Raw genomic sequence first — 230,686 nt, 5'->3', positions numbered from 1 at the left:
GCTACAAGCTGGGCGGGCATATTTGCGGGTTGCCCTAAAAATTGCCGACAGTGGTCTTGCCCAATGTACACTTGCAGCACCAGTTGAGGCCGCGAGTTTTCATGAAGATATCGAAAAAATGCTCGGCACTTCAGACCGACTTCAATCGATGCTTCGTATCGGCAAGCCGGCGCATTTCGTACGCTCATCTCCACGCCTAGAAGTCGAAGAGCTGACTACATAGCATCTAGCGCACGCTTTAGCTGACGCGTATGTTTTTTGTGCGAGCGTCGGTATCGTAGCGTCACTAAATCGGAACGCAGGTGTTTATCGAGCGAGATAAGTGTTCGGCCACTACGTAACTTTTCGCCTGTTGCAAGTTGGCGAACAGCATACGCCACGGCAACTCCGGACATTGCCGCCGTAGGACCAAGCTGAGGCTGGGTCACTAGTTTCGTCCCTATTTTTAATAACGATTGTTGCATGCGAAGCGGCGTATTGTGCGGCCCAATAATCGCCGTTGCATACTTTAGCCATTCGCGCTTACTTACTTCTTTTGTTAGCAGCTCCTCGACATTTGGAACAAGCCCATGAAAAAGAGGAAGTTTTTTATTAAGATCGAATCGCTCAATATCCAGCATGACGTCATCGCCCAAATCGGTTGCCATAACAACCGGAATACCCCGCTTGCGTGCTTCTATTCTTAGTAATATTTTCGTTTTTAAATCATCGATTTCATCGACAACAACGCGCAGCGACCATGGCTGTTCAAAAAAACTATCGATCGTTTTTTCGGTGATATTATCGAGGTTGCATTCCACCTCCATGTACGGGTTCATTTCGTACAATTTGCGGGCGATGACAGCAGATTTAGAATTGCCCACTTCTTGGACGCCTGCCATGATTCGGTTAAGGTTAGAGGCGCTAATTACCGCACCATCCGCGAGTTTAATTTTTTGCGACCCGCCCGATATTGCAAGCGACAACGCCACGTTGCTTCCGACACTCATGCCGGCACATCCAACAGTAAAATCAGCATACTTTTGCTGCTCGGCGACGGTGATAAGGTCTTTGTTGCGGATAGTTCGAGATTCTAAGAATAGCTCCTTTTCAAGCAAATGAACGAGCGTGCCGCTCCATGGAAAATACGCCCACGAGCCAAGCTGCCAAGGCTCTTTACCGTCGTAGTGTTTGTGAAGATATGGCTTTAGCGATTCCTGCTTTACCGCAAGTGTCGCCTGGTATAACTGCGGATGCCGGCTAACAATTAGTTCGGCGTACTGTTCGTCGTAGTTGTCGACAATCTTATGAATAGGATGGTCATTAATAAGTGTATCGAGCTGCGCAGCGGCCTTTGCATGCTTCATTTCAATAACAATAGGCCGCCAACCGTCGCTATCGAGCCGCGTACGTTTTGCAGCGCGTCGCAGGCTATCCGGCCACACGCTCTCGTGGTTTGTCGTGGTCAATCTTCCCTGGCCCATACTACCCCTTTTTTACCCATTTATGTTTTACGCCGCGAGCAAAATATTCCGTATTGCCCCACTCGATAAATTCGATTTTAGGCTCGGCCTTTTTGCCGATAGATTTATACAAAAAATTATACTCAGCATTAAGCCTGCGTATTTTTTTAATGACAATCTCTTGAAAAAGTTTGCGGTCTGCCTGCTTAATGACTGCGCCTTCGGCAAGTTCTACATTAAGAACAAAATACTGATCCATGTTTGGTAGATACTTTGTGTCCATCGTAAAACGCCCCGTTACAAGCCGACGTATCTGCTTGTCGAGAAGCGCTGCCTTAACGTTTTCGGCATAGACATTCACGCTGTAAATCGTCGTCACAGAGCTAGGACGACCCTGAAGATATATGAACGGCAGCTTTTTCCAGTTATCAAGACCAGGTTCGATATGGTGTGACATGTCATTAAACCGCCCCTGTATCGGTTGCACGAGCTCATCAAAAGTGTAGATCCCGCCCCTATCCTGCGTGTCGTATCTAATAAGCGGAATACCTGTTTCTGCTGTTACGATCAGCTGGCCGTCTACTGCCTCGAAATAACGGCGCTCCGGATGATACTGCACGAGCGACGAAAGATTGCTCGTTCCAAACACGTCTTGGCGAAGCCGCGGCCTGCGGTTATAAAGACGCCTGATTAATATTGATGCCGGTGTTTCATATCCCAGCATCGTTGCATCGGCACAGCCATAAATATTGATTGCATCGGCGTATGGGTTATGCGCATGCACTTCCTTTAGGGTATAGTTGCGCCACTCTTCGCTAATACCCTCGCCCGCCATCAAAAGCTTTATGTTCAGCTTCGACCAGTTAATTCCCGATTTTGTCCCCTCGTCTAAAACATCTTTTAAAAACGGCGGGTAGCCCGCAATAATAATCTGATCGTAATAATGACCAAGAGCTTTAATGCTTTTTATAGCGGCTGGGCGCTCAAGCCCCGGCGTCACAACATTTATTTTATAACCACGCCCCGCTACGCCCATTGTGGCAGTCGCCGTAAACAGCCCTGCTACCCATTCGCCCATAGAGAAACAAACGACAACCAACGTTTTTAGTTTGTCGGTGTTAAAAATATCCCTATAAATCACCTCGTGTGCGTCGATTCCTTCGTTATCTTGTGTCACACCCCTAGGCCATAGGTACGATTGCCCCATTGTTCCCGAGCTCGAGGCAATAATTTGGTTAGAGAACAAATCCCCATTCCAACAAAGCATGTGGAATGGGTACTGGGTGATGTAATTGCTTTTATCTGTTATCGGCACGCGCGCCTTAAAGTCTTCGATCGTCCGTATCGTTTCGGGCTGGACATCGTGCTTCTGTAGAAAATCTTTGTAGGCTGGTATGTCCCTGGCGGCACGGTGAAACAAATCGAGCGTCTTTTTGGCGGCAAAATCGTCTTTTTTCATAGCGTTAGATTAATCACCTACTTGTTCGACTTGTCGTCGTAAAGGTTCCATGCCTGCTCCCTGATATTTCCTATCAGTCCTATAAGCTCTTTGTCGAGAGCGCGGTCTTCTTCGATAAATGGAATTCGCTTTTCAAGATCTTCGTACATTTTTGCTGGTTCGCCGGTTAGAACAACAGACGGATCTGTCTGACGCCGAAGCTCAACACCCTGCCTTGTGGCAATCAGCATCGCCGCAACCACTTGCTCGGTCAACTCAAGAACGCGCAGACAATCACGGGCTGCAATCGTTCCCATACTTACCTTGTCTTGGTTGTGGCATTCCGTAGAGCGCGAAAATACCGAGGCTGGCATGGTGAGCTTTAAGGCTTCGGCCGTCCACGCCGACACGCTGATTTGCAATGCCTTCAATCCGTGGTTAATTGCTTTTCGGTCGCCTGTTGCGCCCGATAGGTTAGCAGGCAAACCGTGGTTATATCTCGCGTCGACAAGGAGAGCCATTTGGCGATCGAGAAGGTCAGCAACGTTGGCGATAGTGTTTTTCATGCTGTCCATTGCAAACGCAATATGCCCGCCATAAAAATGTCCGCCGTGAAGGATTTGCTCGTGCTCGGGGTCGACAAGAGGGTTGTCGTTGACGCTGTTCAGCTCGTTTTCAATAAGCGTTTGGAAGTAAGGCAAGGCATCTTCGAGCACGCCGATAACGTGCGGCGCGCAGCGTAGTGAGTAACGATCTTGCAGGCGTTTTTCGTTGCGACCAGGCCGGTCAGCAACAAGGTCGGAGCGCAGCTGCGCGGCAATCCGCTGCTGTCCCGGATGCGGCTTAGCATCGAATAGTGTCTCGTTAAAGTGGTACACATTACCATCGAGCGCCGTAACGCTAAATGCTGTAAGGCGCGTTGCGAGTTTACTAAGGTAGTCCGCTCTCTCCCATGCAAGGCACGCAAGAGCTGTCATAACCGCCGTGCCATTCATAAGCGCAAGACCTTCTTTTGGTCGAAGTTTCAAAGGAGTCATACCAACCTCGGCAAGAACATCCCTACTTAGACGCTGCTCGCCTTTGTACATTACTTCGCGTTCACCACAAAGTACTGCCGCTACATACGAAAGTGGCGTTAAGTCCCCACTGGCACCTACTGAACCCTCGGCAGGAATCATAGGTAAAATATCATGACGCAAAAGTGTTTCTAACCCGTTCAATAGCTCCCAACTTACACCAGAAAGTCCAATACTTAATGAAGTCAAACGGCTCACAAGAACAGCGCGGGTCTCTTGTTCATCTAAAAATCGCCCTAATCCCACACCATGGTAGGTATACAACTGGTGAGGCAAATCTGCCACCAAATGCGCTGGAACACTCACGCTATGCGAATCACCATATCCTGTTGTTACCCCATAAATAACACCGTCTTCGCGAAGAACACGATCCATAAATTCAACACCGGCAACAATCTTTTTACGAAACGGAGCCGCATCCGACAAGCGCGCTTCTCGCTCGCGTCGCGCCAAAGCGACGACATCTTTAATCGTAAGGCGCTGTTCGCCAAAAAATACTGGTGATAAGGTCTTCATTGTTGTCTAACCACACTTTCTCAGTTTGTTATTTATCAGAACAGACGAAGCCTTTGCGTTTGATAGTCCTTGATTTTCGAGCAGCTTTAGCAAAAGGCCTCTATCTGCTGTCACTATAGCCTAGTTTGCATACTTTGAGAATATATGTATATCGTACGTAGAACATATTCAGCCACGAACATATCATACTTGCATTTTCCAAGACGTCATATAGTGATAAAATGAAAAAGTAAAGAAAAACATAGACGTTATAAAATAACGAAGAGGCAACCGACTAACATGACCAAAATAGCCATCATCGAAGACGATCCAGTAATTAACCAGATGTACCGCATGAAGTTTGAAGCGGACGGCTTCGAGGTGCAAATCGCCGACAACGGCGAGCGGGGTGTCGCGTTAGTCCAAGGGTTCCACCCAGATATAATCTTACTTGATCTTCAAATGCCAAGCATGAACGGTGCCGAGGCCCTTACCGAAATTCGCAAGCACGACTGGGGTAAAACTATCCCTGTTATTATCCTTACCAATCTTGGCGAAGAAGAAGCTCCAAAAGAGCTGCGTAACATGGGTATTCACAGCTACATCGTAAAAGCCGACCTTACGCCTCGCCAAGTTGTTGGACGCGTCAAAGAAGCTCTTGGAATTGCTTAGTTTTTAGTTTTTTGCTCGGCGACAGCCTGGGCACTCGCAATAACATTGTCGAATAATGCCGCAATCGTTAGTGGTCCAACGCCGCCTTTTTCGGGCGTGACGGTTAGATCGTCTCGAGTGCGGACAGAATCGTCAATATCCCCTACAATAACACCATCCTCGCTAGCAGTTCCCGCATCAACAACAACCGCACCAATTCCAATCATGTCGGTGGTTATAAGGTGAGGCACACCGGTAGCCGTTACGATAACCGCGCTATCCTTTAATACACCGGCTATATCGGCACTCGCCCGTGTTAATACCGTAACGTCGTAGCCGCTATCGCGCCATATTTTTGCCAAGGGTGCGCCAACAAGCCGTCCGTTCCCCACGATTGCTATTTTTTTACCCTTTAGATCGATAGCATATCCTGCCAGCAACCAGTGAATTGCTTTTGCGGTAGCACTTTCAAATTTCGTGTGTACACCAAGCCCGTCAACGTCTTTTTCGGGTGTGATACTATTAACAATTTCATCGGTTTTTGCCGGGTCGTCTAGCGGAAGCTGTACAATAATACCATGAACAGCATCATCGTTATTGGCGCGCTCAATCGCTGCCGGCATCTCTGATTCATCGAGGGTTTCAACGACCGTCTCAATCAATATATCGTCGCCATAGCGCCCTTTCATACGAACGTAGGTATCAATAACAGGCGACGCGCTCTTGCTTTTAATAACGACAAGCCGTGGAAAAACGCGAGACGCTTGGCGCAACGCCCGTACCTGGCGTGCTTGGCGCTCTTTAATATATCCAACTAATTCGGAACCGTTCAGTATTTTTGTCATTATGTACTATTTTACCACCGTGCTAAAATAAAACCCAGATAACTAAGGAGATACTTCGTGAACATAACAACGCTACTTGCACAGTCTTATTCGTACGACGCCGACTACTATTACAACACTTCAGCCAACCTCACCCCGGCCGAACAAACGGCAGTTGCGGGTGCGATTCTCTTTTTTATCGTTTTTATGCTGTTTGCAGTCGTGATAACCTACGTTATCTCCTCTCTTCTTCTTAGTCGTATCTTTAAAAAAGCAGGGGTCGAGACATGGAAAGCCTGGGTACCCGTTTACAACAACTGGGTACTTCTTGAAATGGGCGAGCAAAAAGGCTACTGGGCTGTTATCGCCCTTATCCCTGTCGTTAATATCATTGCGGCAGTATTTATGATTATCGCCATGTACAACGTTGGTCTTAAATTCGGCAAGGAAGGTGCATTTGTACTACTCGCCATTTTCCTTCCTATCGTTTGGCTCATTTGGCTCGCTGTTGATGATTCAAAATGGAAAGGCAAAAAACCAGCCAAAACGCCAACCGAAAAAACAGCCTAACCGCTAACAAAAACCAGCTCATCGCAGCTGGTTTTTTCTACCTCGATATTGACCGTCATGGAACTTGGCTATTCTCGTCAGTGATTGGAAGTTCTACTACCCTTTCGGGAGGCTGTAATGTCGGGTTTGGAAGTCTCTATCCCCTAGAGTGACGAGCTTCAGGAGGTGATGACGGCCATCTCGCGTACGGACGAGGCAACCCGCAATGCCAACCCCCACCTGCTGGTGGCGCGGCATCTGCTGGTACTGCTGAAGCTGGGAGAGGCCCACACTCCTACGAGAATCGTGGAATACACGAAACTCAAGGAGCCTGCGGCCCACAACTTCAGCAATCAGAACCTCGTCATGGCGGTCGTTCGGGTCGCCGCGAAACTGCACTCCTCGCGGCCAATGGACGTGATGAACCTCTGATCAACCCCCGGTGAGGCGGCGCAAGCGCCACTCACCGGGGGCAGAACTTTCCAAAAATCAGTACTAAAGATGTTTAATGTACGACCCGGGTGGACTGAAAAAATGTATGTCGCCCTTGCCTCTCTGGGCTTTTAGTTCCTTCTTAGATGGCTGCCGTAAACGTGAAAGAAGAGCACCGTTCAGCAATACAGGACGCGACCATGCGGCTAGCGTTTGCTGGATCCACGAAAGAGACGTACGATAATCATCATATTCTAATACAAACTTGCCAACTTTTTTCAAACTCTCATCCATTTGCCGCTTTAGGGCTTCTGGAAGATGATGTTTGAATCGAGAGGAATAAACGATATCTACCTCCTGAGCAGAGAGCCATTTTTCCAGCTCTAGCGCATCGGCCTCAACAAAAACAATACGATGCTTACTGCCCGGCTTAAGCGCCGCAAGAAGCGATTCGCGGTCACGGTCTGCGATTTTTACAATCTCTACACGGTCAATAATTTCACTAAATGTCTCATTGATAACATCATAAGAAGCCGGCGACTGATCAACACCAACGAAAACACGCGGAGCTGTATCATTACGCTTGCTTAACAATTCAATAACCTGACGCTCGGTCTCCATCGCGCCACATCCCACGTCGAGATACACTATCCCTGGCATACTTACTAGTGTTTTAACGAGTGGCGTCAAAAGCCCTGGAAATTTTTTACGCTCCATACGTCGTAAGCCTTCGTAAAGAACCGTCTCCCACTTAGGCAGCGACAGATCTGCCAACTCAAGCAATCGAGAAGCATCAATATTCGGGGCCACGAACAGTTGCCATCTCAGAAATGAAAACGGGTGTTTCGCTGCCTCGAAAAAGCGAATATTCTCTTGCACGGCATATTGCAAATCCAAGTCTTGTGACCTGTCATTTTTCAAACGCTCAAGGTCTGCCAGAACCTCTTCTATTATCTGCGAACGTCTTGTCATCTTAATTTAAGATTATCTTATTACTCAATTTATTACAACAATTGCCACTTCTTGCCAAACAAAAAACGCCGACCGGTAGCGAAAATGTCGACGTTCTTTGCATGGAGGGCCAGGTGGGGCTTGAACCCACGACACCCTGCTTAAGAGGCAGGTGCTCTAACCAGCTGAGCTACTGGCCCATATGAACTTTAATGACTATAGCAAATAGAGGGCGTTTTGTAAATACTACCGAGGTTAAAAGCCCGTCGCCTCGGCGTCAATCTCGTCGAGATCTGATGAATCTTCGGCAAGGTTTATATCGTCGAGCGCCTTGGTCGCCGTATCAAGATCTTCTGTACTAGTAACGGTAGGGACGGCAATTTCTGCCAAAGAATCTTGGCTTTCAACCACTCCACTGGTGTCGGTGGCTGTATTCGCAGATTTCCACTGATTGTATCCGACCACACCAAGAGCGCCAACTATCGCCACGACGGCTACTACAATAATAATCTCTACTACCGAAAAGCCTTTTTTTAGATATTTCTTACTCATTGCTCCGCACCTCCTCTGCCTGAACAGATTTTACCCCAACGATAAGATTTTTTATTGCCGTACGAAACTTTTTCATGGCTTCGCGCTGAGCGGCAACTGTCGTTCTGAATGATTTCAGGACGCCTTTTGGATCATCACCCGAACAGTCAAAAGTATTCTCGTAGGCTGCCGTCGCACGAACCGCTACCTCGGCCGCTGTCTTTTTAGCGGCTACATCCGCAACCAATATATCGTAATTCGAGAGCGTCTTTCCCTTGTTTTTATAGAAAGTCGTCACTCGATCGGTAATGGTCGCAAAAACTTTAAGGTGTCGTTCGCCTCTACTAGAAACACGCTTAATACTCCGCGTGATTCGCTCTTTTCGCGCCTCGCAAAGCTTTTGCTTGGCGTCGCTTAGGCGCTCTTTTCTATCTTCAATTCGATCTTGCGCACTCTGCCGTAGCTTTTCGCGCTCCGACTCTGTTGTTGTTTGAGTTTGCGTTGTCTCATCCGTCTCGACAGCCTTAGTAACCGCCGGAATCACCAACCCAACAACCGCCACAAGGGCTAATGTCGCACCTATATATTTTGCCATTATCTTCATGTTTTTTAGCCCTCGTATAGTTAGCTTTATTTAAGCTTAAGCTTACGCGAACAACATGTCAATTACAGTATTTTTATAAGTATTACAGTTCGTCTTTTTTGCTCGTAATAAACATTCCCCACTGGCGAATAAGGTGAAGAATCGTCTTAAGTGGCAGCTCAATAACCATATCAAGAATCATGGCTACTATATTTATACGAGAGTATTTTTCACTAAGCCAGCGCCCCACGACAACAAACGGGATATAAAGGAAGTCGCGAACAATCGTAATGCCATCCTCTTGACCTTCGACCACTTCTAGTTCGCGAATCTGGCGAGACAAGCGGAAACCAAGGAAGCTTGCGGTTGAAAGGAAGATAAAGAAGATGAAAAGGTGAAGTAGCGAGAAGCCAAGCGTCAGCAGCCATAGCGCCGCACCGCCAAATACAAGAATAAAGAACAGGGCGTAAGCAACGTTGAACGCTAGGCCAAAGCCGCGTTTTGCCCTGTAGTTTGCCGACGCAACACGGTTTTCACCGTACAAAAGATTATCAACCGTATCTGATAGCGCTGTCGTATTCGCCGATCCCGGCAAGCGTAATGTGAAGCGTAGCAAGATCATGTAAATTGGCGGGAACAAAAGGTTAATGGCAAGCGGCAACCACAAAATAGCCCCATGCACCATATAGTCGTATGGCACCTCGATCGACACGCCTATCAATACTTTCGTGATAATCAGAAAGATAACACTTTTGATAATACCTTTGTTTATACGGCTATTGATCTGTGAATATTCGGTTTCAATCTGAGATTCATACGCTGAAAGAAACTGTTCACGCGAGCGAAGAAGCGTCGTTGCATTTTCGTGCTCGTCGATAAGGCGCCACAAAATCCTGAGAGGTGCACCACGCTTGCCGACCAGACGAAATACCATGTCGGTCGTACTAGAATCGAGAATACGGTCGATCATCTCGTTCGTCTGAGAATACGCGCCAGTGCCCGGCTCTTGCTGATACCTATGAAGAAGCGCTGTACGGATCGTCGCCGAATCCGATTTTAGAAGTGCCCGGTGAACGGCAACGAACAACGAAAGTTCAAAATCGGCAACGGGCTTGCCAAACAACTTCGTTTGATCAATCGTCTCTAAAAAGTAATCGTAGGCAAATTGCGTAAAGACATCACGCTTTAAGTCCATATTCAGAAGGCGCTCTACCTCTACCGCGAGGACATTTAATGTCCAAGCTTCTTTTGCGTATTGGGCATGAGCCGCATAGTATTTCGTTGCAAGGGCGTTTACTTCGGAAATTGTAGACGTAAGAACCGAGTCGTTCTCTAGGTAACCAGCGAGTGTTAGCTCAATAATAAGATCTTCGCCACTTGCCCCAACAAGTTTTATATCACGAGACAAAAAGACACGGCGGTAAAAACGCTGAACAGCGCGCTGTAGCAATAAATGCTCTTCGGTATATTCCGCTGCATTGCGGAGCTGTTCGTAGGCAAATGTCAGCGTGCGGCCAGCACCGGTGACATGAACTTTTTGGCCACTATTACGAGCGACCGCCGCAATATCATTTTGGGTGGTTGCCGCTGCTAGTGCGTCAGCAAACTGTTGGCCTATCGTATTTAATGTATTCATATATGTAAAAATTCAAATGGTACACCCGGCAAGATTCGAACTTGCGACACCTGGTTCCGAAGACCAGTGCTCTAATCCGCTGAGCTACGGGTGCGTAAACACAGAGGTAATTATAACACTTCGCGTCCGTATAAGCCACGATTTTCGCCAATATATTATATATGGTATATCATTACCGTTTTAGCTATAATAAGGGCAAATGGACGTTCACACTAATATTCCCCTGCGAAATTACACGACCATGCGCCTTGGCGGCAACGCACGGTTTATGACAGAAGTACATACGCCCGACGAAGTAGCCGAAGTCTGCCGCAACGCTAAAAAGCAGAATCTTCCTATTTTTATCCTTGGTGGCGGTAGCAATGTGATTGTGCACGACGAAGGCTTTGCTGGTATCGTGGTGCGTAACCGTATTCCCGGCTTCGAGGTCGTATCCGACGAGCCGGGGCAAGTGCGGATAAAGATCGGTGCAGGCGAAAACTGGGATGAAATCGTTAAAAAAACCGTTGATATGAATCTTTCGGGCATCGAAGCCATGTCGGCAATTCCAGGAACAGCCGGTGCTGCGCCCGTGCAAAACGTGGGCGCCTATGGCCAAGAAATTGCAGATTCCCTAGTTTCGCTTGAAGCCTACGATATTCAGAACGACGCTTTTATTCTTCTCGAAAACGCTGACTGCGGCTTTTCATATCGCCATAGTATTTTTCGTGGAAGCGAATCTGGGCGCTATGTTATTACCAGTATTACCCTTCGGCTCTATAAAGCGTCGCCTCAGCCACCGTTTTATACAGCAGTTCAAAACTATCTCGACGAACACAATATTACTATATATACCGCGCAAACAATACGCGACGTTGTTATAGATATCCGCAAGAACAAGCTTCCCGACCCAGCCGAAACGCCAAATACTGGCTCGTTTTTCAAGAACGCTATTATCGAAAAGTGGCAGCTTAACGATCTTCAGGTACAATATCCCGACATGCCAACCTACGATATGCCCGATGGCCGGTTTAAAGTGCCGACCGGCTGGCTAATAGAGCAGGCTGGCTATAAGGGTAAAACCCTCTATGGTATGCGGGTGCACGATAAAAATGCCCTCGTACTTATTAATGAATCCGCGAAAAATTATGCCGACCTTGCCGCTGCTCGCGACGAAATAATCGGGGCTGTCCGCGACAAGTTTCGTATTACTATCGAGCAAGAGCCGCTAGAGATTTAATTTCTACTTGCACCCTTGCACCAAACCTCTTATGCTATAAGATATGAATCGTAAAACTGGCTTCACCCTTATTGAGCTGCTTATTACTATGACTATTATGGTGGTGCTCCTCACACTTACGGTGGCCAGCCTTCGAAGCAGCCAGGCTGCCGCACGCGACGAAGAACGCAAAACAGACGCGACAGTAATAGCAACGAGCCTTGAGAATTATTACAAAGCCGGGTCTGACGCTGCAAATCTAAACGCACCTATCGCGACACTTGCCTCTACCCACATGGCGACGCCAATTGTTTACAGTGGATCGGTGCCCTACGAAGGCGGCCAGTATCCCCCAATCGAATTTATGGCAACCGAGGCAGATGTCCGCAAGGCGCTTCGTGACCTCGACGCCAAGGCACTTCGCGCACCTGGCGTTATCGAATCAGCCGCAATGAGTCTTACCATGGCTACAAACACCTCTGTCCCCAACCCCGACATAAAAACATACGTTTATCAGCCCCTTCAGGGAAATGGAACACTTTGTTCTACCGCGGGTACCGATTGCCGTAAATTCAATCTTTTCTATAAACTCGAATCTACGACCACCGTACAAAAAATAACAAGTAAACACCAATGATACGAAAACATCAAAAACAATCTGGCTTTTCGGCCGTCGAGCTACTTATCACCCTGTTTATCGCAGCGGCATTTATAGGCACAGGCTACCAGTTATACTCGATTATTATTAAAGACGGCGGCAACGCACGCACTCGAACAAAAGCGGCAACTATCGCCTACGACAACTTGCGACGTTATTCTGCAACCACTAGCGACCCCTGTGTAGCAACTTCTAGCCCATCGCCAACTCCCACAATCCCTTCTGGTAGCGGACTAACAAACCCATCTATTTCTGTTGTTATATCGTGTCCGTTCGGAGCAAGTTCCCCAACGTCAAAAATACAGGTAACGGTAACCTACGGTTCACCACAAGAGGAGGTGACACATGCGCTTTTCGTCAACAACTAACCACAACCGATCACAAGGATTCACCCTTATCGAGATGCTGGTTATTGCACCGCTGGTTATTATTACCATCAGCGGGTTTGTCGCCCTTATGGTCTCGATGGTCGGCGACGTGCTTGTAACGCGTGATCAAAACAACCTTACCTACGAAGCCCAGGATTCTCTTGACCGCATAGAACAAGATGCGCGCTTAAGTGTGCAGTTTCTTAACACCACCGAAGCCCTCCCTTCTCCGCAGGGCATAAACGACGGCACAGGGGCATTTACTAACACTCAAAACACGCTTATTCTTAGCTCGGTCGCAACCGACGAAAACCCCCGAAGCGACACGCGCTGGCTTATCTACTACGCAAATCAACCGTATCCGTGTGGCGACCAAGAAACCTACAACCGTATTTTCCTTATCAAGGTCATTTATTATATAAAAAACAACGCTCTTTGGCGTCGTGTCGTTGTGCCAGATTGGAATAACAATAACCCGGTAGATGCACAAACAATCTGCGCCAGCGCACCGTATACACCTTGGCAGCAAAATACCTGTAGCCCAGGCTACACGGCCAGTCGTTGTCAAACTGAGGACATGAAGGTTATGGATAACGTTCAGTCGCTCGACGTAAAGTACTACAGCGATCCAAACAGCAGCACCGAAATACCAAAAGAACAGGCAACCACGGCGACCACAATCGACGTGACGGTAAGTGGCTCCAAAACCACTGCAGGAAGACCAATCACATCATCGGCATCTGTTCGAGCAACAAAAATCAACAACATTACCGCCGAAGCCACCCCGCTTAACGCCCCTACCGTTACGCATTCCCAGCCTTCGGATCGTCCCGATCGTGCAGTATTTAGCTGGAACGACCTCGCCCTCGCCAGTCAGTACAATGTCTCGTACAGTATAAATGGCGGCAGCTGGACAAATGCCACTCTCGACGAGAACGCAACCTCATATACCGTAACAGCATGGCGTGGAGCAACCATCTCGTTCAAAATAACAGCGTCTAACAGCACCTACACGTCATCTGAAACAACGGATATAATTACACTGCCTCTTTGGACCGCTATTTCATCGCCAAGTGGCTGGGTAGACTACGCTAGCACATTTGCCACGCGCGCATTCACACGCACTCAAGATGGCGTTGTTGTACTAAAAGGCCTGATAAAAGATGGTACGGCAACCTGGGACACACCTATCTTTACCCTCCCCGAGGGTTACCGCCCCGACGAACGCCTCATCTTCTATGTTGGCGCGTACAACGCCGGTAGCGGCTACGGCCGAATCGACGTTTTGCCTAATGGCGAAGTTAGATTCATGCAGGGTACAGCCACATGGATGTCGCTAGATTCAATTAGATTTCTGGCCGATGATTCATGGACAAACCTTACTATGCAAAACAGCTGGATAAACTATGGCTCCGGGTACGCCCCTCTTAGTGTCGCGTCGGACGGCAGCGGTCGCACCCACGTAAAAGGACTAGTGCGAAACGGGCCAACCTCACCAACTCACACGATAATTGGAGGCCCTATCCCAGCCGCAATGCAACCTCCAAAACAGACTATTCTTCCAGGAGTCACATCCGGAACGGCATTTGCCAGCTACGATATAAAGCCAACAGATGTCGTTACAAGGTCTGCCGTGACCACGTACATATCAACAAACGCTATGTTCTACCCAACTTCGTACAGTGGATGGACTAACCTCACAATGCAAAACAGCTGGGTTGCCTACAATAACACTATCTACAATAGCCCGCAGTATACCAAATCATCCGACGACATCGTTACGGTAAAGGGTCTAATAAAGAGTGGTACGGTAGCAAACGGTACGATCCTCGCCAACTTACCAGCCGGTTATAGGCCAAGTAAAAAAATGATCTTCTCTAGCGTTGCCAACTCTCACCATGCACGAATCGATATCGCCTCTAACGGCAATATCACTATAGAAGGTGGTGGTGATGCAGCGTGGATGTCGCTAGACGAAATATCATTCATTGCAGAGCAGTAATTATACACACAGTCGGTGTATACAAATAGAAAAGAGCTTGCGCTTATATTTCGACAATAGTATTATGGATACAAATAGTATTAATAGGGGGCAAAAATTAAGATGACTCTTAGCAACATTAAAACAATGAAGAAGGACCGCGGTTTTACAATCGTCGAACTTTTGATCGTGATCGTCGTGATCGCAATCTTGGCGGCAATCACAATTGTTGCCTACAGCGGTATCACAGCTCGCGCTAACACAACGAAGGCGCAAACAAACGCTGTAGCTGTACAAAAGGTCGCCGAGGCGTACAATGCAGATACCGGGCGTTACCCAGGTCTTACGGGTGACTTCACAACAGGTAGCACAAGTACCAAGCTACCATCCGGCGTAACTGTTGTTCCACAATCAACCGCCCTTACATCGACATCAGGTACAACAACCGTCACTTGGGCTTACGTGGGTACGTCAGCAACAACAGCAACCGGTGGGCGCATTACTTATTGGGATTTCACAACGGGAGCAGTTTCAACGACTATCATTTACGTCGGTAACGCAACTTCTGGCTCAACATTTACAAACCCAGCCTCATAGTCTAGGCTGCAAACTATAAAAATATAGTCTCTCGCAGTAATAATGCAGAGACTATATTCATTAAAGCACTTAGGAATACTTAAGGAATCTATGATATCACCTATAAAAAATAAGCAAAACGGATTCACAATTGTCGAGCTACTTATTGTAATCGTAGTAATAGCGATACTTGCAGCAATCACAATCGTTGCCTATAGCGGTATCACGGCGCGTGCGAACACAACGAAGGCACAAACAAATGCTATTGCAGCAAAAAAAGTTGCCGAGGCATACAACGCCGATACGGGTCGCTATCCAGGACTAACTACCGATTTCACGACAGGTAGCACGAGCACGAAGCTGCCATCAGGAGTGAGCGTCATCCCTCAAACAACAGCGCTGACGTCAACGACCGGTACAACAACCGTCACCTGGGCTTACGTAGGCACGTCGGCCACGACTGCAACCGGTGGGCGCATTACTTATTGGGATTTCTCTACAGGAGCCGTCTCGACCACAATAGTGTACGTTGGATCCGCAACATCCAGTTCAACATTTACAAACCCAGCATCATAATCCAGCTACAAGATAATCCTAGTTAAATAGACATGCCCCGTTTCCTGAAATGCACAATCTATCTACCATTTAGAGCCTGTAGTCGGAGATACAATAAACAAGTCGCTTAATTAAGCGACTTGTTTATTGTATTTAATATTCAAAAGAGGTAATTTGCTTCCTCGTATTAGCTGAATACTAGTTATATTTAAGCATGTACGTAAAGGAGCTATACGCTATACTTAAAACAACAAACCTAACATAAATAGGAATAGTTGATGCAACAAAAACTTTATCGACATAAAATGGCAATTATCGGACTATTGTTAGGGGTGTCATCCCTAACTAGCCTCTTACCACCCTTCACCTCTAATACCAGCGCTACCACGATCTATGATGGTGCATATGTAACAACCGACGATCTAATAATTGACACGGATTACTACTCGTTTAATTGTGGCTCAACAAACATTACAGCAACATGGAAAGATAAGCTCCTGAATGACGCTAGCTGGTCCAGCTCTGCATATGGCATTGCCGACCGCGACGCGGCTCAATCTTCGTTCGAGACGGCGCTTAACCAAGGAGCGTGGGCTGTCACGGAACGTACATGGATAGAAAGCGGCGAGACACACAGGCAGCGAGATATGGTCGAGGTTACATGGGTTGAAGATACATCCGACGCTCACATCGAATTTGCAGATGCCGGCACTTTTTATGGCACACAGATAGCGGGTGATAGCATTTGGAAAGTCGTCATTGCGACCGAAAAAGCGTGGACTCCTACAGGCTCCGGGACTTGCGACCCGAAGGTAATCACAGCTTACGAAGATAATTCTTCGCAGTGGATATCAGTTCCACATCCCGACGACGGCGGCTCAATGTATAGGCGCGAGAATTTTCTAGCAGCCAACTGGACATTAACAACCCCTCAAGATTACGAAAACTACCAGGGCGCACAAATCCGCGGCGATGAAGATGTCGACGGGGATGAACTTAGCATAGGCCGCGAACTAACCCAAGGCACCTCAGACGCCGTCAATCATGAAGATACGGATGGAGATGGAATCGACGACCTTAAAGAATCTCAGTGGTATTCTAATCGTAGTGATACTTATTGTAAAAGTGATCTAAGCGCATGCGCGTATCCCAAGCCACTACAAAAAGATCTCTACGTAGAAATCGACTGGATAAATGACGGCGTTCGAGATTATAAGCCGACGACAGGCCAAATCAATACAATCGCAAGTACATACGAAGCACAAGATATTATACCTCACTTCGATGTGGGTCAATATGGGGGTGGCAAGCAACTGTCTGCCCCAACAGGTAATTTATACTTCCTCCCAACTGAAGATCAGGTGGACTTTTTCGATTTAAAAAATGGCACTTCGACGACCGATGCGGAGTTTTCTGCCGACAGGAGGAATATATGGCACTATATGATTACTGGCAAAGATTATATGAAGTATATTGACGACCAGACAAATAGCGACGTCCCTGGCTCTACCGGAAATTCCCTCGTTGGAGACGATGATAGTATTATTTCAATACAAAGAATCGAAGACTTAACTAGCGAGTACAATACAAATCACCCCTTTAACCCCCCACGGAGTGTTGATGCGGCAGTAGCCGGTACTATACTCCACGAGCTAGGCCATAATTTATGCTTGAGTAATCCCGGAGATGAATCCTACTTGAGGTATCCCAACCAAGCAACGCAATGTGTGTATTCTGAAATTGACAAGGAGCTCAACCAGAATCCATTGACTACATATATTAGCGTCATGAACTATAACTTTCAGCTCAGCGGGGAGGACGACTACTCCCACGGAGCCAACGACCCTTATGATCACGATGACTGGTCTGCTATTGCGTTAGGTATAAACGATTTTACCGAAAAAACAGATCCTGCAGAATTAATGTTCCGCCGGGGTGGACTAGACATAAAATCGCAGCTTGCCGACTAGCTGTTAGTTAATTTAAAAAGAATCGCTCGATATGAGTGATTCTTTTTAAATATAGCTACTTATGAAACCTACTGATCACTCGGCAACGGGAACTGCTGCACAAACACTCGCACTTCTTCGCGTAGTTTCGCAAGCGTCGCTTCGTCGTCTCGTGCATCTACCGCCTGCTTCATCCAGTCGGCTATTTGCGCCATATGCTCTTCTTTTAGCCCACGAGTGGTGATTGCGGGCGTTCCCAAGCGGATACCACTTGGGCGGAATGGTGGCAGTGGGTCGTCGGCAACACTATTTGCATTCAGGGTTAAGCCCATTTTATCGAGCGCACGCTCTACTACCTTGCCGTCGACACCAAAGCTTTTGTAAACATCGGCAAGAATAAGGTGATTGCTTGTTCCGCCAGTTACTAGCTTGAATCCACGCTTTTGCAGTTCATCTGCCAAGGTACTAGCATTCTTTACGATTTGCGCAGCGTACTGCTTAAACTCTGGCTTTAAAGCCTCGCCAAATGCGACTGCTTTTGCAGCAATAACATGCATGTGCGGACCGCCCTGCATACCAGGGAAGATTGAACGGTCGATAAGTGTTGGGATATTTTCGAGCGTTTTCTCGGGTTTTTTAAGAGGGTTCCCTACAGTACCACGGGAGAGGATCAGACCACCGCGTGGACCGCGAAGTGTTTTATGTGTAGTGGTAGTAATAACATGAAAACCATGGTCGAATGGGTTTTCGGCTTCGCCCGCAACAATAAGCCCTGCAATATGCGCCATATCGGCCATAAGCATTGCCCCTACCTCATTACCAATAGCAGCAAACTTTTCGTAGTCGAGTTCGCGCGGGTAGGCGCTAAAGCCAGCCAGAATAATCTTTGGCTTGTGCTTAAGAGCAAGCTCGCGAAGCTCATCGTAGTCTATCTCACCCGTCTCGATATCTTTCATTTTATATCGTACAAAGTTATATAGCTGTGCGCTACGCGTAACAGGCGCGCCGTGCGTTAGGTGGCCGCCGTGCGACAAGTCCATCGCCAGCACAGTATCGCCTGGCTCTAGCCAAGCGTTGTAAACGGCCTCGTTTGCAGGTGCGCCAGAGTGCGGCTGAACATTGGCGTGATCGGCCTTAAACAGTTGTTTTGCCCGATCAATCGCGAGCTGCTCTATTTGATCAGTATATTCCTGACCCCCGTAATATCGCTTTCCTGGGTAGCCCTCGGAGTATTTATTGGTAAAAATACTTCCCAGTGCGGTAAGCACATCGCGCGAAACGTAGTTCTCGCTCGGAATTAGTTCAAGACCATCGCGCTCGCGCTGCTCTTCACCTGCTATTAAGTCGGCAATTAGTGTGTCTTTCATGACGTTTCTCCTATGTGGTTTCTATTATATCACTGTTTGCATTTATATCGCATGTGATATAATAAATGTATGACTACTGATGACTACAAGATGAAAATCGGAGCACTTATTCAAGAGGCGCGTATTCACCGCGGCCTTACACAAACCGAGCTCGCCAAAGAACTCGGCACTAGCCAAAGCGCCGTTAACCGTATTGAAAAGGGTGGACAAAACATCAGCCTCGAGATGATTGCGCGAATCAGCGATGTGCTCTCTAGCAATATCGTTACGCTTAACCAAACTGGCAAACTCAACTTTCGCGTTAACGGCGGCAAGCGCCTTTCGGGCACCATAGAGGTAAAGACCAGCAAAAATGCGGCCGTTGGCCTTTTGTGTGCCGCGCTTTTAAACAAGGGTAAAACAACCCTTCGCCGCGTCGCTCGTATTGAAGAGGTAAACCGAATTATCGAGGTACTTCAAAGTATCGGCGTAAAAACTCGCTGGATTGGCGACAGTAACGATCTTGAGATTATTCCCCCAAAACGCCTCGAGCTCGAAAAAATGGATATCACCGCCGCCAAGCGTACACGCACCGTTATCATGTTCCTTGGTCCACTTTTGCACCAATACAACGACTTTAAACTACCATTTGCTGGCGGCTGCAACCTTGGAACGCGCACCGTCGAGCCACACCTTGTTGGCCTTAAGCCATTCGGTATGGATGTTGAAGCAAAACCAAACACCGATTATTACCACGCTGTCGTGCACAAGCAAAAAGTTGATAAAACGATTCTTCTTACCGAGCGCGGCGACACGGTTACCGAAAACGTTATTATGGCCGCCGCACTTTACGACGGCACAACAACTATCCGCAACGCCAGTCCAAATTACATGGTACAGGATGTCTGTTTCTTCCTTAAAAAACTTGGCGTTAAAATCGAAGGAATCGGCTCGACCACCCTTACAATCACCGGTCTGAAACATATCGACAAAGATATCGAATACCACCCAAGCGAAGACCCTATCGAGGCCATGAGCCTTATTGCAGCAGGTATTGTTACCGATTCAGAAATCACGATCACCCGCGTGCCTATCGAGTTTACCGAACTTGAGCTCGCTATCCTTACCGGCATGGGGCTTAAGTACGAAATGACACCAGAATACAAGGCGCGCAATGGCGGAACTCGACTTGTTGATATCACGCTAAAGCGATCCACCCTTCACGCACCAAAAGATAAGCTTCACAGCATGCCGTTCCCTGGCGTCAACATGGACAACCTGCCATTTCTTGGCCTTATTGCCACGGTTGCGCATGGCCGAACGCTCGTGCATGACTGGTCGTACGAAAACCGCGCGATTTACTTTACAGAGCTAACAAAACTCAATGCGCAAATAGAGCTTGTCGATCCTCACCGCGTGTATATTACGGGCCCAACAAAGTGGAAAGAAGCGGATGTCGTAGCACCCCCTGCACTTCGCCCTTCGGTGGTTATTTTGCTGGCCATGCTTGCAACGCCCGGCAAATCCACACTCCGCGACGTCTATTCGATAAACCGAGGTTACGAGGATTTTGCAAATCGCCTCAACACCCTTGGCGCCGAAATCGAAACGATCCGCGAAATATAGATTTACCCTTTCGAATGTGCTACAATAGCTGATGTTTGGCGAATGTAGCTCATTTGGTTAGAGCGTCGGGTTGTGGTTCCGAAGGTAGTGGGTTCAATCCCCATCATTCGCCCCATAGAAATCATACGTAAAAGACACCGCTTTGGTGTCTTTTAGTTTTGCTATACTAATTAAATGAACGACCTGTCTACCCACGGAATTGTTGCTATCGTTAAAAATAGCGAGGGCAAATTTCTCTTCCTTGAAGATGCACGAGAACAAATGAAAGGTCATTGGGCGCCACCACATGGACGATGCGAAAACTCTGACATAACCGAAGAGAATAGTGTTAAAAGAGAAGTTAAAGAAGAGACGGGTTTAGACGTAAAGCCACTTAGGGTTGTTCTTACGCAACCTGCTGATACAAAGGTGAAGACTGTTTCATTTTGGCTCGTTGAAACAAGGGGTCATACGGTGACGCTCGACGAAGAATCCTCTCGATTCGGATGGTACAATGCCGAAGAAGCTCTTCAACTCCTCCTCTACCCCGGAACGAAACTCTTCTTCGAAAAGGTTGTCAGAAGCGAAATTACACTAGACTAACGTGAATCTCTGCTTCGAGAAGCCTTTTTATTTGTTTTATGCTACTCTTACATCGTACGTGCGTATACCCCCTACAGGAGGTTGCTATGCGAAAGAGGAAGCAAAGGCCAGCCGACAGCGATGTCCTGCTGATGGAGGCGGCCAAGCGGGCGCTCCCCGTATTACTGCAGCATCCACCGGGACAGAACATAGCCGGCCTTGTTCAGGGGCTCCTGATCGATATCAGTGAGCCCGCTGACGACGGAGTGCGGGTATTCGTCGTACGGACAGCGATGCAGAGCCGGCGCGAGATCGGGCATCTGACCAGCGACGGCCAGATCATCTACACATCTTCCCCGCCACGCTCCGACTGATTCGTGAGGCCAGGTGCTTCGCCACACGGCAAGCACCTGGCCAGAATCCCTGTGTTTGTGTTTATATATTTAATGTGTTATAATTATACTGTTCAGATTCGGACTTCATACGAAAGAGTACCGCCATGAGATCACAAAGATCTTGCGAAAACCCCAGAGACACCCTGATCCGCTACGCGAAGGCGATCGACGAACACTTCGATCCCGACACCGCAAGCGACACACAGGCTACCGACCTGGGAGTACTGATTGCTTCTATGGAAGACATCAAGGACGCGCAGGCGCGCCGCCTGTCTTCGTTCACCATCAAGGTGAAGATCGGCGTCGCCAAGGGACTGTGCGAGACGTACATGGAACTCTACGGCGTCACGCCTCCACCTCCATCCAACTGAACCGCCCAAGCCCCGCCGCTGAACTCTTCTACGAGAGTGCGTTGCCCGGGAACATCTTGGGCAATCGCCCAGCGTAATGTTTATACCATAGGTTACGCTAGGTGATTATTTAAAAGGATTGAATCCACGATGTGGCGGTTCTTTAAAGCCGGGTTGAGGCTTTACTATGCTGATCGGTTGGCTTGTCGCGTTCTTTTCTTGGCGCTGGGCAGTCGGTGACGTATCTTTTTGAGGCTCCGGGATTCGCGAAGCAATTATCGCATCGCCGGATCGGAGGGGAATAGCCCGACCAATGTGTGAATCACGATACTTGCGCACCGATTGGCGGTTGCGGTCTATTTGGATACGCTGTTGAAACGATTGTGCGCTCGTTGACCCCATAGATCCACCACTCGCCGCCTCAGCGTACTGGCTGGAGTGAAAGGGCTTGGGCAGTTCTTCGTTCGAAAAATTATTTGTATTCATGGTTATGATTTATATTATACGGCACAATCTGGTATAATTTGTAAAGTCTGCGGGCGTCGTATAATGGCTAATATGCCTGCCTTCCAAGCAAGCGATGCGAGTTCGATTCTCGCCGCCCGCACCAAAGTAAAAACCGTACTGTAGTGGTACGGTTTTTACTTTGGTATACTAAGCATATGCATAATCCACTAATGAAACGAATCGTCAGCGCCGAGTACTTTATTGCCGCAGTACTTGTGGCCGCTTTTTATATCAGCGTCGCAAACTTTGAATGGTACTGGCTTATTGTTCTTTTTGGCCTTTTCGATATCAGCGCCATGGGGTATTTTATCAACAATCGTATCGGCGCGTTTTTTTACAATATCGGCCACAGCCTTATCGGACCAGCAGTCCTAACTGGCGTCTATATCCTTACCGACAATCAGGCAGTTCTTTTTATTAGCCTCCTGTGGCTATTTCATATCTTTAGCGACCGCGCACTGGGCTTTGGGCTAAAGCATGTCACCGGCTTTCACCACACACATCTTGGCACTATAGGCCGTCAAAAATAATTACGACGTTGTCGTTATCCAGGTGCCCGATCCTGCATCCCATACTTTGGCTTTTGCCGTAACGGGCACACCCCCAGCATAGGCCTTGGGAACAAATGGGATCCACGTCCCCGATCCTGCATCCCATACTTTTCCTTTGCCGTCGCGTACCGCGGGAACATACGGGCCAATCCATTCTAAGCCGTCGGCAACCCGAAAGGTGTCGATACTTGCGGTTGCAACGGCCGCCGATCCCGATATCAAACCCATGCGCCATTTGCCCATGTTCGCAGGAACAGCCGAGCTCGTATCGCTCAGCGTTTCGGTGGGCGTTGCGCTATCTGGGTCGGCAAAAAACCGCATCGCAACAGATGGCGTCGCAAGAACTGTTTGATCGTACTGCCAATCTAACCGGTACCATTGATTAGCCACCCAACTAAATGTAGTCTCGGCTACCATACTCGCACCGCGTACAAGCTGAAAATGACCATTTGAATGAATGCGAACGGCAAAAATGATAGTATTCGTGGCCGTTGCAATGTTAAGGACCCGGTTCGAGCTATCCGCCTGAGTTGTAGGCCGAACATATAACGAGCCAGAATGGTTGACTGTCCCTGAATTTTGAATACCAATAAATTGACTTCCCACAGCACTGCCTAACAGTGCGAATGAACCATGCTTGGCGCTGGTAGTGTAGGTAATGCCCGTCGCTTCGATAAGATCCCCAGAGGGAGTTGGCACTGCCCCGTCTGGACCTTCATCGAACAAAAAAGTCTGGCGAACGCTCACAAACTATGCCCCACTGGTATCAAACCAGATATCACCATCGGCCGGGCTAGAAGGAGCCGTATCGCTCACCGTAATTTTAGCCGGAAGGTTAGGCGAAACAATAGGGACATTTGCCGTGATATCCGTTTCGGATACAGCAAAGCGAACAGTCGAGCTGTCGGCTGCCGTTACCTGAAAGATATCGTTCGACGACCCACCACTCCAGCCCATTGCGCGAAGAGCGATCGTATTACTCTTTCCCGGACGAGCACGGAGCTCGCCGTATTCGTTATGATATCCCGTACGCGTTCCATCGAAGAAAAAAGCGAGACGATCGGGCCATGTGGCCGTTGAACTACCATCGTCCGGCACATTGACGCGCAAAAATTGAATCGATGAGTCGGCAAGCGTCGCAATATTTGCCCCGGCCATTGCAACCGCGCCAATGTCACTTGCCGTGAGAACATCGGATCCACCGATAGCATGCGACGTTTTATGCGCAGTAGGCGTACGTGCATTTGTCAGTCGCGAATCGGTCGTATCAACAACGGCATTACCACTATGCTGCAAAGCCCCTGTAAAGTTTTTGTCGCCCGTCACCGTTTCTGTTCCGGCAATATGAACAACCGCTATATCAGCCGCCTTATCAGCAAGCCCGGGAACAGTCGGGGCGGCTGCAGTGCCGCCCAAGTCGCCCGCAAGCTGAACAACACCCTTCGAAATTGTCGTTGCATCACTCGGAACGCTTCCGGCAGGCAGGTTCGCATCTGGCACCTTGCCACTACCATCAAGTGGCGCGTAACCGTTTGCCACACCTTTATTTGCAGTTTTTTCTGTCGCCGCTAGATCACTTACAAGATCTTGCACTTTTGACTGTGCGATCGAATCATCGGCAATATTAGCACTCGTAACAGCATCGGCCTGCAGCTGCGAAGAGCCGACACTATCGGGCTTTAGAGCTCCGGTCGAGGTATGAGCCTGCAAAAGATAATCGTTGAGCAAGTCACCCCACGAATCCGCATCACTACCCGGAACTGGCAATCGAGCCATATTCTTTCTGCACCTTGCCTCGTCGGCATATTACATGTTTATGGTTATAATTTTACCGCACTTTATGATAGCCAGCAAACCCAAATCACCCCTTGTATTGGCCGATACTACCAGTATCCGCTATAATACACCTGTGCGCCCCGGTAGCTCAGTGGATAGAGCAAGAGACTTCTAAGCTTTTGGCCGTTGGTTCGATTCCAACCCGGGGTACCACGTTGACATTATTGCCTCTTCTGAGGCTTTTCTGATCTGTTGGGGTTCGGTTCTAACCTTCCCAAAAGTTTCTTAATAGCAGGTAGCTCTCGCTGCATAGGAATCATCCATTCACTAGGGGTTATCAGTATCTTTTTATCCATTAATACTGGGTTATAGCCTACCGCTAGCAGAATGCCTCTTCGGACACCGAAATCACCTTTAGCGAAACGTTCTGTCGCATTATTAAGCCGATCGAGTGTCAGTCCGATTATCTCGTACCAATTGCGCGCTCGTCTCGCTGCTTCCTTTTGCTCATCTTGACGCTCAGCTAGCTCATGCTTCAAAGATTCAGTCTTCTGTAGATAATCGTCGCTTGAAATAACATCGTTAGTTACAAGCTCCAATAAATGATCCAGCTTTTTCTGCATATTATCGATCGACATGAACTGCATTTTCTGGATATCGTCGCGCTGTTCTATTTCTTGCTTAGCAATATCATTTGATGGCTTTCAGGCCCCATTCGTGAAGCCTGGGAGTGATCTCATAACTGTCGAGGAGATCGTTTAATTGCTCGAATAGGACGTCTTCACTCACCACACCTTTTTGACTACATGGACGCTTCCCTGTGCAGTTGTAGCAAAAAAATAAGATTCAATTATGACAGATGCAAACGAACAAGAATTAATTGATGAGAGGAGAAAGTGAGCTGCGCTTGCTCGACTTATTTATGATATTCATAAGAAACGAGATGTTTTTTAATTTATTGATGATAAAAGAACAACAATAGTTTTCCGGATAAGAATTGATAAAATATTCAGATAGAAGACAAAATAGCTTGTACTAGAGGTAAATAAGGTATAGTCTCAAGTAAGATGAATGATGATGGCTATCCACAAGTAGAATCTCCAACAATCGTAGAATTGTTCGCCGGTGTTGGCGGCTTTAGACTCGGTTTTGAACAGGCTGGTTTTAAAACGGTCTATTCTAACGACTTTGATAAAACATGCAAAATCACTTATGACAACTACTTCGGCGAAGGCTCGTTAGACTTACGTGACATACAGAAGGTAGACGCTTCAGAAATCCCCGATTGCGACGTTTTGACAGCCGGTTTTCCTTGTCAGCCATTTTCAAAAATTGGAAAACTGCACGGTTTCGCAGACGCGAGAGGCACACTTTTCTGGGACGTACTAAGAATACTGAAAGAAAAAAGGCCTAAAGCATTCGTGTTGGAAAATGTTAAAAATCTAATGAATCACGACAAAGGAAATACCTTCGAACGTATTCGTGACGGCTTAGAGAATGAGCTTGGATATCATGTACACTACAAGGTATTGAATTCGAAAGACTACGGCTTGCCTCAGGATCGTAAGCGTATTTATATTGTTGGATTCAGAGATGATGTGGACTTTACCTTTCCTGAACCTTCAGACATGCAGCCAAAAGTTGCTGATATTCTCGAGCATGGGGATGTGCATGACTTCTATTATCTATCTCAAAGATATCTTGACGGCCTCGAGAAGCATAAACAGAGGCACAAAGATAAAGGCCACGGCTTTGGCTATCGGGTGCTTGATCCTAGCGGTATTTCAACTACCTGTGTCGTTGGTAATATGGGGCGTGAACGAAATTTGATACAAGACGTAGTAAGACCACTGGGATCTGTGAACCGAATAGGTGCTCTTCTAAACAGTCGTGGTATCAGAAAATTGACCATTCGAGAATATGCCAGACTTCAGGGCTTTCCTGATGATTACACATTCCCACAACAGGTTACTGCAGCGTACAAACAAATTGGCAATGCCGTTTCGCCTCCCGTAGCCCAGGCCGTTGCAATGAAAGTGAAAGAATCTCTACTTGCCGCGCCGGCTATGGCGGTTGATCGGCTCGAGCCTGATTTCTTTAGTGTAGCAGCTAAGACAGTAAGTCCCCAGGTTACTTAAAGCATTATCACTCTTGTCGCCGTTTATGTGCCACACCCGGACTTTAGGTCTTCCAGTCTTATCTTTTTCGTCCATCGTCATCCCACAGCTAACACATTTATGGTCATCACGTACTAAAGCTGCCTTACGATTACCGTCAAAATACTTAAGATCGTAATCTTTCTCTATCCTCTCAATGACTTCTGGGCGATTGAAATAATCTTCTGCATAGATCTTATTCTTTGCCAAGTTCCTGTCACGATACTTCATATGTGAATTCTTCTGAAGTTCTTTGAATTCAGGGCTTATCGTGTAACACCCTACACAGTATCCGTAGCCTCTATGCTTATATTCGGTCTTGTGACACATTCTGCAATCAGAGTAATATTTATGCCATTTACGTGAAGCAGCTTGAGTGTTAGCAACAATAACCGCGTAAACATCTGGTGCAAATTCCTTTAGACTTGCGGTCTCAACCCCCACTGTGACTGCATACACATTAACAGACTCAAAATACTGAGGATCTATACCTGAACGTTTGGCGGAATCAATTTTCTCTAATACTAACTCTTTGCTTCTATACTTATACGAACCTGAGACGATAGCCTTAAGCTGGTCATTAATATCTTTGGCATGGAATCTGCTCTCGGCAGGACCATAACCGTTTTCTACATAAAGCTGTTTTTTAACGATCTGTCTAACTCGTTCACGAGTGATGCCATGTTTATCGCCAATCTCCTGAAGAGTATGGCCACTTCGATAGTTATCTAGGCAATTAACCCATAGTTCTTTAATCTTTATTTTTTGCTTGTCTTTCTGAATAATATCTTCAACTTTGCTCTCAGAAACCTGAAGTTTTTGAGCAATTTCGACGATATTATATTTTTCAGCGAGCAGCTTAAACACTTCGTACCTTATCGGTTTTTTTTCTATAGTAGAAGTAAGATCAATAGACACTAGCTCTACCTCTACCTTGTCTTCTAATATATCAAGGTCAACGGCCGTTTCTTCGTTGTAGTATCCTTGTCGAGCAGAATCGTGCATGTCGTGTTTTACTTCATCGTTCATATTAGTCCGTCACAAAAGTATCTTCGAATAGAAACGAGCTTAAGTCTTCCGACGCAGTTTCATGCACACGTCGAATAACCTCGCTGATTTTCTCTTCAACCGCAGAAGCATTAAACTCGTTGGGATCATTTTTTTCAAGGTTTGCTAAAGCCTCCTTAATAAAGATGTCGACATATCTTTGGAAAAGATAGTCTCTGAAACGAGAGGAGTCCTGACCGAAACGCTTTAAGATATTTTCGGCAAGAGGCGCGGATGTATTAATCCAATAAATGCCTTCGTCAACATCTTGTACGCGCTGATAAACCGCATGCTGGCGAGGTGACAGATCAACATTCTCAAATGGAGGAAAAGGATCTTTATCTAAGCTTGAGAGCAAAACTTTTGGCGAACGCTTGGCTTTAGTAGGCTTGTCGCCTCCCCCGTCGTTGCCTCCGTCCGGTCCTGGAAGTGGTGGCTTCGGAGTGCCACCCCCTGTGCCCGTATTAGTTCCACTCCCACCGCTACCACCGGTACCGGTACCTGCGCCAGGTCCATCACCCGTCAAAACCTCTGCAAGAATCTTAGACATAAACTTGTCTTTCCATTGGTTCAAGTAGTTATTGAGGTATGAACTTACGTCTTTCATTTTTTCCGCACGTTCTTGTTGCTCTTTTTCAGCGATTTTTTTACATAAGTCAAGAACTCGAGCATCAATCCAGTCAAGAAGTGCTTTAGTGGTCGGATTCTCAACCAGTTTACTACGGTCGTTCTGCACTGCATCGTTCGATGGATCTTCAAGAATCGGACATTCTATTTCACCATATATAAACACGGCCTGTGGCATTCGAAATGCGTGACCGATCTCATTCATCTTGTACGAACCGATGACACCTATTTCACCAAGAACATCTATACGGTTCATTTCTCCTCTTTTACTGCCCTTATGCATAGGCAACGACGAAGTGGATAGCTTCAGCAGTCCTGGAGGATACTTGCTATTTGACAATGTGACACTTATTCTCTCTGCATCCGACTCATATACAAGCTCCTCTGGAATGAGTATGGGCTCGATCAGCTCAAATCCCGGATAGGGCTCAACTTTTTCTCCTTTTAGATTTTGAATTACAGATACCCCGTTAGCGACTATATCCAATGGAACGCGATCGAGAATTCTCTGAGATTGCGGGTGATTGGCCAGTGAATTTGAAAGAAATCTCCATTTCAATACATTCTTCATATTCGACGGACCGATCCCCCTGACAACCGTAAACCCAGTTTCACCTTTTAGAACTTTATCCCTTTGCTGTTTTGAAATGTACGATTCACCGAGACCCGCATATTCCAGCGCTTCTTTAGGTGATATCTTTTTATTCTGTAGCCCGTCGGCAAAGCCATACTTTCTATTCTCACTGAATCCAAATACATTTAGATATCCGTTTTTATACGTGATGTAGTGAGATTTGCTGAACATCTGGCGCATGTAAAATTTTCCACCATTGCCATGTCCACCAAAAGTTTTTAAGGTTATATTACCTCGCTTCGATGCTTCTGGGTCAAACCACAACTTTAAGGCCTTGTTTATATCCACTTCTGACATTCCGTTAAAGTCGATACACTCTATCAAAGCATCGCTCTTCTTACCGTCGGTAAATCTGATGTAAATCTGTTGATCCTTATCCGCTACATTAGACCGTTTGTACGCATCAACCGAGTTCTTGAGCCATTCAGACAGCCCCTTGACATGATCAAAACTAAAAGTGTTTCCGAAAATATCCAATGCATTATCGTGAATGATGTTCTCTTCTTCTTTTATGCGAACTTCTTTAGCAGTCATTTCTTTATCTCCGTCTTTAGGGCAACCAGATCACTGAACTTCTTTTCCAGAAAGCTGTGGTATTCGGCTAATTTCATATACTTAGGATTATCGATATCTACTACGACAGCTATTACGTCCTTCATCGTTTTCATTCGGCCTATAAATTCGTTTCTCGGCGTGCGAACCGTCGTACCTAAGTAATTGAAATAGTCGGTGTCAATTATTTTGTCTGCTTCACCGTCAACGAATAGTGCGAAGCCCTGAGTCTTGACAGCTCTGCTCACTTCCTTTTCGATATCTCTGCTGAACCTCTCGGTATTAACTACGTTCAGCCCATCGATTAGACTTATGAGCTTTTCTACAGCGACAAGACCTTTTGGTGTTAGAGCGAACATCTTTTGTCCTGCGACGACCAATCCCTTCTTCTTGTAATCGTACAAGGGCTTGTGCACCAAGTCTCCCGATTCCGGGTATTCCGGATACCCTTTGAGATGAAAGTCCTGAGGAAACTTCTTGAATGCTTTTACGACTATATCTTCATAACGTATCGACTTGCCGCTTTTACCCGACAGCTCATACAGAACTATTAAGATTTTTTCGCCTCTACTTAGTTTAACGTCTTGCTCGTGCATATCAGAATACCTACAGCTTAAAGCCCTTCCTTGGTTTTTTAAATTTGGATTTTATAATCTTTGACTGTTCGTCAATCGCTCGAAATATCCTGTCTATTTCTTCTTCAGTATACGCGTAAGAACGACTGTCCGCGCAGTTTCCTAGAATCCTCAATTTATCGAGAACTTCATTGGTCCGACTGGCCGCTAGTCGCTTGAATCTTTCTGATTTTGCTTTGTTATCCATGACCTATCTTTTCGTATAACGTAAATGTTGCCTATATTTGCAATATACGCCCTTATTTGCACATAGTCAAGCAGCATATACTCTCCATTGCGATATATGCCAAATATTAAACAGTTAGAATCTATCTTGGACGAGAAGCAGCTCGATCTTTCTTAGACTCGCCCAAGCTGTATTTTTTACGATTAATGTCAGACTCCCATGTCCGAAGAATTTTCCAACCACTACTAATAAGGTCACCTCCTGACGCGCATCACGCTCCATATTAGTACACATTTTCCTAACCCAATAGTCATCAGGATCAGGGTGTGCCTGCTTTAAAACCTCGAATGTCCTGCCGTGCCAGAAATCTCCATCAATAAAGACTGCTAGCTTCTTGCGTGGCAACGCAATGTCTGGTGTTCCAGAAGCGCGCTTGTAGTGTTTCTGGAAATAGACGCCCCTTCTTCTCAAATAACGAAACACACGTAGTTCTACCTTGGAGTTTTTACTTTTTACAAGTCGCATGATCTCACAACGCTTTTCTGGTTCAAAGACATCTGCCATTTATGACCTCCTCCATCCCATTATGAAATAAACGACAGAAAGTTGGTAATCAAAACTGTCATCAACGAAGAGCCGATGACTATATGCTTTCTTGTAGTGTTAGGATATGGTGATTGTATGAATACTAGTACAAAGTTAATCAATAATATCGTAGTGCATCACCAGCTATTCGCTGATTTAGCTCAAGAAGCAGATCAGTGTTACAAAAATGAAAGTTATACTGCTGCTTTGGCCTGCTTATTTGTATTAGCCGAGTCCAGCCTGAAATATAAAATAGAAGCAGACTCCCAGGATAAGCTTGGACTGTACGCAGCCATCGAACAGGCTAGAGGCGACCGCTACATCACAGATTCCGAGGCCAAACAGCTCCATACCTTAAGACAGCTTCGTAATGAATTGTTCCACAACGACTCATATGCAGGAACTCTTGTCGTAGGAGAATTAAGCTACCCGTTATACGAACATGCATCCAAGCAGCTAATCTACGAAATGAATTGGAAATTTGTCTTTAAGCTTGTGCTTAAACTAGTTTGAGTAAGTTCTCTAGGCAACTAGTTTGGTTCTAATTTCATACATAGTGTTGTACCATAGCACTTATGTTTAAATGAAAACTTTTGTTTTGTTATGATATATGAATGAATATTCTTGTATTCGGTTTTAAGGGCAATATCTCAGAAGAAATACTGGCAGAGCTGAATACTGGCATGGCAAAATACGTCTTGGCTTCGAATGAAGCAGAGATAAAGGCTTTTATCGAAAGAGTGAAGTTCAATGATTTTGATTATGTATTAGGTATGGGCGTATATTCAGGTGCCGACGCAAGCAAGATCCGTATCGAAACTACCTTTACTAGTCAATTTCATAACGACAAAAAAGGTAACCATAGCGTCACCGTCACACCATTTTTGCATGAGAGCACACACTTCAAAATCGCCAAAAGAGCAGGCAATTCATATTGCAATTTAGTCAGTTACCTGTTCACATCAAAGTATCCCAAAATACCTTATTGCTTTTTACATATACCCAAAAGCTACCCGTTGACAAGGGCTATTGGTGTCATTAATGCAGAACTTGAAGGCTTAGAATACCTCTAACTTACACAACACACGCACCATAATACCTATTCTTATAAAGTCTATTTTGTTTGCTAAGATATAGAGTATGAGTAAAGAATTTAGCACAGCAGAACATCAGATTTGGCTCTCCAAACAACCGAAGAAAATGATAGTCGTGAAAGTGATTATTAAATCTAAATCGGGTAATGTACTCGTCGCTAAACCTACATACAAGAAAACATGGCAATTGCCAGGTGGTGGGGTCGATGAGGGCGAAAGTCCAGAAGATGCAGGAGTTCGTGAAGTAGGCGAAGAATTAAACCTTACAATCGCAAAGCAAGCTCTAAAGATTATTGGAACTATTCACAAAGAAAGCGACGATACGCTATTCTTAATTTACGAATACGGTGAATTAGTTGCCGAAGATACGAGTTTTGTTTTGCCCAATGACGAAATCCAAGCATATAAGTTTATCGAACCGGCAGCCTTAGCCGAACGCTTACCTAACTACTACTCGGATTTTTTAAACACCTACAACCGCCAATAAAATTCCAACCCGATAGATCATGTCGCGCCATTTCTCTTATGTATAGAAATTGTTGTTACCCAATAAACTTACGCTATTTCTAGCTCTTATTGTATGCTTAGAACATGATCAATAAGACCCTCCGCCTACCTACTCGTTTTATCTTTATCCACGGAAATCAGACCACTCATTGGTCATTTGCTTGGGCGCCCTGGCTCAAAGCCCAGCTTGAGGCCTTAGGATATGAAACATTTTTTGAAACAATGCCGGATTCAATTATTGCACGCTCGGAATATTGGCTCCCCTTTCTTAAAGAGCACGTAAAAGCGGGTGAAAATGACGTTATTATCGGCTGGTCATCGGGGGCGGTAGCCGCTATGCGCCATGCCGAGAATAACCAAATACTCGGATCAATCCTCGTATCGCCATGCTATACGGATTTGAACGATGAATCTGAACAAGAAAGCGGCTACTACAACGCACCGTGGCGGTGGAATACTATAACAGCCAATCAGTCCAAGATCGCACTCTTCAGCGGCGATGATGATCCATACATTCCACAAGAGGAGTTTGATTTTATTGCGCAGCAATTAAACGCAGAGCATATCAAAATCCATGGCGGCAAACATTTTATTGAGCGCACCGAATTTCCCGAGCTACTAGAATACATAAAACAAAATTACTCTCAATAGCTCAATAACCTGGAATCATAGTAAAAAATGAGGATGCTATACTTGTGCCATGATACATTTGCTTACAATTCATGAGTCTGACATTTACCCTAAAAAAGAAGACCTGAATCCACAAAACTTTAAGCTGCGCCACGCGGCGCGCGCCGTTGTACTAAATGCTGCCGGCGAAGTAGCCTTACTAAAAGCCACCGCCCACAACTATCACAAACTGCCGGGTGGCGGCGTTGAAGAGGGTGAGGACATGAAGTTAGCGTTGCAAAGGGAGCTCCTGGAAGAGATCGGATGCAGAGCATCAATCACGTCTGAAATTGGCGAAATTATTGAATACCGCGATAAATGGAACATGAAGCAGATATCGCACTGTTATCTTGCAGAACAAGTTGGCGAGCAACAGCCGCCCGCGTTTACTCAGAGCGAAATCGATGAAGGATTTGAAGTTTTTTGGGCAAGCGATATCGAAGTCGCTATTCAGCTACTACAACAAGATATGCCAGAAAATTACGACGGCTCGTTTATTCAACTTCGAGATTCAGAGCTACTCAGGGCAGCTCGGCAAAAAATGCGCTCCGCTGACAATTAAAAAACTAACGAGAGCTGTCTATAAGATACGACTCGTCTGGCAAAAGTTCGATCGAGCGACCAAGATCAACTTCCCTGCCGGTTCGGTAACTACCCAGCGACGAAAGCGTTACCTCGCCACCAAATTGCTCTGTATCATAAATTGATGCCGAAACAGTATCCTGAGAAAAATTAGTAACCGAAATAACTTGCCGTCTTGGATTTGTGGGGTCGTTACGTGCAAACGCTAGTACGTCTGCATGATCCGTGCGAAGCATTCGTACGCCACCATCGCGAAGTGCCGCATCGCTAAGTCTGCGCAGTAAAACACTCGCAACCAACCGATACGGCGAATTTGGATCCCGGGATTGCAATTCAATATTATCACCTTGATAAATATCTGGATCTACCGAAGGAAGCCACAACTTTTCCGAACTCGCCCTTGAAAAGCCGCCGTTTTCCGAAGCGTCCCACTGCATCGGTATTCGCTCGCCGTCTCGCTTGCCTATATCACCATCTTGCTGTAAATTTTTCGGTACGATAACATTTGCCCGCCCCATCATATCACCCTGCCAGGTATACAACGCACCCGGTAGCGCCGCCAACATAAAATGCGCCGCACGCGCAGTCGCCGCCGAGCCAAGCCGCGTTCTAATTGTGTCGGTGTCGTGATTTCCTGTTACCTGATTCGGAACGGCGCCCGGTAGCGATTCTATGTGCTCATAATATTTTCGAATCAGTCTTCCCATGTTGCCTGCCACCCAACCGGCCCGATTGGTGTTTAAAAGAGTTTCAAAGTTAAAAACCGTTGCCTTGTCTGGTCGCAATTCGTCTAGTCGCGTGTCGTCGCCTAGTGCCGACATCCAGTCTTCAAGAATAAAGCGAATATTCCTTCCTGCGTATCGCTCTTCGTCGAGCACCGAAAGTAGGTCTGTCACATATTCGCCCAGCTCGGGCCAATGGCTAACCAGCCGCTCTTGTTTCCACTGGTCGTGCGGACTCGTAACACCCGGGTTATACGCACCAATCTCTGAGCCAACCGGAGCTGGCTCTTCGTTTTGAAACTCCGTATCCTTCCCTATATGGTTCATCACGTCGACACGAAAACTATCTACTCCAAGATCAAGCCAAAAACGTACAACATCCTTAATCTCTTCGCTTACCGCAGGATTTTTCCACTGAAGCGTTGGCTGCTCTTTCATAAACTCAGCAAGATAAAACTGCTGACGCGCCTCATTCCACACCCAGGCCGTGAGAGCAGGAATAGCAACTCCTTCCGGAATCTCACCGCCATATCGTTCACGCACTATATCAATCTGAGGAAGCGAAAAAATACTTGACCAGTTATTCGGCACGGTCAAACCGCTCGGCAACCCTTCAAGCCGGTCGCCGCCCACAATATTTTCGGGCAGTTCACCCTCGATAGGATCGCGCCAAATATAGTAGTCGCGATACCTCTCGTGATCGGGATGAGTAGGGTCACTAGATGCCTTAAACCACTCACTCTGATCGGATGTATGGTTTGGAACAAGATCGAAAATAACCCTAATGTCACGATCATGAGCCGCGTCGATAAGTTCCTTCACGTCGTCTAGGGTGCCTAGCTCGGAGTTTACTTTATAGTAATCCGAGATATCATAGTTACCGTCTAATCCTGGCGATTCATAAATAGGTCCAAGCCAAATTGCAGTATTGCCAGATTCTTTTATCCAATCGAGTTTTTCGATAATGCCACGAATCGTCCCGAGGCCACGGTGCTCTTCGCCGTCTGGTCGAACCTCGTTAAACGTGCGGGGATACACGTGAAGTACATTTTCGTTCCAACCACGGGTGCGATATGTCTCCTCGCGCCCTGGTTCGACCTCTGAAAAACCCCAAGGCAAGTGGTCTATGCCATTTGACATAGTTGCAACCACTCAGCAACAAGCTGTTCGTACATAATCGTAGTATACAATAAACAATCCAACCGCCATACGACAAAATTAATACCACCAAAGCTGTGTCATAATAAGTTCATATGCAAAACATTTATTTTATTCGCCACGGCGAAAGCGAGGCAAATCAAAAACATATTTGCGCTGGCCATACCGACGTAGAACTTACCGCCCTAGGCATTCAGCAAGCCAAGCAAGCCGGGCTTGAACTACAAGATTCGGGTCTTCACATCGACTTGCTTATTTCATCACCGTTAAGGCGCGCCTTAAATACTGCCAAAGAAATAGCTAAAATAATTAACTATCCTGAAGATAAAATCGTTATTAGAAAAGAGGCGATAGAGCGGTACAGGGGCAACTTCGAGGGTAAGCCCACTTCGCTCCAGCATGGCGTATCCGACGATCAATATATAGCAGCGGGCGCCGAGAGCGAAGCGCAAATGAAGCAACGTGCGATTCAGCTTTTAGAGTTTGCCAAAAGCCGCACTGAAGATAACATCCTTATCGTGTCGCACAATCAATTCGGGCGCAGCGTCGTTGCCTACACTACCGGCAAAGAACGTTCCGGAATAGAACGGCTGCCCAATGCGCATATAATAAAAATAGTGCCATCCTCTGCTATAGTTACTCCATGAAACAAGTTGCAAAAGTAGTTATCATCGATAGCGACAATCGCTATCTTTTGATGAAGCGGGCTAATCACCCGACATTTCTTAATGACCCCGATTTACCCGGAGGGACTATTGAAGATGGAGAAGATCCTCTTGGCGCTGCACTTCGCGAAGTTCTAGAAGAAGCCAATATACTACTCGTTCCAAATGACGTTCGACACGTTTATACTGGTAACGAATATTCCGCTCACGGCACGCAGTACAGTCTTTACATAGCTCGCGTTCTAGAACGTCCGAGGGTCACAATCAGCTGGGAACATGCATCATTTGCATGGGTTGATCGCCAAGAGTTCTTGAGCCAGGCCCACGCCGCCAACGACACATTTATGCACATGGTTCATGACACTATAAATAACCTCCCTTAACTAGTTAGCAAAAGCCGATATAAGCGCCGCGCACGACGCACGAAACCGATTCGAAAAACCTTGGAATCGCCTCCATACTATTCGCACTGTAGCAGGGGTTATCGTCACAATACTTCTTTTTGCAGCCTGCCTAAACTAAATATAAAACACCGCCTTGGTGAGCGGTGTTTTATATATTGCCTCGCCTTAAAGTTCGATAGCGAACTTCGTAATGACAAAGGCAAGCGCCAGTAGCACAACGAACAGCCCTAGTCCAACTGGTGAACCCCAGCTAAACCATGAGCCCCAGGCACGCCAGTGGTTCCAGTGGTCCTTCGAAAGGTCGCGCCAGTTTTCGTACACTTCCTTTTCGATGCGCTTTTCTTCTTCTTTGCGATCAGCCATAGTGATCTCCTTTTTAAAGTTAATCGACTGGTCTTCTATTGTTACCGTAAGTCTGATTGTGCCATTGACCAATAGCCAGACCGCGAGACGGGTTTATACGCTGTGATTATACAGTAATTTCACCATTAATTCTATCGCTTGCAAGCATATTAGACTTCATCCCCTTGTTCAACTACAATAAAAGAAGCGATATGAAAGAAATAGACGATATCATTGCCGCCCAAGAAACCTGGAAAAAGACGGCACTAACACAACTCCGAGCCATAATTCGGCAGGCGGAACCCTCCTTAGTTGAAGAAATAAAATGGAAAACTCGGTCGAGGCCAGCGGGACTTCCCGTTTGGTCACATAGCGGAATTGTTTGTATGGCCGAAATCTGGAAAGATAACATAAAACTCATCTTTCCAAAGGGCGTTCATTTGAGTGACCCAAAAAAACTTTTTAATTCGCGGCTGCAAAGCCAAACCGACCGCGCGCTTGAACTACGCGAAGGCGATAGTATCAACGAGGCCGCGCTAACAGCACTCGTGCGCGAAGCGACGAACTTCAACGCTTCAAAAGCATAGAAAGCAAGACGCTTATAGGCACGCCCTTTCTTTTTTGATTGCATAAAACCCTGTATACTATCGGCATGAGCGAGCTTAAAACAACCGTCAATAACGCCAGCGTTAAAGATTTTATTAATACTGTGACCGACGAGACAAAAAGGCTAGATAGCTTTGCACTTCTTGAATTATTTACAAAACTAACCGGTGAAAAGCCCAAAATGTGGGGTGCGAGTATTATCGGGTTCGGCCAATACCACTACAAGTCCGAAAGAAGCAGCCAAGAAGGCGACTGGCCGCTCACCGCTTTCTCGCCGAGAAAACAAAACCTCACGCTATATATCACACACGGCTTCGACGATTATACAGAGCTTCTTGAAAAACTTGGCAAACACAAAACAAGCAAAGGCTGCCTCTATATCAACAAACTCGCAGATATCAACCAGACCGTCCTTGAAGAAATCATTCACCGCTCGTTTGTCGACGCAAAAAAACAGTACAACAAATAGCCTTTATTTAAGCCGTAAAAAGGCTGCAGCTACTACCGTTGTTACAATAATAAAAACCGCGCCCGCATTGCCGATATTATTTAAAGCTACAAAAATCCCATTCAAAACCAAATAAACCGTCAGTCCGGCGGCCAGAATATGGTCTAATCGCGGCCTAGCTAGAACTATAACCGAGGCAACAATCATACACATATTACCCGTGATTCGCAGCACTTCTACTTGGTTTGTTGCGACATGAAGCCCGGCATCCAGCAGGTTTAGCGCCACCAACAAGCACAGTAACATTCGCGAACTTTTTAGAATCTTCATGTAAGTACTATACACTGTCCGCTCATTCACCTACAAAGATCAATAGGCGATACAACTTCGTTCTTTGGATTAGTTATTTTACTCAGGTTCGTCCACTAAGCACGAACATCCTACACATTCCCATATAGCTGCGTTCTCACCTCATCCTCGTCGCTCAAATCGAGCAACCTAACGCCTATTTTCTTTAAGCGTAACGACAAGTCATAATCGGAAAGCGAGTCGTTAAACACGGCAACAATTCCATCATTATCATCGTCACCAGCAACACGATTAATAGATATCTTTTGACACGTTGAGCATTCATGAACAAGCATGATCTCGCCCTGCCTTGAGTACCCCTCGTGCTTAAATGTTAGCCCAATCGGCCTCATACCGCCAAGGCAACTTGCCCTGCGATCACCTTTTGCCTCATCGACATGTTTCGACCACAAGCAGCTACTGCAATGGTTTCGATTGACCGTTCCCATGTATGTATTAATAACCACCCATCGCTTGCAGTGCGCGCACTTAAACCCACCTGCGGCATGCTCTTTTTTCCATTCTTTTTCTTTTTTCTTTTCAAAATTAACGTATTCATTACGGCAGTTCACAAAAACCTTGCTTCACAAAAAAACCAGCCTTTTGACTGGTCGCTGGATAGCAGGCTATTTTAGATAAATTGTGAGTTCTTAAGTAATGACAAGACCAGCCAAAGATACCCCTTCTTCAAGGGAAACAGCTGACACAATGGTTGGGTAATTACTATTACTTAACATACGACATATAGTAGCATGTTTTTTATAATAAGCCAACAGCTTAAGCGCCTTCGACTGGCTACGATATAGGCGCCCGTTAATTTATAAGTACGAGTACGAATTCCGCGAACGAGGCCTAGTCGCTCTCATCTGCGTCGGCATCTGCCTTTGTAGCATGAACCGTACCATGCGGATGCTCGGCAGGTGCATAAATAGAATAGAGCTTCAATGGCTCATTACCACCATTAACAAGATTATGCCATTTGCCAGCAGGTACAATAACAATGTCGTCTTTGTGCGCCAATTGCGTCTTTAGCGAATCCCTCGCGTCGCCCAAATAGACGGTCGCCTCCCCCTCCTCGATTCGCAAAAACTGGTCATGATCCTCATGTACCTCAAGGCCGATATCATGCCCCGGCTGAATCGCCATTAATGTTACCTGCAACTTAGTACCCGTCCAAAGCGTCGTTCGGTAGTTCGCGTTCTCTAACGTTGCGTCCTCGATATTAACAATAAGCGGATTCGGCCCCGTATCTGTAATATTCATAACAATCCCCCTTTTTCTTAAATTATACGCCTATTAACGAAGCGCTTCTTCAATTTTCACCACAGGATCATACCAGCCGCTCTCTAGTACGAACGCCTGTATTTGCTTGTCGATACCAAAAATAACCGCAAGACCAACCACGATAAAAAGCACACCAATACTACGCTGGAATATTCCACCAGGCGCGCTCAGCCATTTAAACCTAACCACGAGTGCGCGGCCGAATATGGCAAGTAGTAATAAAATGGCACCAAGCCCAATAGAATACGCCATAAGATACGCCAATCCCTCACCAAACGACACCGGCAAAACCACCGCAACAATGAGCGCATACGTAGGGCTACAGCTATTGAATACAGGACCAAGCGCCGCGCCAAGCAGGATATCTTTTACAACTCCGTGACCAGATTGCGAGCGGCTCATAAGCCTGCTGGCCGCAGCCTGCATTCCCGTTGCCACCATAGCTTTCTCCCACACAATCGGGAATAAAGTTGAAATACCAAATAAGAGGATTATTGCTCCTGCGATACCACTCCACACCTGAGCCGGCACACCTAGTAGCGATGTCGTAAATTTAAGAAGAAGCGTAAAAGTAACGATCGAGATAATGAGACTTGCAATCATAACGACCGGCTTTTTTAACGACTGCTTTGACTCTGAGCTATCGTGAAGCGCGCTACCACCCAAAATGACCGGAATCAGCGGCAAGATGCACGGCGCAAGTACCGTTAAGACACCGGCAATAAACGAAACAATAAAAAGCTCAATCACGGCAAGAGTTCTCGTTTTACCGCATCAAAAGTCGGCTCTTCGTATGCGGTGTAGCTTTTTACTTTATCACCATTAGCATCTACCTTCACGAAGGTCGTCTGTAGGGTAACTCCATATTTTTGACGAAGCGCCTGGTTTGAATCGTAATCAACTTTCAAGACCGTTACGTTACTTGGAACGCCACCCCTTTCGATACTTTCTTCGATTGCGCGACATTGAGGACACCAGGGCGCATGGAAAAATAGTAATTTTGTACCCGAGGCAGAGCGAAGCGCCTCATTAGAGTAATCCACATACTCACCCTTTTTCGTGGGCTGGCTAGGCGTTGCTATGTCATTAGAATCTGTATCCTGTTTTGTTGAATCCGACACCACCGGAGCAGCGGCGTCTTTTTTATTCAATAAAACATATCCTACCGATCCGCCTATCAGCGCGATAATTCCCACGACAACAATAATAGCTCGTTTATTCATATTCTAATTATAGCGTTTTAATAACCAAAACGATCATCGTTGCGATAATGAGTACCGCGGAAACAACAAGAAATGCAAGATGGCTCGATGCGCGCAGCTTATACCCTATACGCTTTACCGTATATGAGAGTAGTTCGCGCTCGGGCTCTTGCTCCATATATATAGTGTAACATGGAGCTATTTATCACACTAGAGGAATAGGAACTGCAGGTACCACACGCCAAACGCTGCAAGAAGGCCAATGAGCACAGGGAGCGTGGCCACTTTAAAGTAGTCTCCAATAGTCAGCTGTTTGTAACCACCCATTGCAACAACACCGGCCGCGCTAGCAATGACAAACAATGATCCACCGTTACCCGCCGCAATAGCGGTAAGCGCCCACAGCTCTGGGTCATGCATTGGCAATGTATTCATGGCGATTGCAACAAGCGAGGCGTTATCGACAATTCCCGAAAGAAACCCAAGACCCATGTTCGTAAGAATAAGGTGTGATGTTGATGGATCGGAACCAACAACCACGCTTGAAACCCACTGCAGCACACCAAGCGTTGAAAGCGCCATAACAGCAAGCAAAATACCCATAATATACTTGATCGATGAGATATCGACGGTCTGAACAATTTTTTCGATGTTCGCCGTCATATGCGTTGGGTTGTTACTACTCTTACGTTGCTTTGCATACTCAATCGCACACCACGTAAGGCCAAGGCCAAGGAATAGTCCCATGTACGGAGGCAAGCCAATAAAGCTAACGGCAAGCGGCATAATAAAGCTAACGAGCGCCATAGAAATAACGACCTTTTCACCAATACTTGGTTGCAACGTATCGTCTTTTTCGCGCTTTTCAAAGTTAGTGTCGTCGAGCTTGCGATAAAGCAGCGTACCAGCAACAAGCGCAAGAACAGCCGATGGCAAGAATGCATACTGGATAATTTCAATTGCTGTAAACTTACCGCCGAGCCACAACATAATTGTTGTAATATCTCCAACAGGAGACCATGCACCACCGGCATTCGCGGCAATAACAATACCCGCGGCGGCAATAATCATGTTACGCCCCTTGAAGAATCTTAGAGCAATCTGCAACATTGCAATAGTGATCGCAATGTTATCGAGGATCGCCGAAAACGAGAATGTAAGAAGAAGGACAAGAAGAAACTGTTGCTTATCGCGTATCTTCAGCTTAATCATCTTAGCTCGTATGAGGTCGAAGAAGCGGTAATGAACAAGTATTTCAATAAGCGCTAGAGCCGCCAAAAGAAACGCAACGATGTTAAATATCTCAGCACCCGCATGTGAAAGCGCATGTTTTAACACCTCTTTGTCGTGCGAGAGGAACACTGCGGTAAGTAACCATAATACGCCTGCCATAGTAAGAGCGATCGCCGATTTGTGAGTGTTGAACTTTTGTTCTAGCGTGATAAGAAAATACCCGAAGGCAAAAAACGCTGCTGCAATAATTGCAATTAATTCCATGTACGTGTCCGATCCAATAAGAATTTGTTATTAAACTACTGAGTTATACTACTCCCCTCATTTGACACATGCAATATGTAATTGTGATTTTACTCACTTTTTTATTGCCACTTTATATTTTAAGCGTAAACGATTACAATAAGTTTTAGATATGGTTAAAAGCAAAAAACGACTTCAGCCCAAAATGTTCATTGTTGCCGGAGCTATCGCCGCGGCTTCGGTTATCTCACTGTTTGTTGGCTACGGCCTTGGGTTCCAACAAGGCAAAACCCTTAATCCCGACATGTACGAGGCGTCGGTCGAAGGAAAGATCGTTTGCTTGAGCCACCGCGATACTAGCGGCCCGCAAACGCTTGAGTGCGCAATTGGAATCGAGACCGACGATGGCAAACACTACAGTATTAGCGATAGCCGTTCCGACATCTCTGTTTCTAGCCTTGCGGGCAGCGAAAAGCGTGTGCGAATCAGTGGTAGCCTCAAGGAAGCTTCTGATAGCAAATATGTTAGCGACGGTATCCTTACCGTTGAGCAATCCGAAACGTTAGAATAATGCTTCGTCCGATCGACATTATCGACAAGCACAACCGCCCGACCGGCGAAAAGAGCGATCCCAACGACGCCAACCTTCGCGGCCTATGGCATCGAGGTGCGCATGTTATTTTATTCACCCCCTCGGGTCGAATCCTTATTCAAAAGCGCAGCCATACCGCGTTTCGCCACCCCGATAAAATTGATATCGGCGCTGGCGGGTTTGTTGATAGCGGCGAGACACCACAACGAACCGCTATTCGCGAAGTATTCGAAGAGACCGGCATTCTGCTCTCGGCAGATGATCTTATTTTTCTTGGCACATCTAAATATAATCATCGCTGGCGAGCGGGCTCGATATTCAAAACAAGCCGCTCTATCGTTTACACATTCGCGGCACGGCTTCCGAAAGAAGATTACAAATTAGCACCGCAAGAAGACGAAGTCGCCTGGGTAGGCTTCATTCCCCTAAAAAGCGCCTGGTGGCTTATTCGTCGACATTATATCAAGAGTCTCGGGTGGCTTTTACCCACTTACGCCTACTACCGAAAAGCACTCAAACAAACAGCCAAGTTTATCCGCGACTAGCAAGCAGATCCAGCTCTACCCGAAGCTTAGTAAGAAGATCGGACATGTCGGTATACTCAACGACCTTATTCGTAACGAACCTTAGCGAACTCGATGTTTTTACCCCCTTTTTATAGAAGCAGATGATTGGCACGTTTGCAGCTTTCGCCTGAGCTAGCTCAATACCCTGGCCCGTAGATGGAAATGACGCTTCGGCCACAAGAATATCAGTATGTTTTAGTTCAGTCACGGCGTCCGTATCGATATTTTGCGCCTCGTGTGGCAAAAAGAAATGATGAATCCGGGATAAATCCGATTCTTTAATCGGTACATACAGCTCATTCTCATAGTCGTAATCGCCGCCACAGTGAGAAATATAAATGTTCATGTTAGTAGTATATGGTATTCGGTCGCTATATTGTCGGTTGATTTGTACTATCAGCCACAATTTGATCAGCGTCTCGCTGAGACCCTAAAATCTGTTCTACTTGATCAAGGCTGATTGTTATAACACTACCTGGCGCAACACTACCCGAAAGCATCTGCTTGGCGACAGTATTTTCAACAGCACGCTGGACAATACGTCGCATAGGCCTAGCACCTAGTCGCGGATCGTAGCCCTTATCTACCAAAAACAGCTTGGCATCCTGCGCAACATCGACACTAATTTTTTGCAGTGCCAGCGTTTTGTTAATACCGGCAAGAATAAGGTCAATCACCTGAACAAGCTCCTCTTTTCCGAGTGGCCTAAAGGTCACAATTTCATCAAATCGGTTAAGGAACTCGGGGCGGAACTGGTTGCTATTTATAAGTTCATCAATAAACTTTGGTTCAAATTGCTCAAGCGAATAGCCGCGCTCTATGTATTCACGAATCCTATCGGCGCCAGCGTTGCTTGTGGCAATAACAATCGTATCGCGAAAACTTACCTCGCGGTTTTTAATGTCGCGCAAAATACCTTCGTCGAGCAATTGCAGCAGTGTCGCAAGAACATTCGGATGTGCTTTCTCAATCTCGTCTAGAAGCACCACGCTAAACGGCTGCTTCATAACTTGCGCTGTTAAGCTAGACGGGTCGTTTGCGCCATCGGCAATGAGCCTCGTTACGTCTTCGGCACCGACAAATTCATTTAAATCTAGGCGCACCATTCGGTTTTCGCCACCAAAATAGACATCGGCAAGTGCCTTTGCCAGCTCGGTTTTACCAACACCTGTTGGGCCCAAAAAAAGGAATGTTCCTATTGGCCGGTTTTCATTACGCACCCCAGCTCGCGCACGGCGAAGTGCGTCGCTTACAACGCCCACTGCCCGCGTTTGGTTAATCATACGTTTATGAATAAGATCCTCAAGATGAAGCAGCTTCTCGCGCTCATCCTCGCCACTGGCTACGCCCACTTTTACGTCCATCGTACTTTCGATAGCCTTTTGCACCGATGTTGCGGTAACAAGGCCATTCTCGGCGTATCCAGCAGATGATTCCATTAGCTTTATTGCGCGCCCCGGCATTGCAAGATCATGAATATAACGCTCACTCAAGCGAAATGCTTCTTGCAGAGCCTGGTAAGTAAACGTCACTTTTCGCTGAAACTCTGTCATAATCAGCTGGTCTTGCATAACGGTTATCGTCTCGCTCTTGCTTGCTGCCGTGATACTAATTCTGTTGAGCGCGTTGATAAGCCCCGGATTACGCTGACCAATCTGCAAGAACCGCTGCTCGTCCATGGTTAAAATAATTCGCACGCGCCCAGCCTCTAAAATCGGCAAAAGCACGTTCGTAAGATCAACCGACCCTACGCCTTCTTCAAAAAACAATTGCGCATTATCAAGACAAATAATAATATTTTTGGCGTTATATGCCTCGCCTAGCACCTGCATGATCGTCTGCTCTAGTTCACCCCTACCAGGGGCAGCCGCAATAAGCGCCGAAGAATCAAGCAAATACACTTGGCGAAACTTAAGATTGTCGGGTAGATTGCCATCGCCATCTAAAAGACGCTCTGCAAAGGCGTGGACTATTGTGGTTTTACCTGCGCCGGCCGGGCCAACAAGCGCCGCATTTTGGCGCCCACTATCGCTAAATGTCTTAATCATTTGATCGAGCGCCTGTGTATGCGCGTCGAGGTCTGTCGAAAGCAAGCCGCCGCGTGCAATCTGATCACTAATGTTCTGCCCAAAACGAGTAAGCAGCGGAACGTAGCCAAACGACCAGTCGCGTGCAATACCGCCCGTACGCCGCGAACGGGAATGGTTTTTTATCAACTCCATTAAATGACGTTGCCACTCCACACCCTGAACAAGATCGTCGGTACTAAGATGAAGGTGTGCTAGTAATCCTTCGTAGTCGGGAAATGCTTTTATAAGCGCAATAACCAAGATACTACCGGTCATTTGATCACTCCCTAGTGCTTCTTGAACAGCTTTCGCCTCTTGCCATACCGTAGGGGTTACGGCAACATCGGGCGAAGCAATATCTTGCAAAAACCTTCCGCCTATACCAAATCTTGCCGAAAAGAACTGGCCGCTTTGTACGCTACCAACTGCTGTCGCAATATCGTGTGGTGTTGGATTTTTCGGAAGTCGGCCAAGTATGTCACCAGCAAGGACATCGTCGAGCGTTTTAGGGTTTTTTGCAACTGGCAGATTTTTCAATTCGTACGCATACCATTTAGCAATAACGAAAGGAATTGCTGCAATACCTATCACCAACCAACCGATCGCCATGCCACCATACAGCAACGCAGCGCCAAGAACGACAAGCAAAAAGGAGGTAACGGCAAGTAGGCGATACCAAACTCCGCCAAGCAAATGCGCGATACGGGCTTTTTGCGCACGCTCGCTATTGTAGTTAAAAGTTATATCCATGGCATCCATCCGGTCAAAAACAGTAACAGCCCGATTACGGGAAGCACGGGAACAACTGCCCATACCACTAACATAACTAGTCCGATAAGTGCATAAAAAATAATCGCGAATGAGCCAATAATTATCATCGTAAAGCGAATCATGGCCCCAATAATACGCGAAATAAACCTATCCATCATTGCACGCATCTGTACACCCAATGGCCCGCGAACCTTACCAGCAGAGATTTGACGGTACGGCGAAAAAAGCGTGCGAAGCAGTAGATCGATCGAGAAGTAATCCATCGTGCCGGCCAGTTTGTCGCGCAGGCTTAGGGCACGTCCACGCCACCCCGGTCCGTACCACCATAAAAGAATCCCCGCTATTACCATAATCTTATTGTAACGCACCCTCGCCACTTAGGCTATAATAGACCTATGTCAAAACCATATGTCACCTTGCTTGGTAAGGCTGTGCGCAGGATCGCCATGCTCCGCGGCGGCGGCTCTGCCCTCCCTGGCCTTTTTGTCGAAAAGATTGATCCCGATTTTATTAAACGTACTCTGGCTCAACTTTCGGGCGGCGTGGTTGTCATTAGCGGCACCAACGGCAAAACCACTACCACCAAAATGACCGTCGAATTACTCGAAAGCCAAGGCCTAAAAGTCTTCACCAACCGCACCGGAAGCAACTTTACGCGTGGTGTCGCCGCGGCGCTCCTTGGCGAAGTCGACAATAATGGGATTTTAGACGCTGATATTGCCGTTCTAGAGCTCGACGAAGCCCACGCCGTACACTTTGTGAAAACAATTGCGCCACGCTACAGCCTTTTGCTAAATGTCATGCGCGACCAGCTCGATAGGTTTGGCGAGATCGATGCCACCGCAAAGCTCTTGCAGCAAATTGCAAACGCAACAACCGATACTGTTGTCCTAAACCGCGAAGATCCTCGAATTACCGCCATCGCCTCGCTTCTTGGCACGCAAAATATCACCTATTTTGGCCTTAGTCCAGAACTTCGCCAACTTTTTCCGAACGACGACGATATGCGTGGCGCCAAAACAACCAGCAGTAAAGCAAAACAACCCGAGGCCGATGTCACGCTTACAAAACTTAACGGCAACACCGCCCAGTTTGCTATCGATGGCAAAAATGTCACCACAACGCTAGAACTGCAAGGTGTTTACAATATTTATAATGCGGCGGCAGCTCTGGCGCTCGTTCGAACAATTGTCGGCAAAGCACTAGATCAGCCAAAACTTATCGAAGCACTTTCACAGGTCACCCCCGCTTTTGGACGTGGTGAAACTGTGCAAATCGGTGGACAGCCACTTGAGATTGTTTTGGTAAAAAATCCTAGCGGCTTTCGACTTAGTCTGTCATCGTTTAAACCCGAAGGCTATAAAACAATGATCGCCATAAACGACAACTACGCCGACGGCCGCGACATGTCGTGGCTTTGGGACGTAGATTTTGATAGCCTGCGCGAAGGCGGAGTATTAGAAGTAACTGGCATTCGTGCCTTCGATATGGCACTGCGCTTGCAGTACGATGAAATTACCGTGTCACATATTTCTACGGATATCGCCGCAAGCCTCCAGCAGTTTATTGCCAGTGCGCCAACCCAACCAAAGCGTATTTTTTGCACCTATACTGCCATGCTGGCTATTCGCCGCGAACTTGCTAAAATTACCGATGTGGAGAAAATCTCATGAGCCAGCAAATAACCGTTCTTCAGCTTTACCCGCGCGATATGAATATTTATGGCGACTGGGGTAACACACTCGTTATTAAACGCCGCTTGCAGTGGCATGGCTACGAGCCAAAGCTACTCGAATACAATCCTGGCGACACATTTCCAGAAGACGTCGATATTATCGTGGGCGGTGGTGGCCAAGATTCCGGCCAGGACACTATTCAGCAAGACCTTTTAACAATCGGGCCAAAACTTCACGCGCTCGCCGAACAGGGCGTTCCTATGCTTATGATTTGCGGCCTTTATCAAATGTTCGGTAAATTCTTTAAAACTCAAGACGGACATATTATTAAAGGTATCGAACTTCTTGATATTGAAACACATGCCGGACCAGAACGACTTATCGGTAATATCGTCACCAAAAGCAGTGAGTTTGGCGATATTGTGGGTTACGAAAATCACAGCGGACAAACTTTTCTTGGAACGAATGTGCAACCGCTCGGCCAAGTAGTGCGTGGCGCCGGCAACAACGGCCAAGACGAAACCGAAGGCGCGCGTATTCACAATGTTATTGGCACGTATCTTCACGGTTCCATTTTGCCAAAAAATCCCGCGATCGCAGATTTTCTTATCGAAAAAGCTGTGGTCAATAAATTCGGTGAGTTTATCCCTACCGTTATCGATGATCGCTTTGCCGCCTCGGCCCGGGCTGTAGCACTAAAACGTCCCCGCTAAATAAAACATCCGCCTTATCGCGGATGTTTTATTAGTCACTATGCCGATTGAAGCCTTTTCAATTCTTCAATCACCTGCTCACCATGTCCAAGCGGCGTTACGCGGCCATATACTTTTACAACCATGCCATCTGGGTTGATAATAAACGTTTTACGAAGTGCGCCTTCTTTGCCAAACATCTTTTTACCCCAAGCATCGTAGGCTTCAATAACCTTTCGATCTGGATCGCTTAGTAGCGTAAAATTAAGCGTATGTTTTGCCTTGAACTTTTCGTGACTCGATGCGTCGTCCTGGCTAACGCCAATCACCTCGGCACCCAGCGCCGCAATATCATCACGGGCATCACGCAAACTACACGCCTCTACCGTGCAACCTGGCGTTTCATCTTTTGGGTAAAAATAAAGGACAACCCATTTGCCCGCATAATCTGTTAGTGAGTGCTCTTTTCCTTCGCTATCTTTCAACGTAAATGGTGATGCTTTGTATGGAGTTTGCTTCATACATCCATTATACCCCACTCGCTTGTCGTGTATGATAGATAGAGTGAGCCCAAAGAAATCATCCAGAATTCTTACGTTCGACCTCTTGCGGGGCTATTTTTTAGTTGCAATCATCCTCGATCATTTGGCCTACTTTCCAAACGGTATCGACTGGTGGGGTGGGCGTGGTAATTTGTATGTTTCAGCCGCTGAGGGCTTCTTTTTAATTTCGGGGATTGTTCTTGGAATCGTCCGTGGCCGAAAACTACTCGATAAGCCGTTTAAATTTGCTGCAAAACTTTTGCTGCAACGCAGTATTCAACTTTACATTACCGCAGTTATCTTAATGTTATTTTTCACTTTCCTCGGCTGGTATTTTATCGATAACCCGGGCGTTAAACCTGGTATTCGCCCTGTCGATGAAAATATTTGGAGCGTGATTTGGGGCGGCCTTACGTTTAACTACATTTATGGATGGGCAGATTATTTACGACTTTACGCAATATTTTTGTTTGTTAGCCCCGCAGCCTTGTGGCTGCTTCGCAAGGGTTTATGGTATGTCGTGCTTATCGTTAGCACATTCGTATGGACTCAATTCGGCAATAGCCCACTCGAGACTAACGAACTTTCAATGGTTTACAGCTGGCAACTTATTTTCTTTAGCGGCCTTGTTATCGGACATCATTTCAATGACATTCGTGCATGGTGGGAGGCTCGCTCGCTACTGCTCCGGCGAATCACGGTTGCCTGTGCGGTAGCAATCACAGCTATTACAATGCTTGGAAATTACATAATAGTAGAAGCGCCCGAAATGTTCGGCGGCGCAATCACATGGTTACAAAACCTCCACGTCACACTTCAACCCTACTTCGCAAAAGAGGCATTACCGCCAGCCCGTCTTGCACTGTTCGCCATTTGGTTTGTCGCGTCCTTCTGGCTATTTGCCCATTTTGAACGGTTTATCGTACGTCACCTCGGCTGGCTGCTACTACCTTTTGGCACTAATTCACTCTACGTTTATACACTGCACGCATTTGCCGTGTTTGGCATACATCTTATCATCAAAGACCCTACATCGTCGTGGGTAGTTAACTTTTTACTCTCCGCGAGCGTCGTTATGCTCATTTGGATTGCCGTGCGAACAAAATTCCTGATGAAAATTATTCCGCGCTAAAGGTTGCCGCTTGCAGCGGACCAATAGAAAGGTTCGAGACTTCGGTAAGCGTCGCTGGCATTTTCAGCTTTTGCTCATCGTAGTAAACGTATACTAGCTTTTTGCTGTTCGCCAGTTCAGATTCTGGGTTGGCTACATGAAGTGTATTGTTTGAAAGCGGTGCGTAGCCACCTTTTAGTTCAAGTGTCTCACTGTAAAAACGAATCTCACAATCTGGCAAGTAATACGCAAGTTCTATTGCTGTGTAGGGGTCCGCCGCAAAAACAGTTGTGTCTTTGCCACAGTCTTTAATTGAACTGGCGATTTCTTTCACCGCAGGAATCTGCAGGCGTTGAAAATTGTAATTACCCACGTTCGCCAGCTGCACCACACCAATCAGCATTACTGCAAACAAGCCAATACTCATTGCAATTATTCGCTTTGTTGGTTTTTTCGCCAACGCCAGCGCCACAACAACACCCACTAGCATACTGCCAGCAATCATCACATGCGACAGGTAGCGCTCCACATACATAGGCTTCACCAACGACACGAGCGTTAGTATCGCTATCGGCCCCAAAATATACAGCGCCAAAAGTAGTAAGTACGAATGCTGCTTTTTATCGGCATTTTTCCATGCGCGAATAGACAGTACAATCAGCGCCGTAATAACAAACACTATCACCAGCGACATCAGCGCCGTTAACTGCCATGTAGGTTGATACACGAACATAAACGATACGATACCAATAAGATTATCGATGGTAAGTGGCTGCGAAATTGCCGCCAAAGCGCCATTGCCTACCTGCGAAATAAAGGTTGGTAGCCAAGGCAAAAAGAACGCCACACTGCCACCCAGCGCCACAAACCACGGCGCACGCAAAATCGGCTGCTTGTCTTTTTTTGCCGTCCACACCAGCCACGCCAAATGTGCAAGCCATAGCAGTACTGTATAGTACAGCGTGTAAACGCCAATTGCCACCAAAAGTGCATACAGCGCATACAGTTTCCACTGACGCTGCTTATCACGCGCCTGCAGTGCACTTACTAGTGTGTAGGTTGCTGCAACACCAATAAACGAAGCGAGTGCGTACATGCGAATCTCGAACCCGTAGCGTAGCAAAAATGGCGCGAACACAATAAACGGCAATGCGATAAGCGCCACGCGAACACCAAATAGCTTCTTCACTAGCAGCGTCCCTACCAAAGCCGCGCCGCCCATAGCCAGAACACTCAGACTACGAAGCGCCACCTCGCTCCAGCCAAATATCGCCGCCCACCCCTGAAGAAGTAAATAGTACAGTGGCGGGTGCGTGTCGATAGCCGTAAGGTGCAGCAGCTCGGCTGTCGACTGTTTGGCAAGCATAATAGAGTACGCTTCGTCGAACCAAACACTTTGGTTAAGTCCAATAGCAAGGCTTATTGCCATAGTTAGCACAACGCCGGCTATAACGATTGGCATAAAATGCCGTTCTGGCCACGTAACAGTTTGTCGGTGAAAAATAGCATCGATGAGTTTTCGTATCATATATTAAGCGTATCTTTTTTGTACCAAAAATACCACTGGAAAAACCCACCCATATGGGGTATAATCTCTAAAGTACCACCTATCGGGGTGTGGCGCAGTTGATAGCGCGCTCGGTTTGGGACCGAGAGGTCGAAGGTTTGAGCCCTTTCACCCCGACCATGAAATTATTTCAAAAGACCGCGCATGGTCTTTTTTTGTTTACTTGACACCCAACCATAAACGTATTACTATATATTTTATGAACAGTGTCAATACAAACGAGTACTCGCCCGCTTCGGTTATGCGAAGTATTCGTTTAGTATCACCTAACTCTTTCTTCTTTGGCTTTTTTGCTGCCTAGCAGCAATATTTTCACACGCCATTTCTATTTGCCAACTATACTCCAAAGAAGAGGAACTTTATTATGAAAATGTATATTAAGCCTATTAGTAAAAAGGCTCTAAGCAACTATCTTGCTATCGCCGACCTTACGCAATCACCACAGCCACACGCCATAAAAATGGTGTACGAAAATATCGTCGCCTATATGCGCGCAGCTCACCCGACTAGTGACGTCACCGTTTATCGCAAAGATCCTATCGTGACCGTGCGCGATAATTACGATAATTTGCGAATTAGCAAAGATAACATCAGCCGCTCGTCTACCTACACGCATTATGTCGACACCGATCATGTACTTCGTACCCACACTAGCGCGCACTTACCGGGCATTTTGCGCGAGCTTTCAACGCGTAGCGATTGGACCGATGTCGTCATTCTACTGCCCGGTCTGGCCTACCGACGCGACGTGTCCGACAAAAAACATGTCAGCGAAGTCCATATGCTCGAGATGTGGCGGGTCGTTAAAAACTCAAACCACCCCACAGTTAGAAAAGATGATCTTCTTGAAGTTGTGCGTGGCGTTGCCGCAACTGCAGCACCCGGCTGGAACCTACGAATCGAAAACTCTCCGCACCCGTACACAAAAGAAGGTATCGAAGTAAATGCCGTCAATGGCGATCGTGATATCGAGATTTTAGAATGCGGGCTTATTAACGATGCCATATTAGAGGCGGCAGGCCTTGACCCAGCAGCCTATTCTGGCTGGGCGCTCGGCATGGGACTTGACCGGCTTGTTATGACGCTCAAAAATATCCCCGATATTCGCTATTTACGCTCCACAAATCCAAAAATTGCAACTCAAATGCAAAACCTCGCACTCTACCAAGAAGTGTCTAGCCAGCCGGCCATAAAGCGCGATATGTCGTATAGCGTTCCAGATACATACGTAGAAGAAGATATTAGCGCAGATATTCGCGAAGCCTTAGGTGACAAAAGCGACACCCTTGAAGAAGTTGAAATTCTCGGCGAGACGCACTACGAAAGCCTGCCACTTATCGCTCGTGAGCGCCTAGGCTGCGCACCAAACCAAAAGAACGTCCTGGTGCGAATTACACTCCGTCACCTTGAACGCAGCATTACAAACGATGAGGCTAACGCTATTTACGAGCAAGTCTATAAGAGCATCAACAAAGGATCCGCTGGATACCTGTAACTATTTAACAGGCTCAGCCTCAATCACATCGCGGCCGTCGGAGCTTCCCTGTAGGGTGCAAGAATATAGTGTTAATTGCGGCTTGTTTGTTGGTGATTCTACTTCTACATTATCTGGTTTTACACCGTATTTTTCGGTTATTTTATACTCGTAGCGTTTGTCTTGATAGTCAACAAATATCGAATCGCCAATGGCAAGCTTATCGATATTGTAAAAAGGTGATTTCTTGGCTGTTCCCTGCGGCGTGTAATCCATAACGAAACGGTGCGCGCTTAGTACAAAGTTTCCACCTTTTACTGGGTCGCCGTTTTCGGGCTTACGGTGCCACGCCCCATGTTCGAGTGCGCTCGCATCACCACCGCTAATGATATCGACATCGACATTTATCTTAGGAATATACAAATGGTTACCATATGTTCCCGCCTTACTTTCCAAACGCTTCGCCGTTTCTTCTGGATTTTTACCAGATAATACCGGCAATGTTGGAGCGAAAATAGTGATAAGCATATAAACGCCCCCAGCAAAAAGAACAACCGCGATAATTGTTACAACAATTCGTGGCCATTTTCGCTTATGTGTCTCAAGTTCAAGCATCGCCCCTCCCAAATGTTTGTTCTAGGTAGCCTGTTCTGCCGGCCGCCCAATGTTCTATTACTTTACCATAATATCTGTCTTTTGTTGCCACCTGCGCACGCGTTACAAGCGCATATTCGTCTATTTCGGTCGCCTGCAAAACAATCTCGCGCAGGGCACCTTTTCGCAAAACCGCCTTAAATAAAAACTGGTACGTATCGGCTATATCGCTTTTTCGGTTGATTACCGCAACGAATGCTACTTTTCTTGGATCAAGACGCACACCAACTTCTTCGAATGTTTCGCGGATCGCCGCCTCTTTGGGCGTTTCACCTGGATCGACCACGCCACCCGGAAGTGTCCAGTGCGGTTTGTAATTTGCTTTCACAATCAAGATCTGACCAACTTCATTTTCAAGAATCATCGCCGCACTCGATACGCGGGATGGAAGCGATTTAAGCCACTTCTTTTTTGCATCTTGCTTAAATAATTTCATTGTTAATCTTCCGGCTCTTCACTAAACACAAGGGCAAGCGCGGCAAATATCAATCCGATGTCGCGAAAACTAATAGCAAACAGGCTAAAGTTCGACACCACAATACCGCCCAGCATTACAGCGCATACCAACCCCGCCAAACGCACATATACACCACTAAGCAGCCACACTGCCAAGACAAGCTCTATAACAGAGAATACCTTTAGCACAAGCATCGGCGAGAAATTATCGCGCACTATCTGCGGCAAAAAACTCACCCAGTCGTTCGGACTAATGGTCGATGAAACCGCGGCATAAATAAATACCGTTGCAAGCCCAATTCGCAGAAATACCCACGGAAGCTGAGGCCACTTTGCACGAAGGTTGTCTATAGCACGCGTAAAATGCTTCATATTGACAGCATACAATATATTAGGTGATTATGGATACAACAACCATGCATAAATAGGGGGTAAAATATGAACAAAACAGGAAGAATTATCGCGGCAATCGTTGCCGTTGGAGTTATCGCTGGAGGTGTGTTTTGGTTCACAAATAAACCCGCCGCCGAAACAAACACGCCACAAACAAACGAAGGTGATACTACATCGGCAGTAACAATTACTTACACTACAGAAAACGGGTTCAGCCCAACATCAAACACAGTGAAGGCCGGTGAAAAAGTAACGTTTGTTAATAATTCGCAGACAGCCATACAGCCAGCATCCGACCCTCACCCTGCCCACACTACCAACTCAGAACTGAATATTGGCAACCTAGAACCCGGTGAAAGTAAAACGATAACGCTCGATAGCAAAGGGGAGTGGAGCATTCATAACCACCTCGACCACACCAAAAGCGCAACGATCACTGTAGAATAAATGCCTGTAACAAAAAAACGCTGCCAGTTGTCGTGGTAGCGTTTTTTTAGGCAACTGAATTATTTAGCAAATTCGATAGCACGGGTTTCGCGGATAACATTCACCTTGATTGTTCCAGGGTACTGCATAGTACTTTCAATCTTGGTAGCAATATCGCGCGCAAGTTTGATTGCCGAAAGATCATCAACCGATTTAGGACTAACGATAACGCGAATTTCGCGACCGGCGCTAATAGCATATGCTTTGTCGATACCAGGAAAACTGGTTGCGATGTTTTCGAGGTCACGCATACGCTCGACAAAGTTTTCGGCACTAATATTGCGCGCACCTGGGCGAGCAGCCGATAGTGCATCACACACACGAACAATCAATGCTTCTGGGGTTGTTGCCTCAATATCATCATGGTGCGCCTCTATAGCGTGGATAATTCGTTCGTCCATGCCATTTTTGCGCGCAAGTTCGGCGCCGATATGGTGGTGCTTACCCTCTACCTTGTGAGTAACAGCCTTACCGACATCGTGCAGCAGCGTAGCAATTTTAGTAATACGAACATCCGCACCGATTTCTTCGGCGATAAGCCCTGCCATGTGTGCCATTTCGGTACTGTGCAACAGAACGTTCTGACCATAGCTAGTGCGGAACTTCAGCTCACCCAAAAGGCGAAGCATCTCTTTTGGAATACCAGCAACGCCAACTTCGCGTGCCGCGTCTTCACCAGCACGAACGATCTCTTTTTCGATTTGCTTTTCAGCTTTAGCCACCACTTCTTCAATACGTCCCGGGTGAATACGGCCGTCTTTCATAAGCATTTCTACTGTAAGGCGAGCGATCTGGCGACGAATAGGATCGAAGCTCGAAAGCACGATCATTCCTGGGGTGTCATCTACCAGAATATCCACGCCTGTTGCACGCTGCAACGCCTGAATATTGCGGCCTTCTTTGCCGATAATTCGGCCTTTCATCTCGTCGTCGGTAAGCTTGATTGCCGACACGGTACGTTCTGCAGTCACCTCGCTAGCCATGCGCTCCATTGCGCTAACAAGAATCGTCTGGGCGCGCTCTTCAGCGTCTTCAACAGCGTCGTGCTGTAGCTTAGTCACAAGTCCAACAAGGTCGTGCTTGATATCGCGCTCGGTCATTTGCATCAGCTTGTCGGCGGCATCTTCTTTTTTAAGGCCGGCGATCTTTTCTAGTTTTTCTTGCTGCTTTTTGCGGATTTCGCGGATTTCAGTTTTTAGTTCTTCAACTTCGTCTTCTTGGCGGCGAAGTTTCTCGGCACGTTTGTCGATTTGATCAAGCTTGCCATCGAGTGCAACTTCGCGGTCGGCAAGACGCTTCTCGGTTTTTTGCCATTCCTTGCGACGCTCGTTCTCGAGGCTCAGCGCTTCATCTTTTGCCTTTAAAACAATATCGCCAGCCTTAACTTTAGCTGCGGCGATTTCTTTTTCGGCCTTATTCTTGCCATCGAGCGTACGTCGTTTTTCGTAGACAACCGTGCCGCCAACGCCAAAAACAACCCCAAGGATTGCGGCTACTATTCCCTCTACCATAATTGTTCCTTTCTCCGAAGGTATCGCCCCTGCAACATATCAAAAATATATCTGTTATCAAGCAAAATCAGAGCAATAACTGGAAATTTCAAAAAGTTTCATGAATGTCTAATAATAGACTTATTCTTATTGTAGCGCTTTTTACGTCAGTCAGGCAAGCTTATTTGCGCGGTTTTGTGATATGTGCATCGCCGCCATAAAACGGTAGGACAATTTGGTCGTTTTCACCAGATTGCAACCTGGCAAGAGTATCTGATTGCCAGTTTTCGCCGCCAGCACCAACAATCGGCAGCTTTTCAGAATCTGCAATCGTGTTTAAAACGGTAAGTCCAATACGAAGCCCCGTAAAACTACCCGGACCAGTAAACGCGCCTATCGCAGTGATGTCCTGAAATGTCTTGCCATTTTTTTGCAACTGTTCTTGTAGATACTGCAAAAGTCCTTTTGCCAGTTGGCGATCGGCTTGCCATTGGTCGTCGTAGCGCCAGTCACCATCGACAAGAGTGAGCTTACAAACGGGCGTGGAAGTGTCGAGTAATAAAATCATGAAAGTTTTCCTAAAAGTTCTTGGCTAGACGGACCGCCAGCGGTCAACAGTATGTGTCGTTCGGTTTCGCCGGGCGACGTAATATGAACCGAAAGCCGATCCACTGGCAAAACGCCAGCAACAATCTCGGCCCATTCGATAATTGTTACCGTATCAGGATCGTGAAGTGTCTCGTGCAGTTCGTCGGCCATAATACCGGCATCGTGAAGACGATAAAAATCGTAGTGCGACAGGTGAAGATTCGAAGGGGTGTCGTACACGCGGCTAATCGTAAAACTCGGGCTTTGCACGTCTTCATCGACACCCATGCCGTGCGCAATCCCTTTCGTAAGGGTTGTCTTACCCGCGCCGACATCACCAATCAGTTCAATAATCTCGCCGCCTACCAAAACAGAGCCCAGCTTTTCGCCAAGGGTCTTCATTTCTGCTTCGCTCTTCACCTCTATTGTCATACCCGACTATTATACCACTCACAGGGGCTATTTATGATATACTTTCATCATAAACATAGGCGGGAAACAATATGCCAGAACTACAAACATTCGTGAGCCAAGCAAGAGAAAAAGGTCTTTCAGACGATCAAATACGTAGCGCTCTGACCGCCCAAGGCTGGGATACGGCCGTTGCCGAAGCCGCTCTATTGGGTCTTGAGGTACCAAAGGGATCCGGCGACCAGCAAGCAATCGCACAATCTCACCCTCAAGGCAGCCGCCCATCGCTTTCTCCAATGATGGCCGCGCTTCACCATGTACTTCTTTGGTTTTTTGTGGGGTCATCTGCGGTTACTATCGCTGGAGTTGTCGCCTCGCTCTCTGGGCTTCATGTCACTACCCAAACATTAGCGTCAATGATCGCTGTCACAATTGTCACCTTCGTGCCCTACGCCATATTCTTCACCCTCTACCTTCTTAAACTTCGCAAAACACCAGATTTGATCCCTGGAAAAGTCTGGTCAATCATTACCATTTGCCTTCATAGTGTCACGGCTATGATCGCCGCAATCACTCTTGTCGTTTCACTTATTACGCAGGGTGAGTATAGTGTTCAGCTAAGTGCCGGGCTTATTATGGGGCTTAACCTTGTCGTTATTCTTACCTATGGGTTCGCAGCCTTCGGCAAAGGTAAACTTCGCAAAATCGTTGTTTGGGCGCATATTCCCGTTCTTCTCGCCCTCTTTGGAACATTGTTTATTATGTCGGTCATGCAATTAGGCCCCGCTAGCCACGACGAGCAGCTTCGGAAAGATCTAGCCGCAACGGTAACTGCGGTCTACGAAAACACGCTCACAAATAAGCGCTTGCCCGAAAACGGCAACGGTCTCGTGAAGAGTTCTGAAATCACCTACGAAAAAAAGACCGACAGTACCTACGAGGTGTGCGGCGTATTCCAAACCACCAGCCGCAACAGTGGATATAGCACGAGTTATCGCAACTATGCCTACGACGACAGCTACGTCTACGAGTCACAGTTCGAGGGCTCTGGCAGTGGTAAGCAGTGTTTCGACTTTACCTCTAGTGCCATCGAAGACATGCGCGTTTATTAGCGTTTGGGGAGTGGCACTTTTGCGGGTGGTCGCGTACAATAGAGCATAAGCGATATGCGAATTTCAGATGTCACAATCGAACAATTGCTCGAACGCAGCGGCGTCGCTACCGAAGAGCAGATTAAAACCCTTAAAGAAGAGGGCTCACGTTCAAGGCGTCCTTTGCAAGATCTTGTTATTCAAAACGAGATCATGACACTTCCCGACCTTACAAAGGCATTCGCAGACTATATTCAGATCCCCTATATCGAGCTTGATCCTCAGCAGATCGTTCCTGAAGTTCTTAATAAAATCCCCGAACGAATAGCCCGGCAATACAACGCCGTTTTGTTCAAGATCGATGAAGACGGCACGATGCATCTTGCCATGGACGACCCAGATGACGTTCAGGCGGTGAGCTTTATTCAAAAGCAAATTGGCGAAAACATTAAGCTGTACATTGCCACGCGCAATAATATCCTCACCTGTCTCGAAAACTACCGTGGCGATGTCAACCAAGAGCTTAACCAAGTTATCGACGTACAGCGTGAAAGCAGCGAAAACCAAACCATCACCGAGGCCGATGTTGCCGAAAACTCGCCAATCGCGCAAACGGTTAACCTCTTGCTTGAATATGCAATCCGTTCAAATGCCAGCGACGTTCACATAGAACCGCGCGAGGATTACGTGCAAATCCGCTATCGTATCGACGGCGTGCTTAAAGAAGTAAACCGGCTTCCGCGAAACGTCGTTAACGCCCTTATTAGTCGTATCAAAATCCTTTCAAATCTTAAGATCGACGAGCGTCGCGTGCCACAAGATGGCCGTTTCAAGATAAAGGTTGCGGGCAAACAATATGCCCTTCGTGTCAGCACGCTACCTGTTGTCGACGGCGAAAAAGTTGCCATGCGTATTCTCGACGAATCAAACCAAGCTGTCACCTTGCAAGATCTTGGTTACTGGGGCCACTCGCTTGAAGTTATCTCGCTCGCGCTCACCGAACCAAACGGTATGGTGCTTATTACGGGCCCAACCGGTTCGGGTAAGTCGACCAGCCTCTTTAGTATTCTTACGATCCTCAATACGCCCGATGTCAATATTTCTACCGTTGAAGACCCTGTAGAGTATAAAATCCCAGGCATCAACCAAACACAAACGAACGCGAAAGCGGGAATGACCTTTGCTAGTGGCCTTCGAGCCCTGCTTCGCCAAGACCCGAACATTATCATGGTCGGTGAGATCCGTGACGGCGAAACGGCCAACTTAGGCGTGCAGGCTGCCCTTACCGGACACCTGGTGTTTAGCACGCTCCACACCAACAACGCCGCAACGTCGCTTCCGCGTTTGCTCGATATGGGCATTGAACCATTCCTTATTGCAAGCACGGTAAAGGCCGTGGTTGGACAGCGACTGGTGCGACGTCTTTGCATGAACTGCCGCCAAAACTACGTGCCAACAGCACCCGAAATCGACATTATCGTGCGCCTGTTCAACCTAAAGCCCGACCAAACATTCGCCCATATTCACGATCTTGAAATGCAAGCCGCCAAAGAGAAAGTTGGTGGCGACACACCACTTGCGACCAACGAAAAAACAGTTGTTTCGCTTTGGAAAGCTTCACCAGAAGGATGTGACGAATGTAGCCACACCGGATACAAAGGCCGCGTAGGTATTTACGAGGTACTTGGTAATACCATCCCTATTCAGCGGCTCATTACCAGCAACGCCACTAGCAACCAAATTCAGGACCAGGCCATAAACGAAGGCATGGTGACAATGCAAAGCGACGGCCTTGTTAAGGCGCTTCGTGGCAATACAACAATAGAAGAAGTACTGCGAGTCACCAAGGAATAATCATGCCGAAATTTAAGTATATTGCCGTAGGCGAAAAGAACGCATCAATCACTGGAAGCATAGAAACAACCGACAGGGCCGCTGTTATTGCCAGCCTTAAAGAGCAGGGGCTTCACCCTGTCAGTGTTAAAGAAGAGGCATCCGGCCCCGCCAGTAAGTTTAGCCTTGGCAAAATTTTTAACGGCAACAAAGTAAAGTCCGATGACCTCGTTATTTTTACGCGTCAGCTAAGCGTCATGGTAAGTGCCGGCGTACCCCTTTTACGCGCCCTTAACTCACTTCAGCAACATACCGAAAGCGCCGGGCTTAAGAAAGTTCTCGAAAGTATTATTTCAGATGTCCAGGACGGCGCACCCTTGGCAGACGCCCTTGATAAACACAACAATGTTTTTAGCGACGTATACGTTAACATGGTTCGCGCTGGCGAGGCTGCCGGTATTCTCGATGAGATTCTGAAGCGTCTTGCCATGCAACAAGAAAAAAATGCTACCATCCGCAAAAAAATCAAAAGTGCCATGACCTATCCAATGGTGCTTGTTGGTATAACAATTTTGGCGTTTTTTGGACTCATGCTTTTTGTTATTCCGCAAATCGGCACTATTCTTACCGACCTTGGCGGGCCAGACGCCGAGCTGCCTGCGCTTACCCAAGCCATGCTTGCGCTTAGTGGGTTTCTAACGACTTTTTGGTATATTGTCTTCCCTATCTTTATTGGCGGCATCGTATTGTTTTTGCGGTACATCAAAACACCACAAGGCAAGTCGCAGCTTCATCACTTTATCCTTAAGGTTCCCGGAGTAAAGGGCATTATCGTTAAAGTAGCCGTTGCTAGGTTCGCCCGCACCTTCTCGGCGCTTATGGGAGCCGGCGTTGCTGTACTTGAGGCACTAAACGTTACGGCGCGCGCTGTTGGTAATGTCGTTTACGAAGAAGCGCTTGTGGCAGCCGCCGATTCGGTAAAGAACGGCGCCACACTTTCATCTGTTATCGAATCAGATCCATTGTTTCCGGCTATCGTTTCTCAGATGCTCGCGGTCGGTGAAGAAACCGGTCAAACAGACACTGTTCTTTTGAAAGTTGCCGATTTCTACGAAGAAGAGGTTGATGTCGCAATCGACGGTATCAGCGCCATCATCGAACCAGTCATGATTGTTGTCATGGGTGGCATGGTCGGTATCATCGCCGCCAGTGTTATGATGCCGATTGCCGGCCTCGCTCAAAGCATTAAGAGTTAGGCAAAAATTAAACCGCTCATGGTATACTGGTATGTAAAGAAGAGTGGGCGATAGTAGTGGCAAAATTATTTTATAACGACAAGCCAATCATCGGACTTGATATCAGTCAAACTGGTATCAAGGTCATGGCTGTCGACCCAAAAAAATGGCTTGTTACAGGGTACGGCTCGGTCGATCTTGATCCTGCAAAGGTGCAAAAATCCCTTGAATCGGGCGACCAGTATCTTGCCGAAAACATTCGCGCACTTATAGGTGAAAAGCTTGTCGGTCAATTGCCGAGCGACCAAGTGGCACTAGGCATACCAACAAGTCGCACCTTCTCGCGTACGTTCACTATCCCGCCAAAAAACGAAGCGACGCTTGCCGATGCCGTAGAAATAGAGGTCGACCAGTATATTCCTATTCCAATGGGCTCACTTTACGTTGATTACGAAATTATCGAACGGACAAACGATCAACTTACAGCAATCATGTCGGCCGTACCTAAGGTTCTTGTCGATAGCTGTGTCGAGGCGGTCAAATCGGCTGGACTACAACCTATCATGATCGAACCGGGCATCAACTCTGTCGCACGCGTATTACAATCCACCGAAGAAGGTCACCTTCCAACGCTTATCGTCGATATCGGCCCCGCTAGTACCGATATCGCCGTGCTCGATGGTGGTGCGATTCGCGTTAGCGGCGGCCTTGGTATCGGGGGCAACACATTTACGCTCGATATCGCCAAAAAGCTTGGTGTCGCACTAGAAAACGCTCACCAGTTAAAGGTCCTCAACGGCCTTAGTGCCGGGCCACGCCAGGCAAAAATCACCACTGCCCTTCAACCCAGCCTTCAGCGTATCGTCACCGAAATTCGCAAGGTTATCCGTTACTACAACGAACGTCTTCGCGATGACCGCAAGCTAGAGCAGGTAATCGTTGTGGGTGGCGGTAGTAATGTGCCGGGAATCGGTGATTACTTTACCAATGAGCTTGTTATGCCTGCTCGCGTGGCTAGCCCTTGGCAAAAGCTTGATTTTGGTAAACTACCTCAGCCAAGCAAACAGTTCCGTCCGCGTTATATTACCGTAGCGGGCCTTGCTAGCGTTGATCAAAAAGAGGTGTGGAAATGATAAATCTTCTCCCCCACGAAGAAAAGCGCCAGCTTCGGGCGGCACGCTCCAACACGCTTCTTGTGCGTTATAATATTTTACTTATTGCAGCAGTCGGCTTTCTTGCCGTCGCTGTTGGAATCACATTTTTCTATCTTACAACAACAAAAACCGCCGCCGAAAACACGATCAATCAAAACACAACAAAAGTAAGCAGCTTCTCATCTGTAGAAGCCGAGGCGACGCAGTTTAAATCAGACCTTGCAATCGCCAAGCAAATTATCGATCGCGAAGTCGCCTACACTAAGGTTATTCTGGGCATCTCTAAACTTCTTCCATCGGGTGTTGTTCTTGAAAACCTCAGCCTCGACGCACAGACATTCGGCACCGAAACAACTCTTGTCGCCCATGCTAAAAGCTACAATGCGGCAATCGCTTTAAAAGACTCTTTCCAAAAATCACCGCTATTCTCGGATGTCCACTTTCAAAGTATTTCTTCGGGTGAAGGCGACACAAGTGGATATCCGTTTACCGTTAACCTAAATATCACGATCATAAAGGATGCAGCAAAATGATGAAACGTAAAACTCTCACCGCCTCAATGCTCCGCCTTTATCTATCTCTTTCGCTTTTCGCCATTACGTTGCTTGCCGGTGGTGCGCTTTATTTTATCAACGAACAACTACGGGCATACGCTGGCGAGGTCAGTAAAGTAACGGCCGAGGCAAATTCTAGCCAAAACAACGTTCAGGCGCTTCAAAAGGTGCAAGAAGAACTCGAGAAAAATAAAGAAGTTAAAGAACGAGCGCGCAACATTGTCGCCGACAACCAAAGCTACCAGTACCAAAACCAGATTATTACAGATCTTAACGGCTACGCGAAAAAGGCTGGCGTTACGATTACGAATATCGACTTCTCGGCTGGAAGTACTGCAACCCCTACGACGCCATCAACACCAAAATCCGGAACAACCACAACCCCCGCAGCGCCATCGGGCGTCAAGTCAACCTCTGCCTCAATTACGCTCAAAAATCCCGTCAGTTACACACGGCTACTTCGCTTCATAAAGTCTATCGAAGACAATCTGACGAAAATGCAGATATCCCGTGTGGGGTTGGCGCGCGGCACCGATAATCAGATAACCAGCGAAGCCCTAAGTATTGAGGTCTATATCCGATAGGAAAACCATTATGAATATGAATATTTCTCTCGACTCAATTAAAAAAATGTTTGCCACCTTTCTTCACAGGTTTCATGTCATTATCTTTGTTGTTATCGTGCTAGGAGGTGTCGCTGCCGCCATTTTCGTCCTTAATAATATCGTCGTTCTCTCTTCTGACACGAGTGAATACACCCAAACCACTGGTGCGACATTTGACCAAGAAACTATTGAGCGCGTAAAAAATCTCAAAACAAGCGACCAGTCCGGCGATGACCTCGATCTCTCTAAAGGCCGCGTTAATCCCTTTGTTGAGTAGTGACGTAAAAACGTTTATACTAATAGTATGCTAATCGCTGGATCCCGCCTTATAGATGCACCGGTCATGGGTCTCCAAACCGGTGGCGAGCTTGCGCGCACCAGCGCCGCCGTTATCGACCCTCGTACACTCGAAATCGTCGCCTACGAACTTTCCGGTCCACTTCTCAATTCTCACCCCTCTCTTCTTCGGATTGCTGATGTGCGAGAATTTAGCGACATTGGCTTAATTGTCGATTCGAGTGATGAATTTGTTTCACCTGACGATATTATTAAACTGAACGATATCTACAAACTTGGCTTCAAGCTTTTGGGTATGCAAGTCATCGATACAAAAAAGAACAAGCTCGGCAAAATAGACGGTTATACTATCGAAACCACCGGCTTTGTCGTGCAACAACTAAGTGTTAAGCGCCCCTTGCTAAAAAGCTTTGGCGACACACACCTGCTTATTCACCGCACGCAAATTACCGAAATTAATAACTCTGCTATTGTCGTCAACTCCGAGGTAAAAAAACAGACGGTTGTACAAACTGTTCAAGGCGCCTATCACAACCCGTTCCGCAAAAACCCTAACACCCAAGCCGAACACGTCGAACGGGATTAGTCGCTAGCAAGCGCCTGTTTAATATCGTCATACCCAAACCCCTGGCGGGCAAGATACTGCATAAGTTTCTGATCATCTGGATACCGCGACCGTTTTTTTGCGATAATCTTTTGTATCTCGTCTTCATCTGATCGTTCGGATTCACTCAAAAAACGCTCAATAATACCACTCGCCACGCCTTTACTGCGCAGCTCGGCCGTTAGCTTGCGGTAGCTCGCCCCTTTTGTAAGGCTGCGGTTTTCTACCCAGTAGCGCGCAAACTTTTCGTCGTCAATATACCCCTTTTCAACAAGCCTGTCGAACACCCTAGCAGTGATATCCGGCGACAATCCCTTTTTAACATCACCTGTTTTGGTGCGCGAATCCCGGGTTTTCCGGTAAAGATAGTCGCGCATTTCCTTGGCAGAATGCGGGCGCATAAGACAATACTCGAGCGCCCTAGCGTACGCCTTGCCAAACTGGCTTTCGGTTTCAAACGCCGTCAGCTCTTCGTCGGTATAATCCCGGCCTATTCGAATACCCAGTTCGGCATACTGAAAAATATCCAGGCTAAACCTGTATTTTCCATCAACCATGATATTCACACGGTTTTTATCTTTTTGCTGTGCCGAAACGCCAGTAATTTTCATGCAACTTGCCCCTTATAGCAAAGGCGGACCTGAGTGCCAAGTCCGCCTTTTCGCTATTACGCTTCTAGTTCGGCGACCTTCGCGCGAACCTTCTCGTCGATTTCTATTAGAACCTCAGGGTGTTCTTTTAGATACACCTTGCTTGCTTCGCGGCCCTGGCCAATCTTTGCCTCGTTGTAGTCAAACCACGCACCGGCCTTACCTACGATACCATGCTGCACTGCGAGGTCGAGAACGTCACCGGTCTTAGAAATACCTTCGTTGTACATGATATCAAACTCGGCAACACGGAAAGGAGGTGCGATCTTGTTCTTCACGATCTTCACCTTCGTGCGGTTGCCCACTATATCCTCGCCTGATTTAATCTGCCCTGTTCGGCGAATATCAAGACGTACCGATGCATAAAACTTGAGCGCATTACCACCGGTAGTTGTCTCTGGGTTGCCAAACATAACACCAATTTTCATACGAATCTGGTTAATAAAGATAACTGTTGTTTTGCTTTTGTTGATAATACCAGTTAGCTTGCGCAGTGCCTGGCTCATCAAACGAGCCTGAAGACCCATGTGACTATCACCCATGTCGCCGTCGATTTCGGCCTGTGGCACAAGTGCCGCAACCGAGTCCACAACCACAAGGTCAACCGCGTTAGATCGAACCAATGTCTCGGCAATCTCAAGTGCTTGCTCACCATTGTCTGGCTGGCTAACAAGCAAGTTGTCGGTGTCGACACCAAGACGTTTTGCGTATGCCGGGTCAAGCGCGTGCTCGGCATCGATAAACGCCGCCGTGCCACCAAGACGCTGAATCTCGGCAATTGCATGAAGCGTAAGTGTTGTCTTACCAGAGCTTTCAGGACCATAAATCTCTATAATACGGCCGCGCGGGTAACCCCCGCCAAGTGCCAAGTCAAGACTTAACGCGCCAGAGGATACCAACTCAACATCAGCTTTGTGAGTATCTCCTAATTTCATAATTGAGCCGTCACCAAATTGCTTGGTGATTTGATCCATCGCAAGGCCAAGCGCTTTTAGCTTACCCTCGTTATTCGTTGCTTTTTCAGCCATTTCTGCCTTTTCAGCTTTTTTCGCCATAAAAATTCCCTCTCTTTATCACTTTCTATTATACGTTGCCGCCGCATAATTTGCTATAATAGAGGTAATGAAACGTTCTCAAGGGTTTACCGTCATAGAAATCATCGTTGTTGTCGCATTCCTCGCGGCAGCCACGGCACTGCTCCTCGTACAAAAAAATAACTTATCAGCAACGCAGCGCGACGACCAGCGAAAAACTGCCGTTAATGCCATGTATTACAGCCTAGAAGAGGCCTTCTACGAGCAAAACGGCTACTACCCATCGAAAATCGACAGTAAAACACTCACCACTATGGATGCTAGCCTTTTCACCGACCCAGACGGTGTTAAAATGAACGAACAAGGCTCAGACTATCGCTACGAAGCTACTGGCTGCGACAACGAAAAGTGTAAGGGCTACAAGCTCACTGCCGAACTTGAAAAAGAAGCCGCCTACACAAAAACTAATCGCTAGATTACGTTAATCGTTCAAAACAGGTCGGCCGTTTTTGAACGCCTCGACAGCATTATTAAGCGTTGCAATCTGCTCTTTTGGGTTTGAAACGTATTCAAACCGGTAGGTTGTTTCATCACCCTCGGTGCTAAGGCGAATCGAACCATAGTTAAGCATGGTCTGCAAAATACCATGCTGTTGAAAACTCGCATCTTCGATATTGATAAGGCTCACCGTCTGTTCGTGCCGCGAAAAAAGACTGGTCTGAATTTCTTGAATAACACTTTCGTTCGTTAAGAAAAACTTGTTATTCATATATACCCACACCGCAATATAGCCACCAATGCCCACCAAAAGAATAAACAGTGTACCAATAAAGTACACCATTGCAGGATTTGGCGCGTCAAGAATACCAAAATACTGCATAATGAGCGTGTAATTAATCAGCATCGATGCGGATATCGTGATAAGGAATGCAGTAATTCCTACGGGGATAATAAGCCCAATCGGATGCCTGCGGACAGCACTAATCACAAACTCAGCATCGCTCAGGTTCAAAAACGGAAATGCCTTCATAGATTCGTCGTGGCGTTTTTTCACCTCTGGAGATATCGGTTGTTCTACAGGATCAACAGCGCGGCTCATGTGAACATACTGCGGTTGCGGCTCGGCCTGGCCTGCGACAGGAGTTGGCATCTGTGTTGGTGCTGCCGCTGGCGCAATAGGCGGCGGCGCTTGCGCTACTTGTGGCGCAGCATAAAGCGGCCTTCCCTCGCTGTCATAAGCAACAGGCTTTTGCGGATCGGGTGTCTGAACTGGCTGAACAGGAGGATTCGGTTGATCGTTCATACTCTTATTATACCAATTTTTCGTCGATTTCCGGCGCCGCTTTACCTAGGTGTTTATACGCTTTATGCGTTACGCGTCGGCCGCGTGGGGTGCGCTCTATAAATCCAAGCTGCAAAAGGTATGGCTCGTAAAAATCCTCGATCGTCGTGGCTTCATCGCCAGTAAGTGCGGCGATCGTATTCAACCCTACCGGCTTGTTGCCATAATTATCAATAATGCTCGTGAGGAGATTGCGGTCAGCCGGATCAAGCCCCAGCTCATCAACCTCTAGCATAGCTAGCGCATCGGTAGCAATGGCCGTATCTATAATTCCATCGCCATTTACATCGGCATAGTCACGCACTCGTTTTAGCAGGCGGTTAGCAATACGCGGAGTCAGGCGCGCGCGGGTTGAAAGCATTTCGGCTGCACTCGGGTGGATTTTGCTCTCTAGAATTCCCGATGACCTTGCGATAATCCGTGAAATTTCTTCGGGCGTGTAAAATTCGTGGCGATAAATATGCCCAAACCTGTCACGCAGCGGCGCAGTAAGCGCGCCAGTGCGAGTCGTTGCACCAATTACGGTAAACTTGGGCAAGTCTAAGCGGACACTTCTAGCAGCCGGCCCCTTACCAATAACAATATCGAGTTTAAAATCTTCCATGGCACTATAAAGCACCTCTTCGACAGCATGGCTTAGGCGGTGGATTTCGTCGATAAATAGTACGTCACCATCTGTTAAGTTAGTAAGAATACTCGCAAGATCGCCTGCACGCTCAATCGCCGGACCAGCCGTAATGCGAATATTCGTTCCCATTTCGTTGGCAATTACCGTCGCCATTGTTGTCTTGCCCAGGCCAGGAGGGCCATATAACAGAACGTGGTCAATCGGTTCACTGCGTTTTTTTGCCGCCTCGATTGCCAGCTTCAAGTTCTTTTTTAAGCGCTCTTGGCCGATATAATCTGCAAATGTCTGCGGACGCAAAGTAACCTCGATCTGTTGCTCATCCGAGTCATCGTCGTGCACACTTGTATCTACAATGCGTTCTACAGCCATTACCGCGCCCTATTCATCATTATGTCTATTATACCATCAAAAACACATCTGCGCACCGTAGCTGAAGACGTAAAAGAATTACCCGATTAAATCTAGAGTTCTTTTTTGTCGATTTCGTGCTGAACGAGCTCACGCAGGATTTCGGCCTTGGTTTTGCCAGTTTTAAGCGCCGACCACCTAAGGTAGTTGTAAATTGGGCGGTCAATAAAGAAGTTGAAACGCATATCTTTCGTCGTAATATCGTTTTCAGCTAAGAAATCAGAAATTATCTCTTCAACCGGAATCTTACCGTATTCGGCATATTTCACCCATCCATCTTCAACACCCCGAACAAAGACGTTCTTGTCGGCACTATCGCTTCGTAACAATAGAACGGGCTTTTTCTGTTGCACAGCTGCAGCAATTTGATAGCCAACACCAAAGTTTTCGTAACTCACCTCGGCTACTACTACATCTGAGGCTGCTATACGCTCTAAACTCTCTTTGTAGATACGCTTCCAGTCGGCCGCAGAATAGTCATTCGAACGAAGCCACTCAAGCGCTTCGCCAATCCAGTCACTCGCAAGCGTGTGCTTCTGGTCGTCGATTGTCTTCATAATGGCGCGCAGAACATGCTCATTATTAACCAGGCTTTCGCGTGATGTAATTAGATGGACTCTCATTTTGCCTTACCTCTTTTAAACAGTTCGATAATGTTGTAAAATATCAATAATTGTTACTGATTAAATCATATCATAAACGTCAACAATTATCTATACCATCTTTAAATCGAAAAGCAATATTATCAATGCAAGAAGACTCAAACAAAATTACCTTAACAACATACAATAATCACACAGCAGATTATATACGCGCAACACCTTCGTCGCACGATGGCGTAGTCCAGCAGTGGCTTATCCTGTGGATTGACCGGGCCCTAGCAGAGATTAAAAAGGGCGGCCACGTACTCGAGATTGGGAGTGCTACTCCGCGAGATGCAAACTATATTCGCAGCAAAGGTTATAGCGTTCAGTGTAGTGACGCGACACCTAACTTCGTCGAGCATCTTAAAAGCCTTGGCGAACCAGCCTTAACGATTAATGTCACCGAAGATAAGATTGAAGGTAAGTACGACATGATTTATGCAAACGCCGTCTTTCCACACCTTACAGATACTCAAGTCGACGCAGCGCTTGAGAATATCTACCAGGCCCTGAACAACGGCGGAGTTCTTGCGTTTAACATAAAGCAGGGTGAAGATGATGAGTGGGTAAACGAGAAGTTTAACGACAAGCGATACATCAACTACTGGCAGCCTCACGAGATTTGCGACGCCGTAGTGCACGCCGGCTTCACGCTCGTGGCAGTCGATGATGGAGTCCAGGGAGATCTTCCGACGCACGTTTGGACACACATAATCGCCCAGAAATCCGAATCCTAAGGCTTCTTTTTTTATTGTACATTTGCACAATTACTCATTATATGTGTATAATTGCCTCATAAACCTAATGAGGACACATAATGAACGATTTTACACAAATCAGCGGCAACATTCGTCCAGGTAATACAGCGCTCTACGCGCTCAAATCACTTCTTTCACTTATTGGTATTAAAGTGGCTCACCCTTCTCAGGATGAGTCGCTTTTTTATGAGACAGACGCGAAGGCTCAATGGCGGCACTACGACCGTGAGCTTGCTTTTTATCAATCTATCGCAAGTTCACCGTTTCATATCGTCTACAACGATTCGCCAATCGACACCGAAATCGCAACGCAAATTATCTACGCCATGCTAAAAAACCGGCCTATCCTTATGACCGGAGCGCCCAATTTTGCCGAATCCCTTGCGCCACTTCCCCGCGACACTATAAAAAAGCACATTCACTACGTCCACTCTATCAATCTCGCCGATCTTGAACTTACCGAGCTCAGCATGCTTCTCGCCAAGCTCAAGCCAGTTGATTACAGCTTTTCAAAACAAGAAAAAGTTCTTATGCGCGCACTTATTCGCGCGCACTTTAGGGGCATACTTGCCGAATCCCGCGAAGCGCGCCTTGCAAAAAGCCGCAGCCCTATTCGCCCAACAGAAGAAGTTTAGCCCTTTAAGGCTTGCGTAACACGATCGGCTGTAGAAAGTTCGGTCGAAATCCCTTCAAGCGCACGTGTCGCGTCGTTCAAATTGTATCCAAGTGCCATGAGCGCCTCTAGCGCTTCGTCGGTTTGATTAATCTGGCGCGATACTCCCACGCTATCAACAGTAGTACGCAGCGCTAATCCTACCTTATCGGTAAGATCAACAACCACACGCTCGGCAATTCGCTTGCCTACTCCGCTGGCCTTCGTAATAAACACGACATCGCCATTGGCAATTGCGTTGCGCACCGTTTCGCTTTCGCCCAAACTAAGAATCGCCAGCGCCGCCTTTGGCCCCACACCTTGCACGGTAATCAGCATTTCGAACAGCTTTTTTGCCGCCAAGCTGGTAAAGCCAAACAGCTCCTGTGACTGTTCGCGAATGTGATGGTACGTATGAAACTTCACCGGCTCGTTAATAAGCGAGCGCTCAAAATCGCCCAGCGCCACCGCCACTTCGTAACCAACACCATTCACGTCGACAATTATCGACGAGTTAAACTTTTCGGCCACTATTCCAGAAACATGTGCAATCATATGTTACCTATTATGCCACAGATTACGGCGTTACGGGGTCGGTCACCGGATCGACAACAGGATCAGTCCCCGTGTCTCCATCGCCCGCTCCAGGATCGGTGCCGTCATCTACCGGAGGTGTCGTACCATCGCCGTTATCGGTACCAGTATCACCGGTGCCATCACCACCATCGGTACCCGCGTCTTGATCTTGATCGGTGTCGCCTTCATCCTTCGGCTTCTCTTCCGTCTTTGTCTCTTTTTGAGTCGGCGAACATGTTGCCGTTGGAAGGGCAGAGGAGAGGAAGAATTCGTTATAGGTGTTTGTTCCCGATCCGCTCGCGAGTCCGCCCGATCCGTAACAAATCGGTTTTTGTATAACACCGCTTGGCATCGTAAATTTAGTATCGGCAACGCCTGCAAGCGCCTGGCTCATGGTATTTACCCAAATTGGCCCTGCCATGCCCGACCCACCGTTTAGCATAGTGGCATTGTTATTATTCCCCACCCATACTCCCACGGCGAGTTGTGGCGTGTAGCCAATTGTCCAGGCATCGCGCTGGTCGTCGGTTGTACCGGTTTTAACTGCCGCAGTATGCCCCCAAACCGTCAGCGACGAACCAAATATTGGTGCGCGCGCATTGTTATCCGAAAGTATGCTCGATATCAAGAACGCGCCTTCTTCGCTAATAACCTCTCGACTTTTCTCGGTGCTTACAAATATCGTGTCGTCGTACTTGTTATCAATTTCACGAATTACCGATGTATTAAACTGCTTCCCCTGGTTTGCAAATGCCGCGTAGGCGTTTGTCATCTGCACCAGTGGCGCTTCGGCCGATCCAAGCGCAAGCGACAATCCATACTCTTTATTTTCCTCGATAGCAGTAATTCCCATGCGACGCGCTGCCTCTACCGAACGCTCAACGCCCAGCTTTTCCATAACCTTTACTGCTGGAATGTTAAGCGAGCGGGCAAGGGCGTTTCGCACCGAAATATTACCGCTGAATGTTCGGTTGGCATTTTGCGGTTTGTAGCCATTAAAATCAGTCGGAACATCGGCAAGAATTGTGGCCGGCGTAATAAGACCCTGCGCCAACGCCTCGCTGTAGTAGATAGGCTTAAAGCTCGATCCCGGCTGGCGCGGTGTGGTAGCCATATTCACATTGCCCCACTTTTTATTGTTCCAATCCACGCTTCCTACTAGTGCGCGAATCTCGCCCGACGCCGGGTCAATTGCAACACCGCCAGCGTTTGAACCACCGTTCATTTCTATGTAACTCACGTGGTTATCGATATTCTTTTTAAGCTTGCGCTGCAATTCTAAATCAAGCGTGGTTTTTACCTGGTAGCCCGAACGTATTACCGTTTCTTCACCACCATGGTTTGCATACAAATCTTCCAAAACCATCTCGGCAAAATGCGGCGCTTCGCTGTCGTTAGTGTCGTTCATAGGTGCGTATTTTAGCTTTTTCGCTAGTGTCGTGGTTTTCTCGGCCTCGGTAATATACCCGTTTGTCACCATGCGGGTCAGCACCGTTTCTTGGCGCTCTTTTGCATATTGCGGGTTACCAAGCGTCGGCGAGTACGCATTTGGCGCTGGCAAAATACCAATCAGCATCGAACTCTCGGCAAGGGTTAAATCTTTTGGCGCCTTATTAAAGTACGCCTTCGCCGCATCTTCTATACCAAATATCGTCCCGCCAAAAAATGCCGAGTTAAGATACATTTCTAAAATCTGATCTTTACTATAACGCTGTTCAATCGCTATCGAAATTGCCAATTCTTGATATTTACGAATATACGAATAATCAGCCGAAAGTAGCGTGTTCTTAGCCAACTGCTGCGTCAGCGTCGATCCACCACCATACGCCTCTTGTGACGTCACCGTGCCATACACCGCGCGCATAATTCCCTCTATCGAAAACCCGCCATGGTTGTAAAAGTCCTTGTCCTCTGCCGCTATCAGTGCCTCTTTCACATTGGTCGAAATCTTATCAAGCGGCACAAGGTCGCGATGTTCGGCGCGGCCAGTACTGTAAAAAGTCTTACCGTTTCTATCCATTAGTACAACGCCCGTATTATTACGGTTCATCAGGCGCTCTTGGTCACCGATATCATTGAAATAATAAAGATAGGTGAGCAGGGGAGTCAAAATCAAGAAAGCCAGGATAGGTGTTGCAATAAGCAGTGCTTTTTTCTTCTTGGAAAGCCCCATAAACCAGCGCCATCGACGCTTTAGGGCACGCTTCATCTGGGTGACTTTGGTCACCTTTTTCGTGTATTTTCCTTGACGAATCATACTCGTATTATAGTATGTTTTACTTAAAGTACACTATACTTGTAATCGTATGAGACGAAACACAAAAACCAACTTTAAACTTCTCACCTCTACCCAGTACATAAACGATCTCACCGACAGCGTTACCAAAGCCAAAAGCCGTGTCGCGATTATGTGCCTTACCCTTACCGACGACCCTTCAACCCACAAGCTTGTTTTGGCGCTAAAAGCAGCCGCAAAACGCGGGGTCGATGTCAATATAGCCGTCGATGTCTTTACCTACAACGAATTTGGTGGCTATTTCTCACCTTTTAAACGATTCGCACGCGACTCGCGCAATGCCACCACTATGGCAAACCAGTTAAAGCGGGCAGGTGTTACATTTACCTGGCTTGGCCGCCGCCACAAAATAAATCCATTCAGGGGCTTAACACATATTAAATGGTCGATTGTCGATACCACTACCTATAGTTTTGGTGGCGTCAATTTATACAAAGAGGGGATAGACAGCACCGATTTTATGCTTCGCTCCCCCGATCCCCTTTTGGCCGAGCAATTATACGAGCAGCATCTTGCCGTTGTCTCTAGCCACCACCTCCAGTACCCGGGTTTTATGGCAAAAACACCCTACGGAACGATTTATGTCGATAGCGGCCGGCCGCGAGATTCTATTATTTATAACCGCATTCTCGAACTTGCCGCCACCGCCAAACACTCAGTCGTCGTTACACAGTACTGCCCTACCGGCGAACTTGCCGCGCTGCTAAAACTTGGTGATTCCGACATTTATTTTAACCAGCCGAAAAACACCTACCCCGCCACTCGTTTGCTGATTTGGTTCGCGCAAGTTCGCACCGGACTACGCACGTTATATCGTCACAAAAAATACGTTCACGCCAAGTTTATTATTTTTACCATGCCAAGCGGCGAAAAAATTGCCATTACTGGCTCGCACAATTTTGCCCACAGCGGCGTGTTGTTTGGCACGCGCGAGGTAGCGCTCGAAACAACCGAGCCGTCTATCGTAAAACAAATCGAAAAATTCCTCGAAACCCACGTAAAATAACTAGCGCGTTATTTCGTTTTGGTGATCGCCAATATCTATTGGATACTCACCGGTAAAAACGGAGGTATCGAACGTATCCGCGGGCTGCCCTGTCGCCTGCAGCATTCCCTCTACCGAAAGATACCCAAGCGAATCAGCACCTATCTTTTCGCACACATCATTTACCGTGCGCCCGTGCGCAATTAGCTCCGATTGCGATGGCATGTTGATTCCGTAAAAGTTGGGGTACAAAACAGGTGGCGAACTAATTCGCACATGCACTTCGCTGGCACCAGCCTCGCGTAGCATTGCCACCAATACGCCCAGCGTTGTGCCGCGTACAATTGAGTCTTCAATAAGCACCACGCGCTTACCACCCAGTACTTCGGGTTTAGGAATAAGCTTCTGGCGAACCGCCATTTTACGCGATTCTTGATCGGGGCGAATAAACGTTCGCAGCCTGTTTGCACGCTCAATTCCATCGGCATATACGTGGCCGCTCACCTGCGCATATCCCTCGGCTGCCGATACGGCCGAACGCGGCACTGGCACTACAATCGCCTCACCCTCTACCGGACATTCACGCGCCAATTGCGCACCAAAATCACGCCGTATATCTTCTACCACCCGGCCGCACAGCCGGCTATCGCCACGCGCAAAATACACAAGCTCAAAAATATCCAGCTTTGGCGTTGGTTCTACTATCGCCACAGTTCGAGCGCCGTTTTCATCTACTACCAGCAGTTCGCCCGGCCCAATGTCCGCTTGTTCTACCGCACCCAGCGCATCAAGCGCGCGAGTTTCCGAGGCAACCGCATATCCGCCGCCCGGCAATTTGCCATACGAAAGCGGGCGTATTCCGTGCCCGTCGCGAAACGCCAACAACTTGCCCTCACAAATAGCCACACACGAAAAAGCACCCACAAATAGCGGGTACGATTTTGCCACTGCATCCTCCATACTAGACCCTGCACGTAAATACCAGCCGATCGCCGCGTGCATCATACCCGAATCGTTCAAATCATCTATAGCTACGTTCTTTTCGTTCAAAAACTCAACCAGCGGTTTTGTTACAGATAAATTCCCATTGTGCGCCAGCGCCCACTGCGCATCTTCATCGGCAAATGGCTGCACATGTTCCAAATCGTGCGCATGGCTCGATGTCGCGTAGCGGTTGTGTCCTATCGCAATATCACCCACCAACTCTTCTAGCACCGCCTGCGGATACGCATCCGCCACCAACCCCAGCTCTACATAACGCGACATGCCGCCATTTAGCGTTACAACCCCCGTTGCATCTTGCCCACGGTGCTGCAATGCCTCTAGCATATCCCGCGTTTTTTCGGCTGCCACTGCGCTACCCCACACCCCTGCTACCGCACACTTTTCAGTTAGTTGGCTGGTTGTGGTCACGCGTCCCCTTTCAATCAAACAGTATAGATTTCTATCGTATCACACAAAAAGCTACTGCCCGCGGCTCATCATCGAATGCGTAATAGCCGCCGCCAGCGCATCAGCGCAGTCATCTGGTTTTGGCACTTCTTTTAACCCCAGGTGAATCCGGACCATTTCTTGCACCTGCTTTTTATCTGCCTTGCCATAGCCCGTAAGCGTTTGTTTTATTTGCTGTGGCGTATATTCAGCAATCGGCAGCTTTGCCTTGCGCCCCGTTAGCATAGCAACGCCACGCGCGTGCGATACGCTCATGGCCGTCGTAACATTCTGCGAGAAAAACAGCTTTTCTATCGACATAACCTCGGGCTTTGTTTCGGCAATAATATCCGTTAGGCCATCAAAAATCTCTTCTAGCCGTACATCTAGCGCCGTATGCGCGGGTGTGGTAATAACCCCCGCCGTTACCATGCGAGCCTTGCCATTTACAAAATCAACAACCCCAAACCCCAGTATTCCCGTGCCCGGGTCGATTCCGATTATTCTCATATATAAAGTATAGTCTATTCGTTGAGTTCAACTATGATATCGGCATTTGTGTGCACATTCATCACATCGTCGTGATCGTCTAGTGCGTCCAAAAGCTTCAATACTTTTCTGGCAACCTCAGGATCGTCAACTGGTACTTGTGCGTTCGGAACATATTGCAGCTCCGCACCTTTTACCTCTAGCCCTGCTTCAATAATTGCCGTACGAACCTTCGCAAGTTCTTTTTGGTCGGTGTAAACAATAATTTCACCCTCTTCTTCAACAGCATCTTCCGCACCAGCATCTAGTATCGTCAAAAGAGCGTCTTCGCCAGTTGCGGCAACATTAATCACACCCTTGCGCGTGAATTGAAATGCAACACTGCCTGGCTCTGCCATACTTCCGCCGTTTTTAGTGAACGCACTCCGCACTTCTGGGTATGTTCGGTTCTTGTTGTCGGTCGCGACTTCTACAATAATACCAATACCACCCGGACCATAACCTTCGTAAGTCGCCTCTTCCATTACGGCTGCGTTTTTATCACTCACGCGATCGATTGCGCGCTGAATGTTAGCATTTGGCATGTTTGCCTGTTTTGCTTTTTCGATTGCAAGGGCAAGCGCTGAGTTCATAGTAGGGTCAGTACCACTACGTGCCGCAATAGCAATTAAGTTACCGATTTTGGTAAATACAGCACCACGCTTGGCGTCTTTAGCACCCTTTTCTCGCTTGATGGTTGACCATTTACTGTGTCCTGACATAAGAATCTCCGTGGTTTAAGTCGGTATGTTTTCTTTATTATAACAGATATGGAGACGAAATTCTAACCTACTTGACACTATCGTGAATGGAATCGTACTCAGACAAAAGACTAACATCAACATCATTAAAAATATACTTTTCAGACACCCTTGTTGTCTTGGGAGGTTCCCAGAACCAACTTCTACCATCATTCGTCCCTATGGCAATTCTGTCTTCATTTTTTACTGTTATATATTTAAACCCGAAATGGCCCTCGTCGTTCACTCTAGTAACATCTACCACCCTGTCATTAACAATGAGAGTTATTTCGCTAGAGGCCACGTAATCGCCTTTGATATGGAACTTGCCCTTATTCCATCCGAACCACCCTTCGTCTTGCACCTTCTCGACACCCGTTACAAAGCCTGTCGGTCTCAAGCGAGTACCCTGCTCAATTATTTTTGGCGTAGGTTTTTTAATAACCTCCACCGCAGGATCAGTTCGATATGTCTCAACGTAATCAGTGTACGTAACCTCAACGATCGACCTAGACGTGCCATCTGATCCTTTTTTGATTATCCTCTTATAGTCTGGGTATTCATTATCGTTTGATCGAGTCTCTACAGGGCGTGATATTTTCTTCATTGAGACAATACTTTTTGTCGTAATGGTCGGTTGATAAACGTATGAAGGTGCGCTGCAATAATTGCTATAACCCCAGTCTCCGCATGAATAGCTCCCCGAGTCGCTCGGGCATGAATGCCAGCGATGGCATCCACTACGATGGGCGTAGACTTCAGCTGAATTAGTTACTACACTGAAACCCATAATAAACAGCAGCCCAATAACAACGACCTTTCTAAACACTCAACGCTCCTTTTCTTAATTTTATATTAAAATAGTACTCTTAAAATCTTGAACATCCAAATCCATAGAAAAAGACCCATCTTTCGATGAGTCGTTTTCTATGGAGGGCCCAGTGAGACTTGAACTCACGACACCCTGCTTAAAAGGCAGGTGCTCTAACCAGCTGAGCTATGGGCCCATAGCTTTGCCACCTAAATAAAATAGCATTTTAAGGGGTGTTCTGTCAATGTCTATTAGGATGCGGCTATGAGCTCAAGCACATAAGCAGATAAAAAGCATATCATTTAATATAGTGCGTAAGCATAAGAAGTGTTATATAATATAGATGCTCCATCGAGGTGGAGTCGAGTAAAAGCGTGGAGACTAAACAGCCTACTATTAGTGTGGCTCGGTCACGCTGGTAGTAAGCCAGTGAGACCGACCATGCTTTTTTATTTAGGTCTCGCCGAAAGGAGGTCTCGCCAAAATGGCAGCCCCTAAAAATTCCGGCAAAGCTTGGACATCCGCCCAGAACCAGCAACTACGGTCGCTGGCAAAAGGCAACACGCCTACGCGCGTAGCGGGTCTCAAGCTTGGTCGCACTCCCGGCTCAGTGCAGAGCCAGGCGTCGAAGTTAGGCATTAGTCTAAAGCCGACCAACCAAAGCCCTTACGGCAGCGCAAAGAAACGATAGCAATACGCTAGCAAGTTATAGCCCCGAACCGAGAACGGGGCTTTTTTGTTGCTTTACTTGACCACAGACCACTCCACTAGGAGCCATTGTCGCAAGTCCCGAGGAGGCTAGAGAATGACACATATTTCTAAGAGCTTAATGCATTTTTGATAACAGAATGCTATAATAACCCCGTCTAGACTTTTCAATTCAGCAGGGCTATTTATCCCCTAACTTTAGAAATGGGCAACTGTTGCTAGAAGTTAGGTTTATCCCTGCTTTGAAGAGTCTAGACAACCTGCAATGGTTGTCCTTTTTTATTGGGACAACACAAAAATAACTAAAGGAGGCGTCCCAATGGACAAAAACGATAAATTTAAAAAAGCCTGGTACAAAAGAGTCTGGGTATGGATCGGCATCATCTTTTTGATTGCTATCGTCGGAACCTCGGCCAACGGCAATCAATCATCAAACACCTCGACACCCACAACACCCGTGACAGAAACGCCAAAAGAAGAAACGCCAGCGGAATGGAATGTTGACGCTGTATATGGAAAGATCAAGAATGGCATGACCAAAGCTCAAGTCGAGAAGGTTACCAACAAAGATTCGGAAAGCTGCACCGAAAATAGTAGTGAGTATTTAGGCAAGACTGAGATTTGTACATACGGCAGCGTGTTTATCGATAAAGCAGTGATCACTGTAACTTACAGTCAAGACAAGGTAAATAGTAAAACAAAGTCTACATACTAGGCGCATTTATATAGACAGAAGCCAAAAAGCTAAGAGGTAGCCAGTAGCTCCCTAACTACCTCTTAACTAAGCTTCTTTGTGCTTTGGTGTTTTAGTCATAAGAAGATCTATAACCGCATATACCAAACAGGCAGTTATTATAACCACGCGCCAGTCGGTAACAAAGTCATACACTTGCTTGCCTACGCCCTCTATTACCAGTGCCGAACCTAGGGGCTCTAGCAGCAACATAGTGGCGAGCACGGCAAATGCCGCCGCACCGGCAATACGGTGATGCGAGGCTTTGTAGGTTGGGCCACTAGTTAGCAGCAAAAGCGCAGGTAGTAGCGTAAGGGTAGCGGCAACAATACTTTCGAGTGGTGGCTTTACAATAATAATCCCCGCCTTGGCAATAATTGGCGTTAAGTCGCCTACCCACAAGGTGCTTAGCATTGCGCCAGCGGTAAGGGCCAGCCCTAATACGCCAAAACGCCGCTTGGTAAAGAACGCAGTGGCGAACAATAGTGCAATAATAATCACGAAAATCACGACAAAACTCATAAACCTATTCCCTCCAGGTTGTTTTCATCGAACGCTGCTTCTTTTCCTACTATAATCTTTTTTCTGTCGACTGTCCCTGCGGCGAGTTCTAGTATATAGCGCGCGTCTTGCTTTGGTGCGAAGTTTTCGTACGGATAGCTTTCGGGCGCGGCGTTTTTAACGATATACACGACCTCTTTTTTACTGTTTAGCCACACAATATCGATAGGATAATTCATGTCTTTCATCCAGACCGACCATTTGCTGTCGGTATCGTACACAAATAGCATAGCTTCTTCCTGGCGGAGACTTTGTGTGCCTGAAAGGCCTTTTTCGCGCGTCTCTGGCGTGTTAGCAACACGTGCGGCAAATACGCCGTCGCCTATGCGAACGCTCGCATGGGGCTGTAGCTGCGGCCACAGCACATAAAGGGCGGTCGCGGCAATCAAAAGAAGCGCCAGGATAATAATACCCCACGAAAAAACGTCCTTTTTGCGGCTCATGCCCACGTACCTTGACTTACCATAAGCTCATTATATCAGCTATGGCAGCGAATGCCGACTACGCGCCGACTTTGTCTTTTTTGTTGCGGCGCTTTGCGTTCATTTCAACGTATTCGATAATCTTTGTTGCTACGTCGCGCTTGGTTATAAGCTCCGGGGTTTTAAGGCTGGCAGATGAATTTACTTCTAGTACTAGCGGCCCGCGCTCGCTGCGCATCATGTCGACGCCACAAATAGAAAGTCCCATAGCTTTGGCAGCTTTGATTGCCGTTTTGGTTTCTTCTTCGGTAAGTTTTACAGCCGTACCCACGCCGCCTTGGTGCGTGTTGCTTCTAAAGTCGTCGTCGAGGCTTTGACGCTTAACGCTTGCCACCACGCGGCTACCAACAACCAACGCACGAATATCAGTACCGGCAGATTCTTTAACAAATTCTTGTACCAAAAAGTTCACGCCCTCTACATAAAAGGCCTGCATTACGGCTTTGGCGGCTTTTGGCGTTTCGGCAAGAACCACGCCATTGCCGTGCGTTCCGCGCGCTACCTTAATAATAAGCGGCGTACCACCAGCAAGCTCTACGACGTCTTCAAAGTTTGCCGTTTCACTGGCGAACACTGTTTTAGGAATAGCCACGCCAGCTTTTGCCAGTACTTGGTAGGCGCGTAATTTGTCGCGCGATCGATTAATGGCAAGCGATGTTGCCGGACTGTATGCACCCTGCGATTCGAACTGGCGAACAATAGCTGTACCGTATTTGGTATAGCTTTGAGCAATTCGCGGAATAATAGCATCGAAATGATCGAGCGATTCACCCTTGTAACGAATAACCGGCTTGTCTTTTTCGATAGCCACGTAACACTTGGCATAGTTAATAACGCGTACTTCGTGACCGCGGGCTTCTGCCACTTCTTTTAGGCGGCGAGTCGTGTAGTTAGCCGAGCCTTTTGATAGAATTGCTATTTTCATAATATATCTCCGCGGTTAGTGTCTAGTTCTTGATTAATTCGCACGTCTACCAGTATGTTGTTTTGCCGTAAAAACCTGCGGCCTATCAGCACCTGGCGTTTCATTTTTCTTCGGTTCGATAAACCAATGGTTATTTCGTAGTTTTTTCCCTGGATATTTATTTCGGTGGTAATAAGGTATCGCCGAACTTCGTGACCTGTCGAACTACGCACCCTTACGACCGAGTAGTTTTCGGTCTCGGTGGCATGCCGATGATTATCGACGGGTATAAACCTAAGTACTTTTTTGCCATCGGATTCTCGTACAGTCTCTTTTACAAACGTACAATGAAGAGCACCCGAATATGCACCGGTATCTATTTTTGCTATTGTGTCGTCTATGCCAAGCTGTGGAATAGAGACATGTTCATAGCAGCCGAAAACCGTAGTGCTATTGACTTCTGACATAATGATATTCTAACATAATTTTAATTTATAGTCAATGATTACGACGTCACTAACGAGCGGTCTATGGCATCGGCAAGACGCGAAACGATATCAAAATGTTTGCCGTCTCGGCACGAATAATACAGCTTTAAAACCGGCGCCGTATTAAATTCGATAAACCAGTGATTTTCAGGGGTAGCTGGCTGGTCAAATGCCTGACAGAATACATCGACAACAACGAACCCTGCATCGAGTTTTGCTACAAGATTCTCGACTTGCTTAATATAGCTTGGGTGGATTTCTGGCAAGATATCGTACACCGAACAACCGCCGCGTATCATTGTTGAGTGCGACAACTCGACAATTTCGCCTTTGGCTGGAACACGGGCGTCTTGCATGCGTTCCTCCCCTACCAAAGATGCGCTAAGAAGCGGGTAGGTTATGTAGTCGAACGTTAAGTTTTTTCGCAGTTCGTTCTCTGCTTGAATAAGCGCCGATATCGACGAAACACCATCTCCAATAACACGAGCTGTCCGACGCAAAAGTGCCGCCTCGACCTTACCTTCGATAACCGTAAATCGTATTTCTTCACCTTTTACTTGCTCTTGAATCAGAACATCTGGCGTCACTTTTCGAGCGTGTGCTATTGCCTTTTTTAGATCATCAATAGTCTCAATATTTACCGTTAAGCCACGCGACAGCGAGGAGTTGTTGGGCTTCACAATAAGTTTTTTATACCTTGAAAGTAGCGATTCAAGAGTTTCATCGCTCGGCAAATCTGTCACAAAAACCGTAGAAGGATACGAAAAGCCCACTTCTTCGGCAAGTTCGTATGCCTTATTTTTGTACTGCGAGACAGATCGGGCTTTACTACTCGTAAAAGGGTAGGCAAGATGCGCGGCGCGTGTCTTCCAAACTTCACCAGTTGGGCGAGTGTACGTAGCGGTAACTGAGCGCCCTTCGGTAACGCCAATCGCATATCCTTTTTGTTCGAGCGCTCGCGCAAGCAGTTTGTATGAAGCATGCTCGTCTTTAATAATACCCATAATGCACCTCCATATCTAAACCGTTGACGTTTCGTACATTATACGTTCGTGATCAATATCAGCAGGGTTACCCTTGCCCATAAGAACAAACATAAACTTGAGGTCGTCACCTCGTATTGATTCTAGGTGACGCCACATATCCACCGCGCCATTATAGTAGGCAAGGTCTTTAAACCATGGCAACTCATCAGTACCACGCAAACTACGCATCGTCCCGCCATACGCTGCTTTTTGCGCTTTTTGCACAGCAGATTCGCTTACTTCGCCGTTATCGTCTAGTGAACCAAGAACACTAAGTCGCCACTTTGCTTCGTAAATACCGCGAAAGTCTTTTTTGTCGTGATAGGCCAAGCCGGCAGTAATATAGTGATCGATGCCCGCTTCTTTAAACTGACCCTGTAGAGCCTGTTCCATAACAACACCTAAGCCTTCTTCTGCATCGTAATAGTTATCGAGGCCGTGTCCAAGTGGGTGAAGATCAGTATCGGCACCCGTTATGGCTCGAAGCATGTGAACGCCGAGTTCGTGAACGATTAGCTTTCTTAAGACATCTCGGCTAAGGTCGCCTCTGTCGGTAGGAATAACAATCCGCTTTTCGGCCGCCTTAACATTGATAGATTTTGCATCTTCAACGTCGACAACCCAGCCCTCGCCGGCGCCCTCGAACTCCTCGTCAATAATTTCTTGAAAAACCTGCTGAGCCTCTACAACCGTAAATGTTTCTTTATCCTCGGGTACGTGCGCAAGCATGTTGCCATATAACGTCTCGACAACCTCATGCATCCACTCAACCGTCTCGGTAGACGGCTTGAACCGTTCGGGCACCTCGACAGAATCGTCGTACCCAATAGAGTCAAATAGTTCCTGGCGTAAAACAGCGGCCTGTCCCGTAAGGTTTTTGCCAGCGATTTTGCGAAGCTTTTCTTGAAGAAGTGAACGGTATGTCGTTTCGTCGGGTTCGCCATACAGCTCTATATTCAGCGCCATATACTCGCGCTTTGCAGCCTCTTTTTCGGCCGGGTCGCTGGTTGTTTTTATGACATGTACCAATTCTAGTAGACGGGTCTTCTTTAGGTATCCTGCGACAAATTGCTCGTAGGCTGCCGCATGCTTAGGATTAAGATCGGGGTTTCCTAAAATCGTCTCACCGGTTTTCGTAATTGCCTCTGCTGTATCGCCAAAATTGATAGTATCGAGTTTGCCGTACGTATGGTTAGGGTTACGGATATCACCGCGTAAGAAAGCTTCTCGCTGTTCAGCCGCATTCGAAGGTACAAAGTTTGTAATGAGCTTTGGCTCACTTTCAAGAAGTGTTCCGTAGCTTATATCGATAGTTTCTGTTGTTTTTTCGTGGTTCATTAGTTTTATTTTATCACTTTCTGGGTAAAATGTCAATCCAATTGTAACTCCATCACCTCTAAACGACTACCGTAAAATGACTTAGAATCGTAGCCTACAGTAACAAATCCGTATTTTTTATAAAGTTCTTTGGCACGGTGATTGTTTTCGATTACCGATAGACGCACTGTCGCACCGCGCGGAATGTCTTTTAGCGACTCCTCAAAAAGAAGCTTGCCAATACCTCTTCCTTGCATATCCGGATCGACAAATAGACCCCGCTTTTGAACAAGAGCGTCGCCGATTATCTGCTCCAGCGTAAACCCAACGACACTTCCATCTAGCTCGGCGACCCATATACGCCAAGCGGGGTTGCCTAATTTTAGTGCCATTTTAGCGATATAATATCGCTTTGAAGCTTCTGACGGCGTATAGTGCTTGTCAAACTTTGCCCGACCACTGGCGGGAATTAGTTGTGCGTATGACCGTTGATGGGCTCGGGTAGATATTGCATACATTTTGGGTATGTCCGACACTACGGCCGAGCGAATAGTAGGCTGCATGGAATACATTTTGAGGGAGGGTGCTAAAAAATACTAGTCCTTTTAGCGTTTTTGAATTCCTCAAGAAGGGTTTTTTGCTTTTTAGATAGCTTGGTCGGTATATCGACAATCACGCTAACAATATGCGCACCTCTAGAGCTGCCCCGCATGTGCGGCACTCCATGAGACGAAAGCTTAAAATCCGTACCGCTTTGTGTACCCGCAGGAATCTTCATACGAACAGAACCGTCGACAGTATCGACCTCTATTTCGGTACCAAGTGCGGCATCTACCATAGAAATATGCTCTTCTGACAGAATAATATCACCTTCGCGTGTGAACTTTTTGTGTGCTTTTACGCGGATATGAACATACAAATCACCTCGTGCGCCACCTGCTACGGCCTCACCGCGCTCTTTTAAGCGGATTGTCGAGCCGTCGTCGATACCTGCAGGAACCTTGAGAGTCATTTTTTGCTTGCGGCGTTCGGTACCCTTGCCTTTACAAACAGTACAGGTTTTTTCGGGAACGCTACCGGTGCCACGACATGTTTCACAGGTAACTGCTTGCTGAATTTGGCCAAAAATCGTATTCATAACACGGTTTTGCTGCCCTGCGCCCTTACAGGTAGGACAGGTTTTCATGCTGTGGCCAGGCTCTACTGTAGAGCCATGGCAATGCGAGCATTCGTCGTCCATATCGAGCTCGATTTTTTCTTCCATGCCAAAAATTGCCTGCTCAAAGGTGAGCGAGAGCGTCGTTTCGACATCACGGCCGCGCTTTGGACCTCGCTGCTGCTGGGCACCGCCGCCAAAGAACTGGCCAAATATATCACCAAGACCACCGTCGCCAAAATCAAAGTGAACGTTCTGTCCGCCAAAGCCGCCACCAAATGGATTGCCGCCAGCAAACCCACCAGCTCCTGCGCCACCGGAATCGCCACCAACACCAGCATGGCCAAACTGATCGTAGCGTTGGCGCTTTTGCTGGTCTTTTAGTACTTCGTAGGCTTCGTTGACTTCTTTGAATTTCGTCTCGTCACCACCCTCTTTATCTGGGTGATGTTTTACGGCAGCCTTGCGAAACGCCTTTTTTATTTCGTCGGCGCTCGCACTTTTGGTGACCCCTAAAATATCATAATAATCACGTTTGCTCATCTGTATTTATTGTATCGAATTAGCACTTGGGTGTCTAGAGTGCTAGCAGCTGATGACAATACTACAACGCCTTTTATTTTGCTTAAGGTTTAATTGGAATATGATGGAAATAGAACTGTGGAGTTCGTCACAATTAAATAAATGGGGGGCAAAACCATGCAACAATCTAATTACCAAGACAACCGTCAGCAACTTATGATGATGGGTGCAACAATATTCGTATCTATTACGGCTGCCGTTATTTTATCGACTGTTATTATTATGACACTTATGCGAGGCGAAATTGCCGGTGCGCTTGCATCGAACGTTCAGAATTCATCTCCAACATCTCAAACCGCATCGTCGTGCGTTGATACGTCGGCAGCGGCAAAAAACAGCGCGCCAGCAACAGCGGCCGCTTCAGCAACACCTGTCGCAGCTACTTCTGTGGCAGCACCTCTTATGCAAAGCGCGTATTCGGTTGCCTACGTGGCGCCACCCGTATCAGCCAACCACTCTTTCAATAGTTCGAATGTCAGCAACACGACAACGAACAACAAAATCACCAACACCGAAATTCACCACAAAACCGTCGTTAAAATTAAAGACAGTTTCAACGACAACAGTAAAAACAGTCATAATCCAATCATTGTAAAAGACAACACCGTCAACCTTAACTCGAACAACAACACTGCAGTTAACTCTGGTAACACTACTGTCGTTCCAACGACTATCACCAACACCACAACGAACACCACGACCAACACTAACTCGAACAATACAGTTAACACTGCCGTCAACTCTGGAAACACTACCAACTCGAACAATACTGTCGAGAACCACCTTTTAAGCGATAACGTCGTTGTCGTTCCTGTTAATATTTAACCGTTAAATACCTATAAAAAATAACGCCTCTTGCTAGGCGTTATTTTTATTCCGTATCTTCTAGAAATGCTCGCGGATATGCGTAAAGCTGTAATCCCAATCAGCGTCGGTCTTTTTGTGAGGATTAAAGATATTTTGAGGATCATACAGATCTTTAATCTCGCGCATGTAGCCAAGCACACTTGGGCTATACATTTGTTCTAGCCAAGGACCGCGAATTAATCCATCGCCGTGTTCGCCCGAAACCGAGCCGCCGTACGAGATAACGAGGTCGTTCACCTCTTTCATGGCAGGCTCAAACTTGGCACGCTCTTCGGGATCTTCGATTTTCATAAGAGGAATAACGTGGAAGTTTCCATCGCCCATGTGCCCTGCAATCGTAGCGATAAGTTTGTATTTTTTTATGATATCGCGAAGTTGGGGCAAAAACTCAGTCAGGCGCGCTGGCGGCACCACAAAATCATCGATAAATGGCGCCGTGTGTTTGTCTTTTACCTTGCTACGAAGCAGATTAAAGCTTTCGCGTCGCATAAGCCAGAACTTGCGCGATTTTACCTCTGTGTCGTCTTCTTCCATGTACGTGAACTTGAACCGCTTTAGGTCTTGCTTGGCAGCATGAATCCGACGCGTCACCTCTTCTTGGGTAGACCCCGTAAACTCAATCAGCAATACCATTTGCGGAAAACCACGAAGCAACATAACACCGTCGGGAATCAACTGTAGCGCCAGTAACGCCCATGTCTTAAAGCCAAGCTTTTTACGAAAGGCAAAGAAAAACTTGAAACTCAGCCATAGTGTATTATTGTCGAAGCTTTCGAATGTAGCGGGCTTGTGTGCTAATACCGCCGGAATCACCTCGCCCAGATCTTTGATTGTACGCATGTAACACACTAGGGTGCCGGCGTATTTTGGCTTTGGCACAAGTCGCAATTGAAGATCGGTAGTAATACCAAGCGTCCCCTGGGCACCCACAAATAGCTTCGTTAAGTCAAAAATACCCGTTTCACGGTTCCAAATATTCCACAGGTGATACCCTGTTGAATCCTTCGTTACTTTTGGCGCAGCCGCCCGCAATTCGTCGTAGTGGGTGTCGCATAGTTCAAACGTGCGCCTGTATAAATTACCTTCGAAATCGTCTTGGTCCATTTTGGCGTTTAGCTCTTCGCGGGTGAGTGGCTTAACCGTGTATTCGTTACCATCGCTTAAGACAACCTTGATTTCTTGCACGAAATTGTCGGTTTTGCCGTATTCGAGCGACTTTTCACCACCAGAGTTGTTATTTACCATACCACCTACCGAAGCAAGGTCACGACTGGCAGGATAACAAGGTAGAATACTACCATTCTTAAGTGTTTCTACTTCAAATTCGCGGTAAAGCATACCAGATTGCACACGCGCACTTTCGGCGGTCGCCTCGTAGAGCTTATTCATATTTTTGCTAACATCAAGAATAATCGATTCGCCCACTGCGGCACCCGACATGTCGGTTCCCCTAGCACGCGGCGTAATACTTAATTCGGGATATGCAGCTTTGTTTTTAGCCACAAAGGCCACTGCAGATTTGATATCTTCGGCGTCTTTTGGAAACGCGACCACTTGCGGCTTAACCTCAAACAAACTCGCATCGTGACTGTAAAACTCACGCGTTGCATCTGACGTATCGATTTCGCCTTTAAATATTTTTTCAAGTTCGGTCTTGATATCAAATGCCATAGTTTACCGCTCCTTACGCCGCTCTATTTCGTAGTTATCTTGCAGAAAAATAAGGTCGGATACCATGTCTTCTAGCTGCATTTGTGCCTGGTGATCGGTAAGTTCACGCGCAACTGTATCCAGAAATGTCGCCAGCGTAATAAAGTAGTCACCCGAACGCACCTGCGCCTCTAGTTTCATATCCGATGTCTTGTGTTCGGCGCCGTCTCGAAGTAGGCCGCTATGCCAGCCATGGCTGGTATGCCCGGTGAATGTTGGTAAGTGGTAAGCCAGCGAGGTGCTAGTCATTGTCGTTCCTTTCGGTCAAGCTAATATATGAATCTTTTACAATAATAAGGTGGTCAAGCAGGTCGATACCTAGTACTTTTCCGGCGGCAATCAGTTGATCGGTTGCCCGTAGGTCATCTTCGGTAGGTTCGGGCACGCCCGACGGGTGGTTATGCGCAACGATAACGGCCACCGCGCTGTACTGAAGTGCAGGCTGAAACACTTCTCGCGGATGGACAATATTTGCCGTCACACTCCCTACCGATATCACCTCTTCGTGAATGACTTGATATCGGCTGTTCAGGTAAAGTCCCCGAAGTTGTTCCTTTTGCAGATCGCCCATGCTTTTTAAATGATCATAGGCTTGCCGGGCTGTTCGTACATGGGTTGGCTTACCGGCCTTTTGTTGATACGCTCGCCGCCCTAGTTCGAAACTTGCAATAATTTGGCAGGCTTTTGCAATGGGAATTTGTAGTGACTCGGCAAGGCGTTTTGGATTTCGCTCGTTGATAATTGCTCGGTGCCCGTATTCCCGCAGTATTCGGTGAGACATAGCCATTACTTCTTCGCGGCGCGTTCCCACCCCCAGAAGGATTGCCATGAGCTCGGCATGAGTGAGGTTGTGCGGTCCTATGCGAAGCAGTTTTTCGCGGGGCTTTTCTTCTATTGGCAGGTCCCGTACCCGCAACATATACCGCGTTTCGCCCTCGCCGATAACAATATCGGAATCAGTGAGGCTATAAGGCCGCGGCAAAGTAAGCGTGTGCATAATACTTACCACTATACTCGCTTTAGCGAACCATTCAAAGCTCACAGATCACACTTTGGACATAAAAAAGAGCCGCGGGTTGCTGCGGCTCTTTTTTGCGACTGCTATTTCTTGTCTTTGTCGTCGACAACTTCGCCTTCTACCGGCTCGTCATCTTTCTTTTCGGCACCTTCGGCTGGCGCTTCTTCTTTGCTTGCGGCTTCGTACATTTTGGCACCAATTGGCATAATTGCGTCGTTGAGTGCTTTTACGGCTGCTTCTAGTTCGTCTTTATCGGTTGCGTCTTTGTGCTTTTTCGCTTCTTCAACAGCATCTTTAATGACTTTTTTGTCGTCATCAGAGATTTTGTCTTTGTATTCATCTGGCATTTTTTCGGCCTGGTAAATAGCGTTTTCTAGCGTGTTTCGCGCATCGACAGCTTCACGCTTTTTCTTGTCTTCGTCGGCGTGAGCCTCGGCTTCTTTTTGCGCCTTTTCAATATCTTCTTTGCTCATGTTGCCGCTATCTTGGATAGTGACACTGTTTTCTTTGCCCGTTCCCTTGTCTTTTGCAGTAACGTTCAAGATACCGTTAGCGTCGAGGTTAAATGTCACCTCAATCTGTGGTACACCACGTGGCGCCGGCGCAATGCCATCGAGTACGAACGTACCGAGTGACTTGTTGTCGTTCGCCATTTCGCGTTCGCCCTGCAAAACGTGGATTTCTACCTGCGGCTGATTGTCGGCAGCGGTAGAAAACACCTGTGATTTGCTGGTAGGAATAGTACTGTTGCGTTCGATAAGCTTTGTCGATACACCGCCCATCGTTTCGATCCCAAGGCTAAGTGGCGTTACATCGAGAAGCAGAACATCCTTCACATCACCAGCAAGAACACCACCTTGGATCGCCGCACCGACAGCCACGACCTCATCTGGGTTGACGCCCTTTAGAGGGTCTTTGCCAAAGATAGATTTCACTTTTTCAACGACAGCTGGCATACGGGTCATACCACCCACAAGGACGATCTCGTCAACATCACCAGCGCTCATACCGGCGTCTTTTAGTGCCTTTTGCACTGGCTCGGCAAGGCGATCAATCAGATCTTTCACGAGGTCTTCAAGCTTTGAGCGGGTAAGCTTGTACTCGAAGTGCTTTGGGCCGTCGGCGTCTGCCGTAATAAACGGAAGGTTGATTTCGGTCTCTGGAGTGCTTGAAAGCTCTTTCTTGGCTTTTTCAGCTTCATCTTTAAGGCGTTGCATTGCAGCCTTGTCGTTTTTAAGGTCGATACCTTCTTGCTGCTTGAATACATCGAGGAAGTGGTTAACGATTCGGTTGTCGAAGTCTTCACCACCAAGGTGTGTGTCACCGTTTGTCGAACGGACTTCAAACACACCGTCGCCAAGCTCTAGAATAGAAACATCGAACGTACCACCACCAAGGTCGAATACGGCAATCTTTTCTTCTTTTTTGCCTTCTAGCCCATACGCAAGCGCGGCAGCTGTTGGCTCGTTAATAATACGCTTTACCTCTAGACCAGCAATCTTACCGGCGTCTTTTGTGGCTTGGCGCTGTGAATCGTCGAAGTACGCAGGGACAGTAATAACCGCTTCGGTAACAGGCTCACCAAGAAACGCTTCGGCATCCGCCTTGATCTTTGAGAGGATCATTGCCGATACTTCTTCTGGCGTGTATTCCTTATCGCCCATCTTTACTGCAACGCCGTCGCCTTTTTTAACGATTTCGTATGGCATAATATCGTGGTCGCGCTGAACTTCGTCGCTGCTGAACTTTCGGCCAATTAAGCGCTTTACGCCATAAATAGTGTTTTTGGCGTTTGTAACACGCTGACGCTGCGCCACCTGGCCAACAAGACGTTCGCCGTTTTTATTGATCGCGACAACACTTGGTGTCGTGCGATTGCCTTCAGCATTTGCAATAACTTCTGGCTTGCCGGCAACCATATACGCAAACGCGCTGTTGGTTGTACCGAGGTCGATTCCGATAATTTTTCCCATTTTTAGATTCCTCCTGTTGAATGTATTTGTCGCTATATCTGTGATATATTTTAGCACTCTGATATGGAGATTGCCAATATCTTCATTGTAAATAAATTAGCACTCTCATGTCAAGAGTGCTAATTATCTTTTGCCCAATTACTGCACGCTAGCAAGAAGCTCATCTGCCTGCGCAGCCGTTCTGGCTATACGGCGGCCAAGATCCTCCCGCCAATCCCCCCATACCTCCGAGTTTGCGGGTGCAAGCTCAAGCTGACCTGGCTGATCGGGCCGGGCCCTTAGAGCCCCTGCAGGGCTTACGAAATCTATATATGAGAGCCGTATGCGCAAACGGCGCGGGACCTCATCATCAAATGACTCACCGTTTTCTGGTGAGTCATTTGATTGATTCTGCTTCAAAGTTTCACTCATACACCTAGTATAAGCCTATGCTTACATTGTCGGCAAGATTGTCTGCCTACAAGGTCTCCGGCGGCATGCAACAGCGTACATACCAGCCTGACCTGTTTCTGCCCTAATCTTTATGATTTAACTGAAGAATTGACGGAGCGAGCGCCACCGTATGCTGAACTTCCGTAGCCACGACCTACGCGAGCATTGTTGCCGCCAAAATTATTGAGGGTTTTTAGCAATGCAGCTACTCCGGTCATTGCAACAAAACCAATGCCCACGTGCTTTAAGAAACTTTTGCGGTCCATTTCTTTTTGAAGAAGAGAATCGAGTTCGTTTTTCATGCCCATACCTTTTTGTTTTTATTTATTTTTGAACGGTTGTTACTATTAAGCGTAATCGTCTTAGCGTCCCGTGTCAATAGCAGAGTTTCGTGCTGGTCTAAAATCACTAATCACCCGCGATCGAGGCGCAACGTTTAGACTATTACGATTGGCGACCTGTCTATGAGGACTGACGACAGGCTTTTGGGTGTGGCCACTACGGCTCGCCGTGGGTATACTTTTTGCCATAACACCATCCATTGACATTACTGGGCGTCGTTTTATAGTCTGAACCGCGGGTTTTACGGGCTGAGCCAACGGCTTAGATACAAGTGGCTTTCCTTCTGGTTGCACTGACACAGGAGCAATAGTCTTTGTCTCAGCAAGGGCAGGCTTTTGCGAAGTAAGATTTTTTTGCTGCTTGGCAAGGCGTTTCGTTTTACGGATAGAGACCATTACGCTAACGACACCTAGTTGATACACGATAATTATCGGCACAGCTATAACCGTTTGGCTAAGAATATCTGGCGACGGCGAGAGTATTGCTGCCGCGATAAATGCACCCACTATGACAAATCGCTCGGAATTCAACAGACCTTTTGGTGTTAACGGGTGTATCCAGTGCCAGAATAAAAGAAGTAGCGGCAGCTCAAACAAAAGACCAATACCAAGCACGTACCCTAATACAAAACTAAGGTAAGAATCGGCCGTGATAGAAGGGACTACGTAGCTATTCGCGAAGTTACTAAGAAAATTAAGCCCAGCAGGCACGGCGTACAAATACCCAAAAGTCGCCCCAGCAATCATAAGAACAAGCGCGGCCGTGGCAACAAGAAGAGAAAGTTTGCCAGTATGGCGAGGGATCGCCGGTTTAAGGAACGCGTAGATCTGATACATGATAAACGGCAAAATAAACATGAGCGTCACATAGAACGTCACCATGAAAATAAAAGAGAAGCCGCCAGCGGGAGTAAGATAAATAAGCTTTTGACCCCCAATAGGACCCATAACGATCTTTATGAAAAAGTCGCTATAGTAATAGACGAGTGACCCGACCACCATCGAAACGGCGATCGTCCAAAATAAACGACGCCTTAGTTCGCGTATATGCTGCGCAAACGTCTGAGTATTTTGCTCGGCCACCCCGTTTGTCGATCTATTTTTCGGTTTGTTTAGCGGCTGGCTTCGCTTTTTCTGGGCTTTCCTCGTTAACGCCATCGTCAATGCCCTTTCGTAGCTCTTTGATTGACGAACCGATGCTTCGTGATAATTGCGGTAGCTTGCTTCCACCAAAAAGCAACAAAATTATCACAAGGATAATAAGCAACTCTGGCGTGCCTACTCCCATAAAATCTGCAAAATTAGTTACTGGCATGTGTCTCTCCCTCACTTGCTATAGCTATATTAGTGCTATATACTGTTGCTATGATAAATCGGTTACGGTAAAAATGCAATACGCTATCACTACTACTATCAGCCCTCTCGTTCAGTTCGCTGCCAGTTACGATTGTAACGCCTACGGCAGGGGGACTTATAATAACGCCGAGTGTAGCACCACAACCGATCCAAACGCACCTCAAGAAGGCGGTTTATTGCCCGACACGGGGTGGAATATAATTATTCCCGTCGCCTTCGCCCTTGCCCTGATACTTGCTGCGTCTATTCTTTTTGCAAAAAAACTTATCCGACATTACCGCAAGTCATAAAGCGGTCAGGTAGTGACTATTGGCGTGTCACTTTTACCATGCTGTGACGGATAGGACGGCCATTCAATAAGTAGCCCGCCTGTAGCTCTTCGGCAATCACTTCCTTTTCGCCAGTTGCATCTTCGTCAAACTGAATTGCTTCGTGAATATCTGGGTTAAAATCACTTCCCGGAGTAGCATCGATTCGCCTAAGGTTAAGATTATCAAGCGACTTTTCTAGATTTTTGACAAGGCTTGTTACGCTTTGTACCCACTTGTGATCCTTGATATCTTCGGGTGTATATGCGATAGCGCGCTCGATATTATCGACAACCGGAAGTAGTTTTAAGATTGCGTTAGATTGACCAGCCTCGCGTGCGGCTGTTTTTTCTTGCTCGACACGCTTGCGATAGTTTTCGAAATCAGCGCGCGTACGCTGAAGATCTTCGGTTAGTTCCGCGACCTGCTGTTCTAATTCATCTTTTTTGCTACTTTTTGGCATTTATATCCCCTTAAAACAAATTTCCTATTGCAGTAAACACGCTAATAATCGCGTTACCAATCGCCGTCACGACGGCCACAATTGCGCCAACCACCGCCTGCACCACCGCAACAATTGCATTTATAATTGCTTGAATAATTTCCATTACAGAACCTCCTCTAGCATTGCGCCCGCATGACGGACAAGGCGCATAACTTTACCATAGCTTTGGCGCGTAGGGCCAAGCACACCGATATAGCTTCTGTCCGAATACGGCGAACGGAAACGACTAATAATAAGACTTGCTCCGCTGGTTTTTCCGATAGGATTTTCTGCGCCGATATAAACATTCAGCGGCTCGTTTGGCGCCGCCTCGCGTAGCCATGGCTCGAGGTTGTCGAGCAATCGCGCTACCGCCTGAGTGTGACTTCCCTGCATAAATTCGGGTTGACTAAACAGGTTGCCGATACCGTTGATATACAGCTGGTCACCTATCGTGGCAAGGCCCAAGTTTTGCGTAAGATCCACCAGACTATCTACCGCACTTCTAATCGCGCGCGTCGTAGAATCACCGTGTGTTGCCACGCGCGCTTCAATCGCTCTCGCACTGCGATCGAGGCGCGGCAGTTCTTCGCTGTCGGCTTCGGTAATTGCGTTAACATACAAGCGGTAGCCAGCATCGGTTGGAATTCGCCCAGCGCTTGTGTGAGGCTGGGTGATAAGCCCCATTTCTTCAAGGCGTGACATTTCGCTACGGATTGTCGCGCTTGAAACGCCAAATAATTTGGCAAGCGTGACGCTACCAACGGGTACGGCAATTTCTGCGTACTGTTCGATAATGGCTGAAAGAATGGCAAGTTGGCGTTCTGTCATGCTTTTATTTTAGCATGTTTTGGCACTCATTCAACTAGAGTGCCAGACCTACTTTGCAGTAAACTGCTGAAGCGCTTGCTTTACCTGAACGTGAAGTTCACTAGCAAGCGTACGAGCCTCGGCACCTTGTTCGACCGAATACGTTCCAAGTTCAACAACAGCGCGCACGTCTTGAACACATTGATCAAGATTGTCGTTGATAACAATCGTATACTGTGGGTGCGACAACATCGTTTCGAGCACTTTATCGGCAGTCGTAAGACGATTTAAGAACTCTTGGTCAGCCATGACTTCACGGCCCCGGAGACGTCGCAGCCATTCATCGTAGCTTGGCGGTATCAGCCCAATAATTGCAGCATCGGGTTTTGCCTTGTAGACATTGAGCATACCCCCGTATTCAAAATCGTGGATCGGGATCTTTCCGGTCGCCATAGTCCGCTCGATTTCACGGATGCTCGTGCCAGAAACCTGTTGATTATGAATTATTTCAGCCTCGATATATTCGCCATTTTGAATATCTTTTAAAATTTCCGCCTCGGTGCGGAAGTAATAATTGATACCATCTTGTTCTAATTTGCCATCGCGAACCTTGGGCGGGCGCGTTGTGTCTGATATGGCAAAAATGTAATTGTAGTTTTTAACAAGCTCTTTAATAACCGTGTTACGACCACCACCCGCGAGACCGCTGAGTGCTACGAAAGGAGTGCTCGCAAGCACTCTTTTGGCGTGATCGGAGATCTGGTAGTTTTCCAGAGCTTCTTGAAAGGCTTGTTTATTATGTAATGTAGGTAAGGTGTCTTCCATGAAACAACTATATCATATGTGTATGTATTTGAAAGTCAGACTAGTCACGTTTCAGCATGACAGTAAAGGCTTCTGACGGAATATCAACTTTTCCAAAACGTTTCATTCGCTTTTTTCCCTTGGCCTGTTTTGCAAGCACTTTCTTTTTTCGCGACACGTCGCCGCCATACAAACCAGTCGTCACGTCTTTTCGGTATGCCGACAGATCAGCACGTGCGATAAACTTACCGCCGATTGCAGCCTGCAGTGCCACCTGAAAGTTCTGGCGCGGAATAACTTCTTTCAATTTATCGACAACTTCGCGACCAAGACGCTGCGACTCGGAACGATGCACCATGAGGCTCAGTGCATCGACGATCTCGCCAGCAACATAAAAATCTACCTTCACCAAATCCTCAACCTTATAGGTATCAAGCTCGTAATTAAAGCTGCCATAGCCGCTTGTTACCGATTTTAGTTGGTCGTAAAAATCGGTCAACAGGTTTGCAAGTGGCGCATCAAAACTAATAAGCGCGCGCTCGTCGATATAACTAAGGTTTCGCTGTCTTCCACGCTTTGACACAATCAGCTGAATAACGCCGCCAATATAATCCTGCGGAACAATAATCTCGCCCTTAATCCATGGCTCGCTGATTTCTTCGATACGCGACGGGTCAGGAAGATCGCTAGCCGATTTTATATCAACTTCATCGCCGTTTTTTAGCTTTACCTGGTAATCGGTTGATGGGTTAGTGACAACCAAATCCAGATTATACTCACGCTCTAATCGCTCGCGGATAATGTCCATGTGTAGCAACCCAAGGAACCCGATACGTACACCAAAGCCTAGAACTGGCGAATTTTCTGGCTCAAATTGCAGCGCGGAATCACTAAGACTTAGCTTTTCAACAGCATCTTTTAGGTCGTTGTAGTCTTCGTTCGAAACGGGAAAGAACCCGGCATACACAAAAGGCTTAACGTTCTTGTAGCCCGGTAACATTTCGGTGGCACGCGAGCGTTTGGTTGTTACGGTGTCGCCCACTTTTGCATCGCGTGTCGTTTTAAGGTTAGTAACGATATAACCAATTTCGCCCGTGCCAATATCGGACTCGGCTTTCATGGTTGGCGAAAGCACGCCAACTTCTAGTGCAATACCGCTTGCACCTGTTGCCAGCATTTCAATAACGTCACCTTTTTTAATCGTGCCGTCCATAACGCGCATGTACAATATCACGCCGCGGTAATCATCGTAGTAGCTATCAAAAATAAGCCCGCGTGTTGGCTTTTCGGTGTCGCCCTGAGGTGGAACAATTTTTTCAACCACAGCGTCAAGCACGTCAAACACACCTTCGCCTGTTTTCGCGCTGATTTTCAAAATATCTTCTTCGGAGCATCCCAGAAGATTAATGATTTCTGCCGAAACTCGTGGAACATCCGCCGCAGGAAGATCGATTTTGTTTAAGACCGGAATAATCGTAAGATCAGCAGCAAGAGCCAAATAAACATTCGCGAGTGTCTGTGCCTGAATGCCTTGGCTTGCATCTACCACTAGTACAGCACCTTCACACGCCTCAAGGCTACGCGACACCTCGTAACTAAAGTCGACATGCCCTGGCGTATCAATAAGGTTAAGGTCGTGGTCTTTATACTTCATGCGAACGGGGGCAAGTTTAATTGTAATTCCCTTTTCACGCTCAAGATCCATCGTATCAAGCAGCTGCGATTTCATATCGCGCTTTTCAACCGTTCCGGTCATTTCTAGCATGCGATCAGCAAGCGTCGACTTGCCGTGGTCGATGTGCGCAATAATACAAAAGTTTCGAATATTAGACTGGTTCATAGTTCAGATGTCAATTATATCAGTTCGATCGCGCACGCCCAAACAGCAGCGATTTAACACGCGAAATAATAGGGTCGGATTCGGACAATTTTAGCATTTTACTAAATAGAACATATGCAGCCGCACTAATAGCTACAATAATTGCAAACTTTGGAAATGTCGCAAGAAAGCTCTGGTCGACCGCCCCAAGTTGAAAAATCTGCACCGTAATATAGCTAACGATTCCCATAATAGCCGTGGCCGTCATCATCCGCCCAACGGCATGCATAAACGCCATATCGAACAGCCCTTTAATTCGTCGCGACATAATATAGAACAGAATCATCACTTCTATAAACGCAACGATAGACTGCGCCCACGCCAAACCATATGCACCCATCCCAAGTGACATAGTAAACCAAATCGCAAGTCCAATATTAAGTGCTATGGCAAAAATGGAGATATAAAGTGGTGTTTTTGTATCTTGCTGTGCATAAAAGCTACGCGCCGCAATATGATAAATTGATCGGAAAAGAATCGCCACAACAAGCGAACCAAGTAGCCCTGCCATAAGCGCATCACCACCGTTCTTAATAAAGTTCACCAGGTAACCACGCGTAAAGAACGCGATTGTCGCCACAGGCAATGACAGCCATATAATAACCCTAATAACGGTTTGCAGCTCGCTTTTAAATAAATCTGGCCTTCCCTGAGCCAAACGTTCAGTCATTTTCGGAAACGCCGCCGTACTAATAGCAACACCGATAAGGTTGATTGGCACCAGATGCAGTGTGGTCGCCTGTTGGTACGCGGCAACCGTTCCCGACATCATACGTGACGCCAAATTTGTTTCAACGATACTATTTACATAATCTGCGCCTTGATCGAGTGATCGGGCCGGTAGAAGATGCAATACCTCTCGAAACCCTTTGTTTTTCCAATACACCTTGAATTGATAGTCAAAACCAAGACCAATCAGTCCTATCGAACTAACAATCAGTTGCAAGATGGATCCAAGTACCACACCCAGCGCCACGCCCATTATTCCACCCTCGAACACTTGCCATCCAAAAATATTGATTCCACCCGTAAAGAACACGATTCCAATAATAATTCCTACGTTGTAAATCGTTGGTGCGAGCGCATAAAATGCAAAGCGCCCAATAGCCTGCTGCATGCTAGCGATAACCGTCGCCACAGCAAACAAGAACGGGTTAACAGCAATTACGCGCATCATACTGATTGCAAGGTTGCGACCAGATTCATCGAGGCCAGGCCCCACCACGTAGCGCACAAGTGGCTCGGCAAATATAATAATAAGCACACTGGCAATAAGGGTTACAATCGCCATGAAGTTGATCATGCTCGACGAAAGCTCCCAGGCTGATTTTTTATTGCCACTCGCCAGGCGCTGGTTAAAGACTGGAATAAAGGTAACGCTCAGCGCACCAGATACCAGAATAAAAAACATGAAATCAGGGATCAAAAATGCAACGGTGTATGCATCGAGCCCTACGGGATAAGTATCGTAGTAATTACCGTTCAAAAGACGAACGCGGAAAAGGCCGAGCAAGCTGGAAACAAGCGTTGATCCAGCTAACAGCGCTGCTGCTAGCTGGATTGTCAACTTCATATTTGCCCGCGCTACAGCGCTTCTTACTCGACCCATAATTGAATCCGCCTATCGCTTTTAATGAAGCTTGGCCTCCGCTGGAAGTTTTGCATCCTTGAGGATTTCTTTAACAGTATCTTCGTCAACCGTTTCAGCTTCAAGAAGTGCATCTGCAAGCTTATCAAGGCTCTTGCGGTTGTGTTCAATAACAGCTTCGGCACGCTTTGCCGCTTCGCGGATAAGAATCTCAACTTCTTTGTCGATTTCTTTTGCGGTGTCGTCACTATATGGACGTTCGTGCGTCATGCGGTCGAACATCATACCGCCGTTGTCTTCGTGGAATACTTGGTCGCGAAGTTTCGTACCCATTCCTTGTTCGATAATCATATCGCGCGCGATTTCGGTCGCCTTACGAAGATCAGAGCCAGCGCCGGTTGTAATACCATCGGCACCATACATGATTTTTTCGGCAACACGGCCGCCCATTGCGCGGGCAAGAATGTCCTTAAACTCGTACACGTTCGTGTAACTACGGTCTTCTGGTGGCAAGAACCACGTTACACCGCCGGTACCGCCACGAGGAATGATCGTTACCTTGTGAACAGGATCGCTGTCTGGAAGCACGTGTCCAACAATCGCGTGACCAGCTTCGTGGTAAGCGGTCATTTTCTTTTCTTGTTCGTTCATAACCTTGGTTTTGCGCTCTGGACCAATAGCAACTTTTTCAAATGCTTCGGTAAGATCTGCGTTGCTGATCTTTTTTGCGTTGCGGCGAGCAGCCACAATCGCTGCCTCATTAGCCATGTTTGCAAGATCCGCACCAGATGAACCGGCGGTCTTTGCTGCAAGTGCGTCGATATTTACTGATTCGTCGGTTGGCTTGTTCTTAAAATGAACTTTCAAAATCGCTTCGCGGTCTTTGCGCTCTGGGAGCATGATATTCGTTCGACGGTCAAAACGGCCCGGGCGAAGAAGTGCAGGGTCAAGCACATCTGCACGGTTTGTTGCCGCAAGAACGATAACGTTCGTACCTGTCTCAAATCCGTCCATCTCTACTAAAATCTGGTTAAGGGTTTGCTCGCGCTCGTCGTGGCCACCGCCCATACCCGAGCCGCGCTTGCGACCAACAGCGTCAATCTCATCGATAAAGATAATAGCTGGCGCGTTCTTTTTAGCCTTCGCAAACAAATCGCGAACACGACTAGCACCAACACCAACGAACATTTCTACGAATTCAGAACCTGAAATCGAGAAGAAAGGAACGTTTGCCTCGCCCGCTACTGCGCGCGCAAGCATGGTCTTACCAGTACCTGGGTTACCCACAAGTAGCACACCCTTAGGGATCTTGGCACCAAGTGTCTCGTACTTTTTAGGGTGTTTCAAGAAATCAACGACCTCTTCAAGATCTTGCTTTGCAGAATCGTTACCGGCGATATCGCTAAACGTCACCTTTTCCTTATCGATACCGTAAAGCTTAGCCTTTGATTTACCAAAGCCCATAGCCTGGTTGTTTTGACCCTGCGCCTGGCGCATCATAAACATAAAGAACGCAGCAATAAGAATCACTGGAACAATGATAATCGCAAGGTTCCATAGTGTCGTGCCAGTTGTTGAAGGCGGCAAGATTGAGACTTCGGTTTTACCCTGCTGCAAGCCTTGCTCGTAAATACTACTGCTCGACTCTTTGACAGATTTTTCAGTCGCTTTGTCTTGGTCTTTTACTGTCACTTTGACATCGTCGCCCTGAATCTCGAGCTTTTTAATTTGTCCACTGTTTGCCCTGTTGATAACATCAGAAATCGAAACTTCTTTCAGAGTGCTCTGAGGAGAAAAGATAGCGATGGTCGCGAGGACGATAAATACCAAAATTGCCCAAAAAAGACTGATACGAATCAGGTTGCTCATTTTCTTCTTCGGGGGTTGCTGTTTAGTTGCCATAAAAAATCGGTTGTTCCTTCCTAGGTACGGTTCATATAAGAAAATTCACTCTAGATAATAATACCACTTCCTAAGGTGTTTCTACAATAAAAGTCCGAGCCGTAAAGCGAAGATTCGTACGTGCGCCAAGTTCGTAAACCGAATGTGGCTTAGCGGTCTTAATTGCGATTAACGCGCGGGCCGCCTGCGGACGCGTCGGGCTTTCGCCGCCTCGCACCAAAACAAACGCCCGAAGCAGTTCGCTCGCCACCCCGTCATCGATCTGCGCAAAAAAGTAACGTGAGTATTCACCATCGCTATCGACAAACGCCAAGGTTTCGAGATCGATTTGTGCCTTTAGGCCGATTTGGCGTTTCCACACCGCAAGAATAGTATCTCGCTGCTCGTCGCTTAGCTTCTCGGCAATGAGCCGCCGAATCCTGTTGCGAAGATATTTCGTCTCGGCATTCGTACTATCCTCGACCCATTCCAGCCGTTTGCTCCGGGCATAGGTACGAATACTCTCTTTTGTAAGGCTTAAAAGCGGCCGATATATAGCAGGGCTATCCAGTACCGCTACGCCGCGCCAGCCCGTTCCACGGCTTATATTGATTGCGATCGTTTCGATAATATCGTCGGCATGGTGCGCAGTGGCGATTGTCGCACCGCGCTTTTTTGCCTCGTTTCGCAAAAACTCATATCGCCGAGTGCGGGCTAGCTCTTCGCTCGCGCCCTGGCCTAACTCTTCGCGCGTTCCTATAAACTCTAAGTTGTAGTGTCTTGCGAGCGTCTCGACAAATCGGGCATCCGCCGCCGAGTCCTCGCGAATCCCATGGTCAAAGTGCGCCACAATCAATTCGTGCTCGCCCTCGCCCACTAGCATATCTAAAAGCACCACCGAATCAACACCGCCACTTACTGCAACAAGATACTTCATATTACGCACCTGAAGGCGGTGTTTCGTTGCACGATTCTATATTCGAAATAGTCAGAGAGCGCTTATAGTAATCGTTGTTCACGTTATATGAGCCAATTACTCCGCCAATAGCACTGTGGTTACAGATATAAAACTGGTTAGCATGGGATGGGTCGGTCTCGCGAAATCCGAGCCGGCGATACAGCGTATCGGTTTTAGGCGCATCGAGCATGTTCCAGGCCGAAATAACGTAACTCGTGCCGTCGCTCACATACATGTAACAGCCCGGGTGTCCGCCAACGCCCTTTTCTTTATTACTTTTCGGCAGATTCGACGTGCCAAGGCTCGGAATCCAATCGCCGCTTTGTGTCCCAATATTACACATCGTGTCAGTTCGCGCTGTTACCGTACCCCAATCCGGGTTGAGCGCGGCCGCAGTAATCGGATACGTACCCTTTTCGGCCTTGTAAGCGTCGACCAGCTCGCGCATTTTTCCTAAATCGGTACGAATCCTTGCTTCGCGCGCCTGCGACTGCGTTCCGTTATACGAAACGATCACAAGCGATGCCAAAATCGCAATTACCACAATAACTATCAATAGCTCCACAATAGTGAACCCGCGTTTATAATAATGCATCATTTTGTATACCCTCCTGTTACCCATGCGCCTTCATATGACCAATCACGCCCCGTGCATGAAAATCCGGGACTCTGCGGTGAATTTGATCCACTTGCAACGCCGTTCATGCGCGCAACCCCCACTACGTAATAATCACCGCGCGCCGCATTGCAGCCGTTATCACCCGCAGTATACCTATAGTAAAAATATTCGTAGTTTTCTTTGTTGCGCGCCGGGGCAAGATCGCCTACAACCCCTGTGTTCGTAGGGTCAACCGGCACTTTTGAAACACCACTCGTGCCCGTTAAGGCCGATAAAAAGTTAGTAGCGGCCGACCCCGTCGTGCTCACCTCCCAGCCGGCAGCGCCAGTTGTAGAAACGGGTGCAGGATAGGTACCGTTTAACGTTTTATATACCTCGAGTGCCTTAATAATTGTGTTCATGTCTTGCACTCGCTGGCTGTCGCGCGCTCTTCCCTGAATGCCGTTATACGCAACGATTGTAATAGCAGCGAGAATTGCAATGACTACAATCACAATCAACAGCTCTACAATCGTAAATCCCTTGGTTCGCCCACGACTTTTCATATAGCTTTATAGTACCATTTTTAAGTACGCCTCGACTATAAAAACCTTGTGCTTCCAAACGGCACTTTTTGTTTTACATAAAAGCCGGTACCAAGCGTATTTGCAGAATGAACCGTGCGATCGCCAAAGCGCTTGTTTATCTCGTCTATCGCGTCGGTCACATGTTGTTCGCGCGCCAATTGATCGCCAAAGAGGCTAAGCTGATTACTTATGCCGCTCTCTAGTTCGTAGCAGGTGATACTGATTTTCACCACATCGTCGGGCGCCTGTGCAAATAGCATGGCCGCCTGCGCGTAAATTGCCTGGTTGCTAAAAAAGGGCAGGGGACACATACGCCGCGCATGCCAGTGCCCCTGCGAGCGCGAGCGAACGCCCACTAGCACGCCGCGAGCCGCCTTGTTTTGCGAACGCATGCGGTGTCCTACCGATTCACACAAATGATGTAGCCGCTGCAAAATCTCTGTCCGCGACAAATCAAACGATTCCAGTACGTATTCCCGCCCCACCGTTTTTACGTCGTGCGAAACGTCGTCGACCTCCCAGCCGCGCAAACGCTGGTGCCAATACACACCGTTCACGCTTTTAAATACAATCTTTTGCAAGGTCTCTACGTCGGCGTCTAAAAACTCTAGCGGCGTGTAAATCCCCACCCTATTCAGTCGCGCTTCGTTCCGCCCAGCAATCCCGGTAAGATCCGTTAGCTTTAATGTCGCAAACGTCTGTCGAAGGTTCGTATAATCAATCACATCCAGACCATCGGGCTTGTGCAGGCCAGCCGCCGTTTTTGCCAAAAACCGGTTCGGACCAATCCCCACATTGCAGCGCATCCACACGCCAATTTCGTCTTTTAGCGCCTTTTTCAGCTCGTAGCCGATCTCTACCAAATCACGCGATTTCATGGCATCAGTCGCAAAATGAAAATCAATCACCCCCTCATCGATACTTTTCATGGTGATATGTGCCGAATAGCGTTTCATAATATCCATAAGTTTGTGATACACAAAACGATATTTTGGCGGGTCGCTTTCTAGCGCCACCAAATCGGGTGCCAGCCGCTTTGCATCCCGCACGCGCATGCCTAGCGTTACACCAAGGCGCTTTGCCTCGTAGCTGGCAGTCACTATCATCGTATTTTCGGTACGTCGGTTTACCACCGCCACTGGTCTGCCGCGCAGCATTGGCCGTGCCTGCTGCTCTACCGTGGCAAAGCACGAGTTCAAATCGATATGCAGCACCATTGGGCGCTCGGGATTGTAACTATCATTCATAGTGATCCATCTCCTGCGTAAGGTGCCATGTCAGCCGCTCGCTATCAAACTCTAGCCGGTAATCGGTGCCGCCATCGGTCACATCGAACATATGAATCGTCTTTAAACCCTTGTTGTCTGGGTGGCGCAGACCAATCTCACTCACCTCTACATCGCGGCCGTTGGGTCGTCTAAATCGCACTGGCCGGCACGGGTTTAAGCCCTCGCCAAATACCGTTACCACCTCTATTCGCTCGTTCAAAAAAGTTTCATCATTCATATCAAAAATCCTCAAAATTATAGTTTGAGAAACGCTTTTTGATTGTATTGCCCGTTCTTTTGCCCGTTTCTTAGCAAAATTCCGAAGACAATGAATGATCCAATCGCGAGGGACGCTTAGCGTTACGCCAGTGAGTATCGCGGGGAAGTACCCTTAGTATACCCCTTTTCGCCCCATAGATAAATAATTATTGGCTGCGAACCGTAATCCCAAGTTCGTGCGCAAGGTATGGCGATACGGCCGCCAGCTGCACGCCGTCGATTATCACGCCTTTTAACGAACTCCAGCCAACCAGCTCAAATAAATCCGAACTGCGAAGATCAACCAGCTTGCATTTTGCCTGCGTAAACACCGTGCGCTCCAGCGTGCACGATTCGAACGTTACGTCGTGCAGCACCGCACCCAAAAAATCAGTATCAGTAAACGTGCAATCCGTAAATTTCACCCTGCGGATATCAGCAAAACGAAAGTTGGCCATATCTAGTTTGCAGCCACTAAACGTGGCGTCGTGTAGAGCGGTCTTGCTCATATCCACGCCAGCCATGCGGCAGTTTGTAAACGCCGCGCGGTTAATAGCCCCGCCGCCCAGCATAGCCGCCGAAAGGTCGCACTGCCCCACTTTTAAATCGCGCGCGTTTATCCTCTCAAACTGCGCCGCCGTTAAAATCACCTTTTCTAGCACCACGCCGCTCATATCTAGCGATGTAATGTGGGCGTTCGTAGCGTCGCGGTTTCGCAGCGCGGCATCTTCAATATCCCCCTCTAAAAACGCATCGAGCGTTATTTCATCGAGCTGCGGGTTAAGCTGCGGCGCACTTATCTTCATTCCCCTCAGTATAACACTGGAAAAGTTGGCGACTATTTGATACAATCAACCAAGTAAATGTGGCAGCGTAGCTCAGTTGGTTAGAGCGTAGGACTCATAAGCCTAAGGTCACAGGTTCGATCCCTGTCGCTGCTACCAGAGTTGAATTTGAGTCGCCCGAAAGGGCGATTTCTTGTATTAACAGATAAGAACTGGCTAATTTAGCGGTTCTAAAACCCTTGTCGCAATCATTACTACCAGCAAGGAGATACCCTATGAAGACATTATGAAGGTTAGTGTTGATCAGTCTGCATTCGGACGCAAGTATAACTACGGCACCATCACAATACATATGAAAGAGCAGCAAGATGAAATTACTTTTAGACACATTAAGAGCCCTGAATCTGCTCGACGCACAGCACAGGCGAAGTTTGTCCAGTCATCAAAACACAAACTCCTGTAACGGCTATTCTTGCGCTTGAGTCTTCGCAAACTAGTCAGACTTATGAAAGATTGCTAACTTCTTATAAATCTGACCAACTTCTCCTTTCTGATCACTCGTAAGACGAGGGGATTTTCGAAGTTTATCTGTTAGCTTGATCATAGTACTGACGTCGTGAGGAATGAATGTATTGGCATTAATCTTCATTCTCTCGCTTTCAAATGCATTGTCTAGGGCTTTATCCTTAAACCGCCGCGTCACCACTTTGTAAGCAAGCAGATCATCTTTCTTTAATAACCCTGCGAGATACTCTGTAGCTATTTTGTAGCGCTTCTTCCATCCTGGCACGGAAGCATTGATGCCTCCTCCTGCAGAAATACTATATGCCCATTGATAGGCCACAAAAGACCAATCTCCGTAATCATACATTTCATAGATATTTAACGGTTGTTCGATTATTAGCTTTGTAACCCTCGATAAAACACGAACAAACAAGCCGTTACGCTTACCGACTTCCTGTTGCACATACTGCGCAAAAAAACCATTGCCTCGGTCTGGAACAAGGTAAAGAAGCATCGTCAACGCATTCTTCGGATCGGCGATAAACTGTACAACATTTGCGAATAATATGGAGGTGAGCTTGTCTGCATCTGCAGAATCAACGAGCGTCTCATGCCGTATAAGCTCATCGGCCTTAGAAAGAATTCTAGCCAAAGCTGAGTCGCCACCTTCACCAGCTCCTTCCCTTAGGGTAGCCCTTAGCCACGCCCTCAAGAGGGGCAGCTTAAACGTCTGCAGACTTTCTTCGCGACGGCCAATCGCCTGTTGCATAAGGAAGAATGCTACATTCTCCACTTTCTGACTTTCTGCCTCCACCATAAAATCACTCATAATTTTCATAAGCGTTTCATCCTCAAACCTAACACTATCAATCCGAGTAAGTATCTGGTTAACGAGGTGTTCACTTGCATTGTATTCGTCCACGCGAGCCGTAGCACTAAAGTACGCATCGAGCACGTCAGGGTGAGCAACTTGCTTAGCACCCTTTAGGTCTGCAAAACTAATATTCGATCTTTTAGAAGCTTGTCCTAATCCAACCGCCAAAGCAGGGAACAGGTTACATAACATTTGAATTACAGCCTCCCTCCGTTCATTCTGGAGATTGCTCTTTTGCATTATTACGGTCATATGTCTTTCGAATAGCGACTTCTTCTGCTCTTTATCCATAAAATGCCAGTCTATAGTATCTAGAGTATCTCTCTCGACATAATAGTCCCGATTCTTATAAATATCTCTGTATAGTATTGGATAGGCCAATTTTATATGAGCCATTGCGAACCTATCTTCAAAACATACATATTCCTCGTAGGAATACTGCCGCCCTTTATTCGTATAGGCGGTGAGAATCAAGTCATTAAAAATTCTTATAACACTTCTGTAAGAGCCCATTTCCCCAACGTCTCCCTCGTACGTGGAGAGCGAAAAGCTTTCACCTATTTTTAACAGATCTCTATACTTTTCAATATATTCCCCTAGTAGACTCTGAAGCTCTGCATTGCTAGGTGGCAAAATGGAGATTTCCATCTCGGTGAATTTTTCCAAAAAAGCAGACGGATCGGGTGCATGTGGCGGAGCCGCTCTTATAATTGCATCCTTTTCATAAATACAGAGTATTTGGATATTTTGCTCGTGTATCGATTTGGCATGATGAACAAGCTGCAAAGTTCTATATATACGATCTTCGCTATAATGCCGCTCTATGTCGTCAACTACAACTATGAGCCTCTTTTTCTCCCTATCGAGAACTTCCTTTATTATATTATCGGGCTTACTTTGTGCGTCTATAGTGTTGAGAATATCGAAGGTAGAGGAAAGAAGCTTATTATTCGCAACACTAACAAACTGATTAACGGCTCTGGTCATTACCTTCACTATATTTTGATAACTAGGCGACTGAGACTCTAAAGCTTTCGCGATTGAATCATAAAAACCTTTAACTAGCGCCTCCTCAGATGCGTAACGCCACGACTCAAAGTCCACCCAGATTAAACGTTTATTTGTCTCTAAACTAGAGCGTACCTTCTGATAAACCATGGTTTTGCCAGCTCCCCACGGCCCCGTTAACCCTACCGATCTTGGCTGACCGATCTCTAGAACTTGCCTGAGCTCCTCAACATACTTACGCTGAGACTCCGAGAGCTCTTGGAGATTGCTGATGGGCTTATCCTCTATAAACTTTGTAGCTTTTCGTCCTGAAGCGTTTTTTCTACTCGCGATCCATGGCTGCACATGAGCAATTGCAGCGGCGCCAAGAATTAGAGCCATAATAAAAGCTATAAAAAGAGAGAAGTGCGGATACAGGCTAATATTATAAGGATTTAGTATTAAAAGCCCTAGTGGAATGATAAACTTTAAGTAATTCTCCAGTGTCTTGCTCCAATTTGAGCCTACAAACCACGATCTAAGCAAAGGTAGCCCTATACGACTGGACACGCCTATCAGTATAATCGCGACTAAAGTAAAGAAGCCGAGCTCAACCCACGACAGATTACCAATTAGTTCATCGGGTTTTGCAGAAGAATCCAGGAAATTCTCATTCAATAAAAAAATCGTAATACCAGCCGCTATCATACCTGATATTACGCCTACGACAATTCGTCTCAGATACTGCCAAATCATATATACACTATACCAAACTATAGTTGTTATTTATGCATTTATAGTTTATAACGCTTATTCTTTTTCGGTTACTCAGTTTTACTTAACTAGTACATTTAGAGTATACTTGTCAATAATATGAGTGATGCGCTACAAACAAACTCTGCGAATCGTGCAGTAATACTTCTTCACAAATTCCGTCAATCCGCCCCGCCTCCATCAGACAAACGTAATCAAAGAACAGTTCGTCATGCCCTTGCAAGAATGTATGGATACGACATCGACGACACTAGTATGCTTATGCAAATTATAGGCGAGCTCTGGAGAGTTCCTGGGCAAATTCGCATGGATCTTGGAAAGATCGAAAGCCTTAACCCCACCCCATTTAATCGCGTGGTCACTGACCTCGAAAAGGTCTTGTCAGGATTAATCCTGGATAGTGACGCTGTAAGTGTTGCGAATAGCATACCACATTCTCTAGAATCTTCTCTTGAAATGATTAGTGCCTATCTCGACATACACTGCCCCGAAGCGCTACCCTCCAAAGATAACCTCAAAGATCTCTTAGGATCAGTATCTCAATTGATGGAAGATATCAAATCCGCCGATCTGGATAATAAGTTTACAGACTTCTTCCTCCACCGACTTGACGAGCTTCACTACGCCTTAAACCACTATGACACTCTCGGCCCCCACGAGGTTCTGCGAAAGGTCGATGAGATATTCGGTAGCCTACTTCGCCAATATCCTAGTATCCGACAGTCGTCTAAAAAACAAGATATCGCTAAGAGTATATTTAATATCGGAACAGCCATTTTACTTGCCATTCAGCTTGTAAACGGTAGTTTTGAGCTAGCAGAAAATTATCAGCATCTTCTTGTCTCCGAGGAGCGTAAAAAATAGCATGAAGGGACGCTAGGGAACAAATACATCACTTCTTAGCTTGATGTAAAGTTGTCTTGTCGAAGCTCAGTCATCTGGATAAATAGTCAAGATTTTTTTCAATGGACTGTTCGTCAATCTCAATGACTTTTTTGCCATTTGCCTTTATCGTTACTATTCTCTTAGACCTATGGTGTTTGTTACTCGCTCAAGTGTCACCACCACTTATGTCACTTGTATCAATCCTATGCCACTAGTGTAACTCTTGCAATGCAATAAGAATATACTTTTAATATACTTATGCTAGAGGACATCGGGAGTTCATCCTTAAAACTAAAAGGCAGTTCGGACTATTGAACCTGCGAGTTACTGTTGCTGTGGTGGTGTTGGTCGTATTTGAGTAATTATCTCTTGATGCAGGGCGTCTTTCGTCCTGTTGATTTCTTCTTGCAGTGACTTATAATCTTCACGTTGCTGTTTTTGAGCGGAATCGAGATTTTGGTTAAAAGTAGCATTAAACATTATTACTTCCGCAGCAACAGACGCAACGATTAGCACGGTGGCAAATACGGCGCCTATAATTATGTTGCGCTGCTCTCCGTGGTGTTTGTCTGTAGTTTTCTCTAAAGCCTTGATCTGTTTCTCAAGGTTGTCGATTCGAATATCCGTTGTGGGCGCAATGATAACGCTCCCACTATTAGCATTTCCCCTTCTTTGACTACGCCGAGACACTGATGCCGATGGCTGCTGCACAGGGCTAGAAGTCGTGCCGCCCAGAATTTTTATCAACCAGTTGCGCAGTTTGATAAACATAATTTTCTTACTCTGGAAGGTAAAAGCCCTTAATAATGTAAGTACCTGAATCCGTTTTTGTTATAGCTATATCACGGTCAATATACGTATGAAAATCGATGCCACCCAACGTAGAACCCTTATTTACTATAGTATCCGCCTCAAAACGCGCGGTACTAACAATAATAGGAACTATCGTGATCAAGGAGTCGTTTTGACCACGTCTAAAAACTTCCCAAAAATTAACTCTCTCTAAAATTTCACCAGGCATATATATATTTCATTTATAGCATTTTTATTTAAACATTCAAACCGATAGCATTTTGGTTATACCCCTATTATAGTCGTGATATAACATAAGCGCAACGCAGGAGTGTCCTGTTCTATCCTTATTGCTTAATTATCTGAATATTCTGTTCTCTGGCGTACTCTACGATGCGACTCATTTCGATCAGTTCTCGACGGATAGAGTTCCACTTCGAGTTGGCCACTCCTACCAGGAAATTATTTGAAGAATCGCCTCCAAGCGATTCTTTTTATTACTCTAGCTTGGACTCACGCCTGATTTTCAGCACAGTAAGAACAGAGCCGATGATACTGAGAACAGCCCAAAGCACAAGTGAATATGGATTAAGAAAAAGCAGATAGAATTTAAGCTGATCCACCTCGATACATGGCGTCCTTCCACCCATTAAGCCCGTGCACATCGGACTTGATTCGTTTATCATCAAACCACCCAACAGAAGGAAAAGAAACCATACGACGAGAATTGCGAATAGATAGGCGACTGCTCGACCATACTTTCCAACATCTTTGCGTAAAATGTCCCGATAAATATATAATGACCCAAATATGGCGATAGCTAAAGCGGAGACGGCTGGGTGGAAGATTATGTTGTGATACCATGTAGTAAACATATCTACATGCAGCACAATGCGACTAGTAAAAACAAGATACCAAGCATAGGCCACTAGAATAGCCATAGGGATAATAGCCCAGTCCGAAGAACGAAAAACGAATTTAATACCCTTCGCCGCCGAATGCCTCTTGGCTAGTGATTTAGTCATACTGCCTTAACTTTATAGCTTCAAGCCACCAAAGACAACTCTGACTTTTTGAAAGTTGCTATATTTAATATAGTAACCTATCATTAAAGTAGCACTAAAATCTTGGAGGGATAAAATGAAAGCAGCACAAATTACCGAATATGGTGACGCGTCGGTTGTAAAAATCAACGATACGGATATGCCCGTAGCAAAGCCTGGTCAGGTTGTCGTAGAGGTTCACGCCGCTAGCCTTAACCCGTTTGATACGATTGTTCGCGAAGGCTACTTGCAGCAAAACGTGCCCCTTCAGCTCCCGGCAACGCTTGGCGGGGATATTGCGGGCGTTGTAACCGAGGCCGGCGAAGATGTTACTGATTTTACCGTTGGCGACAAAGTATATGGCCAGGCAAATATAGTCGCAGGTAACAGCGGTGCGTTCGCCGAATTTGCCGCTACTAGTGCCACGCAAATCGCCAAAATGCCAGAAAACCTCGGCTTTACCGAGGCAGCATCACTCCCTCTTGCGGGAGTAAGCGCGATTCAGGCGCTTACCGAGCATATTAAACTGGCTGTCAACCAAAAAATCTTTATCAACGGTGGCGCGGGCGCAATCGGCTCGATTGCGATTCAGCTTGCGAAGAATATTGGCGCATACGTTGCCACTGCTGCTACCAGAGAAGGTATCGAGCTAGCAAAACAACTTGGCGCCGATGAAGTGATCGACTACAAAACAAATGACTTCTCTGCCCTATTAAAAGACTACGACGCAGTATTCGATACGGTTGGCGGCGACACCTTCGACAAATCCCTCGCTATTCTTAAGAAAGGCGGTATCGCGGTATCTATGGCGGCCGACGCCGACAGCGCCCTCGCCGCCAAGCTAGAGGTAACGGCAATCCACCAAATGACACATGTCACTACTGGGTATCTCGATACGCTCCGCGACCTTGTAGAACAAGGTGTCATAACGCCGCGAATTGGCGCAACATTCCCCCTCGATCAAATCGCCGAGGCACAGCGCGCACGCGAAAGCGGCGAAGTTCTTGGAAAAGTCGCGATTAGGATTAAATAATTTTGGATGTGCGACGAGCAGCAGGAAGGCAATGGGCTACCAACCTACTCGTCGACATCGCGCGCTCATTTACGAACACGCACAACCATCGCACTTGCAGGTGCAGCCAGCCTGACATCGACACGCGGTCGATTCGTCGTGGTTACAGCACTTGTTTGCCTTGTCGACCATTCGAACGACAAGGCCATACACTACGCGAAACATCTCGCCACCCCCATTGCTCGTCGGCGCCCAAAACTATTTTGGGCACATAAAATATACTATCAAAAATATGGCTGTCACTAGAGTGATTTCGTTTCGTCATTTTCTATTTTGCTGATAAAAACCTTTCGCTTTCAGCATTCTCTCATATTGCCTTCGTATTATTGAAAGGCAGCTGAATAGACGCGTCGAGATGATGCACCTATAACGCAGCGGCGTTACGAAGTTTTTTAAAAGGTGTACGACAAGCAAAATAGCAGACTGCGCAATATAAGTAGCTAACAGAGGGAGCATTACTCATGCTAACCAAAAAATCACTACTCATCGCGGGAGTCGCCGCCACTATAGGAATTGCAGGAACGGTGGGCGCGAACGCAGCATTTGCCTTTCACGATAACAAAAACGACGATTTAGTCGCTCGAATTGCACAAGAATTCAACCTTAGCGAAGCCGAGGTTCAAGCAGTGTTCGACGATTACAAATCGGACCAAGAAGAAGCTAAGGTCTCTGCCTACCTACAAACATTAGTAGACAAGGGCAAGATAACCGCCGAGCAGAAAACTGCCATCGAAACCAAACTAACAGAGGTTCGTGCTGAAATGAAAGCCGAGCACGACGCGTTGGAAGTTTGGGCCGAGACTGAAGGAATCGACGTTGAATACGTCTTTAAATATGACCTTCAAAAACTCGTAGACGAGGGTAAGATTACTGCCGAGCAAAAAGTAAAAATCGAAGCTAAACGCGAAGAGCTAAAAGACAAGCGCGACGCAATGCGCACCGAGCTTAAGCAATGGGCAGCCGACAACAACATCAATGTTAAATACTTGATGATAGGCAAAGGCTACTTTAGCCCATACTACGGCCACGGCTACGGTCACCACGACCACCATGACCACGACGACAAGCACTGGCGCTAAAGCCTAAACATACAAAAAGCCGCTCTTTACCGAGCGGCTTTTTTATTTACTTTTTCTTGCCCGCCTTCGACGGCCACCACATCCACTTGCCAATTTCTAGCGTGAGCGCCGGCACCAATAGCGAACGCACGACAATCGTATCAAGTAACACGCCGAACGCTACAATAAACGCCAGTTGCGCCAGGAACAAAATTGGGATAACGCCAAGTGCTGCAAATGTTGCTGCCAGCACGATCCCCGCCGATGTTATTACCCCGCCCGTTACCACAAGGCCTTTTATCGTTCCCTTGCTGACGCCCCACTTTATTGTCTCTTCGCGCACTCGCGTCATAAGGAAGATATTGTAGTCGATACCAAGCGCCACCAAGAACACAAACCCAAATATCACCACCGATGGGTCGGCGCCCGGAAAACCAAGGACATTATTAAACAGCAGGGCAGCAATACCAAGCGTTGCCGCAAACGACACAACCGTTGTTAGCAACAACACTAACGGTGCAATAATCGCTCTAAGCAGCAGCATAAGAATAATCGTAATAACCACCAATATAACTGGTATCAAAAGAGCCCTATCTCGAAGCGACGCCTGGTTCGTATCGTACTGCACGGCACTCACCCCACCTACTAAAGCGCTCGATCCCACTTCTTTAAAATCAGCACGCAGTTGCTTTACCGTTTCGCGTGCAGCAAGCGAATCTGCCTGATCAACGAGGGTTGCCTGCAAAAGCACCTTGCCGTCAATCACCTTGTTTTTTGCATTTTTAAATGGATACGCACTAGCCGCAATCGTATCGACAGATGGTATCTTGGTCATAGCAGCTTTCACTGCCTGGTCAATAACCGGTTGAGGTAGCCCTGCCATTTGCTTGGTGATCTGCGCCTTTACTGCAGCCACCTGCTTTGCGCGTTCTGCTGTCACTTGCTTTTTGATTGTCGCCTTTAGCTCGCGTTCGGTAACGCCCACCGGCGCAGAACCCGACGGCGTATCTGTCGCCGTAACACTGACAGAATCAATTCCTTTATTCATATCCAGCTTGTACGCTGTCTTTTTAAGCTCGCCCTCGTTTACCAGCACATATACCGGTGATCCCGAGCCACTCGCAAAGTGAGCATCGAGCACCTTTTGACCTTCACGTGCCTCTGAATATCCGAGTATCAGTTGGTTCTGCGGCACGCCATCGGCCTTTAATTGAAAGATTCCAACACAAGCAAGCAACAGTAACCCTGCCGTTCCCGCCCATATTCGGCGCGGGTGGCGGTGAACGAGCGAACCAACTTTTACCCAAAGTGAGTGGCGGTGTTCGTAATCATTGCGCAGTTCCGGTTCGTATTTTGGTCGGCGCGGCCAAAATACCGAACGCCCAAATACCAAAAGCAAAGAGGGAAGGAAGGTGAGGGAAGTGATAACCGCAAGTCCGATCCCTATTCCCCCAACTGGTCCTAAGGCCTTGTTCGATTCGAGGTCTGAAAGTAGCAAACACAAAAGCCCAGCAGCCACCGTTCCACCAGCCGCAAGTATTGGTTCAAACGACGCCCTAAGCGCCGCAACTGTCGCCTGCCACGCCGTTTTGTGTCGTGTTAATTCCTCTTTGTACCTTGCAATATATAGCAGCGCGTAATCGGTCGTTGCACCAATAACCAAGATAAACAAAATCCCCTGCACTTGGCCGTTTAATTGCAAAACATCTGCCTTCGCCAAGTGCCACACCAGCAAAATTGCCGTCGCCAGCGCGCTCATGGCACCCACTAAAACAATAACCGGCAAAAGAGGTGAGCGATATACGACAAGCAAAATCACAAATACCACCGCAAGCGCCACTAGCAGTAGCGTGCCGTCTATTCCCGCAAATGCCCCTTGAATATCCTCGGCAAACGATGCCGGACCGGTAAACTTATAATCGGTTGCCAGGTTTGTGCCGTCTAAATCACCTTTTATCTCGGCAAAAATCTCTTTAAATTCCCCGCCCACTTCTAGCGGAACGGCAATAAATGCCGCCTTGCCGTCCTCGGATATCAGCGGCGGCGACACGTCATCGACTACCCCATCAATATCCTGAATTTTTGCGGCCGCATCTTTTAGCGCCGTCTTGTCTGCCTCGCTTAGTTTTTCGCCGCCCTTATCAAACACCACCAAAAGCGGCAGCGTATTACTATCGCGGAACTTCGCAAGCTCATCGTTTACCTTTGTTGATTCGGCATTGCTTGGCAAGAAGGCAGTCAGGTCATTACTCGACACTTCGTCGATCTTGCCAAAATATGGCCCACCAATACCCGCAAGAGTTATCCAAACGATAATAAGGACAGCTGGCAACAACCTTCGAAGCCATTTTGAAGAAGTAAGTTTTTGAAAACGTTTATGCATGGTTATAGTATAGCGTAACTCGCGCTATATAAATGTGACCTGCGTAAGTTATTTCTACACGTAAAACTTAAAGATAATTGTCAGCGTAATACTCATGGCAATTGTTACCCATAAAAGCGTGTCTAGGCCTTGGGCGCTCATTTTGCGCATGAACTTCTCGAGCTTATTGTCGTTACTGCCCTTCGAAAAGTTAAGCCGCCATAGCGCCGCGTTTACCATTAAAAGCCCGCCCATACAGAACACGCAGAAAATGCAAATCGCCTCTATAACATAGGTACTTTGATACAAAAACCACAACCCAAAAGCCAAAAAGAATAGCGCAATTCCCTGCGTTGCAATTCGCATACCTTTCGAAATACGCCCGCCCGTAAGTCCTACCAAACCAACACCCAAAAACAATGCAAACACCGCAACGCACATCAGCGAATTCGGAAACCCAAACACGCTGCTTTGCCACGCATTCAGCACGCTGCTACAGCTAAAGACACTGTCGATATTACAGCTAAGAACCGCGTCTTTGTTGCCCACCAAAATCAGCTTTTCTATCATCTGCAAAAACGATGCCACAAGCCCAATTGCTGCGCCGATTACTATTGCCGCGTAACGTTTTGTATCGGTTGTCATGATAGTAACTTCCCTCCATCGACTACTATTTGCTCGCCAGTCATATAGCTCGCCATGCTTGACGCCAAAAACAGTGCAACCTTCCCTATTTCATCTGGCTCGCCCATTCGCTTCATAGGAATTGTCGCAAGCACCGCCTTTAGCATCTCCTCAGATCCGCCTTGTTGCATAGCCGCAACACCAGGCGTTGCAACGCCACCAGGCGCAATTGCATTTACCGTAATATTATATGGCGCGAGCTCTAACGCTGCATTTTTCGTAAAGCCCCATTCGCCATGTTTTGATGCATCGTAGTGTGCCAACCCTACCATAGACGGATGAACCGCGTCGATAGAAGTAACGTTGATTATTTTGCCGCCGCCCTGAGATTTCATAACTTCTGCCGCGTACTTGGTCGTTAAAAACACGCTTCGTAGGTTGACATGAATCACCCGCTCAAAATCGTCGAGGGTCATAGCCGACACAAGGGCAGGGGGGTAAATTCCCGCGTTGTTCACCAAAATATCCACCGATCCAAACGCCTCTTGGCATGTCGAAATCATTTGCTGCACTGCTTCTTCACTAGAAACATCCGCAACAATCGCCTTCGTCACCCAGCCTTTTTCGCCAAATACTTTCACCGCCTCGTTCACTGCCACCTCATCGGTGTCCGCAACAAGCACTTTCGCGCCTGCCTCGGCTAAACGATACGCGATACTATAGCCTATTCCCTTGGCGCCACCCGTTACAATAGCCGCCTTTCCAGCGAGGCTGAGAAGTGTCTCGACAGGGGTTAGTTCATTCATGATTCCTCCAAAGATTTATTCCTACGAACTTTCGCCTCTAGTATATACCACTAGCAATTTAGCAGCTACCACACAGATCACAAAAGCAGAGCAGGGGAGTAATACAAAAAATTCCGCCTCGCCTCTTGCCCGTTCTTACTTCCCCATTAAAATCACTTTCAGCAGTCCCCCAATAACAAACAGCTAAAAGGTCGACGACGCCTTCAGCGCCCTTATCTGCGATGATGACACGAACGGATGTTTCGTTACAATAATTTCGTAGTTCGCAAATATTCCATGCGCCCGTTCAGCTTCGCGTATCATTCGGTGAACTTCTTGCTGTGTATCCAGCCCGCGAAGCCCTACAATCAACGAGCTCTTCGACAAGAGGCTCTTTAGATCGGTCCACAGATACAGCGACCGCGCCACGTCCGATCCAATAAGAAATGTCAGTTCGTCGCCCGCGAATTCCCTTTCCAGTTCGGGCAGCGTTTCGGCGACAGTAAATTGCGGCGAGCTGACGGTAACAAGCTGAAGAGGGGAGTGCTTTTCAACCACTTCCCCGAGCAGCCGGATTCGTTCCTGCTGATCTGTTACATCCCGCTTCCCTCTCGGGTTGGCTTCGGGCAATAAGTACACGGTATCTAAGCCGCATACCTTGCGGGCTTCCAGACAAAATGCAATATGTCCATCGTGGACCGGGTCAAACGTGCCCGGGTAAATTCCTATGCGGCGCGTCATTGTTGCTTATTATACAGAAAAAGTATCTGTTATTCTATTTCGATATTGTCGGGTAACATGTCGTGGTGGCTATTGATGAACTGCTGAAGTTCCTCAGTGCTTCGTGGTCGGTTCCAGGTAGCGAGGTCTGTGCTATCTGAAGCGTTTCCGCCGAAGAATGCCGATAGGATTTCCATGTGTTTGCGTCCTTTTTTGTTTTATTGTTTTATGTACTTATTTAAGCATAAATGGTATAAAAAAGCAATAGTATTTTGATCATTTTCACACTGATTTTTCAACAATTTGCACATCATTTTAAATCCCCGGCTTTTTACCCCGTCGGCCGCAAGATTCTTATGCTAAACTAGGCATATGGGCATTGCTAATCATGTATCTGAAGAGTTTATAAAAACCGAGCGCGAGACGTTTAGGGCCGAGGCCACCAGCGCACTGCGGCAGTTTACGCCAGAAGATCGTGAAAAAGCGGCAAATCTTGAGACCGAACACACCACAACCGACGACGTTCTTCGGGCCTGGACCGAGCAAATCCAGCCAATCCACAGCGACCTAGAGCAGACCCGAACCGATACCAAGTTCAAAAAAACACTTATCCGTACCCTTGGCTTTGGCGACAGTGACGCCGACAAAGCTGCCGATTACCTTATCGACGAGCGCAAACGTTCGCTACTAAACGAAGTGCTTTCCAACCTCTACCCTAAAGAAAACGGCGAGTTTCCGCCGCAACGTGACTACGCCGCAACGTTCCTCTCGCAGGCCGATACAGATATCGAGAGTTATTTTTCGCGCTACATAGATTATATCCGCGCAGTTCAGGCGTCCGTAAAATACAATGTTATTTTGTGTGATCCGCATGCCTCGTGGCTAGAACGCCAACGCACGGCGATCCAAATCAACAAAGAGCGTCAACGTACCGAGCAAGACGAAGACGAGCGACTTGAGGAAATCGAGCAGCAGCTCGAAAAGCTACTTAAAGACCCCGAAAGTCTTGTAGGACAAATTGTCAGCAAAGAATGGAACTTTATTACGGTGCTTGATCTTCGGGCTAAGTACCAAAAACATGTCGACGCGCTGTCTAAAGAAGATTTGAAAAACCCAAACAAGCGGCTTAAGCTGTTCGAGCGCGTTACGCAGAGTTTTCGTGACCGCGAGGCCGAAAAGCTGATTGGCGCCCACAAAACCCAAAGTCTAAAAGCACTGCGCAAAATCAACGAAGATATCTACGATTTACTCCTTGAAATCTTTGATCTTGATAACACAAAACGCAACCGCCTACTGCTTGATATTCAGCGCCACACGCGTCTTACGCAGGAACGAGACCTTATTTTGCTTATTCAGCGCAACCGCCAGCAGTTCCTTGCCGAGCGGGATTAACTTTGACCAAACAACACCGCTTATGGTATAAGTATTACAGAGGTAGACAAAAATAAACATAATGATAGATTCCCTCGTTATCGTCGCATTCGCAGCACTTATCCACGCCAGTTTTCAACTGAGCGTGAGTATGCTGACGCTCCTTAGCGGCCACGCGATCGGCTCTAAAATAAAGCACGCTAAACTGCTTCGCCTGACATTCAGCTTTTTACTAGGGAGCGGCGTTATGACCATGTTGCTTCTCACCTTTGCCGCTTTCGTATTTGAACGCTCGTTCGGGCAAAACATCCCACCCGTCGTCTGGGCCGCTAGCGCTGGCCTACTCCTTGGTCTTGGTATTGCCGTGTGGGCGTTTTACTATCGTCGCGAACCCGGCACAAGCCTATGGCTGCCCCGTGGAATGGCTCGGTACCTTAGCGACCGCACCAAAGCAACAAAACACAGTAGCGAAGCATTTGGACTGGGGCTTAGCAGCGTTGCAGGCGAAATTATCTTTATCCTGGCGCCAATCGTCATTAGCGCGCTCGCGCTTATTCAGCTAGAGCCAGTTTGGCAGCTTGCCGGCATAGGTATTTACACGATCGTCTCTTCCCTTTCGCTTTTGGTAGTGTATGCACTTATTGGCAGCGGCCACAAACTCAGCCGAATTCAACAATGGCGCGAAAACAACAAACAGTTTCTTCAATTTACCGCCGGAAGCGGCCTGCTTATTCTTGGTTTTTATATCTACGTCGATCGTGTTATTACCGTAAGTGGGGGCATGTAATGCAAAAGGCTATCGACATTATCAAACGCGGCGGCGAGCGCCCTACCGAACATTTCGACCGGAAAAAGCTCCACGCCAGCGTCCGCGCCGCCTGCCTGAGCGTGCGATGTCCAGAGGGTGAGGCCGAAATGATAGCCGATGCCGTGTGCAACGCGCTAGAGAAGTGGCTCGCCACCCGGCCCGAAGTAACCAGTAGCGACCTACGCCGCAAAGCAACCGAGACACTTCACCGGCACCACCCCGAAGCTGCATATTTATACAAACATCACCGACTGGTAATGTAAGGAGAAACAAACATGGCAAAAAGAATAGAATTTGATTACGATCTCATTGTCATCGGAAGCGGCGCCGGTGGAAGTGCGGCCGCAACTATTGCCGCACGCGAGGGTAAGCGCGTCGCTATTATAGAAGGTGGCGTATTTGGCGGCGAGTCGCCAAACTGGGGCGATGTTCCCACAAAAGCACTGTTGCACGCGGCTCAACTTTACGACGAAGCAAAGCATGGCGCACGCTTTGGTATCCGATCTTCTATGATGGGCTACAACTACCCCTCACTCCATGCCTGGAAAGACCTTACTATTAAACGAACTGGCGCCGGGGGCAACAAAAAATATTACGAAAACGAAGGCATTAGCGCTTTTAGTGGTATCGCTCACTTTTTAAGCCCAAACGAAATCAGCGTCAACAGGCGTCACATTTCGGCAGAAAACTTCATTATCGCTACAGGATCGCATATTGAAGTGCCCGATATTCCTGGCCTTGATAGCGTTAAATACCTTACCCCACGCACAATTCTTGAGGCTGCTCGACTTCCCAAAAGCTTGTTCGTTATCGGCGGCAGTACTGTAGGGGTTGAACTCGCCCAGCTGATGGCTATTTTTGGCACCAAGGTGTATATTGCCGAGATCGCCAGCCGCCTCTTGCCGCACGAAGACGAAGAAGTCGGGACGCTTATCGAGCGGATTCTTAAAGAACAAAAGGGTATTACTTCCCTTACGCAAACCCGAATCCTCTCTATCGTAAAAGATGGCGTCGGCAAGCGTATCACCTTTAACCGTGGTGGTGTCGAAAAATCCGTCCATGTCGACGAAGTACTTATCGCCACAGGCCGCGTTCCTACTGTTGATTTGGGCCTCGAAAACGCCAGCGTCGCCTACACGCCAAAAGGTATCGAGGTAGATGATTATTTGCAAACAAGCGCCCGCCATATCTATGCCGCCGGCGACGTACTAGGCCACAGCAGCCCAACGCATACCGCACTTCTTGAAAGCCGCGTTGCTGCAAATAACATTCTTCACCCACGTTCGCGTATCTCGCCAGATTACACCGCAACACCACGCCTCACCTTTACCTATCCTGGCATTGCTTCAGTCGGTTTATCTGAAGATGATTGCCTGAAACGCGACCTACGAATAAACAAGGCTGTTGCGCCGCTGAATATCATCACGCGCAGTAATACATCCGACTTCCGCGACGGTTTTGTAAAGATTATCACCGATAAAAAAGGTGTCGTTATTGGCGCAACTGTTGTGGCACCGCATGCGGCCGAGATTATTCACGAGCTAGCACTGGCGATAAAGCACAAACTTACCGCTAGCGATGTCGCCGAGACCCCCCATGCGTTCCTTAGCTGGAGCGAAGCAATCCGTGTTGCCGCGGCAAAGCTAAGTTAATATACATCCCCCATACGCTTGTAATAATTTGCCGTATCTGTTATTATTAAAGGCGTATCGCGGGGTGGAGCAGTCTGGTCAGCTCGTGTGGCTCATAACCACAAGGTCGTAGGTTCAAATCCTACCCCCGCAACCAAGTTTATTTAAAAAGAACTAACCGTTGGCTAGTTCTTTTTGTTTTGCGAGATTCATTAATTACTTTCGTCGGTTACCACCGAACAAAAAGTTCACCCATTGTTCCACGTTCCCTACCGGCTCGACTGGAGCTGTTGTTTTGTTCGTAAGGCGAGCATCAGCTGCTTTTGCCTCTTTACTGTTTGGCGGCAATACAAGCGCCTTCTCGCCTTTTCTGGCTAGCCCCATACGGTCGCGCAGGGCAAATTCTTGATATTCGATGCTTTTGTAATAACGCTGTTCGTAAGAAAGATTCTGCGTTTGAAGCTCTAGCAAGGTTTGCTGGCGCGCCTTGGCGTCTACCTCTTTTTGCAGGTCAAAATTGCGCTGCATCATTTCAACCGAACCCCATGTCCACCCGGCGCCAATAATCAGTGCCACGCCAATAACAAGATTGTTCAGCGTGAAGTACTGAAACCGAATATGGTAGTAAAGTTTATGAATGTTTATTTTTTTCATGATTTACTTTCATTATAGCCCAACAGATAAGAATACGCTATAATGACAAAGCCGGGGGCGTAGCTCATCGGTTAGAGCAGGCGGCTCATAACCACTTGGTAGATGGTTCGATTCCATCCGCCCCCACCAGAATTATCAAAATCATCCACACGTGTGGATGATTTTTTATTGCTGCAATGTCACCCTATTACTTAGGATCATGAAGCCGTCGCAAGACAGCCTTTCGAGCTGCAGCGCCGGCTGTAACGCCGATTGCGCGACGCACCTCGATATGAGTCAGCAGCTCCGCGGTTTCAACGTCTACTGGGTCAAACCCGGCAGCAATAAGTTCATCGCTTTTTGTGAGCATCGCCAAATAACGCGCTTCCTCGGCCGAAAGATCAGCCGTTGCTTTATCGTCGGTACGGCGCGTTACATCGTCGACATCCGGAAATCGAGCATCGAGCGCCCTACGTGTCTCTGGAAGGCTTGCCGCCTTACTCAGTCCATTTGCTCGTGCCTTGCGCGCATATAAGCCCGCTAAAGCCGTTAGCGCCAGCTTGCGTTCCACCAGCGAAACGGAAACGCCATCTTCGACCTCGCTGTGGTCAGCCTCGGCAGCGGCTTCATCGAGAAAAACACTTTCGTCCGGCTCGCATAGCTCATCAGCCGGAAGGCAAACGACATCGCCATTTTCATCAACACCATCTTGGCGTCCGTATCCGTAGGCTGGCAGTCGTTCGCGTATCATCATACAAATATTATAGCATAATCGTCATTAAAAAGCCAATCAAAAGAGCCCCTCGGGGCGATTGCTCGTTCCCGCAGAGGCTCAGTTGGCACCTGTTTGTTTGATTCTACTGTATCACCAAACGTGCTTGTGTTTCAAGTTATTTTTTCTTACTGATAGTAAGGAAACCGTTGCGTGGGTTTTCTTTGACTTCGCGGTCTTCTGGAAGATCGGTAGGTTCACCCTTTGCGTTCTTTTCTACCTTTGCGAAGAAGTAGATTGTCTGTGGCTTACCACCGCGCAGTGTGACTTCAGTCTTGTGCAAGTAGTAAGTAATACCCTTCGAGTTAGTGTGCTTGTAAGCCATAAGTTCTTATACCTCCTATTAGCGTCTTACTCTGATAGCGTACCTGGTGCGTGTAGCGCTGTCAACATTTAAATACCCCTGTACTGTCGTTTAAGAAGTAAATGAAGAATTCCCAAGCTGATTAACCTCGAGAGAATCATGATAAGAATGAGTAAACATAGGAGCGTCGACCAGCCTGCAAAGTCTGGCGACCAAAGGGGTCCAGCAAAATCGTGGCGATAAAGATTAGTGCTAGGAAGCGTTACATTCTGAGCGGGATCGGGTGATGGCGGATACTTCGCTAGCTCATCTGTAAAACACTGTACGTAGGCGGGCGACCACACGGTGTATTGTGGCTTACAAACAGCCTCGGCTTTGGCATTGATATTTCCGTTGGGATTAGAATCATCCTTTGCTGCATCGACCGCTTTTTGTGCGTCACGGCGATATTGCTGCTCTAGGTAAAATGCACCCGTGTCGGTGTTCATGTGCTCGGCGACGTATCGTTGTAAATCATACAATCTGCTTTGCATAACCTGCACGTCACCCGTTTTATCTGCCGCAAGCACGGCATCGCGTCGCTGCACCATGCCGATATTATTGAGCCGAAGGAAGGTCGCAGTAACGAACCCAAAAAGCACGAGCAACACAAGTAATTGCCACGTTTTTATACGCTGCAATTGTCGTATGCCCTGTTTTACTCGCCTTTTATCTGCCACTGAAAAATATCCCACCTCGTGATACTTCTATTATTGTAGCATGAGCAGTATTTGTTTGAAGGAGATATCTCGCACATTTGACGCAATTTAACAGCCAAAATAAAGTGCTATACTACCAGTATGAATATTTACTTTTCTGGCGTTGGCGGAGTCGGTGTTGGCCCCTTGGCCGAGATCGCCCAAGACGCTGGCTATGGCGTTCAGGGATCCGATAGAACCGAAAGCCTTACCACGCGCGAACTACGCAGCCGTGGAATACCTGTGAACATAGGGCAAGACGGCGAGTTTCTACAATCGTGCCACGAATCACAGCCGATTGACTGGTTCGTGTATACATCGGCGCTTCCTAAAGATCACCCAGAGCTTGTTCTGGCACGCCAGCTTGGCATAAAAACCGCCAAGCGCGACGAACTACTAACTTACATCATCGCCGACAAGAATCTTAAGCTCATTGCCGTTGCGGGCACCCACGGCAAAACCACCACAACCGGCATGATGATATGGACCCTCCAAGAGCTTGGGATTCCTGTTAGTTACTCTGTTGGAACAACCCTTAGCTTTGGTCCCAGCGGCAAATACAACCCGGACAGCGAATATTTTGTGTATGAATGTGACGAGTTTGATCGAAACTTTCTTCATTTTTCGCCAAACGTTGCTCTTATTACATCGTTAGGTTATGATCACCCGGACACCTACCCTACCGAGGGCGCCTACCGGGAGGCGTTCATGCAGTTTATTACGCAGTCCACCCAAACGATAATGTGGCAGTACGACAGCAATGCATTCCGCAACCCCCCGCTGCGCAGCTGGACACTGCAGGATAACGAAGCAGTACACATACCCCTTGCAGGCGCGCACAACCGCCGCAACGCAACGCTTGTCATGAAAGCCCTTGAATTCCTGCACCTTACAACAAACGAAAACGCTCTCGACATTCTTAGCAGGTTTCCAGGAACCGACCGCCGCTTTGAAAAACTTGCCGATAACGTCTACAGCGATTACGGTCATCATCCTTCCGAAATTGCCGCAACCCTGCAAATGGCCCGCGAGTTGTCAGAGCATGTCACGCTTGTTTACCAACCTCACCAGAATGTCCGCCAACACGAAATAAAGGCACACTATACCGATTGCTTTATGTTGGCCGAAGAAGTGTTTTGGCTCCCGACGTATCTTTCGCGCGAAGATCCCGCTCTTCCTATTCTTACGCCAGACGATCTCATTCGTGACATAGCAAACAAAGATGTCATTACGATAGCCGAGCTCGACGATGCGCTATGGGAACATATCGAAGACGCCCGCGCCAAGGGGAACTTGGTGCTTGCAATGGGCGCCGGTAGTATCGACGCCTGGCTACGGAGCCATATCAAAAACTAGCGGTTATCGCCGCTACCGCCAATAAGATTGCGCTGCTGACGGCTTGCTAGTTTTGCTATATTCGCCTCGCCGACTTCGCCCAGTGGAATATCAAAATGGTCCGCAATAACAGCAACGTACCAAAGAACGTCCCCAAGTTCTTTTGTTAGATCGCCTTTGTCTAACGCCGAGAAATCGCTATCTTTGTCACGAACGATCTTTTTGGCTTTTTCGGCGATTTCACCCGCCTCGCCGCAAAGCCCAAGGAGCAAATGAAATATCTCGTTGTTTTTGTCTTTTGGCGCAGCCGTGCGAAGCGCCGCTGTTTGGTAATCGTTTAAGTTCATGCTTCTACTATAGTAGGCGGCGTCGCTTTCACAAAGTTGATTGCAAGTCCTTCGCTAGTGTAGCGTGTTTCGTATGTTGTTTTTATTTTGTATTCGGCGGAAAGATTCGAATCATGAAGATCAAAACTCAACTCGGTAATATGCCACCCTTCCGCGACTAATTGTTCCAGGCTCCAGTCGAATAGATTTTTGGCGTCAGTCTTAAAGTAGAGCGCACCGCCCGGAGCGAGAAGCGACTGATATATCTTAAGTGCTTTAGGATACGTCAGGCGGTTTTTGGCATGGCGAGGCTTTGGAAAAGGATCGGGAAACGTTACCCATATCGCCTCAAGCGACGCGAGCGCAATAAGACCCGGCAATTGGTCGGCGCGTGCTCGCAAAAAATAAAGATTATTGCTACCAGCCGCCTCTGCCGCTATCGCGCCCACCTGCAAGCGATCGGCCTTTACATCAACCGCCAGAAACTTCTTTGCAACCCTTGCCTGCGCCATAGCAACACTAAATAGCCCCGTGCCCGCCCCCATCTCAAGGACATCTACTTTTTGCGGCAGCCACTCGTCAACTTCATAACAAAAAGGATTATTAAAAAACTTGGCAAATTTATATTTTTTGCGTTTTCTCGTAATAATATAATCGTCTGGATTCAGGGGTGCGGTCGATTGGGTCATGTCAACATGATATACTACCACATATGGATTCTGTACTAAACTGGCTGTCAATTTACGGAGGCAAAGCCGCCCTCACTATTCTCGTTGCAGGCATATTCTATTACGTTGGCGCAATGTTCATGGGAAGCGTTGTTAAGCGCACACTCACCGCCACCCGGCATAGCTGGAACGCAAAGGATATCGAAAAACGACACAACACACTCACCGGACTTTTTAAGACGATGTGGCGCGTGCTTATTATTACCATTGCCGCACTGATAATCATGTGGCAGCTTTTTCCGGATGTCAGCCTTGCGCCGCTCTTTGCAAGCGCTGGTATTATAGGTGTCGCACTTGGTTTTGGCGCGCAGTCGCTTGTTCAAGATTTTATCTCGGGCTTGTTTATTATTTCCGAAAACCAATACCGGGTTGGTGATATCGTTGATATCGAAGGGTTTAGTGGCACCGTGGAACGCATCGGCGCACGCTCGACAGTTATTCGTGACGCCGATGGAAACGTTCATTATTTTCCAAACGGCATGATTCAACACGTTATTAATAAGACCATGGGCTACAGCATGGCGCGCTTCTTTATTACGCTTCATCCGGCAACCGATGTCGATGATGTTTCGATCCTTATCAACGAGATTGGCGAAAAGCTAACAGCAGAGAAAAAATGGGCCAAGAAAATCATCGAAGCGCCAGCATTTGTCTCTATTACAGAGTTTACCTCTGGCGGCGTTACTCTACTTATTGCAGGAAAAACACAGCCCTCGGATCAATGGGCCGTTACGGCTGAAATGCGTCGTCGCCTATTGGCCGAATTTGAAGACCGCAAAATCGAACTTGGTACAGCATATCCAGCAATGCCAGGACCAGCCGCAGCTCGCCGAAAGTAGCTATTTAGGCGCGTCGATCGATAGCGACTTGTCGCTCATGACATCACCTGCGAAACTATCGACATTCGTAGCGTTTTCTTGCTGCTGAGTATACATGGTTCGAAATTCGTCGATAGCCGCTTTATCAAGCGTCCCACTAGCAGAGAAGCCATCAAAGCTATTCGAACGCTGAGCTTGGTCGCGCACCGACACATAGCCCGGGCGACTCAAATCTAGCTGAGCTGCGCCACTGCTTGCATATAGCGCCAATGCAACGCCCACCAAAAATACCGAAATCATAATCGTTAGGCCGATCAAAAGCATAAAGCGATGCTGCGAAATAATACCATGGTTTTCAGGCTGCTCTTCACTCATCACTTCACTCCCTCAAACTGCTTTGCAAAAAGTTCAAATTCATTTTTGTAGTCACGGATCGTCTTATGTAGCGACAGCGTCGAATCGTGAACTTTTTTGCGCATCGCGCGGGTTGCTGCCACACTATCGTAAAACGCAACGGGCTGATTGATACAATTGAGTTTCAAAAGCCCGGACATAGATTCTTCGTAGCTTTGATAATTCTGACGAAAGTTCATAAGCTGCGTTTCGTACTGCGCGGCAATCGATACGAGCTTTAAGCCATCCAAACGGTTCAACGCCACACGGCTATTAAATGTCGCCATTAGCTTTGTCGACATCGACTCGTAAACCTGACCGCGGTTAACACGCAGCAGAGCGTCACTGGCGTGCAGCTGCCGAAGCGACGATTGCGCATCGACACAGTTAGCGCGAATTCGAGCAATATGCGCTTCAGTCATGAGCACATCTTCAGCACTTGCCGTCGACTGCATAGCAGCAAAACTTCCCGCTACAGTAACGGCGAATGCAGCAATAATAATGAGAAAACGTTTCATGTTCTTCTATTATCCAACGGATGCACCTATTTGGTCAAATGCAAAACGCCCTCATTTTCCATAACCAGGCCCTCACGTAAAAGCCCGGCAAGCGCCGACTCAAGCCGGCTGTCGCTCTTAAAGTAATCTTCCAGTTGAGTTCGCGTCTTGTCACCCTCTGTCAGCACCTTGATTATTTGCCCGCGAACCTCGCGCACACTCCCTTTTAACGGCGACTGTTTTTTATAATGGTGGCTCTGCGCAATACGCCCTGTGCCGTTCTTTTTTAGCCATGTACCGTAATCCATAATTGCCCAGTAAAACTCACGCGGGTGCTCGCGGTCGAGAGTTGCCTCAACCACCTTAGACAGTTCTTTATCTGTCACGAGCTCGCCTTCTTTAAAAAAATGATGAAAATAAACGGTTCGAACGTTTGTCTCGATAAATGCCACTGGCAGGTTATACGCATAAACCGCAATCGCCCCAGCGGTTCCCGGACCGACGCCGGGCAGCGCCAATAGCCCCTCTTTCGTATTAGGAAACTCCCCACCAAGCTCATTCACAATCTTTTTTGCTGCATCGTGCAGATATTTTGCGCGCCGATTATAGCCAAGTCCACTCCATAACTTCAAAACATCAGCCAGCGAGGCACCTGCTAGCTCTTGCTCGCTTGGAAATGCCTTTATAAACGCTTCGAATTTAGGAATTACTCTATCTACCTGCGTTTGCTGCAACATGAGTTCGCTGACAAGAATGTAATATGGTCGCGTATCTTCACGCCATGGCATTGTTCGGTATAAATCGCGCCCTTGCTGCCACAATAGCTCCTGAAAATCGTTCGTATTCACCTATATATTGTATACTAGAAGCATGACGAGTTACGTACTTGGCGGCGGATGCTTTTGGTGCCTCGACGCGGTGTATCGCAGAGTTAAGGGCGTAACAAAAGTAGAGGCTGGCTATGCTGGTGGCGAAGGACCGGCCAACTACTACAGGGTAGCAACTGGCGAAACAGGTTACGCCGAAGTAGTAAGAGTTACCTTTGATGAAACAATTATTCCGGCAAAAACAATCCTTGATATTTACTTTCTGATACACAACCCTACCACCCTCAACCGTCAGGGCAACGACGTCGGCACGCAGTACCGCTCGGTAATGTTCTACGACAGCGATGCTCAAATGAAAGAATTTCACGCAGCGTTCAAGCGCGGGGAAAAGATCTGGGAAGGCACGATTGTCACTCAAATAGAACCTTTAGAAACATTTTTCATCGCCGAGGATGAGCACCAAGATTACTTTAATAAAAACCCGGCGGCCGGCTACTGCTCAATTATTATCGAGCCAAAAATAGCCAAGGCCCGCGCCGCGTTCTCGCAGTGGCTAAAGGAGGAATAATGAAACTTACCAAATACGAACACGCCTGTTTTACCCTAGAGAAAGACAATCAAGTTATTGTCGTTGATCCCGGTGCGTTTGCCACGGATTTTATCGCGCCCGAACATGTCGTGGCGATCATTGTTACACATGATCACTTTGATCACTTCGACCCAGAACTAGTTGCCTCGATTATAAACGAGAATCCAGATGCTATTATTTACGCGCCCGCCACTGTTACTGCAAAGATAGAAACATTCCAAGCAGTGTCTATCACCGAAGACACCACCGAAAACGTCGGGCCATTTACGATGCGGTTCCTGGCCGGCAAACATTCACTACTCCACCCAAGCATCCCGGTTACGGACAACCTTTCAGTCCTCATAAACGACCTTCTCTTTTATCCAGGCGATTCATTTACCGTTCCGCCTTTTTCGGTTGATACATTGGCGCTTCCAGCAAGCGCTCCTTGGCTAAAGGTTGGCGAAGCAATGGATTATTTGGCAGAGGTACGGCCTCGATTCGCGTTCCCTACGCACGATGCAATCCTATCGGCCGAAGGAAAAGAAGTCACCGACGATCATATTAACTGGATGGCAAAAGAATGTGGCGTTGACTATCACCGTATAGAATCTACCGAGGAAATATAGTACATGAACCAACTTCAGCAAGCGGCCGATTATTTGCGCACGCACGACAAAACCCTAGCGCCCGTTATTGCGCGTTCACCGCTTCCTAGTTTTAAAAAGCACACCGACTACTACGAAACGCTCGTTGATAGTATTATTAGCCAGCAGCTTAGCGTCAAGGCCGCAGCCTCAATCGAAAAGCGGTTTAAAGATTTGTTCGATGGCAGCTTTCCATCGCCGCAGCAAATCCTTCAAAAAGATATCGAGGAGCTTCGAAGCGTCGGTTTGTCACGCCCAAAAGCACGCTACGTTCAAGATTTAGCACAGCACATACTCGACGGTACTGTTCGTTTTGACGCAATCGACACAATGACAAACGAAGAGATTATCGCCCAGCTCACCACCGTGAAGGGTATCGGTGAATGGACGGTACATATGTTCCTTATGTTCTGCATGGCACGCCTTGACGTGCTACCTATAGGCGATTTAGGCATTCGCAATGGCGTACAAAAGCTCTACGGGCTTGATCACGTCCCCACTCCGCAAGAGGTTGCCGACATTGCCACAAAAAACAGCTGGCACCCCTACCAATCGGTTGCAAGCTGGTATGTTTGGCAATCACTCGATAACGCTCCCGAAATTGCCGTTTCATAACAAAACCGCCCTGTTATAAGGGCGGTTTTTCAACTAGTTTATTACGCTAAATTTTACTTCAGACGTTTTTCAGCATCTTTGGCGACAGTTCCAAGCGCTCGCTTAGAATCCTGCGCAACACGTGCTGCGCGAGCTTTCGCTTCGTCGGTTAATTTCGCTGCTTCGGTTGACGCTTCGCGAGATACTCGTTCAGCAGAACTTCGTGCGCTGTTAACCATGCTTGTTGCTTCGGCTTCGACAGTTTTAGCACTCTTTTTCAGAGTGACACTTGCCTCTTTTGCTGCAAGTTTTGCGTCTTTAGCTTTTTCGGTCGCGTATTTTTTTGCCTCGAGGGTTTTAACCTTGATATCTTTACGCGTTTCTTTTCCGCTTTTTGGCGCCATCAGAACTCCGGCGACAAATCCAACTGCTGCGGCTGCGATAACATTTATTGTTCGACTCATAATCTATTCTCCTTTTGTAAAATGATTATTATTTACGGAACAATCGTGCAACATGATTCAACACCTTAACGGGTGATAACCAGTCTGTTGCAGATGCAAGGTTGTCGGTAATGGCGTCAATTTGCGACATTATCTTGTTTACCTTGGCAAGCACTATAACAATAGCTGCTAGCATCGCGATAATAACAACCGACAGTAATACAACTGTGATCGTTAAGAGCGTCACCAGGACATTTATATCCATTGGTCTTTCCTTTCACTGCGATTACGTTACTTATCTATTATAAGCGATTCGTAAGCTGCTTGTCTTTTTATTGATGTTTTTGTGTTGGTTTATACAACTTCTATACATTAGCATGTATTTGAATAAAAAGCAATAGCAGTATAAAAGTAGCTGCTAGCTACCCCTGTTTTTTGCTACGCTGCCACGGCCAGCGGCCTTCGATTTCCATTTCGAATTCGATTCCAAGGAACGAGCGAACAAGAACAATAAGCGCCAATATGATAATACTGTCGAGGTTGAGGTCGCCAGCGACTGATCGCAAAATGTCCCCTGCAATCAGAAACTCTAGTCCAATAAGAATACTGCGCGCAAGATTTTGGCGGTAAGTTTTGTAGATACGATGCAAATTGCGTTGACGCAGTGCGGTAACAATAATAAACGCTGTTGAAAATACAATGCCCGCCAATATAACCACGACACCAAAAGCATCGAGAAGTTCGCCTGCATACTGTGTAAAAGATTGAAAATCACTCATTACCGCTATCATGGCATAGCGGTAATGGTTTCGTCAATGACTGGTGACTACAGTGAAAGTTCTTTAAGCTGCGATGGCTCAACCGTGCTGGGTGAGTTCATCATGACATCGAGGCCAGAGCCGTTCTTTGGGAACGCTACGACTTCACGGACGTTGTCTTCGCTAACGAGCTCCATAAGGATACGGTCGACGCCAAAGGCACAGCCCGCGTGTGGCGGAGCGCCGTATTTAAACGCGCCAATAAGCGCGCCGAAGCGACTGTCGACATAGTCTTCGCCGTAGCCAAGAGCGCCGAAGGCTTTGTACATAACCTCGGGGTTGTGGTTTCGCACTGCGCCCGAACAGATTTCGTAGCCGTTCATTACCATGTCGTATTGATCGGCAACAATTGATAGTTTGTCTTCGTTTTCGAGAGCTTCGAGACCACCTTTTGGCATAGAGAATGGGTTGTGACCAAAGTCGATACGCTTGTTCTTTTCGTCCCACTCGTAGAATGGAAAATCGACAACCCAAGCAAGCGCTACCTTGTTTGGATCACGAAGGTTGAAATGCTTAGCAAAATCGATACGGAGTCGCCCTAGAACTTTGTTTACGACAGCTCGGGAATCCGCACCAAAGAATACGGCGTCACCATCTTTGGCACCCATGCGCTCTTCGATTGCCTTTAGTTCGTGTTCAGATAGGAACTTGGCGATTGGTGATTTTACGTTGCCATCGGCATAGGTAAGATACGCCAGGCCACCAGCGCCTTCGTTTTTGGCGACTTCGGTAAATTGGTCGATTTGTGAGCGTGAAAGACTTGCGCCGCCTTCGACGCGAATCGCCTTAACCACACCACCGTTCTTGATGGTGTTTGCAAAGACGCTAAAGCCGGTTTCGCTCAAAATATCAGAAAGATCGGTAAGCTCCATACCGTAACGAAGATCGGGCTTGTCTGAACCGTAGCGATCCATCGCCTCTTGATACGGAATACGCGGGATGGTTTTGCTGACAAGGGTTTTACCAGCAAATTCGGTGACGAGCTTTTTAATAAGAGGTTCTGTGAGCGTGCGGACATCCTCGCCATCCTCGACAAATGACATTTCAAGGTCGAGCTGGTAGAACTCGCCATAAAGCCTATCGGCACGAGGGTCTTCGTCGCGGAAACACGCGGCAATCTGGTAGTAGCGTGAAACGCCACCAACCATAAGAAGCTGCTTGAACTGCTGTGGTGCCTGTGGCAAGGCATAGAATTTGCCGGGGTGCATACGAGACGGAATAAGGAAGTCGCGCGCGCCTTCAGGGCTTGAGTTGGCGATAATTGGGGTTGTTACCTCGGTGAACTCGTGGCCGTCCATGTAGGTACGCATAATCTGGTACATTTCAGCACGTTTTTTAAGCGTTGTCTGCATTTTAGTGCGGCGAAGGTCGAGGTAGCGGTACTTAAGGCGGTGATCCTCGTTTGCCTGTGGCGCGTCGTCTTGCACGGGAATCGGCAACGCCTCGGAACGGTTAAGGAGGCGAATCCCTTCGGTGACGATTTCGATATCACCCGTTGGAATGTTTGGGTTTTTTAGCGAATCTTCACGCTCTTTTACGGTGCCTGTTGCCGAAACAACATATTCGTCGCGGACATCCTCGGCAAGTTTAAATGCCTCGGCGTTTTCTGGTTGAACGACAATCTGGGCAATTCCAGAGTGATCGCGGATATCGATAAAGATAAGTCCGCCATGGTCGCGGCGTTTGTTTACCCACCCGCTGATAGTCACTTTTTTGCCAAGTTGTTGATGGAGATCGCGTACTAATGTTCGTGTCATAAAATTTTCCTTGTTAGGTAGTAGATGTAACGCGGCTGGAACGGGTCGATTGCAAAAAGCACGCCTCGGCTAGTTGCCGACCCGTGGATTATTGTTGTTATCGCCTCGCCAAATAATCATAGTAGGGTTATTTTACCACTTTCTGGCCCGTATTACTACTGGCGCTAGACATCCTCGCGCTTTACAGGATGATTGTTTGCACGGATATTGCGGGCGGCAACTGCACGAAGATCTTCGTGAGCGTCGAATTCGTCGATAATTTTGCGGCCTAGCAGTGCTTCCATTACATCTTCGAGACTTAGCACGCCCACCGTTTCGCGAAACTCGTTCACTACAATAAACAAGTGATGCCGCGTACGCAGAAAGGCAGCGAGTGCATGAGCTAAGGTTTGGTCCTCACGGATATAAAATACACGAGCCTCCATGGCTTTTTCGGCGGTTGTCGAACGCTTGCTATCGAGGGTGAGCAAATCGTGAATATGAAGAATGCCAATAATATGGTCGGTGTCGCCATCGATGACCGGAAAACGACTGTGTCCTGTTTTATGTAGATCGTCGAGCACAAGCGGACCTAGCAGCTCTTTTTTGTCAATCGTATCGATAACGCTTCGAGGTGTCAGGATTTCACTTACTGTTCGCGTATCAAATGAAAGGCCGTGAGTGATAAGCTTTTTTTCGTCTTCGGTTATAAGGCCACCCGAGTGCTGAACGAGATAGTGTAATTCTTCGCGTGAGTCGAGGCGATCTCGCGCCGGAACATCTGGAATCGCGCTGCGCAAAAACTTGATAACGCCAGAAAACTTTTCGACAAAATTCAAAATTGCAGCTTCGTGTGTTTCGTAAAGTTTTTGCACATGTTGTTGCCATAGTGATATGCGTGCAATTGCCCCTATTTCTAGCGCAACAAATACCGCAATGAGCACGCCAAGTAGCCAGCCAAACGTCGCGACGCTTGTAATAACAAACAGAACAAGAAATAGCGCCGACAAACCACGGCGAAGCGACAGAACATCGCCCAGTAACGCCTCGCGGCGGGCTGTTGCTATAGCGCCCTTATCACCCTCTTTAGCGCGCCGCTCTAGCTCGAAAGTACTCAGCGATGAACGCAGTGGCATAACACCCTCAAGCATAATAAGAACAATCAGCAGCGCGATACATAAAATAACCATAAATACTATCATGTTACCTCCCATTGTACCTCATGTCGCCTTGCCGACACACCGTATTTATACTACACTAAGTATACTAACCATAAGGAGTTCTTTTGTGAGTAAAAAAACATGGATTATTTTTGCCGCTGTTTGTGTCGTGCTTCTGGCCGGCCTTGTTTACCTTTCTAGCAAAGATAAAGTTGATGTTAGCGGCGTAGATGCCAACACTATACAGGCGGCCTCGGTACAATCAGGCAATATTGGCGACCACGTCTTTGGAAAAGCCGACAGCAAGGTATTACTTGTTGCCTACGAGGATTTTCAATGCCCCGGATGTGCCTCGACACACCCTGACGTAAAGCGTATTACCGAGAAATATAAGGATCAAATTGGCTTTGTGTTCCGCAACTTCCCCTTAGCATCGATTCACCCGAACGCACGGGCTGCCGCCGCAGCTGCCGAAGCTGCCGGGTTGCAGGGAAAATACTGGGAAATGAACGATATGATCTTTACCGGACAAAGCTCTTGGAAGGATTTAGGATCAACCGAACGTCTTGACTTCTTTACGGGCTATGCGCGCGAGCTGAACCTTAACGAAGACCAGTTTAAAACAGACCTCGCCAGCACAACAGTTAACCAGAAAATCACTTACGACCAAGCAATCGGTAAAAAGATTGGTATAAACTCTACCCCGTCGTTCTTTATTAACGGCAAAGCCGTCGAACAAGATACTTGGGGTGACGCGACAAAGTTTGAAGAAGCACTTGTAGCCGCTATGAACGAAAACGGTATAACTGTTCCTGCAGACAAAGAATAGTTACCGTATCTAAACAATAAAACACCCCGGTGCCTTGGGGTGTTTTACTTTTGTTTAAGGGGTGAACTCTCGGAGGTATAACTCGGACGCGAGAGTTCATGGATTTGAACGTATAGTTCTAGTGTGCTATATACAGTTGCCATTCGGCAGGCACCACATCCACTGCGATCTTTTTGCGCCTTGTAGACACAAATTCGACAGCTATTGGCATGTGACTTGTACTCCTTGTACTATGTACAGTCCCGACGTACTTCGACCTTTAAAATTAAATTTTCCACGTTTTGACGTTGGGACGCACATAGAATAGTAACAAACGTGATATACACACGTCAAGCACATAGCCATAAAGATGGCGCTTATGATTTAACTATATGGGAATAACGGATACAGCGCAAGTGCAATAACGTAGGCAAATTTACAATGAATTACTAGAATATGCCTTTTTTGCGACCAATCGCAAAGACAGAAACAACCAGAATAAGCGTAAAGGCAATGAGCGCTGCGTACGACCAAGGTTCATCCTGGAATGGCAAACCAATATTCATGCCATACATTCCATAAAAAACGTTCGGCAATGTAATAAGCAGCGTGAGGGCCGTAAGAGTTTTCATGCGTTGGTTTAAAACATTATTGGCGATCGTACCGTACGCGTTGCGAATACTAGTAATCGATTGATTGAGACTGTCTATGGAAACGATTAGTTGGCGAATGTACAGCAAGATATCTTCTAGCGCTTCGGTGTCATTACTGTCTTTTAGCGTTTCGCGCAGACGCTCGGCAACCACCAGCATACTGTTCAGGTTCATTCGGTACTCGTTAAGATTGTCTTCTATTGTGACAAAGTGAATAAAATCGTCGTTTGTGACTTCGTGCGACCTAAGACGCTGGCCGGTGTCGTGAATGTATCGCGACGTACGCTGCATTAGCTCTTCATACTCGGCCACTACAGCGGCAAACACGCCGAGGAACATCCCTACTGTATCTAAGGATACATCACTTGAGTTAGGGGCGACTAGCTTGTAGTCAGATGTCTGGGTTGTTGATACATTCGCAAAAACGTTGCCATGCATTACTAGAAGCAGTGGCGTTGTAAGGATTTTTCCGTGTTTAGCCCGCTGAACCGTCCGCACGAATACATACAGGGAGTCGTGCTTGGTTTCAACGCGAGGCAATTCGTTTTTGTCGAGAACGTCACGCAAGATGTTGTAGTCCATGCCATACGTACGCGCAAGAAGATGAAGATCCTCCGATGTTATCGTGTCTCCATGTATCCACACGTTATCCACAGGTGGCGTTGCTACTTTTTGGTAGGGCTCTCCACTGCTTCGCCTCACATAGAACTTAAGCATACATAAGCAGTATATCGCGTTTTTGTATTATTCTCCAGGAGTTTCGTTCGTCTTTGCTGTACGGAGTATGCGCTCTTTCAGCAGAAGACTAAGCGCCATCCCCACGCCCATAACACTAGCTGCGGTGATAAAAATCGCGTGCAGGCTATCACTAAACGCATCGACAACCTTATCGGAATATGCGTCTTGCTTTGCCGTAAAGTCCTGACGAAGCGTATCCTTAACCGCTACGGGAAGGGCTAGATTTGTAAGACTTTCATTAAAGCCATCGGTCACTGCGTCTTTGGTTGTTGGCATATTGAGCGTAAGTAGCGTATTTGGATCGTTAACATTCGTTAGCATCTGGCTTGAGGCCGGAGATTGCTTGAGCGTTTGTATATAAGGATCGCTGCTCATATCACCGATAGAGCTAGTGATTCCTGCTGTTAGCATACTTCCGAAAACCGCCACGCCAATCGTTGAGCCAAGACCGCGAAAAAGCTGGTTCGAGCTTGTTGCCATACCAAGATCTTTTTGCTCGAATTCGTTTTGAATCGCAACGTTTAGGAGTGGCATTCCCGCACCAATACCGGCACCCACAAACACCATTATGATTGCTTCGTGAAGGAACGAGCTGTCTGGCGTTAGCGTTGTAAGCGATGCCATGGAAAGGGTTGCGACAACGAGGCCACCGATAATAAAGCGCTTGTATTTACCGTATTTTGAAACCAACTGCCCAAGCGTAATACTTGAGACCATAAGGCCCGCAATCATAGGAAGAAGCATCAACCCGGATTCGGTAGGGCTCGCACCAAAAACCTGCTGGTTAAACTGCGTGAGGTACAAGATTGAGCCAATCATACCCGCACCAACCGACATTGCCATAGCAGTAAGAATAAGGAAGTTACGGTTTTTAAAGAAATCGAGACGCAAGATTGGCTCTTTTGCACGACGTTCTACCAGTACAAAGCCGGCTGTTGCCGCAGCAACAATCGCCGCCATAATAAGGCGTAGTGTTGTAAGGCTCATGCCAGTACTACTAAGAAGATCGGCAAATATAACATCGGTGTTATCGACCGCCAGAACAAGCGTTGCAAGCGCGACAGTTAGCAAAGCTGCACCCGCGTAGTCGATGTGAGGCTTGTTTGCATGCTTAAGCGGCGGGCAAATGATTCGAATAACCGTAAATGCAAGAATACCTATTGGGATATTAATAAAGAATGTCCAACGCCAGTCGGTCGTAAGGCCAAATACGCCATGCGATTCGGTAAGAAAGCCCCCAAGAAGCGGGCCAATAATAGAAGCGATACCAAACGTCGCGCCAATAAGCCCCTGCCATTTGCCACGCTCACGCGCCGCAAACAGATCGCCAACAATCGTAAAGGCGTTCGCGGTAATAATACCACCACCAATACCTTGGAGTGCCCTAAATAAAATAAGCTGATCAATATTAGCACTCATCCCGCTAAGAAGCGAGCCAAGCGTAAAGATTGCGACACCAGTAAGAAGAACAAGGCGGCGCCCAAAAAGATCGGAGAGCTTACCTGCTATTGGCGTTGTTACTGTGGTGGTAATAAGATATGCCGTCACCACCCAGGTTAGCGACGAGTAGGCGTCGAATTCCTCGACGATTCGGCCAAGTGCCGTAGAAATAATTGTTTGGTCGAGCGCAACTAAGAATAGGCTGGCCATAACCGAGATCATGATTATTAACTTGCTACGCAAGTCGAGATGGTGATGCATGTAAGTATCTACTCCTTATTATCTTGTTTGAGAGAGCGGAAGTTCTGAACTTGCTCGCTGAGGTGTTCGATAATTTGTTCGAGCGATTCTTCTTTGATAAGCCCCAGAAAACCACTTTCGGGCGAGCCTACCACATAAAGGCGATCGCCGCTTTCGATAGATAGCTCCACGCGGGCGTTGGCCGGGATAACAATTTGCCCTTTTGTGCCAACCGTTGCTGTACCGTACAGTTTTTTGCCGTGAATGCCATTTTTTCCGTTCATTATATAAGTGTACGCCTGGTATGAAAAGTATGTCAAGTATGAATTATAAAAGAGACTGCCTTTTACGGCAGCCTCCCCAGAATATACGATGCTCGTGATCTATCGTCCGACGAAGTAGTTGATGATGATAACAATCACGTTGTTATCGCCCACTATTCCACCGAGATCGATATTGATCCCACCGCCGCCGTAACCATTCCCGCCGTTACCCGATGTTGCACCTGCGATGCCAGCCGTACCAACAAGTACACTGACAGCCGCAACCATAACACCCATAACGAGTTTGGTCGGCATTGCCTTTTTCTGTGATAACGGCTGGGGTATTGTTTTGCTCATTTGCTTTCCTTTTCCCTTACGTTTAATATCACATATTCAATGCTATCAGCAGTATACACTCATGGTCAAACGCCGACCCCTGCTGCGTTGTTATTATTACTTTCGTACTAAAATCTCTCTCTGTAAATCAACAACCATATGAATAACACCTACCGCAAAAAGAATAAATGTGTATGCGGCGAAGTTTTGGGCAATCACCCAGTTTCCTAAAATAATAGCCGCAGGTACCATACCGAGTGACCATAGGGCATACATAAACGTACGCCTGGCGGGCACACGCCTCCAAAGAGCAATAACCGCGTACCCAGCGATAACGACATGTCCTATCCACTGAAACTGCGAAAGGAATCCAAGGAGCACCATGGCGCACAAAAAAAGGATAAAGCCGCCTCTGGTTTCAAGTAGTGAATGCTTGGTAGATTGGTGTGCGCTAGTCATTTACGTTCTCCATCTTATATAGCAATAGTTTGTCGTTTTCTTTTACAAGCCGCAGATTCGGGATATCTTTTATATAACCATAAGATTGCCAGTCTTGTTCTTTTGCGAGGACGATGTAACTTATTTTTTGGTCGTTCATAAAGTCTCGAAGGCCACTAGCGTCTCGCGCACCAAGAAGATCCGAGAGCTGGCGTTTTATTTGGTCTGGTCGCGTTGGCGAGATTGCTTTGAATTCGGGATCATCACTAATAATTGTTGGATTTTCAAAAAACTTTGCGGCAGGATTGGCGATAATTCGATCACCACTAAAACTATATGCGCTATATTGGTGCCACGGCAGGAATAGTACTGTTTTCGATTGCTCCGTCTTGAGATCAGCGTTTAATTCGTACCATTCTGTAGGATACGACCGAGGAGCTAGCTGACCACCAAACCCCCAAAACATCACTGGTGTAATAATGATCGGCAAAAGCAAAACACCAACCATTGCCATTTTATTGCCTGCTTGCCCCCATTTTACAGTTGCCCATTTTGCAAAGGCTACCACGCCAAACGCGCCCAAAACAGCGTAGCCAAGTGCAATAAGGCTAGCGAACTTGTGCGGCTCGCGGTAGCCACCCAAAAGCGGCAAAACACCACTGGCCCACTCGATAAGTGGCGTAGCCGATAGAACAATTCCCGTAACAACACAAAACATACCAAAGGCGGCAATTGCTCGGTGCGTGCGCCAGGCACGTACAGCGCCCGCTACCACGAGTATCCACAAAAGAACGACAATAATCCCCCAACCTGGCACGATAGCCTGCGGTTTTACAAAAAGGTTTTGCGCCTCTGCCCAGAACCCTTGCAATCGTACAACTTCTCCAATAGGGCCAAGTACTCCAGCACCGCCTGTCGCAAACGCGGCGAAATGATTTGCATCCATGCCGGCTACTGATTGGGCCACAGCGCCATATCCCATTATTACTGGCGCCAGCCAAAAACTCGTTGCAGCAACCAACAGCAATACAGCCAGCCCACTACGTTTAATAAAGCGCCGAAGATCTGGCGTGCGTCGGTATTTTATATAACCAGCAATTGCAAAAAATAGACCAAGTAGCGTAATAATACCAATGTGGTGTAACGACACGGTAATTATAGCCACCGCCCACAAGCTAGCGACGATAGCCGACCGCAGTGAGTTGGTTTTGTAGAAATCGTAAAGCGCCCGAACAAAAAACGGCACAAAAGCATATCCTAAAAGCACCATCCACTGCCCTGCCATAAACCGCGAATAAACAAACGGATTAATCATATAGAGCAAGCCAGCAAAATACGCAGCGACAGCCCAAAAATCCAGGCTATCTTTATTTATTTTTACTATTAACAAATGCATGCCGACACCAGAACAAAGCAATACCGCGAGGAGTATTATTTTTTCAATAACGTCGCCGGGTAATACTGCGTTAAGCGCCCATAGTAAAATCTGCAAAAAATATGTATTTGTTATTTCGCTTGGAAACGGACTGTGTGGCGTAAATACCAGGTCGAGCGTCAGAATATACCCAGGCAAAAGAAGTGGCAAAATAATAATACAAGCCAGTGCGCCATACTCGAACCAAAGGACTCTATTTGGCTGACGTAACCATGCTTTTATCTTTTTCACTCACCCGCTCCTATTGTGACATTGTAGGTCATTTTTGTGTCGGTCGGCAGAATCTGCAATTGAGGCGATCGGATTTCTGTAAATGATTGCGGTATGTGTTGAGCGGGTGCCAGCATGAGCGAGTCGACGATGATTGCGTTCTGTGTTTCGTTTTTAAGTTCGATCGGCGCCGTGCCTTTTTCTAGATCGATATCAACATAAAAGTACGTTACATCGAGGTAGTCATTTTTAGTAGCGCGGTCGTCTTTTATTTTTTGCAAAACAATATCGCGCCCAGCAATAGTCGCCTTTATTTCATTTGCCCGCGAACCACCATGAAGCAGTAAACGATACTTACCAGATTCGGGAACGACAAGTTTCATGTCGAGCGTTACTGCGCCCTTTGCAAGCCCTACAAATGCTGGCCGCTGGAGCCCCACAAGACTTGGCATATTCTCGTGCAGATAATTGTAGGTATCGGTTTTTGAATAAAGTGTGCCTAGTGACAGTGCGTTGTTTGTGAAATTAGAGCTCGCAACGTACTCTGAATTAAACGGTAGTGAAATTGGGTTTGGTACAAAGATATTCTTTCCCGCCCACATCGCATAAAAGTCGTAATAGCTACGTTCAACACTATCCGTCAGTAGCTGTTTTTTAACATTCTCTTTTGCATAGTCTTTAATTTGCAATGGAAAACGCATTAGGTTGTTCGTCTTTTTTGAGCCATTGAGATAACGAACGCTGTTTTCCCAGTTCATATTCATAAGGGTCGAAACCGACGTATCTGGAGCGCGCTTTAGACTGTAGAGCTTGTAGTCGCTGCCATCAAAAGTTTTTTCGTACTTCGATGATTTATCGAGGCTTTTTATTACTTTGGCATCGATATCCGCGAGATAGGCTATTCCTTTTTCGCGGGGCTGAAGATGCTGCGGTACTAGTATGTCGGTGATTCCTAAATTATTCGCAAGAATATCCTCCCACCACGTTTCGTTATAAGAGATTGCCCGGTAGACCAGATATGACACGAGCTTGTTTTCGGTTTTTGCTCCAACCCCGTAATACAATGTCGGCTCGTTTAAATAGTAGATGAGATATTTATCCAAAAAACTATACCGTTCGTTATCTTGTAGTAGCTCACGGCCGCTTTCGAGCGTTGGTAGTATAAACAATTTGTCGTGTTTCTCGCTGGCAAGCGTCGACTTAATCGTTTTTAAATCATCTGGCACACGATATGGCGCGACAAACGACGCAAGGTCTCCGGAAAAGATCGCGGTTCTATAGTCGTTATTTCCGAGGATTGGAAAAAGAGCCATAAAGACGACAACGAGTATTGCAGATCTAGCTCGCATTTTTTGCGACAAGACATCGCGCAGCCACACAAGTGCAATCATAAATAGTACTCCAGCCGCATAGAAATAAATAAACTGAAACCTGTGCGGGAACCGAAGAATATTTATGAAGGTCTTCATGAGGCTCGCAATACTATCCCCTATGGCGTTGCCCATGCTTGCAAAAAATACCGCAGTATCACCGAATACTTTATGGAATGAATACGGGCTATTGTCGCTGTAGCCTATCGTCATCCACATGGCAAAAATCATAACGATAAACAACGTCATTATCATGACATTACTTACGATATGAAGCCGCTTCCAACTTTTAAATATAAACAATCCGCCAATTAAAAACATAACAATCATTGTGCCGAACCGTGGAATTGGCGCGAGGTAATTGCCATGTCGCATAAGGTCGAGATGCCCTGCTGTATCGAGCGAAAAAATAAACGGCAATGCCAGCGAAGCATAGTATATCATCCAATAGTTCACGGGTATTTGGGTTGAGACATCGCCCATACTACTTGATGTCGTGAGCATAATATAAATAACATATGGAACAAGACTAAGTAGCGTAATGACAACAAAGTACAGAACATTTCGCCGAAAGTACTTCCAAAAAAACCGACGGTTCATTATAAAAGTAAAGATCATATGAATAACAACAATAAGAACAGCAACAACATAAAAGATCACATGATAATGAATAGCGGGATTAAGAAGAGTGAGAAGTGAAATCGCAATGATATTCTTTTTTTCGAGTTTTTGTTTGTAAAACAACTGTTCAAGAAACAGCGACAAAGAAAGCGCGAACATACTGAAGCCGATAATAAGAACGTAAAAATGCGCAATCTTAGCATAGAGTAAAATAACATGAATCAACAACGCCGCAAGAAGCGCGGCGGCTACACCAAACAGTGATTTTTTATAAAAATATTTTCCAAGCTTATGAAACGAAAAGAACAATAGAAAGGCTGATATGGCGTTTAAAATAATAAGCGCAAATGGTAACACCTGGTAATAGCGTACCCACGCCGTCCAAAAAGAATAGCTTACACGCACTTCTTCTGATGACGTTAAGGCCGAGGCTCCGTCTCCCCAAAACTGCGAACCAAAGTTAAAAAAAGGGACAAGTTCTTCGCGAACGATAGATGCATCGCCCGCAAGAATTGATGGAATTGCCACAATGACATCACGAAAAATAAATGCGTGTAGTAGAAATAGCCCTAGAAAAATCAAGATGTAGAGGCGAAGCGGATTTGCCCGCAACCACAAAACCCAGGACCTTTCATGGACCGCTTTGGGCTCTTTGTCGACAGCCTGCTTGCGCCGACTCATAAACTCAGCGCTCGTATGTCCTCCTCTGCCTGAGCATATGTTTGCCGCGTGATAAGTCGGAGCTTTTCTTTTGATTCCTTTTTCATTGATACTATCGTTTCGTACTGGCGATTTAGCTCTGCAAGTTCAAGTTCTTCTAACTCTATAGCGTGCGGGTAATTTGTTTCGGTAACAAATCGCCAGCACTTTGTGTCGTAAGCGATCGCGACAAATGGAACTGCATTGACCGTTGCAAGCAGTAACGAATGAAACCTCATGCCAATAAAAACATCGCACTGACGAAGATAAGAACTTGCAAGATCGATGGGAACTTTGTCGAGCATTGTATAGCCGGTTTTCTTTTTTAAAAGATCGCCAAAAACCTCTTGCATAAACGTCAGGTCGTTGCGAGGATTAAACGCGTGCTGAAACGGAACGAAGATAATATAGTCGCCGCTTTTTAGCCTCTGCAAAACGAACTGTTGCATGGTTTGAATATACTTGTCTCGGTCTATCCAATCGGGTATGTCCGACAGAATATTAATACCAATAACGTTTTTGTATTTTTTGCGATCAATTTTTAGGCTTTGCGTTTTCCAGGGTTTTTCCCAGACGTGATCGATAAATAAGCCGTCGGTCGAAAGCTTGATTTTGGCAGCTGGAATATGAAGAATATCTTTTGCATAATCATACGATTTTTTATCGCGGAATATCGATTCTGTTGCCGCACCAATTGCCATTTTTGATATAAAGCGACCCAACCCAGTGCGAAGAACACCGATTCCAATATTTAAATGGTATAACTTTGTACCTAATAATTTAGCAAGGATATTAAACGCCATCATCCGCACGATCACGCTGTATTTTGACCTGCCAGTCGAAGCGTATAGTTCTTTATATAACGTCCCTCCGCCGTAAACGATACAATCCACTTTTTTTATAAGCCGAACATACTGAAGAATCGAGGTGCTGTACGTATCAACTACCTGAAGCTCCGGATATGCTTGTCGTACCGGCCGTGGCAAGTGGTCGGTCGTATTGGCATTAACATAAATCTCTGTGTAGCCACGTTTTTTCAATAACTCCAGGTAATTCCACATTAGAAGATCGTCGCCAAGATTACTTTGGCCATAACTTCCAAGTAGCAAAACGCTTTTATTCACTTCCCGACTCCAATCCTGTAATTGTTTCGTACGCTCGAACAGTCCGCTGACCAACATTAGACCAAGTTCGCTCGGACTTCATGAGCGACGAAGTTTCACTGTATTCATTACGGTGACTAAAAAAATAGTCAAGCCGTGTCGCCATTGCTTCTGGACTTCGTTCAAATAGCAAGTGTGGGTACTGGGCAAAAATATCAGCAAACGCAGTGCTCACGAGAAATGGTTTTTCGTAGCCAATAGCAAACGACATAGGGCCCGAACTAGAGATTGCGGTTGTGTAAGGATACAGCGAAACATCACTTGCGCTGTAGTATAGTCCGATTTCGGTCTCGTCGATAAAGCCCTCCCAGCGGTATTGCCCTGCCGGGATTATTTTTGCTGCCTTATCTTGAAGTCGTTGATACTCTTTCAAATATGCCTCGTTGTCGTGCAGTTTCGGATGTTTTCCTGCGCCAATAACAAGCACCGCGTTGCGATTTATTTTTGCGTATTCGCCAAAACCTTCTATCAATAAATCGATTCCTTTATAGCCTGTTGCATACCCCATAAACAAAACGACATCCGCGTTTTTGGATAACTGTAATTTCTCGCGAGCATTTTGTTTTTCAAATGCCACAAGAGATTCTACGCCATGTGGCACGACAATAATTTTCTTGGCATCAACCCCATAACTTTTTATAAGTATCGACTTGAAATAATGCTCATGAACGATAACTTTTTGAGACCATTTAACAAGCGGTGTATAGATAATTCGAAAGGCTAGTTTCACGATCCATACTGGCAAACGAGAATTATTTTCGTTTACAAATTTCGCATCGATCTTGCTAGGATCAACGACGCCATGAAGCGTTATGACAACTTTTTTACGCCATAAAAATACAAGCCACTGCAGTAGAAATGCTGTCACAATCCCGCCGTACAATGCCAACTCTTGCTGAATATGAACAACATCGGCGTCAAGCTTTTTCAGCTCTTTATGGACGGCAATAATAAAGCTTGGTTTTTTTACAAACACGCGCCGGACATCTAACGAATCTTCAGCGTATTGTTCAGGACTATCGATAACATTACACACCACCGATTGAGTATGCGCGCTGGCCTGAATGCTCGTAATAAGATTTTTGCTGTATGAAGCAACGCCGCTTCCGCTTGTGTGCTTGCTGTTTTTTGGAGGATACAACGTGACGTGCGCTACTTTCATGCTTCGTCTCCGTTTTCCTCGTTTTTGACAATATACAGCGGCCGGTTAATCACCTCCTCGTGGATGCGAGCGATATACATTGCGACAAACCCAAGACATATCAGTACCACTCCGATCAAAAACAAGAGCATGATTGCAAGCATTGCCGTTCCTCTAATTTCGAGATTCATAGGATCCCCAAGGACGTACTTTTCTATAATTGTGAATAGGCCAAGACCCGATGACACAAAAAGAATAAACCACCCTAGCCAACTGGCAAATTTTAACGGGAGCATGCTATACGCGGCAAAGCTGTTCATGGCAAGCGCGAATAATTTACGGTAGCTGTATCCTGCCTCACCAAACCTTCGTGGCGGAGCCTCGAAATAGATATAACGGCGCTCAAAGCCAGACCAGTCGATAATTCCTCGTGTTATTCGGTTGCGTTCAGTAAACGTTTTAAACGTATCGATAACCGGTCTATCAATAAGTCGAAAATCGCTGGCATGCGGCGTAATATTCGACGAAGAAACACGGCGAAGCAGTGCGTAAAAGCCATTCGATGTCAGCTTTTTAAACCAGCTTTCGTCCTTGCTATAACGCTTTACGCCAACGACAACATCCGCTCCGTTTTCCCATTCTTTTACAAAGGCCGGGAGAAGCTCTGGCGGGTGCTGTAGATCGGCATCCATAATGATAGCGGCATCACCCCGGGCGGTATGCAGCCCTGCCGTAACGGCTATTTCTTTGCCAAAATTACGAGCAAGTTCTACGACTCTCGCTCCTCTGTCCTTTTTAGCAAGTCCACGCAGTTTTTTAACCGAATCGTCGCTGCTGCCATCGTCGACGAATATCAGTTCAAACTTTTGCGGTAGTTTTTTTACAGTTGATTTTATTGTTTTATAGAGAAGCGCGACATTCGGCGACTCATTGTATATCGGTATGACGATTGAGATCGTTTTGTTGTGCATTTCGGCCTCCTCGTTTTAGATTTACTAATACGTATACTCCGGTGACAAACAGTGTGAAACAGCTAGTGAAGAGCAAACCGTAAACAACGGATTGCAGTGTGTCGTGCCACATAATCATGATACTTAGTGACACAACAAATCCAATTATACCAATAAGCGTGACCGTTTTTTGACGGAGTGTTAAATAGTACATAAACACCAGATTGACGAGTGATATAATAAAAACAACAAGCGCAAGAATCGGCAGAAGACTTGAATATTCTAAATAGGCAGAGCCCATGAGGAGCTTTGTGAGCAATTCTGGAAAGATCGCACAGACAACTACCACCGGCCCACAGATGAAGATCGTCAGTGCAATTGACTTTATCAAAAGCAAGAGATTCTTTTGATCCGGTTGATCTATTTTAACCAGCGGCATAAGCACCTGTGAGATTGGAGCTGCCAGAAAGAAGACCGTACGAGCAACCGTGGCAATGCCCGCATACAGACCTGCTGTATGTGCATCGAAGTAGTACTTTACCACAATAACGTCGATACTCATGAGTAGCGTTATGGAAAGCAGGCCAACAAAAACAGAGCCTGCGTATTTGATTTCAGGAAGTACTGCGCGAATATCAGGAAGTGTTCCGTAATGCGTATCACTTGGCCTCGAAAATCCCAGCCGAGCCGCCCATCTTGCAGCATAAAAGAATGCAGCAAGTTGAGCGGCAACGATGCCAAATATCGCACCCGTTACCCCAAGACCCAAGACAACTAGCCCAGCTGAGAAAATAATCTTTACCGAAGCACCGATAAGCTGCGAGATAGATGCAACGCCGAACGCTTTTTGCCCGCGCGCAAACGCGCTTCTAAACGTTTGCGGGATACTTACAAGTAATGCGAGGGCTAGTGCGATAAATGGCAAGCCCGAATCAAACCGTAACTGCTCGCGTAGAAATTCGCTTGCGAAAATTGTCACCGCCAACATCGCTAGCGCACCGTACACAGCTAGCTTTTCTAGTTCAAATATGATGCGATGTGCTTTTTTGGTATCAACATAATTCGTAGTAATATTTACAGTTATCATACCGAGTACACTCAGGAAGATCGTGAACTGCAAGAAGAATGAAACGAGAACCTGAATCTCGCCAAATGAGGCCGGGTCCATCATTCGCCCCAACACCGGGTAGTATGCGTAGTTTACAACTCCAACAACGACAGAGCCAAAGAAGAACACGACATTGTGCCGGAGAAAACTGCCTTGTGTTAACGCCTTAGCAAGCTTCATAAAACTACCTCCAGTACATTATTTTCTCACACCTGCTACAATAAAAACACTTATGACCGCTCCTTCAAACCTTACGGGTGACCCAACAATGATGCTCGTCGAGGCATCACTTCGGACAGTTTTAACAAAAGGGATTCAAGACGCTACAGAGATTGATTCTCGCTATGAACGATTATGGCAAAGTATAGCCGACATCGTATCTTCTGGTGGTAAGCGGCTACGGCCACGCATGGTGCTTCTTGCCTACGAGGCTTTAGGCGGGCGGCAGCCACAAACACTTGCGCCAGTTGCCGCGGCGCACGAACTACTGCACACGAGCCTGCTTATTCATGATGATATTATCGACCGTGACACGTCGAGACGTGGCCGCAAAAACATAAACGGACTTTATGAAGCCTTTTACCAACCCTACCACCTTGATCAAAAAGATAGGGTACACTATTCGTACAGTGCAGCTATTCTTGCCGGTGATTTACTCCTTGCCGCAGCGCACCAGTTGGTAATAGAAAGTTCGCTTAATCCTCGGCAAAAAACAACAGCTATGCGGTTTTTCTCGCGCGGTATTTTTGAAGTAGCGGGCGGCGAACTGGTTGACATCGAGTCGACATTTATGCCGCCCGAAAGTAGCAGTGCAATTATGATTGCCCGCTATAAAACCGCAAGCTATTCTTTTATATCGCCACTACTTTCGGGCGCGGCACTCGCCGGAGCGTCATCGGCGCAACTTGACCATTTGCGATTATTTGCCGAATCGCTTGGCGTTGCGTTTCAGCTTTCCGATGATCTTCTTGGAATGTTTGGCGATGAAAAAATAACCGGAAAATCTACCGACAGCGATATTCGCGAAGGCAAACTTACGTATTTGATAGAACAATATCTTGCGTTGACGCCATTAGAATCTCGCGCTACTTTTACTGCCGCGTTTCATAACACCAATGCCTCGCCAGAAGATACCGAGGCACTAAAGCGCGATATCGAAAGATCAGGTGCTCGCGAAAAAACCATGCTCGAAATCGAATCGCGTGCAAAGATTGCCGAAGAATCCCTTGATAAACTGGCTCTATCAAAAAGCTCACACGACAAATTTTTAGCACTCATTCACGCCGCCGTACAAAGACAAAAATAACAGAATCAGGTTTACGCGGGTCGTAATGCCAAGGTCACGAGAGACCATCGACGATCTTGTGTAGTCGTCGCTTCGAACGGACCCTGCGAGCCAGTGCCGGAAGTAATCCTATCATACACCGCGGTACAGGGTCGGTTACTCGAACCCGTTGCGGGACATGTAACAACCTCGCTGCTAAAGCCGCCAGCCGGAGCCGTCCAGTCTGCATCGCTAAGTGATGTGCCTGCCACTGTTGGTATACCGTATATTGCGACAAGCATTGCATTTGTCGTCGCAACCGTAACGGCTGGAGCTGATGCCGAAAAACTAGCGACGTCGAGTTCGGAGAAAACTGCCGACGTATCGAGAGGCGTCGTTTGATCAACGCCGCTATAGACGCGCAAATGGCCAGTATAATGGGCTGCATTCACCGAGGTAGAGGTAACAGTTCCACCTGCATCGCCCGACTGCGCGACGCGCGTGTAGACTGCAAGCGTATATCCTGCCCCGCCAGCGCGCTGCTCGCCCTGTTTTGTCCAGCCGCTTATTGCATTAAACACTGTCGCTGCGTTTGTTGTTTGAGATACAACAAGCACTAACAAATCGCCAACCTGAATTGAGCTCGGCATAGTAACGCCAAGGGTATTAACCGTTACGCCAGTATTCGAACTGATATCACGCAGCGCAATCCCCGACGCTGCACCAGGAGTAAGCACCCACTCTGAACCATTCCAGCGTTTTAACGGTTTCATTACCCAAGACGCGCCGTCCCATACCTTAATCGGCTTTGACGCGAACGCAACCCCGCCCCAAACTTTGATATACCCTCCGGTAGTACCATTGACGATAAAGTCGGCAGCGCTTTCGGCGTTTCCGCCAAATGATTGCGGCACGCTAGAGTCGGTTCCGCTGGTTGTCCATGACTGCCAATGGTAGCTTGTGCCAACCGAAAGTGCCGTGGCTGCAACCGACATAACCTGGTAGATAGAAGGTGATTTATTCACCCAACTCCATGCGGCGGGTAGCGCTGTAATATCGAGCGACTGCGTGTCACTAAACCACGTTCCCGATACCGGACGACCCGCAAGAACAATAAACTTTCCTCCTACAAGTATCCAGCCAGCACTACGGCGCGCGCTTGGCGTATTGGCTGTCGCCTGTGTTGTCCAAGACGTAAACGATGCCGTGCTCGTGTAGCGAATTGTATTGTTCACTACCGATCCATCGTATCCAGCAAAACAAACGAGGCGCTGATTTGTGCTGTCGTACACCATTGAGGCTCCACGAACAGCAAGACCGCCAGTTACTCCTGTATTTGTCCAGGCGCCATTCGTCGTCGTAAGGTCGAGGTAGAATAGCTGCGAGGTGAACGTAGTACCCGCAGCATTGGTCGTTCCTCCGTGAATATAGAGCCGCTTATTTGCAGTGTCGTAACTGTAAGCAGGCTGCCAGGCCGCCGTAGGGCCTGTTCCTGTTGGCGTTAGTTGCGTCCACGTCTCAGCCCCTTCGGTAAGATTAAGCGCCCAAGTGTCACTAAGAACTGTCGCGCCAACACCCTGCCCTCCCCAAATAACAAGACGTTGGTTTACCGAATCGTAACAGCCCGCCATTAACCATCGAGGATTTGGCGGCGTTCCCGAGACGGTTAACTTTGTGGCGTGATACATACCAAAAGCGTCTGCCCTTAGCTCCCAGACATCGCTTGTTCGGTTACTGCCGCCGTTCAGTCCACCGAAATGAATAATGCGGTCATTGGCACTATCATAAATAACAATTCCACCCTCACTTTGCGGCATCACGAACGGACCGCCCGCTGCATAACGCAGCGTATTTGTCGTTGGATTATACGCCCAAATCTCGGATATGTGATCACCACGAGTAATTGTCGTGTCGTCGTCCATTGTTCCATAGCCACCAATTTGTACAACCTCGCCAAGCGCCGAATCGTAAGTTGTCGCCGCCGCGTCCCGGGCTCGGAAATGATCTATAACATTTAGGCTGTGAACGGTCGCCGAAGTTGTGGTTACTGCAAGATCAAGAGCGTACACGTATTTAACCGTGCTATCGTAGCCGTTCATTGTCGCAACAACCATAACATTGCGATCTGTATTAATCGTTGCCGCGCCGCTTGAGTAAGCGAGGAAACTTTGATTGCTTAGATCATTTACATGAAGGCTCGTCCAGGTTTCGCTACCCGATTCTAGTGATAGCTCGTAAATATCATTACGGCTATTGTTGATATTCCCCTGCCAACCCGCCATAACAATCGCACGCTGATTAACCGAATCGTAAACGATACTCGGCAATTCGCGACCAGCCGGCGCCGAGCCACCCGGAGTAATCTGTGAAAACGTACTTGTTCCGATAGCAAATTGCCATACGTCACTAAGGTACGTCGTTCCGTTATAGCCACATGTAATAATAAGGCGATCATTCGCCGAATCGTAGATCATTCCTGTACCAGATCGAATACCCGGGTTACCCACCGCTCCGTTTGCTTTTACTGTTGTCCAGGTAACTGCAGTTGGGGTATTCACATTGAACGTGCATCGCAGCAGGTCGTTGTATCGCGCCGCGCCCCAGCCGCCAAAAAGATAGATATCGTTCGTATTCGAGGCTGTCGATTTTGCAACCATATGGTGCGTTAAATACGACCGAACAAGCGGTGTATTGGTTTGTGTAATCGTTGACCACGCTTCGGAGCCTGGCGTCGATAAGTCAAGGCAGTGCATCTCGTTGAGATCCGAGGGCGACGAACCACCAAAAATCACCATATAGGCTTTGTCGACCGCACCGGACGTTGTTCCCCGCGCATAGGTAGAAGCTGCCAAGTTTTTAGCTGTCGGCGGCGTTCCGCTTGGCGCTAATTTACTCCACCTATGATACCCGTTGTCTGCTGTTAGCTGCCAAACTTCATTAAATCTTGTTGTTCCGTTGTAGCCACCAAATAATATGTAACGCTTATTTTTAGCATCGTAGACCAAACTTCCACCACGTCGGGCGGTTATTAGTTCAGCCTGTTTTAGTATTCGCGCAGTCGATGAAACCGTGGCCGTATTTGTAAATCCAACACCAACCGCCTTCACCTCGGCATGAAGTGTTGTCGCAACAGTTGGCGTTTCGCTATAGACATCGGCATCAAGCCATACATCGTTTGTTGAACCGTCGCCACTCGTATTACCCCCAACAGCAATTGGTGTATATTGATCATTACGATACTGTGCGCGCGACGACGCCATGGTCGGCATCGTATTGACGTTGTCAAAGATTGCCGTGTCGGTTGAAACGTTAGTTGACGACGTTCCGATAAATAACATAGTATACATTGCCGTTACGGCAAATGGTGTCGGCACCGATGTTAGTGCCGACCAGGTTGCACCGTCGGCCGAATATTCATAGTAAAGCGTTCCGCCGGCTTCGCGAATACGCCACCATCTGTGAGTTGTGGCGCCATAGGCCATTGTTGCTGGCGTTGTCCAAACCCCGTCTATTTGGTATTCGGCAACAAAAAAGCCGCCACTTTCGTAGAGCGTTATCGTATGTTGATCATCTACTGCCACCTGCAAACACGTGCTTGCATCGGTAAGGCCAGTAAGAACATGCGGCACCTCAACATGAACTGCCGAATCGGTTAAATTACCCGTTCTTACGGATTGCATTCCCCGGTACGATGCCGCCGTAACTGAAGCGATCTGCAGTTCGCCGCCAGTTTCCACAGCGTGGCCCACATCCCAAAGATCCCACTTTGTTGTATCGAGCGAGTTGTCGTTAAAGTCGTCGGTAAACGTTTCGATTAATGGCACATCTAATAAAACGCTAAATCCCGTTGTAGAGTTGGAAGTAACGTTAAATGCCATTGACGCGCCTAACTCGCCAGACTATCGGATGACCGGCCTGCGTTGCTACTATTTCTTGCGGAAATATAGAGTTCTTCTGTGTTGTCGTACCAGCTGAACGAGAAAGGACCGTCACCACTGCGGGTTGTCGACTTCACTAGCTCACCCGGTTGCTTGGTGTTTTCATCGGAGCGATGCAGATCGATACTCACTGTTCCAGCAAAACCGGTAATGTTATCGGCCACCGTATAGGTAATAGTGTGGTATGTCATGATAACCCCGAGGCTCACCCAAGCATTGACCGTCGTTGAGCCGTTGATATGCACTCGCCATCGCCGGGCCGTCTCTACGTCTATGCGATCAGGGTCGGCATCGCCTGGAAACCTCTTAAAGAGGGTTCTCATTTGTGAGTACATAAGGAACGTACCAATCTCGGGGTCTGTCTGCGAGCTGTCGCTGTAAACAGGCTCCCACTCCATCCCACCTTCTGCCACCAGGCGCTCTGCCATGACGACATATCCCGACGGCGCAACCACACCGCTTGACGCCACAATTAACTGTGTACCAAGCGCTGTTATAAAATAATCCGTTTCGGGTATAACAGGTGCTGTTGCTGCAACGGTATAGTTGCTCGCGGCAGCACCCGTGCCATTTTGCAGCAAGCCCCAATCTACCGTATGGTTATGCGCGCCAATACCAGCAGTGGCGACCGATGACGTGTAATTAACTATCCAGTAGCCACAGGCATTCCATCCGAAGTCGGTCGTGTCGGAGCGATACACGTCGAAGTTTAGCGTGTTTCTACCTCTAGCAAGCGTAAAGGCTGCGTCGTTACGAACCATGGCACCGTTTGCACCACAGAGTACCGATGCAGTGTCGGTATATGCAACAAACGAACCCGTACCTACCCGAAAGTTAAGCGTACTAATAGCAGTCATTTGCTGCCAAAAATGATAATAGGCCACGCGGTTAGTTGTAATCGTTCCCGGCTCTTCTATCCAAAGTTCGCGCGTACCCCTTTGATAATCGCTGGCAGTCGTACCACCCATAGGCGAAGCGATATCCATCGGCAACATTAGCGAATTCATAGCGCTCGTGGTGGTAGCTCGGTTGAACTCATACGTCACTACTAAATATGCCTGAAAGTGATTAACCCTCGCTACCGTTGCTGTGGGCTGAAATGTTTGCGTCGCAGCAGTAGACGGGTATGTGGAAGTGAGGTTGTAGACGTAGCGGAAAAACCGATCCGACGCCAGCGTACCCTCGTAGTTACCCGTTGTTACGCTTGCCGCTCCGACACGTATTGTCATAGTATGCGACGTCGTTGCGGCATTGCGGGCTTCGTTACCCTGCATAACCAGGTGGATGTTTCGATACGCCTTGCTTGCCTCGGGTAAATATGTGTCGAGTGCCGGAATCGTATCATACGTTGTGGCTGTCGTGGCAATAGCACCGACCGGCGCGTTCAGTGGGATCATAACCGTCTTTACATGAGTCGCGCTTGTATCGTCGTACTCATACGTGATGTCCAGCGTCACACACACATTCACCATCCCTAGTGTCGTTCCTGAAGATTGATTGATTTGAAGCTGAAAGTCGCAGGTCATACTCGACCCTGACCAGTTGGTCGTAAAATGGCTCGTAAAATCAGCCGACAGCCAAAATGAGGCATTCTCAGCCGAGGTTGTTAGCGTGTTAGCATTTGCAATCGACGTATAGCCCGCCGCCCCGACACGCAAGCCTAGCGTCTTGGTTGTTAATGAACCTCCCGTTGCCGTCACGATATCGTCCATCGTTACATGCGCAACAACGCTGCGGAATACCTTGCTCGATTCGGGAAGATATACCGTTATTTGAGTAAGGGTCGTAAGGGTGTTGTTTACGAGTGATGCCAGTGCGGGAAAGGCGTATTTTACAGTCTTAAGTCTCGTCGCCATGATTATTCTCCTTAGTTAATGTCCACCCATAGGTCGCCAACGGCTGGTGTAGAGGGCGCGACAGTCCCAACAGATATCTTTGCAAATCCAGCTGCCTCGGGCACCGCCAGGTTCGTACGCGCCCCAGCCGCAGTTGTCGCAGCTGTACCACCATTTGCAACCGCCACACTTCCCGTAAGTCCGATAGTGACGTCGACCTCTTCGTTACCAGAATCGTCTACAGGAGTAATTGAAACGTTTGTTCCGTCTATAAAGTTAAGACGTCGGCGTGATCCTATAGCCGAACCTGCCTTGGCAATAGCCAGGCGTGCAATTGCGTCTAAGTTACCGCTAAGCGCATCGGGACCACCGGTACTATGTGTTGCACCGTGGGCCGCCCCCGCGCCAACTTGCACCCACGCACTGCCCGTTGACTGATAAAGTGTTCCGCCGTTGTTGTCGGTGGCAAGATAGTAAAGATTGGCATTTCCTGCCGCAGCAGCTGGGCGCGAGGCAAATGTGCCCCGTAGTAGCATGCCGCCCGCCACTGAAGTAAGATTTGTTTGTGTTGCACCTACTGCCCCAGCACTTATCGTGCCGTCGGAGGCATGCGAAACCTGGAGGTATTCATTAAGAATTGTCCCCCAGTTTCCCGCGTCCCCACCAACAATAGGTAATCGTGCCATTAACCGAACACATCCTCATCAAACTTTTTTGGCGCGTTTGCTTTTCCAATACCGCCATCTGGGTGGCCATACTCGCGTTCGCCAAAAACGTTTTCATTTTTATTCGCTAGGTCTGATTCGGGCGTATTTAGTGCCTGAATAACACCAAAAACACCAATCATACCTAAAAAGCTGCCGCCCACCGCGCCTAAAAATTGCCCACGCGACATTTCTTTTTCAGAAATCTCTGTCGCCATACGCTTAAGATCACTCATTTTACCCCCGTCCGCTTACGCTTAACTATAGACGTTCACACCCCTCGTTGTCAATAAAACCAACCCCGGTACTAGTTCGTTACAGCTGTATAAACGACCGTGGTCGTGTACGTATCCGAAGGTAATGACGAATCTGCGCACACCCCATACCAAACATCTGTTATTTCGGCAGGATTCGCCGCGCCTGACGACGATGCAATTGCAGTCGGTGATTCGTCGCTAGCTGGCATCGCAGCAAAGGCAACACTAGGAACGCTTCCACTGTTTTGTGCCGAAGTTGGGCCGGCGCCAAAGCCGGCAAGATTATCAACACGATACCCCCATGTGTTCATAGCCAGAATTGTCGGCGACGCAGGCGTGGCGCTCGACGCAGTTATGCTCGCACTAGCGCCAGTCATATCATTATTTCCGGTGCTTGTCTTTGCTGTGAGCGTATAGCCTGTCGTGCTGTTAGTAAGAACTGAAACGGCATCTTTTTGAACAGTACATTTACCAGCCGGAGTTGGGACAACATCAACACTGGTAGCGCCATCGCTTGTAAGAGTGAGGGTGCACGACCCGTAGCTACATCCACCGTAGTCACCCGCGCCGTACACTGCAGTGTCGGTCGTGTCTGCACGAACGCCGCTACTGACAAGCAGTAGCACAATAAAAATCGCTACAGCCCCTCGCGCGATCAGCCCCAATCTTCTCATACTATTACTTTAGCTTACCGTGGCGGGCATTAATAGCCCATACGATACTAAGGCTTATTATGGCGAGCGCAAAAAGTGTTATTGCGTCAATCAGTATATGCTTTTCAAGAAAACCAAGAACTATCTCTTTTTTAACATACGTCACCGTAATACTGTCGGAATTTGCCGACTGTCCGCCCAACTCGGAGCGAACCTGGATAATATTGTCTCCTAGTTGCAATCCCACAAATGCGCGGTACGTACCTTCGAGCGACGCAACGACATAGGCCATTCGCTGACCATTAACGAATATCGTGACTATACTTCCGGGCTCGGCCTTTCCGCTCACCCAAATAACATCTGCAGAAACAACCGCTTCATCTGTTGGCCGCACAATAATCGGCTTTACGTGACCATCTGCGGCGCTCCGTTTCTCGCGGTAGTAATTTTCAACAATAGGATAATCAAGCGAGGGTAACGGCGATGGAGTGGGTGAACCAGGAGCATTAGGATCAGACGGGTTGCCGTTACCAGGCGGAACAGGAGCGGGCGGAGCTGGGTGGTAAACTGTCACCATATTCGAGTCCTGTATGGTATCACAGTCATTTACTTCACGCGCGACAAGCTGGGTATACCCACTTAAAAGGGGTACTTCTAGTGCATACGAGCCGTCGGGAACAATAGTTGTCGCACCTATCGCCTGCCCGTCGCCAAGAATAGTAACGGTCATACCTGGCTCGCCCGTACCCGAAACAACAACCGAGCTCTGCTTGATCTCTGCCCCATCCGCTGGAAGCCCTATCGTTGGAGCGATAAACTGTTCGCATATACTCGACTGAATAGTCTGCGCGGCAAGAGTGTTCTGAGGGGCAAAAATAACCAGGCAAAAACTAGCTGCCGCGAGAACAATGAGCTTATTTTTTGTGAGCCACTGCACGCTTACGACCCAAATAGACAACAAGGCCTATAAAAGCTACGATACTACCGAGCGTCACAAGACGCATTGGCAGATTTGCGATAAAAACAAACTTAGTTGGAAGTTGCTCGGTCTTGCCCGGATAGGTAACTTCGCCGTCTACCTTAAATAAGCCGAATGACGCGCCGTTCTCCCATACCACGGGGATATCACGTACTTTTTGCGGAATAATTTGAGGATTGCGCTCATACGAGAACTTCTGCGAGCCGAACAAATCACTCACGACAACCTTTACTCTTGCAGGATAATGAACCGAACCTTCGTTTGCCACCTTTACGCTTGCAGTAAATGGCGCCTCTTGCAGCCAAGGAACATTCCAGCCTGCAACGCTTCCCTTTTCGATAACATTACCCGACACGCGAAGATAAACGATCATACCAATACGCTTTCGCGTTACCACGCCCGTACTTCCTTTATCCTCGGTTTCAACAAAAATGGTCGCATAGTAACTGCCCGCGCCTGTTCCTTTTGGAACGGCTATCGTAAACGGAACGGTATTTTGGTTGCCTACTTTTATGTCGCCGTCTTTTTTGCCAAGCGTAAACCATTTCGTAATATCGGTCGCGCCAGGGATAGGACTAAAGTATGGCTTGTAATCTTCGCCATCAACACTATACGGGGTTGTGTATACTTTGTACGAAATATCAAGCTCACCCTGATTCACCACAAGCATTTCGCCTTTGTACGACCCACCAGGGGCGACCGTTACATCTGCCGATGTTGGCGAAATAGTCAATCCACCAGATGCCGCATTAACAGGCTGTACGGCCGCAGCAAGTGCGATAATAAATGCAAATATTCCCGCAGCTAAGCCACCCTGGATTATTTTTTTCATAGTAAATTGTCTTTCCCGCACCCGTTAGTTTGTCGTGGCAGTATAGGTAACGCCATCGGTATATGACCCTGTTGGCTGTGACGTATTGGCCGCTACAGCGTACCATACCGTTGTCGTGTCGTTGCTTGCTGTGGTTGCCGTGGTTTTAAGCGTTGCAGGCGACGAGTTGGCCGGCATACCCGCAAACGTCAGTGCGCCGATCGCCGCGCTGTTTTGGCCAGATGTTGGACCTGCTCCAAAGCCTGCTAACCCATCAACGCGGTATCCCCAGGTGTTAGCCGCTTGAACAACCGGCGAAGCCTGCGTACCAGATGATGCCGGGATTGTATTACCCCCCGAAACAAGCGTTGTTGTTGCGTCGGTGTCGGCAATCTGAAGCGTATAGCCAGCCGAGTTGTTAGTACTTACCGTTAGCGTGTCGCTTGCGATCGTTTGCGCACCCGAGCCCGTAGGTGTTACGTTGACCGTTACGGTGCCGTTGCTCGTAAAGACGCTTATCACACCACTAATTGCCGAGTTGATTGTCGTTGAAGTTGTTGCGGCACCAGCAACGGCGGGCATGACAAAAACACTGAGCACCATAAATACAGCAGCAAATATAACGCCGGAGTGTTGTTTGTTGATTCGTTTTATCATATACCCCTGTTAATCCTTTATATATGGATACTTGTTACTTTGAAGTATATCATGCTGCTTACGGTTTTGAAACGGTGATATATGGGATCAGATCACATCTGTACTGGTATTCGCCTCTAGGGTCAGGTCAAGAACCCTCCGGCCCGACCGACGTGTCGTCACAAGCAGATACGGATCATCTGCAACCCGGACATCGACTGTACTTCCAGCTGGCAATAAATCTGGCGGTTCGCCGTCTCTGTGCGATAAAACTGGGCTCAGAACAGTAAATCCATACTGAGCTGTGCGTTTACCATAAGGAAGCCCGCCAATTATGGCCGCCCAGCCAAGCGTGCTTGAGACAGGGTTCGGCTTTGTCTTTGCGACAATCATTTCTTTCTCAAAGTGCCGCACGCCAAATTTGCCAATCTTGGCCATCACCCGCCCCTTTACCACGGTTAAATCACCCAGGCGCTTTTCGCTGCCATCGTTATCGACGAGGTCAAACGCACCATCACCAAAAAGGCTTGCAAACCCAAGTTTTAAATCTTTCACCACAAATGTCCCAAGCCTGTATTCGGGCGACGCTAACCGGCGTGATGCCTCGCCGGTTTTGCCAAACCCAAAATATGACACGGCCTCGTCGACCGCTACTTCGTCTTCATGCACCACTGTCCGCTCTAGCGTGTGGGCTGGCACGACGATGCCGTTTTGCAACACCCAGCTTGGCGCCCGACGAACCCGACCGTGCATAGATTGGCGAACATCATTCGCGTTGCCGCCCTCTAGTGGACAAATTGGCAATGGCCCGCCAGTAGCTTCAATCACCTCTGGCTGGCGCATGGCCGAGACAATCGTGCCGAACGTACCATCACCACACACCGTCCCTACAACGTCGCCGGGCTCTAGATTGCTAGCGAGCATATCGACATTCGGTTCGATACCGCCAGCAACGGTGCCAAAAATATCGGCAGCAAAACCGTGTTCTCGAAGTTCATCGACTGCCGCCTCTGCCATCGACCTGCCCGATGGATTATAGACAACCGCCACTCTTTCAAATGCTAATTTTGAAGCTCGGAGTGTGTTCATTAACTAACGACGGATTTCTGTTCCCGATGTACCGCCTACAGCAGCGCTTACCTTATCGAGCGATGCAATCACTGCACGGCGCGTGTCGTTTTCTTCAACAAATTGCAGTGCAGCCATGACCTTTGGCAACATACTCCCCGATGCAAACTGGCCGTCTGTAACATATTGGCGCATTTCTTCGGCGGTAATGGCACCAAGCGCCTCTTGGTCGGCAGTACCGTAATTGATCATTGCAGATTCAACCGTCGTAAGAATAAGCAGACAATCTGCATTGATTTCGTCGGCCATTACGGCGGCGCTAAAATCTTTGTCGATAACCGCCTCGACACCTTCGTATACACCGGATTTTTTAACGACAGGAACCCCACCGCCACCGGCTGCTATAACAACCGTACCCGTGTCGATAAGTTGGCGAACCGTATCAATTTCTATAATTTCTTTTGGAAGTGGAGATGGAACAACACGTCGCCAGCCACGACCGGAATCTTCACGAACAACAAAACCGCGTTCAGTAGCGGTGGCCTTTGCCTCGTTTTCGGTTTCGTAAAATGGACCGATTGGCTTGGTCGGATGAGTGAATGCTGGATCGTTTTCATCAACCCGTATGCGCGTAACAAGCGTTACGACAGCGGGCTTTATTGCAGTCTTTTGCAGCTCGTCGGCAAGCGCCTGCTGAAGCCAGTAGCCAATAAGCCCTTGGCTCATGGCAACATTACTATCAAGGGGGAGTGTTGGCACTTCGGGCGTATTAATTGCCTCTTCGTGCAAAACAATATTGCCCACCTGTGGCCCATTGCCATGAACGATCACCAAGCGGTGACCGTCCTGAATAAGCGGAACAAGCTGAGCTGCCGTCGATCGCGCCACCCTTTGCTGCGAGCTAGCACTTGCCTCACCTTTTTGTTGCAAGGCATTGCCCCCAAGGGCGACGACGATCGTTGACATATATTCCTCCTAAATTACTGCAGAAATAATTAACACTGCAATGCTTATCGCCGAGAAGACTAACATAAGCTTCCATGTGCGGCGCAGATATACTCCATATGATACCTTAGCTAGCGCCAAACCACCAACAACCGAAGCAACTGTAGGGGCAATCATGTTAATAACACCCTCGGAAGTCGCAAAGGCGGTCACAATAAGATGACGGTCGATATTTGCGAAATCGGCAAGCGGCGCCAAAATCGGCATAGATGCCGTTGCTAGGCCAGAGGTCGATGGAATAAGGAACGAAAGCGGCAAATACACGACAAACGCCACAGCCGGCAATAATACCGACGGAACGGATTGCAGTAGTTGCTCGCCGTAATTAATGAACGTGGCCATAATCTCGCCGTTGGTCATGATAACAGAAATACCACGCGCAAGACCGATAATCAGCGCAACACCCAAAAGGTCACGCGCACCATCGATAAACGTATCGACAAATCCACCACCATCTTTTTTAGCAGGAACTTTACTGTAGTACACAACGCCAATAATCATAGCGGCAACAAGGAACAGCATAGAAAGTTCGTTAAACCACCAATCGCCCAGTGATACGATACCACCAAACAATATACCAATTACCGGAAGTTCTTTAAGCCAGGTTGCCATGTCGGCAAAGAACGTAATGCCGAATTTGTATTCCCATGGAATAACGGCGATCACCATGATAACGAATGCAAGACCAAAGATTGCCATAACAGCTTTGCGCCTACCCGTAAGGGCGGGAACATCTTTTACGCGCGCCGTTACCGAACGAGGTTGAAGTCGCGAATCTTCCTTGTATTCACCCTGCTTTACCTTGCCTGCGTAGCGCATAACAAACCAAATCGCTACAAGAAGCGTCAGCACCAGAACGATCAACCGCTCTATCATACCGTCACCAATTGAAATGTTTGCAAAACCCGCTGCAATGCCTGTCGAGAATGGGTTGATTGTCGAACCCAAAACACCAACACCAGCACCCAAAATAATTACCAGCGCGGCAACCATTCCGTTGTAGCCGGCAGCAAGCATGACAGGAACAACAAGCGCGTAAAACGCAATCGTCTCTTCTTGCATGCCATACGTCGTACCACCTAGGGCAAAGAGTGTCATTAACACCGGAATCAGCCACTTTTCGCGACCTTTCATGTTTTTGACAATACGACCTAGGAACGCATCGAGCGCACCGGTTTTCATGGTAACACCCAGGAAACCACCAATAATTAATACAAATAGAACAACGTCGATTGCTTCGGCAGTACCAAGTACAGGAGCTTGCAATACTTCCCAAGGTCCTTGGCGAACATCAACGCTTTCACCTTCTACATCCTTCACCTTATCTACTTGTTCGTAGGTACCGGCAATAGGCGTAGGGTCGCTACCGTCGGTTGGTTCAGTCAGCGAGTACTGCCCCGACGGCACTACCCAAGTAAGAAGCGCAACAACCGCGATCAGTCCAAAAAGGATACTGAACGCCGAGGGCATTCTCCATTTCTTCTGTGTCTTTTTTTGTGGATTTGCTTTCATTTGCACGTGAGCCTCCTGCTCGTTTAGGTTAAAGCGTCAAAGCAATAACAGCTTTGATTGTGTGCATGCGATTTTCTGCCTGATCAAAAACGATACTAGCAGAGGATCGAAATACCTCGTCGGTTACCTCCATTTCAGCAAGGCCATATTGCTGATTAATCTTTTTGGCCGTGTCGGTTTCTACATCATGAAAAGCGGGCAGACAATGCAGGAATACCGCGCTAGGATTGCCCGTTTTTTGCAGCATCTCTGCGTTCACCTGATAAGGCCTCAGCTGCTTTATACGTTCTTCGAACTTGTCTTCTTCGCCCATAGACACCCAAACATCGGTGTAAATTGCATTGGCGCCCTGCACCGCTTTTTCAATATCGTGGGTAATCATAATACTCGCGCCCGACTTTATGGCAAATTCTTCGGCCATTGCGATAAGTTCTGGGTCGGGCTGCAACTCTTGTGGTGCGGCAATTCTAAAATCGAGCCCCATTTTAGCGGAGCCAAGCATAAGACTATTTGCCATGTTATTGCGACCATCACCAACAAACACAAGCTTTAGATCTTTAAGGTCACCGATATGCTCTTCGAGTGTCATAAAGTCGGCAAGCACCTGCGTAGGATGATATTCGTCGGTCAAGCCGTTCCATACCGGTACGCCAGAATATTTAGCAAGCGATTCTACCGTAGAATGCGCGAACCCCCGGAATTCAATGCCATCGAACACCCGACCTAAGACTTTTGCGGTATCCTCGACCGATTCTTTTTTACCCAGTTGAATGTCATCTTTTCCTAAGAATTCTGGTGCAACACCAAGGTCATTTGCGGCGACCGTAAATGCAATTCGGGTGCGCGTTGAGGTTTTTTCGAACAACAGTGCGATACTTTTACCTTCGTGAATACGATGTGGCGTTCCTGCTTTTTTGAGTTTTTTGTACTCATGCGCCGTATCTAGTAGCAGACGGATCTCTTCGCCGCTATAGTCGTTTAGCGTTAGAAGCGACCGCCCTTTCAAGCTAGTATTCATATTAGATATCCTCTCTTATTAATGGCATGCTCATACAGCGAGGGCCGCCGCGGCCACGCCCCAGCTCACTGCCTGCGACTTCTATTACTTCGATACCGCTGTCACGCAATTTTTGGTTGGTAACGTAATTGCGATCATACGTAACGACAACACCCGGTGCAATTGCAAGCGTGTTCGATCCGTCGTTCCACTGTTCTCGCGCTGCGGCAATATCATCGCCACCACCGCATTCGATGAGGCGGACGCTCTCGAGGGATAACGCCGTTCGTAAAACATGCTCCAAATCAGTTTCTTTTGCAATACGTGGATATGGTGAATTTTCATCTTCGTCGAGGATATACATATTTAATTTGCCACCGTTGTCGCGGATTTCGGGGTGGATTGTAAACGTATCCCGATCGATCATAGTAAAGACCGTATCGAGGTGCATGAACGCATGAGATTTTGGAATCTCTATCGCGATTATCTTCGTAAACTCAGACTCTTTAAATAGTTTTGTCGCCATCTTTTCAATCGCTTCAGGCGTCGTGCGCTCACTTATGCCAATCGCCATTACGTTCCGGCTAAGAACAAGTTCGTCACCACCCTCGATAGAAAATTTATTGTCGCGCCCATACCATACGGGAATGTCCGCGTCTTTAAATCGCGGATGGTGTGCAATAATATACTGCATAAACAGCGATTCGCGGCGACGAGCAGGCCAGTGCATGCGGTTAATCGTAAGACCTCCACCAATTGCAGCACTGGGATCACGCGTAAAGTATAAGTTCGGCATAGGGTCAAGATAAAACGGATAACTGCTCTTTTCTACCATTGCATGAAGTTGCTGCTGGTGCTCGGGCGGCAGGTCGATTTCGTCTTTTCGGATACCCGCCATAACCTTGCGAACCATCGCGTGCGTTGGCAGCGCTGCAAGATAATTTTTAAGTGCGTCGGTAGCGCGCTGACCGCCCTGCTTTGAGGCTTCGACCATTTCCGCAATAAAGGCCGCCTTTATATCTGGCGACTCTAGCGCTTCGGCTGTCAGGCGATCGAGATAAAGAACTTCAACGCCACGGTCTTTTAGCACCTGCGCAAATGCGTCGTGCTCGGCCTGCGCCTGCTTTAAATAAGGAATATCGTCGAACAGCAAATCTTTTAAATAGGTGGGCGTGAGGTTTTCCAGCTCTTCCCCCGGGCGATGCAAGAGCACCGTTTTTAATGTTCCGATTTCCGAGGTGATGTGCAATGGTCCGCTCATGATGCTCCTTTTGCTGTTCAGATTTTTGTCTGTATGCCTGGATTATATCACGTTTATGGTTAGCCGGACTGTGCGCAATGTTACACCTTCATCGCCGCTTTAACTTGATCTATAAATTCAGATTCGAAAAGCTGATCCCACGGAAAAAACAGTGATTCAGGCAAATCTTCGAACGTACACCATTTCATTGCAGTACATTTTTCGGGTTCGCATATTTCTTCGATACCTTTCGCCCACTCGCTAAGAACCCAAATAGTCACAAAGTGCTTACCTTCTTCTTTAAAGTGGTCGTTAGTAATTGCGCCAAACCTCACATTTTTGATTTCTAGACCTGTTTCCTCTTTGGCTTCACGCTTTGCCGTATCTTCAAACGATTCACCAAATTCCAGCTTGCCACCCGGTGGCGCCCACGTTCCCGCACCATGAGAACCCTGCCGCTGCATCATAAGAAACTTACCATCTTTTATAATAAAGACGGCAATCCCAACACCAACATTTTTATCATTCATACATTTATAGTATCAAACGCGCTAACGCTTTTTTGTAAAATAATAGCTAAGGCTAATCGATGCCGTGGCGCTGATTGCAATAATTATCCAAAACATCACTGGCGAGTTTTCGTCGCCAGGCAGGTCGACGTTCATGCCGTACAACCCTGCCATCATCGTAGGAATCGTTAGGGCAAGCGTAATCACCGTAAGGATTCGAATTGTTTCGTTCAAACGCGTATCCATAACCGCACGGTACGAGTCACGTACGTTCGTGATTGTACGCAGCAAACTTTTACACCTTGCGCCAAGCTGTTCTAGGTCGATAGAAAGGTCCTCAACAAGATCAAGGTCGTCCTCGTAGAGTGGCACTAGCTTTCCACCAAGCAGTTTTTCGAGCGCGGTGTTCGTAGGAATAAGCGCATCGAGGTAGTCGTTCAATTTTCGTTCGTACTCAACAAAAATACCAATATCACGCGGGCGCAGGTTGGTTACGTCGCTTGTCGCGGCGCGCATTTGGCGGTTGATCGATGCCACCCGAGTTTGATACTGACGAATAATCGCGTCCATCATTACCATAAAGAATTTGATTTTTTGCGTGGTCGGCGTATCAACCGTGTCGATAAATGGCTGCCACAAACGGCCAAGCGAATCGCGGCTTATCGTAACAATATGCTCGCGGCCGATCGCAAATAGAATAGGCGTCGTAAAATCGTTAAAATCATCATCGGTATCTGGTAGACGTGTAATAAAATACGTCCATTCGCCATCAACTTCTATACGTGGAACCTCGTGCGGGTCAAGCGCGTCACTAATAATATCGCCGTCTAGCCCAAGTGAAACAAGCTGCGCAATTTCTTGCTCTTGCGGCTTTTCACAACGTATCCAACTACCCGGCTGCAAAGTGTCGATTTGCTTAATAGTGCGGCGGTAGTTGGTAGAGCGGAGGTACGTTATCATACCTTAATACTAGCAGAGTTGGCGGCGCCAAGTCACACTTTAGGCTGATTCGTAGCCGTTCGACGAACTTTCAAGCCGCGTCTTTACGATCTCTCGTAGTAATTCGTCTGGGATTGGATTCTCCTCGCTAAATTGCAATGTTCCCTTTGACGTCCGAAACTTGGCGTATAGTTCACCTATTTCCGTTAAACGCGGATCGGCCGTTGGAAAAACACTCATGTGGTCTTTAAATGCCGCGAAATGCAAAATGGTTTTTGATTTTTGTTTAAACGTAGGCATGCCGTAACTTATCACCTCTTCGACGTCAGGCACCATTTCTTTTACAATTTTACGTATATGTTCGAGGGCTTCACGCTGGGTTGGCGTTACATGATCGAGGTAGTCGTCTATCACTGTCATGCTTTAATTATGTCACAACGCGCGCTCTTTTGCGGTTATTATTCCGGCATCACTTTATCGTGGTAGATCGCACGGATTTGCCGCACAAATAATATCATCCAGGCAAAAAGCGCAGCCCCAGCTACTAGCTCAAACGCTAACACTCCTAACCCGTATTGCAAGCTAAGCGCGTACGCACCGACGACCGTTATAAACATAAGGTACGAAAACACCGTAAACGTCCGCGAGATAATAGGAACAAGCCACGGCAGCAACACCACCACGACCCCCATCGAGACAGACATCATATTCGCACTTACATCATGAATGATTCGGTTTTCAGCAATTGTTACAAAACCGACGCCTATCATGCCGAGACCAGCAATAAAAAACGCCAAGCGGATAATATTGGAGCGGATAACTTGTTCATGCTTTGAAAACTTTTGGATACTGGAAAACATATCCGCAATCATATCGGCAAGCAACGCAACAATAACGCCACCAACGACCATCGTGAGGTTAAACGTGTACGAGGAGAGGGTTTTACCCGCCCCCAGCGCACTGAGGTGATGTTGCCACCAATCTGTATCGCCCGCCGTGGCCATACTTGCAATCGACCCGCTAATAATAAAAATCATCAGAAGCCCAGCAAGACTATCGATCTCCATGCGAACAGATTGAATATACACCACATATGTTGTAGCTCCCGCAAGCGCAGCCGTAACGCTTATCATCATAAGGGGCGTCACTACCAAGCCTGGGGTTTCATGAACCAAAACGGTCACTATAGCTATCACCAGCAAAAAGCCAATTGCCGCATGCGCAAACGCAAGCGCGATAGTTGCAATAACCATGCGAACCTTCAAAAAGAAAGTCGGCGTGCGCTTATTCGTTGAACGAAAATAGTTAAAAGTAAAAACAAACACTATAAACGCAACCGCCGCGACACTTGCCGCAAGAATAAATCCAAAGGTTGGCATTTCAGAAAGAGACTTAGGGTTTACGTTTACAGCCGCGAACATCAGTAACCCAGCAAGACTCGCCATGAGGCCACTGTACTTTATAGCTCTCGATTCAAGAACACTATTTGTCATTTTTGCTTGTGCTTTGCTCACTGGGCTTTATTATACGCCTTTTTTCAAACATCCGGCGTCGACCACGCGTATCTGTTTATGCGCAATTATGCTATTTATACCATATTTTTTGGTGTATTTTTGTCAGTGACTTTTTACAACATGTCTGCTATGCTACAGGCAAAATTAGCGAAAGCGTAATTTCCCGGGTGATAAGGTGAAGAAATAAAAAGGAATCCACATAGGTGATACAATGCGCGTAAACCGTTTTACACACATAGTACGTAGGGCGACAGCCATCTTTAAGATACTCTGGCGTAAGTCCCGCCCCTTCCTACGAAGACTCTTGGTCATAACTCGCCAGCTAATCCGATACTCATTTCGTCACACAATCCGAACCTACAGAATAGCCCACCGCCACCTCGCTCACCAACCCCACATTCACTTGACCGGTCGGCTTGCATGGTATAAAAAATGGCATCAATGGAACCACCATCACCATATTCACTACGCTATTCTTGGTATTTATCTTCTTCTGGTGGGTAGTGCCGTTTTGGTTTCGTATCAAAAAGCCATGGCCGCTTCGGACCTATCCGACACCTGGAACTTCGCAAACACAAGTGACTACAACCTGGCAAATGGCCTTGAGATATCAGATGGCAGCGTGCGCCTGAAGGCACAAAACTACACCAGCGACGTTCACACAAAAGCACTATTTCACCTCGACGAAACATCCAGCTCAACTGCATCGGACAGCTCGGCGCACAATAACGCGGGTAGCAACAATGGCGCTTCATCTAGTGCTGCAGGTATTTTAAATAACAGCCTTGTATTTAACGGAGTAAATTCGCACGTCGAGGCAAGCGATTCCGCATCGCTATCACTCTCGCAAGAGAATACCCTAGAGGCCTGGACAAAGCTAGACGAACCCCTTAGCGCCGGTAGTCACAATAATCGTCAAGGCATTATAGACAAAGGTTCTTATAAACTCTACTACGACCACGAAACGGGCAAAGCTACCTACGAACTAGAAAACTCGTCAGCAACGCAGTGGTCACAAAAAGCCGGCAACGATATTCGCGGTAGCTGGGACCTTAACGGAAAAATGAGCATTACTTCGCAGGTAGCTGTGGGCGCAAATCTTTATGTCGGACTAGGCAGCGCTGTTGGCGATGCCGAGGTATGGCGATGGGACGGCACGATTTGGACGCAAATTGGTGGCGATGGTAAAAACGACAGCTGGGCCGATCAGACATTCGAATCTGTGACCTCTATGGCGCTTAATGGCTCTACGCTCTATGCGGGCCTTGGCCTTTCCGCCGGAGACGCCGAGGTATGGAGCTGTAACACCACCACAAACTGCGCCTCGTGGACAAAGATTGGTGGCGATGGCATAAATAGCGGCTGGGCGGTAAATACCTTTGAAAGTGTCCAGAGCATGACCGTCATGAGTGGTAATTTATACGCTGGATTAGGCCTTAGCGCAAACGATGCGCAAATATACCGATGGAATGGCACCAGCTGGACGCGGGTCGGTGGTTTCGGCATTGGCGTTCCCTACAACGCTTTTCCTACCGGCTACGAAGGGGTTTATAATCTCGTTAACGACGGAACATCTTTATACGCTAGCTTTGGTAATACCGCGGGAGATGGCGACGTTTGGCGACTTACCGGAACAACCTGGACGCAAATTGGCGGTGATGGACTAAATAGTTCATGGGGCACTTCTACCTACGAATACGCCTACACTCTTCACCATTTTGGCGGCAACCTTTACGCCGGACTAGGTACAACAGCTGGCGAGGCCGAACTTTGGCGATGGAACGGGACAGCGTGGACGCAAATTGGCGGTGATGCCGTTGGGGCGTCGTGGGACGCATCGTCGTACGAGATGATCTACGACATAACCAATGACGGCACTAATATATATGTTGGACTTGGCCTAACAGCTGGTGACAACGAGGTGTGGCGATGGAATGGCACTTCGTGGACAAAGATTGGCGGTGATGGACTAAATAGCGGATTTACCAATACCCACACAAACGTACAAACACTGTCCTATAGTAACGGTACACTCTACGCCGGCCTGTCGGGTGCTACCACAAACGCCGAATCTTGGAGTTGGAATGGTACGGCCTGGACACGTATCGGTGGCGGCTATATCAACCACAGTTGGGGCTACTTTAACATGCAAAATATAGAGTCGATGACCGTTTACGGCGACTACCTCTATGCCGGAACTGGTAATATTGTGGCTGGCAATGCACAGGTATGGCGCTACGACGGCTCCGCCTGGGATATTGTAGGGGGCCAAGGAATCAATAGTAGCTGGACCGCAACCACTTACGAAGACGTCTTAACACTCGTGGCCGAGGGTGGCAAACTATACGCAGGCCTAGGCACAACCGCAGGCGACGCCGAGGTGTGGGAATACAACGGTTCGACATGGACAAAGATTGGTGGCGATGGACTAAACAGTAGCTGGGCAGCAGGGTTCGAAGAAGTCTACAGCCTCGCTAACCTTAATGGTGACCTTTATGCAGGAATCGGCAACAGCGCAAGCGACGCCGAGGTGTGGCGATGGAATGGTAGCGCTTGGTCGAAGGTTGGTGGCGATGGTATTAATAGCGGCTGGACAGCAAACTACGAGCGAGTCAGTGCGCTAACAGTATACGGCGGCAATCTATACGCCGGGCTTGGAAACTCTGCAAGCGACGCCGAGGTGTGGCGATGGAATGGTAGCGCTTGGTCGAAGGTTGGTGGCGATGGCGTCGCCGGTAGCTGGAGCGCAAGTCTCGAACAAGTCGAATCAATGCAAATCTATAACGACAAACTTTACGCAGGGCTAGGAAATACCACGGCCGATGCCGAAATATGGGAATATAACGGTTCGACATGGACAAAGATTGGTGGCGATGACGTAAACGGTAGCTGGCTCGACGGCCAATACGAGCAGGTCCGTTCTATGACAACCTATAATGGTAAGTTCTATGCGGCGCTCGGAAACACAGCGGGCGACGGTGAGGTATGGGAATACAGCAACGGCGCTTGGGGAAAAATGGGTGGCAGCGGCATTAACTCTAGCTGGGCATCAAATACCGTCGAAATGGTCTATAGCTTTAGTGTCTACAAAGGTAAGTTATACGCGGGTCTCGGTAATACTGCCAATGCCGACGCCGCGATATGGTCGTATGGTGACAACGGCTATCTTCAAAGTACAAGCACCACGCAAAATACCGACTGGCATCATATCGCTGCCACCTACAATGGCACAACAATGAAGCTCTACCTCGATGGCGAACTGAATAGTCAGACCAATGTCTCACTGTCCATGCCCAATAACCCTCAACCACTTCTTATCGGTTCGACGTTTGGCGCATCCGAGGCAGGCTGGGCTCAGGGTTATTTCAAGGGCATGATCGACGAAGTGCGCATTAGCGATTCCGCCAGGACAGCCTTTACGACACAACCATATGCCTCACAGCCGCAAACAGTAACGCTTGCAAATGCCGTTCGTAAAAGTGGCGTATGGAACTGGCAAGAGTTTTCAGCGCAAGAATCATTAAATGGCGGATCAATCACCTATCGCCTATCGACCGATGGCGGAACTAATTGGAATTATTGGAACGGAACGCAGTGGAGCGCCTCACCGAACATATCATCTGCCAACCCAATAGCCATTATCAACGACCACATTAGTGAACTACCCGTCACATTCGGTGGTATAACCTGGCAAGCTATTATACAAAGCAACGGGTATCAGCAGGTCGCACTTGATGGCGTTGGACTAGAAGGTGTTTCCGACATCGTTCCACCCCTTGCCGGGGCTAGTTCGCTGGCTGCTCAGAAAGCAAGTGGCGGAACGGATCTTACTGTTGATGGATGGACTAATGGTAGCTCGCCGTACTTTACCTGGACAGCAGGCGTCGATAACGAATCGGGAATAAAAGGCTACTGTGCCTACCTGGGTCACGAATCGACCGCAGATCCTATTACTACCAAAGGTCTCCTTGGAACCAGCCCTATTGCAACTGGCGATAACTGTCAGTTTATCGTATCCGACACACACCTCGATACAAACGGACTTCTCGAAGAGGCCCTAACAACAAGCGACACGCCTTATTACTTCACCATCAAAACGATTGACGCCGCAGGCAACATCTCGCCCCAGTCCGCACAGTTCTCATTCCGTTTCGACAATACAAAGCCGACCAACCCAACCTACATCACTGTTCCCTCTGGCTTTATAAATACAAAAAACGTCACCCTTAGTTGGCCAACCACAGGCGCCGGCGCACCAAGCGACGCCAACGCGGGAATAGCCGGTCTTCAATATCGCATAGGCACAAGTGACTGGTATGGCGACAGCCATACAGGTACTGGCGACAGCGGCGATCTTCTTACAAACGACGGTTCATACGGGACACTGCCAACCCCCGACTATACCAATATCAGTGAGGGTGTTAATACTGTCTATTTCCGAACGTGGGATACGGCGGGTAACGTTTCGACAACCTACGCTACTGCCGCATTAAAAATCAACACTGCAGGCGCTCCAAGCGAACCACAGAACGTACAGGCAACTCCATCGTCCAGCACAACCAACTCGTTTGCATTTAGCTGGGATGCCCCGCAAACATACGTAGGAGATGCAAATACACTCACCTATTGTTACGTTATAAACGCGGCACCCTCTGCTAGCAATTGTACCTTTACGAGCGGCGGAACAACCAGTCTTGGTGCCGCAGCCTACGCTACACAACCAGGTGAAAATACATTATATGTGGTCGCTAAAGACGAGTCGGGCAATATCAACTACGCCGATTACGCAACCACACAATTTAGCGCCAATACTCCTTCGCCAGGTATGCCCCTAAACGTTGATATCGTCGACGTATCAATTAAAACTACGAGCAACTGGCGCCTTGCGCTTACCTGGGACATTCCGGGAAATACCGGCGCAGGTATCGCAAACTACCGCGTTTATCGCTCTTCGAACAACGAGACATTCAGCTTTGTCGGCAGCAGCTCTAGCACAACATATATCGACGCGGGCCTTTCGCAAAATAAATATTACTATCGCATTGCAGCATGCGACAGCACCAATAATTGCGGGGCGAACAGCAGTGTCGTTAGCGAAACACCAACAGGCAAGTTTACTTCACCAGCACTGCTTGTTGCAGATCCTTCCGTTTCAAATATCACAACCCGCAAGGCAACTGTTCGCTGGAGCACTGATCGTCCAAGTGATTCTAAAATTGCCATTGGTACATCAAGCGGTAAATACAACTCTTCAGAGATCGCAATTTCCGACCAAACCAGCGCCCATCAAATCGACCTTACCAACCTAAGTGCAGGAACAACTTACTACCTGGTTGCAAAATGGACCGACGAAGACGGTAACACAGGTGTCAGCCAAGAATACACATTCCGCACAGCGCCCGCTCCAACACTAAAAGAGATCTCAACACTAAAGGTCAGCCTCTCAAGCGCAGTCGTAGAATTTACTTCAAAAGATGCCTCGCGAGTCGATATCTACTACGGTAAAAGCGAGAGTTTTGGAGGCCTACAAAGCATCAATACCTCAACCAGTGAATCGACCTATTCGGTCGCGCTCGACGGCCTCGATGACGGCGCAAAATACTTCTATAAACTTGTTGCATTCGACAACGAAGGCAACGAATACGACGGAAGTATTGCCTCGTTCACTACACCAGCACGACCACGTGTTGCCAATCTACGATTCCAACCTGTTCCTGGACAGCCAACCAGTACACAAAAGGTGAGCTGGACAACCAACGTTCCTTCTACTTCGCTTGTTACCTACGGAAAAGTAGGTACGGGCGGAACCGATATTCAAGACGCCAAACTTGTCACCGAACACGAGCTCACGCTTCGCAATCTAGAAGACGACAGCATCTACTTCCTCGTGGCGCAAAGCCGCGATCCGGGGGGCAACCTCGCTACATCAGATCGCCAGCAGTTCAAGACGGCACTCGACACACGACCGCCAAAAATATCAAATATCGTTATTGAATCGTCTATCCGCGGAACAGGCGCCGAAGCTCGTGGCCAGGTAATCGTATCGTGGCGTACCGACGAGCCCGCCAGCAGCCAAGTGGCCTACGCCGAGGGTTCAAATGTCACTGTATTTAATAACAAAACCGCCGAAGACGGTCAGCTCGGAACCGAGCATATCGTTATTGTCTCCGACCTTCCAACATCAAAAGTCTACAGCATCCAGCCCCTCTCTAAAGACCGCGCCGCCAACGAAGGCAAAGGCGAAACCCAATCAGCAATCATAAGCCGTGCATCCGATAGCGTCCTGACCGTTATCCTGGATTCACTACAGAAAGTGTTCGGATTCTAGTATGGAGGAACGATTAAAAATCGACGGCGAAACGCTAATTAACGCGCAAAATGTACATCAAACATTTATCGTCAACAAAACCAGCCTGCCGATACTTCACGATATTAGCTTTCAAATGCACCCTCACTCGTTCAACATCATTTACGGCCCATCTGGATCTGGTAAATCAACACTTCTTAATATCCTTACCGGGCTTCAACGCCCCACCACGGGCTCTATTACGTTTAGTAGCCAAGACATATATAGTCTAAGGCCCGACGCTCTTGCTCATTTTCGCGCGCGCCATATCGGCATCGTCTACCAGCAAAATTATTGGGTAAAGAGCCTCAGTGTTATCGATAACGTTTCTATGCCCGCCTACTTTTTAGGCCACAGCCGAAAAGAAGCACACGAAAAAGCCCTTCACTCGCTCGAAAGGGTCGGTATGCAGTCTTACGCCAAAAAATATCCATCTCACTTATCTGGTGGTGAGCAACAACGTGTCGCCATGGCCAGGGCGCTCATAAACGACCCTCTGTTTATTATTGCCGACGAACCAACCGGAAGCCTCGATAGCAAGAATGGCGTCATGATTATGAACCTTCTTAAAAAAGCGAATGCCGACCAGCAGCGAACCATTATTCTTGTCACGCACAACATGGAATACTTGCCACTTGCCGATCACCTGCTTCATATCGAGGACGGCCAGGTGAAGGAGCTAAAGGGGAAAAATATTCAAGAAACAACCGACGAGCTTATGCGTGAAATGCAAGAACGTATCGCCCAACTTTCAAAGCAAACCAAGGAGTCAGTATAGTGAAACCCCGATCCAAACACAAAGCGATATCACTGAAACTCCTCTTTTTCATCGCTACTCGTAACTTACTCGCGAATAAACTTCGAACCTTTCTTACGGTTTTTGGAATCGTTATTGGCGTTGGCGCGATATTCTTTTTGGTTTCATTTGGCTTAGGGCTTCAAAAACTCGTCACCGAACAGGTGGTTGGCGATGAATCAATTAAAGCAATCGACGTCACCTCGCCGAACTCAAAAATTATCAAACTCAACAGTGACGCAACAAATAAAATGGGTGATCTTGGATCGGTACAACGCGTCGGAAAATCATACTCATTCCCTGGTAGCCTTAGTTATAATGGCGCCGCAATAGACATGGTCACATATGGCGTCGATGAAACGTACCAAGACCTTAGCTCGCTTAATTTATCAGCCGGCCGTCTTCTTAAAAACACCGATTCAAAACAGGTTGTCGTTAACCGAGCCGCGCTAACATCGCTAGGTATTAGCGACGACAAGACTGCTCTTGGTAAAACAATCGAGGTAGTCATTCCGATTTCAGGAATCGGAGCCAACCAGGAGACGCTCAAGTATGCGTTCGAAATTGTCGGCGTCGTCGATTCTGGTTCGGGTGGCGAGCTGTTTATCCCTCTTGGTATTTTCGATGCTGCCGGTGTGCCCTATTATTCGCAAGCAAAGGTTGTTGTGGAGGATACAACGCAAGTATCGGCGCTCCGAAAACAGATTGAAAGCCTTGGGTTCGAAACCGCATCACCTGTCGACACCCTCGACCAAATCAACCAGGTATTCAAGTTCTTCACTATCGTACTTGGCGGCTTTGGAGCAATCGGCATGATCGTATCAGTGCTAGGCATGTTCAACACGCTTACCATTTCGCTTCTTGAACGCACCCAAGAGATTGGACTTATGATGGCCATGGGCTCGCGCAACCGCGATATGCGACGCCTGTTCGTTCTTGAAGCATTCCTCTTGTCGGTTCTTGGCGCCGTCATCGGCATACTTTTAGCCATAGCAGGTGGCGAAATCGTCAATCAAATCATGAACAGTCTGGCACGCCAACGCGGCGTCGAGGGCGGATTTGACTTATTCTCAACACCACTTTGGCTTATTGGATCCCTTATCCTCTTCATGGTCGTCGTTGGTATGCTTGTGGTGTTCTTCCCATCACGCCGTGCAGCACGAATCAATCCGCTAGACGCCTTACGACGCGAATAACCTAATCGGTAACTTCTACGCCGCGCCAAAACGCAACAAAATTCGTAAAGTCTTTCCTCACTCGCTCTACCGAACCATCTTTTGGCTGCGGGTAGTACCACGCGGCATCCTCGTTCACGTTGCCGTCAACCGTCACGTTATAATAGCTCGCTTCGCCTTTCCAGGGGCATATTGTATGCAGGTCGCTCGGCGAAAAGTATTCTTTTTTAATACTGTTCGATGGAAAGTACCAGTTGCCTTCAATACGAATCAGATCGTCTTTATCTGCCTCTGCAATTATTTCGTTGTTCCATATTGCTTTCATAGTCTCTCCACTCTCCTTAGTTCTCCGTTCTTGTCGGATCAAGAAGCCGGCCGCCTTTTGATACATGCGGATTAGTACACATCGCACGGTTAAAACAGCATGGGCGACGCTCGCCATGACGAAGTTTCGAAAACGACACGACAATGCGTTTCGCACGGGTCTCTGGATTTGCAGTTGAAGCTATCCAGCGAATCCACTCCCAGCGCGCCATTGGCGTTACCCGCGACCATAACGCAAACACTTCAGGATCGGCATCAAGTGCCTTTTGTAGGTCACTTGGAATAGTCGGCTCTATCCAATCTTTCGTTACTTCAAAGTCCAATGCTACCGTATCACCCGCCTTTACACCTGTGGCCGTTCGCATTTTTTCATCAATGGCCAGCCAGTGGCTCCAATTGCCATCTGGTTCAAGTGCCGTTTGAAATTCGTAACCATTTAGCGAGCCTTTTACCATTACTTGGCTACGTGACGGCAATTCTGCACTTATCTCATCGGGCAAACGAAGAAGTGTCGTATCGCCAATAGTAAATAATTTTGTTTTTAAACGAATCATAGATTAAGGCTCCTTAGATCCATTATAGCAATAGCCCCGGGCCATTCTGAAATCGCAGATCACTGCCTTACTCTGACAAACAATGCACGAATTCCCTGTATGTAATCTTTGGATCACCCACCTTAACGTTAATTCGTATCGCCCCGGGGCGTTTCTCTAGCTCGCGCTCCATTCTTGCGGCCAGATCTTCAATAACCGGCAGCTCATCATCACTAATAGGCGGCTGTCCCGCTTCGCCCCATGTGCCGCGCTCTAGCAGCCTTGCAATTGCCGTAGGGCGATCATTATGAAGTATAAATTCGTAAAACTCAGCGCCGATATCCTTTGCGATTTTCTCAAACTCATCAACATCGCCCGCACTCGTTACAAGGTATGGCAATAGTACATCGCGACCTTCCACAAGATACGTGCGGGCCATGGCCTTCGTTAACAAAAACAGTAGGCGGCGAGCCTCGTCTTCATTCGCCTGCCAGCTGCCCATATTAACGATTAGTTCATCGCCTTCAATCACCATCGCAAGCGGATGATCGGCAATGTACATTTTGGCAACCGTCGTTTTACCGGCGCCGGCAAAGCCGTTTAAGAGAATTAATTTTGGCTTAGGCATCTGCTTAAAAGTATAGCGCAATTCGCTCACATGAGCATCTTAGTACCCTTCTACCAGACCCGGCTTTGTTATAAGTAGTGATATAATAAATGATAGGCCTTGTATATAAAATAAAAAATATGACATTACACTCTGCAATTTCACATATAAAAAATAAAGTCCTACTTACTTCTGTAGTAGGACTATTACTAATACTCGCTATCTCACTTGGTTGGGCGCTTTACGCCAATGCTTTTCAAAAAACGTCTAGTACCGCCAATCTAAAACAGGTGGCCAGCAGCGTCATCCGTACGAGTAATCTCGCTAAGTCTCGCTTGGCCGTACAGCAAAGTGGTTTGCAAGAAACGAGGGTTACACCCTTACCGGGAAAAGGGGGATTAATTACGGTTACCGGCTCTACTTCTGCGCTAAACTCTGTTGAACGCACGATGCAAGCCGACTCTGGTTTTAAGATATTTCCCAACTACAATTACAAGCCAGCTATTACACCAAACGATCCTCTGTTCGCCAATAATTCTCAGTGGAACCTCACAAAAATTAATGCTCCACAGGCATGGGACACAGCTACGGGGTCACAAGAAACCACTATCGCAATTATCGATTCCGGGGTTCTTTTTAGCCAAGGCTGGGCGGCTTCACCAGATTGCCCAACGCAAACCCCCTGCCAGCAATCCGACCTTCCTACGCAAAGAGCTTGGGTAAATTCTGGTGAGGTTGGTTCTAGCTCTACTGAAGGTCCTGCACCAAACTGTACAACCCAAAGCATTCCTATCGACAAATCATGTAACAATATTGACGACGATAGCAATGGGTTTATAGATGATACTAAAGGCTGGGATTTTATGGGAGGCTGGCGCGGCGACAGCGCAGCCTGTCCTAACTTTGCAAGCCCAACAACATACCAAAGCTCAACCTACCCAGAATACATTACCTACGATAATGACCCGCAACCGTATTCATGTGATAGCCCAGCTCACCAAAACGAGCTGAACCGCAATCATTTTAATGGCTCGTGCCAGGCATTCGAAAGCGCCTGCTACACAAGTCATGGAACATCCGTTGCTGGCATAGCAGCAGCATCTAGCAACAACAGCAATCTGATTGCAGGTATAGACTGGAACACTAAAATTATGAGCCTTCGTGCCTTGGACGGCTACGGATGGGGTAATTCGGCACTTATTACGGCGGCTGTCGAATACGCCACGCAAATGGGCGCAGACGTTATCAACCTGAGCCTTGCCGTATATGACACTAATGGAGATTGTACGGTTACCGATCAGCTTTTGGAGGACGCGCTCGCATCGGCGAAGGCGGCCGGCATTATTATCGTAGGAGCCGCGGGCAATGGCGGTACAGAGGGCGTATGCTACCCGGGGCGCTCTGTCCACGCATTAGCCACAGGAGCAACGACTTCTAGCGATACGCGCGCCTCGTTCTCAAGCTATGGAGCCGGGCTCGATGTCATGGCACCCGGAGCGGGCGTTGCAACAATTTTAGCACCAGACAAATCAAACAATTACTCTAGCAGTAGCCTCGGCGCAAATGGAACGTCCTTTTCAGCACCGCATATATCTGGAATAGCCTCGGTACTTATCGGCAAAAACCCAACTCTCACTCCCGCAGAGATTCGCGATACAATAGCGCAAAGTGCAGATAGAGTTGCGGGCATGGAAGGTGCGTCTTACACAAAAGAGTACGGCTTCGGCAGAGTAAACATGAAAGCTGTTGTCGACACAACCTTGCCCACCTACAGTCCACTCCAAGATCCCCGGCAAATGTGGCTCTCGGAAGCAACACAAAAAACCAATCTTTTAACGGGCGAAAAGAGTGGCGAGGTGCTTTCAAGGGAGCGTATTGTACGCTTTACTACCAAGACACTTGTCAATGGAGTTTGGTATTTGCGATCCGAGCATGATACTAATAACAGTTTCCATTTCGGCATTCCTTTTAGCGCGTTACGCGAAATGCCGAGCTACACACCGCTAGTTCAGCCAAGAGACATGAAACTTGCCTACGACACGCAAAAAACCAGTCTTTTAACAGCACAGAAGAGTGGCGAAACCTTCCTAAAAGGACGTGTCATACGTTTTACAACCAAGACATATTTAAATGGGGTGTGGTACTTACGATCCGAGCACGACACAAATTATAACTATCACTTAGGATTCCCCTTGTCGTCACTCCGCGAGAAATAATCTACAAAACCTACGGTTTCGGCAGGTAGCTCTTTTCGACATGCCCGGTTAATACCTCAGGATGCGGTGATCCCTGTTATGGTTTATACTACTTAGTAATGAAGCTATATCCCTCCGTACGCCCCTATTGGCACGTTGACGCTAAATGGATTTGCGGCCTACTCTTCGTCTTCTGCCTGTTCGTCACGCTACTACTAGCGACGGCTGTCAAATTAACCGACGAAAATCGTGGTCCAAAAATTGCAGCACTGGCAATTGGTAGCATGTTTATACGCGACGACTCCCTGACTGACATAGACGAGATGAAACGAACTCTGAAAAAACAAGGTGGCGTTATACGTCCACTTCCAACGATGCCCGAGGTAACTATTACAAAACAAGACCTTTCTCTTTCTGCTACTGAAATAAAGCTAAAAGTATTCACTCCCCTCACGACAATACTCTACAACGACGGTATCGAAGCGACAGCCAAGCGTTTTGCCACAAGCCCCAAGGAAGAGCAAAAGTTCATAAACGACGCTTCGGCCCTTCGCCTATTCACCAAACAAACCCACAATTCGCTAAACGGACTTCTCGGAATATTTTCTACCCTCTCCGCGCTGCTACTTATCGGTGTTATTTACTTCAGCGCTAGATGGGGCCGATTGGCTAATTTTGGACTACAACTGTTTATCGTTGGCGTACCCGGCAGTCTATTAGGTCTACTGTTAACTAACCCGCCAAAAAATGGTGATAGCGCCCTGGGCTTTCTGCCTGTCGATATTGCCACGGAATTGGGCGTCGTCATTGGGGAGGTTTATTACTGGATCGCAATATCTGGATTACTCATACTCCTACTTGCCCTCATCGGTAGAGTGATAAGCTTTGTAACTAAAAAGACCACTCGAAAACCACCCACCACTAACGACGCGAAGCCCAAAACAACAACGACTACGTAATTATGAGTAGACGCTACTTCGCAATTTATTAAGAGGAGCAATTGCTTAATACAAATCTATTGCGTTTTTCTTAATCTTAAATTATGCTTAAGGTAATTTAAGGGGGATTCAGGCGTGTCAGACATTGCTATTTGCTGTTCATACAAAAATGCAAGCAAGGGGCCATGCTGTGCTTAAACTCTCCCAACCTCGAAGGTTCAAAAAATTAGTAAAGCCCGGCGCTCTTTTTGTTCTTGCGCTACTGATGGTATTTACCTTGGCGCAGCCATCGCAGCTCATGGCGCTCTTCGCCAATTCAAACCCAAAGACATTCGTACGCCAAAGTGTTACCCCGCTCGAATCAGATAGTAATACGAACGCCGCTCCGAGTCTAAAAAACGTCGATCCTGCGGCTCTTGGAAATCTTACCACCGATCAAAAGACCGATAATCAACGCGAGCGCAAACAGGTTCGTGAACTCACCGAAAAAAGAACTGCTTATACAAAAACATTCTTAAATGACGATGGGACAAAAACTCTCGACTTCAACACTCGTCAGCAAAATTACAAAGATGGTAGCGAGTGGAAGACAATCGATAACGCCCTCACGCAAACTCTAGAATCAGGCAAAACCGGATTTAAGGGTAAGGCAGGCAAGATGTCTGCCCAGCTACGACCTCTCTCTGACGGAATCTCTTTTGATGCCGATGGAAAGAATATTACCGTTAAGCCTGTAGGCGTAAACAACGTAACACCGGAGCGAAAAGATGAAGCCACTGTCGTTTATAAAGACGCTTGGCCTGGTGTCGATCTGGAATACGAACTACGTGGTGAATCAATAAAAGAAATCATTGTCGTTAAGAATAGAACCTCGAAAACATCCTTTGATTTTGCGGTCGAAGGTGGCACAGTTATTAAACATCCTAAAAACGTAGGCGAACTAACCATCGAAGGTATTTCCGATGAATACAGCTTTAGCTCTCTCACCCTTGATGTAAACGGCCGAGGTGTTATAAACGAACCACGAGTTTCCCAAACACCAACAGCAACTGGCATCTCCGTTAAGCTCGACTCTACTTGGTTTAAGAATCAGCCCGATTCAGCATTTCCTATGCGAATCGACCCTACATTTACTAAGCAAAGCCAAATCGTCTACAAAATGTATAGGTCGGATGGCTTTGCCTGCAATGCAAGCAACTGCTATGCCAACACAGGGTCACTCTACGATAACGGCTGGAAACACTGGCGAAGTTACATCAATATCCCCTACACCGAACTAACAAACAAAACTATTCTTAACGCCGATCTTTACGGATGGTTCAAGTCTGGAATCGGTGGCACAACAACCACAAAAACAATCACCATGGGACTCGCCAGTTGTTCCACAGGATTTAACTGTACCGGTTCAACGGCAGGCAGCGCCAGCGCTTCAACAAACTTTAATATCGATTTCACCGCTAAGTTAAAGGCGCTTGTTGATGCCGATGACTATGCAAGCTGGTGGAGTATCCGCGGTCAAGAAGGCTCGTCTCTCACCTACAAGCCCTATTACGACATGAAAGCAACGGTTGTTTACGATACGCCAACCCCAATGGCAACTGCGGCATCTCCTGCAAATGGCGGCACTGTTGTTACCACACAGCCAAGCCTTCGCGTCAATAACGTCACCGATACCGACGGTGATGCTGTTAAGTATTACTTCCGCGTCACGACAAACCCCGACGCCGAAACTGGCGCAGTCATTAACTCGGGCTGGGTTAGCTCGTCTCAGTGGACAGTTCCCGATAACATTCTTCAAGACGGTCGAACATACTACTGGCACACCTACACCAAGGGGTATGCACAAAGAGACCCTAACTGGGTAAGATCGTTTAAAGTAGACATGCGTACAGGAAAAGACAGCACCCAGGCGTACGAGCAACTTGGACCAATCAATGTCGACCTTGCAACAGGTAACGCAACCACAAGTACCGGTACTCACAATATCTCGGCGCTCGGTGGAAACATAGGCGTTAGTCTAGATTACAACTCGCCCGCCATGTCGAGCCCGGGGCTTGTCGGCCAATACTGGAACAACACGACACGCAGTGGAGCACCCGTAGCCACTCGCGTCGACCCTAATATAGATTTCTTATGGGCCAATGGCAGTCCATCCGCGGGCGTCGTAGCGGAAGATAACTTCTCAGCGCGCTGGACTGGTTATATCACCGCCCCTCAGACTGGCGACTACACCTTTGGGTGCGCAGTCGACGACGGCTGTAATGTATATATCGACAATCAGCTTCACCTCAATAAATACCCGAACGGTACTGGTTTTGGAGCGTCAAGCATTCATCTTGAGGCCGGGAAAGCAACTCCTATAACGGTAGAGGCAACCGAATTTACTGGAGTAGCAACCATGCAACTTCTTGTTCAGGGTTCTGTTCCGCAGCAAGTAGTGCCTGCCAGCTGGTTTGACACTGGCGCTCGCGAAACCGCAACAAAATACGGCCTTGAGGGGCGCTACTACAAAGATGACGGCACAAAAACATTCCCAACCAATCCGAACGATCCAAATCGCCTACTTATGGCAAGAAACGACAGTAAGATAAACTTCGTATGGGGTGCAGGCGCAGCCTCACCTGGCTTACCTTCAGATGACTTTCTCGTTCGCTGGAAGGGCTACCTCACCGTTCCTACGTCTGGAAGTTACACACTTGGAGCAAACGGCGATGACGGCATGAAGATTAAACTTGGCATTGGCGCCTTTGGCGCAGACCAAACTATCTACGATAGCTGGGCACCTTATATCGGAGGCGACCACTGGGGCACGCCTGTCAACCTTACCGCCGGACAGCAAATACCAATTACCGTTGACTACTACGAAGGTATCGGCAACGCGCACTTCCGATTGCTTATGCAAGGCCCAGGACTTGCCGCACAAGAAATGCCTATTACCTGGCTAGCACCAAAAGCCAATATCCTTCCGAACGGGTGGGAGATGGGGCTTGGCGATGGAAACATTAATTATGAACGCCTACAAGTTTCATCGAATGCTGCAATCCTTTCGGACAGCACCGGACAAACATACGAATATACATGGAAAAATAATGGCTATGTCGCGCCAAAAGACCAAGAAGCAGTTCTCACACGAAACGACGACAGCACCTACACAGTTCTTGATACCGAGGGCAAGACATACATCTTTGACGCCGAGGGCAAGCTTACGTCTGTTACTGCCTCTGAGGATGATCGCCAACCTGCGGCACTTAAATACGAGTATGCCGGAAATCCTTCCCGCCTCGTAAAGATATCGGACGGAGTAGACGAATCACGCAACGGAACCCTCCATTATTCTGGTGACAGCGAATGCCAAATACTGAGTGGTTTTGATACCGCACCAAGCGGCATGCTATGTGCCTTCAAAACGACAGATGGAAAAAAGACCCTCTTCCAATACAACCAGGGTAACCTTTCTAGAATCGTACAGCCAGGCGATGCCTATGAAGACTTTGGCTACGACGCGTTCGGACGCATTAATTCTTACCGAGACATGCTAGCAAACGATGCGATAGCCTATGGAGTACGAAACGATGATATCAGCGCAGTTACAACAATCAACTACGACGGACTGGGACGAGTGCAATCAGTTATTTCGCCCGCATCAACAGATCAACAGCCACGCCTGGAAAGCACATTCTCATATAAATACAACGAAACAGCGATGAACGTTGTTGGCGCTTCGGAGCCTCACGGCTTCAGTAAGCGCATTACCTACGATAATTTATTCAGAACAACTTCGGAAACGGATCTAGCCAATCTCACGTCACAAATTGAGTGGCATCCCGATAAGGACTTAGTCCTATCGACGACCGATCCAAAGGGGCTTAAATCAACAACGATTTACGACAATAATGATCTACCAATTGACGGCTACGGTCCTGCTCCCTCAACCTGGTTTGGCGCTGATCGTACGCCGATTACTGCACGCGTGAGTGATGTCCCTCATGTAAAGACGGGATATGATGAGGGACTTACCGGACTAGGCGTTGCATACTATGACAATAAAAAACTCCTGAGAGCGCCAAAATTAAACAGCACTGCAATATGGAGCACGACAGCACCCGTCGCGACATCCTTTACGGCAAATACCACACCTGTAACTTCAACCGACGGATGGGGTGCCCGCTATACCGGCAAAATTAAACTTGACGGTGTGGGCGACTATAATTTCAAAGTTAGAGGCGATGCCGGCTTTCGTCTCTATATCGATGACCAGCTCTATGTAGACGGATGGGGTGACGGAACGCTTAGTGGTGGTGATCGAACCGTATCAGGAACACCTTATAATAACACCACGGCCAACACCTATCACCGTATCCGAATCGACCATTATCATGGCTCGAATACGGCAGCTAGCCTTCAGCTTTATCTGACGACACCGGGTCAATCCGAAACATCCACTTTCTCCAATCAGCTCTCGCCCGACTACAGCCTTCCTACGTCAACCACTGTGTTCGACTCACAACTCGGAAATCTTGAAACAAGAACCATATATAAATCACCCGAATATGGGACGATTGATAAATCAATCCTTGACCCTACAGGGTTAGCTTATGAGAATAAAGCCGTCTACGAGGAGCCTGGCGAAGGCCTCCTCCGACAAACAAGCAGGACATCGGCTGGAGGAACAAAAACGTCCTATCAATATTACGGCTCATCCGAAACGAGGGATAATCCCTGTACACCAGAGGTGGAAGCACATAAGCAAGCCGGTTTCATAAAATCGAAGACTGAACAGGACCCTGACAGCACAGGACCACTCTTAGGCCGTGAAAGTGAGGTCGTATACAATAACTCTGGAGCTGTTGCGGCTATCCGATACACCAATGAACCTTGGATGTGCGTGACCTTCGATGCCAGAGAGCGAATCATAAACACATCCGTGCCTACCGTTGGTAATATGCCCGGTCGTACTATCAGCAACAACTACGCCGTAAACGGAAATCCACTCATAGTAAGTTCGACCGATTCGAGCGGAACAATAACAACCGAAAGCAACATCCTTGGTCAAGTTGTAAAATATACTGACGCTAAAGAAAAGATTACGAACAGTAGCTATGACGCGTTAGGGAAACTACTAACCCGAACGAGCGTTCTCGGCAATGAAAGCTACACGTACGATCAATATGATCGACTAAATACATACAGCATCGACAGCATCACTTATGCGACAGTTACCTATGACCAGTTCGGCCGAGTGGAGAATGTCGACTACCCTTCTGGCATATCGCTAAGTGATATTCAGCGTGATGAATTGCTTCGAGAGTCCGGAACCTCGTTTACGCTAAGCGACGGAACAACCATCGATGATTCCGTCACCTACTCAGCCAGCGGAGATATTACGAACGGTACGGAAAACAATGTATCAAAATCGTACACCTACGATAGAGCTACTCGATTAACCTCTGCGACAATAGGTGAAAGTGTGTACGAATACGGATTCGAAGATTCTGGTGAAAGTTGCTCATTACTGCCGGGCAATAACCCTAACGCAGCAAAAAATGGTAACCGAACGACAGCGACCGTTAATGGCCAGAGCACTACGTACTGCTATGATATGGCCGACCGACTCATCTACAGTTCAGACTCAAAGATTGACACGCCAGAGTATGATACTAGGGGTAATATAGTCAGCCTTGGAGCCACGAGTCAGAAAACAAACTTTGGTTTTGATGCTAGCGGACGAAACACTTCAATTGAAGAAGTGTTGGCGGCTCAAACAGGCTCAAACAATACTGATCAAGAACAAAAAAAGAATATAGATTATGTGCGCGACGTACAGGGTCGCATTATAGGGCGCACAGCCTCAGAGAATAACATCGTAAAGAGCCACTTACAGTATGCCTTTACGGGGGGCGAGGACACTCCCGACGCCCTACTTAGCGAATCAGGAGATGTTGTACAGAAATACGTAACTCTCCCGGGAGATGTGCTCCTCACTATCTCTCCCCAAGAAACCAATGCCATGAATAAAGTCTACAGCCTTCCAAACATTCATGGTGACGTATCAGCAACCGTTAATAACAGTGGGGAGTTAATTTCTAAACACTTAACTGGTCCGTTCGGTGAGTATGTTGCCGGCACTACAAGAGCACAAAACACTGCATCAGGCACTTCTTGGCAATATGTAGGACAACACCAAAAAATCAGCGAAACGGACATTGCTCTCGAACCTATTCAGATGGGAGCCAGGGCCTACATTCCCTCCTTGGGACGGTTTATCTCAGCAGATCCAGTAGAGGGAGGTGTGGATAATGATTATGTTTACCCTACAGACCCAGTAAACAGATACGACCTAACCGGGATGTGGGATTTATGGGGGAGCGTAAAAAGTGCAGCGCAACAATCATGGCACTGGGTTGGTCAAAACGCCGACACTATTGGAGTCGTGGCTGCTGGCGCTGGGCTCGCAGCATGTGTAGTCGCTACAGCAGGTGTCTGTGCCGGAGTGGCGGCGGCCGCTACAGTCGTAGGGGCTACGAGCGCAGCAGCCCAAGTACGATACGAGGGCGGAAGCTGGAGTCAAGCAGCCGGCGCAGCGGCCGTATCCGTCATCACTGATAAAGTAGGGGGTAAGCTCTTAGGAAAAACAAAAGCAGCGCGAGATTTTGGTAAGATAAAGAGGGGGTCAAATACGGGAAAAACGAGAAACTACAGAGTTTCCGTAAAAACGGTAAAAAAGAAGGCTGTTCAAAAAAGAGCCCTTAAAAACTTAGTCAAGACTATCACCAGTTATTATGCCGGGGAGACAACGAGGAATGTTTATTTAGAGGCTTACAGACCTATCGTCAAAGCAGTTAAACACTTCATCTCATCTATACAAAGGATTTTCAAATGGTAAAAAACGCAAAAAAATATTTAAAACGCAAATACACTAAACCCCTACTCATAGGAGTCGGCACTACACTCCTCGTCATGCTTATGTACACACCCTTCTTCGATAATTACGTCGAGCGACCCGGACGTCAACACGCGCGTGAATACGCCACCCTACTATTAGTCACGTGTCTAGGATTTATGCTGGCTATTGGCGTTTACCAATATACTGCATACCTAAGAACCAAAAAAGCCAAAGGAGACAATAAAAATGCAACTAGCACCATCAAAGAATCCAGAAAAAGAAAGTAAAAGTTTTACGCTCCTCGGCGCCAGCCTGGGACTTGCGTCTATCTTACTATGGTATCTTGCAATTGCAGGGCTCGCCTTTTGTGCAAGGGGTGCTATCTTGTCGCACCGCATAAATAACATAAAGCTTTTAATTGTTGCAATTGCAGGACTCGCGATAAACCTTACTGTTTTAGTAATACATTTCTATCTATAGAATTGATATTTCACTAAAGTGAGGCCGTGCCGAGTAGTAGATCGACACCCACCTGCTCCTATATTCATATCGAACGGAGCCCTATATTCGACCTCCTTTACATTCTTAAAAAGCGAAGCGATCTTTCAACTACATCAACAAATGCCCGCAGGCTGGCTTCCGAGTTGTCCCGTGAACCGCTAGTAGTTCTAGGAAATCTTTTGTAGTTAGCGGTAATATATAGACCATAGGCATTTTTAATGACATACGTGGTCGATTCGAGTCCCGGCATAATAGATTTCGAGTCAGTAAAACTTAGATATTTTTTAGCACGTATGCCATCAATCATTACATCTGTAGCTGATTGAGCATAATCAAGATACAGTCCGTCATCTATATCATCACTGATCGAGAAAGTCATCTGTGGAGGAAAATCAGACCCGACTTCACATAGTTGAGTGCTCTTACCATCAACAATAGAAAGTCCATCGTTAGTTGTTCCAAAATAAACTTTATTTTGCGGATTTTCAATATTAGTATTGTCACACTCTATTTTTATCCAATTTTTAGGATAATTAAACTCAATACCAATTGAGTCATTCCGATACGTAAGCATATCCGATTTTGACTTATCCTCATTTTGCGCCGTATCAATAGTTTTATTCGTTTCTGTATTAACAGTGTCTTTTTTATTAATAAAATTCTGCCAAAAGACAAATCCAAGTACACCTAGAAGCGTAACGACCAAGATGATGATAATGATAAAGTGCACACTGCCTATTTGCCTAGAAGAACTTTTAACCATACTTTAAGAATAACATTATCACGCCTTTGCTTTGCCCTAAAACGAAAAAATGATCCACCAATGGTGAATCATTTTTCATGGCTCCCACTAGTGGACGCACTTCGTAAACTTTCCGAGTACAATGATGCAAGGCAAAGCTACTAGCATCGATCTGCGCCATCAAGGGAGTTAGAGGTTAGTTTGCGTACTGTTTTTCCTATAGTATGTACAATACATAAATCAGACCAGGCGAGCAGCCCTCGGCAATATCATAAGATGCGTCTTTGTCTTTAAGTCTCTGCTGTCTTCGTAGTTGAGCATCTCTGGCCTGCTCTTTAACCGCCTCAAACTCCTTCTGACCTCCGCTCAATAAACTTAAGCGAACCTCGTTCCATCCACAACTACCGGTATGAACCGTTCCGATCGGAACCGTGAGCGCAAGAATCAACGATACAGAGCAAACAATGACCGCAACCCACCTCAATCGAAACGACCGAATCTTCGAGCGACTAAGTGCGAGTAGGCTGATTGCGAGCACGCTTATCGCGGCAATGAATATAAATACAACAAACCAGTGCACTATATCGAAGGCTTGATAACCCCTCCTTAATGCAAATATTTGAGACACAGATCTACTGATATTCGATTCGTTTAGAACTAGTGGTACAGCCATTGCCCATAAGAAGATAAGTCCATAGTCAATTGGCTTGATTATGTACTGTATTTTATGATTCTTATCTCTTTGGATTATATCGCCAATCCACACAATTCCGGCGACAGCTAGCCCAATGAGTAATACGATTAGATTTACTTCTTGATCGCCCCGCCTAGCATACGCACCCACTAGCAGGTTAAAGCTTCCGAAACAGACAAAAGCTACGACGATAGTTCTGATAAGCTTATTCACACTAATGATTATACATTAGCATAATCAATAAACATCTGACTAAAAAGATTATCGCAAAGAAAAAAGATCCACAAACGTGAATCATTTTTCTTGGCTCCGGCAGCTGGGCTCGAACCAGCGACCTAATCGTTAACAGCGATCCGCTCTACCACTGAGCTATGCCGGAATACTAGGGTATTATACCTGTTAAACTGGGGTTTGGTCAAGCGGGAAAGTTTCAGGTTTCGATTGATTCATTTTGTAAAATCGCCAGTGCTTTCTGCAATAACAGCGCCTCCTTCTTACTTTCTTCGAATTCTTTGCTTTCTCGCAGCTTTATTTCTCGCTTAAGCCAGTCAATATGGGAAGTATTCTTATTTACTTCGCCACCCGCCTGCTTTTCTTCAACAACCTCTAACGAACGGGCGGAGTTATCGCGCTTTAGTAGTAACCCCTGCGCAATTAAACCGTTCACATGTACCGCCACTGTAGAAACCGACTTGTAGTCGAGTGCGCGCATTACCTCGCGGTAGCTTGGCCCGTAGCCGTTCGTCTTTATAAACTCATCGATATACACTAGCAGTTCGTGCTGTTTTTTGGTTGCTCTATTTTCGGCCATATTTACCCCCTGCTAGCGCCACCGCGGCGAGCCCCCACCATACAATTGATACCGTGTCATCTACCCAAACAGGTAGAAGTAATCCGATAAGACATAGCCCGATACCGCCCGCAAACAAACCAAGACTTAGCCAATCTTCGCGTTGCCCCCATAATCGGGCAAAAACTAGTACATTTAGCGCAACAAACAGCGCCAGCCCTAGCCAACCAATCTCGTGCGCCACAAACAAATACTGGTTTTCGATAATAACCGTCGCGTCGCCGTGCAGTGATGCCGAGCCCGTACTGCCAACCCCGGCGCCCATAGGCTGGTTTAGCAGACGATCGATGCCAAATGCCAGCGACGATACATGCGCGTCGTTCGAGCTGATTGCGCTGCCATTTTCGCTTTCGTGAAGAAGCACGTTCTGGACCAACGAGCCATTCCAATTTAACACCAGCGCGCCCGCCATAGCGCCCACAACAGCAAACGATGCAATCCAGGCCGTGCGCGATAGTTTGCGAAGTTGCGTCATAGCGATCACCAGCAACACCGCGGCGATTCCCGCCACAAGGGCACTTCGCGAGTAGCTTATCCATAGCGCCACCGCGCCACACACCGCTAGCACAACAATTCCAATTCGCACTTTCGTGTTTTCAAGATCAAAACGCTTGCGCACGATAGCCGCCGTGACCAACGCCAACACTACGCCAGCGTACGCCCCCAGCGGGTTAGGGCCGCGCAACGTGCTATTAACACGGATGTAATCCGGGTTTTTATCGACTGTAAGATACGGCATGATCGTATCGCGACTATAACCAATATGCGACAAAATATCCGGTGGCAAAAACAACTGAAGCGTCGCAAACCCTACTACTACGAACGCACCTGCAATCGCCACTTTTATAAACAGAGCTTTATACTGTGGCAGCGCTCGAACAGCAATATATACAAGGCTAAAGAACGCAACAAAACGCAAATCGATCGCAAGACCGGCGAGCGTTGGGGCTGTGCCCTGGAAGAAAACCACCGCAAGCACTCCATGAAGTAGCGCAAACGCCAGAATAATATGAAAAAGCCAATCTTGCACCAGCTGACCCCACATGCCACGACGCGTCGCTATATATATCGCAAGTGGAAGCGCCACGAGCATCAAAATCTCTTTCCAGGATTTTATTAACAGATTGAAATCGGGAAATAACACCCCCAACCCAACACTTATTGGCGCATGTAGCACGATACCCGCGAATATCGCCACTAGTATTCCGATATATATCTTTTCTAGACGTGTGACTTTCATTATCTCTAGTGTAACTAAAAAATGGTATAATAACAGCTATAGATGCCATCAAAGAATACAAAGTTCTATAGTCTTATCCTTGTTGCTGCCGATTTTCTTGTGCTGCTTGGCGCTTTTACGATTGCCTATGTTTTACGAGTACAGTACGATCCTCGCCCGCTTCTTACACAGGTATACGCCTACCAATACCTGCTAAACTTTCTTTTTCTCGTTCCATTCTGGATACTCACCTTTGCAACCCTTGGCCTTTACCAGTCCAACACGTACAACCGTCGTCTTGTCGAATGGGGTAAAATCGCCATTGGTACTGTTATCGGTATTCTTATCGTTATTGGCTGGGAATATTTTAGCGGCCAGCACCTGTTTCCAGCGAGGCTTGTCGCCGTTTATGCACTTATTGGGTCGTTCAGCCTCATACTTATAGAGCGTGAGCTGCTTCGCCTTACGCGCAGCATGCTGTTTTATTTTGGCCATGGCACCAGCCGGGTGCTTGTTATTGGCGATAGCGATGCCACGCGCGACATTGCCGACAGCCTGTCCAACACCTACCGTAGTGGCTACAAAATCGTTGCCATTGCTGGCCCAAAAAGCGTGTTACCGCCCGGCCTCGACGTAAAACATTTTTCATCTGTTGATAGGGCGCTTGAACAAATCAAACAACTTCGCATCACTACTATCATTCAGACCGATCTCTATGCATCGGCAGAGCGCAACCAGCGAATTTTGGGTGCAGCACAGGTAAATCATATCAGTTACAGCTTTATTCCGGGTGAGGGCGAGTTTTATTCCGGTAAAAACACCGTCGACGTATTCCTTGGCTACCCTATGATTTCGGTCAGCCAAACGCCGCTAGTGGGTTGGGGTGCAATCGCCAAACAGGTGTTCGATGTGATCGTGTCGTTCCTTCTCATTGTTGTTTTGTCGCCGCTTTTCGCCGTGCTTATTATTCTGCAAAAAATCCTCAATCCTGGACCTATCTTTTATGTCAGTAAGCGACTAAGCAAGTTCTCCGAACCCGTACGCCTGATAAAATTCCGCAGCATGAGCGCAAAGTACGGCAAGCGCGACGCCGCTATTGAGTTCCGCGAAATGGGCCGCGAGGACTTGGCGCAGGAGTACGAAAAAAACCGCAAGGTTGTACACGATCCACGCATCACCAAGTTTGGCCAGTTCCTCCGCGTAACATCGCTCGACGAATTACCACAACTCTTCAATGTCATAAAAGGCGACCTAAGCCTTGTTGGACCTCGCCCTATCTTGCCGCAAGAAACAAAGTTTTCACCCAACCGCACCGCGCTATTACACAGTGTTAAGTCGGGTGTTACCGGCCTATGGCAAGTGTCCGGGCGAAGCAACCTATCGTTCGACGAACGTATTGAACTAGAGCTTTTTTACGCACAAAACTGGAGCTTCTGGCTGGATATTAAAATCCTGTTCAAAACCGTCGCTGTCGTATTTCGTAAAAGAGGTGCCAAATAATGCCAGCACCTAAGATTGCTATTGTTGCTGAGTTTTTAATTGTTATGGGCGGAGCCGAACGCGTCGTTTACGAACTGCACAATGCATTTCCTGATGCACCTATTTATACCGCCATTTACGACGAAGATCGCGTACTGCCAGAGTTTAAAAAGCTGGATGTCCGCACAACCTGGCTACAAAAATTGCCTAAAAAAATCCGCAAAATGTACAAGCTTTTCCCTACACTTCAGGTAAAAGCGTTCCAAGATCTCGACCTTAGCGAGTTTGATATTATTATTACCAGCTCGTACTTAAACGCAAACCAAATACGCAAAACCCGTAAAGACCAAGTAATTATCTCGTACTGTCACACCCCTGCGCGCTACTACTGGAGCCACTACGAGGAGTACAAAAAGAACCCTGGCTATGGCAAACTCGACCCTATCATTCGCCTGCTTATTCCGCTGTTCGTACCACACCAGCGCAAACTAGACTACGAAGCCGCGCAAAAAGTAGACGTCTTTATCGCCAACTCTACCGAGACGCAAAAGCGTATTAAACAGTATTACGGCAAGCCAGCAACGGTCGTTCACCCGCCGGTAGATGTCGATAGGTTCGAACCCGCCCGCGAGCGTGGTGATTACTATATGACCATGGGCAGACAGCTCCCCTACAAGCGCTACGACCTTGTGGTTGCTGCATGTACAAAGCTTGGCATCCCGCTTAAAGTCTTTGGCAACGGTCCCGCACACGGCCAGTTAGAGGCCATAGCAGGCCCTACTGTATCGTTTTATACCGATAGGTTTGGCGACGCATCAGACGCCGAGCTTGAAAAAGCACTCAATCACGCCAAGGGCTGGATGTATGCCGCCGAAGAAGATTTTGGAATCGTACAGGTAGAAGCACTTGCCGCTGGCGCACCCGTTATTACCTATGGAAAAGCAGGGGCACTTGATATCGTGCAAGACGGTGAAAGCGGCATATTGTTTTACGAGCAAAGCGTTAACGCTATTGCTGAGGCAATACAAAAGGCCGAGCAGACAACGTTCCTACCCGGCACTTTGCGCCGAAAAGCCAAGCGATTCGACAAGGGATTATTTATTACAAAAATCCGCAAAATAGTTAGCGACAACAGCCGCTAACTATTGGCCGCCGTACCCCCAGTAGCCCGCCGCCTTGTGATAATTTGCTACCTTAACAGGTGTTGTCATGCCATCCTCTGCTTTGTTTACGGCCGCGATATATAATTCACTACTGTTTTTCGTTAGTAAAATGTAATCGTCACTATACCAGCCAAACACTGTATAGTCTGACTCTGTAGCGATCTCCTTGCCAGCAGCACCAGCACTATTTCCTAAAAAGATACTGTTTTTGCCGTCTCGTGCCTCATACCACAAGGTTTTCTCGCCGTCAGGAGAGGTTCGTCGAAGCGGATAGCTTGTATCCCAGTATGTCTCGTCTGTGGTGTTTAGCGTTGATACGTTGCCGCTATCGTATTGAAAGTATTGATTAGCTTTATTATCAGAAGAAGCTTGGATACTAAACTTAACCGGCGACATGTAGCGCAGTTGTACGTTTCCGTAATAATTCATTGAGAACTCTTTGATTTTAACCTTGTTCGTGCCGTCAATATTTACGGTGACGACGGCATTCTTTTTAGTGGTTTTTGAATACATTGCCTCGCCACGCTCCCAAGATATCGAGTATGCCAGTTTACCGTCTACGATAATTGGTCCATCGAGCCGCTCGTACTCGTACTTTACCTGCGTGCCAGAACCCTGAGATTCTGCAATACTTACGATCTTTGACGTATTTATATCGTAGCTCTTAATTGCATAGCGTCCGCTCTCCCAATTCCGCTTGCTATTACGATAAATACTGTAGACGAAAGTATGATCCGACCATCCTACCGGACTAAACGACGAATCACTCCCTTTATCAACAAGTGTCAAAGAATTTGTCTTTGTATCGACAAGATATAATTGTCCTTTAAAACTTGTGTCGCGTCGCGCTGAAAGCATGAGATATCGCCAGTCCGATGATGGGAAGAGGCGAGTGTCATTATCTGATTCGTTCCCAGTACCTTTAACGATCACGGTCGCGCCACTACCGTCAAGGTTCGATTTCATGACATCAATCTTTCCAGATTTTTTACTGAGGTAAAAAAGCGATCCGCTAGGGGTAGCTGTAAAGACATTTGCGTCTGATTGGTCGCTCGCCTTTACTTTAACTGTCGCTTCATTATAGCCATCGCGCATCACTTTGCCGTCGAAAGTGTCTTTGTCTGCTGGCAATACCATCGTGGCAATACCCTTGTCGTTAGTGACAGATGTAATACCGCCAACAGATACGGTCGCGCCCATTAGCGCTGCTTTTGTGATTTTATTCGTTACACTCACAACCACCTGGCGCCCCGTAGCGACAAGTGATGCCTTTACTTCTTTAGCCTCACCAAATACCGGCACCTCGTAGGCCTGGTTCATGTCGGTGTAATACGCCTTCGTCACTCGCAAAGTATACTCGCCCGCAGGGACATTCGAGATATCAACAACTCCGTTCGCATCGGTCTTCGCTGTAAAACTCCCGAGCACTAATTCGGCGTCGCTAACAGGCTTTTGAGTCGTCGAATCGGTAACTGCAATATGAACATTCCGTTTAATAAACGATCCGGCAATTGCATAACGAGACGCAGGAATAGCATAAATCACGCCAGCAATGACCACCAAAGCAACCAAAACCGAAACAACTTTGCCTTTTTTAGACCCGAAAAATCGCCCCATCCGCTCTTTGAATGAGTTTTTCTTTGCAACGCTCAGATGAGTCTCTGGCGCGTGGGTTTCTTCGATTTCTGGCTGTTCGTTTTCGGTCATGGTTTTCCCCTTTTATCCTTAAATCATAGGTGATAAAAGGGGAAGTTACAATGATAAAAGTCAAATCTATTCTACGGTAACGCTTTTTGCAAGATTTCGCGGTTGATCCACATCATTACCGCGGCCAACTGCTACATAATAAGCAAATAGTTGCTGTAATACGTTTATAGCAATCGGCGCGAGAACATCAAGTTTCGTATCGATCCGGACAACCGTTTCGGCATCCACATCCTTTTTACTGTTTGTAAATACAACAACATGGCCACCACGGGCGTTAATCTCGGAAAGACCGCTGATAGACTTATCGTAAAGCCAACCCTCCATAAGAAGCATTACTTCGAAAAACCTGTCGTCGATAAGAGCAATCGGACCATGTTTTAGCTCGCCTGTCGCGTAGCCTTCCGCCTGGATATATGAAATTTCCTTTAATTTTAGCGCACCCTCAAGCGCAGCCGGAAATAGCGTGTCACGTCCTAAATATAGTGCGTGATCATACTTGGCGTACTTTTTTGCGACTTTCGCCATTTCTTTGATATGGCTTTTTATCACCTTTTCGATTTCATCTGGCAAAATCGCCAGTTCTTCCACAAACGACGCTGTGCGCTGCACGCTCACACCCTTTGCCTGCGCCACCTGCACGCCAAACATCGTCATAGCTGCAACCTGCGACGTAAAGGCTTTGGTGCTCGCCACAGATATTTCGGGGCCAGCGTGAACATACACGCCACCATCTACTTCGCGGGCAATCGTAGAGCCGACAGCATTAATAATGCCGAGTGTTCGCACCCCACGCCGTTTTATTTCGCGAAGACAGGCAAGCGTATCTGCCGTTTCGCCTGATTGCGATACGATAAGCGCCACACTATTCTCGGGCATGTGGAACGACCTATAACGGAATTCCGAGGCAATCACTACATCTACCGTTAAGCCATCGACAAGCTGCTCTAGGTAGTAAGAGGCGAGGAGCCCGGCATAGTATGCCGTACCACACCCAATAATCGTTACGTGCTTAATGTCACGAAGCTCATCGGCTGTCATATTAAGCCCACCCAATTGAACTCGCTTTTCATCTAGAATAACTCGACCGCTTAATGTTGATCGAAGCGTCGACGGCTGCTCGCTGATTTCTTTTAACAAAAAGTGGTCATATCCCTGTTTTTGGATAACCTGCATGTCCATCTCAATCGTCTCTACCTTAGCAGAAACTGGGTGGGAGTTCATATCCTGAAGCTCCACCCCACCAGACGTACAGATTGCCATCTCACCATCGTTCAGGTAGATAGCCTGTGACGTATGGCCAATAAGTGCCGAGGCGTCGCTTGCAATCAGCGTTTCGTCTTTTCCAACGCCAATAATCAGCGGACTACCCATACGCGCAACCACTATTTCATCTGGCTGGCGCACCGAAACCACGGCAATACCGTAGGTACCAACCACTAGTTCTAGGGCCTGGCGCACCGCGTCTTTGAGCGATGTCTTTGTATCATAAAAAGAGTTGATCAGCGCTGCCAAAACCTCGGTGTCCGTTTGGCTTGCAAACGTGTGGTTTTTTAGCTCCTGCTTCAACTCTTTGTAGTTTTCGATAATGCCGTTATGCACGATATAAATATCGCCGGCCTGGTGCGGGTGGGCGTTCCTTACCGATGGCTCCCCATGCGTCGCCCACCTTGTGTGCCCTATCCCAACCATATCGTGGTTTTCGCTTGCCGCCACCAGATTGCCGAGTTCGCTCACCTTGCCAATTGCCCTTAATAGCGTCGCCCTCTTCGCCTTATCGACAGTGATTATCCCTGCCGAATCGTACCCACGGTACTCCAAACGCCGCAAACCGCCAAGTAAAACATCTTGCGCGTCGCGCTTACCAATATACCCGACAATTCCGCACATACAGCTATCCGCCTTTCGATTATTTTTTGTGACCGAGCGCTTGGTTAATGCGCGTTGATGAATCAGCTTTTTCGTCACCACCTACGCCAAATACCATAGTAATTCCATACTCGTCACATACAGCCGCTTCGGGCCCAGGTAGGGCATCGGTCGATACTCGGTCGCCACCATTCGCAAAAATAATTTCGTCATTTGGATGTTCTTTTGCGATCATCTCTAAGGTTTTCGTTACCGGCGGATCCTGGTCGATCGCAAGCACTACCTCGTCAACATCGCGAAGCGCCCGCATTAAGCGCATTCGGTTTTCAGCGGTAAGAATCACTTTATCTTTTTTAAGAATTTGCTGCGCATCATTATTTACAACAACGATGAGCCTATCACCCATTTTTGCCGCCGCTTCAATCATATCCATATGGCCACCATGTAGCGGATTAAAAAAGCCGCTAACGATTACAATTTTCATGCTTCTACCCCTTTCGAACTAAGCTTCTAAATAATACAGACGAATGCGAAAGATTGTGTCCGTATTACCATTATAACTGATATACTAGAGCCATGAATATTCTCGTTACGGGTGGCGCTGGCTATATAGGCAGTCACACAATAGTTGAACTTATCGCAAAAAATCATAGCGTCCATATTGTGGACAACTTCTCAAATAGTAGTCCTGAAGCAGTACGCCGCATTGAAGAAATTACCGGAGCTGCGATTCCCGTCAGTTCATTTGACGTGCAAGATAAAGTAAAACTTAGCGAACTATTTAATCAGCACGCTTTTGATGCCGTTATCCACTTTGCCGGATTAAAAGCCGTAGGTGAATCGACAGCAGACCCACTTTTGTACTACCGAAACAATGTCGTATCGTCGATCGCCCTACTTGAGGTCATGAAAGAGCATCGGGTCAAGAAGCTTGTCTTCAGCTCGTCGGCCACTGTTTACGGAGCTGCGCCTATTCCTTATATCGAAACATATCCTGCCGGACAAGGAATCACAAACCCTTATGGACAAACAAAGTACGTTATCGAAGAGATAATGCGCGACACTGCAAAGGCAGACCCATCTAACGAATTTACCGTTCTACGCTATTTCAACCCAATCGGCGCACACCCTAGCGGCAAAATCGGCGAACATCCAGACGGTATTCCTAATAATCTTATGCCTTTCATAACACAGGTCGCGACCAAAAAACGCGATAAACTGATGATTTTCGGCAACGATTACGACACTATAGATGGTACCGGCGTGCGCGACTATATTCACGTCGTTGATCTTGCCAAAGGACATGTCGCCGCACTCGAACACTCAAAACCTGGCACGGCAACTTACAATCTTGGCACAGGAGAAGGAACGTCGGTATTAGAGCTTGTTCATGCCTTTGAAAAAGCTTCCGGAGTGACAATTCCCTACGAAATAGCACCTCGACGCCCCGGTGATTTGCCAGAATATTACGCCGATGCGAGTAAGGCACTCGAAGAGCTGGGGTGGAGAACGAGCAAAACCATAGAAGACGCCTGCGCTGATTCTTGGCGCTGGCAATCACAGAATCCAGAAGGGTACGTCACACATGGATAAGGTTAGTAAAATAAGTAAGCAGTTTGCGCGCTATTTTGGCGCCGCGCTTGTCGGCTATGTTATCGACTTTGGTACACTTATACTTCTTCACGAGATCTTTCACGTTCACTACCTAATAGCCGCTTCAAGCGGATTTGTCGCAGGACTCTGTGTCCTTTTTGTACTTAGTAATAAGTACGTGTTTGGGCAATCAAAGCTATCGTCAAAAGCAGCCGAGTTTTCTCTTTTTGCGATCATTGGGCTCGTTGGCCTTCTTATTCTAAACGCAGGAATGTGGCTTCTGACAGACGTTTCGGGGTTGAACTATATTCTTTCCAAGATTCTAGCAACTGTCCTCGTGTATATCTGGAACTTTTTCGCCAGGCGCAGCCTCTATCACGATAAATAATCCCTGTTATTTATCGATATCGTAGACGCTTTGGACAAATCGTACAGCTTTTTCTAAACACTCTACGTTCGTGCCCGCATCGCCTGGCCGCATCTCAATTGAAAGGATTTTATCGTAATTAATATCGTTAAGCGCACGTGCGGCAGCACGATGATCGACCTCTTCAAGATCCTCCACCTGACCTAGCATTGGAGAGCTTATGTGGAAATGCTCGAGAATATCACTAAAGTTCCTGATAGAATCGCCAAGGTCATCCCCGGCCAAAGCCATACACGCCGTATCAAGATGAAGTCCAAAGCCTGGATTATTTACCCGTCGCACCAGCTCCGCACCTTCCGCGGCATTGGTAATAAAATCACAATTATACTGGGGGGCGTTTGGCTCAAGACAAAGCACCACTCCTTCACGAGCAGCTACATCACCAAGCGTGCCGAAAAAATCAGTCGCTATGCTTGTCGCATTTTCGAGATCCATATCACCACGACGACGATTCTTAGGAGAGCCGAATACAAGCTTCTTTGCCCCCATTACCCCTGCAAGCTCCAAAAACCTACTCATATAATTGATCGTCTCTGTTCTAATTTCTGCGCTCTCAAAAATAGTAAGGTCAGGTCGTGCAAATAACATCGACTGAAATGCCGAAACGGTAATTCCCCGTTGCGCCCACCACTCCACATAACGCTTTGCGTCCTCCGCTGTCGTCATCGTAGGATCATCCCACAGTTTCGTTGGAGCAATTTCTACATGTCGCACTCCCAGCTCTTGCAACTTTGAAGCTATCGCCTCCTCTTCCTCATTTGTCCAGGCAATACTTGATACCGCTAACTTCATAGCGACTCCTTTTCCTGCTCTACAAATTTCCTGATATCTTCAAGTACTTGATCTTTGCTGTAGAGATAATCACCTTCACCTTTGTAAACGCCTGCATGCTTGCTGTGCATATCCCAGTAAGCTGGCTTAACGTCGGCTGGTTCGTTAGTGAACTCAATTCCAAAAGCGTATTTCGCAACTTCTTCAGTGCTTACCGGTGGAGTTGCCAGGTTTACAATCTGAAGATTATTATCAAGAGCTACTTGAATATCTTTCCAGATATTATCGAGGTTGTAATATTGATACACCCCATCTTTGTGAATCCTATCAACATTATTATCATGCAACAGATCAAAAATAACGTTCTTCTTTAGACCCTTACCAAAAAGACCGGGCAAGCGAACAATTGTTGTATTAAAGTTCTCAAGACAAAATTGCTCAAGATGATACCTATTGGCGCCGTAGGGCAAAAGTCCATCTGTCTCTATGACAGTGTCTTCGTTGGCACCATTGGGATTCTTATAGACCCCTACTGTCGAAATAAGGACTAGTTTTTTAATTTTCGTCTTACTAATATGACCAATGTATTCATCGATCTCAGCCAGATCCTTTTCTCCCTCTTGGTTGATCCGCCACATTTCCGCGCGATTTGCAGCGCTTACAACAAGATCGTATTCTTTTCCTTCAATATCTGCAATATTTTGACTATTATACATATCGTCAAACGAAGCCTGGTTGGCAATATTGCCCCCCACAAATCCCGTAAAGCCTATTAGTGCCGTTTTCATATCAGTAGCTCCTCTATATTGATTCTGTTTCCATTCTAACAGAATACGATTCCAGTCTCTTATTTTTGTTTATTAGATGGTATACTACAAATAATCGTGTCGATCAAAAAACGTCTGCAAACCTTCTTCTCAAAAGAGTATGCGGGAATTAATGTTTTAACAATTCTCGCTTTATTTTTTTTGCTCTCCTACATTATTTTTTCTATCTTATTTACAATAAATAGCGCTACAGATGTTAGAACTTTTCCAGCTAACGGTACGTTCCAGCTCTACAATCCACTACAGCGACTAGATGCTGGACAATCTGTCGGGCATGATTTTCCATTTTTCCACGGCATAGGAGTACCTTGGCTGCATTTTCCATTATTCAAACTACTAGGCGGTAATCTTTTTGCTGCTGAGTTTGCTAAGTTTGCAGTATCGATAACACTCTTCTTTGTTAGCTCGTTTATTTTTTTCTGGGCGTATTTTCGAGATAAGCGAAAGACAATTATCGCTACTGCGTTATTCACCACGCTAGCGCTTTATTTCATCCCGCTCATCACTCCAGGCAACTCGCTTCTTGGACTGCGTAGTACGCTACCAATATTAGTAGCGGCTGCGCTCGTCTGGAACACTTCCCGCAGTGTGACTATATTGAGTAGGCGCATATCGTACACCGACATTGCCGCTATTATATTACTAGCCATCGCATTTCTATGTGGCACCGAACAGGGCCTTGCAGCGCTTGTAGCTTTTGTCGTTACAAAAGGCATTATGCTCATAAAACAAAAAAAGAAAGTCTCGGGAATATTACTGCACCTAGGCTACATAATCGGAGCTGTTGTTGCGCTAATTCTTCTCCTGACCACCCTTCTTACAGCCGGCCACCCTATAGACGCTCTTCGTTACGCGCTCATAGACATACCAAGCGACCAGGGGTGGTATTTCGGCTCTCCGCCAAATCTATTTTTCGAGTGGGAACGACTAGCTCCGGCAATTTTTCACCGTAAACTCATCGCCCTTTATGTATTCTTGGCGCTAATCGCCGCGGGACTCGTTTGGGCGCATAGAATCAAAAAGCTTCCTACGCATATTGCATACGCTTTTTTCTTCATGTTGGCATATGGAGTTATCACCTTCACCGTCAGCGCCCTCGGTTATTTCAGTCCGAATTCTCACCTTTTACCCCTTTATCGAATGTCCGGTCTTATCCTTACCGCCTTAGCCGTTCAACTCATTTTTAGTGGATACATAAAACGCGTTCTGCATAACCTTTCACGCAACAAAGGCGTAGTAGCCTTTATAGCTCGACACATTTCTCGTTTCACCGTTGGCCTACTTGCAGGATTCCTCATTGTACAAACTAATATCTACATCGTGTCGTCTAGTGAGTTTTGGATTAAGGATATCCTTGTAAAGGCAAGCCAAGCACCCGCCAAGGATGACTATTTCGTTCTAAACAAGAAGTGGAAAAAGCGCGTCGATGAGTTCCAGCCTTACATATCGAAAGGAGCGACAGTATGGTCAACCTACACGAGCGTCTATGATAGCTACTTGTCAGATACGCTCAATCCCTCCCAGGGAGGTGAAGATTATATCATCCATGCGCTCGGAGAAAAACGACGCCAATCCTATGTGTCCGATTTCATAAAAAGCAACTCAGATTATGCCATTACAATGCGTCCATTGTTTTTCTCATACGAAGAGTGGCTCATGTCAACAACGTGGGACTTCTACGATCACCTATTGACACACTACGACATAGTAGCCAAGAATGACTCACACTTTTTATGGAAGCTAAAAGATAAAGCGACAATAAGCAATATCACATACCCTACAGTGACCGCGCAGCGCGATGGAAAATCTTTTAAGCTACCGGCAAATACATCCGATAAGGCGCGTCTTTACGAAATCCATATACGCTATCAGGCTTCTGCTATTAATCCTCTGTTAAATAAAATTCCACGCTACCTTGTTAATCTTAATAACGCCTCCGCTATGGAACTCCCTGTATCCGTACCTTCCTACTCTCACGAAGCAACTTTTCCAGTAACAATTCGGGGCGGTGAACAGAATGTTACTATCACCACAGAAGTTGGCGGCGTCCTTCCTGGCTCGTTCACAATTGAAGAGCTGACTTACAAGGAAGTTCCAATCACCGAGAATAACATGCAGCTTCCCTTAGATAACCTACTAAAGAAAAAACGAAATACTTGGCGTCAAACTTAACGCGGTTTTAGTGCAGTATTAAACATTCTTGCGATAGCGAATATCTATCCACGCAAGTAGAGCCGCCAGCAATGAGGCAAAGACAGACCAATATATGTACCTGTAGTCCACCCCTATGACAACTGGCGCGTAGCTAAGGATGTAGAGAACTGCAGACATTGCAAGCGCGCACACGAATAGACGCATTGTTTTTAAGCGTTTATAGGCATAGCCCAGTAGAATACTGTTAAATACAATCCAAAACCAAGGCATAAATAACACAGAGAAATATTTATAACCAAAATCTATTACATAAACACTAAGGCTCTTGCCTAGGTCTTCGAACTTTACTTTCTGATCGAGGTCATTATCTTCGATACCGGCATTCCAGTAATAGCTAAGGCGCTCGGGTGTAAACATAAAGATACTAAAAGCGTGTAGCCTAAAACCAAGATATTCCCACGGCTTATGCTCCAACATATATCCCCAAACCGCACGAAGCGCCTCAGGATGATCATACGAGAGCCTATAACCCGCCTCTTTACCGCTACAATACGCAATGCTATTGAAAACAATATCCCTATTACGGCACTTATGAACTGCGTCTTGAATAATCTGACTTAGATCACTATCGATTCCGGCTTTACGCACATCGCTAACTGACAATGTATTGACGATATCGTCGAGCATAACAGCGGATGATGGATTCGTCGTACGTGCAGATGTTAGACCACTCACGATTGACCCGGCCACAAATGTCACTAGTACAAATGCCGCTGTATATAGTATCCTTTGACTCCTCATTCGCGTCGATATACCATAGCTGATTGCAACATAGATTAAGGGGATTGCTGCAAAAAGAGCATTATGCCGTAGAAGGCACGCGTAGAGAATCAGCAGACCAATAACGACAAGAATGCAGTAGCGAATGGCTTTTTTAAACTTTAATTGCTTCAAATAAAGTGTCAGTACGGCAGCTAAGAGTAGCGAAAACGCCATGTGACAATCCTTCCAAATCACGCCGGATATAGAAATTACAAAAGGAGCAACACCAACGACAAGTGGCAAAATTGCATATTTAACAGAGGAAGTAATGCGATGGATATATATCGCTAAAAGTACGAGACTCGCCCACAGCATTGCAAGCTGCAACATTAGCATGGAGCCCACTTTGCCTGTAATATCTAGCAAAATGCCCCACACCAAAACCATCACCGGTGGATGCCAATCGGTCACAGGCCGCTCTCCCATTACCTGCGCAAGTTGCGTAATCGAATCCGCACTCATAAAGCCAGGATAGAAGATCAGTACATTAACAATAAAAAGAATAAAACCACTAAGGACGATTGAAATAGAGACTTTATTTTTACCGATAAACTTAGTGATTTTATTCATGGGGTTATTTTTTGTACTTACCAAGAGCGGCACTAAAAAGTACTTTGAGAATATGCGCATTGCCCTTTAGGGGACTTATCTTCGTTGGCGTTTTACCACTCTTCGGATAAGCGCGCGTTACTGGTGTTTCTACGGTTTTGTATTGCTTGCGGCGCGAGCTTTCAATTGCCAAGTAGTAATGGAGTTCGTATGTCTGAAAAATATCACGAAAAACCGCAACGTCTTCATCTTTCAGTAGCGAAGCGCTATAACCGCGGAAGCCGTTCGTAGTATCTGTATGACGTTTTCGTGAAGCTAAGCTGATTAGAGGCGCGTGCAATAGGTGAAGTCCAATTTCACGCGACAGAGGAGTATTAATAGCCTTACCGCCTGGAATGAATCGTGAGCCCTGAATATGATCAAACCCATCGTCGAGAAGCTTAATAAACTGAGGAATCGCAGAGATGTCATCCTTACCATTTCCATCTACTACAACCACGCCCTCATAGCCTTCAGCAAGCGCCCAAGCGAATGCCATGCGCATTTGCGCGCTTAATTTACCAGGGCCTTTCTTTGTGAGTAAGGCTCGCACGTTTTGCTTCTTCAAGAACGCTGGCTCAAGAGACCCATCCGTACTACCACCGTCCGCAACAACAACATCGACAATATTAGAATATTTTTTCATTGCGGCCAGCTGTTTTTGAATGCGTTCGCCTTCATTAATAACAAAAACACACACGCAATATTTACTACTCTTAGGGCTTAGTTCGTTACTTTCGAAATCTGGAAACTGCCAAGATGGGAACTTTTTTCGTACGGTAGCACTTTTACTCATATTAACTCCTCTATTACTAACCCTTTATTTTGCAATATTCCGACGTGAAACATCTGCCATCGAAATAGTACTGACCGACTCGTCGGTAACGTAATATTGAGGCTCCTGGCGACTTTCAACCAAAATTCGCCCAACATACTCTGCCAAAATCACCATAATGATGAAAAGTATAAAGAACATGCCAGAAAGCTGTAAAGAGGTCGTCGTCCAACCCTCGGCAACTCGCGTATTCGATATGTTAAGAGCAAGGACGTAGCCTATGTACAGAATGTTAATGAAACTAGCAAAAACCCCCAGCCATGTCACGAAACGCAAAGGGTGCGTCGAGTAACTCGTGGCAATCTCGAGCGCCTCGATAACGCCTGTCCGAAGACTTCGTTGATTACTAGGGTTTTGCTTTGGCCTATACGAAAAAAGTGTTGGCTTGAAGCCTATAAGACGAACAAGGTGGCGAATATGTCGGTGATTACGGTGTGTGCTAGTGAGCGCGTTTACCGCACGACGACTATAAGAGGCAAAATACGTCGCATTGATAGGTATGTCGATATTGATATGTTTACGGTTATACCAATAAAAGAGGTTTCGGCCCAAACGATTACCGAACGCACCGGTTATAGGCACGTCGCTAACCCCTTGAACGACATCGTATTCCCTGTTCTGTTTTACGATACCTTCAATACTGTCGATAGGATCCACCGTTGGATTAACCGTGCACACAAAATCTCCGATTGCAGCCTCGAGGCCGGCAAAAACAGCCGTATCGTACCTGGTGCGCTGTGAGAGGCTCATTATGCGAATACAAGGAAGTGACTCTAATAGTGCTGACGCATCAATTATTTCTTTTTGATCGACGCCATTATTAACAAGAAGGATCTCGTAATTAGTATAATGGCCTTCCAATAGGCTTGATAGGTCTTTCAAATATGTCGAAAGTGCATCTACCTCGGCATCTGCCACAATAACTACAGATACAAAAATGTCCTCAAGCTCACTTTTAGCCACAAGTGACATTTTCTTATTTTTTCCCATACAACACCTCTAAGTCTACAAAGACATCATAAATATTATCAACTTTTCCTCCCATTATACAGGTGTACCCAGGAAAGCCCAAGTTGCTCTTAAAGAGAATCGGTCGGCTATCATCACTTTCGCTCTTAACGAGGACTGTCTTCACTTCGCTAATCGTGTCTCGAAGCTTCATACCCTTCAGCGCCGGTACATAACGCAGAACATCCGATTCCATTTTTTTGTAATTAGTATGAAGATCGTAGCCGTCATAGTATTTATGCGAATCTTTAAGCACGTCCGGTGTCTCTTCGTTATCAATCCACGACGTATGCGGCGTGTAACGAACATGAGATAACGTATGAAGCTTCCGACTCGGAAAAGGCATAATTGAAAAGAATGGACCGTCCATTACCGTTACGCTAAAGTTCTCGAGCCCCTTAGGCAACTCCACTAAGCACATCTCGGTAATCTCGTGTTTTAATCCCACCAAAGGCAGCCCCGACCGCCTATGAAGCGCATTGATTTGTGAGTAGGTGCAGTTAAATACCTTATCCGCTAAGTATTTCTGCTTATTTGTCGTGACTCCTAGTTGATTATTTGTATAGTCAACAGTTTGAACTTCTTCTTCGTTGTGAATAGTAATGCTTCCTTTGTATTTCGCAATACGCTCCACTAATAGGTCGCGAAGGATATGAGAATCGAAAGCATACTCCTTAACAAGAAATGTCTTTTCAATAAGATGCGGATTGAATAGTTTTTCTATTTCTGGCGATGCTGGTGCAATATCTGAGCCGATTTTTTCACTAAACGCCCTAAACTGACCCGCATTCACCTTAGACAGATGACGGGCAATCGAGTAGTATTTGTCGAAATCACTAACGATTGCCGGCTTGTACTCTTCAACAAATGTCGGAAAGTTAACTGCCGACCTGTATCCGGTAAGAAGACTACGCGGATAGTGATAGCCGTTATGAACACGAGCCTGGTTAACGTACGACGCCCGCGACATGAGCGCTTTTTCTTTTTCTATAATCGCAATCTTTTGAACGCCAAGCTGTTCATGTAGGAATAGTGCGATGCGCAGGCCATAAAAGCCACCGCCTATAACTACCGCGTCAACGATCTCAGGGTTATTATCTCTCATACAGCACCTAGCATACCAAATATCAACTGAGGTGCATAGCAGATGCGTCACAGTTACATTATCTCGTCAGCACTCCGCTCTGGATATTCATGCCGCGTTGACACAATAGTCTGAGAATATTATAATTTACAGGAGATAAAGATGGTATAAAAAATGAAGATAAAAAGAAATACAATAAACAAAAAGGTAGTAATTTCAGCGATATTCGTACTCGCTCTTGTCGCTGGCTTTTCGGTGTTTGCTATTGTATCGAATCGCCCGACACCTCCAGCTGAAGATTTAAATCAAACGGCAAACATTCCAACCGACCAAGACAAAGCTCCGGCCACAACTCCTCCAACCGACGAAACATCCGACTCACCAAAAACACCTATTGAAAACGACAAACAAGATACTCCGCCAGCTGGTACGGTCGTCACTACTATCACCTCTGTTACCACTTATGATAATGAGATAAAAATCAGCAGCCTCATCGAGTCGATTACCAATACTGGCACCTGTAAGATCAGCCTTAAAAAGAGTGGCGTCGTCGTTACAAGGTCGAGTGGTATCCAGGCACTCCCTAACGCCTCGACCTGCAAAGGCTTCACTATACCAAGAACCGAACTCCCAGATGGAGTATGGACAATAACTCTTTCAGTGACCATCAATAACAAAACTGGCACCGCCACAAAAGAATATGAGATTAAATAGCCTATGACTAACAAAAGAATAAATATAATAACTCTCTCATTATTCGGACTTATCACAAGTATTGCCGCGTCGTTCATGCAAGATGCGCCAGCACAAGCGCTTACAGGCTGGAAAGCCGGCAATATCATGGACAACTCGATCATGACAAACAAAAGTACAATGTCCGCAGGTGCCATTCAGACCTTTCTGAACAAAAAAGTACCTACCTGCGACACTAATGGTACACAAACATCAGAGATGGCAGGCGGCAAAGACTACAACGGCGACGGCCGAATAACCCGCGCCGAGTGGGGACGTTACAAATACGGGCAGACAACATTTATATGCTTAAAAAATTATTCACAAGATGGAAAGTCTGCCGCACAGATTATCTATAACGCTGCTCAGAAATATTCCATTAACCCCCAAGTACTCCTAGTCTTACTTCAAAAAGAGCAGGGCCTCGTTACCGACACATGGCCGCTTAATATTCAGTACCGCAGCGCCACCGGATACGGATGTCCCGACACCGCACCCTGCGACTCCGATTATTACGGATTAACCAATCAGCTCGATTGGGCAGCAAAGATGTTCAGGGCAATCCTTAACGACAGCCCCTCTTGGTATACGCCATACGAACTTGGCAATAACTTCATTCAATATAGTCCAAATTCTTCGTGTGGCGGCAGTACGGTCTATATCGAAAATAGAGCAACGCAAGCTCTCTACAACTACACTCCCTACCAGCCCAATAAGGCCGCTCGCGACGCAGGCTGGGGAACTGCACCTTGCGGTGCGTACGGTAACAGAAACTTTTACCTATACTTCACCGATTGGTTCGGCAGTACTCGGGCCAGCTTCACCTCACTGCAAACGCCCCGATGGATGCAAGTAAAGACCGACACTTACAAAAAGAATCCTGGAACATATAGTAACGTCGACGGCACTATTGCAGCCGGCACTCAGATATTCTTCTCGAGTAAAATTACTAGCGACGGCGTAACCTATATCCGCACACGTCACGACACCGACAAAAACGAGAATAAAGGAATTCTCGTTAGTGATCTTGAAGAGGTAACGATAAGCTATACACCTCTTACGTCGCCACGCTTTTTTGAAACAACAAGTGATCTCTATAAGTTAGACCCTATTACTGAGCGTCCGGTTGGAGCGTTAATTCCTGCGGGAACAAAAATATACGCGCCCACAAAAGTTAACATTGGCGCTAGTTCATACCTCAGAACACAACACGACTCAGACAGAAATATTCAGGCAGGTATCCCTCTTGCCAGTCTTCGCGAAACGAGCGTAGCATACGAAAGACTTGGTCAGCCCCGCTGGCTACAAGCCGCTACGAACACCCAGGAAGTTGATCTTCGCACGCAAGCCACAACAGGATTATCTATTGGTGCAAACTCGCAGCAATACTACGACTACAAAACAACACTAAACGGGATAACGTATCTCACAAATGGCCTACCCGCTACGGGCGAGTATCCGGGAATACCCCTCGCAGCCTTTATGGAAATACCCTTCACGCCTATCAAGTATGCGCGCGATTTCGTGACCGCTTCAACCACCCAAAAAGTCACCCCGGCCACTGGCACAGCGATAGATAGCACGATTAATTCTGGAACAAAAATACATTTTACCAGTAAAATTGTCGTTAACGGACAAACCTATCTTCGCACCCAACACGATACTGATAGAAATCTGCAAAAAGGCATTCCGTTTACATCACTCAAAGAGGATTTCTTGAACCTAAAGTATGTTCGCGATCTTATCACTATCCGCGATACGTACAAAAGAAACCCGACGACTGGCGCTACATCAGGATCTGTTATACCGGCAGGGACAAAGATTCGTTTCGCTTCAAAGGTCATAACCGACCAGTCATATCTTCGAACTCAAGATGACACTAACAGTAGCTCAAATTTAGCCATTAGTGCCTCCGATTTACGCGAGGACTTTGTAGCGCTTCAATCACCACGCTACCTCACCGTGCAGCGTAATACGTACAAAAGAAATCCGACGACTGGATTGCCGGTCGGAGATCTTATTCCAGCTGGATCGGTAATATTTTTCGCAACCAAAATCGATATGGAGGGCGTAACATATCTTCGCACTAGCCATGACACAAATGGAAACATCAACGCTGTTATCCCGATGTCACTGCTTCGATAATCTACTATGAACGAACGCGGTTCTTAAGTTTGCCAACAATAAAGTTAGGTAAAAGGCGTTTTGCCACAGTGGCAATATATCCCTGATCATATTTGAGCTTGCTCATAATATAGCCTACTCCCAGGCGCCCTTCCGCAATCTCTTGTCGCAAATATTTATTCATCAACTTGTTAGAGTAGTAACGGTGCCTGTCCGTGCCGCTACCAAAGCTGTTGTTTGCTGTTGAGCCAGCAACGAACTTTCGATGGTGATAGTTCGCAAGTGCAAAGCCGGGGTCTAAAAACTCCACATCGTATTTTTGTAAGAACCTTATTCCAAAATCCCAATCGCCTAATACAGGCAATGTTTCGTCGTAATAACCGATCTCTTTAAAAACGCTGCGTCGGTAGATGAACGTTATAGGGGTCATTTGATTATCTATGCATTGTCTGTAGAGATTAATAACCTTCATATCAGGCATCCACTGCTCCGTCTTGACATGGTTTACAGGCCCACTAGCCCCAACAAGCTCTTCCGTCACCTTATCTGTCCTCACCACCACGCCCATACTGTCGTTTTTCTTCATACTCTCAACTGATCGTTCGAGAAACTCAGGATGCCACGTATCGTCGTCGTCGTGAATAGCGACAAAAACAGAATCAACACTCTGGATAGCCTTATTTGAGGCAGCCTCCATTCCGCTAGATCTATCGTTGTGAATAACCTTTACTCGCCCTTTGATTATTTTTTCGTACTTGGCCACAAGCCTATCAACCGGCTCAGGATCACCTGCGTCATTAATAATGACATGAATGAAGTCACCCATCGTCTGCTTATGCACCGACTGGATGGCTCGTTCGAGCAAAATAGCGCGATCTTTGGTTCGTGTAATAATAGCGACTTCTGGAAGCTGTTTAGTCATACAATTATTGTACCATTTTGTACTATTCTTTCTCGATAGCTAATATAGACTCGAGGACCCGCTGACTATTATTTTTGTCGAAGTGCCCGAAGAAGCTTTCAACCCTTTTTTTATACTTTTCTTCCATTGCGCAGTTCGATTCAATACTTTTCACAATCGCCGCCACGGCTGTATTGATATCATACGCGACCGGACCAAAACCATCTCTTGGATACTCAAAGTAACCTTTATTGTAAAAGTGATCCGAGTAAAGTGTTTCAAAGTCAAACTGCGTATAAATGACCGGCTTCTTTAGATACGCAAAATCAAAAAACACACTTGAATAGTCGGTGATAAGAAGGTTCCCCTCCTTAAATGCAGCCCTGTAGTCGTATGGCGGCGCCTTAACGCGAAACTGCTCATTCTGAACAAAATCATCCACCTGTGACGAAAGTGCCGGATGCAGAAATAATTCGCCGGTCATATTATGTTTCTTCAGCGCCGAAATAATCCGCTTATCACTCATAATTGATTGATAGAACTTATAGTACTCGGTATTCTTGAAGTTATTATCCTTAGATCGCACACCCGTCTTTGCATTCGTCTCACCGGCAATGTTCTGGCGCCATGTAGGGGCGAGAATTATCTTGTTTGCCGGCTTGTTTTCCAGAAGGTCGTAGCGCGGAAACCCAGTTAGCTTCACAATATCGCGATTATAATCGTAATTATTTTGAATGATTGACTCAAGTTCGGGCTTGGCGGCAGTTACAAATAGCTTCATATTTTTACTAGATCGCTTAAGCCAGCTTGAAATATCGTCCTTCGTTATACCGTGCTGCAAAAACACAAAATCAAACTTATAGAGATCAATAAGATCACGCCATAGCCTGTCGAAAGCATTTATGACAAAGTCATCGGCGTGTGAGGATATAATCTTATCAGACATAAGAAAAAGTATTTTATATCTAAAACTACCCCTATCCACAACGCTGCCATATCGTTTCATTCGCTCGTAGTCGCTACTGCTTCGGGCAACTGCAAAGTACACTCGCACATCACCCGGAATGTCGGTCGAGGTTTGAAGGTGGCGAAATAACGCCTCGCCATTGTCACCCGCTGCCACTATTCGGTCTGAAACAAGCCAGATTTTTCCCTTAACCCAAGGTTTGCAAAAGTGATAAATAATACGCCAAGATATCGACTTCGCGTTAGTAAGTAGACTGCCAAGAAGAATCGTGATCGCTTCTTTTAACTTACTGATGTCGCCTTTTTTCAGCTCTGCGAGTGCATTCCTTACAAGATTAAGACGAAGTCGCTTAGAAAGTGCTAGCAAATAATACAGCTCGTGCAAAGTTCGCCTCACAGGCGTACTGCTTACAACCTCAAGCCTCGTCCGCCGCCTGCGAACTATCTTATTGGCCATTACGCGATACGCTCCGTCGCTTTCGTTGTTTATGTAGCTATAACGATGTGTCACCAGGCTCATTGGATATCTTTTTTTACCAACTTTTAGGAAGGGCGTGATCGTTGGATTTGATTCCATAGAGGTTTGTACTTTATACGCTTTATCACGAGTAACTAAGGTATCGAAGAAAAAAACCTGAAAGGTTTTTCGCTCCTCAAGCGGAGCACTAAGCTCAACACCGTCTACGTCGATGGCGCATGTCACCCCAGGGAAAATAACCGTGCGCACAAAACCCTCAATAGTAATATCTTTATTTTTGGCACCCATAAATTCGATTGCAAACAGAGGGGATTGCTGATCATAATCGTAGAGTAATGTTTCGTTGTAGTAGTACTTTTGACCCCTTCGTTCAGCGTGGTCTACGACAGATTCACCGTACTTATGTGATAAAATAAGCAGCTTATAATCTATCGAAATATCGCGCTGCATCATCACTATATCATCATCGATATCTGTTAATAATTCGACGAGTAGCTGTTTGAAAACATCGGTATCAGACTCACTCAATACCCCTCGTTGCGCTTGTTTAAACTTCCATTGCAAATCATACATTGCGACGTACTGAATGTAACGCGAAACACGCCCTATTTTTTGCCTAGATAGCCTAAATAGATGTCCATGGACATCGTTTAGCATATCAATGTACCATTTTCGATCCCGCACAGTATGACTAAGGGCTGAGGAATCGTTTTTTCGCTTGCGATACCAGTAAATCGGCCCAGCCACAACACCGTAGGCACCCTTCTCTAGTATAATCTCGTTTATAAGCTTTGCATCCTCGCCATACTTAACCTTCGGATCAAAACGAAAGTCATGCGAAACAAACGCCTCTCGTCTAACAAATATTGACCCCCCAGAAAGTTGCACGCTTTGCGGCTCCTTTTCGATATCAATAACACGCGAAGTGTCGTACTTATAATTGAGCATGTGCTCGCCCTGTTTTGCATCAAAAAATTTAAGCCGTATAGATACTATATCGATTTTGTCGCCATTAGTTTCAAAGAAATCGTACACCTCGTTCAGCGTATCGCTCGACAACTTGTCGTCAGGGTCAAGAAAGCTTATGTATTTCCCTGTAGCAACTTCTATTCCTCTGTTGCGCGCCGCGCTAACTCCTGCGTTCTCTTGTTCAATATATTCAATATTGTTTGGGTAACGCTTTTTAAATTGCAGGCATATGTCCTTGCTATTGTCTGGACTTCCATCGTTAATAAATACGATCTGACAATCCTTCTCGAAGTTCATAGTTTGCGATAAAATACTCTCAACGGTTTCAGATAAATACTCTTCCACATTGTAGATTGGCATTACAAACGAAAATTTGAACTTGTTTCCTTGCTGACTCATTTATCACCTTCCGACAGTTGATTCTCTTTCATTGAAATAATTGTTTCATACACACGCTTTGAGTTGTCTCTGTCAAATTTGTAAAAAAACGACTCAACACGTTTTTGGTATTTTTTCGGCATTGTGCAATCATCCTCTATTGTTTCGGTAATTAATCTGACTGTCTTATTATACTCATACGCCACCGGGCCAAAACCGTTTTTCTCGTAAGAAAAGTAGCCCACTTTACTTGTATGTGTCTTATAAAAACTATCCTCGTCGAAATGTGTATATATAACGGGCTTTTTTAAGTATGCAAAATCAAATGCGACACTCGAATAGTCCGTCACCAAAAGACTCCCTTCGCGCTTCGCCTTTGGATAGTCGTGCGGCATTTCTTTTATTGTAAAAAGTCCATTTCCCTTAAAGTCTTTTATCTGACGCTTGAACGATGGATGGAGGTATAGTTCACCAGTAAATCCATATTCTTTAAAGACCGCTAAAAGACGTTGATCGTTAATAAGATCTTGATAGAACTTGTAATATTCCGACTTTATAAAACCCGGGTTATACAGCCGATCACCCGTAATTGGATCTATGGGACCAGCAAGATTATCCCGCCAGGTTGGCATTAGGATTAGCTTTTTCTTTGGATGACTCGACAGTAAGTCGTAACGCGGAAGACCCGTCAGCTTGACGATATCCGAACCATACCCGTAATCTCCGTTAATAATCGACTCGTATTCGGGCTTAGTAGATGTAACAAACAACTTAATATTCTTACTGTATTTATTCAGCCAGCTTGAAATATCATCTTTAATTATTCCGTGTTGCAAAAAAACAAAATCAAATCTAAATAGATCTACGAAATCTCCTACATATCCGCGAAACGGATTAATAACATAGTCTGCGGCTTCGGACGAAATTATCTTGTCCGACAGAAGGAAAAGAATCTTATAGTAGACTCCCCCATAATCAACAACTTTTCCGTACTTTGTTAATGCCGCATACTCACTGCTTTTCTTACTGATAGCAAAGTATATTCTTGCGTTCACATCTGGTCGACTAGCTATGTAACGGAACAGAATTTCACCGCTATCATCGGCCGCCATTATACGGTCAGAAATAATCCATATTGGCCTGCGATAAAAGGGTCGCAGTGCAAAATACGCCGCTCGCATAGCCAACGAAAAGAGGTTGCGCACCACACTCTTCAAGGGGATAAGAACCCATCTCAGTTCCATAATAGCCGTCTTTAAATCGACGCCATTCTTTATTCCATAACTAAAAGTGTTAGACCGTTTCCAGTTGATCATAAACTCGCGCACCACCCCCAGCTTCAGACGCCGTGCAAGCACGACGGCATATTGAAGCTCCGCAGCAATTCTCCTCATTCTTGTGCGTGAAGTAATGGTAAGGTAATTATAAAATCGCTTAACAATAACACCATCGCATGCCCAGTAGGACATTTTAGCCATTTGGTTGAGGTGAGAGAATCGCTCAAATACAAGAGGCAGTCTATAATTCTCATCCCCTTCTACGCATGCGTAGGCCAGGCCTGCACGCTTTGGTATGACCACTTTAAATCCATACGGCTCGAAAATCACTTCATCCAGAAAATAAGTACGCTTATGAATTCGCGGCACTTTGATTATTTTGCATTCCTTGCCGTCAACAATAACCTTAAGGTCATTGCCTCCAAAAACAGCACCCTGAACATAGCCCTCTACTTCAAGCACGTCGGGTCGTTCTTCTATCATATCCACAACCACCGTCCGGGCATCTGAAACGCGGTCGTATATTTTAACGCCTTCATAAAACACCTTGCCCTGGCGCTCCTCGGCTTTATTTATAATCTTAGTCTTGTGTTTTTTGCTCAGAATGTACAATTTATGTGACACATCAATCTGTCTTTGCGCCACAATAACACGATCGTCGATTGCCGCTACGAGGCTGAAAAGCAGCTTCTTATACCGCGAAACCTCTTCGGGTGAAAGAACACTTTGTGTCGCCTGCTTAAATCGCCACTGCAAATCATACATGGCCATAAACTGAATATACTCAGGAATTTTCCCTTCTTGCTTGGCTGCGATATCAAACAGGCTTTTCCAAGCTCGAACAGGCGTCTCCAAATACCAGAACTTATCTTTTATCGTCGTATCAAGGCTCGACGCCTGATCAAGGCGCTTCCTATAGAAGTACGTCGGTCGAACAACAACGCCAAACTTAGGGTTCTTTAAGAGTATTTTGCCCATAAGATGAGAGTCTTCGGCGTAGCGCCCTACAGACTCCTCGAACATATATTCTTTTAAGATATCCGCCTTAATAAATGAAGAGGTGATCGACATCTGGATTTCGTCGTAATTCTTGGAAAGGTCAATTATCCTATCAGATGTAAACTTGTAATTGAGTGGGTGTTCGCCCGTACGAGCCTCGAAAAATACCTGTTTGATAGCCACCAGATCAATCTCATCGTAGTGACTTTCAAAAAAAGAGGAGACCTCTTCGAGAGTGTTGCGTGAGATACGGTCGTCAGAATCGACCATGCTGATATATTTACCCTCAGCAAGTTCAATGCCCCTATTGCGTGCAGCCGCAGGCCCTGCGTTTTCCTGCTTGATATAGCGTATATTATTGGGGAATCGTTTTTTATACTCTAGGCAGATTTTTTCGCTATTATCTGGACTTCCATCGTTAATAAAAATAATTTCACAATGACGCTCGAAGTCCATTGATTGATTGATAATACTCTCAACCGCCTCGCTCAAGAAAGACTCGACATTATAAACGGGCATTACGAAAGAAAAATTGTATTTATGCAAATTTGACCGTAGTTTGTCCGTCATCAATCCTCCCCTCTATAATTCAATCGCATTGCGCACACCACATTGCGCAAAGATGTCATTCTCTATTATACCCCTATCGTATTGATAGTTTCCAATCATTTTCACAACACCGTCAATATGTTAGCGCTTCACCTTTTTAAGTAGCGGCAGTAGCGTTGTCTTATGAAGCACGAGTCCACGAAAAAAAGAATACTTGCGCTTTGCGAAGACCTCTCTTCGTATACACACTTCTAAAAAGCGCTTGCGTACCTTGCGGGCTGGAATCTTGATAGTAACCGTGCTCATAATATCGACAAAATCCTTAAGATAGCTTGACCGTAAGCGCCTAGGCACCCTTTTCTCGTAATAGACGATGAACTTTTCTAAAAAATAACCCGCAAGAAGATAGTGCGTGTGCTCCATGCGCGGCTCCACTCTATCAAATGAAAGCCTTACAGCCCTTAAGAAATCACGATAGTGCTTGTCTGTAGTAATATGCGAATGTGTTGTTGACGAGTCGTTCTTTCGAACAACATACAAAGGGTCATGAATAAGGGATATCCTTTCAGCCCGGTTTGCCACGCTAACAACAAATAAAACGTCCTCGTAAATATGCCCCTCATCGTATCGGATATTATGACGTAATAAAAATTCTTTCCTGAAAAGATTATTAACGCTAAAATAGTTTCTCATATCCATAAATTCGTCACATTCAGCCCCAACGAGCAGTGCCCTATGCGAGAATGATTCGCTATTAAAGTGACTAAGGTGCGTCGTACCATCTGGCAATCTACTGAGCATCTTCCAGTCAAAATGTACTGCATCAGCTTTATCCACTTCAGCTCTCGCAACTACAAGTTCAAGAGTTTGCGCCTCTATGTAATCATCGGCATCCACAAAAAGCACATATTCACCCGCTGCGCGCTGAAGGGCATGGTTGCGAGTATAGCCCTGTCCCATATTTCTCTGATCGATTAGCGTAATGCCCGCATGCTTCTTCGCATTCGCCCTCAAGAGTTTTAAGCTGCCGTCAGTCGATCCGTCGTTAACTAAAATAATCTCATAGTTACTGTAGGTTTGGGAATAAATAGAGTCAAGACACTCTTGAATATACTCCTCGCAGTTATAGACAGGAATAATTACCGATACGAGCGGCTGTTTGCTTTTGACTAACACTGCCATGCTTCTTCCTATCATTATAAAACGATATGCCCGCGTAGTAAACTCGCCTCTATTGCGATATAATGGAATTCTATGAAGACAGTCCTTACCTACGGAACATTCGATCTTATGCACTACGGCCACATTGAACTCCTGCGGCGTGCCAAAGAGTTGGCCGAAGGTGGAAAGCTCATTGTGGGCGTTTCTACCGACGCATTCAATGAAATCAAAGGCAAAAAGACTCACATGCCCTACGAAAAACGCAAAGCACTCGTCGAAGCGTTTCGTTATGTTGATATGGTTATTCCCGAGGAAAACTGGGCACAAAAAGTAACCGACATCCAACAGAACAATGTTGATCTTTTCGTTATGGGCAACGACTGGGAAGGTAAGTTCGATGAGCTTAAGGAATACTGCGACGTTCATTACCTCGAGCGCACGCCTACTATCTCATCGACAGCCATCAAAAAAATCATTGCCGAACTTGAAACGATCGAGAGCGAAACCAAATAATGTCGGCTGAACCCCGAATTTATTATTTTCTTGGCAATATTACCAGTCACATTCTTCATGCGCTTCCTCTTCAAAAAGAACTTGGTGGAACTTTCATTGTTTTATCCGAAAAGGCAAAGCGAGAAGTTGAAAAATATAATGTCCCCGTTATCACCATCAACAATAAACCTCGTCGCTGGACGCGCTTCGGGTACAAAATAAAGCCGGTCTTTCATTACCTTAAAATAGATAACGACCTTAAAAAAACAAGTGACTTTCTTAATAAAAACGCCGACGTTGTTGTATTTTATGAGCTCTACGACTTTAGCCCAAGCGTCAGGCTTACCACTCCTAAAACCGTGTTTCTTACCCATGGCAATATGCTAAAAGACTACATGGCAGGCGCCAACCGCCTTCAGGTGCTCGAACAATACGACTACATGGCGGCGCTTGGACCATATCTCAAAAAAGAGTTCGTCGACAAAAATGGCATTAGTCCAAATAAACTTGTAGACATTGGCATTGCGCGTACCGATGAAATTGTCAAAAACCGAGGTAGTATCGTCGTTCCAAAGAGCCTGCTTGAATCCGGAGATATCGACCCGACAAAGCCAATCGTTTCATATCTTCCGACGTACTGGGGAGCCTCATCTATTTATACAGTTGGTAAAGAGATTGTTCGTAATTTTCCCGATAACTACACATTACTCTTTCGCCCACATCCTCAGACACCCGCTAAACTTCTTCAAGAATATTTTGACATAATCGCTACTAAACCCGGCAATATCATTTACGCTCCCGAGGGCAAATATAAAAACCTTGGACTTATCGAAACATTCGAAGCCAGCTCCGCTATCATTGGTGATGTTAGTAGTGTTATGCTTGAGGCAATTCTTACAGACAAGCCACTTATTTTTGCCTATGACACTGGCGCCAACCAGCAAGATGCCAGTGATTATGCCTCTATTTCGGATGTCGTTGAGCACTCACAAAAAATAACTACCGAGAACGCCAAAAAAATTGCAGACATCCTATCTATATCAATCAGCCAGGGGATTGATAGGTTTATATGGACTCAAGCAACCGAACGTAACTTTTTTGATAGCGACGGGACAAGTGTCGAGTCAATAGCATCTTTCATTAAGAATCTTAGTAAGGAAAGCTCTTGATAAGAGCTCGCTGAAGCCTTCTGAGTCGACGCACAGGTACGTAGCTCTGTATGGCCGTGGTAATCGCACTATTATCACCCAAGATATCAGGCTTCACACTAACAAGTTCTCGCTCGGTCGACATATAGTAATCATTAAACTTGTACGATCCGCCCGTAAGGTTATCGGAAAGCGGCATCCAGAAATTCGGAACCGCAAAACTATCCGCCACAATAAGACCATGAAGGCTCGATGACAAAACTAGCTCGCATGATGTAATGTCCTTAGCGACTTTTGCCGGTGTTTGAAGTGGATCAATCAAAAGATATGTCGGATCGTTCTTTATTTTGTCAAGAAATGGGCTCTCCTTGTCGACATAATGCGCCACAATCCCAACCTTATACTTTTTTTGACGGGAAGGTTCGAATGCAAGGTTCGAGAGTAGTCCAGGGTCGCCCAATGCGATTTTCCGATCCGCCTTTACGCGCTGTCTAGAAAGTGGCCCGCGAACGGCGTAAAAATCAAGATTAGAACAGTCGTTATCATCACCCTCTTCAATAAAGCCACTGCCCCACACCTTAATAACATTGCCTTTTGATTCAGTCTGTAATACACCTATGATCGAACCGGCTCCCGCCAACTCACAGGTCGGCACATCAGTCCATACGCACTTCCTACCCCAAATATACTCAATAAGATAGGGTGTAATCTCATCGCCAAAATTAAGTTTTTTTGGATATTGATACCTCCACCAATACACTTTTAGCGGAGCTTTTTTTCGATTTCCTATTTTTCGATACGCTAAATTAGGGTGAAGTAAGAGACGCTTAAGTCCCAGTCGGCTGATTTTAGGCATTGTCTTTCACCGTTAGCTCTGCCGGACATACAACAGGGTAATGAACATTGTCTTTCGTGTTACTAAATGTAGCAACATCCTCCCAGTTATCACAGGTAGTTATGCCATCCATAAGATTAACCGTCGCACTAAGGTGATAAATAGCGCTTCCAAATATATTCGGCATCGTAAACACAAGGTTTTTCACCTCACCCGACTTGAATGTCATATGTGTCGCACCTCCAACATTAAGATTATTGGCACCAGCTATTACTTTTCCTTGGCTGTCTTTTATCCTAAAGCCGAACTTAACGTCACTTTCAGGGGGAGCTTGGCCGGCTCGAAGCGTAGCATCGACGATGATCGTATCCTTGTTTACATCCACCTTAAGCGTGTCGATAACAACATCTTGATTACCCCAGCGTTTTCCACTTTTTTCATTTTTATTATCAGAGGGCTTATTAAACATCTTAAGGTATTCGTCGGCCACGTCATCAGGAGAACCTTCGTGCGTAATCTTTCCATCCTGTATGAGAATAGCTCTGTCACAATATTCACGCACCGCCCCCATACTGTGAGTAACGAAAATAATCGTCTTCTTCTGTTGCTTAAGTGACTTAAAGTAGTCATAGCATTTACGCTGAAAATCTGCATCACCCACCGCTAATACCTCATCGAGCAAAAGAATATCTGCGTCGGCGTGAGTCGCCACAGAAAAAGCAAGCCGAACCTTCATGCCGCTCGAATAGTTTTTGAGCTTCTGATCCATAAATTTCTCAAGTTCAGAGAAAGCGACGATTTCATCATATCGTTCGTCCATTTCCTTTTTGGAAAATCCAAGAAGCGCACCGTTCAAATAAACGTTTTCTCGCCCTGTCAGTTCAGCTTTAAATCCAACGCCCAGTTCGATAAATGGCACCAGCTTCCCAAAATGCCTGACATGACCGCTAGTGGGCACGTAAATATTAGATAGAATCTTTAATAGTGTACTCTTACCGCTACCGTTTCGGCCCACAATTCCTAAAAATTCACCCTCTTTAACGTCAAACGAAATACCCTTTAGCGCCTTGTAATAGTCCGCTCCTTTATCCTTCTTATCGAAGATGTGAACAATGCTGTCCTTAATCGAATCACTCTTGTGGTGCGGAAGGTAAAATTCCTTATGAACATTCTTCACTTCTATTACAGGTTTTGCCGTCATGTTAAATATCCTCCGCAAAACGAGGCGACCTCTTTTTAAACAACCAGGCACCGAATACGATTGTCACAATAGAGATACCAAGAGGAACAAGCGTCATGAAGATACTAGAACTTACTCCCGCAGAAAGCGCCGGTATGACAGCCTCCCGGGCGTCCTGAATTGCCTGGGCTGCAGGGTTGAGAAGAAGTACATGACCTGCAGTCGCATTCATCTCCAGGACTTTAACAACCGGGAACAATACAGCCGATCCATAAAACAGCGCCTGCATGACAATCTCCCATATGTAGTTCACGTCCCTAAACTTTACGTATATCGTACTCAAAATAAACGCAAGGCCAAGCCCAAAAATAAAGATTTCTAAAATAAATACCGGCGCATAAAGCATCGTCCACGAGAACTCTACGCCATTTATAAGCATAAAAACACCAACAACGAGCAGGTTAATAATAAGGTTTATAAACGCAGATAGGCTGGTGGCAAAAAGAATAACGTACTTTGGGAAATTGATTTTTCGAATAATGCCACCCGATCCTACTACGGATTTTAACCCCTGGTTTGTCACCTCGGCAAAAAAGTTCCACATAACGATTCCAAGAAGCATCGCAACTGGCCAATGCGGAATGTCGCCGCCTATTTTTAAGAAATAAACGAAAACGACATATAAAATAACAAATAAGAATAGTGGTCGAAGCAGTGACCATAGATACCCAAGCGCTGATCCCTGATAACGAAGTTTGAAATCGGTAATCACCAACTCCCGCAAGAGAATGGCAGAGTATCGATATTTATCGAATAATTTTTTAGTCATGATTGTTGCCATTATTATATACCATTAGCTCCTTTCCCACCAAAAGACAAAACAGAATTACTTTGATACGCTAGAAAGATATGAGATTACTCGAGCATGAAGCAAAAGCGGTTCTAAAAGGTAGCGATCTACCCATTCCATCGTCACAGCTTATTACTAATATATATCACGGATCTCTCCCTGTCGTCCTTAAATCGCAAGTTCCCGTAGGTGGCCGTGGTAAGGCGGGTGGCATTAAAATCGTTAGCGATAAAGGTATCCTGCAAACTACAATCGATGCGATCCTCGCGCTGCCTATTCAGGGTTACCTGCCAAAAACCATCTTAGCTGAAGAAGTTATTACCATAGAGCGTGAATGCTATCTTTCACTCCTTATCGATCGTGACTCGGCCACAATACGCCTTATCGCCCACCCGGAAGGAGGTGTTGAAGTCGAACAACACACGACCGACTTTTTGAATATTCCTATTACTCTTCAGTCGATCGACGATAGCGCCCAACAAGCAGCAGCGCGTCTTCAACTTCCAGTTGACCTTGTAACACCATTCATCGCCAAGCTATTTGCAACTTTTATTAGGAGCGATGCAACACTTATCGAGATCAACCCTCTTATTCTCACCAAAAACAATTCGCTCATATGCGGTGATTGTAAAATGGAACTCGACGACAGCGCTTCTTTTCGACACCCAGATTGGAAAGCATACGAAAACCAGGCTTCTAGTGCTAATTTCGTCATACTTGACCCGTCGGGAACTATCGCGACAATTGCAAATGGCGCAGGACTTGCCATGGCTACTGTCGATGCCGTTGCGGCACACGGCATGAAACCTGCAAATTTTTTAGATATCGGCGGAGGTGCCACAGCGGGTACAATTATCGCTGCCTTTTCAAAAATCATGGAATTCCCAGATATAAAAGCGATTGTTATCAATATTTTTGCAGGAATAACTCGCTGCGACGAGGTCGCAAAAGCTATTCTCGAAGCAAAAAAGAGCATCACCAAACTACCGCCTTTATATATTCGATTAGCTGGCACAAACTTTGAAGATGCCGTTTCGATTTTAGCAAGCGAAAACATCCCCACTCTCGCTACTCTCGAAGAATGCTTGCTTGCCGCAAAGGCCGAGGTTACTCATGAATAGGGAAGTAATGAACGCAAAAAACGTCATTGTTCAGGGAATTACCGGTAGTCATGGTTCGTTTCATACAGCACAAATGATCGATGCTGGCACAAATATCGTAGCGGGAACATCTCCTGGAAAAGCCGGCCTAAGCGTTGCTGGCATTCCCGTTTACAATACAATTGCAGACATAAAAAAAGATATGCCTGTCGACGCAACCGTTGTTTTTGTACCCGCCCCGTTTGCAAAAAACGCCCTTCTCGAGGCTATCGAAGCACGTATCCCCCTTGTTGTATGTATCACCGAAGGTATTCCTATTCATGACATGCTTGAAGTAAAAAATCGTGCCGACGCAGCCAAAGTTGTACTTATAGGCCCCAATTGCCCAGGTGTCCTTATGCCCGGCCTTCGCAAACTTGGTATCATACCGGCAGCCATGGGTCTTCCCGGCTCTATGGCCGTCGTTAGCCGCTCGGGCACGCTTACCTACGAAGTCGCAGCAGGTCTTACGGCGCGCGGTATTGGGCAGAAGTACATCATTGGTATTGGCGGTGACCGCATTCAGGGAACTAGTTTTGTTGACTGTCTCTCCTTATTCCAAAACGACCCAGACGTCACTGCGATTATTCTTATCGGCGAGATTGGCGGCACTAGCGAACAGCACGCGGCCAAGTATATTGCGCAAAATATCACAAAGCCTGTTTATGCTTGCGTCGCGGGCCACGAAGCGCCAGCCGGTATTCCACTTGGCCATGCGGGCGCAATCTTGGGCTCTATAGATGAATCGGCGAACGCTAAAACTGCCGCACTCGCCAGTGTTGGCGTCCAAACTTTCAACAGTATCACTAGTCTTGTTCAATCAGTAAAGTGATATACTTATAGCAATGAAACACCGTAAAAAAATCAGTCTCCTTATCCCTGCTTACAACGAAGAAGAAGCGCTTCGACACCTTTATGAACGGCTCAATAAACTTGCCGGCGAAACGGTCGATTACGATTTTGAATTCCTTTTTGTCAACGACGGAAGCCGCGATAAAACGCTCGAAATAATCAAAACCTACGCCGAAAACGATCATCGCATTGCCTATGTCAATCTTTCGCGCAACTTTGGTAAAGAAACGGCCATGATTGCCGGCCTCGACCACGTCACCGGCGACGCAACAGTAATCATCGATGCCGATTTGCAGGATCCGCCAGAGCTTATCCCGCAAATGATCCAGCTTTGGGAACAAGGCTACGACGATGTCTACGCGCGACGCACCAGCCGAAAGGGTGAAACTTGGTTAAAGAAAATAACCTCTAAAACCTTTTATAAGGTCTTACAAAAATCAACCCGAATTCCTATCCAGCAAGATACGGGCGACTTCCGCCTTCTTGATAGGCGCTGCGTTGACGCACTACGCCAAATACGCGAAAGTCAGCGCTACACCAAAGGCATGTTTAGCTGGATTGGCTACAAAAAGAAAGAAATTACCTATAACCGCGATCCTAGGGTAGCCGGTGAAACCAAATGGAACTATTTCAAGCTCGTCGATCTCGCTATTGAAGGCATTGTATCTTTCACAACATCGCCATTGCGTTTTTCTACCTATACAGGGCTTGTTGTTTCGTTTTTTGCCTTCGCCTACATGCTTTACCTTGTTATTCGTACATTGTTCTTCGGCACCGACCTCGCCGGGTATCCATCTATGATGGCCGCTATTCTGTTCCTCGGTGGCGTGCAGCTACTTTCCCTGGGGGTTATTGGCGAATATATTGGCCGTATTTTTAACGAAACAAAAAACCGTCCGCTGTATTTCGTAGAGGAATATCACCCAAGTGATGAAAAATAACTCACAAAAAATGAGGTTCGTACTTGTTGGCGGCCTCAATACCGCGATCGACTTTGGCCTTTTGTTTCTTCTACGATCTTTCGGCCTACCCGTTATTACATCTAACATCATTTCTACAACTGCTGCGTTTTGTTTTAGCTTTTTTGCCAATAAAAAATATACGTTCAAAACAACCGACACTAATATTGTTCGCGAAATAGTATTCTTTGTCGCCATAACGCTTTTTGGCCTTTGGGTGTTACAAACCGTCGTTATTTATGTTGTGACCGCAGCCTTTAGCGGGCTAAGAATTCCAGATAACCTCACACTTCTGATTGCAAAACTCGTTGCGACGGTTGTGTCGCTCGTGTGGAATTACACCATGTACTCACGGGTTGTTTTTACAAAGCAGCCAAATCAACGATCGTAATCGTCTGCAAGGCGAATAATATCATCCTCATTAGAGAGGTCATTTTTGTCGGTATGCTGCCAAATTTCGGCCACAATCGTGTATGTGTCTTTCATGCCGGCCAAACGATGCCGCTCGCCCTTTGCGAACTGAATAACATGCCCGGCGGTCACCGCGATAGGATTGCCCTGCTCATCTGAAGCGCTTTTATGGTAATGGCCATCGGTTAAAAATGCCCACCGTTCTGCTCGGCGGTTATGATACTGCCAGCTGAGGCGCTGGCCAGGTGCTACAATAAGAATCTTCGGGCTCAGTTCGGCGGCTTCTACACCTAACCTCGCCTGGATCGGCGTAAGGCCAGGGAAGAACTCGTTTACAAATTCGTCCGCCTGAGTGCTGTCGATACGAATATACGCACCCCAAGGTTTTTGGTCGTTCAATTCAACTACCTTATAGCCGCTATCCTCTATATTGCGGCAAAGCTCACTCACAAGGACGCTCTTTTCAATATCACTCTCGATATCGAACTTATGTATATTTCGAAGCAACTGATGCATACTCCCTCTATTATACCGTATAATAGTAACACTATGCATATTGCCATCGACGCACGAATTATCAATACATCTACTGGCCGCTACGTTGAACGCCTTGTTTATTACCTGCAAGAAATCGATAAAACCAATCACTATAGCATTCTCGTTCCAACAAAAGACCTTGATTTTTTTAAGCCTTCAAATAAGAACTTCAAGGTTATCGCTGCCGACTTTGCTAATTATTCTTTCGAAGAGCAAACGAAATTTAAAGCATTCCTCGATACATTAAATGCCGATCTTGTTCATTTTTGCATGCCACAACAACCGCTTTTATATAGTGGCAAAAAAGTAACTACCGTCCACGATCTTAACCTACTAAAGACGTACAATACCGACAAAAACTGGCTTATGTATCACTCAAAGCAGCTTGTGGGTCGCTATCTTTTTAAGCGCATCGCAAAAACGAACGAACATATTATCGTTCCTACAGATTATGTCAAAAAAGAGTACATGGACTATTCGCATATTCCCGAGAATAAAATAACTCGTACCTACGAGGCGGCTGATGTGTTTTTTGACAAGCTCAAGCCCTACAAGCACCCATTCAAAAAATTTATTATGTATGTCGGCCAGCAGTCAGATTACAAAAATATTCGCCGACTTGGCGACGCGCATCAGCTGCTTCTTGAAAGCTATCCCGATTTAGGTCTTATTTTAGTAGGACGCAAAACCCCGGGTGCCCTTAAGAACGAAGCGTATTTTAAAAGCAAAGGCTATAAAAATATTCATTTTACCGGCTTTGTCGAAGACGAGCAGCGCGACTGGTTATTTAAGAACTGTGATGCCTACGTATTCCCTTCAATTATGGAAGGTTTCGGCCTACCAGCCCTTGAAGCTATGGGATATGGCGCGCCTGTTGCCAGTAGCTCGGCGACATGCCTTCCCGAGATATATGAAGATGCAGCACACTACTTTGACCCCTTCGACGTCAACGATATGGCTCGTGCTATTGGCGACATTCTTGCCAGCAAAGCACTCCGTGAATCACTTATTAAAAAAGGCGCCAAACAAGTTAAAAAATACTCGTGGAAGCGTATGGCAAAACAAACCCACGCAATCTACATGAACGCACTTAAAAAGAGCTCCTAGGAGCTCTTTTGTACAATAACGATTCGGCGGTCACGACCTTCGCCCTCAGAAAAGGTGCGAATATCGTCGTATTCATCGGCAACGCGGTGAACAACGCGTCGGTCGGCTGCATTAAGATCTGCAATATGCGAGTCACCGGTTCTACGAACCTCTTCAATCCAAACACGCGCGTCTGCAGCAACCTTTTCGGCGTGCTGTTTTTTGTAATCAGCAACGTCTACGTTAACGCGGGTGAGTTCGGCATTT

The 230,686-nt window shown here is 47.0% G+C and carries 237 protein-coding genes and 11 tRNA genes (1 of these 248 cut by a window edge); 92 read left to right on the top strand and 156 right to left on the bottom strand.

Annotated elements, in window-relative coordinates:
* Positions 1-223, top strand: the end of a protein-coding gene (locus HZB75_01240; GenBank protein ID QQG51116.1) for a nitroreductase family protein. The gene continues 752 nt to the left of window position 1, outside the view; only the last 223 of its 975 coding nucleotides appear in the window; the start codon falls outside the window, past its left edge; its stop codon occupies positions 221-223.
* On the opposite strand, the gene HZB75_01235 is transcribed toward HZB75_01240, so the two are convergent.
* From HZB75_01235 to HZB75_01225, 3 genes are read right to left on the bottom strand one after another with little or no spacing between them, the layout of a single operon-like run.
* A complete protein-coding gene (locus tag HZB75_01235; protein QQG51115.1) occupies positions 216-1,463 on the bottom strand; it encodes a ThiF family adenylyltransferase in 1,248 nt (415 codons plus the stop codon). The genes HZB75_01240 and HZB75_01235 overlap by 8 nt on opposite strands.
* Position 1,464: 1 nt before the next feature.
* Positions 1,465-2,901, bottom strand: coding sequence for a phenylacetate--CoA ligase family protein (locus HZB75_01230; GenBank protein ID QQG51114.1), 1,437 nt, complete (start codon positions 2,899-2,901; stop codon positions 1,465-1,467).
* 17 nt (positions 2,902-2,918) lie between these two features.
* Positions 2,919-4,472 (bottom strand): aromatic amino acid lyase, encoded by a 1,554-nt coding sequence (locus HZB75_01225; protein ID QQG51113.1) that lies wholly within the window; start codon positions 4,470-4,472, stop codon positions 2,919-2,921.
* Between the two features lie 279 nt (positions 4,473-4,751).
* On the opposite strand from HZB75_01225, the gene HZB75_01220 reads away from it, so the two are divergent.
* The gene (locus tag HZB75_01220; protein ID QQG51112.1) at positions 4,752-5,123 is read left to right on the top strand and encodes a response regulator; all 372 of its coding nucleotides are present in this window, start codon (positions 4,752-4,754) and stop codon (positions 5,121-5,123) included.
* Here the strand turns inward: HZB75_01220 and HZB75_01215 are convergent.
* Positions 5,120-5,947, bottom strand: a complete 828-nt coding sequence (locus HZB75_01215) for a bifunctional 5,10-methylenetetrahydrofolate dehydrogenase/5,10-methenyltetrahydrofolate cyclohydrolase (protein QQG51111.1) — start codon at positions 5,945-5,947, stop codon at positions 5,120-5,122. The genes HZB75_01220 and HZB75_01215 overlap by 4 nt on opposite strands.
* Positions 5,948-6,004: 57 nt before the next feature.
* On the opposite strand from HZB75_01215, the gene HZB75_01210 reads away from it, so the two are divergent.
* Positions 6,005-6,496 (top strand): hypothetical protein, encoded by a 492-nt coding sequence (locus tag HZB75_01210; GenBank protein QQG51110.1) that lies wholly within the window; start codon positions 6,005-6,007, stop codon positions 6,494-6,496.
* A gap of 168 nt (positions 6,497-6,664) precedes the next feature.
* Positions 6,665-6,907, top strand: coding sequence for a hypothetical protein (locus HZB75_01205; protein ID QQG51109.1), 243 nt, complete (start codon positions 6,665-6,667; stop codon positions 6,905-6,907).
* 63 nt (positions 6,908-6,970) lie between these two features.
* Here the strand turns inward: HZB75_01205 and HZB75_01200 are convergent, their stop codons facing one another.
* The 6 genes from HZB75_01200 to HZB75_01175 all read right to left on the bottom strand — a co-directional run bounded on the left by HZB75_01200 (position 6,971) and on the right by HZB75_01175 (position 10,702).
* Positions 6,971-7,879, bottom strand: coding sequence for a hypothetical protein (locus HZB75_01200; protein ID QQG51108.1), 909 nt, complete (start codon positions 7,877-7,879; stop codon positions 6,971-6,973).
* A 102-nt stretch (positions 7,880-7,981) separates the two neighbouring features.
* Positions 7,982-8,058 (bottom strand) — tRNA-Lys (locus HZB75_01195).
* A 55-nt stretch (positions 8,059-8,113) separates the two neighbouring features.
* Positions 8,114-8,410, bottom strand: a complete 297-nt coding sequence (locus HZB75_01190) for a prepilin-type N-terminal cleavage/methylation domain-containing protein (protein ID QQG51107.1) — start codon at positions 8,408-8,410, stop codon at positions 8,114-8,116.
* Positions 8,403-8,984, bottom strand: a complete 582-nt coding sequence (locus tag HZB75_01185; GenBank protein ID QQG51106.1) for a hypothetical protein — start codon at positions 8,982-8,984, stop codon at positions 8,403-8,405. Before HZB75_01185 ends, HZB75_01190 begins: the two co-directional genes overlap by 8 nt.
* 91 nt (positions 8,985-9,075) lie before the next feature.
* The gene (locus HZB75_01180; protein QQG51105.1) at positions 9,076-10,608 is read right to left on the bottom strand and encodes a hypothetical protein; all 1,533 of its coding nucleotides are present in this window, start codon (positions 10,606-10,608) and stop codon (positions 9,076-9,078) included.
* Between the two features lie 17 nt (positions 10,609-10,625).
* Positions 10,626-10,702, bottom strand: a tRNA-Arg gene (locus HZB75_01175).
* Between the two features lie 105 nt (positions 10,703-10,807).
* On the opposite strand from HZB75_01175, the gene murB reads away from it, so the two are divergent.
* The 7 genes from murB to HZB75_01140 all read left to right on the top strand — a co-directional run bounded on the left by murB (position 10,808) and on the right by HZB75_01140 (position 17,914).
* Positions 10,808-11,827: a UDP-N-acetylmuramate dehydrogenase gene (gene murB, locus HZB75_01170; GenBank protein QQG51104.1), complete on the top strand. Its 1,020-nt coding sequence runs from the start codon at positions 10,808-10,810 to the stop codon at positions 11,825-11,827.
* 43 nt (positions 11,828-11,870) lie between these two features.
* Positions 11,871-12,443, top strand: a complete 573-nt coding sequence (locus HZB75_01165; protein ID QQG51103.1) for a prepilin-type N-terminal cleavage/methylation domain-containing protein — start codon at positions 11,871-11,873, stop codon at positions 12,441-12,443.
* On the top strand, positions 12,440-12,832 hold the full coding sequence (locus tag HZB75_01160; GenBank protein QQG51102.1) for a prepilin-type N-terminal cleavage/methylation domain-containing protein: 393 nt from the start codon (positions 12,440-12,442) through the stop codon (positions 12,830-12,832). The genes HZB75_01165 and HZB75_01160 overlap by 4 nt, the downstream gene beginning before the upstream one ends.
* Complete coding sequence (locus HZB75_01155) at positions 12,810-14,834, top strand: prepilin-type N-terminal cleavage/methylation domain-containing protein (GenBank protein ID QQG51101.1); 2,025 nt, start codon at positions 12,810-12,812, stop codon at positions 14,832-14,834. Before HZB75_01160 ends, HZB75_01155 begins: the two co-directional genes overlap by 23 nt.
* 102 nt (positions 14,835-14,936) lie before the next feature.
* Positions 14,937-15,410, top strand: coding sequence for a prepilin-type N-terminal cleavage/methylation domain-containing protein (locus HZB75_01150; GenBank protein QQG51100.1), 474 nt, complete (start codon positions 14,937-14,939; stop codon positions 15,408-15,410).
* A 90-nt stretch (positions 15,411-15,500) separates the two neighbouring features.
* A complete protein-coding gene (locus tag HZB75_01145) occupies positions 15,501-15,965 on the top strand; it encodes a prepilin-type N-terminal cleavage/methylation domain-containing protein (GenBank protein ID QQG51099.1) in 465 nt (154 codons plus the stop codon).
* 257 nt (positions 15,966-16,222) lie between these two features.
* Positions 16,223-17,914 (top strand): hypothetical protein, encoded by a 1,692-nt coding sequence (locus HZB75_01140; protein ID QQG51098.1) that lies wholly within the window; start codon positions 16,223-16,225, stop codon positions 17,912-17,914.
* Between the two features lie 68 nt (positions 17,915-17,982).
* On the opposite strand, the gene HZB75_01135 is transcribed toward HZB75_01140, so the two are convergent.
* Complete coding sequence (locus HZB75_01135) at positions 17,983-19,260, bottom strand: serine hydroxymethyltransferase (protein QQG51097.1); 1,278 nt, start codon at positions 19,258-19,260, stop codon at positions 17,983-17,985.
* Between the two features lie 69 nt (positions 19,261-19,329).
* On the opposite strand from HZB75_01135, the gene HZB75_01130 reads away from it, so the two are divergent.
* The 5 genes from HZB75_01130 (at position 19,330) to HZB75_01110 (ending at position 22,192) form a co-directional block, all read left to right on the top strand.
* On the top strand, positions 19,330-20,865 hold the full coding sequence (locus HZB75_01130; protein ID QQG51096.1) for a UDP-N-acetylglucosamine 1-carboxyvinyltransferase: 1,536 nt from the start codon (positions 19,330-19,332) through the stop codon (positions 20,863-20,865).
* Between the two features lie 38 nt (positions 20,866-20,903).
* Positions 20,904-20,980, top strand: a tRNA-His gene (locus tag HZB75_01125).
* Between the two features lie 59 nt (positions 20,981-21,039).
* Positions 21,040-21,447, top strand: a complete 408-nt coding sequence (locus HZB75_01120; protein QQG51095.1) for an NUDIX domain-containing protein — start codon at positions 21,040-21,042, stop codon at positions 21,445-21,447.
* Between the two features lie 86 nt (positions 21,448-21,533).
* Entirely contained in the window at positions 21,534-21,800 is a 267-nt protein-coding gene (locus HZB75_01115) for a hypothetical protein (protein QQG51094.1), read from the top strand.
* Between the two features lie 125 nt (positions 21,801-21,925).
* Positions 21,926-22,192, top strand: coding sequence for a hypothetical protein (locus tag HZB75_01110; protein QQG51093.1), 267 nt, complete (start codon positions 21,926-21,928; stop codon positions 22,190-22,192).
* A 105-nt stretch (positions 22,193-22,297) separates the two neighbouring features.
* On the opposite strand, the gene HZB75_01105 is transcribed toward HZB75_01110, so the two are convergent.
* Positions 22,298-22,657 carry a hypothetical protein gene (locus HZB75_01105; protein ID QQG51092.1) on the bottom strand — a complete coding sequence of 120 codons (360 nt, stop codon included), beginning with the start codon at positions 22,655-22,657 and terminating at the stop codon, positions 22,298-22,300.
* Positions 22,658-22,706: 49 nt separating this feature from the next.
* Here HZB75_01105 and HZB75_01100 point away from each other — a divergent pair.
* Positions 22,707-22,781 (top strand) — tRNA-Gly (locus tag HZB75_01100).
* A 52-nt stretch (positions 22,782-22,833) separates the two neighbouring features.
* Positions 22,834-23,208, top strand: coding sequence for a DUF4260 domain-containing protein (locus tag HZB75_01095; GenBank protein ID QQG51091.1), 375 nt, complete (start codon positions 22,834-22,836; stop codon positions 23,206-23,208).
* Here HZB75_01095 and HZB75_01090 read toward each other — a convergent pair whose 3' ends face one another.
* Positions 23,209-23,976, bottom strand: a complete 768-nt coding sequence (locus HZB75_01090; GenBank protein ID QQG51090.1) for a hypothetical protein — start codon at positions 23,974-23,976, stop codon at positions 23,209-23,211.
* 3 nt (positions 23,977-23,979) lie between these two features.
* Positions 23,980-25,005 carry a hypothetical protein gene (locus tag HZB75_01085; GenBank protein QQG51089.1) on the bottom strand — a complete coding sequence of 342 codons (1,026 nt, stop codon included), beginning with the start codon at positions 25,003-25,005 and terminating at the stop codon, positions 23,980-23,982.
* Between the two features lie 137 nt (positions 25,006-25,142).
* Between HZB75_01085 and HZB75_01080 the strand changes: the two genes are divergently transcribed.
* A tRNA-Arg gene (locus HZB75_01080) sits at positions 25,143-25,218 on the top strand.
* A gap of 8 nt (positions 25,219-25,226) precedes the next feature.
* Here HZB75_01080 and HZB75_01075 read toward each other — a convergent pair.
* Positions 25,227-25,643 (bottom strand): hypothetical protein, encoded by a 417-nt coding sequence (locus HZB75_01075; GenBank protein ID QQG51088.1) that lies wholly within the window; start codon positions 25,641-25,643, stop codon positions 25,227-25,229.
* Between the two features lie 429 nt (positions 25,644-26,072).
* On the opposite strand from HZB75_01075, the gene HZB75_01070 reads away from it, so the two are divergent.
* On the top strand, positions 26,073-27,143 hold the full coding sequence (locus HZB75_01070) for a DNA cytosine methyltransferase (GenBank protein QQG51087.1): 1,071 nt from the start codon (positions 26,073-26,075) through the stop codon (positions 27,141-27,143).
* Here the strand turns inward: HZB75_01070 and HZB75_01065 are convergent.
* The 4 genes from HZB75_01065 to HZB75_01050 form a co-directional block, all read right to left on the bottom strand.
* The gene (locus tag HZB75_01065; GenBank protein ID QQG51086.1) at positions 27,054-28,190 is read right to left on the bottom strand and encodes a hypothetical protein; all 1,137 of its coding nucleotides are present in this window, start codon (positions 28,188-28,190) and stop codon (positions 27,054-27,056) included. The two genes, HZB75_01070 and HZB75_01065, sit on opposite strands and share 90 nt — an antisense overlap.
* Position 28,191: 1 nt before the next feature.
* Positions 28,192-30,003, bottom strand: coding sequence for a hypothetical protein (locus HZB75_01060; GenBank protein ID QQG51085.1), 1,812 nt, complete (start codon positions 30,001-30,003; stop codon positions 28,192-28,194).
* The gene (locus HZB75_01055) at positions 30,000-30,617 is read right to left on the bottom strand and encodes a hypothetical protein (protein ID QQG51084.1); all 618 of its coding nucleotides are present in this window, start codon (positions 30,615-30,617) and stop codon (positions 30,000-30,002) included. The genes HZB75_01060 and HZB75_01055 overlap by 4 nt, the downstream gene beginning before the upstream one ends.
* 340 nt (positions 30,618-30,957) lie before the next feature.
* A complete protein-coding gene (locus tag HZB75_01050) occupies positions 30,958-31,386 on the bottom strand; it encodes a very short patch repair endonuclease (protein QQG51083.1) in 429 nt (142 codons plus the stop codon).
* A 117-nt stretch (positions 31,387-31,503) separates the two neighbouring features.
* Between HZB75_01050 and HZB75_01045 the strand changes: the two genes are divergently transcribed.
* The 5 genes from HZB75_01045 to HZB75_01025 all read left to right on the top strand — a co-directional run bounded on the left by HZB75_01045 (position 31,504) and on the right by HZB75_01025 (position 34,239).
* On the top strand, positions 31,504-31,920 hold the full coding sequence (locus HZB75_01045; GenBank protein ID QQG51082.1) for a hypothetical protein: 417 nt from the start codon (positions 31,504-31,506) through the stop codon (positions 31,918-31,920).
* A gap of 101 nt (positions 31,921-32,021) precedes the next feature.
* On the top strand, positions 32,022-32,480 hold the full coding sequence (locus HZB75_01040; GenBank protein ID QQG51081.1) for a hypothetical protein: 459 nt from the start codon (positions 32,022-32,024) through the stop codon (positions 32,478-32,480).
* Between the two features lie 67 nt (positions 32,481-32,547).
* Positions 32,548-32,988, top strand: coding sequence for an NUDIX hydrolase (locus tag HZB75_01035; protein ID QQG51080.1), 441 nt, complete (start codon positions 32,548-32,550; stop codon positions 32,986-32,988).
* 104 nt (positions 32,989-33,092) lie between these two features.
* A complete protein-coding gene (locus HZB75_01030) occupies positions 33,093-33,659 on the top strand; it encodes an alpha/beta hydrolase (protein QQG51079.1) in 567 nt (188 codons plus the stop codon).
* Between the two features lie 49 nt (positions 33,660-33,708).
* Positions 33,709-34,239 carry an NUDIX hydrolase gene (locus tag HZB75_01025; GenBank protein ID QQG51078.1) on the top strand — a complete coding sequence of 177 codons (531 nt, stop codon included), beginning with the start codon at positions 33,709-33,711 and terminating at the stop codon, positions 34,237-34,239.
* 4 nt (positions 34,240-34,243) lie between these two features.
* On the opposite strand, the gene HZB75_01020 is transcribed toward HZB75_01025, so the two are convergent.
* Positions 34,244-36,121, bottom strand: a complete 1,878-nt coding sequence (locus HZB75_01020; protein QQG51077.1) for a hypothetical protein — start codon at positions 36,119-36,121, stop codon at positions 34,244-34,246.
* 113 nt (positions 36,122-36,234) lie between these two features.
* On the opposite strand from HZB75_01020, the gene HZB75_01015 reads away from it, so the two are divergent.
* Both HZB75_01015 and HZB75_01010 read left to right on the top strand, forming a co-directional pair.
* Positions 36,235-36,786, top strand: coding sequence for a histidine phosphatase family protein (locus HZB75_01015; GenBank protein ID QQG51076.1), 552 nt, complete (start codon positions 36,235-36,237; stop codon positions 36,784-36,786).
* Complete coding sequence (locus HZB75_01010) at positions 36,783-37,187, top strand: NUDIX hydrolase (GenBank protein ID QQG51075.1); 405 nt, start codon at positions 36,783-36,785, stop codon at positions 37,185-37,187. The genes HZB75_01015 and HZB75_01010 overlap by 4 nt, the downstream gene beginning before the upstream one ends.
* A gap of 186 nt (positions 37,188-37,373) precedes the next feature.
* Here HZB75_01010 and HZB75_01005 read toward each other — a convergent pair whose 3' ends face one another.
* On the bottom strand, positions 37,374-37,571 hold the full coding sequence (locus tag HZB75_01005) for a hypothetical protein (protein QQG51074.1): 198 nt from the start codon (positions 37,569-37,571) through the stop codon (positions 37,374-37,376).
* Between the two features lie 191 nt (positions 37,572-37,762).
* Between HZB75_01005 and HZB75_01000 the strand changes: the two genes are divergently transcribed.
* Together HZB75_01000 and HZB75_00995 are read left to right on the top strand one after the other, a co-directional pair.
* Positions 37,763-38,137 (top strand): DUF1801 domain-containing protein, encoded by a 375-nt coding sequence (locus tag HZB75_01000; GenBank protein ID QQG51073.1) that lies wholly within the window; start codon positions 37,763-37,765, stop codon positions 38,135-38,137.
* Between the two features lie 65 nt (positions 38,138-38,202).
* Positions 38,203-38,625 (top strand): DUF1801 domain-containing protein, encoded by a 423-nt coding sequence (locus HZB75_00995; protein ID QQG51072.1) that lies wholly within the window; start codon positions 38,203-38,205, stop codon positions 38,623-38,625.
* 3 nt (positions 38,626-38,628) lie between these two features.
* On the opposite strand, the gene HZB75_00990 is transcribed toward HZB75_00995, so the two are convergent.
* From HZB75_00990 to nhaD, 7 genes are all read right to left on the bottom strand, one after another.
* Positions 38,629-38,934 carry a hypothetical protein gene (locus HZB75_00990; protein ID QQG51071.1) on the bottom strand — a complete coding sequence of 102 codons (306 nt, stop codon included), beginning with the start codon at positions 38,932-38,934 and terminating at the stop codon, positions 38,629-38,631.
* Positions 38,935-39,044: 110 nt separating this feature from the next.
* Positions 39,045-39,524, bottom strand: a complete 480-nt coding sequence (locus tag HZB75_00985; GenBank protein QQG51070.1) for an RNHCP domain-containing protein — start codon at positions 39,522-39,524, stop codon at positions 39,045-39,047.
* A 280-nt stretch (positions 39,525-39,804) separates the two neighbouring features.
* Positions 39,805-40,215: a cupin domain-containing protein gene (locus tag HZB75_00980; GenBank protein QQG51069.1), complete on the bottom strand. Its 411-nt coding sequence runs from the start codon at positions 40,213-40,215 to the stop codon at positions 39,805-39,807.
* A gap of 33 nt (positions 40,216-40,248) precedes the next feature.
* Positions 40,249-40,986, bottom strand: a complete 738-nt coding sequence (locus HZB75_00975; protein QQG51068.1) for a cytochrome C biogenesis protein — start codon at positions 40,984-40,986, stop codon at positions 40,249-40,251.
* Entirely contained in the window at positions 40,983-41,459 is a 477-nt protein-coding gene (locus tag HZB75_00970; protein ID QQG51067.1) for a glutaredoxin family protein, read from the bottom strand. The genes HZB75_00975 and HZB75_00970 overlap by 4 nt, the downstream gene beginning before the upstream one ends.
* Before the next feature lie 7 nt (positions 41,460-41,466).
* Entirely contained in the window at positions 41,467-41,616 is a 150-nt protein-coding gene (locus tag HZB75_00965; protein ID QQG51066.1) for a hypothetical protein, read from the bottom strand.
* A gap of 32 nt (positions 41,617-41,648) precedes the next feature.
* Entirely contained in the window at positions 41,649-42,935 is a 1,287-nt protein-coding gene (gene nhaD, locus HZB75_00960; protein QQG51065.1) for a sodium:proton antiporter NhaD, read from the bottom strand.
* A 151-nt stretch (positions 42,936-43,086) separates the two neighbouring features.
* On the opposite strand from nhaD, the gene HZB75_00955 reads away from it, so the two are divergent.
* Both HZB75_00955 and HZB75_00950 read left to right on the top strand, forming a co-directional pair.
* A complete protein-coding gene (locus HZB75_00955) occupies positions 43,087-43,485 on the top strand; it encodes a hypothetical protein (protein ID QQG51064.1) in 399 nt (132 codons plus the stop codon).
* Positions 43,485-44,051 (top strand): NUDIX domain-containing protein, encoded by a 567-nt coding sequence (locus HZB75_00950; GenBank protein ID QQG51063.1) that lies wholly within the window; start codon positions 43,485-43,487, stop codon positions 44,049-44,051. The genes HZB75_00955 and HZB75_00950 overlap by 1 nt, the downstream gene beginning before the upstream one ends.
* On the opposite strand, the gene HZB75_00945 is transcribed toward HZB75_00950, so the two are convergent.
* The 3 genes from HZB75_00945 to HZB75_00935 are packed head-to-tail and all read right to left on the bottom strand — an operon-like array spanning position 44,038 to position 47,262.
* The gene (locus HZB75_00945) at positions 44,038-44,418 is read right to left on the bottom strand and encodes a hypothetical protein (GenBank protein QQG51062.1); all 381 of its coding nucleotides are present in this window, start codon (positions 44,416-44,418) and stop codon (positions 44,038-44,040) included. The genes HZB75_00950 and HZB75_00945 overlap by 14 nt on opposite strands.
* Before the next feature lie 25 nt (positions 44,419-44,443).
* The gene (locus HZB75_00940) at positions 44,444-46,891 is read right to left on the bottom strand and encodes an ATP-dependent Clp protease ATP-binding subunit (protein QQG51061.1); all 2,448 of its coding nucleotides are present in this window, start codon (positions 46,889-46,891) and stop codon (positions 44,444-44,446) included.
* Complete coding sequence (locus HZB75_00935) at positions 46,882-47,262, bottom strand: hypothetical protein (GenBank protein ID QQG51060.1); 381 nt, start codon at positions 47,260-47,262, stop codon at positions 46,882-46,884. Before HZB75_00935 ends, HZB75_00940 begins: the two co-directional genes overlap by 10 nt.
* Before the next feature lie 45 nt (positions 47,263-47,307).
* On the opposite strand from HZB75_00935, the gene HZB75_00930 reads away from it, so the two are divergent.
* Together HZB75_00930 and HZB75_00925 are read left to right on the top strand one after the other, a co-directional pair.
* On the top strand, positions 47,308-48,585 hold the full coding sequence (locus HZB75_00930) for a DUF1727 domain-containing protein (protein QQG51059.1): 1,278 nt from the start codon (positions 47,308-47,310) through the stop codon (positions 48,583-48,585).
* A complete protein-coding gene (locus HZB75_00925) occupies positions 48,582-49,301 on the top strand; it encodes a glutamine amidotransferase (protein QQG51058.1) in 720 nt (239 codons plus the stop codon). The genes HZB75_00930 and HZB75_00925 overlap by 4 nt, the downstream gene beginning before the upstream one ends.
* Before the next feature lie 38 nt (positions 49,302-49,339).
* Here HZB75_00925 and HZB75_00920 read toward each other — a convergent pair whose 3' ends face one another.
* Positions 49,340-49,801, bottom strand: a complete 462-nt coding sequence (locus HZB75_00920; GenBank protein QQG51057.1) for a peroxiredoxin — start codon at positions 49,799-49,801, stop codon at positions 49,340-49,342.
* Positions 49,802-49,844: 43 nt separating this feature from the next.
* Between HZB75_00920 and opgC the strand changes: the two genes are divergently transcribed.
* Positions 49,845-50,954, top strand: coding sequence for an OpgC domain-containing protein (gene opgC, locus HZB75_00915; protein QQG51056.1), 1,110 nt, complete (start codon positions 49,845-49,847; stop codon positions 50,952-50,954).
* On the opposite strand, the gene HZB75_00910 is transcribed toward opgC, so the two are convergent.
* Entirely contained in the window at positions 50,941-52,461 is a 1,521-nt protein-coding gene (locus HZB75_00910) for a glycosyltransferase family 39 protein (GenBank protein QQG51055.1), read from the bottom strand. The two genes, opgC and HZB75_00910, sit on opposite strands and share 14 nt — an antisense overlap.
* Before the next feature lie 83 nt (positions 52,462-52,544).
* Here HZB75_00910 and HZB75_00905 point away from each other — a divergent pair.
* Together HZB75_00905 and HZB75_00900 are read left to right on the top strand one after the other, a co-directional pair.
* Positions 52,545-52,620 (top strand) — tRNA-Pro (locus HZB75_00905).
* A 244-nt stretch (positions 52,621-52,864) separates the two neighbouring features.
* Positions 52,865-53,995 carry a hypothetical protein gene (locus HZB75_00900; GenBank protein QQG51054.1) on the top strand — a complete coding sequence of 377 codons (1,131 nt, stop codon included), beginning with the start codon at positions 52,865-52,867 and terminating at the stop codon, positions 53,993-53,995.
* Here HZB75_00900 and HZB75_00895 read toward each other — a convergent pair whose 3' ends face one another.
* The 3 genes from HZB75_00895 to HZB75_00885 are packed head-to-tail and all read right to left on the bottom strand — an operon-like array spanning position 53,996 to position 55,456.
* The gene (locus HZB75_00895; GenBank protein QQG51053.1) at positions 53,996-54,589 is read right to left on the bottom strand and encodes a class E sortase; all 594 of its coding nucleotides are present in this window, start codon (positions 54,587-54,589) and stop codon (positions 53,996-53,998) included.
* Positions 54,582-55,064, bottom strand: coding sequence for an NUDIX hydrolase (locus tag HZB75_00890; protein ID QQG51052.1), 483 nt, complete (start codon positions 55,062-55,064; stop codon positions 54,582-54,584). The genes HZB75_00895 and HZB75_00890 overlap by 8 nt, the downstream gene beginning before the upstream one ends.
* A 2-nt stretch (positions 55,065-55,066) precedes the next feature.
* A complete protein-coding gene (locus HZB75_00885; protein QQG51051.1) occupies positions 55,067-55,456 on the bottom strand; it encodes a DoxX family membrane protein in 390 nt (129 codons plus the stop codon).
* A gap of 66 nt (positions 55,457-55,522) precedes the next feature.
* On the opposite strand from HZB75_00885, the gene HZB75_00880 reads away from it, so the two are divergent.
* On the top strand, positions 55,523-55,924 hold the full coding sequence (locus tag HZB75_00880) for a cupredoxin domain-containing protein (GenBank protein QQG51050.1): 402 nt from the start codon (positions 55,523-55,525) through the stop codon (positions 55,922-55,924).
* Between the two features lie 59 nt (positions 55,925-55,983).
* Here the strand turns inward: HZB75_00880 and rny are convergent, their stop codons facing one another.
* The 3 genes from rny to tsaE all read right to left on the bottom strand — a co-directional run bounded on the left by rny (position 55,984) and on the right by tsaE (position 58,473).
* A complete protein-coding gene (rny, locus tag HZB75_00875; GenBank protein QQG51049.1) occupies positions 55,984-57,474 on the bottom strand; it encodes a ribonuclease Y in 1,491 nt (496 codons plus the stop codon).
* A gap of 160 nt (positions 57,475-57,634) precedes the next feature.
* Positions 57,635-58,021, bottom strand: a complete 387-nt coding sequence (gene tsaB, locus HZB75_00870) for a tRNA (adenosine(37)-N6)-threonylcarbamoyltransferase complex dimerization subunit type 1 TsaB (GenBank protein QQG51048.1) — start codon at positions 58,019-58,021, stop codon at positions 57,635-57,637.
* Positions 58,018-58,473 (bottom strand): tRNA (adenosine(37)-N6)-threonylcarbamoyltransferase complex ATPase subunit type 1 TsaE, encoded by a 456-nt coding sequence (tsaE, locus tag HZB75_00865; protein ID QQG51047.1) that lies wholly within the window; start codon positions 58,471-58,473, stop codon positions 58,018-58,020. Before tsaE ends, tsaB begins: the two co-directional genes overlap by 4 nt.
* A 71-nt stretch (positions 58,474-58,544) precedes the next feature.
* Between tsaE and HZB75_00860 the strand changes: the two genes are divergently transcribed.
* Genes HZB75_00860 through HZB75_00825 form a run of 8 tightly spaced genes read left to right on the top strand, consistent with a single transcriptional unit; the run spans position 58,545 to position 65,807 of the window.
* Positions 58,545-59,564, top strand: coding sequence for a hypothetical protein (locus HZB75_00860; GenBank protein QQG51046.1), 1,020 nt, complete (start codon positions 58,545-58,547; stop codon positions 59,562-59,564).
* Between the two features lie 54 nt (positions 59,565-59,618).
* Positions 59,619-61,397, top strand: a complete 1,779-nt coding sequence (locus HZB75_00855; protein QQG51045.1) for a type II/IV secretion system protein — start codon at positions 59,619-59,621, stop codon at positions 61,395-61,397.
* A 2-nt stretch (positions 61,398-61,399) separates the two neighbouring features.
* On the top strand, positions 61,400-62,632 hold the full coding sequence (locus HZB75_00850) for a type II secretion system F family protein (GenBank protein ID QQG51044.1): 1,233 nt from the start codon (positions 61,400-61,402) through the stop codon (positions 62,630-62,632).
* Between the two features lie 56 nt (positions 62,633-62,688).
* Positions 62,689-63,744, top strand: coding sequence for a pilus assembly protein PilM (gene pilM / locus HZB75_00845; GenBank protein QQG51043.1), 1,056 nt, complete (start codon positions 62,689-62,691; stop codon positions 63,742-63,744).
* Positions 63,741-64,298, top strand: coding sequence for a PilN domain-containing protein (locus HZB75_00840; protein ID QQG51042.1), 558 nt, complete (start codon positions 63,741-63,743; stop codon positions 64,296-64,298). The genes pilM and HZB75_00840 overlap by 4 nt, the downstream gene beginning before the upstream one ends.
* Positions 64,295-64,903, top strand: coding sequence for a hypothetical protein (locus HZB75_00835; protein ID QQG51041.1), 609 nt, complete (start codon positions 64,295-64,297; stop codon positions 64,901-64,903). The genes HZB75_00840 and HZB75_00835 overlap by 4 nt, the downstream gene beginning before the upstream one ends.
* Positions 64,904-64,913: 10 nt before the next feature.
* Positions 64,914-65,201 carry a hypothetical protein gene (locus tag HZB75_00830; protein QQG51040.1) on the top strand — a complete coding sequence of 96 codons (288 nt, stop codon included), beginning with the start codon at positions 64,914-64,916 and terminating at the stop codon, positions 65,199-65,201.
* Positions 65,202-65,228: 27 nt separating this feature from the next.
* Positions 65,229-65,807 (top strand): hypothetical protein, encoded by a 579-nt coding sequence (locus HZB75_00825; GenBank protein QQG51039.1) that lies wholly within the window; start codon positions 65,229-65,231, stop codon positions 65,805-65,807.
* Here HZB75_00825 and HZB75_00820 read toward each other — a convergent pair.
* Entirely contained in the window at positions 65,804-66,436 is a 633-nt protein-coding gene (locus HZB75_00820; GenBank protein QQG51038.1) for a RecX family transcriptional regulator, read from the bottom strand. The genes HZB75_00825 and HZB75_00820 overlap by 4 nt on opposite strands.
* 56 nt (positions 66,437-66,492) lie before the next feature.
* Positions 66,493-67,530 carry a recombinase RecA gene (recA, locus tag HZB75_00815; GenBank protein QQG51037.1) on the bottom strand — a complete coding sequence of 346 codons (1,038 nt, stop codon included), beginning with the start codon at positions 67,528-67,530 and terminating at the stop codon, positions 66,493-66,495.
* A gap of 67 nt (positions 67,531-67,597) precedes the next feature.
* On the opposite strand from recA, the gene HZB75_00810 reads away from it, so the two are divergent.
* The gene (locus tag HZB75_00810; protein ID QQG51036.1) at positions 67,598-67,984 is read left to right on the top strand and encodes a hypothetical protein; all 387 of its coding nucleotides are present in this window, start codon (positions 67,598-67,600) and stop codon (positions 67,982-67,984) included.
* A 6-nt stretch (positions 67,985-67,990) separates the two neighbouring features.
* On the opposite strand, the gene HZB75_00805 is transcribed toward HZB75_00810, so the two are convergent.
* From HZB75_00805 to HZB75_00795, 3 genes are all read right to left on the bottom strand, one after another.
* Positions 67,991-68,812 (bottom strand): PH domain-containing protein, encoded by an 822-nt coding sequence (locus tag HZB75_00805; GenBank protein ID QQG51035.1) that lies wholly within the window; start codon positions 68,810-68,812, stop codon positions 67,991-67,993.
* 7 nt (positions 68,813-68,819) lie between these two features.
* Positions 68,820-69,848 (bottom strand): Holliday junction branch migration DNA helicase RuvB, encoded by a 1,029-nt coding sequence (gene ruvB / locus HZB75_00800; GenBank protein ID QQG51034.1) that lies wholly within the window; start codon positions 69,846-69,848, stop codon positions 68,820-68,822.
* A 92-nt stretch (positions 69,849-69,940) separates the two neighbouring features.
* Positions 69,941-70,510, bottom strand: a complete 570-nt coding sequence (locus tag HZB75_00795) for a hypothetical protein (GenBank protein QQG51033.1) — start codon at positions 70,508-70,510, stop codon at positions 69,941-69,943.
* A 125-nt stretch (positions 70,511-70,635) separates the two neighbouring features.
* Here HZB75_00795 and HZB75_00790 point away from each other — a divergent pair, with 125 nt between their 5' ends.
* Both HZB75_00790 and HZB75_00785 read left to right on the top strand, forming a co-directional pair.
* Positions 70,636-71,268 carry a class I SAM-dependent methyltransferase gene (locus HZB75_00790; GenBank protein QQG51032.1) on the top strand — a complete coding sequence of 211 codons (633 nt, stop codon included), beginning with the start codon at positions 70,636-70,638 and terminating at the stop codon, positions 71,266-71,268.
* An 80-nt stretch (positions 71,269-71,348) separates the two neighbouring features.
* The gene (locus HZB75_00785) at positions 71,349-71,924 is read left to right on the top strand and encodes a hypothetical protein (GenBank protein QQG51031.1); all 576 of its coding nucleotides are present in this window, start codon (positions 71,349-71,351) and stop codon (positions 71,922-71,924) included.
* Here the strand turns inward: HZB75_00785 and ruvA are convergent.
* Both ruvA and HZB75_00775 read right to left on the bottom strand, forming a co-directional pair.
* Entirely contained in the window at positions 71,921-72,496 is a 576-nt protein-coding gene (ruvA, locus tag HZB75_00780; GenBank protein ID QQG51030.1) for a Holliday junction branch migration protein RuvA, read from the bottom strand. The genes HZB75_00785 and ruvA overlap by 4 nt on opposite strands.
* 22 nt (positions 72,497-72,518) lie before the next feature.
* Complete coding sequence (locus HZB75_00775) at positions 72,519-74,774, bottom strand: penicillin-binding protein (GenBank protein QQG51029.1); 2,256 nt, start codon at positions 74,772-74,774, stop codon at positions 72,519-72,521.
* Positions 74,775-74,823: 49 nt separating this feature from the next.
* Here HZB75_00775 and HZB75_00770 point away from each other — a divergent pair, with 49 nt between their 5' ends.
* Complete coding sequence (locus HZB75_00770; protein ID QQG51028.1) at positions 74,824-75,819, top strand: phosphatidylserine/phosphatidylglycerophosphate/cardiolipin synthase family protein; 996 nt, start codon at positions 74,824-74,826, stop codon at positions 75,817-75,819.
* Here the strand turns inward: HZB75_00770 and purF are convergent, their stop codons facing one another.
* The 5 genes from purF to HZB75_00745 all read right to left on the bottom strand — a co-directional run bounded on the left by purF (position 75,820) and on the right by HZB75_00745 (position 79,504).
* Positions 75,820-77,211 (bottom strand): amidophosphoribosyltransferase, encoded by a 1,392-nt coding sequence (purF, locus tag HZB75_00765; protein QQG51027.1) that lies wholly within the window; start codon positions 77,209-77,211, stop codon positions 75,820-75,822. It lies immediately after the preceding gene.
* Positions 77,212-77,262: 51 nt separating this feature from the next.
* Positions 77,263-77,739: a crossover junction endodeoxyribonuclease RuvC gene (gene ruvC / locus HZB75_00760; protein QQG51026.1), complete on the bottom strand. Its 477-nt coding sequence runs from the start codon at positions 77,737-77,739 to the stop codon at positions 77,263-77,265.
* A 14-nt stretch (positions 77,740-77,753) separates the two neighbouring features.
* On the bottom strand, positions 77,754-78,479 hold the full coding sequence (locus HZB75_00755) for a YebC/PmpR family DNA-binding transcriptional regulator (protein QQG51025.1): 726 nt from the start codon (positions 78,477-78,479) through the stop codon (positions 77,754-77,756).
* A gap of 67 nt (positions 78,480-78,546) precedes the next feature.
* On the bottom strand, positions 78,547-79,104 hold the full coding sequence (locus tag HZB75_00750; protein ID QQG51024.1) for a G5 domain-containing protein: 558 nt from the start codon (positions 79,102-79,104) through the stop codon (positions 78,547-78,549).
* Between the two features lie 323 nt (positions 79,105-79,427).
* Positions 79,428-79,504: transfer RNA gene (locus tag HZB75_00745), tRNA-Lys, on the bottom strand.
* Positions 79,505-79,792: 288 nt separating this feature from the next.
* Between HZB75_00745 and HZB75_00740 the strand changes: the two genes are divergently transcribed.
* The gene (locus tag HZB75_00740) at positions 79,793-79,999 is read left to right on the top strand and encodes a hypothetical protein (GenBank protein QQG51023.1); all 207 of its coding nucleotides are present in this window, start codon (positions 79,793-79,795) and stop codon (positions 79,997-79,999) included.
* Between the two features lie 336 nt (positions 80,000-80,335).
* Positions 80,336-80,731 (top strand): hypothetical protein, encoded by a 396-nt coding sequence (locus HZB75_00735; protein QQG51022.1) that lies wholly within the window; start codon positions 80,336-80,338, stop codon positions 80,729-80,731.
* Positions 80,732-80,797: 66 nt separating this feature from the next.
* Here HZB75_00735 and HZB75_00730 read toward each other — a convergent pair whose 3' ends face one another.
* From HZB75_00730 to dnaJ, 8 genes are all read right to left on the bottom strand, one after another.
* A complete protein-coding gene (locus HZB75_00730) occupies positions 80,798-81,271 on the bottom strand; it encodes a hypothetical protein (protein ID QQG51021.1) in 474 nt (157 codons plus the stop codon).
* Positions 81,268-81,753: a DUF192 domain-containing protein gene (locus HZB75_00725; GenBank protein ID QQG51020.1), complete on the bottom strand. Its 486-nt coding sequence runs from the start codon at positions 81,751-81,753 to the stop codon at positions 81,268-81,270. Before HZB75_00725 ends, HZB75_00730 begins: the two co-directional genes overlap by 4 nt.
* A gap of 58 nt (positions 81,754-81,811) precedes the next feature.
* Positions 81,812-82,717, bottom strand: a complete 906-nt coding sequence (locus HZB75_00720; protein QQG51019.1) for a RimK family alpha-L-glutamate ligase — start codon at positions 82,715-82,717, stop codon at positions 81,812-81,814.
* Positions 82,714-83,163, bottom strand: a complete 450-nt coding sequence (locus HZB75_00715) for an ATP-dependent zinc protease (GenBank protein ID QQG51018.1) — start codon at positions 83,161-83,163, stop codon at positions 82,714-82,716. Before HZB75_00715 ends, HZB75_00720 begins: the two co-directional genes overlap by 4 nt.
* Before the next feature lie 38 nt (positions 83,164-83,201).
* Entirely contained in the window at positions 83,202-84,188 is a 987-nt protein-coding gene (locus HZB75_00710; protein ID QQG51017.1) for a hypothetical protein, read from the bottom strand.
* Between the two features lie 15 nt (positions 84,189-84,203).
* Positions 84,204-85,547, bottom strand: a complete 1,344-nt coding sequence (locus HZB75_00705; GenBank protein ID QQG51016.1) for a DUF1704 domain-containing protein — start codon at positions 85,545-85,547, stop codon at positions 84,204-84,206.
* 32 nt (positions 85,548-85,579) lie between these two features.
* Entirely contained in the window at positions 85,580-85,918 is a 339-nt protein-coding gene (locus HZB75_00700; protein ID QQG51015.1) for a GNAT family N-acetyltransferase, read from the bottom strand.
* Positions 85,919-86,112: 194 nt separating this feature from the next.
* On the bottom strand, positions 86,113-87,225 hold the full coding sequence (gene dnaJ / locus HZB75_00695; GenBank protein QQG51014.1) for a molecular chaperone DnaJ: 1,113 nt from the start codon (positions 87,223-87,225) through the stop codon (positions 86,113-86,115).
* A gap of 156 nt (positions 87,226-87,381) precedes the next feature.
* On the opposite strand from dnaJ, the gene HZB75_00690 reads away from it, so the two are divergent.
* Positions 87,382-88,089 carry a hypothetical protein gene (locus HZB75_00690; GenBank protein QQG51013.1) on the top strand — a complete coding sequence of 236 codons (708 nt, stop codon included), beginning with the start codon at positions 87,382-87,384 and terminating at the stop codon, positions 88,087-88,089.
* Positions 88,090-88,149: 60 nt separating this feature from the next.
* On the opposite strand, the gene HZB75_00685 is transcribed toward HZB75_00690, so the two are convergent.
* The 8 genes from HZB75_00685 to tatA form a co-directional block, all read right to left on the bottom strand.
* Entirely contained in the window at positions 88,150-89,802 is a 1,653-nt protein-coding gene (locus tag HZB75_00685) for an FAD-binding oxidoreductase (protein QQG51012.1), read from the bottom strand.
* Between the two features lie 3 nt (positions 89,803-89,805).
* Complete coding sequence (locus HZB75_00680; protein ID QQG51011.1) at positions 89,806-90,090, bottom strand: hypothetical protein; 285 nt, start codon at positions 90,088-90,090, stop codon at positions 89,806-89,808.
* Positions 90,083-90,838: a DNA repair protein RadC gene (gene radC, locus HZB75_00675; GenBank protein ID QQG51010.1), complete on the bottom strand. Its 756-nt coding sequence runs from the start codon at positions 90,836-90,838 to the stop codon at positions 90,083-90,085. Before radC ends, HZB75_00680 begins: the two co-directional genes overlap by 8 nt.
* 104 nt (positions 90,839-90,942) lie before the next feature.
* Entirely contained in the window at positions 90,943-92,832 is a 1,890-nt protein-coding gene (gene dnaK, locus HZB75_00670; protein ID QQG51009.1) for a molecular chaperone DnaK, read from the bottom strand.
* A gap of 138 nt (positions 92,833-92,970) precedes the next feature.
* Positions 92,971-93,243, bottom strand: a complete 273-nt coding sequence (locus HZB75_00665) for a hypothetical protein (GenBank protein ID QQG51008.1) — start codon at positions 93,241-93,243, stop codon at positions 92,971-92,973.
* Between the two features lie 110 nt (positions 93,244-93,353).
* Positions 93,354-93,566 (bottom strand): hypothetical protein, encoded by a 213-nt coding sequence (locus HZB75_00660; GenBank protein ID QQG51007.1) that lies wholly within the window; start codon positions 93,564-93,566, stop codon positions 93,354-93,356.
* Positions 93,567-93,626: 60 nt separating this feature from the next.
* A complete protein-coding gene (tatC, locus tag HZB75_00655) occupies positions 93,627-94,688 on the bottom strand; it encodes a twin-arginine translocase subunit TatC (GenBank protein QQG51006.1) in 1,062 nt (353 codons plus the stop codon).
* Positions 94,689-94,701: 13 nt separating this feature from the next.
* Positions 94,702-94,893 carry a twin-arginine translocase TatA/TatE family subunit gene (tatA, locus tag HZB75_00650; GenBank protein ID QQG51352.1) on the bottom strand — a complete coding sequence of 64 codons (192 nt, stop codon included), beginning with the start codon at positions 94,891-94,893 and terminating at the stop codon, positions 94,702-94,704.
* 100 nt (positions 94,894-94,993) lie between these two features.
* Here tatA and HZB75_00645 point away from each other — a divergent pair, with 100 nt between their 5' ends.
* On the top strand, positions 94,994-95,251 hold the full coding sequence (locus HZB75_00645) for a hypothetical protein (protein ID QQG51005.1): 258 nt from the start codon (positions 94,994-94,996) through the stop codon (positions 95,249-95,251).
* Between the two features lie 16 nt (positions 95,252-95,267).
* On the opposite strand, the gene HZB75_00640 is transcribed toward HZB75_00645, so the two are convergent.
* The 12 genes from HZB75_00640 to HZB75_00585 form a co-directional block, all read right to left on the bottom strand.
* Positions 95,268-95,732, bottom strand: a complete 465-nt coding sequence (locus HZB75_00640) for a nucleotide exchange factor GrpE (GenBank protein QQG51004.1) — start codon at positions 95,730-95,732, stop codon at positions 95,268-95,270.
* A 144-nt stretch (positions 95,733-95,876) separates the two neighbouring features.
* Positions 95,877-96,584, bottom strand: coding sequence for a transcriptional regulator (locus HZB75_00635; GenBank protein ID QQG51003.1), 708 nt, complete (start codon positions 96,582-96,584; stop codon positions 95,877-95,879).
* Between the two features lie 48 nt (positions 96,585-96,632).
* A complete protein-coding gene (locus tag HZB75_00630; GenBank protein QQG51002.1) occupies positions 96,633-97,388 on the bottom strand; it encodes a guanylate kinase in 756 nt (251 codons plus the stop codon).
* A 40-nt stretch (positions 97,389-97,428) separates the two neighbouring features.
* Positions 97,429-99,207 carry an elongation factor 4 gene (lepA, locus tag HZB75_00625; protein QQG51001.1) on the bottom strand — a complete coding sequence of 593 codons (1,779 nt, stop codon included), beginning with the start codon at positions 99,205-99,207 and terminating at the stop codon, positions 97,429-97,431.
* A 19-nt stretch (positions 99,208-99,226) separates the two neighbouring features.
* Positions 99,227-100,855, bottom strand: coding sequence for a murein biosynthesis integral membrane protein MurJ (gene murJ, locus HZB75_00620; protein QQG51000.1), 1,629 nt, complete (start codon positions 100,853-100,855; stop codon positions 99,227-99,229).
* 21 nt (positions 100,856-100,876) lie between these two features.
* The gene (gene ftsH, locus HZB75_00615) at positions 100,877-102,736 is read right to left on the bottom strand and encodes an ATP-dependent zinc metalloprotease FtsH (GenBank protein ID QQG50999.1); all 1,860 of its coding nucleotides are present in this window, start codon (positions 102,734-102,736) and stop codon (positions 100,877-100,879) included.
* A 70-nt stretch (positions 102,737-102,806) separates the two neighbouring features.
* Positions 102,807-103,652, bottom strand: coding sequence for a tRNA lysidine(34) synthetase TilS (tilS, locus tag HZB75_00610; protein ID QQG50998.1), 846 nt, complete (start codon positions 103,650-103,652; stop codon positions 102,807-102,809).
* A gap of 1 nt (position 103,653) precedes the next feature.
* Entirely contained in the window at positions 103,654-104,268 is a 615-nt protein-coding gene (locus HZB75_00605; protein ID QQG50997.1) for a prepilin-type N-terminal cleavage/methylation domain-containing protein, read from the bottom strand.
* On the bottom strand, positions 104,268-104,837 hold the full coding sequence (locus HZB75_00600; protein QQG50996.1) for a type II secretion system protein: 570 nt from the start codon (positions 104,835-104,837) through the stop codon (positions 104,268-104,270). The genes HZB75_00605 and HZB75_00600 overlap by 1 nt, the downstream gene beginning before the upstream one ends.
* A gap of 35 nt (positions 104,838-104,872) precedes the next feature.
* Positions 104,873-106,105 carry a hypothetical protein gene (locus tag HZB75_00595; protein ID QQG50995.1) on the bottom strand — a complete coding sequence of 411 codons (1,233 nt, stop codon included), beginning with the start codon at positions 106,103-106,105 and terminating at the stop codon, positions 104,873-104,875.
* Positions 106,098-106,364: a hypothetical protein gene (locus tag HZB75_00590; protein ID QQG50994.1), complete on the bottom strand. Its 267-nt coding sequence runs from the start codon at positions 106,362-106,364 to the stop codon at positions 106,098-106,100. Before HZB75_00590 ends, HZB75_00595 begins: the two co-directional genes overlap by 8 nt.
* Positions 106,365-106,551: 187 nt before the next feature.
* Positions 106,552-107,190, bottom strand: a complete 639-nt coding sequence (locus HZB75_00585; GenBank protein ID QQG50993.1) for a pentapeptide repeat-containing protein — start codon at positions 107,188-107,190, stop codon at positions 106,552-106,554.
* A gap of 61 nt (positions 107,191-107,251) precedes the next feature.
* Here HZB75_00585 and HZB75_00580 point away from each other — a divergent pair.
* Positions 107,252-107,328: transfer RNA gene (locus HZB75_00580), tRNA-Met, on the top strand.
* 127 nt (positions 107,329-107,455) lie between these two features.
* Positions 107,456-107,632, top strand: a complete 177-nt coding sequence (locus tag HZB75_00575; protein ID QQG50992.1) for a PH domain-containing protein — start codon at positions 107,456-107,458, stop codon at positions 107,630-107,632.
* Positions 107,633-107,662: 30 nt separating this feature from the next.
* On the opposite strand, the gene HZB75_00570 is transcribed toward HZB75_00575, so the two are convergent.
* Positions 107,663-110,290 (bottom strand): hypothetical protein, encoded by a 2,628-nt coding sequence (locus HZB75_00570; protein ID QQG50991.1) that lies wholly within the window; start codon positions 110,288-110,290, stop codon positions 107,663-107,665.
* A gap of 117 nt (positions 110,291-110,407) precedes the next feature.
* On the opposite strand from HZB75_00570, the gene HZB75_00565 reads away from it, so the two are divergent.
* Positions 110,408-111,172, top strand: coding sequence for a hypothetical protein (locus tag HZB75_00565; protein ID QQG50990.1), 765 nt, complete (start codon positions 110,408-110,410; stop codon positions 111,170-111,172).
* Between the two features lie 345 nt (positions 111,173-111,517).
* Here the strand turns inward: HZB75_00565 and HZB75_00560 are convergent, their stop codons facing one another.
* From HZB75_00560 to HZB75_00550, 3 genes are all read right to left on the bottom strand, one after another.
* Entirely contained in the window at positions 111,518-111,964 is a 447-nt protein-coding gene (locus tag HZB75_00560) for a hypothetical protein (protein ID QQG50989.1), read from the bottom strand.
* 7 nt (positions 111,965-111,971) lie between these two features.
* On the bottom strand, positions 111,972-112,214 hold the full coding sequence (locus HZB75_00555) for a hypothetical protein (GenBank protein ID QQG50988.1): 243 nt from the start codon (positions 112,212-112,214) through the stop codon (positions 111,972-111,974).
* Between the two features lie 268 nt (positions 112,215-112,482).
* Positions 112,483-113,010: a hypothetical protein gene (locus HZB75_00550; protein QQG50987.1), complete on the bottom strand. Its 528-nt coding sequence runs from the start codon at positions 113,008-113,010 to the stop codon at positions 112,483-112,485.
* 115 nt (positions 113,011-113,125) lie between these two features.
* Between HZB75_00550 and HZB75_00545 the strand changes: the two genes are divergently transcribed.
* Together HZB75_00545 and HZB75_00540 are read left to right on the top strand one after the other, a co-directional pair.
* A complete protein-coding gene (locus tag HZB75_00545; protein QQG50986.1) occupies positions 113,126-114,061 on the top strand; it encodes an NADP-dependent oxidoreductase in 936 nt (311 codons plus the stop codon).
* A gap of 500 nt (positions 114,062-114,561) precedes the next feature.
* On the top strand, positions 114,562-115,179 hold the full coding sequence (locus tag HZB75_00540; protein QQG50985.1) for a hypothetical protein: 618 nt from the start codon (positions 114,562-114,564) through the stop codon (positions 115,177-115,179).
* A gap of 46 nt (positions 115,180-115,225) precedes the next feature.
* Here HZB75_00540 and HZB75_00535 read toward each other — a convergent pair whose 3' ends face one another.
* From HZB75_00535 to HZB75_00515, 5 genes are all read right to left on the bottom strand, one after another.
* Positions 115,226-117,541: an MMPL family transporter gene (locus tag HZB75_00535; GenBank protein QQG50984.1), complete on the bottom strand. Its 2,316-nt coding sequence runs from the start codon at positions 117,539-117,541 to the stop codon at positions 115,226-115,228.
* Between the two features lie 54 nt (positions 117,542-117,595).
* Positions 117,596-118,165, bottom strand: a complete 570-nt coding sequence (locus HZB75_00530) for a hypothetical protein (protein ID QQG50983.1) — start codon at positions 118,163-118,165, stop codon at positions 117,596-117,598.
* Entirely contained in the window at positions 118,162-118,950 is a 789-nt protein-coding gene (locus HZB75_00525; GenBank protein ID QQG50982.1) for an SDR family oxidoreductase, read from the bottom strand. The genes HZB75_00530 and HZB75_00525 overlap by 4 nt, the downstream gene beginning before the upstream one ends.
* A 183-nt stretch (positions 118,951-119,133) precedes the next feature.
* The gene (locus tag HZB75_00520; GenBank protein ID QQG50981.1) at positions 119,134-119,670 is read right to left on the bottom strand and encodes an adenylyltransferase/cytidyltransferase family protein; all 537 of its coding nucleotides are present in this window, start codon (positions 119,668-119,670) and stop codon (positions 119,134-119,136) included.
* A gap of 29 nt (positions 119,671-119,699) precedes the next feature.
* Positions 119,700-119,846 (bottom strand): hypothetical protein, encoded by a 147-nt coding sequence (locus HZB75_00515; protein ID QQG50980.1) that lies wholly within the window; start codon positions 119,844-119,846, stop codon positions 119,700-119,702.
* A 175-nt stretch (positions 119,847-120,021) separates the two neighbouring features.
* On the opposite strand from HZB75_00515, the gene HZB75_00510 reads away from it, so the two are divergent.
* The 5 genes from HZB75_00510 to HZB75_00490 all read left to right on the top strand — a co-directional run bounded on the left by HZB75_00510 (position 120,022) and on the right by HZB75_00490 (position 123,616).
* Positions 120,022-121,041: a hypothetical protein gene (locus tag HZB75_00510; GenBank protein QQG50979.1), complete on the top strand. Its 1,020-nt coding sequence runs from the start codon at positions 120,022-120,024 to the stop codon at positions 121,039-121,041.
* 61 nt (positions 121,042-121,102) lie between these two features.
* Positions 121,103-121,807, top strand: coding sequence for a hypothetical protein (locus HZB75_00505; GenBank protein QQG50978.1), 705 nt, complete (start codon positions 121,103-121,105; stop codon positions 121,805-121,807).
* Positions 121,807-122,091 carry a hypothetical protein gene (locus HZB75_00500; protein QQG50977.1) on the top strand — a complete coding sequence of 95 codons (285 nt, stop codon included), beginning with the start codon at positions 121,807-121,809 and terminating at the stop codon, positions 122,089-122,091. The genes HZB75_00505 and HZB75_00500 overlap by 1 nt, the downstream gene beginning before the upstream one ends.
* A gap of 12 nt (positions 122,092-122,103) precedes the next feature.
* Complete coding sequence (locus HZB75_00495; protein ID QQG50976.1) at positions 122,104-123,480, top strand: NAD(P)/FAD-dependent oxidoreductase; 1,377 nt, start codon at positions 122,104-122,106, stop codon at positions 123,478-123,480.
* A gap of 58 nt (positions 123,481-123,538) precedes the next feature.
* A tRNA-Met gene (locus HZB75_00490) sits at positions 123,539-123,616 on the top strand.
* Positions 123,617-123,675: 59 nt separating this feature from the next.
* Here the strand turns inward: HZB75_00490 and HZB75_00485 are convergent.
* Entirely contained in the window at positions 123,676-124,113 is a 438-nt protein-coding gene (locus HZB75_00485) for a hypothetical protein (GenBank protein QQG50975.1), read from the bottom strand.
* Between the two features lie 53 nt (positions 124,114-124,166).
* Between HZB75_00485 and HZB75_00480 the strand changes: the two genes are divergently transcribed.
* Positions 124,167-124,242, top strand: a tRNA-Ile gene (locus HZB75_00480).
* A 58-nt stretch (positions 124,243-124,300) separates the two neighbouring features.
* Here HZB75_00480 and HZB75_00475 read toward each other — a convergent pair.
* The 3 genes from HZB75_00475 to HZB75_00465 form a co-directional block, all read right to left on the bottom strand.
* On the bottom strand, positions 124,301-124,846 hold the full coding sequence (locus HZB75_00475) for a hypothetical protein (GenBank protein ID QQG50974.1): 546 nt from the start codon (positions 124,844-124,846) through the stop codon (positions 124,301-124,303).
* A gap of 136 nt (positions 124,847-124,982) precedes the next feature.
* Positions 124,983-125,189 carry a hypothetical protein gene (locus HZB75_00470; GenBank protein ID QQG50973.1) on the bottom strand — a complete coding sequence of 69 codons (207 nt, stop codon included), beginning with the start codon at positions 125,187-125,189 and terminating at the stop codon, positions 124,983-124,985.
* 68 nt (positions 125,190-125,257) lie between these two features.
* The gene (locus HZB75_00465) at positions 125,258-125,887 is read right to left on the bottom strand and encodes a hypothetical protein (protein ID QQG50972.1); all 630 of its coding nucleotides are present in this window, start codon (positions 125,885-125,887) and stop codon (positions 125,258-125,260) included.
* A gap of 120 nt (positions 125,888-126,007) precedes the next feature.
* Between HZB75_00465 and HZB75_00460 the strand changes: the two genes are divergently transcribed.
* The gene (locus HZB75_00460) at positions 126,008-127,261 is read left to right on the top strand and encodes a hypothetical protein (protein QQG50971.1); all 1,254 of its coding nucleotides are present in this window, start codon (positions 126,008-126,010) and stop codon (positions 127,259-127,261) included.
* Here HZB75_00460 and HZB75_00455 read toward each other — a convergent pair.
* Positions 127,258-127,587, bottom strand: a complete 330-nt coding sequence (locus HZB75_00455; protein ID QQG50970.1) for a nucleoside triphosphate pyrophosphohydrolase family protein — start codon at positions 127,585-127,587, stop codon at positions 127,258-127,260. The two genes, HZB75_00460 and HZB75_00455, sit on opposite strands and share 4 nt — an antisense overlap.
* Positions 127,584-128,255 carry a tRNA (guanosine(46)-N7)-methyltransferase TrmB gene (gene trmB / locus HZB75_00450; GenBank protein QQG50969.1) on the bottom strand — a complete coding sequence of 224 codons (672 nt, stop codon included), beginning with the start codon at positions 128,253-128,255 and terminating at the stop codon, positions 127,584-127,586. The genes HZB75_00455 and trmB overlap by 4 nt, the downstream gene beginning before the upstream one ends.
* Before the next feature lie 23 nt (positions 128,256-128,278).
* Between trmB and HZB75_00445 the strand changes: the two genes are divergently transcribed.
* Positions 128,279-129,133 (top strand): mechanosensitive ion channel family protein, encoded by an 855-nt coding sequence (locus HZB75_00445; protein QQG50968.1) that lies wholly within the window; start codon positions 128,279-128,281, stop codon positions 129,131-129,133.
* Here HZB75_00445 and HZB75_00440 read toward each other — a convergent pair whose 3' ends face one another.
* The 3 genes from HZB75_00440 to HZB75_00430 are packed head-to-tail and all read right to left on the bottom strand — an operon-like array spanning position 129,134 to position 130,850.
* Positions 129,134-129,487 carry a hypothetical protein gene (locus tag HZB75_00440; protein ID QQG50967.1) on the bottom strand — a complete coding sequence of 118 codons (354 nt, stop codon included), beginning with the start codon at positions 129,485-129,487 and terminating at the stop codon, positions 129,134-129,136.
* Positions 129,487-130,023: a hypothetical protein gene (locus HZB75_00435; protein QQG50966.1), complete on the bottom strand. Its 537-nt coding sequence runs from the start codon at positions 130,021-130,023 to the stop codon at positions 129,487-129,489. The genes HZB75_00440 and HZB75_00435 overlap by 1 nt, the downstream gene beginning before the upstream one ends.
* A 26-nt stretch (positions 130,024-130,049) precedes the next feature.
* Positions 130,050-130,850 (bottom strand): A/G-specific adenine glycosylase, encoded by an 801-nt coding sequence (locus HZB75_00430; protein QQG50965.1) that lies wholly within the window; start codon positions 130,848-130,850, stop codon positions 130,050-130,052.
* A gap of 22 nt (positions 130,851-130,872) precedes the next feature.
* On the opposite strand from HZB75_00430, the gene msrA reads away from it, so the two are divergent.
* From msrA to HZB75_00415, 3 genes are read left to right on the top strand one after another with little or no spacing between them, the layout of a single operon-like run.
* Positions 130,873-131,397 carry a peptide-methionine (S)-S-oxide reductase MsrA gene (msrA, locus tag HZB75_00425; GenBank protein ID QQG50964.1) on the top strand — a complete coding sequence of 175 codons (525 nt, stop codon included), beginning with the start codon at positions 130,873-130,875 and terminating at the stop codon, positions 131,395-131,397.
* Complete coding sequence (locus tag HZB75_00420; protein ID QQG50963.1) at positions 131,397-132,026, top strand: MBL fold metallo-hydrolase; 630 nt, start codon at positions 131,397-131,399, stop codon at positions 132,024-132,026. The genes msrA and HZB75_00420 overlap by 1 nt, the downstream gene beginning before the upstream one ends.
* A 3-nt stretch (positions 132,027-132,029) precedes the next feature.
* Positions 132,030-132,659 carry a DNA-3-methyladenine glycosylase 2 family protein gene (locus HZB75_00415; protein QQG50962.1) on the top strand — a complete coding sequence of 210 codons (630 nt, stop codon included), beginning with the start codon at positions 132,030-132,032 and terminating at the stop codon, positions 132,657-132,659.
* A 53-nt stretch (positions 132,660-132,712) separates the two neighbouring features.
* On the opposite strand, the gene HZB75_00410 is transcribed toward HZB75_00415, so the two are convergent.
* The 5 genes from HZB75_00410 to HZB75_00390 form a co-directional block, all read right to left on the bottom strand.
* Positions 132,713-133,102: a YtxH domain-containing protein gene (locus HZB75_00410; protein ID QQG50961.1), complete on the bottom strand. Its 390-nt coding sequence runs from the start codon at positions 133,100-133,102 to the stop codon at positions 132,713-132,715.
* Positions 133,103-133,130: 28 nt separating this feature from the next.
* Positions 133,131-133,346 (bottom strand): hypothetical protein, encoded by a 216-nt coding sequence (locus HZB75_00405; GenBank protein QQG50960.1) that lies wholly within the window; start codon positions 133,344-133,346, stop codon positions 133,131-133,133.
* Positions 133,347-133,503: 157 nt separating this feature from the next.
* Positions 133,504-133,860, bottom strand: a complete 357-nt coding sequence (locus HZB75_00400) for a DUF1622 domain-containing protein (GenBank protein ID QQG50959.1) — start codon at positions 133,858-133,860, stop codon at positions 133,504-133,506.
* Between the two features lie 47 nt (positions 133,861-133,907).
* Positions 133,908-135,656, bottom strand: coding sequence for an aspartate--tRNA ligase (gene aspS / locus HZB75_00395; GenBank protein ID QQG50958.1), 1,749 nt, complete (start codon positions 135,654-135,656; stop codon positions 133,908-133,910).
* Positions 135,657-135,820: 164 nt separating this feature from the next.
* Positions 135,821-136,837: a CBS domain-containing protein gene (locus HZB75_00390; protein ID QQG50957.1), complete on the bottom strand. Its 1,017-nt coding sequence runs from the start codon at positions 136,835-136,837 to the stop codon at positions 135,821-135,823.
* On the opposite strand from HZB75_00390, the gene HZB75_00385 reads away from it, so the two are divergent.
* The gene (locus HZB75_00385; protein QQG50956.1) at positions 136,836-137,624 is read left to right on the top strand and encodes a DsbA family protein; all 789 of its coding nucleotides are present in this window, start codon (positions 136,836-136,838) and stop codon (positions 137,622-137,624) included. The genes HZB75_00390 and HZB75_00385 overlap by 2 nt on opposite strands.
* Before the next feature lie 428 nt (positions 137,625-138,052).
* Here the strand turns inward: HZB75_00385 and HZB75_00380 are convergent, their stop codons facing one another.
* The 11 genes from HZB75_00380 to HZB75_00330 form a co-directional block, all read right to left on the bottom strand.
* Positions 138,053-138,973 (bottom strand): hypothetical protein, encoded by a 921-nt coding sequence (locus HZB75_00380; protein ID QQG50955.1) that lies wholly within the window; start codon positions 138,971-138,973, stop codon positions 138,053-138,055.
* A gap of 27 nt (positions 138,974-139,000) precedes the next feature.
* Positions 139,001-140,695 (bottom strand): MFS transporter, encoded by a 1,695-nt coding sequence (locus HZB75_00375; protein ID QQG50954.1) that lies wholly within the window; start codon positions 140,693-140,695, stop codon positions 139,001-139,003.
* Positions 140,696-140,703: 8 nt separating this feature from the next.
* Positions 140,704-140,958, bottom strand: coding sequence for an AbrB/MazE/SpoVT family DNA-binding domain-containing protein (locus HZB75_00370; GenBank protein ID QQG50953.1), 255 nt, complete (start codon positions 140,956-140,958; stop codon positions 140,704-140,706).
* Between the two features lie 99 nt (positions 140,959-141,057).
* Entirely contained in the window at positions 141,058-141,294 is a 237-nt protein-coding gene (locus HZB75_00365) for a hypothetical protein (GenBank protein ID QQG50952.1), read from the bottom strand.
* Positions 141,295-141,390: 96 nt separating this feature from the next.
* Positions 141,391-141,732 carry a hypothetical protein gene (locus HZB75_00360; GenBank protein QQG50951.1) on the bottom strand — a complete coding sequence of 114 codons (342 nt, stop codon included), beginning with the start codon at positions 141,730-141,732 and terminating at the stop codon, positions 141,391-141,393.
* Positions 141,725-143,377 (bottom strand): hypothetical protein, encoded by a 1,653-nt coding sequence (locus HZB75_00355; GenBank protein QQG50950.1) that lies wholly within the window; start codon positions 143,375-143,377, stop codon positions 141,725-141,727. Before HZB75_00355 ends, HZB75_00360 begins: the two co-directional genes overlap by 8 nt.
* The gene (locus tag HZB75_00350) at positions 143,374-146,028 is read right to left on the bottom strand and encodes a hypothetical protein (GenBank protein QQG50949.1); all 2,655 of its coding nucleotides are present in this window, start codon (positions 146,026-146,028) and stop codon (positions 143,374-143,376) included. Before HZB75_00350 ends, HZB75_00355 begins: the two co-directional genes overlap by 4 nt.
* The gene (locus HZB75_00345; protein ID QQG50948.1) at positions 146,025-147,170 is read right to left on the bottom strand and encodes a polysaccharide pyruvyl transferase family protein; all 1,146 of its coding nucleotides are present in this window, start codon (positions 147,168-147,170) and stop codon (positions 146,025-146,027) included. The genes HZB75_00350 and HZB75_00345 overlap by 4 nt, the downstream gene beginning before the upstream one ends.
* Positions 147,163-148,371 carry a glycosyltransferase gene (locus HZB75_00340; protein ID QQG50947.1) on the bottom strand — a complete coding sequence of 403 codons (1,209 nt, stop codon included), beginning with the start codon at positions 148,369-148,371 and terminating at the stop codon, positions 147,163-147,165. Before HZB75_00340 ends, HZB75_00345 begins: the two co-directional genes overlap by 8 nt.
* Positions 148,368-149,321: a glycosyltransferase family 2 protein gene (locus tag HZB75_00335; GenBank protein QQG50946.1), complete on the bottom strand. Its 954-nt coding sequence runs from the start codon at positions 149,319-149,321 to the stop codon at positions 148,368-148,370. Before HZB75_00335 ends, HZB75_00340 begins: the two co-directional genes overlap by 4 nt.
* Positions 149,278-150,588 carry an oligosaccharide flippase family protein gene (locus HZB75_00330; GenBank protein QQG50945.1) on the bottom strand — a complete coding sequence of 437 codons (1,311 nt, stop codon included), beginning with the start codon at positions 150,586-150,588 and terminating at the stop codon, positions 149,278-149,280. Before HZB75_00330 ends, HZB75_00335 begins: the two co-directional genes overlap by 44 nt.
* Before the next feature lie 52 nt (positions 150,589-150,640).
* Between HZB75_00330 and HZB75_00325 the strand changes: the two genes are divergently transcribed.
* The gene (locus HZB75_00325; protein QQG50944.1) at positions 150,641-151,714 is read left to right on the top strand and encodes a polyprenyl synthetase family protein; all 1,074 of its coding nucleotides are present in this window, start codon (positions 150,641-150,643) and stop codon (positions 151,712-151,714) included.
* An 11-nt stretch (positions 151,715-151,725) separates the two neighbouring features.
* Here the strand turns inward: HZB75_00325 and HZB75_00320 are convergent, their stop codons facing one another.
* The 17 genes from HZB75_00320 to HZB75_00240 all read right to left on the bottom strand — a co-directional run bounded on the left by HZB75_00320 (position 151,726) and on the right by HZB75_00240 (position 170,269).
* Complete coding sequence (locus HZB75_00320) at positions 151,726-155,550, bottom strand: hypothetical protein (GenBank protein ID QQG50943.1); 3,825 nt, start codon at positions 155,548-155,550, stop codon at positions 151,726-151,728.
* A gap of 8 nt (positions 155,551-155,558) precedes the next feature.
* Positions 155,559-157,466, bottom strand: a complete 1,908-nt coding sequence (locus HZB75_00315; GenBank protein QQG50942.1) for a hypothetical protein — start codon at positions 157,464-157,466, stop codon at positions 155,559-155,561.
* An 11-nt stretch (positions 157,467-157,477) separates the two neighbouring features.
* Positions 157,478-158,131 (bottom strand): hypothetical protein, encoded by a 654-nt coding sequence (locus HZB75_00310; protein QQG50941.1) that lies wholly within the window; start codon positions 158,129-158,131, stop codon positions 157,478-157,480.
* Positions 158,131-158,385: a hypothetical protein gene (locus HZB75_00305; GenBank protein ID QQG50940.1), complete on the bottom strand. Its 255-nt coding sequence runs from the start codon at positions 158,383-158,385 to the stop codon at positions 158,131-158,133. Before HZB75_00305 ends, HZB75_00310 begins: the two co-directional genes overlap by 1 nt.
* A 71-nt stretch (positions 158,386-158,456) precedes the next feature.
* Positions 158,457-159,080: a hypothetical protein gene (locus tag HZB75_00300; GenBank protein ID QQG50939.1), complete on the bottom strand. Its 624-nt coding sequence runs from the start codon at positions 159,078-159,080 to the stop codon at positions 158,457-158,459.
* 4 nt (positions 159,081-159,084) lie between these two features.
* The gene (locus HZB75_00295; GenBank protein QQG50938.1) at positions 159,085-159,996 is read right to left on the bottom strand and encodes a hypothetical protein; all 912 of its coding nucleotides are present in this window, start codon (positions 159,994-159,996) and stop codon (positions 159,085-159,087) included.
* A complete protein-coding gene (locus tag HZB75_00290) occupies positions 159,974-160,870 on the bottom strand; it encodes a hypothetical protein (protein ID QQG50937.1) in 897 nt (298 codons plus the stop codon). Before HZB75_00290 ends, HZB75_00295 begins: the two co-directional genes overlap by 23 nt.
* A 24-nt stretch (positions 160,871-160,894) precedes the next feature.
* Positions 160,895-161,506 carry a hypothetical protein gene (locus HZB75_00285; protein QQG50936.1) on the bottom strand — a complete coding sequence of 204 codons (612 nt, stop codon included), beginning with the start codon at positions 161,504-161,506 and terminating at the stop codon, positions 160,895-160,897.
* Between the two features lie 87 nt (positions 161,507-161,593).
* Complete coding sequence (locus tag HZB75_00280) at positions 161,594-162,574, bottom strand: hypothetical protein (GenBank protein ID QQG50935.1); 981 nt, start codon at positions 162,572-162,574, stop codon at positions 161,594-161,596.
* Positions 162,575-162,577: 3 nt separating this feature from the next.
* Positions 162,578-163,519 (bottom strand): carbamate kinase, encoded by a 942-nt coding sequence (arcC, locus tag HZB75_00275; protein QQG50934.1) that lies wholly within the window; start codon positions 163,517-163,519, stop codon positions 162,578-162,580.
* Positions 163,520-163,528: 9 nt separating this feature from the next.
* On the bottom strand, positions 163,529-165,070 hold the full coding sequence (locus tag HZB75_00270; protein QQG50933.1) for a YfcC family protein: 1,542 nt from the start codon (positions 165,068-165,070) through the stop codon (positions 163,529-163,531).
* Between the two features lie 28 nt (positions 165,071-165,098).
* Positions 165,099-166,088, bottom strand: coding sequence for an ornithine carbamoyltransferase (gene argF / locus HZB75_00265; protein ID QQG50932.1), 990 nt, complete (start codon positions 166,086-166,088; stop codon positions 165,099-165,101).
* 1 nt (position 166,089) lies between these two features.
* Positions 166,090-167,328 (bottom strand): arginine deiminase, encoded by a 1,239-nt coding sequence (gene arcA / locus HZB75_00260; protein ID QQG50931.1) that lies wholly within the window; start codon positions 167,326-167,328, stop codon positions 166,090-166,092.
* An 80-nt stretch (positions 167,329-167,408) separates the two neighbouring features.
* A complete protein-coding gene (locus HZB75_00255; protein ID QQG50930.1) occupies positions 167,409-167,837 on the bottom strand; it encodes an NUDIX domain-containing protein in 429 nt (142 codons plus the stop codon).
* A gap of 21 nt (positions 167,838-167,858) precedes the next feature.
* Positions 167,859-168,776 (bottom strand): magnesium transporter CorA family protein, encoded by a 918-nt coding sequence (locus tag HZB75_00250; protein ID QQG50929.1) that lies wholly within the window; start codon positions 168,774-168,776, stop codon positions 167,859-167,861.
* Positions 168,777-168,815: 39 nt separating this feature from the next.
* Complete coding sequence (locus tag HZB75_00245; GenBank protein ID QQG50928.1) at positions 168,816-169,175, bottom strand: DUF1801 domain-containing protein; 360 nt, start codon at positions 169,173-169,175, stop codon at positions 168,816-168,818.
* 38 nt (positions 169,176-169,213) lie between these two features.
* Positions 169,214-170,269: a hypothetical protein gene (locus tag HZB75_00240; protein ID QQG50927.1), complete on the bottom strand. Its 1,056-nt coding sequence runs from the start codon at positions 170,267-170,269 to the stop codon at positions 169,214-169,216.
* A 403-nt stretch (positions 170,270-170,672) separates the two neighbouring features.
* On the opposite strand from HZB75_00240, the gene HZB75_00235 reads away from it, so the two are divergent.
* From HZB75_00235 to HZB75_00225, 3 genes are read left to right on the top strand one after another with little or no spacing between them, the layout of a single operon-like run.
* Complete coding sequence (locus HZB75_00235; protein ID QQG50926.1) at positions 170,673-176,597, top strand: hypothetical protein; 5,925 nt, start codon at positions 170,673-170,675, stop codon at positions 176,595-176,597.
* Between the two features lies 1 nt (position 176,598).
* On the top strand, positions 176,599-177,393 hold the full coding sequence (locus HZB75_00230; protein QQG50925.1) for an ABC transporter ATP-binding protein: 795 nt from the start codon (positions 176,599-176,601) through the stop codon (positions 177,391-177,393).
* Complete coding sequence (locus tag HZB75_00225; protein ID QQG50924.1) at positions 177,393-178,607, top strand: ABC transporter permease; 1,215 nt, start codon at positions 177,393-177,395, stop codon at positions 178,605-178,607. The genes HZB75_00230 and HZB75_00225 overlap by 1 nt, the downstream gene beginning before the upstream one ends.
* 1 nt (position 178,608) lies before the next feature.
* Here the strand turns inward: HZB75_00225 and HZB75_00220 are convergent, their stop codons facing one another.
* The 3 genes from HZB75_00220 to HZB75_00210 all read right to left on the bottom strand — a co-directional run bounded on the left by HZB75_00220 (position 178,609) and on the right by HZB75_00210 (position 180,071).
* Entirely contained in the window at positions 178,609-178,911 is a 303-nt protein-coding gene (locus tag HZB75_00220; protein ID QQG50923.1) for a DUF427 domain-containing protein, read from the bottom strand.
* A 16-nt stretch (positions 178,912-178,927) separates the two neighbouring features.
* The gene (locus tag HZB75_00215; GenBank protein ID QQG50922.1) at positions 178,928-179,464 is read right to left on the bottom strand and encodes a DUF1905 domain-containing protein; all 537 of its coding nucleotides are present in this window, start codon (positions 179,462-179,464) and stop codon (positions 178,928-178,930) included.
* A gap of 67 nt (positions 179,465-179,531) precedes the next feature.
* Positions 179,532-180,071, bottom strand: coding sequence for an AAA family ATPase (locus HZB75_00210; GenBank protein ID QQG50921.1), 540 nt, complete (start codon positions 180,069-180,071; stop codon positions 179,532-179,534).
* A gap of 119 nt (positions 180,072-180,190) precedes the next feature.
* Between HZB75_00210 and HZB75_00205 the strand changes: the two genes are divergently transcribed.
* The 4 genes from HZB75_00205 (at position 180,191) to HZB75_00190 (ending at position 190,546) form a co-directional block, all read left to right on the top strand.
* Entirely contained in the window at positions 180,191-182,266 is a 2,076-nt protein-coding gene (locus tag HZB75_00205) for a S8 family serine peptidase (protein ID QQG50920.1), read from the top strand.
* A gap of 98 nt (positions 182,267-182,364) precedes the next feature.
* Complete coding sequence (locus tag HZB75_00200) at positions 182,365-183,204, top strand: hypothetical protein (GenBank protein ID QQG50919.1); 840 nt, start codon at positions 182,365-182,367, stop codon at positions 183,202-183,204.
* Between the two features lie 169 nt (positions 183,205-183,373).
* On the top strand, positions 183,374-190,066 hold the full coding sequence (locus HZB75_00195; protein ID QQG50918.1) for a hypothetical protein: 6,693 nt from the start codon (positions 183,374-183,376) through the stop codon (positions 190,064-190,066).
* Between the two features lie 246 nt (positions 190,067-190,312).
* Entirely contained in the window at positions 190,313-190,546 is a 234-nt protein-coding gene (locus HZB75_00190) for a hypothetical protein (GenBank protein ID QQG50917.1), read from the top strand.
* 97 nt (positions 190,547-190,643) lie between these two features.
* On the opposite strand, the gene HZB75_00185 is transcribed toward HZB75_00190, so the two are convergent.
* From HZB75_00185 to HZB75_00165, 5 genes are all read right to left on the bottom strand, one after another.
* Complete coding sequence (locus HZB75_00185) at positions 190,644-191,330, bottom strand: hypothetical protein (protein ID QQG50916.1); 687 nt, start codon at positions 191,328-191,330, stop codon at positions 190,644-190,646.
* A 196-nt stretch (positions 191,331-191,526) separates the two neighbouring features.
* Complete coding sequence (locus tag HZB75_00180) at positions 191,527-192,216, bottom strand: hypothetical protein (GenBank protein ID QQG50915.1); 690 nt, start codon at positions 192,214-192,216, stop codon at positions 191,527-191,529.
* Positions 192,217-192,307: 91 nt separating this feature from the next.
* Positions 192,308-192,382 (bottom strand) — tRNA-Asn (locus HZB75_00175).
* Positions 192,383-192,433: 51 nt separating this feature from the next.
* Positions 192,434-192,814 (bottom strand): hypothetical protein, encoded by a 381-nt coding sequence (locus HZB75_00170; protein ID QQG50914.1) that lies wholly within the window; start codon positions 192,812-192,814, stop codon positions 192,434-192,436.
* On the bottom strand, positions 192,801-194,093 hold the full coding sequence (locus HZB75_00165; protein QQG50913.1) for a hypothetical protein: 1,293 nt from the start codon (positions 194,091-194,093) through the stop codon (positions 192,801-192,803). The genes HZB75_00170 and HZB75_00165 overlap by 14 nt, the downstream gene beginning before the upstream one ends.
* Positions 194,094-194,135: 42 nt before the next feature.
* On the opposite strand from HZB75_00165, the gene HZB75_00160 reads away from it, so the two are divergent.
* Both HZB75_00160 and HZB75_00155 read left to right on the top strand, forming a co-directional pair.
* A complete protein-coding gene (locus HZB75_00160) occupies positions 194,136-195,572 on the top strand; it encodes a sugar transferase (protein ID QQG50912.1) in 1,437 nt (478 codons plus the stop codon).
* A complete protein-coding gene (locus HZB75_00155; protein QQG50911.1) occupies positions 195,572-196,693 on the top strand; it encodes a glycosyltransferase in 1,122 nt (373 codons plus the stop codon). Before HZB75_00160 ends, HZB75_00155 begins: the two co-directional genes overlap by 1 nt.
* Here the strand turns inward: HZB75_00155 and HZB75_00150 are convergent, their stop codons facing one another.
* From HZB75_00150 to HZB75_00140, 3 genes are all read right to left on the bottom strand, one after another.
* Positions 196,694-198,421 carry a carboxypeptidase regulatory-like domain-containing protein gene (locus tag HZB75_00150; GenBank protein ID QQG50910.1) on the bottom strand — a complete coding sequence of 576 codons (1,728 nt, stop codon included), beginning with the start codon at positions 198,419-198,421 and terminating at the stop codon, positions 196,694-196,696.
* Between the two features lie 66 nt (positions 198,422-198,487).
* The gene (gene glmS, locus HZB75_00145; protein QQG50909.1) at positions 198,488-200,308 is read right to left on the bottom strand and encodes a glutamine--fructose-6-phosphate transaminase (isomerizing); all 1,821 of its coding nucleotides are present in this window, start codon (positions 200,306-200,308) and stop codon (positions 198,488-198,490) included.
* Between the two features lie 19 nt (positions 200,309-200,327).
* Entirely contained in the window at positions 200,328-200,771 is a 444-nt protein-coding gene (locus tag HZB75_00140; GenBank protein QQG50908.1) for an adenylyltransferase/cytidyltransferase family protein, read from the bottom strand.
* Positions 200,772-200,863: 92 nt separating this feature from the next.
* Between HZB75_00140 and galE the strand changes: the two genes are divergently transcribed.
* Complete coding sequence (galE, locus tag HZB75_00135) at positions 200,864-201,880, top strand: UDP-glucose 4-epimerase GalE (protein ID QQG50907.1); 1,017 nt, start codon at positions 200,864-200,866, stop codon at positions 201,878-201,880.
* A complete protein-coding gene (locus tag HZB75_00130; protein QQG50906.1) occupies positions 201,873-202,268 on the top strand; it encodes a GtrA family protein in 396 nt (131 codons plus the stop codon). Before galE ends, HZB75_00130 begins: the two co-directional genes overlap by 8 nt.
* Before the next feature lie 6 nt (positions 202,269-202,274).
* Here HZB75_00130 and HZB75_00125 read toward each other — a convergent pair whose 3' ends face one another.
* Complete coding sequence (locus HZB75_00125; GenBank protein QQG50905.1) at positions 202,275-203,099, bottom strand: TIM barrel protein; 825 nt, start codon at positions 203,097-203,099, stop codon at positions 202,275-202,277.
* Positions 203,096-203,866 (bottom strand): pyridine nucleotide transhydrogenase, encoded by a 771-nt coding sequence (locus HZB75_00120; GenBank protein ID QQG50904.1) that lies wholly within the window; start codon positions 203,864-203,866, stop codon positions 203,096-203,098. Before HZB75_00120 ends, HZB75_00125 begins: the two co-directional genes overlap by 4 nt.
* 96 nt (positions 203,867-203,962) lie before the next feature.
* On the opposite strand from HZB75_00120, the gene HZB75_00115 reads away from it, so the two are divergent.
* Positions 203,963-206,077, top strand: a complete 2,115-nt coding sequence (locus HZB75_00115) for a hypothetical protein (GenBank protein ID QQG50903.1) — start codon at positions 203,963-203,965, stop codon at positions 206,075-206,077.
* An 18-nt stretch (positions 206,078-206,095) separates the two neighbouring features.
* Here the strand turns inward: HZB75_00115 and HZB75_00110 are convergent, their stop codons facing one another.
* From HZB75_00110 to HZB75_00095, 4 genes are read right to left on the bottom strand one after another with little or no spacing between them, the layout of a single operon-like run.
* Entirely contained in the window at positions 206,096-207,451 is a 1,356-nt protein-coding gene (locus HZB75_00110; GenBank protein ID QQG50902.1) for a hypothetical protein, read from the bottom strand.
* 4 nt (positions 207,452-207,455) lie between these two features.
* Positions 207,456-208,265 (bottom strand): glycosyltransferase family 2 protein, encoded by an 810-nt coding sequence (locus HZB75_00105; GenBank protein ID QQG50901.1) that lies wholly within the window; start codon positions 208,263-208,265, stop codon positions 207,456-207,458.
* A gap of 24 nt (positions 208,266-208,289) precedes the next feature.
* A complete protein-coding gene (locus HZB75_00100) occupies positions 208,290-209,294 on the bottom strand; it encodes a glycosyltransferase (GenBank protein QQG50900.1) in 1,005 nt (334 codons plus the stop codon).
* Entirely contained in the window at positions 209,281-210,417 is a 1,137-nt protein-coding gene (locus HZB75_00095; protein QQG50899.1) for an FAD-binding oxidoreductase, read from the bottom strand. Before HZB75_00095 ends, HZB75_00100 begins: the two co-directional genes overlap by 14 nt.
* Positions 210,418-210,570: 153 nt before the next feature.
* Between HZB75_00095 and HZB75_00090 the strand changes: the two genes are divergently transcribed.
* Entirely contained in the window at positions 210,571-211,110 is a 540-nt protein-coding gene (locus HZB75_00090; protein QQG50898.1) for a hypothetical protein, read from the top strand.
* Positions 211,111-211,113: 3 nt separating this feature from the next.
* On the top strand, positions 211,114-213,273 hold the full coding sequence (locus HZB75_00085; protein QQG50897.1) for a hypothetical protein: 2,160 nt from the start codon (positions 211,114-211,116) through the stop codon (positions 213,271-213,273).
* Positions 213,274-213,277: 4 nt separating this feature from the next.
* Here the strand turns inward: HZB75_00085 and HZB75_00080 are convergent, their stop codons facing one another.
* The 4 genes from HZB75_00080 to HZB75_00065 all read right to left on the bottom strand — a co-directional run bounded on the left by HZB75_00080 (position 213,278) and on the right by HZB75_00065 (position 220,951).
* On the bottom strand, positions 213,278-214,174 hold the full coding sequence (locus HZB75_00080) for a glycosyltransferase family 2 protein (GenBank protein ID QQG50896.1): 897 nt from the start codon (positions 214,172-214,174) through the stop codon (positions 213,278-213,280).
* A gap of 22 nt (positions 214,175-214,196) precedes the next feature.
* Positions 214,197-216,965, bottom strand: a complete 2,769-nt coding sequence (locus HZB75_00075) for a CDP-glycerol glycerophosphotransferase family protein (GenBank protein ID QQG50895.1) — start codon at positions 216,963-216,965, stop codon at positions 214,197-214,199.
* Positions 216,962-219,739 carry a CDP-glycerol glycerophosphotransferase family protein gene (locus HZB75_00070; GenBank protein QQG50894.1) on the bottom strand — a complete coding sequence of 926 codons (2,778 nt, stop codon included), beginning with the start codon at positions 219,737-219,739 and terminating at the stop codon, positions 216,962-216,964. The genes HZB75_00075 and HZB75_00070 overlap by 4 nt, the downstream gene beginning before the upstream one ends.
* Positions 219,740-219,910: 171 nt before the next feature.
* Positions 219,911-220,951: a glycosyltransferase gene (locus HZB75_00065; protein ID QQG50893.1), complete on the bottom strand. Its 1,041-nt coding sequence runs from the start codon at positions 220,949-220,951 to the stop codon at positions 219,911-219,913.
* A 72-nt stretch (positions 220,952-221,023) separates the two neighbouring features.
* Between HZB75_00065 and tagD the strand changes: the two genes are divergently transcribed.
* Both tagD and HZB75_00055 read left to right on the top strand, forming a co-directional pair.
* A complete protein-coding gene (tagD, locus tag HZB75_00060) occupies positions 221,024-221,443 on the top strand; it encodes a glycerol-3-phosphate cytidylyltransferase (protein ID QQG50892.1) in 420 nt (139 codons plus the stop codon).
* Positions 221,443-222,591 (top strand): CDP-glycerol glycerophosphotransferase family protein, encoded by a 1,149-nt coding sequence (locus tag HZB75_00055; protein QQG50891.1) that lies wholly within the window; start codon positions 221,443-221,445, stop codon positions 222,589-222,591. Before tagD ends, HZB75_00055 begins: the two co-directional genes overlap by 1 nt.
* On the opposite strand, the gene HZB75_00050 is transcribed toward HZB75_00055, so the two are convergent.
* Genes HZB75_00050 through HZB75_00040 form a run of 3 tightly spaced genes read right to left on the bottom strand, consistent with a single transcriptional unit; the run spans position 222,572 to position 225,414 of the window.
* The gene (locus HZB75_00050; GenBank protein QQG50890.1) at positions 222,572-223,426 is read right to left on the bottom strand and encodes a polysaccharide pyruvyl transferase family protein; all 855 of its coding nucleotides are present in this window, start codon (positions 223,424-223,426) and stop codon (positions 222,572-222,574) included. The two genes, HZB75_00055 and HZB75_00050, sit on opposite strands and share 20 nt — an antisense overlap.
* Complete coding sequence (locus HZB75_00045) at positions 223,419-224,606, bottom strand: ABC transporter ATP-binding protein (protein QQG50889.1); 1,188 nt, start codon at positions 224,604-224,606, stop codon at positions 223,419-223,421. The genes HZB75_00050 and HZB75_00045 overlap by 8 nt, the downstream gene beginning before the upstream one ends.
* 1 nt (position 224,607) lies before the next feature.
* Complete coding sequence (locus tag HZB75_00040; GenBank protein ID QQG50888.1) at positions 224,608-225,414, bottom strand: ABC transporter permease; 807 nt, start codon at positions 225,412-225,414, stop codon at positions 224,608-224,610.
* An 80-nt stretch (positions 225,415-225,494) separates the two neighbouring features.
* On the opposite strand from HZB75_00040, the gene HZB75_00035 reads away from it, so the two are divergent.
* Genes HZB75_00035 through HZB75_00020 form a run of 4 tightly spaced genes read left to right on the top strand, consistent with a single transcriptional unit; the run spans position 225,495 to position 228,776 of the window.
* Positions 225,495-226,556 (top strand): hypothetical protein, encoded by a 1,062-nt coding sequence (locus HZB75_00035; GenBank protein ID QQG50887.1) that lies wholly within the window; start codon positions 225,495-225,497, stop codon positions 226,554-226,556.
* On the top strand, positions 226,549-227,406 hold the full coding sequence (gene sucD / locus HZB75_00030) for a succinate--CoA ligase subunit alpha (protein ID QQG50886.1): 858 nt from the start codon (positions 226,549-226,551) through the stop codon (positions 227,404-227,406). Before HZB75_00035 ends, sucD begins: the two co-directional genes overlap by 8 nt.
* Before the next feature lie 13 nt (positions 227,407-227,419).
* Entirely contained in the window at positions 227,420-228,367 is a 948-nt protein-coding gene (locus HZB75_00025; protein ID QQG50885.1) for a glycosyltransferase family 2 protein, read from the top strand.
* A complete protein-coding gene (locus tag HZB75_00020; protein ID QQG50884.1) occupies positions 228,357-228,776 on the top strand; it encodes a GtrA family protein in 420 nt (139 codons plus the stop codon). Before HZB75_00025 ends, HZB75_00020 begins: the two co-directional genes overlap by 11 nt.
* Here HZB75_00020 and HZB75_00015 read toward each other — a convergent pair.
* Positions 228,764-229,312 carry a phosphoheptose isomerase gene (locus HZB75_00015; GenBank protein QQG50883.1) on the bottom strand — a complete coding sequence of 183 codons (549 nt, stop codon included), beginning with the start codon at positions 229,310-229,312 and terminating at the stop codon, positions 228,764-228,766. The two genes, HZB75_00020 and HZB75_00015, sit on opposite strands and share 13 nt — an antisense overlap.
* 33 nt (positions 229,313-229,345) lie before the next feature.
* Between HZB75_00015 and HZB75_00010 the strand changes: the two genes are divergently transcribed.
* Positions 229,346-230,440 (top strand): glycosyltransferase family 4 protein, encoded by a 1,095-nt coding sequence (locus tag HZB75_00010; protein QQG50882.1) that lies wholly within the window; start codon positions 229,346-229,348, stop codon positions 230,438-230,440.
* Here the strand turns inward: HZB75_00010 and HZB75_00005 are convergent.
* The coding region (locus HZB75_00005; GenBank protein ID QQG50881.1) for a single-stranded DNA-binding protein at positions 230,437-230,686 on the bottom strand (250 nt) is incomplete at its 5' end. The two genes, HZB75_00010 and HZB75_00005, sit on opposite strands and share 4 nt — an antisense overlap.

The sequence above is a fragment of the Candidatus Saccharibacteria bacterium genome, from assembly GCA_016432585.1.
Lineage (GTDB): Bacteria > Patescibacteriota > Saccharimonadia > Saccharimonadales > Saccharimonadaceae.
The sequence above is the reverse complement of the archived record's forward strand: the minus strand, read 5'-3'. Positions and strand labels throughout refer to the sequence as shown.

Bases quoted from the DNA above. Each gene is read 5' to 3' on its own strand.
- HZB75_01235 (QQG51115.1), bottom strand. From the start codon at position 1,463: ATGGGCCAGGGAAGATTGACCACGACAAACCACGAGAGCGTGTGGCCG.
- HZB75_01230 (QQG51114.1), bottom strand. From the start codon at position 2,901: ATGAAAAAAGACGATTTTGCCGCCAAAAAGACGCTCGATTTGTTTCAC.
- HZB75_01225 (QQG51113.1), bottom strand. From the start codon at position 4,472: ATGAAGACCTTATCACCAGTATTTTTTGGCGAACAGCGCCTTACGATT.
- HZB75_01220 (QQG51112.1), top strand. From the start codon at position 4,752: ATGACCAAAATAGCCATCATCGAAGACGATCCAGTAATTAACCAGATG.
- HZB75_01215 (QQG51111.1), bottom strand. From the start codon at position 5,947: ATGACAAAAATACTGAACGGTTCCGAATTAGTTGGATATATTAAAGAG.
- HZB75_01205 (QQG51109.1), top strand. From the start codon at position 6,665: ATGACGGCCATCTCGCGTACGGACGAGGCAACCCGCAATGCCAACCCC.
- HZB75_01200 (QQG51108.1), bottom strand. From the start codon at position 7,879: ATGACAAGACGTTCGCAGATAATAGAAGAGGTTCTGGCAGACCTTGAG.
- HZB75_01190 (QQG51107.1), bottom strand. From the start codon at position 8,410: ATGAGTAAGAAATATCTAAAAAAAGGCTTTTCGGTAGTAGAGATTATT.
- HZB75_01185 (QQG51106.1), bottom strand. From the start codon at position 8,984: ATGGCAAAATATATAGGTGCGACATTAGCCCTTGTGGCGGTTGTTGGG.
- HZB75_01180 (QQG51105.1), bottom strand. From the start codon at position 10,608: ATGAATACATTAAATACGATAGGCCAACAGTTTGCTGACGCACTAGCA.
- murB (QQG51104.1), top strand. From the start codon at position 10,808: ATGGACGTTCACACTAATATTCCCCTGCGAAATTACACGACCATGCGC.
- HZB75_01165 (QQG51103.1), top strand. From the start codon at position 11,871: ATGAATCGTAAAACTGGCTTCACCCTTATTGAGCTGCTTATTACTATG.
- HZB75_01160 (QQG51102.1), top strand. From the start codon at position 12,440: ATGATACGAAAACATCAAAAACAATCTGGCTTTTCGGCCGTCGAGCTA.
- HZB75_01155 (QQG51101.1), top strand. From the start codon at position 12,810: ATGCGCTTTTCGTCAACAACTAACCACAACCGATCACAAGGATTCACC.
- HZB75_01150 (QQG51100.1), top strand. From the start codon at position 14,937: ATGACTCTTAGCAACATTAAAACAATGAAGAAGGACCGCGGTTTTACA.
- HZB75_01145 (QQG51099.1), top strand. From the start codon at position 15,501: ATGATATCACCTATAAAAAATAAGCAAAACGGATTCACAATTGTCGAG.
- HZB75_01140 (QQG51098.1), top strand. From the start codon at position 16,223: ATGCAACAAAAACTTTATCGACATAAAATGGCAATTATCGGACTATTG.
- HZB75_01135 (QQG51097.1), bottom strand. From the start codon at position 19,260: ATGAAAGACACACTAATTGCCGACTTAATAGCAGGTGAAGAGCAGCGC.
- HZB75_01130 (QQG51096.1), top strand. From the start codon at position 19,330: ATGACTACTGATGACTACAAGATGAAAATCGGAGCACTTATTCAAGAG.
- HZB75_01120 (QQG51095.1), top strand. From the start codon at position 21,040: ATGAACGACCTGTCTACCCACGGAATTGTTGCTATCGTTAAAAATAGC.
- HZB75_01115 (QQG51094.1), top strand. From the start codon at position 21,534: ATGCGAAAGAGGAAGCAAAGGCCAGCCGACAGCGATGTCCTGCTGATG.
- HZB75_01110 (QQG51093.1), top strand. From the start codon at position 21,926: ATGAGATCACAAAGATCTTGCGAAAACCCCAGAGACACCCTGATCCGC.
- HZB75_01105 (QQG51092.1), bottom strand. From the start codon at position 22,657: ATGAATACAAATAATTTTTCGAACGAAGAACTGCCCAAGCCCTTTCAC.
- HZB75_01095 (QQG51091.1), top strand. From the start codon at position 22,834: ATGCATAATCCACTAATGAAACGAATCGTCAGCGCCGAGTACTTTATT.
- HZB75_01085 (QQG51089.1), bottom strand. From the start codon at position 25,005: ATGGCTCGATTGCCAGTTCCGGGTAGTGATGCGGATTCGTGGGGTGAC.
- HZB75_01075 (QQG51088.1), bottom strand. From the start codon at position 25,643: ATGTCGATCGATAATATGCAGAAAAAGCTGGATCATTTATTGGAGCTT.
- HZB75_01070 (QQG51087.1), top strand. From the start codon at position 26,073: ATGAATGATGATGGCTATCCACAAGTAGAATCTCCAACAATCGTAGAA.
- HZB75_01065 (QQG51086.1), bottom strand. From the start codon at position 28,190: ATGAACGATGAAGTAAAACACGACATGCACGATTCTGCTCGACAAGGA.
- HZB75_01060 (QQG51085.1), bottom strand. From the start codon at position 30,003: ATGACTGCTAAAGAAGTTCGCATAAAAGAAGAAGAGAACATCATTCAC.
- HZB75_01055 (QQG51084.1), bottom strand. From the start codon at position 30,617: ATGCACGAGCAAGACGTTAAACTAAGTAGAGGCGAAAAAATCTTAATA.
- HZB75_01050 (QQG51083.1), bottom strand. From the start codon at position 31,386: ATGGCAGATGTCTTTGAACCAGAAAAGCGTTGTGAGATCATGCGACTT.
- HZB75_01045 (QQG51082.1), top strand. From the start codon at position 31,504: ATGAATACTAGTACAAAGTTAATCAATAATATCGTAGTGCATCACCAG.
- HZB75_01040 (QQG51081.1), top strand. From the start codon at position 32,022: ATGAATATTCTTGTATTCGGTTTTAAGGGCAATATCTCAGAAGAAATA.
- HZB75_01035 (QQG51080.1), top strand. From the start codon at position 32,548: ATGAGTAAAGAATTTAGCACAGCAGAACATCAGATTTGGCTCTCCAAA.
- HZB75_01030 (QQG51079.1), top strand. From the start codon at position 33,093: ATGATCAATAAGACCCTCCGCCTACCTACTCGTTTTATCTTTATCCAC.
- HZB75_01025 (QQG51078.1), top strand. From the start codon at position 33,709: ATGATACATTTGCTTACAATTCATGAGTCTGACATTTACCCTAAAAAA.
- HZB75_01020 (QQG51077.1), bottom strand. From the start codon at position 36,121: ATGTCAAATGGCATAGACCACTTGCCTTGGGGTTTTTCAGAGGTCGAA.
- HZB75_01015 (QQG51076.1), top strand. From the start codon at position 36,235: ATGCAAAACATTTATTTTATTCGCCACGGCGAAAGCGAGGCAAATCAA.
- HZB75_01010 (QQG51075.1), top strand. From the start codon at position 36,783: ATGAAACAAGTTGCAAAAGTAGTTATCATCGATAGCGACAATCGCTAT.
- HZB75_01005 (QQG51074.1), bottom strand. From the start codon at position 37,571: ATGGCTGATCGCAAAGAAGAAGAAAAGCGCATCGAAAAGGAAGTGTAC.
- HZB75_01000 (QQG51073.1), top strand. From the start codon at position 37,763: ATGAAAGAAATAGACGATATCATTGCCGCCCAAGAAACCTGGAAAAAG.
- HZB75_00995 (QQG51072.1), top strand. From the start codon at position 38,203: ATGAGCGAGCTTAAAACAACCGTCAATAACGCCAGCGTTAAAGATTTT.
- HZB75_00990 (QQG51071.1), bottom strand. From the start codon at position 38,934: ATGAAGATTCTAAAAAGTTCGCGAATGTTACTGTGCTTGTTGGTGGCG.
- HZB75_00980 (QQG51069.1), bottom strand. From the start codon at position 40,215: ATGAATATTACAGATACGGGGCCGAATCCGCTTATTGTTAATATCGAG.
- HZB75_00970 (QQG51067.1), bottom strand. From the start codon at position 41,459: ATGAATAAACGAGCTATTATTGTTGTCGTGGGAATTATCGCGCTGATA.
- HZB75_00965 (QQG51066.1), bottom strand. From the start codon at position 41,616: ATGGAGCAAGAGCCCGAGCGCGAACTACTCTCATATACGGTAAAGCGT.
- nhaD (QQG51065.1), bottom strand. From the start codon at position 42,935: ATGGAATTAATTGCAATTATTGCAGCAGCGTTTTTTGCCTTCGGGTAT.
- HZB75_00955 (QQG51064.1), top strand. From the start codon at position 43,087: ATGGTTAAAAGCAAAAAACGACTTCAGCCCAAAATGTTCATTGTTGCC.
- HZB75_00950 (QQG51063.1), top strand. From the start codon at position 43,485: ATGCTTCGTCCGATCGACATTATCGACAAGCACAACCGCCCGACCGGC.
- HZB75_00945 (QQG51062.1), bottom strand. From the start codon at position 44,418: ATGAACATTTATATTTCTCACTGTGGCGGCGATTACGACTATGAGAAT.
- HZB75_00940 (QQG51061.1), bottom strand. From the start codon at position 46,891: ATGGATATAACTTTTAACTACAATAGCGAGCGTGCGCAAAAAGCCCGT.
- HZB75_00935 (QQG51060.1), bottom strand. From the start codon at position 47,262: ATGGTAATAGCGGGGATTCTTTTATGGTGGTACGGACCGGGGTGGCGT.
- HZB75_00930 (QQG51059.1), top strand. From the start codon at position 47,308: ATGTCAAAACCATATGTCACCTTGCTTGGTAAGGCTGTGCGCAGGATC.
- HZB75_00925 (QQG51058.1), top strand. From the start codon at position 48,582: ATGAGCCAGCAAATAACCGTTCTTCAGCTTTACCCGCGCGATATGAAT.
- HZB75_00920 (QQG51057.1), bottom strand. From the start codon at position 49,801: ATGAAGCAAACTCCATACAAAGCATCACCATTTACGTTGAAAGATAGC.
- HZB75_00910 (QQG51055.1), bottom strand. From the start codon at position 52,461: ATGATACGAAAACTCATCGATGCTATTTTTCACCGACAAACTGTTACG.
- HZB75_00900 (QQG51054.1), top strand. From the start codon at position 52,865: ATGAAAATGTATATTAAGCCTATTAGTAAAAAGGCTCTAAGCAACTAT.
- HZB75_00895 (QQG51053.1), bottom strand. From the start codon at position 54,589: ATGCTTGAACTTGAGACACATAAGCGAAAATGGCCACGAATTGTTGTA.
- HZB75_00890 (QQG51052.1), bottom strand. From the start codon at position 55,064: ATGAAATTATTTAAGCAAGATGCAAAAAAGAAGTGGCTTAAATCGCTT.
- HZB75_00885 (QQG51051.1), bottom strand. From the start codon at position 55,456: ATGAAGCATTTTACGCGTGCTATAGACAACCTTCGTGCAAAGTGGCCT.
- HZB75_00880 (QQG51050.1), top strand. From the start codon at position 55,523: ATGAACAAAACAGGAAGAATTATCGCGGCAATCGTTGCCGTTGGAGTT.
- rny (QQG51049.1), bottom strand. From the start codon at position 57,474: ATGGTAGAGGGAATAGTAGCCGCAATCCTTGGGGTTGTTTTTGGCGTT.
- tsaB (QQG51048.1), bottom strand. From the start codon at position 58,021: ATGATTTTATTACTCGACACTTCCACGCCCGTTTGTAAGCTCACTCTT.
- tsaE (QQG51047.1), bottom strand. From the start codon at position 58,473: ATGACAATAGAGGTGAAGAGCGAAGCAGAAATGAAGACCCTTGGCGAA.
- HZB75_00860 (QQG51046.1), top strand. From the start codon at position 58,545: ATGCCAGAACTACAAACATTCGTGAGCCAAGCAAGAGAAAAAGGTCTT.
- HZB75_00855 (QQG51045.1), top strand. From the start codon at position 59,619: ATGCGAATTTCAGATGTCACAATCGAACAATTGCTCGAACGCAGCGGC.
- HZB75_00850 (QQG51044.1), top strand. From the start codon at position 61,400: ATGCCGAAATTTAAGTATATTGCCGTAGGCGAAAAGAACGCATCAATC.
- HZB75_00840 (QQG51042.1), top strand. From the start codon at position 63,741: ATGATAAATCTTCTCCCCCACGAAGAAAAGCGCCAGCTTCGGGCGGCA.
- HZB75_00835 (QQG51041.1), top strand. From the start codon at position 64,295: ATGATGAAACGTAAAACTCTCACCGCCTCAATGCTCCGCCTTTATCTA.
- HZB75_00830 (QQG51040.1), top strand. From the start codon at position 64,914: ATGAATATGAATATTTCTCTCGACTCAATTAAAAAAATGTTTGCCACC.
- HZB75_00825 (QQG51039.1), top strand. From the start codon at position 65,229: ATGCTAATCGCTGGATCCCGCCTTATAGATGCACCGGTCATGGGTCTC.
- HZB75_00820 (QQG51038.1), bottom strand. From the start codon at position 66,436: ATGAAAATTACTGGCGTTTCGGCACAGCAAAAAGATAAAAACCGTGTG.
- recA (QQG51037.1), bottom strand. From the start codon at position 67,530: ATGGCGAAAAAAGCTGAAAAGGCAGAAATGGCTGAAAAAGCAACGAAT.
- HZB75_00810 (QQG51036.1), top strand. From the start codon at position 67,598: ATGAAACGTTCTCAAGGGTTTACCGTCATAGAAATCATCGTTGTTGTC.
- HZB75_00805 (QQG51035.1), bottom strand. From the start codon at position 68,812: ATGAACGATCAACCGAATCCTCCTGTTCAGCCAGTTCAGACACCCGAT.
- ruvB (QQG51034.1), bottom strand. From the start codon at position 69,848: ATGGCTGTAGAACGCATTGTAGATACAAGTGTGCACGACGATGACTCG.
- HZB75_00795 (QQG51033.1), bottom strand. From the start codon at position 70,510: ATGAGAGTCCATCTAATTACATCACGCGAAAGCCTGGTTAATAATGAG.
- HZB75_00790 (QQG51032.1), top strand. From the start codon at position 70,636: ATGCAAGAAGACTCAAACAAAATTACCTTAACAACATACAATAATCAC.
- HZB75_00785 (QQG51031.1), top strand. From the start codon at position 71,349: ATGAACGATTTTACACAAATCAGCGGCAACATTCGTCCAGGTAATACA.
- ruvA (QQG51030.1), bottom strand. From the start codon at position 72,496: ATGATTGCACATGTTTCTGGAATAGTGGCCGAAAAGTTTAACTCGTCG.
- HZB75_00775 (QQG51029.1), bottom strand. From the start codon at position 74,774: ATGATTCGTCAAGGAAAATACACGAAAAAGGTGACCAAAGTCACCCAG.
- HZB75_00770 (QQG51028.1), top strand. From the start codon at position 74,824: ATGAGACGAAACACAAAAACCAACTTTAAACTTCTCACCTCTACCCAG.
- ruvC (QQG51026.1), bottom strand. From the start codon at position 77,739: ATGAGAATAATCGGAATCGACCCGGGCACGGGAATACTGGGGTTTGGG.
- HZB75_00755 (QQG51025.1), bottom strand. From the start codon at position 78,479: ATGTCAGGACACAGTAAATGGTCAACCATCAAGCGAGAAAAGGGTGCT.
- HZB75_00750 (QQG51024.1), bottom strand. From the start codon at position 79,104: ATGAAGAAAATATCACGCCCTGTAGAGACTCGATCAAACGATAATGAA.
- HZB75_00740 (QQG51023.1), top strand. From the start codon at position 79,793: ATGGCAGCCCCTAAAAATTCCGGCAAAGCTTGGACATCCGCCCAGAAC.
- HZB75_00735 (QQG51022.1), top strand. From the start codon at position 80,336: ATGGACAAAAACGATAAATTTAAAAAAGCCTGGTACAAAAGAGTCTGG.
- HZB75_00730 (QQG51021.1), bottom strand. From the start codon at position 81,271: ATGAGTTTTGTCGTGATTTTCGTGATTATTATTGCACTATTGTTCGCC.
- HZB75_00725 (QQG51020.1), bottom strand. From the start codon at position 81,753: ATGAGCCGCAAAAAGGACGTTTTTTCGTGGGGTATTATTATCCTGGCG.
- HZB75_00720 (QQG51019.1), bottom strand. From the start codon at position 82,717: ATGAAAATAGCAATTCTATCAAAAGGCTCGGCTAACTACACGACTCGC.
- HZB75_00715 (QQG51018.1), bottom strand. From the start codon at position 83,163: ATGTCAGAAGTCAATAGCACTACGGTTTTCGGCTGCTATGAACATGTC.
- HZB75_00710 (QQG51017.1), bottom strand. From the start codon at position 84,188: ATGGGTATTATTAAAGACGAGCATGCTTCATACAAACTGCTTGCGCGA.
- HZB75_00705 (QQG51016.1), bottom strand. From the start codon at position 85,547: ATGAACCACGAAAAAACAACAGAAACTATCGATATAAGCTACGGAACA.
- HZB75_00700 (QQG51015.1), bottom strand. From the start codon at position 85,918: ATGGCACTAAAATTAGGCAACCCCGCTTGGCGTATATGGGTCGCCGAG.
- dnaJ (QQG51014.1), bottom strand. From the start codon at position 87,225: ATGAGCAAACGTGATTATTATGATATTTTAGGGGTCACCAAAAGTGCG.
- HZB75_00690 (QQG51013.1), top strand. From the start codon at position 87,382: ATGCAACAATCTAATTACCAAGACAACCGTCAGCAACTTATGATGATG.
- HZB75_00685 (QQG51012.1), bottom strand. From the start codon at position 89,802: ATGGCATTTGATATCAAGACCGAACTTGAAAAAATATTTAAAGGCGAA.
- HZB75_00680 (QQG51011.1), bottom strand. From the start codon at position 90,090: ATGACTAGCACCTCGCTGGCTTACCACTTACCAACATTCACCGGGCAT.
- radC (QQG51010.1), bottom strand. From the start codon at position 90,838: ATGCACACGCTTACTTTGCCGCGGCCTTATAGCCTCACTGATTCCGAT.
- dnaK (QQG51009.1), bottom strand. From the start codon at position 92,832: ATGGGAAAAATTATCGGAATCGACCTCGGTACAACCAACAGCGCGTTT.
- HZB75_00665 (QQG51008.1), bottom strand. From the start codon at position 93,243: ATGAGTGAAACTTTGAAGCAGAATCAATCAAATGACTCACCAGAAAAC.
- HZB75_00660 (QQG51007.1), bottom strand. From the start codon at position 93,566: ATGAAAAACGAACTCGATTCTCTTCTTCAAAAAGAAATGGACCGCAAA.
- tatA (QQG51352.1), bottom strand. From the start codon at position 94,893: ATGGGAGTAGGCACGCCAGAGTTGCTTATTATCCTTGTGATAATTTTG.
- HZB75_00645 (QQG51005.1), top strand. From the start codon at position 94,994: ATGCAATACGCTATCACTACTACTATCAGCCCTCTCGTTCAGTTCGCT.
- HZB75_00640 (QQG51004.1), bottom strand. From the start codon at position 95,732: ATGCCAAAAAGTAGCAAAAAAGATGAATTAGAACAGCAGGTCGCGGAA.
- HZB75_00635 (QQG51003.1), bottom strand. From the start codon at position 96,584: ATGACAGAACGCCAACTTGCCATTCTTTCAGCCATTATCGAACAGTAC.
- HZB75_00630 (QQG51002.1), bottom strand. From the start codon at position 97,388: ATGGAAGACACCTTACCTACATTACATAATAAACAAGCCTTTCAAGAA.
- lepA (QQG51001.1), bottom strand. From the start codon at position 99,207: ATGAACCAGTCTAATATTCGAAACTTTTGTATTATTGCGCACATCGAC.
- murJ (QQG51000.1), bottom strand. From the start codon at position 100,855: ATGGGTCGAGTAAGAAGCGCTGTAGCGCGGGCAAATATGAAGTTGACA.
- ftsH (QQG50999.1), bottom strand. From the start codon at position 102,736: ATGGCAACTAAACAGCAACCCCCGAAGAAGAAAATGAGCAACCTGATT.
- tilS (QQG50998.1), bottom strand. From the start codon at position 103,652: ATGAAGTATCTTGTTGCAGTAAGTGGCGGTGTTGATTCGGTGGTGCTT.
- HZB75_00605 (QQG50997.1), bottom strand. From the start codon at position 104,268: ATGCATTATTATAAACGCGGGTTCACTATTGTGGAGCTATTGATAGTT.
- HZB75_00600 (QQG50996.1), bottom strand. From the start codon at position 104,837: ATGAAAAGTCGTGGGCGAACCAAGGGATTTACGATTGTAGAGCTGTTG.
- HZB75_00595 (QQG50995.1), bottom strand. From the start codon at position 106,105: ATGAATGATAGTTACAATCCCGAGCGCCCAATGGTGCTGCATATCGAT.
- HZB75_00590 (QQG50994.1), bottom strand. From the start codon at position 106,364: ATGAATGATGAAACTTTTTTGAACGAGCGAATAGAGGTGGTAACGGTA.
- HZB75_00585 (QQG50993.1), bottom strand. From the start codon at position 107,190: ATGAAGATAAGTGCGCCGCAGCTTAACCCGCAGCTCGATGAAATAACG.
- HZB75_00575 (QQG50992.1), top strand. From the start codon at position 107,456: ATGAAGGTTAGTGTTGATCAGTCTGCATTCGGACGCAAGTATAACTAC.
- HZB75_00570 (QQG50991.1), bottom strand. From the start codon at position 110,290: ATGATTTGGCAGTATCTGAGACGAATTGTCGTAGGCGTAATATCAGGT.
- HZB75_00565 (QQG50990.1), top strand. From the start codon at position 110,408: ATGAGTGATGCGCTACAAACAAACTCTGCGAATCGTGCAGTAATACTT.
- HZB75_00560 (QQG50989.1), bottom strand. From the start codon at position 111,964: ATGTTTATCAAACTGCGCAACTGGTTGATAAAAATTCTGGGCGGCACG.
- HZB75_00555 (QQG50988.1), bottom strand. From the start codon at position 112,214: ATGCCTGGTGAAATTTTAGAGAGAGTTAATTTTTGGGAAGTTTTTAGA.
- HZB75_00550 (QQG50987.1), bottom strand. From the start codon at position 113,010: ATGACTAAATCACTAGCCAAGAGGCATTCGGCGGCGAAGGGTATTAAA.
- HZB75_00545 (QQG50986.1), top strand. From the start codon at position 113,126: ATGAAAGCAGCACAAATTACCGAATATGGTGACGCGTCGGTTGTAAAA.
- HZB75_00540 (QQG50985.1), top strand. From the start codon at position 114,562: ATGCTAACCAAAAAATCACTACTCATCGCGGGAGTCGCCGCCACTATA.
- HZB75_00535 (QQG50984.1), bottom strand. From the start codon at position 117,541: ATGCATAAACGTTTTCAAAAACTTACTTCTTCAAAATGGCTTCGAAGG.
- HZB75_00530 (QQG50983.1), bottom strand. From the start codon at position 118,165: ATGACAACCGATACAAAACGTTACGCGGCAATAGTAATCGGCGCAGCA.
- HZB75_00525 (QQG50982.1), bottom strand. From the start codon at position 118,950: ATGAATGAACTAACCCCTGTCGAGACACTTCTCAGCCTCGCTGGAAAG.
- HZB75_00520 (QQG50981.1), bottom strand. From the start codon at position 119,670: ATGACGCGCCGCATAGGAATTTACCCGGGCACGTTTGACCCGGTCCAC.
- HZB75_00515 (QQG50980.1), bottom strand. From the start codon at position 119,846: ATGGAAATCCTATCGGCATTCTTCGGCGGAAACGCTTCAGATAGCACA.
- HZB75_00510 (QQG50979.1), top strand. From the start codon at position 120,022: ATGGGCATTGCTAATCATGTATCTGAAGAGTTTATAAAAACCGAGCGC.
- HZB75_00505 (QQG50978.1), top strand. From the start codon at position 121,103: ATGATAGATTCCCTCGTTATCGTCGCATTCGCAGCACTTATCCACGCC.
- HZB75_00500 (QQG50977.1), top strand. From the start codon at position 121,807: ATGCAAAAGGCTATCGACATTATCAAACGCGGCGGCGAGCGCCCTACC.
- HZB75_00495 (QQG50976.1), top strand. From the start codon at position 122,104: ATGGCAAAAAGAATAGAATTTGATTACGATCTCATTGTCATCGGAAGC.
- HZB75_00485 (QQG50975.1), bottom strand. From the start codon at position 124,113: ATGAAAAAAATAAACATTCATAAACTTTACTACCATATTCGGTTTCAG.
- HZB75_00475 (QQG50974.1), bottom strand. From the start codon at position 124,846: ATGATGATACGCGAACGACTGCCAGCCTACGGATACGGACGCCAAGAT.
- HZB75_00470 (QQG50973.1), bottom strand. From the start codon at position 125,189: ATGGCTTACAAGCACACTAACTCGAAGGGTATTACTTACTACTTGCAC.
- HZB75_00460 (QQG50971.1), top strand. From the start codon at position 126,008: ATGAATATTTACTTTTCTGGCGTTGGCGGAGTCGGTGTTGGCCCCTTG.
- HZB75_00455 (QQG50970.1), bottom strand. From the start codon at position 127,587: ATGAACTTAAACGATTACCAAACAGCGGCGCTTCGCACGGCTGCGCCA.
- trmB (QQG50969.1), bottom strand. From the start codon at position 128,255: ATGACCCAATCGACCGCACCCCTGAATCCAGACGATTATATTATTACG.
- HZB75_00445 (QQG50968.1), top strand. From the start codon at position 128,279: ATGGATTCTGTACTAAACTGGCTGTCAATTTACGGAGGCAAAGCCGCC.
- HZB75_00440 (QQG50967.1), bottom strand. From the start codon at position 129,487: ATGAGTGAAGAGCAGCCTGAAAACCATGGTATTATTTCGCAGCATCGC.
- HZB75_00435 (QQG50966.1), bottom strand. From the start codon at position 130,023: ATGAAACGTTTTCTCATTATTATTGCTGCATTCGCCGTTACTGTAGCG.
- msrA (QQG50964.1), top strand. From the start codon at position 130,873: ATGACGAGTTACGTACTTGGCGGCGGATGCTTTTGGTGCCTCGACGCG.
- HZB75_00420 (QQG50963.1), top strand. From the start codon at position 131,397: ATGAAACTTACCAAATACGAACACGCCTGTTTTACCCTAGAGAAAGAC.
- HZB75_00415 (QQG50962.1), top strand. From the start codon at position 132,030: ATGAACCAACTTCAGCAAGCGGCCGATTATTTGCGCACGCACGACAAA.
- HZB75_00410 (QQG50961.1), bottom strand. From the start codon at position 133,102: ATGAGTCGAACAATAAATGTTATCGCAGCCGCAGCAGTTGGATTTGTC.
- HZB75_00405 (QQG50960.1), bottom strand. From the start codon at position 133,346: ATGGATATAAATGTCCTGGTGACGCTCTTAACGATCACAGTTGTATTA.
- HZB75_00400 (QQG50959.1), bottom strand. From the start codon at position 133,860: ATGAGTGATTTTCAATCTTTTACACAGTATGCAGGCGAACTTCTCGAT.
- aspS (QQG50958.1), bottom strand. From the start codon at position 135,656: ATGACACGAACATTAGTACGCGATCTCCATCAACAACTTGGCAAAAAA.
- HZB75_00385 (QQG50956.1), top strand. From the start codon at position 136,836: ATGTTACCTCCCATTGTACCTCATGTCGCCTTGCCGACACACCGTATT.
- HZB75_00390 (QQG50957.1), bottom strand. From the start codon at position 136,837: ATGATAGTATTTATGGTTATTTTATGTATCGCGCTGCTGATTGTTCTT.
- HZB75_00380 (QQG50955.1), bottom strand. From the start codon at position 138,973: ATGCTTAAGTTCTATGTGAGGCGAAGCAGTGGAGAGCCCTACCAAAAA.
- HZB75_00375 (QQG50954.1), bottom strand. From the start codon at position 140,695: ATGCATCACCATCTCGACTTGCGTAGCAAGTTAATAATCATGATCTCG.
- HZB75_00370 (QQG50953.1), bottom strand. From the start codon at position 140,958: ATGAACGGAAAAAATGGCATTCACGGCAAAAAACTGTACGGTACAGCA.
- HZB75_00365 (QQG50952.1), bottom strand. From the start codon at position 141,294: ATGAGCAAAACAATACCCCAGCCGTTATCACAGAAAAAGGCAATGCCG.
- HZB75_00360 (QQG50951.1), bottom strand. From the start codon at position 141,732: ATGACTAGCGCACACCAATCTACCAAGCATTCACTACTTGAAACCAGA.
- HZB75_00350 (QQG50949.1), bottom strand. From the start codon at position 146,028: ATGAGTCGGCGCAAGCAGGCTGTCGACAAAGAGCCCAAAGCGGTCCAT.
- HZB75_00340 (QQG50947.1), bottom strand. From the start codon at position 148,371: ATGAAAGTAGCGCACGTCACGTTGTATCCTCCAAAAAACAGCAAGCAC.
- HZB75_00335 (QQG50946.1), bottom strand. From the start codon at position 149,321: ATGCACAACAAAACGATCTCAATCGTCATACCGATATACAATGAGTCG.
- HZB75_00330 (QQG50945.1), bottom strand. From the start codon at position 150,588: ATGAAGCTTGCTAAGGCGTTAACACAAGGCAGTTTTCTCCGGCACAAT.
- HZB75_00325 (QQG50944.1), top strand. From the start codon at position 150,641: ATGACCGCTCCTTCAAACCTTACGGGTGACCCAACAATGATGCTCGTC.
- HZB75_00320 (QQG50943.1), bottom strand. From the start codon at position 155,550: ATGGCATTTAACGTTACTTCCAACTCTACAACGGGATTTAGCGTTTTA.
- HZB75_00315 (QQG50942.1), bottom strand. From the start codon at position 157,466: ATGGCGACGAGACTTAAGACTGTAAAATACGCCTTTCCCGCACTGGCA.
- HZB75_00310 (QQG50941.1), bottom strand. From the start codon at position 158,131: ATGGCACGATTACCTATTGTTGGTGGGGACGCGGGAAACTGGGGGACA.
- HZB75_00305 (QQG50940.1), bottom strand. From the start codon at position 158,385: ATGAGTGATCTTAAGCGTATGGCGACAGAGATTTCTGAAAAAGAAATG.
- HZB75_00300 (QQG50939.1), bottom strand. From the start codon at position 159,080: ATGAGAAGATTGGGGCTGATCGCGCGAGGGGCTGTAGCGATTTTTATT.
- HZB75_00290 (QQG50937.1), bottom strand. From the start codon at position 160,870: ATGAAAAAAATAATCCAGGGTGGCTTAGCTGCGGGAATATTTGCATTT.
- HZB75_00285 (QQG50936.1), bottom strand. From the start codon at position 161,506: ATGATAAAACGAATCAACAAACAACACTCCGGCGTTATATTTGCTGCT.
- HZB75_00280 (QQG50935.1), bottom strand. From the start codon at position 162,574: ATGAACACACTCCGAGCTTCAAAATTAGCATTTGAAAGAGTGGCGGTT.
- arcC (QQG50934.1), bottom strand. From the start codon at position 163,519: ATGTCAACGATCGTCGTCGCCCTTGGGGGCAATGCCTTGCAACAAAAA.
- HZB75_00270 (QQG50933.1), bottom strand. From the start codon at position 165,070: ATGAAAGCAAATCCACAAAAAAAGACACAGAAGAAATGGAGAATGCCC.
- argF (QQG50932.1), bottom strand. From the start codon at position 166,088: ATGAATACTAGCTTGAAAGGGCGGTCGCTTCTAACGCTAAACGACTAT.
- arcA (QQG50931.1), bottom strand. From the start codon at position 167,328: ATGAGCGGACCATTGCACATCACCTCGGAAATCGGAACATTAAAAACG.
- HZB75_00255 (QQG50930.1), bottom strand. From the start codon at position 167,837: ATGAATGATAAAAATGTTGGTGTTGGGATTGCCGTCTTTATTATAAAA.
- HZB75_00250 (QQG50929.1), bottom strand. From the start codon at position 168,776: ATGATAACGTACCTCCGCTCTACCAACTACCGCCGCACTATTAAGCAA.
- HZB75_00245 (QQG50928.1), bottom strand. From the start codon at position 169,175: ATGACAGTGATAGACGACTACCTCGATCATGTAACGCCAACCCAGCGT.
- HZB75_00230 (QQG50925.1), top strand. From the start codon at position 176,599: ATGGAGGAACGATTAAAAATCGACGGCGAAACGCTAATTAACGCGCAA.
- HZB75_00220 (QQG50923.1), bottom strand. From the start codon at position 178,911: ATGAAAGCAATATGGAACAACGAAATAATTGCAGAGGCAGATAAAGAC.
- HZB75_00215 (QQG50922.1), bottom strand. From the start codon at position 179,464: ATGATTCGTTTAAAAACAAAATTATTTACTATTGGCGATACGACACTT.
- HZB75_00210 (QQG50921.1), bottom strand. From the start codon at position 180,071: ATGCCTAAGCCAAAATTAATTCTCTTAAACGGCTTTGCCGGCGCCGGT.
- HZB75_00205 (QQG50920.1), top strand. From the start codon at position 180,191: ATGACATTACACTCTGCAATTTCACATATAAAAAATAAAGTCCTACTT.
- HZB75_00200 (QQG50919.1), top strand. From the start codon at position 182,365: ATGAAGCTATATCCCTCCGTACGCCCCTATTGGCACGTTGACGCTAAA.
- HZB75_00190 (QQG50917.1), top strand. From the start codon at position 190,313: ATGCAACTAGCACCATCAAAGAATCCAGAAAAAGAAAGTAAAAGTTTT.
- HZB75_00185 (QQG50916.1), bottom strand. From the start codon at position 191,330: ATGGTTAAAAGTTCTTCTAGGCAAATAGGCAGTGTGCACTTTATCATT.
- HZB75_00170 (QQG50914.1), bottom strand. From the start codon at position 192,814: ATGGCCGAAAATAGAGCAACCAAAAAACAGCACGAACTGCTAGTGTAT.
- HZB75_00165 (QQG50913.1), bottom strand. From the start codon at position 194,093: ATGAAAGTCACACGTCTAGAAAAGATATATATCGGAATACTAGTGGCG.
- HZB75_00160 (QQG50912.1), top strand. From the start codon at position 194,136: ATGCCATCAAAGAATACAAAGTTCTATAGTCTTATCCTTGTTGCTGCC.
- HZB75_00155 (QQG50911.1), top strand. From the start codon at position 195,572: ATGCCAGCACCTAAGATTGCTATTGTTGCTGAGTTTTTAATTGTTATG.
- HZB75_00150 (QQG50910.1), bottom strand. From the start codon at position 198,421: ATGACCGAAAACGAACAGCCAGAAATCGAAGAAACCCACGCGCCAGAG.
- glmS (QQG50909.1), bottom strand. From the start codon at position 200,308: ATGTGCGGAATTGTCGGGTATATTGGTAAGCGCGACGCGCAAGATGTT.
- HZB75_00140 (QQG50908.1), bottom strand. From the start codon at position 200,771: ATGAAAATTGTAATCGTTAGCGGCTTTTTTAATCCGCTACATGGTGGC.
- galE (QQG50907.1), top strand. From the start codon at position 200,864: ATGAATATTCTCGTTACGGGTGGCGCTGGCTATATAGGCAGTCACACA.
- HZB75_00130 (QQG50906.1), top strand. From the start codon at position 201,873: ATGGATAAGGTTAGTAAAATAAGTAAGCAGTTTGCGCGCTATTTTGGC.
- HZB75_00125 (QQG50905.1), bottom strand. From the start codon at position 203,099: ATGAAGTTAGCGGTATCAAGTATTGCCTGGACAAATGAGGAAGAGGAG.
- HZB75_00120 (QQG50904.1), bottom strand. From the start codon at position 203,866: ATGAAAACGGCACTAATAGGCTTTACGGGATTTGTGGGGGGCAATATT.
- HZB75_00110 (QQG50902.1), bottom strand. From the start codon at position 207,451: ATGAATAAAATCACTAAGTTTATCGGTAAAAATAAAGTCTCTATTTCA.
- HZB75_00105 (QQG50901.1), bottom strand. From the start codon at position 208,265: ATGAGTAAAAGTGCTACCGTACGAAAAAAGTTCCCATCTTGGCAGTTT.
- HZB75_00100 (QQG50900.1), bottom strand. From the start codon at position 209,294: ATGGGAAAAAATAAGAAAATGTCACTTGTGGCTAAAAGTGAGCTTGAG.
- HZB75_00095 (QQG50899.1), bottom strand. From the start codon at position 210,417: ATGAGAGATAATAACCCTGAGATCGTTGACGCGGTAGTTATAGGCGGT.
- HZB75_00090 (QQG50898.1), top strand. From the start codon at position 210,571: ATGAAGATAAAAAGAAATACAATAAACAAAAAGGTAGTAATTTCAGCG.
- HZB75_00085 (QQG50897.1), top strand. From the start codon at position 211,114: ATGACTAACAAAAGAATAAATATAATAACTCTCTCATTATTCGGACTT.
- HZB75_00080 (QQG50896.1), bottom strand. From the start codon at position 214,174: ATGACTAAACAGCTTCCAGAAGTCGCTATTATTACACGAACCAAAGAT.
- HZB75_00075 (QQG50895.1), bottom strand. From the start codon at position 216,965: ATGAGTCAGCAAGGAAACAAGTTCAAATTTTCGTTTGTAATGCCAATC.
- HZB75_00070 (QQG50894.1), bottom strand. From the start codon at position 219,739: ATGCCCGTTTATAATGTCGAGTCTTTCTTGAGCGAGGCGGTTGAGAGT.
- HZB75_00065 (QQG50893.1), bottom strand. From the start codon at position 220,951: ATGGCAGTGTTAGTCAAAAGCAAACAGCCGCTCGTATCGGTAATTATT.
- tagD (QQG50892.1), top strand. From the start codon at position 221,024: ATGAAGACAGTCCTTACCTACGGAACATTCGATCTTATGCACTACGGC.
- HZB75_00055 (QQG50891.1), top strand. From the start codon at position 221,443: ATGTCGGCTGAACCCCGAATTTATTATTTTCTTGGCAATATTACCAGT.
- HZB75_00050 (QQG50890.1), bottom strand. From the start codon at position 223,426: ATGCCTAAAATCAGCCGACTGGGACTTAAGCGTCTCTTACTTCACCCT.
- HZB75_00045 (QQG50889.1), bottom strand. From the start codon at position 224,606: ATGACGGCAAAACCTGTAATAGAAGTGAAGAATGTTCATAAGGAATTT.
- HZB75_00040 (QQG50888.1), bottom strand. From the start codon at position 225,414: ATGACTAAAAAATTATTCGATAAATATCGATACTCTGCCATTCTCTTG.
- HZB75_00035 (QQG50887.1), top strand. From the start codon at position 225,495: ATGAGATTACTCGAGCATGAAGCAAAAGCGGTTCTAAAAGGTAGCGAT.
- sucD (QQG50886.1), top strand. From the start codon at position 226,549: ATGAATAGGGAAGTAATGAACGCAAAAAACGTCATTGTTCAGGGAATT.
- HZB75_00025 (QQG50885.1), top strand. From the start codon at position 227,420: ATGAAACACCGTAAAAAAATCAGTCTCCTTATCCCTGCTTACAACGAA.
- HZB75_00020 (QQG50884.1), top strand. From the start codon at position 228,357: ATGAAAAATAACTCACAAAAAATGAGGTTCGTACTTGTTGGCGGCCTC.
- HZB75_00015 (QQG50883.1), bottom strand. From the start codon at position 229,312: ATGCATCAGTTGCTTCGAAATATACATAAGTTCGATATCGAGAGTGAT.
- HZB75_00010 (QQG50882.1), top strand. From the start codon at position 229,346: ATGCATATTGCCATCGACGCACGAATTATCAATACATCTACTGGCCGC.